This is a genomic window from Leptospiraceae bacterium (assembly GCA_016708435.1).
Taxonomy (GTDB): Bacteria; Spirochaetota; Leptospiria; order Leptospirales; family Leptospiraceae; genus UBA2033.
On the sequence record JADJFV010000034.1, the window covers coordinates 1 to 230,686 of the forward strand.

Genomic DNA, 230,686 nt, shown 5'->3' on the forward strand with positions numbered 1-230,686 from the left:
GAGTAAGCGGTAAATCTTCGTTATCTAGTGAAAGGATTTTTCGCAGACTAGATTTATATTCCTTAAGATTAGTTTTCTTTTGTCTAAATCAATTTCTTTCTCTAAGATATGATTTAGACTAATGATAGAGGTAAAGAGGGATTCGTTTTTTTTGAGTAATTCTTCTAGCTTCAAAACAATTCTAGCTTTCTTAGCTTTTTCCCCGTAGATGAGTTCTTGGAGTAAGTCTTTAGTAAGAAAGTAATTTTTCATTTTTCGCCGAGACTTGCCAAAAGCGTATTCAGTGCTAGAATACGGAGTAGGAGGTTTTTCATGAGATCATTTTGATACACATTCAATAAACTCGGACGCGGATAAATTACGCTTAGCCCCTTCATCTTTAAGGAGCCGTAAGTTCTTCTTCACTAAACAGCATTTGAAATTTCTTATCAATCTTTTTATTCGGTTTCATTTTTTGTTAAAATAGATTTCGCTGTCTTTTGTTTGACCCAAATCTTCGTAGAGAGCGGCTATATTGTAATTAGCTATTGATCGTAGCTCAAGCGTCTTTTTTTTTTTTTTTTTTTTTTTTTTAAACTAGCTGATTTCTTATAAAGGGAAATTGCTCTTTCTTTGTCTTCGCTAAATTGTTCTGAGAGAGCCCAGAGAAAGTATAAGTTTGCTAAAGCTTTGTCCTTTGGAGTTACTCTTTCCATATAAGGAATTACTTCAGAGACAATCTTAGCTGCATGGTTATAATTCCTTACTAGAAGTATGAATTTTTCCTGACGTAAAAAATCTCATCGTTTTCTTTGGGTGGATTCAAATCTTCTCGAAATAGGATTGCTTTGGCTAGATAGATTTTGAATCGAACTTCATCCCGAAAAGATAGATACTTCTCAAGCGAGTCGATTGACTCAGAATATTTTTTTTCCTCAAAGAGTTTTATACAGTTCTGTCTCAGAGTATTCAAATCCTTTCTTGAAATGCTATCTGGTATAACGGCAGTAACCGCTAATAGACTAAAAATAAAGGTAAAGATTCTTGCCATAGTCTGGATATTTTCGAGTGTTCATCTTAAATTGAAACTCTGTCTTTACATTTTCGGAAAGATAGTTGATTACCTTTTCAACTTCATTCTCCTTTGTTAGAAGAATAATTTCATTGTGGCTTATTTCAATTATGCCCTCTTTTTCGAGCAGATGATTTTTGATCATTCTTACGAGGCTTTTCTTTTTGGTGACTGCATCTTCTACTTCTAGGAAGTTTGTGATTTTTAATTTGGTAAAATAGAATTCACCTGCAAAATTCTTTGCCTGAATATGAATAGAATGAATGATTTTTCGCAGAAAGTCATAGGAATCTAACTTTGCATTTACCTCAGATTCGAAATAAGAATTCAAGAAAGGAACGAGCGGCTCGATCTGTTTGTCAATTTTCTCACAAATACTTTCGATATCCTCGGGACTTGGGTTTGCATTTGCATCGTAAAAGAATGCAACTAGTCCAGAGAGAGAATGAGCATCTAAAAATTTTAATACAATGCTTGAATAATTAGTAAACTCAATTGGAGAAAGCTTTTTCTTAAAAAAAACATCATTTAGTAGAACGGGCTGAAAGTAGAGATGAATATAACCTTCAAATCGATTTTGTAGAAATTTATCATGTGATTGAAAAAGCAGATTCGTGCGCGCTCTATCCGAAAGCCCCTGACAAAGAACCGGATAATAGGTGAATGTATGCGGTTCATAGTAAAAAAAGGAATAGGCTTGAATTCCCAGAGATTGAAACATTTGCCTGTAAATATTTGTCTGCATTTTGTATCGAATCTTCTTTTGCATAAATTTTATTTAGCAAAGTAAAATTTTCGTCTTCTGCTGGTAAAGTCTCATTAGCCACTGGCTCAATTTCTACAATGGGCTCAGTAACTTTTCGGAAATGATTTCCAGGTGGTAGGGAGTAGCGCCTAGCTCTACCTCAACCGGAATATCCGTCTTAGCCTCAGCCGCTTTGTTCTTTTCGGAAATTTTTCCGATTAAACGGTTGAGCTCTACCGTAAAAATATTCTTTTTCTTCTTTTGTAAATGTTCCGGCAGCACCGGGGCGGTTTCGGTATTATATACATCGCGTATAAACTTAGGGGTAATCCGCGTTTGCTTCTTTCCCTTTAAATCGAGCGGCAATAAGAATATAGTTTTTTTGTTCATAGTAACTTATCCTCGCTTATGATTGTTTCTGCCTATTTTCTTCCCAACTTTGTTCATTTTTTTATCATAGGATAAAATCTTTATTTCTGAATCGGTTTTCATTTTAATATACATAGCCGTTGCTAAATGAATTGAATCTAAAGTCTTGCAACCACTTAAATTGATATTTATTCCCTGTAATTCTTTTTCCAGTCAAAAATGATAGGTGATTTTGCTTTCCTTTTTCTCATTAAGCTGCTTAAATCAAGACTAGAATTTTCTGCTCGAATAACCGAGCCTTTTGCTTCTTCTTGCTTCAAAAATGATTCCAATTTTGTAACTCTTTCATTTTCAGAAAAGGTAGGCTTCCGAATTTCAGCAATGACAGCATTCTTTTCTTTCACGTATAGAATTTCCCCATCTTTTACAAGGTTTAAGTATTTACTTAGATTATCTCTGAAAACTTTAATGCCTATCGTATTCATATGTCCAATTTCTTCCCTAAATGGAAACAAGTCAAATTTTAAACAAGTATATCACTCATTTTAATTTCGAGAGTATTGTAAATCAAAAACGTTTCTGAGAAAGGATAAATCTTGGAAGACCCTGTAGAGTCATACTTGGTAGTAATTTCATTTTCGGGGTCTACATAAATGATATGAGCAGTTCCAATAGAAAGATAGTCTTTTAGTTTTGCATTCATTTCCGTTGTAGTATTGGCAGGAGAAAGGATTTCGACTATTAGCTCGGGAGCTTTTTCTAAAATTCCGAGTGGTGGCTTGGGATACTGCTCTTTGGTTATATACACAATATCCGCTCCTCTGATTCTAAGTGGATTTCTCTGAATTAAAATTCCAACTTCGCCCGTGGCAACGTATCCCTTTGAGGATAGATGTTTTTCCAAAATCTGAGATAGACTCATTTCCATTAATCCATGTAAAAAACCAGTAGGTGACATTTCTTTTTTTTCTCCGTCGATGACTTCGTAAAAACCATCTGGAAGGGAGTCAATGTCTGCGTATTCTAGAATCGGTTTTTTCTCTGCGAGTAGGGGCATAGTGTAAATATCATGTTTAGGTTACTAAATTGCAAGTAGAAAAAGGAAAGATTTATTCTGATTACCAGGCGAAGGCGAAGGTCGCGAATACTTGGAGCGAAGGGCGGGCGATAAAGCTGTTCGATGTGCCAGTAAACAGGAATCCTTACATTGAATTTACAATAGGTTACTCTTTCCTAAAGAATCTTACCTGTTTGAAACTTTAAAAGATCATTGAACTTTTCCAAAACATCAGTGAAACTTTTCTAAAACTTCAATGAGAATTTGTAAAATATCAATGAAGTTTTGTTTTTTTCAATGAAGAATTTTTAAATTTCAATGAAGTTTTACTTTTCTAGCCTTAGGTTTTATAAAAGGAAAGGTAGCTTTTAGATTCTGATTGTTTAGCGGGGAGTTTCTTGTTGCTACTGAGGCATAAAAAACCCCGCTTTTGAGGGCGGGGTTTAAGTCGTAAAAAAACCATGTTGTAGAGACAGGTTTTAAACCTGTCTATTACACGATTAAGTCACGCGAAAAAACTTCTTATTGACCATTTGGGAAACTTGGGTAGGTAGTTAAACCAGTTGCTCCAAAGCCTGTAGCACCAGCCGCCGCAGCAGCAGGGCAAGAAGTTAAACCAGGTAGTGTCCCAGCTAATAACGCTGAAACAGAGGTTCTTGATCCAGAATCTCCACCATACACACAAGCTGTGACTAAGCTAGTAGCACCACCATCACCAGCTAATGTGTTAATTACTGGTAAAGTAGTTCCTAGACCTAGAACTGCAGGAATAGTGGTATTCTTTCTCATCTGACTGTTACAAGCATATGCATCATTTACAGTTCCACCACTGACAAATCCAATAGCACCAGCATAAGCAGTAGCGGCAGTATTACCTGCAGAGAATGCGTATACGATTTCTTTTACGTCGGTCAACTTTCTCTTAGCATTGATTGTATCATGTGAGTCTGTAGCTTGAATAGGAGTAGTACCTACGCCACCTAATCCAATCGCTTCGCAAGATGCCACATTTGCTACGTTTAAGTTTGAACCACCATAGAAAGGAGTTGCTCCATCAACTGGATAAGCAGTAGAGCCAGATTTCATAGGATGTGCACTTGTAAAGGTGCTAGCAATAGTTAATAGAGCCCCAGATTTTGGATAGGCTTTTGCTGCTAGAATTGGATTTCCTGTTAAACCAGTTGTAGAACCTTCACTGCCGCCAACGGTAGAAGTGTTTAAGAAGGAATTATTTCCAATTGCAACAGCAGTTTCTTTAGGATACCCTGTTAATCCATTCGTCAACACTCTATGTAACAAAGCATTGGTTGGTTTTCTACATTCTTGAGTTGCAGCAATCGTATTATAACTTCCTACAAGGGATGTTACATCAGCTTCTCTAGAACCAGTTAACAATGCATCTACAGTACAGTTACTCTTAGGAATTCTCGCACATGCCATTAAAGCAGAACCTTTAGCATAAGATAGACGAGCTAAATAAGCTTGTCCAACTGCACCAAGACCGCCAGTTGTAGCAGTACCAAAAGAACCAGGAGGAATTGTTCCAAAGGCAGCATTGATACCAGAAGCACATGTAAATGAATTTAAAAGAATTACAGCTCCACTAGTTCCACCACCTGCAGCACAAAGAATCGAACCAAAAGTTCCTGTTCCAGATACAGCTGAACCAGCAGTTCCTGTGTTAAACATTTGGGCAGTTGTTGCAGTAGTTACTAGTGTATTAAGTGTAGTAATAGTGTTCGCTGAACCAAGTGCTTTTGCCATTGTAGTTTTCTCAGCATCAGAGTATGTTGCATAGAAACCCTCTATACTTGCTTTCGCAGCAGCCAAAGCAGTTGCGTTAGATACTCCATTTCCTAATAAAGTCATATAAGGTACAAATAGAGAACCAGTCAGAGCAGCTAAGTCAGTAGAAGCTTTTTGAGCAGCTACTGCAGTTGCTCTTGTTGTAGATGTCCAAGCACCTGCATCTGTTAAGAACGCATCATACTTTTTGTTGTAAGGAACGCTTGCATATACTTGATTGGCAGCCACTAATCCATAATAAGCTGTGGCAGCAGTAACAGTAGCAGTTGCTACAGAAGTAGCAGCAGCAGTTACGTTTGTAGAAGGACCTCCTACAGCAGCCTCCCCAGCTGCAATAGCACTAGTTCTTGCAGTTGCAGGAACAGCAGCAGTAATGGCAGCAGCAGATGCACCAGTTGTATTAGCAGCTGTGAAAAGATTTTTTACAGTTTGAGCGGCAGTAACAGCAGCACCTTGACATATTGCTTGCGCAGTTCCAGCAGTTACACAAGTAGTAATAGCAGTCCCTGCAGCTGTTGCACCCGCAAGAGCGGTAGATGCTTCTGCGTTTGCTACAGCAGCAGCGTTAGCAGCAGTAGCACTTGCATATACGGAGTTCGCAGCAGCAGTAACTGATGTTGTAATAATCGAGGTTGCACCGTATGCAGTGGTAGCTGCTGCAATCAGAGCAGCAACGTTGGCAGCTGTTGGGGTTACAAGAACTGAATTAGCAGCATCTCTAGCGGCACTAATACTAGCAGCAGTTGCACCAATGGTATTAGTCGCAGTTACAAGGGCAGCAGCGACAGAAGCATTTGTCGCAGCTGTATAACCTTGTGCAGCTATTGTTTTGGCAGTAGCAGCTTCATAGTTTGCCGCTGTGAAGTTTGTCGAAGATGCAGCCGCACCTTGAACGATAGCACCTGCATACAAAGAACCTAGGTTCACGCTGATTGCACAGTTACCAGTAGTTGCAGATTGGATCAAACCGTTAATGTATTGACCCACAATAAATCCGTTTGAAGAGCTTCCGCCTGTTTCGTATTTATGACAATTTACGAGACCTAGCATAGAAATCAGTAGAACGGAAAATAAGAATTTTAAAGTTTGTTTCATGTGATTCATTTCTCCTTTTTTTATAATTCGTGCTTATAGCCGATTCTATAAACGTTTCCACCAACAGTCACTGGGTAAGCAGGTTGTGGAGCGATAGCTGCGATACCACCAGCAGATTTGGTTCCAGCATTTCCTTGCGTATAAGAGAAGTGTGTTTCCACTTCGATAAACGCATAGCCCTTTTCAGTAACTTTTGTTTGAACACCGGTTAACCAGCTTAAGCCAAAGCCATTGCCAGAAAATTTTGCATCTTCATTGATAACACCAGGTCTTGCAGCGTCGCCAGCAACTGGTAAAGTTTTAGCTAAACCACCGGTAACTCCATCAAGTCCGTTTCCATCGTTTCTACCTTTTAATTGCCATTCTGCTCTGTAGTAATGAAGACCAGGAGCTATGTAAAATGCAGATCTAGAACCGAGGTTTAATTTGATACCAAAATAAACTGGAATTACAACAGATTTGTAATACCAAGTTACATCGTACCAGTCATAACCAGCAGCAGTAGAAGAAGTACGACCACCAGAAACTTTTGTAGAAAGATTGATACCTGCTCTCCAGAAGAAATTGTCTCCGACATCCTTTTCGTAACCGAATGTCAAGTTACCTGCAGTCATAGGACCTGTTGATTTATAAGAGATAAGACCACCGGTAAGGTTTTGCATTGTTTGGAGTTTGTTTTCTGCGATAACGGCTTTTTGCTGACCGGCATAATTTCCGTTTGCGTCTGTCTTTGCTTGACCAGAATCCAATCCATCTTTTACGATTGTTCCACCGAGACTGTTTGGATCGAACTGAACGCCGAGCCCAACTATGATTCTTGATTTTCCTTTGTTCTTGAAGTCCTGATCATCTGCTAAGAGAGAAGAGGCAACTAGAAAACAAAGAGAAAACACGACTAATAATTTACTGATCATTTTGATCATTCGTTTATTCCCCTTTTTTTGATTTTTTAGGGTCGAGCACAGCGAAGACGATCTGGAAAATCCCAAAGCAATGGCGACCTCGAATTGCAATGATGCTAGGGTATCTTAATTTATGTCAACCTTATCTAGAAAATTTATTAATTTTTTTAAAAAAAAATTATTTTTGTAATTTCTGAGTGAGACTAATGGTCACCTCGAACTAGCAGTATCCAAAAATGCGCCGTGAGAGGTCTATCTTTCTTAGAACGACATTACAGTCATTTCGAACTAGCAACATCCGAGCTTGCGCCGTGAGAAATCTATTTTGCTTAGAACGACATTACAGTCATTTCGAACTAGCAACATCCAAGTTTGCGCCGTGAGAAATCTATCTTTCTTAGAACGACATTACAGTCATTTCGAACTAGCAATATCCACGCTTGCGCAGTGAGAAATCTATTTTGCTTAGAACGATTATTCATCTTTTTAGTTCTAAGGAATATAGACCTCTCACCGGTAAAGCTGGTTCGAGGTGACCGTATACAGTCACCTCGAACAGTTTTTTCGTGAGAGGTCTATCTGCCTTAAGGCTATTAAATCAAATTCCATTCTTCGCTTAAATCTTTCCACTCTGGATTGAATGCATTGATTAGGTCATTTTTCTTTTCTCTTCGCCATTTTTTTATTTCTTTTTCCCTTTCAATAGCGGAGAATGCGTTTGTTGTCGATTCGAAATAAACTAACTTATCTACATTATATTTTTGGGTAAAACCTATATTTATTTTGTTTTTATGTTCATAAATGCGACGCTCTAAATTATTCGTCATACCAATATAAAGCACAGTATTTGTTTTATTGGTTAGAATATATAGGAAGAAGTTTGAGCTGCTCAATTGAAAATCCTTTTTAGTTCTTTAGTTCTAAGGAATATAGACCTCTCACGGTAAGGCTGTTCGAGGTGACAGTAATAGTTCCGCGTTCTTAAAATATATCTTCTCCAATGTTGCCTTATCTAATCCAAGTCCGTAGATCTTCCAGAAGCCTTTGCGGGGTTTATGTTCCGGGTAGTAGTCGAAGTATTCGTCGGTGGTTTCTAAGAAGCGAGAGTATACTTCTAATTTGCCGCGATCGGGGGGACCGTCTACGCCGAATAGAATTCGGTTTGCGTATTTGGTAAGAAAAGCTTTTGCTTTATAGGGCTGTCTGCCTAATTCGTCAATGCGAGCAGCTATATCTACGTATACGTTCGGGTGGTCCTGGAGGAATTTTTCGGCATTGGCTAGTTCGTTTGCCATTTCTCCAAAGTGGAGAGCTACGAAAGTCAGAGTTGGGTGACGCTTAAAAAGTGCATTTCTTTCTGCCAAAACTTGGTCTAATTTCGGAAATTCTTTTGCGGAGAATGACCATTCTGGATGACGCAAAAGTTCCTCGTATCGCTCATTTCTCTCGTCTATGGGTGAGAAAAATGCTACTGGATCAGCAGTGTGGATAGAGATAATTAGCCCAGCTTTTGCACATTCTTTGAAGATTGGGTCTAATTCGGGGTCATCTAACCGAAGCCTTTCTCCGTTTTTTTTCTTCAAATTTAGACCAAAATTCTTCCAGAGTTTGATTCCTTTGCTTCCGTTTGCAATGTCAATTTTTAAATCAGCGAGCATTTTCTCGGCAAAATTGTCTTCATTGAGTCTCTTCCAGTTGAACGTGCTAAAATGAATGATGCGCGGATCGGGGTATTCTTTTTTGAGATTTACAAAATCTTCTCCCGTTGTAAAACTTAAGTTTATAAATTTCTTAATGCCGAGTTCTGTTAAATCTTTGGAAACTTCTTCGGGATTTGTCCGAAACATTTTGCCTAGATGACCATGCGTTTCGACAATTGGCATCGAGGGAAGTTTGGAATTGCGAGTATCGGGTGCCTCTAAAACCGATTTTGGGATAAAATCCTGCACTAAAACAAGGGAATTAAAACTTGGAATTTCATTTGGAGTTTGGAAGCCAAATATCTTATAAGCTAAGAATTTTACTCGAATGACGTTTGACGGAAACAGGAAAATCGCAAGCAAAACGTTTCCAAAAAGGGAAAGGAATAATAGAATTTTAAGTTTATTTTTCATTGTTTTACTCTATGATTCTTAAAATATTGTCGTAAATACATTTTCTATGAAAAAGCCTTACCCAAAAAAAAACCAAAGATCAAAAATCCTTCTAAATCGGACATTCTAGAGGAAATTCTTCCCGATGATTTGCATTTGATTCCGATTAAGACTCGTCCTATTTTTCCTGGAATTATCACTCCTCTCATTGTCCCGATGGGAAAATTTTCCAATGCAGTAGATGAGGTGTATAAAAGCAATGGGTTTATCGGTCTTACCCTCCTAATTAAAGAAGAGAGTGAAAAAAATCCGATCAATAATATATTCCAAATAGGAGTAGTCGCCAAGGTCTTAAAAAAAATGAATCTTCCCGATGGAGGCACTCATATTCTAATTAATACGATTCATCGCTTTAAGATTTCCAAAATTTTAAAAGAAGAGCCCTATCTTGTGGCTAAAGTCAGTTATCCGATAGATAAATTAAAATCGGGAACCAAGCTAGATCTTAAGGCAATGATGCGTAACTTACTTGTTCTTACACGCGAGCTTGCGCAAAACAATCCTCTCTTTACAGAAGATATGAAGCTTTCCCTTGTGAATATGAGCGAGCCCGGTCGTATGGCTGATTTTGTTGGCTCTATTTTAAATTTAGACAAAGAGGAATTTCAATTTATATTAGAAGAAGAAGATATTTTACTCCGCCTTGAAAAAGTAATCATCTATCTCAAGAAGGAATTGGAGCTAATCGCTGTTCAGCGCAAGATTAACGACCAGATTAATAGCAAGATGGATAAGCAACAACGCCAATTCTTTTTGCGCGAGCAGCTAAAAGCAATTCAGGGCGAGCTGGGAATGGGCGATGATAAGTCTGACAAGAAGTATGATGTGCTTCTTGAACGATTAAAAAAAGCAGAAGTCATAAGTGAAGTCTATACAGAAGTCAAAAGAGAAATTGAGCGTTTACAGGTTACGGACTATAATTCTCCCGAATACAACGTTACCCGCAATTACTTGGAAATTATTGACTCTCTTCCCTGGGAAGCACCTCCCAAGCGGAGTATAGACATTAAACTCGCAAAGAAAGTTTTAGACAGAGACCACTACCGATTAACCGATGTCAAAGATAGAATCTTAGAATTCTTAGCTGTAAAGAAATTAAATCCTGAAAATAAATCAGGAACGATTCTCTGCTTAGTCGGACCACCCGGAGTAGGAAAGACTTCGATTGCAAAGTCAGTTGCTGAAGCACTCGGTAGAAAATTCTATCGCTTCTCTCTCGGTGGTGTTAGAGACGAAGCTGAAGTAAAAGGACATCGCAGAACTTACATAGGCTCTCTTCCTGGAAAAATATTGAGTGCCCTTCGTATTCTAAAAGAAAAAGATCCTGTGATTTTACTCGATGAAATTGATAAGATAAAGACAGGTTATTCGGGAGATCCTGCTGCTGCCCTTTTAGAAGTTTTAGACCCCGAACAAAATTCTAGTTTTAGAGATCATTATTTGGATTTGCCATTTGATTTATCCAAAGTATTATTTATTGCAACTGCGAATACACTCGATACAATTCCAAGAGTTCTCGCGGACAGAATGGATGTTATCCGCTTGTCAGGTTATATCACGGAGGAGAAAATCGAAATTTTCCGCAAGTATCTCTGGAAGAAAATCCTAAAACGAAATGGTCTTGGAAAACAAAAGATTACTCTTTCAAGTCCAGCCATTCAGGCTTTGATCAATTCTTATTCAAGAGAAGCAGGACTTCGCAATCTAGAAAGAATGTCAGACAAAATTGCGCGTAAAATTGCCTACAAGATTGTAAATAAAAATAAAATCAACAAACAAATCGCGCCTGAGCATTTAGAAGAATACCTAGGTGTTCCGATTTATGTAGATGAGAGAATGACCAAAGCGGATAAGCCCGGTATGGCGCTCGGTCTTGCGTGGACATCTGTGGGTGGAGCAACACTCCTTGTCGAAGCCATTTTCCTGAAAGGAAAAGAAGGTCTTACTCTAACGGGTAAGCTCGGTAAGACGATGAATGAGTCTACGAATATTGCTTATAGCTATGTACGTAACCTTGTAGACCCGGAAGGAAAAATCTTTTTAGACAAGCGAATTCATATTCATGTTCCAGACGGGGCAACTCCAAAGGACGGTCCGAGTGCGGGCATTACAATGGCTACTGCCATTTATTCGCTCGCGAAAAACGTTGTGATTAAGCCTGGTTTTGCGATGACCGGCGAATTGACATTAACCGGTGAAGTATTAGCCATCGGCGGACTCAAAGAAAAAATCGTAGCAGCAAAGCGTGTTGGTGTGTCTAAGATTATTTTTCCGAAAGACAACGAAGCACACCTAAAGGAAATCCCGGACTATGTAAAAAAAGGCGTCACCTTTTACCCGGTGAGTCATTATAGCGAAGTGGAAAAGTTATTGTTTTAGACCGTAGAGACGCGATCAATCGCGTCTCTACAATTAAAGAGAGGAAAATATGGGAGTACCATTTATTGATATAAAGAGATTTGAGCCAGGATTCTTAGAAGCCTGGAATGCAAAAGTGGCTGAGATGAGTAAGAATGCTCAATTCATCGGAGGAGCGGAAGTGGCTACTCTTGAGAAAAGACTTTCTGAATACACAGGAACTGCGTTTACTGTGAGCTGTGCAAATGGAACAGATGCGCTTCAACTTGCTCTTCGCGCTGTGGGTGTTGGAATAGGGGATAATGTGCTTTTACCCGATTCTACTTTTTGGGCGACCTTTGAAGCAGTTGTAAACGTAGGAGCAAATCCTTATACTGTAGATTCGAATATGAGCGATTTACAAATGGATTTTGATGCGTTCGCGAAAGCAATCGATGAAGTAAGACCGAAAGCTGCTATGATAGTTCATCTCTACGGCTGGGGATCATCCCGATTAGCCGATTACCGCGCACTTTGTAAACAAAAGGGTGTTGTGTTAATTGAAGATGGAGCACAAAGTTTCGGTGTGAAATACAAAGGTGAGCCTGTTTATAAAGGTTGCCAAATTGCGACTACTTCGTTTTATCCTGCAAAAGTTTTAGGTGCAGCCGGTGACGGTGGGGCAGTATTTGTAAACGATCAAGCATTAGCGGATAAGGTGCGTATGCTTGCAAATCATGGAAGAACCACGCACTATGGTCACGGGGCAGTTGGTTGGAATTCCAGAATGGATTCTTTACAGGCAGCGTTTGTAAATTTGAGCTTGGATCATTTTGAAGCAAGACTTAAGTCCAGACAGGATTGGGCAGCAAGATACCATAAAGATTTGAAGGCATTAGGGGTTAATGACATTACTCCACCTGCGGATTACGTGGAGAACGGTTACTGCAATGTAACTCTTTTTGAAAATTCCAAGCGAACAAAGCTTGAAGCAATTTTAAAAGAGAAGGGAATTGGATTTGGAAATATTTATCCGGGAGCAATGTCAGACCAACCTGGTGCTAAAGAATTTTTAAAGAAAAGATTTGGAGCAAATAACGCACAGCAAGTAAGTAGCACTGTGTTAAATTTCCCACTCTTTCCTTATATGACTGAAGCAGAATACAAAGAAATCCTTTCTATCATTGAGAACTTTCTAAGTGGAAAAAATTAAAGGATTCGTAATCACGGTGATGGTAATCATCGCCGTGATTTTAATCTACTCTCTTTCTAAGAGTTGGCTCTATTTTGAGAAGGGAGTAGAATTAAACGAAGAGCCACAGACAACGAGCGAGATTTTAGTAAAAGAATCTCCCAAGGATACGTTAAGCGAATACTCTCGTGTGATTTGGACGCAATATCTCTATTATCCGACAGATTTAGTTCGGGAAGCCGGTGGATTTGGACCGGAAGAGGTAATGAATCATGCGAAGAATATTACATTTGTAAATCTAAATACGGGAAAAGTAAAAAAGCTTTTTGATAAAAAGGTTTATATTCTCGATTATTTTCCTGGTGAGTTCAAAAAGAAAATCAAGAAGAACGATGAAATTATAAAAGAGACTTTAGATATTGGAAACCGTATGGTTATTTTTGCCATGCAAGTAGACACAAACAAAGACGGCTTCTTAAACAATAAAGACTTAGTCCAAATATTTTTATATCATCCGCAGGACGAAAAATTAGACGAAATATTACCGGAAGATTATTACTTTGAGCAGTTACTTCTAAATACGCGTAAGAATCTTTTAGTGTGCATTATTAAAAAACAGCCGGACATGAAATCAAAAGAAAAAGAATCAAAACCTGCCATCTATACTTATGATGTAGTAACAAAGAAAGGCACAATCATTCACGGAGAGTAAACTATGAAACATCCGAACACTGACTTAACTCTATTCGGTAAACAAATATTAAACGTTACCGGGAACGTAACAACGAGTATCCTCGATGGCGTAAAAGATATTCTAGATAAATCAATGACATGGACTGCAGAAAAATGCGAAACTTTGTCCGATGAAAAGTTTTTACAAATAGATGATCTTCCTGTGTATTTGCAAGTCGCCGGAACGAATTTAAAAAAATCTGCGGAAGTAACAACGCAAGGCCTGACTGTCGCCATTGATTCTACAGAAAGTGCGTTTGGTGTAGCGACTCATTCGTTGGATATTGCAGAGGATTATATGATTAAGACTCTGTATGAAAACAAAGTCATTAGTAGTATATTGGGAAGTTCTCACGATGACCTAATTAGTTTTTCCAAGATTCGAATGCTATTCAGGCACGATCATGTAGATGTAAATGCAGAGACGATCATTGAATTGTATCGCGAGTCGGGGCTAAAGAAAGCTATCCTCTACGTGCCCGGACTTTTTTGTGATGAAACTCTTTGGATGAAATTAGATGACGAAGACACAGGACTCGGAGATTATTTTTTAAACCAAGGATACTATCCAATTTATATTCGATACAACCAGGGGGCACATATCTCTGTAAATGGAAAAGATTTAGTTGCACTTTTAGAAAAACTATTTGCGTTAGAGCCCAATTTGCCGCTATCGATTATTACTTACAGTCAAGGGGGACTTGTGCTTCGTAGTGCCCTCTATTACGCAAAACAAGCATCAGCCGCTTTTCTTTCCAAGATTCAGAAGGTATTCATTATTAGCTCCCCGAATGGTGGATCTTATATTGAAAAGATTGGTTTTTGGGCAGGCATGGCAATGCAGGCTTCTCCTTTTTTTATCATGAAGATTGTTGGCTTTATCGGTAATTTGAGAAGTGATGCAATCAAGGATTTGTCTCACGGAATTATTAGAGAAGAAGATTGGAAATTAGGAAGTCAAATCTTTCGTTATCGCACAGAGCATTATTTTGGAGAATTAGATGAGATCGATGCCTACCAGGCTTATAGTCTCGCAGGGGAAACTGATAATATTTTCCAATCTTTCTTTGGCGATGGAATTATCGAGAAGTGGAGCATAGAGTCATTAACCGACAAAGTCTTCAGCAAAAAACCAAATCCCGAAACTCGCACACTCAAGCTCCTCGGCAAAAATCATTTTCAAATTTTGAATGCACCTGAGTTGATACCGTTTATAGAGAAGGGATTCAAGAATACCACGGATTAACATGCGTAGGCGTTGGTCGCGAATACATGGAGCGAAGGGTGGAATAAACACCGATAGGGAACGATAAAACATGGAAATAGTTTAGATTAATGATCGTTATGCGTATATATCGAATGTTTTAGCAAAGGGTAGTGTGAGTCTGAAATTACTTAAAATTATTCACTCAGAAGAAGTGATAAAAAGTAGGCGAGGTAGTTATGAGTTTTGGAATAAAAGGTCAGAACAAGAAATCATTGAATCTTTCGAACTATTTCCGCTTTTCGTGAAAGATGACGGAAGAATTATGAATGGAAATACTCGAATGTATATATTGCAAGAAAGAGGAATTGATATAAATTCTTTAAATGTATTTAGAAATACAGTGAATTAATTTTCGAATAATTATGATTAGCCTATTAAATATATTTTCTATTCCGATTAATTCGAAAGGTAAGATTGCCATTGTGTCGCGTCCAAAGGGAAATGAATTTTTAGAAGAGTCTATTGAATATTTAAAGCAAATGGAAATTGGAATCGTTGTCTCTGCTTTAACAAAAGAAGAAGAGGAAGAATTAGGCTTAACGCTTGAAGGAGAATTTTGTAATAAATATGGAATTGAATTTTTGAAATTCCCTATGCAGGATAGAGGTATTCCTTTATCAATATCCGAAATTGAAAAATTTTGCCGGAAATTAGCTTTGAAAGTGCAGTATGGTTTTTCGATAGGAGTTCATTGTCGGGCAGGCATTGGCAGATCCTCCATATTAGCTTCGAGTATTATGGTTCACTTAGGCTTTAATGCAAAGGATGCTTTAAATCTCATTTCTCAGAGTAGAAGAATAAAAGTTCCTGATACCGAAATACAAGAAGCATGGATTAATGAATATTATGCGCATGTGAGTCATAAACCTTGAATCTAAAAGACTCCATTGAAATACTAAAAGGTGTAGGACCTAAAAAAATTGCGGTTCTGAAAAGTATCGGCATACACACATTATTCGATCTTTTGTATTATTTTCCGCGCCGTTATTTAGATAGAAATTTTTCTTCTACGATACTTCTTAAGCACGGAGAGATTGTGACTGTTCTTGCCACAGTGATGGATTCTTATCTCGCTCATGGAAAAAAAAGTAGATTGATTGTGGGAGTGAAGACTTCGAATAGCGAAAGAATTTCCCTTGTCTTTTTTAGTGGAGTCAATTATTTTAATCATGTATTTAAGCCCGGAATGCATCTTGTTGTCAGCGGCAAATTAGAATACTTCCGTGGACTCCAAATCTCGCACCCTGATTACGAAATCATTTCCGGAGATGAAGACGAAGAAGCTGACTTGACTCATGTGGGACGGATAATACCCCTTTACCCCACAACGGAAGCTTTGAAGAAGGACGGGCTTGACTCTCGAGGGTTTAGAAGACTAGTTAAACAAGTATTAGATAAAATTGATGGAAAGAAATTTTCTATTGAAGAAGTTTTACCAGCCAAAGCAGTTAAGAAACGTAAGCTCATGAAGCGCCAAGATGCTTTCCAAGAAATTCATTTTCCTACTACAGATGAAACTCTGACAGAAGCCAAACGACGATTTGCCTACGAAGAATTTTTTTACTTTAATCTTCTCATGGAATACAAAAGAACAGAAAGACAAAAGATCAAACGCAAACTCTGGCCTCTTAGAAAATCAGAAGGGGCAGGAAAAATTCTAGAGCGACTTCCCTTTGAACTTACACAAGACCAAAAATCAAGTCTTGAAAAAATGAAAGAATTAAACGGTAAAGACATTCCAATGGCTGTTCTTTTACAGGGAGATGTTGGTTCGGGAAAAACGGTTACTGCTTTGTTAACTGCAATGCACTATATGGATAATAATATTCAAGTTTGTATGCTTGCTCCGACAGAGGTTTTAGCAAGACAGCATTTTCAAACCATTCAGGGCTTATTACAATTTACCCCATTTGCTCGAATTGATTTATTCATTGGAAAAGAAAAAGAAAAAACTAGAAGAGAAAAGCTTGCCCGCTTAAAAGAAGGGGAAACTCTTCTAGTCATTGGAACTCATAGTCTTTTTCAAGAAGATGTAGTCTTTAGCGATCTGGGTCTTGTAATCATAGACGAGCAGCATAAGTTTGGAGTGGAGCAAAGAGAGAGTATCCGTGCCAAAGGAAAAAATCCAGATATACTTGCCATGACCGCAACACCAATTCCGCGCACACTCTGTCTTACCCTCTACGGTGATTTGCAATTAATCACAATTAAGACAAAACCTCTGGGCAGAAAACCAATTGTTACCAAGTGGATAACAGAGGATAAACGCCCGGCAGTCTACAACTCAATTAAAAAGTATTTAGCACAGGGTAGACAGTGTTTTATTATTTATCCACTCATCGAAGAATCAGAAAAAGTTGATTTAGAATCGTGCATCGAATCTTACGAAAGACTTCGGATGTTTGAATTTAAAGATTACAAAATCGGACTCCTACATGGAAGGATGACGAGTGTAGAAAAAGATTCTGTCATGCACGCCTTTAAGGCTAACGAGATTCAGCTCCTGGTAACGACTACTGTTGTGGAAGTGGGCATTGACGTTCCGAATGCAACGGTTCTTGTAATTGAGCATTCGGACAGGTTTGGAATTTCCCAGCTTCATCAGCTTAGAGGTCGTGTGGGTAGAGGAGAGCATGAGAGTTTTTGTATTTTACTCACACCTGACAAAGTGAGTGAAGACGCTGTTACCCGCATTGAAGCCATGGTTCGAACCAATGATGGATTTGAACTTGCTGAGGTGGATTTAAAACTCAGAGGACCTGGTGAACTATTGGGGCTAAGACAGAGTGGCCTCCCGGATTTTAAAGTAGGAGATTTAGAAAAAGACGAAGAAACAATACTTGAATCTAAAGAGGATGCATTAGAATTTGGAAGTATTGGAGACATGGAAAAATTGGAGTTGAGAACTAGATTCACAGAAGGTCGAATTCTTTTTCCTAACTAATGTATGGATTGAGGATAATAATAATTTGTCTCTCGTAAACTATTCGCATGAACAAGAGTCTAATTATCGCAGGTAAAACATGAAGACAAAAATCATTCAATACAAAGGCGTAGGCGAAATAGAGATAATGAAGACTCGCCGCACAAGAGGCATGAGTCTTAAGATTCACCCGATCAAAGGTGTCTGCGTTTCGATTCCTTCACACTGGTCATATAAGGGGGCAGAAGAAATTCTTAGAGAAAATCAGGAATGGGTTAATAGGAGTATACAAAAATTATCCGCAACCGAAAAAAAATCCGCTCCTTTTACTGAAGACAGTAATTTTAAAACAAAATACCATGATGTAAAAATTCTTCCCTGGATTGGGCGAGATGTTTCGTATACCGATCGGGAGAATGTGTTAAATATCTATTATCCTGAAAATCGCAATGTAACCGATAGCGATATACAAGAGCAAATTCGATATCTAATTGAGGAAACTTACAGAAAAGAGGCTAAGCAGTATTTGACGGCAAGATTGGCTTATCTTGCAAAGGAAAAAGGCTTTAAATACAAGGGCATCACGATTAAAAATATGAAATCCCGTTGGGGTAGTTGCACGGCGCTCGATCATATTAATCTGAGTTTACATTTGCTTCGAATTCCAGAAGAGCTTTCTGATTATGTGATTTTACATGAACTCTGTCACACTGTTCATAAAAATCATAGTAAGAGATTTTGGGAATTGCTTTGTAAAATTTGTCCGGAAGCAAAGGCTAAGGACAAGGAGATGAGAAAATACAATGCGCAAGTTTATTGAGGTAATTGCATTTGCTTTCTTTGCATTTATTTTCTTCTTAGTAGTAGATGTAAATGCTGATTCGACCTGTAAAATATTGGGTAGAATTCAAATTGATTCAGTATTGGAAGCAAAGCCGATTTGCACTTCCGGGTTACGGATAAATGATATTAGCCAATATTTAGTTGCCAAGATGGTTGGAGTAGAAAAAGTTAATGCTGATTTGTATTTAGAGAAAAAAGAGGCAAAGGGTTATTCGCAAATTGCCACAAGCATGACCAAGAATTCTTCGACTGAAAGTATTGATCTTACCAATCTCGCTGTCGGTGAATATAGAGTATGCGCAAAGAGAGGAGCGGCGCAAGGCTCTGGGTTAATACATATTAGCTTTGATATTGTAAACAGCTCTTGCGGAACTGGAAGAGATACTTGCTTTGGAGCAATCGGTAAGAACTGCGAAGGTGGTCTAGGTGGCACTTGCCATGAAACGACTCCTGATGGATTGAAAGTTTGTCAGGTAGCGATTGGCTCTCAGATGCATGATACATGCTGTTCTTCTAATCCAAACGGGAATCATTGTGGTGGCAATGAATCATTAACCGCTTGCACGAAAGAATGGGATCACGCAGTTAATGATACGGCGGCTGCAGGAAGAAATTGGGCTGTGACTTTTAATCCGACCATTGTAACTTATAGAGGCTCCGGAGAATCCCTGTTAACCCAATCTTTGACTATTGGAGATAAAAATACAGCAAAGCCTTTGGAACAAGCTTTTAGAGCACCCGTTGGAATTGACATTTGGGATATAGATGCAGAGCAGGGTTGGTGTGTGAATCCGAAGCGTTATACGAAATCCTGTGCACCGCTAACAAATAATTGTTGGGCAAGATGTAAGTAAATGGAACCGAACAAGAATCCGCCAGTCATTTATTCAGAAGGAGAGACTGACGATTTAGAAATTCTTTCGGAACTAGAAGAGCATTTAGATGATGAAAATGTATCTAAAGAAGAAAATAAATATGCAGATAAAGTTTCTCCTCGCGTTCAAAAACTAAGAGACCTCCGTAAAAAATCAAAAGTATCCATTACCCAGAGTAGACCGTTTCTTGCAGGGGTAGAACTAGATATCCGCAGGAAGCATGAGAATGCTCTTCTCATTGAAGACTTGTATGTGGAATGGTGTAGTAAGGGAAATAAAACCTGGCTGTCTCCGTTTGAAATTCTAACCAAATACGATGAAGCACTTTTACTTTTTAGCGGCAAACGCAGTTCTATCGCAGCCTTTATTCAAAATTTGATTGCTCTTTCTAGAGAGGGAATTTCACCTCATGCCTTTTTGCGTTATGTGCAAAATCCGCGAATGGGAGCTGATTTTAATTGGAGAGAGTGGGGCAGTAAGCATTTAACTCCTTTGCGGCTAATTGCGGATACTCTCTTAGAATTAAAAAGATCTGCTCCCTTCGATAAAGAGATTCTAGGGACAGAGCGGGTGCGGATGGCAAGAGACATTGTGCTTGTGAAATATGCCGGTAAGCCGCTTGCTCGTTTTTCCGAAGAGGCGCTTAAGAGTAGTGCAATTGGTGTTTATATGGATAGTTGGGCTGATCTGAGGCTCGATAATTCGGCTTTTATTTTGTTCTTAAAAAGAAATATTCTGCCAATTCTATTTGCCCTGTCGGGTAAGGTAGATTTGCCGCATTTGAATCGGATACTCAGTCTACTGCCCGATGTTGAGAGATTGTTCAGAGAGAATTTTAAAGAAGGCTACTTAGATTCCCTGGCTAAAGATGCTCCCGGGATTTATGGGAAAGATTTCGAGAAAGGATTTCAGGAGAGAAGAAATAAAGGATACAAATACTATGATTTCATTGTAGAGACAGAGTCTTTCTTGAAAATTCTATCTGCTCTTTTAAAAACTCAATCAGGATATTTTTTACTTCCATGGGTTTCTAATGTATTGATTGGGAGAAAGGATACCAATCTGGCAGAGAATATTGCCGCATTAGTGGATGCGTTAGATGACACAGGCGGGAATCACACCTATACCTGGCATATTCGAAAGTTAATGTCTAAGCCCGCGAGAGACCGAGAGGCATACATTGCATTAGTCAGAGACAATAATGGGGTAGATCCCGAGTATCCGAATATCAGACGAATTTTCCAAAATCCCGGCGATACTTACGAAACTACTTACTTACTAGAATTAGCGCGTAAGCTTGGTATACCTCTTAGTGATTTCGGACCCAAAGGAACTGTGTTTTCGTTTAAAGACTTATTGAATGCTTATACAAAAAGAAATCCTGAATCGCAACAGATTCTAGATCGATTCCGATTGGATGCTATCACTGGAATCGATAGACAGTGGGACTTACAGACATTAGCCCAATTTGATTCGCTTGGAAACAATGTTCATCCTCTTTTCTTAAGAAGTGCTATTCGCGGTCTTGGAAGTAATTTCTTTTCAGCCATTAAGTCTCTTAATTTCTCTAACCTGTATAGTGAATTTTCGATTGCAAAACCAAATCCGTTTCATATCGAGAAAGAATTTAAAATTCCTTTTTATGAAATAAACAATATGGATAAGTTCAAGGAAGAAGAAATAGCAAAGAAAGTAAATCGGAAGTTAGTCTTATCCGCGTTATCCCCTTTTCTTACGACTTCCCCTGTATCCGTTGAAAACTTTGTTCCTTTTTTGAACACCGAAAGCATCCAACTGAGAGAAAGTCTAGAAAGTAAAACAGAAGAGCAAAGAAAATTAGAATTAGAAATCAAATTCTTAGAAGAAAGCGAAGTTCCGGATAAAGCGATTCTAAAAGAAAAAAAAGACTCCGCTAAAAAATTAGAGAAATCCATTTCTTTCATACGTGATAAACGAACTCATTATGAGGAGATACTTTCTATTTACCCCAGGCTGAGTGAAGATGAAAAATTTCTAGTGATTATTTTAATTTCCGGTTACATTGCAGACACTGGCTCCGAGCTTTATTCATTTGCTGTTTCGATGATTCTTATTCGTTACGAGAAAGAAACTCGTCTATCAGAGCAGTTAGATTTTCTAAGACAGGACATCGTAGAGGAAACTTTTAATTATTCGCAGTTTTCTTATTTTCTAACCACACTTGAACTTTGTAAAAATTTAATTCAAACAGACAAGGCTTTAACTAAAATAGAAACCGAATCGGATCACCGCCTTCATGGACTTCTTCGACCTTATATTATTACTAAAAATAAAAAACTAAATACGGAATCGATGGATGCTTCCGTAAGTAAGCTTACTAGCTCTGGAAAATTAAATTCGGAAAAATCAAAGTGGCAGGATATTTTAGAGAACACGGAAAAGAAAGTGAAGGAAAAGTTTTCTCCTTTCAAACTTTTCATTTCTAAAACCTCGCTTGATGCCTACTATGGAGACATGGGCGGAATTTGTCTTGCGAACTATCCGGCTGAAATTAAGAAAGAAGGGTTTTATATAAACAGGCTAATACAAAAAGACGATGAAATGATTGTAGGAATTTCAATTGCAATTAAGACTAATGGCGGTATTCCTTCGCTTGGAATTAAATCCTATTGGGCGGCGTTTGCCTTTAACCCCTTGTCTTCTCTCATCAGTTCTTATAGTTATCGAAATCAACTCTATATCTATTTGCAGTATAGAAGAGTCTTGGAGATGCTTTCGGTTAAGACTGATTTGCCGGTAGTGATAATGGGAGTAGATACATACGGAATTGTTTCGAATCATGCCGGCTTTAAGGACTTGATCGTAGGTTATGAAGAAAAAAAGAAAATTCCAGCCAAAAGACTCTCGGATGCACACGGTATTAGCCTCTACTATGACGAAAACAATTATCGCAGATCCATTCTAATCATTGATCCTGCCAATAAAGATACATTCACAGCAGAGGCGGCAATTCAGTATTATAAATATGAGTAAAGCAATTACCCCCGACAGAAAATTTAGGGGGTGACAGGTTAAAACATTTCTTAGATAGAACTCATATTTTTTTAATTTCCTTTTTTGATTCTAGCGGCTAGGCCTTGTTTGCCTTCTGGATATGATGCATACAATACACATTTACAGCTATCCCATCTACCGCCTGCATCAGTAGGCTTGCATTCATAGTAAAAGCTTCTTCCTTTTTCAGCATTGTTGTAATCAACAGACTCTTGTAGAATTTGCGTTTTGTCTTGTTTGGATAATTGAACCGATTCTTCTTTTGCTGTTTTGTCGAGCATCGAGTTATAAAGCTGTGACTTGCCAGAGAATAACACATTGTTAATACAACTGCTTTGTTTGGTTGCAGGGACTTGCTTTTCTGCCACATAGCTTTCTGTATTCGCGAATTGTTTATAAAAGGATTCCTTTAAATCTCCTTTGCAAATGTTCTTTGACTTAATTTTGTCAGGGGAATAATGCCAGTTTCCCTCCACTGATAGAGCCCAAATTTCTTCGCTAGTCGGTGGATTTTCTTTTATGCAATCGGGCTTTTCTTTTTTTTCGACAACTAAGACTTCATCTGATTTGCCGCAACCACCGCATGGATTACAGCAGGCGCAGGTTTTTAATTTCTCTTCTTGAAACTGTAATTTCTTTTTTTCAAATTCTAGCTTTTCTTTTTCTAGTGCTAGCCGCTCTTTTTCAAGAGAAGCGCAGCTAGATGTAAAAAGAATCGCGGATAATAGTAATATGCTCTTTAATTTTGTATTCATGGTTTCCTCTTAAAAAAAATAATATTGTCAATGTAATATGATTATGCAATGTAAAAATTGATTAACCACGAAGGGCACAGAGAACACGAAGGGTTATCCTATCTTCGCGCTCTTCGTGGTTTAAAAATCTTATTTCGAATCTGAAAAGTCAAGAAATATATTCCTCGAATTATTGAGCTAATATTAGCAATTCCTTAAACATTAACTCAATATCCTGATACTCCATGCATTTAAAATGTTTTTCGGGACAGACTTTGCCGCCATGAATTCCGCATGGACGACAGGGAAGGTCATTTACTTCGGAGAAAAAATATTTATCGGCTAATGTAGAGTAACCAAAGTCAGGGATGGTTGCACCATAGATCATAACTGTAGGGATATTGTGTGCCGATGCAAAATGAATAGGAGAAGAATCGTTGGATACAATTGCTTTTGCTCGACTGATTACATAGGAAAGCTCAACTAAATCTGTCTTTCCTGCCAGATTAAAAATTCTTTCCGGGTCGGATTGTGTCTTTTTTACATTGTCTGGAAGTCTTCTGTCTATTATATTTTCACAAAGAATTTGGTCTTTGCTCGAGCCGATTAGAACGATAGAGTAATTGGTATTATGCGTTATGAGATTGAAGAGTTGTTTGAATTTTTCTGTGGGCATTCTCTTTGTTTCCCAAATAGAAGAAGGAGCAATGATTATAAAGTTTTTGTTTAAATTGTGCAATTGCAATAGGTCACGAATTTTTAGAATTCTTTCTTCGGGAAAGAAAAGCTCTGGACGTTTTCGTTTAGTGGTAAATTCCTCTGTGGAATTGTTGATAAGAGAAAAAAGTTTGTCTACTTCGTGTTTGCCGCGAGTGGGACGGGAAATTTTCGTTGTGTGTAGAAAGGAAAATCCTGCTTCTGCATAACCAATTCTTTCTTTTGAGCCGGAAAAATAAGCTATTAAGCTCGAACGGTGTGAAAAATGAGGACAGATACATAGATCAAATTTTTCCTGTCTCAGACTTTGAATAAATTGAGAAAAGTAAAAGATAGACTTTTTTACTTTAGCTTTGTCAAAGGGAATAACGCTTGTTATATTCTTATTTCCGGCTAAAATGTCTTCTGTGCCTTTGTTGACTATGAGATGAATCTCTGCTCCTTTGTATTTTTCTTTTACTTCTCTAAAAAAGGAAGTAGTTAGAATGAGATCGCCTAAAAAAGCAGTTTGAATAATCAGTATTTTCATGTTCTTTCCAATATAGTTGCGAAATTATTTGTAGCAAGACCACCTATAGAATGAGCTAAACCGATTGACCTATTTTGTAAACGCATAAAGCGAATTAGCTCTACGATTTGAGCAAGACCTGAGGCTCCGATTGGATGACCTCTTGATTTTAAGCCACCCGATGGATTGATCGGCAAATCTCCCGTAATCGCGGATACTCCGTCTTTGACTGCGTTGAGTGCATGACCTTTCGGGAATAATCCTGCATCTTCCGCCCCGATGATTTCGAAGGTGGTAAATGCATCGTGTAACTCTGCGATCTGAATGTCAGATGGTTTTAAATGAGCCATTTCGTAGGCTTTTTTATAAGCTGCCAGTGAGGATGGGAAACTAGTTCCTAGGTTTACTGTTTTAAATTCTCCTAGTCCATGCCCGATTCCTCGAATTTGGATGTCTGATTTTGCTTCAGCGGATAATACGAGACTTGCGCTTCCATCGGATAATGGCGATATATCGTAAAGTCCAAGTGGTTCAGAAAAAATGGGAGCTTGCTTGTAGTCTTCTTCGGTAATCTTCTTTTTGATATGTGCGTTTGGATTTTCGAAACCATTGTCGTGCAATTTCTTCGCAATATAAAATAAATCTTCTCGTCTGTAATTATAGTCTTGCAGATAACGCGTAGTAATCAAAGCCGCACCTTGTGCCATTGACATAGAGAAATTTCTCATTCTGTCGGACAATACAGAGCCTAAGACTAAGTTGCTTTCTTCTCTACTTAACTTACTCATAATCTCCGTTCCTACAATGAGTGCATTCTTAAACATACCACTGGCTAACATAGAGTAAGCCACATGCAGGGCAGAGGCACCACTCGAAGAAGCAGTTTCTGTTCGAATCGCAAATACAGATTTTAGACCGAGTGAGTCTGCTAGCTTTGCGGCTAGATGAAACTCGTTTGTATAGCGTTCTGGTGTAAAAGAGGTAAATAGGAGTAAGTCAATTCTGTCTTTTTCAAACTGAGAAAGAGAAATTTCTGCCGTTTGCCTAGAAAGCTGCAAAACAGAAAGCTCATGCTTTCCGAATTTACTGAGATTAGGACAATGAATATAGATAGGTTTCATAAGCTTATTCTTCTTTAATGATTTATATGGGGATTTAAAATCAAATTATTTAAAATAATTCCAAATTTATAAAATAAAAAAATTGAACTGTGCACTGTAAAATTTATTTTATCTTAACGGGAATTTGAGGCAAGGGTTTTTTGTGGTTTGTAATAAATCTTTTCTGTTCAACTTTTCGGTAGTATAATTGAATCAAATAAATAAAGAAGCAAGGAGTAGAAAGTATGAAAGGAAATGCAGAGGTATTAGAAGTATTAGGGGAGATTTTAGCGGCTGAACTAACAGCGATTAACCAATATTTCATTCATGCAAAGATGAATAAAAACAAAGGCTATGTAAAACTCGCAAAGTATTTACAAACAGAGTCGATTGGAGAAATGAAACATGCGGACGCTGTAATTGAGCGAATTTTATTTTTCGATGGAGTTCCAGATTTACAACGTTATATGAAAGTAATGGTAGGATCTACCATCGAAGAAATGCTAGCGCATGACTTGCAATTGGAATTTTCAGCCGTTGAACGTCTCAATCGTGGAATAGAAATTGCTACTCGTGCGAAAGACAATGGCTCTCGTGAGTTAATGGAGAAAATTTTGGTTTCGGAAGAAGAGCATATCGACTGGATTGAAGCACAACAAACCATCATTTCTGAGGTTGGCGTTGCTAATTACCTAGCACAACAAATCGAAGGCGAATAACAAAGAATTACCGCTCACCACCGGGGATGCCGATGACTTGAATTCGGTCATCTTCGGTTTCAAAAATTCTTAATTCACCAATTAATACAGACTGCCAACGCTCGAACTGATTGTAAAACACTTGCACATTTAATCCGCTGTCACCGGCTAATTTTAAAATCTTAATAATGGGAATGATCGCAGCCGAGTTCATATACTCTGCTTTTGTAAAATCTAAAATCAATCTTTTAAAAGTTGTTTGAATAATTTTAAAGTTTTCATTTAGAATTGGATCTAAGAATTGTGCAGGATTTCGAGAAGTCGATTCTCCTATCCAGAAAATTTTGATTTGATCTTCGTGCTCTTCTACTTGAATTAATAATTTATTTTCTGTAAAGGTTTGAATTTTATTCATAGCTTTTTCTAACTCAGTATTCAAAAAAAGAAACTCTTTTTTTTATTCATTGTGTTTTGCTCGGATTACTAATGCATTCATTGGAGTCAAGTTATGGAAAACTAAGAAGAGGATTAACCACGAAGAGCGCAGAGAACATGAAGGAAAAACTAGGAATTTGTTTAAACTCTTCGTGTTCTTCGCGCCCTTCGCGGTGAAAATTATTAATCGCACAGCATTGAATCACGCCATCAAAGATATGCAAGATTCTCGTACCCACCTTGCAAAAATAGGATGACAACAAATAATATAAGATCATACTTGAACTATGATAGTGGTAGATTCTAGTTTTTTAATCAACTCTTCTCCTTTAGTGAAAACTTATACTTTAGATGAGTTCTTCGCTCTTCCTGAGCCAAAAGATTATTCCAAAATGGAATTGATAAATGGAGTTTTGTATATGAGTCCTATGCCTGATTGGCGACATTCAATTATTATAGAGAAATTACATTCTCTGCTAAGAGATTATATCAAGAGTGAAAGTATTAGAGGGAAATTATATACTCCTCGCGCCGGTATTCAAAGGACCAAAACTACCTGGTTAGAGCCTGATTTGTTTTACCTTTCTAAAGAATCTCTCGTTCGTTTTGAAAAAGAAATTCCTACAACTGCTGACTTAGTCATTGAAGTTTTAAGTCTCTCAACCTTTGAATACGATAAAACCACAAAGGCTGACACATACGAAGCGTTAGGCGTGAGAGAATTATGGCTAGTTGACGCTGATACAAAACAAATCGAAGTCCGCGAAAATCGAAACGCAAATACAAAATGGGATCGCATCGTCGTCTACGAAGAAGGTGATTTCCTCGAATCCAAAGTGATCGAAGGATTGCGTTTTTGTATTGATGAGATTGTGGGGAAGTAGGGGGATTTTTGGACAGGATTAACAAGATTTACAGGATTTCGGAGTAGGGAAACTAACGGTCTGAATCAGGATTTGCAGGATTATTGGATTAACAAGATTTGTAATTAGAAAATATTTTTCTACTCGTTCATCCTCTTAATCCTGAAATCCTTTAATCCTACTTACTTTTCCACTGGACAAAACATCATTTCATAGAGTAACTGTATAACTAGCTATGACACCACAACCTATACTTAAAAAAATCCAAGAAGCGAAAGACAAGCAGTTGAAGCAATTGAGCCTAAGAGAATCAAAACTTACGGAAATTCCAGTAGAAGTCTTTGAACTGGAACAGTTGGAAGAGTTGGATTTAACTGATAACAAAATCAAAATTATACCTGAAGAAATACGGAAGTTGAAGAACTTAAAGCGGATTGATGTGGACAAAAATCCACTAGAAACGATACAAGACATTTCAGGACTTTGTATTGATTTCGAGCAATATAAAAAGTTCAAACCTATTCTCACAAAAGAAAATATATTTGGATTAGTAATCGAGAATCAAAAAGACTTTCCAGAAGAAGTTACTGAATTATCGGCATTATCTTTACTGGAAATTAAAAAAATGGAGGGAGCATCTGAACAAATTCTAAATTTTAAGATTTTAACAACTCTAGGATTGTATGAATGTAATCTTGTAGAAATTCCGGAGCATATAAGCAAACTGGAAAAACTTACTTCTTTATCTTTGAGTGGCAACCAGATAAAAGAAATTCCGGAGCATATAATCAAACTGGAAAATCTTACTTCTTTATATTTGAGTAGCAACCAGATAAAAGAAATTCCAGAGCATATAATCAAACTGGAAAATCTTACTTTTTTATATTTGAGTAGCAACCAGATAAAAGAAATTCCGGAGCATATAAGCAAACTGGAAAAACTTACTTCTTTATATTTGAGAAGGAACCAGATAAAAGAAATTCCGGAGCATATAAGCAAACTGGAAAATCTTACTTCTTTAGATTTGAGTAGGAACCAGATAAAAGAAATTCCGGAGCATATAAGCAAACTGGAAAATCTTACTTCTTTATATTTGAGTAGCAACCAGATAAAAGAAATTCCGGAGCATATAAGCAAACTGGAAAATCTTACTTCTTTAGATTTGAATAGCAACCAGATAAAAGAAATCAAGGAGCATATAAGCAAACTGGAAAATCTTACTTCTTTAGATTTGAGTAGCAACCAGATAAAAGAAATTCCGGAGCATATTAGCAAACTGGAAAATCTTACTTCTTTAGATTTGAGTAGCACAGATAAAAGAGCTATAAGCAATGGAAATCTCTTCTTTAGATTTGAGTAGCACCAGATAAAAGAATCGGAGCATATAAGCAAACTGGAAAATCTTACTTCTTTATCTTTGAGTGGCAACCAGATAAAAGAAATTCCGGAGCATATTAGCAAACTGGAAAATCTTACTTCTTTATATTTGAGTAGCAACCAGATAAAAGAAATTCCAGAGCATATAATCAAACTGGAAAATCTTACTTCTTTATATTTGAGTAGCAACCAGATAAAAGAAATTCCGGAGCATATTAGCAAACTACAAAATCTTACTTCTTTATATTTGAGTAGCAACCAGATAAAAGAAATTCCGGAGCATATTAGCAAACTACAAAATCTTACTTCTTTATATTTGAGTAGCAACCAGATAAAAGAAATTCCGGAGCATATAATCAAACTGGAAAATCTTACTTCTTTATATTTGAGAAGGAACCAGATAAAAGAAATTCCAGAGCATATTACCTCTCTTATAAATCTTACTTTTTTAAATTTGAGTCGCACCCAGATAAAAGAAATTCCATCGCATATTACCTCTCTTATAAATCTTACTTCTTTAAATTTGAGTGGCACCCAGATAAAAGAAATTCCATCGCATATTACCTCTCTTATAAATCTTACTTCTTTAAATTTGAGTCGCAACCAGATAAAAGAGATTCCATTGCATATTAGCACTCTTATAAATCTTACTTCTTTAAATTTGGTGGCACCCAGATAAGAATTCCATCCATTACCTCTCTTATAAATCTACTCTTTAAATTTGAGTGCACCAGAAAAGAGATTCCATCGCTATTACCTCTCTTATAAATCTTACTTCTTTAAATTTGAGTGGCACCCAGATAAAAGAGATTCCATCGCATATTACCTCTCTTATAAATCTTACTTCTTTAAATTTGAGTCGCACCCAGATAAAAGAAATTCCATCGCATATCAGCATGCTTATAAATCTTACTTCTTTATATTTGAGTGGCACCCAGATAAAAGAAATTCCATCGCATATTACCTCTCTTATAAATCTTACTTCTTTAAATTTGAGTGACACCCAGATAAAAGAAATTCCGGAGCATATTAGCAAACTGGAAAATCTTACTTCTTTATATTTGAGTAGCAACCAGATAAAAGAAATTCCGGAGCATATAATCAAACTGGAAAATCTTACTTTTTTATATTTGAGTGAAAACCCCATTATATTCCCGCTTAATGTAATTTGTGATCGAGGCATTGATTCAATTCGTTCTTTTTTTGAAGAATATAATAAAGGGAAAAAAGTTTTTTATGAAGGTAAGGTTATTTTAATTGGAAATGGAAGGGTTGGCAAGACCTGTCTCACAAAAAGAATAATGAATAAAGGTTTCAATCCGGAAGAAATTACTACTCATGAAACAGAAATACACTCTTACGACAATGGACTACTACATATTTAATGGACACGATTTTAGGCAATCCGCTTCTCATATTGTATTCTAAAATTGACTGGGCTTGTAAAGCCTAAAGTCGAATGAAATCTTTTTCGATTGTAAAAAATTTCAATGTATCTAAATAAATCTGTTTTCGCTTCCTGCTTAGTTTCATATTTCATATGATTTACTTTTTCTACTTTTAGAGTCTTGAAGAAACTTTCGGCTACTGCATTATCCCAGCAGTCTCCCTTTCGACTCATACTTTGACGCATTTTATTTTTTTCTAATAAACTTCTAAATTCATTACTTGTATATTGCACTCCTCTATCTGAATGAAAAATACAATCCTTCTCTGGCTTACGAGTATTAACCGCATTTTCAAATGTCTTAATAAGAAGAGGGTGTTTCCATATTATCATCGAAATTCCAACCGATTATTTCTCGGTTAAAAAGATCAATGATTACACAAAGATACATCCAAGTATTGCCTACGAATATGTAGGTAATATCGGATACCCACGCTTGATTTGGTTTCTCGACTTGAAAATTTCTTCCAAAAGGTTTGGCGAAATTCTATTCTCATGATTCGAATCTGTCGTTGATGGTTTAAATCCAGCCTTTATTTTACTGCTTATTTTCGCTACCTTCATAAGTCTAGATACTACACGAACATCGCACTTTATTCCTTTTTCAAATAGACCTTGCTGAATTCTTTCTGCTCCATAAGTTTCTTTAGACTCTGCATGAATTTGCACGATCCAAGAAATTAAAAAACGATGATACTGTTTTCTTTTACTCTCTTGCCTATTTAACCAACTATAAAAACCGCTTCTTGAGACTTCTAAAGCTTCGCACATTTTTACCACATCAAAACTCTCTATTTTCTTTATGAAAAAAAACTTATTTATTTTGTTGAGGGTCTCTCGTAAAAATGCCTATTGACTTTTTAAAATTAAATTCTCTCTTCTAATCTTTGAATGAGTTTATCTTTCTCTTTCGTTCCTTTTCATAGTCCCTTTCTTGGGCTTTTCTTTTGGTTTATTTACAGCTTCATTCATATGTTTCTCAATCCAACTTTTGCATATGGCATTCTTATGTCTCTCTTTTTATTTTCTCATTTGCAATGTAAAGTCTTACTGACTCTAATTTAAATTCTTTTGTATATACTCTCAACTTGGTCTCCTTTTGGAAACCTAAAATCGTGTCCACTTTTTGTGCAGTAGTCGACAAAATATTAATTAGAGATGAGAATAATGAAGAGCATCCTTTAATTCTTAATTTTTGGGATATGGGCGGTCAAAAGCTATACCATGCTACCCATCGTTTCTTTTTTTCAGAAAAGGCATTGTATCTTTTAGTATGGGATAAAGTCACGTCTGAAAAAGCAAAAAACAATCCAGAGAATGGAATTGACTTTCTATATGATTATTGGTTGGATATGGCTCATAATCTTGGTAAGGCTAGTCCAGTTATCATGGTTCAAAGTCAAGTAGAAAAACCAGAACAAATAATTTACCCGGACGATTTGAATCAATTGAAAGAAGAATACAATGTACTGGATTCTCTTCACCTTGGTGCACAAACTCCTTTTCGATTAGATCGAGTAGAGAGTGCTATTAAGGAAGCATTTCGTGAGAATGAAAAATTAAGCAACAGCGTTAAGATTTGTTTGCCAGAATCATGGTTTTATTTAAAAAAAGAATTACAAGCTTTTGCAAAAAGCGGTATACATTACATTAGTTTAGAAAAATTTATTGAGCACTGCAAACGTAATAAAATTTCTGAATCTGCTCACGGCACTTTGCTCAAATATTTACATGATATTGGTTCTGTTCTTTACTTTGGAGATTTAGAACAACTAAAGGATATGGTAATTATTAATCCGCTCTGGATTATAAATATAGTCTATAAAATTTTAGATAGGGAACTTGAATGGCGAAAAGGACAATTTGATAAAGCATATATTCGAGAAAAACTCAAACCAAAAGAAAAAGAAGACCTAGATCTTTCTGATAAAGAAATTGACAAATTTTTAGAAATGCTTATCAAATTTGAAGTATGCTTTAAAGAACCCGGAAGTGAAGATAAATATATTGCGAGTCAGTTCTTAACAAAAGAAAGGATAATAGGTTTAGATCAGCTATGGAAAGAGAAGAGTCTTCTCTTTCTAAAGTATCCAAAATATATAAATGAGAATATTATGATTCGATTGATTTCTCGATTTGGTGAAAAAGCAGATTTGAAGAACTATTGGAACAATGGAATTCTATTTACTTCACATCATTCACAGTCACTCATTGAAGCATTTCATAATTTAAAAGAAATCCAAATTAGTTTTACGGAAAATCATTCTGAGCTATTTCATGAAGTAGTGAAATCGTTAAGAGAGGTTCATAGAAATATTGGAGTAAACTTATATATCCGTTGTCTTTGCTCCAAGTGCCAAACCAGTAATGAACCCAATCAATTTTTGTATGAACAGTTGATAGAGGAATTAGATAGAGGGAAACAAATTCAATGTCCCAAAAGTCATGAGCTTGTAAACAGAAGCAATTATTCTATTTACCTTCCAATTAAAAAGGAAGATATTGTATCTGATAAAGATATTTCTATACAAAGTCAGATACATAAAGAGATATACGAAGAAACTAAATTAGTTACCAAGGAAAAGAAACCAAATAAGAAATCTAAAAGCAAAAAGAAAATATTATTTATCAGTTTTCAATCTATAGAAACAAAAAAAATAAATGCTGAGGATGAATGCAACTTTATTAAGAATTTATTGAATACTAAGCCTTCCTTCACTTTGATAGATGAACTATCCACACCAAAAGATAAGCTTGCAATATTTTTAAAAAAATATCAGCCTGATATTTTGCATATCACATCTCATTCAGATTCAGAAAAGGGACTGCTTGCGACGGATAAATTGAAGAAAGAAGTTGAAATCCCTCCAGAAAAATTAGCCAGAATAATAAATGATACGAATAAATTAAACAAGCATACGATGGAATTAGTAATTTTGAATGCATGTAACTCCGCAGAACATGCAAAAATATTGTCACGGGCTGAAACAATCAATTGCGCTATTGGAATAAATAATTTTATCCTAGATGGAGATGCTATTAAATTTACAGAACTATTTTATGAAAGTTTTATTATTGAAAATAATTCATTTGAAGTTGCATTAGAAATGGGAAATATTGAGATAGAATCGGAAGAGAATAAGCGATATATATTATATAATAAGGAGAATAACAAATGATATGCAGCGATCCACTTGTAAATTTATTTAAAGGGTATGGCTATTGCCTTATCAATATGCCAAATAATCGTATCAATTTGATGGACTTATATATTGAGAATGGAAAAAAATTAGAACCATACGGAAACTTAGAAGGAGTTTTTGAAACTAGTAAAAGATTTGCTTATCCAGAATCGGATAAATCTTACAGCACAATGGATAAAATTGAACTTATTAGTTCAGGATTAGTTGATATTGAAATTGGATTAAAACCATTCTCCAATTTTATTTAAGCATTCGGAGGTTTAATAAATGCTGATTTAGGTGTTGCATTTTCAAATGTAAAAAAAGTTAAGTTCGAATTGAATCATTGCAAAACAAAAGAACTACCCTATTCAGATATACAAAATTATATCTATTCAACTCACCCATTAAAGAAAACAGCATCCGAAAAAGATTTAAAAGACGAAAAGATTTATGTTGTATATTCGCTATTACAAAGTAACTCATTTTACTTTTCTGCTTATGATGAAAATGAACAAGAAATAGAACTGAACATTAAAGTAGAAGGACTTCTTGAAAACGAAAATGAAGTAAAGCATAGTGCTAACCATAAAAAGAGAATGCTTTATACTGGAAAAAAATATTTAACTTTTGGAGTTGCATTAGCTAATATCTTATATAGTAAAAAAGAAGATAAATTTTGTTTAGAAAAAGAGGATAATAAAGTTATTGTTCGAGGGAAAGAAAAAATACAATTACGCCATTACGAAATGGAAGATGCTTTTGTAGATTTATAAACGTTATGAGTTATAATAGCTTTGCCTAGCACCGGGTAATATCATTGTAACCCTACATAAAAATTTCACGAAATTATAAAACTCTACCAAAACGGCGAGGAAGTAAACACGTAAGATTGAGAAGGCGATGTTACGCAACCTTCTCGCAAATTATATTTCTATTTGACAGGAAATTTCATTAGGATAAGATTAAAAGCATTGAGGAGAAAATAATGCAAATCACAATAGAACTACCCGATAGTTTTTTAAGTTATGATAAGAATACGCTTGGTGGAGAAATCAGGCTAAGTATCGCATTATTTTATTTTAAGCACAGAAAGATTTCTGTTGGCAAAGCTTCTAGTATTGCCGGAATCAGCATCTATCAATTTTTGGAAGAATGTAAGAAGAATGAAATCCCTGCCTTTGACCTTTCAGAAGAAGACAGGCAAGAAGAATTAACAAACTTACGTAAGGCATTAATTTGATTCTAATTGCGGATAGCTCTGCGTTAATCACACTTGCCATCTGTGACTCTTTGGAATGCTTGGAAAAACTATTTGGTGAAGTAAAAGTTCCACAAGCTGTATATGAAGAAGTAACCCATGATGCAAAGCCAGAAGCCAAGAAATTGCGCGGATTCCTTATAGGGAAAGTAATTCCTGTAGATAAAAAAGATTTTCCAATTGAAATGGAATTTTTGGGTAGTGGAGAAATCGAAGCCATGATTCTATATGAAAAGCTAAATGCAGATTGGTTGTTAATCGATGACGAGCGTGCCAAAAGAAAAGCCAAATCCAAAAGCATCAATACAATTGGAAGCATGGGCGTATTAGTCATCGCAAAAGAAAAAAAGATAATTAATGAAATCAAACCCCTAATTGAAAAAATTAAAAATTCAAATATATATTTATCCAATGAATTGATTCAAAGGATTTTAATTAGTGTAGGAGAAACTGTATGACAATTTGTAAAGACCCATTGGTTGAATTTCTAAAAGACTTTGGATATTGCCTTGTAAAATATCCTAAAAGTGATTTACAACAGGATTAAAAATCCGAAAACCAATCTAATCTGAGTATATGTCATAATCATTCTTCCAAATCTCCCCTTTACTTTCCCAAAACTAGCAACTTCGCGCCCGGATGTTTATGCTGAGCAGCGTCGAAGCATGGTTAATTCTTTCTCCCTATTTAAAAAATCTTTTCCCAGTGTTTCAAAATCCATTCTTAAACGCTCAAAGTCTTCTAGTTAAACACTCAAAATCTTTTCGTAAACTTTACCAACGCGCCGTTAAACGCTCAAAGTCTATGAGCAAAGGCTAAGAAAGTTTCGGCAAACACGGGATTCGTGTCTGTAATTTATTTGAATTTAGGATGACATTTTCTCTATTTCTGTTTTCCTTCTATTAGTAAAAAATCTTACTTTTCTTCTAGGATTGCAATCATAGAATGGTCTAAACGTTATAAAAGAGGAGATTAATAATGCCACAAGTTACATCACTTGCACCAGATTTTACAGCAGAGGCTGTTGTCGGTTCGGAATTTAAAAATTTAAAATTATCAGATTACAGAGGAAAATGGGTAGTGCTTTTCTTTTACCCACTTGATTTCACATTTGTATGCCCAACAGAAATTGTAGAGTATGATGCAAAGCTAGACGAATTCAAAAAAATAGGCGCTGAGGTAATCGGTGTTTCTATCGACAGTAAATTTTCTCATCTTGCTTGGAAACAAAAAGCTAGAAAAGAAGGTGGAATCGGTGACATCAAATACCCATTAGTCGCTGACATCACAAAACAAATTTCAAGAGACTTCGGAGTATTAATTGATTCCGGTGACGATGCAGGTGTTGCTTTAAGAGGAACATTCATCATTGATCCAAAAGGAATTATCCGTCAAGCTACTGTAAATGATCTTCCTGTTGGAAGAAATATCGACGAAGCAATTCGTTTAGTAAAAGCATTTCAGTTCAACGAAAAGCACGGCGAAGTTTGCCCGGCTAACTGGACTGAAGGTGGAAAAACAATGTCGCCTGACGTTGTAAAATCAAAAGAATACTTTTCAGCAGTAAATAAATAAGTTTTAAGAAATCAATTTCTGCCACAGAGGCACAGAGACACGGAGTTAAATTATTTTTGTTTGATTCATGAACATTGATACTTCATATTGATTCATGTAGAAAGCTAATTAAATAAGCCCTCTGTGACTCAGTGTCTCTGTGGCAATCAATTACTCGTATTATACTAGGAGATAACTATGACAACAACGGAATTAGTGGATAACGACAAATACTACCAGGCGGATAATTTTCCGAAGGGTTTGACTCGTAAGGTTGTCGAGTCTATCTCGCATATTAAAAATGAACCCGGATGGCTAACAGAGTTTCGCCTCCAGGCTTTTGAAGTTTATGAACAAAAGCCAATGCCTACCTGGGGATTCTTTCCTGATTTTCATGTAAACATTGACTCTTATACACATTATGTAGGAAGCAATCAAAAAAAGAAAAAGTCCTGGGACGATGTAGATCCCGAAGTAATGCGAAGCTTCGAGAAGCTTGGGATTCCCGAGCATGAAAGAAAGTATCTGGCTGGAATCGAAGCCATGAACGACTCTGAAACCGTTTATGCAAACGTTAAAAAAGAATTAACTGATCTTGGAATTATATTTTGTGATATAGATACGGCTATTAAAGAGTATCCGGATATTGTAAGAAAGTATCTTGGAACGATAGTCACCATAGGCGATAATAAATTTTCTGCCCTCAATTCCTGTGTGTTTAGTGGGGGCTCATTTGCGTATTGTCCGAAAGGGGTTAAGACTCCTATGCCGCTACAGGCTTATTTTAAAGTAACTGCTGCGAGTAGTGGACAATATGAAAGAACTCTTCTCATTGCTGACGAAGGAGCAGAGATTGAATACAGTGAAGGCTGTAGCTCTGTGCAAGACAAAGGAACCAATTTTCACACAGCAGTCGTAGAGTTAATCGCTCACAAGCATGCAAAGATAAATTATACAACTATCCAGAATTGGAAGAAGAATATGTACAACTGGACAGTGAAGAGAGGTTTATGCCACGAATCCGCTCATATTACCTGGACAGATTGTAATATTGGAGCGAATACTATTAAGTATCCGGGGATTGTTCTAAAAGGCGATCATTCAACTGGAAGTGTTCTCTCCCTTGCTTTTGCCGGTCATGGACAAGTGCAGGATACAGGAGCACGTATTATTCATATTGGAAAAAATACTCGTAGCAATGTTTTAGCAAAAGGTGTATCGCTTGACGGTGGGGTAAATTCCTATCGTGGTTTAGTCAAATTTGAGCCTTCTTCTAAAGATGCATTTAGTCATATCAAATGCGACGGACTCATGATGGACGATCATTCCTCTTCTCATGCTTATCCCTATAATGATATCAGTGGAGAGCATGGCTCTTTGAACTATGAAGCGACTGTTTCTAAGATTGACGAAGACCAACTTTTTTATCTCCAATCCCGCGGATTAAGTGAAGACGATGCAAAGCTTCTAATTGTAAACGGATTTTGTGAAAGTATCGTAAAAGAGTTAAACGTAGAGTATTCGGTCGAGATGACAAGACTCATTCGAATGATTTTAGAAGATGGCAAAGTAATTGCCGAAGCGCCTAAGGTTGAGAAATTGACAAAGTGAAAACAATACTTAAAGGTCTGACCCTTTCTCAGCTAGAAGATTTTTTTGCAAATCTAGGTGAGCCAAAATTCAGAGCCAAACAATTATTTCAAGGCATTTATCGAGATAGGCTTTCTTCTTTTGAAGAATTTTCCACTCTCTCCAAGTCTTTAATCGCAAAGCTCAACGAAGTCGCAGAGCTGCCTAGTTTAAAAGTAGGTCGTCATTTAACTTCCAAAGATGGAACTCATAAAATGACTTTCAAAGTAGAGGAAGACAAAGAAGTCGAAGCAGTGTGGATTCCTTCGGGGGATGATGGACGTAAGACGATTTGTATTTCTTCTCAGATTGGTTGCACTCTTGCCTGTAAATTTTGCGCCACTGGACTTTTAGATTTTAAAGGCAATCTAAAGACCTGGCAGATTATAGACCAAGTCATGCAAGTGGAGAAGTTAGTAGGGGACCGAGCAACCAATATTGTCTTTATGGGAATGGGTGAGCCTATGCACAATTATTTTTCTGTAATGAATGCTGCCCATATGCTTCATCACCCTGATGCCTTTAACATTGGCTCAAACGAATTACTATTTCTACTGCGGGTGTCATTACCGGTATAGACCGATTTGTCGCTAATCATGAACCTTTTAATTTTGCTATCTCTCTTAATCATCCAAATCCAGAAACACGAAAGACCATTATGGGGATAGATGAGAAGTATCCGCTAGAAAAACTTCTTACTGCAGCGCGTAATTTTACAAAGACACTAAATCGAAAAATTACATTTGAGTATGTGATGATTCCTAATATTAATATGGGAAAAGAGAATGCTCGTAGGCTAGTAAAGATTGCCCGCTCTGTGAATTGCAAAATTAATTTAATTCCACTCAATACTGAATTCAATGGTTGGTCTAGACCAAGCGAAGAAGAAGTAGAGCATTTTAAAGAACTCATCAAGCCCGCGGGAGTTCCAATTATGAATCGTCGCTCCCCAGGTAAGGATATTCATGGGGCTTGTGGCATGTTGTCTCTACGAGGTTAAAGAATGAATTGTTTCTAGGACGTTGATGTTTACCGTCTTGATGATTTCATTTTGATTTTCGAAAGAGGCTACTTTCCATTTGATACCTGTGTTGCTTGAATAAAAACTTCTTCCGCTTAATTCTTTGTTGTTGAAGAGTCTTCCAATTCCAGACGCACGCACTATATTCAAAGAATAATTCCTTGAATACTCAGAAAACAAATCTAAGTCTTTTAGATATTCAGCAGGCTCTGTATCTGTATTGTAAATGGAAGAGGAGTTAAGTAGTAGTTCTACTTTCTCTTCCTGGATATGAGATAGGTAGGCTTCATTTTTACTTTCATTTCCGATTAAAATTGCAAAGCGAACACCGCCCAAAATAAAGATAGATTCACTTTCTCCAGCGGTTACAGGCAAATCACCTGTTTTTTCTGGGATTCTTGCATCATACCAATCAATGACATTGATGTCTTGAATGATAGGGCAGGATTCGTAGATTTTGCCATTAACCTCGCGAAGCACTGTGCCACCGATAATGACCCCTTTGTAATACTCCGAAATTTCTAGGAGCTTGTCCACATAAATCTTATGATTGTGTAAGGTGCTCTTTTCGCTGACTTTCGCAAGTGTGGGAAAGAAACGAGGAAGAATTAAAAAATCAGATTTCTGCGAAATCAACTTTTGTTTTTGATCTCTCGATACGTCGGTGTTAATATTCTTTTGGAATACAGTAATCTTAATTATATTCATTTTACTCTCTTTTCTTTGCTAATTTTAATACATAAACGATTGAATTTGGAACATCATAAGTCGCCCATTTCTTTGGGTGCTTCTGCTTTTTTGGTTGAATCCATTAAACTGTTGATGCTTAGATCCTCACCGGATAAATCTTTGCCAAAAGAAGCTAACATCTCTTCAGGGGTTAATTCTATTAGTCCCCCATACAAGTCACCACCTTCGGCTAACCTGGAAGCAAAGGCATAGGAATAACAGTATGCTTCCATAATACATTGCTTCACTTGTTTCTTATGAAGACGTTTTTTAGATTCAATGGAATCAAACGCAATGATTTCTTCCATATTTCCAACAATCTCAGAAGGTCCTTTCATATCTTCAATCAGCATATTAAAGGAGTCATATGATTTTTCGATATAATCCTTGATCGTAACTCGAACATTGCGTGATTGCTGACTTCTCTTTTGTTCAAGCCCTGTTGTTTTCTTCGAAGCTTCAATGTAATTGGTTCCCGGGTTGGCTTTGTGCATTGCTTGCTCTTTGAATACATCTACATAGATTTTAAACTGCTCCATGCAAGGTCTAGTCAATTCGTATACGTTCAGAAGTCTCTGTTTGTTGTCTACTTTTGTTCCGTTTACGTTTGATGGTTTTACATTGATTTTCTTTGTAGTCAATACAAACGAGTATTCATAGTCAAATTCTTTAAAGAATAGATAGGTCAAAAGTGCTTTGTCGGTGTCTGGAACTTCTAAAAGCTCATTTCGTTGGTCATACTTTCTTCGAAGCTGTTCGATAGAAACCTCACCCATTAACTTTCTACCATAAGCAAGTTCTTGATTATCTGCTTTGGTTGCATCCGAGTCTTCTTTTTTCTCTTCTAATTTTGGTTCTTCCTCTGGTTTATCTCCGCCGGCTTCTAATGGAAGATTTTCGCCTGCCTTTCTTTTACCTGGTTTTTCACTTTCGAGGATGTTAAGAAGATTTTCCATGTAAAGAGAAACCATTGGAATGTTTTTATTTTCATTTCGGATAATGATGTAATAGAGTTTTTCAAACATCTTATCGAATACAACTGAGATTTCGCTAGAAATCTTTTTCTTCTTGGTTGCATAGATAATAGCTGGTTTGTTTTCTAATCTTTGTAAAACTTCATAAGCTGTAAGCACAGCCTTTCTATAAGTTGCCTGGTAAGGATATAAGTAGTAAAGTTTTTTGAAAATCGAATAGACTGGTCTAGAAACTCTTGTAATAGGAACAGGAATATCTGGATTTGAAGAATAATCCATAAACAAATCATTGATTTCATTTGTATCATAGATTCTATGCGCTCTACCAATCAATTCTACGTAAATTGGGGAAATGCGATCCAACTCGCGGGTAATCTTAGGACCTAGTTGAGGATTGCCTAAAATATCGCTTCCTGCAATTTTGAACTCCAAGAGGGCTTGCTGAAATTCAACGCGCAACTCGGACATGAACTTTGGAAGTAGGTCTTTGTTTCCAAAAGTAGTTACGTTATTTGCCCAACATTTGAATTTGATGATAAGTCTGTTTGTGAAATTGCTCATTTCTGCATCCATTGCTCCCATTTGAGCTTTGGTAATGCTTACTTCTGTTCCATCATCATCGTCATCACCCCCACCAATGCCTCTATACATTCCTGGAGATACCTTCTTTTCGCTGCCTGAGCCTGAAGAGGAGGATTTAGATTTCTCATCTTTACCACCAAGGGCTTTCATTTTTTGTGTGTTACGAGGTTGTTGCTGTGGTTTGTCTTCTTTTTCGCGGACAACTTTCCCACCAGCAGATTTAAATTTATTCAACATATCGTTGCGTTCATTTTCAGCCATGCCGCCAACGCCGATTGCTTTTTTAGTTTTATCAAATTCAGCCATTCTGGTTTAATCAATCCTCAATAAAATAATTCCGAGTCTTCTCGGTTCTACTAATATACTCTTCGGCAACCTGTTATGAGACAGAAAAAGGAAAAACGAGAGCGTAGCTTATTAGAATATTTATTTCATAATTAAAATCAATCTATTTTTATCAAAAAATTTCCAATTCCAAACTCTGGATTAGTCGTATTCTGTCTCATTAGATTGCGTTATTTTTTATGCTAACGCAATTTTTACAATCTCTCCGATGGAATAGATGAGGGTTTATAATTCATGTCAGATTCTAGTCAAGCAAAAAAAAATCTAAATCAAATTTCAGTCGGTGAATTTTGGACAGCCAAACAAAGACAAGCGCATCCAATCCATTATGCAGTTAGTTATCGAGCAGCCTTTAAGCCGGAATTACCTTCCTTCTTCATCCAGGAATATCTGGGAAAGAAAAAAAGGGTGGTTCTAGACCCATTTGGGGGACGTGGCACAACTGCAATCCAAGCCAATCTAGACGGTCACTACGCCATTCACAATGATATAAACCCGCTTTCTCTTTTTCTTGCCAAATCAAGACAGGTAATTCCAAGTCTAGCTGAGATAAGTGAAAAACTTGCTTCTCTGGATTTGAGTAAAAAAGCAGAAGACTCGAAAATGGATGAAGACCTTTCTCCTTTTTTTCATAAAGATACTCTAAAAGAAATTAAAAATCTCAGACTGCAAGCAAAGAAAGATTCCTCTCACACGATGAATTATATCATGTTAACCGCTCTCTCTCGTTTGCATGGACACTCGAAAGGATTTTTTTCTGTCTATACCTTTCCCCAATTTTCTATCTCTCCGGAGTCACAGCGGAGAAATAATAGTAAACGCAAACAGATACCTGATTATAGAGATATAAAATCTAGAATTCTTTCCAAAGCAAAACGGGATTTAAGTAAAGGCATTCCTCCTTTCTATCATGAATTTTCGAAAAAGAATCTCTATACAAATCATAGCTCTGAGAAAATGACAGGCATTGAAACATCTACTGTTGACTTTGTAGTTACCTCTCCTCCTTTCTTAGATAAAGTAAACTATGTAGAAGACAATTGGATGAAATGCTGGTTCATGGATATTGGCTCTGAACTAACAGAAGAAATTTCCATGCTTCATTCCTTAGATGGTTGGACAAAATTCATCAAGGCATCTCTTAAAGAATGCTCGCGGGTAATGAAGAAAAACGCTCATCTTGTTATGGAAGTAGGCGATGTCCTTTCGGGGAAAACACTCATTAACCTCGACGATGTAGTCATTCACGCCTCCACCGGCACAGGTCTTTCCTGGGAAAAAACTTATATCAATACCCAAAAATTTACAAAGCTTTCCAATTGCTGGAATGTTTCCAATAACGAAAAAGGAACAAACTCAAACCGTTGTGTAGTGTTTAGGAATTTGAAGTAGAGGGTAATGGGCGTTATTTGTAAATTAGAAGATCACCACCGATGACTTACACTGTCTTTCTAAACGTATACGTATAAGAAATAATTTCTCCTGTGGCAGTGGGAAGATGAACTATTGCGGATGACGCATTGCGCTTGACCACAGGTTTGAATTCTTTTCTTTGATTTCAAAACGTAAGGCATGGCGGTAAATATGAAATAGCCTAACAGTCGCAGAAAATCTTTTTCTGTGAAGGAGTTGCTTTTCACTTCCCTTGTCTTTGTAAGAGGAGGGCATGCTCCGAATACAATTAGTTCCATTTCGCTGGTAGAAGATTAAATCACCAATACGTCCGCTGATTTCTTTAGAAAGAATACTTTTTAATTTTGCCATAATAGGCTCCTTTGTGCGACTATATAGTATTAGCCGCAGATTAAGTTTTAATAGAATAATATCGTTTAGTCCTTGCATGCATTATTATTTTAAAAACGCTATTCAAAGACATGTATATATTCTCGTTCTAGAAGGTTTCTTTGTCAACAGAGTAGAAAAATATTTTTCCAATAATTACGTAGTTCAGCAGATAATTCTACGATAAGTTAACGATTTATGAATCTTATTGTGAAGGAAAGCATCAAAGATAGTATCAAATATAGTCATAAAAATGTAAGACTATCTTTGGCACTATTCTTAAGAGTATCTTTGATACTATCATTGGTATATACGCATTAACCGTTTTGTTATACGTAATGGTATTTGTGAGTAAAGATTGGTAATAAACACAATGGGATGAAAAGGAAGAAAAATGGTATTTTTCGATTGTGGATGTTATTGCTATACTCACCAATCAAGCTGATTTTCAATTGGAAAGAAATTATTGGAAGGTTCTAAAAAGTAGACTTTTGAAGGAAGGAAATGAATCGGTTACAAATTGTAACCGGTTGAAATTAGTTGCTGAAAACGGTAAGATTAGGGAACTCTTTATTTTACTACTTGACTTTGAATACACATTGAATCATAGTATGCGTATGAAACGTACAAATCTTGTGTTAGATGAGAATATACTAGAACAGACTTTACGTCTTTCTCAAAAGAAAACCTACACAGAAGCAGTTACGATTGCAATGAAAGAATTTATTCGTGTAAACGAGTTTTCTAAAATATTTGAGTTTCAAGGAAATGGAATTTGGTCTGGTGATCTTTCTGAAATGAGAAAAGATGTTAAAGTAGTAAAAAGTAAAAATAAAAAGAAGTCAAAGTAAACTTTCGAAGAGGCAATTGCCATTTACCGCCAAGCCCGTAAAAAGGGGATTACGATCCGCTCTTCAGTGGATTGCCTCATTGCGGCTATCGCTATTAAAAACCACGCAACCATTATACATAAAGACAGAGACTATTCTGAAATTTGTAAATTTACAGCTTTGAAAGAAAAAAATATACAATCTATCCTCTAATAGTAAAGAATACAACAAATGCCCACTGCGACTTTACGAAAATTACGGAAGGCTTCTTTATTGGTTGTGGTGCGGATAGTGTTTGTTTGTCTCTATTTAATATACACAGTAATTAATACAAATTTCCTTTTATTATACAGAGTTTGAATTTCTCCATTAAAGGTTTCAGTTGGAACTTCGTCTTCTGTAACTTCTGTCCATCCGTCGAGAGTCTTTCTATGTAACTTTCCATCTTGCGAGATATGAACCGTTCCGATTGGGAATTTATTTTATCGGTAAAGGGGAGGGGGGTTGGGAAGGTAACATAAAAATTTTTAACCACGAAGGGCACGAAGATCACGAAGGGATCTAGTAATTGAATTCAGTTTTTTCTTGGGTGTTTCTTACCCTTCGCGGTTAATTCCTTTTTTCCTTTTTCTTAAGCTGACAGCATTGGGTAGGGAAGGTCATCATTCCCGTTATGGAATTTTAAAATGCGAATGCATACCGGTTATTTTAGTTCCTGCTAGAGAAGCTTCTTTAGACAGGATGAACAAGAACTATTGAGTAAGAAGCCGATATCGAATTCAGATTGCGAATTGCATGAAAAATAAGAATTTCATTTCAGGAAAAAATACTGAAATTATTGGAAATGCCTAGAATTATTGTTGTAAATTTCAGTGCCTTCTTATAGGATGCGACACGATAAGTTTCAAAGAATATTAAAAGGTAAACAAAACTATGGCATTAGATTTAAAAAAGAAACTGAAAGAGCTGCCTTATGATGCAATGGAGCCACTAGTAAGTAGTTTTTTTGTTGAACCGATAATAAAGGAGGTATTTAATTTTTCTGATAACGAGAAGCTTCCAGAGTTTAATACTGATCCATCAAAACCTAGAATAAATGTTGATTTTGCACTCAGGAAGAATACTGGGACAGATATATTCATAGTAGATAAAAAGAATCCAACTGTATTAATAGAAGTCAAAGGAAGAGCTATCAAAGGAAACCCTTTAATCTTCACAAAAGTCAGCACTGCATATCTTGATGTGAAAAAACAACTAAGAGATTATATGTTAGGTGAAAACTGCCAGACTGTTAAATGGGGAATTTTTACCAATGGTTCTGTTATACAACTTTTCAGACGACACGGAACAGTTGTTATCCCCGCAACTGATTTAATTGAATTGAATGAAAAGAATATAATTGCTACTTTTAATTTTATAAAGAGCAAAATTTTTGATCTATCAAATGAAGCGTTAGTTATCAGTGTTTACAATGATAAGGGTGGTGTTGGTAAAACAACAACTGTTTCTAATTTAGGGACAGTACTTGCTATGAAAAATAAAAAAGTATTATTAATCGACTTTGATTTACAGCAAAAAGATTTAACAAGAGTAATGGGAGCTATAGAAAGGAAAGTTAAAATACCATTATCTACTTGTTTAAAAACTCAAAATATCTCATTGGAGAAAGTATAAAGGTATTAAAATACGGTAATGCTAAGAAAGTTTCGACTGAAGTCTCCTTAGTTCCCGGTGATGATGGATTCGATTCTAATGATACAAAGGCTATCGAAAAAAGTAGTGCTAGATTAAAAGATTTACTAGACCCTCAAAGAAAAAACTTTGATTATATAATTATTGATTGTCCTACCAATTGGAATTTTTTTAGTCAAAGCTCTGTTTATGCATCTGACATTGTTCTGATTCCGGCAAAGCATAATAGTATCGCATCTCTTCATAATTCTAGTAAAGTAGTTTTGAAGTATCTTCCTGAAGTAAGAGCAGATAGAAAAGATGGATGCCCTTATGAACTACCAATATTTTTTAATGGGGAAGATTACACAGACGCACAAAATAAAATTACACAGGAAGAAATTAAAAAAATTATAAATAGTCAAAGCAGTGATGAACAAAAAACGCTTAGCTATTTTTTTTCTCCAAAATCACTAAAAGATGAAATTTATAGAATAAAATTTTTAGCAAAAATTCCTGAATCAGACTTTAAAAACCAACCTGCAGTATTGAATCAAAAAATTGTAAGAGAAATTTATCTAGATTTTGCAAAGGAGTATTTAGATGGGAAACTTTAATGATATTGGACAACTAAAAGAATTACCTTTAGACAACATTTCGGTAAAAAACAAGCCAAACGATATATTCGAATACTTAATATTAGGCATTGCATCGGAAATAGGAAAAAATGGAAATTATAATCCGGTTCCCGTCATTGTAACTAGCACTGGTTCTTATGAATATGAAGTAGTATCAAACCATTTAACCTACTATGCCTGTAAACACTTAGGGCTAGAAAAAATTTATTGTATCGTTGTAGAAAATGACAATAAGATAAAAAGACTTTGTAAAATTTTAAATTCAGAACTTTCACCAAAAATAAATCTGACAACTGCAAGTAGAGAAGAAATTGCATCTTCTCTAAGATATGTGAAGGAACAATTTAAACTTAGTAAGTTTGATATTCAAAAAGCTACGATTCGGATTACAGACTCTCCACTCAGAAAATATTGGAGGTCTTTAGATGATTTGATCGATTTAAAATGTGGAATTAATGAAAAGAATACTGATTTATTTAAAAATATTTACGAACTCCATCCCTTTGATCGTCCAAAAATAAATCTGACAACGGCAACTAGAGAAGAAATTGCTTCTTCTCTACAATATGTTAAAGAACAATTTAAGCTTAGTAAGTTTGATATTCAAAAAGCTACAATACAAATTTCAGATTCAATCCGAAAATACTGGACATCGATAGATGAATTGATGAAATTAAAATGCGGGATTAATGAAAAGAATATTAATTTATTTAATAATATTTACGAACTCCATCCTTTTGCGCAACCTAAAGAACCTTCTAAAGTATTTATTCTCAATGCATCTGAAAAAGAAATTCGAGAGCGGCTAACGTATTTAAAGGAAGTTTATTCTAGTGATTTTACAAATGTAGATATTGAAATTGCTACAAAGGAAATAAGAAATTCTATAAATTCTATTGGTAAGAAAAAACCAAAGGCGATTTCCCTTTTTAACTAAATTAGATGTCGGAATAGATAAAAGTGTATTGGTTGGATGAAGGAAATATTTTTGATAGAGTAATTTCATAATTCAGAATAAAAGCTTTCCTTGCACTAAAGTGTGGGACTTATACAAATTACCACCATGAATATTTCCGTTGATTGATTAGGTGAGCGGGTAATGGCAAATAAAAAGGAGAATTGCGTTATGGAAAAATCTGCATTTAGAGGATATGTATCAACTTGGTATAAAAATGATGTAGCTTTTTCGATGGAACTGATTGAAAAATTCGTTATGAATACTGAAAGGCAGGTTCAAGATTCTATAGATGAATATGAGTTACAAAAGAAAACTGTTATACTTGAAGAAATACCAGAAATTGAATTGCTCGATACAATGCAAGTTCATGATGGATTAAATAGTCAGGATTGGGATATTCGCAGGGTCTTCAATGAGTATTTCTCAAATTTGCAACGGAAATCTGCCTTATTGACATTATGCAATTATTTTGAGAATGAATTAAATAAGCTAAGCTTATTATATGAATCAGAAAAATCTTTGGAAAATAAATTTACCGATTTCAAAAAAGATAAAGGAATCGATCGTTCAACTAATTATCTAAAAAGCCAAGCTAAACTTAATGTGTATAAAGATTTAGAAATATGGAGCGAAATAAAAAATATTCAGAATATTCGCAATTTGATTGTTCATCAAGATGGAAAACTTTTAGTCAAAGACAAAAATGGAAACACGATCAAAGATCAAGAGCATATAGTAAAATATATAAAACAAAAGAGTGAACTGTTACAATTAAAATGTATTGCCGAAATCAATGAAGAAATAGAAATTAACAATGGTTTTTTGACTTATGTTGCGAATACCTATAAGCAGTATTTTAAGCTTTTACATGAATCCATTGAAGCAAGTGAATTGGTCTAATTTTCTGAATAATAGTAATTTAATATACTGAAATATATACAGAAAGAATGAAATTAACAACAGAAGAAATAATACAAGAATTTAAAAAAGTCCACGGTGATAAATATGATTACTCTAAAGTGAATTATAAAAATACGGATTCCAAAGTTTTAATAATTTGCCCCGACCATGGAGAATTTCTACAATCTCCCTACTATCATAAAAATGGACAACAATGTCCAAAATGTAGTGGAAATACAAAACTATCCAATGAAGAAGTTATTCAACAATTTAAAGAAGTTCATGGGAATAAATACGACTACTCGAAAGTAGATTATAAAAATATTGATTCAAAGGTTATGATAATATGTAAAGAACATGGAGTTTTTTTACAATCTCCTTATAACCATCGAGCAGGAAAAGAATGTCCAAAATGTTCTGGCGTAGGTCTTTCAAGGGAAGAAATTATTGCACAGTTTAGGAAGGTTCATGGGAATAAATACGATTATTCGAAAACAGAATGCACAAATACTAGAAGTCCCATTATTATCATTTGTCCTGAACATGGAGAATTTTCGCAGAATACCAATAGTCATAAGCAAGGCAATGGTTGTCCTAAATGTTCAGGAACAATGAAATTGGCTCAAAGTGAAATAATCAAAGAATTTATACAAGTCCATGGGGATAAATATGAATATTCAAAAGTAGATTATATCGGTGCTAATTCGAAAATTATCATTATCTGTCAAGAACATGGAGAATTTCAACAAACTCCAAGTAGTCATAAGCATGGTTCGGGTTGTCCTAAATGTCTTGGAATGGGAAATACTACAGAAGAAATTATTCAGCAATTTAAAGAAGTTCATGGAGACAAATACGATTATTCCAAAGTAGAATTTTTAAATAATGATACAAAAGTAGCTATTATCTGTAAAGAACACGGAGAATTCTTTCAAATCCCTAAAATTCACAAACTAGGTTCAGGTTGCGCAAAATGTTCTGGCAAAGATTTTTCCACAGATGAAATTATTGAACAGTTCAGAAAGGTTCATGGACATAAGTATGATTACTCTAAGTTTAAATATTTAAATGTGAAAATCCCTGTTATTATTATTTGTAAAGAACATGGAGAATTTCTACAAACTCCTGATAGTCACAAAAGGGGTTCCGGTTGCCCTACCTGCAATGTTGGTTGGTCTAAGCCAAAAATCCTAGAATTCCTACACTCCATCGAAAACCAAGACCTTTTACAAATGGATGCAGTCGAATTACAAATGATAATCAACCAGGGAAAGCTGCCTGAGACATTTAGAGACTTGGTGTTTGCAGATGAGGATAACAAAGAGAATACGCTAAAGGCACTCAAAGAGAAATTACAGGCTGCCGCAGAGAGTGATGATTATGAAGAGTCACCGCCACCGGAAGAATCTGATAAAGAAGATTGGAACGAAGATGAGGCAGAAACAGAAGACATAGAGGGAAGCGAAAATAAAGAAGAATCTTCTGAAACAGAAACAACAGAGACCGAAACAGAGACAGAGCCAAAGACAGAAAAGCAAAAATTGCTTTCTCTTTCTAATACGAATGACGACTTACACATATTAGACCATAACTTAGTTTCTTCTTGTGATGCAGAAACAGTAGAATTCTTTATTCAATATAAATTACGAAAGATATGGAATCGCGTATTAAATAAAGATTATTCAGTGGAACAGTTTCAAGCGGAATCAGGTGGAACAAATTTTACTCTGCTACAAAAATACTTCTTTGATGAATACTACGAAGTCTTGCAATATACTCCTCCTGACGGTTATAGATTTAAGAATGAACCTAATCTAATGCAGAAGCTAACAGTATTTAGACTTTTAAAACATCATAGATATGGAAATTGGTCTGGAACTGGTGCAGGAAAAACTATTTCGTTTATTCTTAGTAGTCGGACTGTAGATGCAAGGCTTACTTTACTCATTGGACTTAATTCTACGATTGAACAATTGGAAAAAAATATTTTGCAAGTTTATCCAGATAGCAAGGTATTTACTCATTATAAGTCTGGACAAAAATTTGATCGGAAAGAAAGGAACTATTTAATTTTAAATTATGATAAGTTTCAACAGGAATATTCTGAAAAGTTATTTCAGGATTTGACTCACAATAATCAAATTGATTTTATCGCCATTGATGAAATCCATAATGCTAAACAAAGAAGTTTGGAGCTAGAAAGCATTCGCAGAGGAACTATCAAACGGCTAATTGGTAGAGCTGCTGAAAATAAAAATCTTTATGTCCTTGGAATGAGTGCAACTCCTGTTATTAATAATTTAACAGAAGCTAAATCGCTTTTGGAAATGGTAACAGGTAAAGAATACTCTGATTTCAAAACAGAAAAGACTTTATCGAATGCAATTGAGGCATTTAAACATCTCAGCCTAAATGGATTACGATATATTCCCAAGTATGAAATTCAAATCAAAGAACTTACAGGGAAAATACTCTAAACTTAAATTGGATGCAAGCGAACTACTCGACGAACTACTTTCTATATCCAATGCCAATTATTCTAAAGCAGAACAAATTTTACTTTCCAAGAAATTAGAGGCAATTCGCAATTATCTCCGTTCGGGAGTAATTTTATATACTCATTATACAACTGGAATGATAGAGCCGATTGTTGCGTTTGTGAAATCCTGCGGGTTTAAGTTTGGAACTTATACAGGCGAAGAGCCATTAGAAGAAAGAGAAGCGGCTAAGCAGAAATTCCTCTCTGGAAAAATAGACATTCTCATTGGTTCCCGTCCGATTGGAACAGGAGTCGATGGACTTCAGGCAAAATGCAATCGTATGATAATCCTTTCTCTTCCCTGGACTGATTCAGAATACACACAGTTAAAGGGAAGAATCTATCGACAGGGCTCCAAGTTCGGAGAAGTGGAAATTCTAATTCCACAAGTCTATATTCAGTTAGAGGACAAAGAATGGTCTTGGGATAGACAACGAATCAATTTAATTCGAAATAAAAAGACTCTTGCTGATGCAGCGATTGATGGAGTCGTTCCTTCTAAGAAAATTCCTTCCCTAGATACTTTATTTAAAAAATCCCAAGAAGCACTCCGAGAATGGAAAGATAGAATCGGACAAGGGAAAGTATTCATTATTCAGAGAAAGGATTTAGTATTTCCCCTTCGACCGGAAATTGTAGAACAACTTTCTAGAACGTTAGGTGATTTCTCTACACTCAATCGAGTCTGGAGCACTTCTAATTCTAAAACAACTCATACAAAGCTTACCGAAAATCCAGAAGATTGGTATTACTATCATACTCTCTATCGGGAACGTCGCAAAGAGTGGAGTGAAATTCCTTACGTAGAAATCGGTAAAATGATTACTCGCAAAGAAATGATTGTAGCCGATCTAGGTTGTGGCGAAGACTTACTTCGCAAAGAAATTCCGCATAATAAAGTTCTCTCCTTTGACCATATCGCCATTAACAAAAACGTTACCGCTTGCGACATCTCTCATTTGCCGCTAGAGAATGAGTCTGTAGATATAACTGTATTTTCCCTTTCCCTAATGGGTGCGAATTACAAAGAGTATCTACAAGAAGCCTATCGAGTCTTAAAAGCAATGGGTGTTCTACTCATCGCCGAGCCGATTAGTAAATGGGAAGCAAGGGAAGAAGAACTTTCTTTACTCCTTTCTGAGATTGGATTTAAAACACCTACACTTAATAAGACAAAGCAGTTTATTTATGTGACTTGTATTAAGTTTAAGATTTAAGGAAGGAGCTTTTTAGTATTTGGGCACTTCGATACTAAATTTTTTCATTCGAAAAAAAAATCACTCAGTGACCGAACTTTATACCAATAGATTTCGATAAAGACCAGTCACTGAGCGGTGCACTGAATTTTGTCGAATGTGCGTGTCTACAATGAAGATTGTGTATTTGAAAAAGTCGTGTATCGAAGCGACAGGAAAAAAGATCACCTTCTCAAGCAGGAATTCCTATGATCTTGTTTTTAACCTGTGCTTTATAGCTTGAAGTTCATAAATTCCAGACCATTCCAAGGAGTCATTTTTAAGTAAAAATTTTACTTTTCAATTCAAACTCTGATTAGAGTCTGTAATTATCAAAGAAAGGATTTATTATTATGAGTGAAATACCAGAAATCGTTCCCGTGGGAACGTTACCTCCTATAGGAGTAGTACCTAAAAAAATGCATGCTCAGGTCATTCGTCCAGAGCGTTTTGGTGATCCAGAAAAAGCTTTTCAATTAGAACAAATTGATGTTCCTGAAATTAAACCAGATGAAGTATTAGTTGCGGTAATGGCAGCAGGGGTTAATTACAATAATGTGTGGGCTGCTCTTGGTTATCCGGTAGATGTGATTGGAGCAAGAAATAAAAAAGGTGAGCCTGAAAAATTTCATATCGGTGGGTCTGACGCATCTGGTATTGTATATAAAATCGGCTCTGAAGTTACAAATGTAAAAGTAGGGGATGAAGTTGTTATCCACTGTGGGATTTGGGAAAAAAATGATCCATTTATCAAAGCAGGTGGTGATCCAATGTTTGCCCCTTCGCAATTAATCTGGGGTTACGAAACTAACTGGGGTTCATTCGCACAGTTTTGTAAAGTTCAAGATCACCAGTGTTTGCCTAAACCAAAACACTTAAGCTGGGAAGATTCTGCGGCATACATGCTAGTAGGCGCTACTGCTTATCGTATGCTACACAACTGGAAGCCAAACGATGTAAAACCAGGCGATCCAGTTCTTATCTGGGGTGGTGCTGGTGGACTAGGATCTATGGCAATTCAAATTGTAAAAGCGGCAGGCGGAAGACCAATCGCAGTTGTAAGCTCTGACGACAAGATTGACTATTGTAAAAAACTTGGCGCAGAAGGTGTGATTAATAGAAATAATTTCAAACACTGGGGAGCGATTACAAGCGACATCAACAAACCAGAAGTATTCGCTGAGTGGACAAAAAAAGCACGTGACTTCGGAAAAGCTCTCTGGGACATCTGGGGAAAAGGCATAAATCCAAAAATCGTATTCGAGCATCCGGGCGAATCAACATTACCCACATCGGCATTCATATGCGAAACCGGCGGTATGATTGTAATCTGTGCCGGCACATCGGGATTTAACGCTACTGTGGATTTACGTTATTTATGGATGAGACAAAAAAGACTACAAGGCTCTCATTTTGCAAATGACGAAAACAGCAAGGGATTAAACGACTTAGTAATTGCTGGTAAGGTAGATCCTTGTTTGTCTCGCACATTCAAATTCGACGAAACTGGCTCTTGCCACCAACTCATGAAGAACAACAAACATCCACATGGAAATATGTCGATTCTAGTTGGCGCTCCAAGTGAAGGGATGGGTAAGAAGTAATTAGCCGCAGGAACATCGTAGGTTACGCATATATGCGTAACCTACGATGTCTTGGATTCGCGGTTACTTTTTATTAATCTCTTCATCACCGAAGTAAGAATTCGAAAACTAATCGGTTTTGGAACATAGCCATCAAATCCTTCTGAAATAAATTTATCTTCATCGCCTGCCATATTGTAGGCGGAGACAGCTAGGATAATAAGATTTTCCCGAATTTTTTTGCGAATCCGTTTCATAGTTTCGGTTCCACTGATTCCAGGAAGACCAATATCCATAAGAATAATATCGTAAGAATTTTTATCGACTAGCTCAAGAGCATCTTCGCCGGTCTCTACTATTTCAAAAGAGATTCCAGCACCTTCTAGATAAGTAGAAATAACTTTTCTATTACTCAGATTATCTTCCACGATGAGTAGTCTCAACTTGGCAAAATCAATAGAATGATCAACTGGAATCTCCCATTTATCATGGAGGATGGGTTCAGTAGGAACTTGTACTTCTCGGCAGGGTAATTCTACAATAAACCTGCTTCCCTGTCCAACGGTGCTCTCAACAGAAATCTTTCCATTGTGCATTTCAACCAAGCGCTTAATGATTGTTAGACCGAGTCCAGTTCCACCTTCACGAGAGCTTACATTGGATGCACGCTCAAAAGGCTCAAATATTTTCGATAGCTGGTCATTCGGAATTCCAAGTCCTTCATCCCATACAGTCAGAATGATTTTATTTCCTTCACCTCGCCCAATAATTCCGATAGGTTTGTCTTGGTTTGTATATTTTATTGCGTTGGAGAGAAGATTATAAATGACTTGCCGAATCCTTGTAGGATCTACTAAAGCAGTGCCAATATCATCTGAAACGTCAATTTCAACCCTACGATTATCTTTTACTGTAACAGATGTTACCACATCTACTATTAGATTAAATATTCCTATCGGTTTTTTATCAATATTCAGCTTGCCGGCCTCAATCTTGGAGAGATCTAGAATATCATTTACGATATTCAAAAGGTGCATACCCGACTGTTCAATATAATTTACATACTCTCTCACCTTTTTGTCTTTGTCTGGAATAATGGTATCAAGAATTTGAGAAAAACCAAGAATACTATTAAGAGGTGTGCGTATTTCATGGCTCATATTGGCAAGAAAGGCGCTCTTGGCAAGGTTTGCGGACTCTGCTTGACTCTTTGCTATAAGTAACTCATCTTCTGCATTTTTCCTATCTGTAATGTCTTCTGCCAAAAGAATGGCTTCGGAATTTGTTCCTGGATTTAAGGGAGAAATATGATAGCGAACGAAAGATTTTTTCTTTGCGGTTATGGAAGTATATTCTCCCTCGTAGACGCTAGGCTCACCGTGAATAATTCCTTTTATGAGAGCCTGCTTGACGCCTTCGTAAGGAATTCGTTCAATCGTATTAAATCCGATCATTTTCTCAACTGGAGTTCCAATGATTTCGGAGAATTTTTTATTAGCCCTTGTTGCAGCACCATTTTTATCTAAAAATAAAATTCCAATCGGAGAGTTTTCTACAATAATTCTATGTTCGAATTCACTAGTACCGAGTGCCTCTTGGATTTTTTTTCTTTCCGTTATGTCGTAGATGGTTGCTCCTACGTATTCTACTCCTTCGGAGGAAAAGGGGAAAGTCGTGACTTCCACATTGATAGGTGATCCATCTTGTTTTATACCGTTTACTTCAAAGGTAGAAAATTCCAGATTTTCTCCTTTCTTACGCTTTTCAATCCGCTCAGTTACTAGTGATAAAGAAGAGGGAGCAACAATTTGCATTAAAGATTTATTCAAAATTTCTTCAGAGCTTTCAAATTTATACATTTGAAGAAATGCTTTATTTACATAGATCGCATAGCCATCTTTTGCAATGGTCACAGCAGTTTCGGAATGATCTAAAAAAGCCTGAAAATTCATTTTTGTTTTTTAATTAAACCCCTTGTCTTTTATTTTCTTCAGGTAAGAAAACTAGCAATCCTTTTTTATTTTTACAATATAATCGTAACTACTTAGTATTAAAAAGGGTTGAGTGGTCTAAATTGGATTTAAGTAGCTTGAACAAAATCTTACACATTTTGCTCATGATAAACATGGAAGTAAAGCGAAGGATGATATATGAATTGAATCAGCTTATAAATGAAAATCTTCTCGTCTGAAAAAGAGATTTCTAATAAGTTTGTCTTTAGGAGTCCATTTTGAAAAAAAACCTTTCTATTTCTTATCTTAATTCAACTACCTTTGCTATAATTTGTTGTATACTTCTTTTTGTTAATTGCAGTGCGCATACTATTCCTTACACCAAAACGGAATGGAAAGAAAAGGGAATCACTTCTCTCGAAGAAATTGAACTCGGAAAAGTTAAGCACTCTGTTTTAATTCGAGGAACAGATAAAGCAAATCCAATTATGCTAGTGATACACGGGTTTGCTGTGCCGATGATGCCATTTGCTTATTTGTCTTATAGTGATGAGAGAGATAGAATGGAAAAGAATTTCATTGTTGTCAATTACGATCAGCGTGGAGTTGGTAAGACTTCTAGACTAAATGATGCGGATAAGATAAATTATGCGATGGATGATTTTGTAAACGATGCAGAAGAGCTTTGTCAAAAGTTAATGCTTAGATTTGGAAAAAAGAAAATATACTTGCAGGGAGTCTCCTGGGGAAGCTATATTGGAGCAAAGCTTGCGGCAAAACACCCGGACTGGTTTTATGCCTATATTAGTGAAGGACAAGCAGTGTTTGCCCCTGATAGCATTTCTGAAATGAAGAGATTTAGTCTAGAAGAAGCAAGGCTTGAAAAGAATGAAAAAGCGATAGGCGAATTAGAAAAGACAGAAGTCCCAAACAAATCTTTTACAGTTCCAAAAATGAAAGAAAATATGGAAACAATTTCGAAATGGGGAGAATTCTATCAAAATAGAAAGTATAAGTTTCGGAATTTTACACTGTCAGAATTATTTATTAGTTCCTTCGAAAGGCTCCCGAATATACCTTTGGTGATTTTCTAGGAACGCTTCAATCAATAGATTCTTTTACTGAGAAAAATATTTCTAAAATCATGGAAATTGATATGCGAAGCGATGTGCCCGAACTAAAACTTCCCGTTTATTTTTTGATGGGAGAATACGATTTTATGAAGAATAATGCAAAGGATTATTTTACAAAGTTAAAATCTCCCAAGAAAGAATGGCTTGAAATCAAAAAAGCAGGACATGAAATTGGCGCCGATCAGCCAGAAGAGATTCAACGAATTTACATAGATAAAATTAGAAAAGAGACTTATAGTAATTAACATGAGTTTTATATAAGAATTATCCTGTTCTGTCACCCCCGAGTTCTTTTGTCGGGGGTCTCAAGAAGTAGAGATTCCAAATATTGCTCGGCTAAAGCGGATAAAAATTTATCGTTACAAAGAATGTCAAAATGAATCTAAAGTTTTTACTATTATTCTTTTCTATCACTTGGTCTATTCTGGCTAAGGACAATCTAAAAACAAAAATTGAAATCGACACAAAGCATCCATCGATAAGGATAAATGGGATTTTCCTAAAAGACTATAATCGTAAGACATTTCAAAAAATTCTAGGAAAACCAAGTCGAATAAAAGTAGATTCTTTTCGTTCTTATGTAGAAGAATTTGGATTCGATGGAATTCCACCTTCCTCTTATCCAATCAAAGTCCTGAATACTTATTATATTTACGATGAGATTGGAATTATGTTTTATACAGAGAGTGGAAAAGCAAGAAAGGAAGAGCCTAACCGTTTTAGTATTCATTTTCCAAACAAAAGAAGTTTTACGCATACGAAAGATTTGCCGTTTAAACCTAAGAAGAGTTTCACAGGAATATTTCAGATTAATGAAAATGCATTGAATCCACAGGATAAATTAATTCCCGATTCAGTAGATTACAGGACAAATGAATTTACTTTATTTGAAACAAGCTTTGGTCCGACTTCGTATACTACAATCATAGATTCCCTTTACTCAATTAAATCAGAACCATATATGAGAATTTATTTAGATGACGCAAAAACGCAGCGGGTAAGCGTGATTGTGCTGTATTCTATTTCCTTATAATTGCCTGTTTTTTTCCCAAATTCGAATTCCAATATAAATCAAAGCGAAATGAATTAAAAACCAAAAAGGGAAAATGATTACGCTTGCCATTATTGCCCAGGGACTAAAAAAGATTCGGATTAAAAATTCTTCGAAGGTGCACGGATAAGCAGGAATATCCGTAGGGGCTGCGGGACAAATTCCATTGAAGCTTTGAATGCTATCGAAGGAAATTACAATGGCGTAAATTAAAAAAGTAAAAATGGAAATAAAGATGGATACGAAAAATACTTTTAGAAATCTCATAGAGTCATTAATAGAATTGAATGCTATTTAATCAATGAAAACCGAATAACAAAAGGATTTAATATTTTAAGCGAGATTTAAATAGCATCAGACGCATGAATTGACCTTGACAATTTAGATTCCAATTGAACTATATGAAACGAATCCTATGAGTGATAAAGAAAAGCAAATCTATTATAATACTTTACGCAATATGAGCTTTGAGAAAAAAGCTTTAAAAGTATTTGAACTTACGGAAATGACAAGACAACTTATGAAACGTGGATTGGAATTGCAATACCCTGAAAAATCGAAAGCAACAATACAAGAATTGTATCTAAAAAGATTGGCAGAATGTCACAACTCGAACTATTAAAAAAAACTTTATCTGTTTTAGATGCGCATAATATTGAGTATATGCTAGTGGGTTCGTTTGTCTCTAGTCTTTACGGAGAGCCTAGAAGCACACAAGATATAGATATGATTGTCTCTATTAACCGAAATCATATTGCAAATCTAATAAGAGAATTTCCACCTCCAAAATACTATTTAGATGAAGAATTAATTCAGCTAGCAATTGAGAACGAAAAAATGTTCAACCTTCTAGACACCGAGGAAGGAGATAAAATAGATTTTTATATTCAAAAAAAGAACCCTACGAAATAGAAAAATTTCAAAGAAGAATTAAAAAATCTTTTTTAGGGATGGAAGTATTTTTCCTATCTCCAGAAGATTTAATTTTATCAAAGCTTGGCTGGTCTAAAAAAGGTGGATATAGCGAAAAACAATTTCATGATGTAAAGGGAGTTGTCCGGGTTCAAAGGGATAATTTAGATTATCCCTATTTAGAGAAAAAAGTTATTGAACTAAAATTAGAAGAATTATGGGAGAGGTTAAAGAAAGAACTATGAAAGCATTTGAACTCCAAAACAATTTCGGATTAGAAAATTTAAAATTAATAGAAAGACCTGAGCCAAAAATACAAAACTCTAACGATGTTTTAATTAAAATAAAAGCTACCTCTCTTAACTTTAGAGACTACCTGGTAGTAACCGGTAAATACAATCCTAAGTTTAAACTTCCTTTTGTGCCTTTGAGTGATGGAGCTGGCGAGGTGTTAGAAGTTGGAACTTCTGTCACTGATTTTAAAGTAGGCGATAGAGTTATATTACAATTTGCCCCCAAGTGGTTAGATGGTGATGCTACTTATGAACAATCTCGCTATACACTTGGCGGACCACTAGATGGAACTCTTATGGAGAAAAAGATTTATCCTGATTATGCGCTTGTGAAGATTCCAAGTTATATGAGTTATGAAGAAGCAGCGACACTCCCCTGTGCGGCTCTTACTTCTTGGTCTTCTCTTGTTACTTATGGTAGGATTTTCCCTGGAGACACGGTTGTAGTTCTTGGAACAGGTGGAGTTTCTATTTTTGCTTTGCAAATAGCTAAGTTTCACGGCGCCAAAGTGATAGTAACCTCTGGGAGTGATGAAAAAATAGAACAGGCGAAATCTCTCGGTGCAGATTTTGTAATTAATTATAAAACGGAATTGGAATGGGGAAAAAAGGTAAAAGAAATTACTGGCACAGGTGCAGATCATATTATCGAAGTCGGTGGGGCGGGAACTCTAGAACAATCCATTAAAGCCATTCGACCTTTTGGTCAAATTAGTCTCATTGGGATTTTAGCCGGTGGAGCTAAAGACTTAAACTTACTTCCGGTTCTTATGAATAATATTAAACTTCAGGGAATTCTCGTTGGTAGCAAAGCAGGATTAGCCGCAATGTGTAAAGCATTTGAATTTCACAAGACTAAACCTATTATTGATAAAGTTTTTCCGTTTGAAGAGTCTGTCCAGGCGATTGAGTATTTAAAATCAGGAAATCATTTTGGGAAAATCGTGATTAGCCTATCTTGATTGCGATTGCCACAGAGACGCTGAGACACAGATTTTGGGAGATATCAATATACGGCTAAAATTAAATTTTCAGTTTTTTAAAAAATACTAAAAATTTCGCACAGGATGAATCTTTTCTTACCTAGTATAGGTATGATTGTATTTCGAAAAAATATTGAATTTAGCCGCGATAAAATTGATGAGGAAGAGGGGACGGTATCAACTCTCCTTATTCCAAAGCATTTGATCAAAGATTTTGTTTTGAAAAAGAAAAAGCATAAAGGAAATGTTTCTTTTTATCTTCGAAGTCTACTTCGTAGGTTTCGATCGATTACCCACACTGGAATTTTACCCGAGCCGAGAAAAATAAAAACTGAATACCAGGAAATGAAACTGAAATTGCGGAAAGTGAATTTTCGTCCTAGAAATTTTCCACCCATCGCTTGGTCGCTCTCCAACGCCTTCGCATGGGTTGAACTTGGGGAGCTTGCCTTAGCTTTTGGTAAATCTCGCTGTTGGGTGTTTGTTCATTTGTTGAAGTTAGATATTTTAGGCTTGTGGAAAGTTTTAGTGGAGACTAGGATGAATAAAGTAGTTCCTACTTCCCCCAGGTTAGAACTGAAGATTTTCTGGAAATTAAGAAGGGTTCTAAAACACTTTGCACGGGGGTATAACGTTCGGATTTAGACTTTCTGGTTAACAGGGAGTAACCTTAGAACTAAAAATCCTGCGTTAGCGATCAAGGCGTTGTCAATTATTTGCATAAACAAAAAATCTTCTCTGATTAGAGGAGAAGCAAATAATTGACATAGCTTGGCTGCTGGTGAGCGTTATGCGAAAGGGAGGAAGAGCGAGCGCGACGAAAGCTCCATTTAAAGGATAAAGACTTTGTTTGCGGAAAAAGTTGGAGTTTTCGGAACGCCCTTGAAATTCTTAGAGAGTCTTATGATTTTTATGCATTGACTATGAAGGTCAATCATACATTGTAGCTTTCAAATGACTACAAAAAATGAAATTGAAGAAGAAGACTTAGTGCCGGAAGAGGAAAATCCTGAATTATGGGAAAGAGTTCTCATGATGATTGGAGTGATTGGTTTTAAAGAAGAGAAAGCTTGGGCAGAAGATGCACGCGAGGCGATTTGGAAAAAAATAGAAGCTTTACCAGAAGACAGTTTAGAAATCCCTGAATCCATTTTAGATTCCATTTCGGGGCTAATGGATAAAGTAATAAAGGAAACCAAAATTCCAGAGATTGAGCCAGTCTTGAAATTAATTCCTGCATCGAGCGAGGATTTTATTTTATTTAGAAATAGAATTTCACTAATTTTAATAGCTCATTTTGATATGTATGAAGATGACACAGAAAGTAAAAAAGGTCTTATCGAAGAATACAAAGATTTTATCAAAGAAGAATTTGTTGGCTTTGAAGAAGACTATGACTCTGCTTATGAAGAATTTGATTTATCCCTCAGCGAAAAAGAAGATTTCTTTTTGGCAAATTTTTTTCCTGAAAGGTATGAAGCTGATATAGAGGAAGATGAATAAATCATAAAAATACAAAAAACTTTACTTGCTAACTAGCAGGAGTTCCTACAACTTCGTCTTTTGTGAGAGAGGTTTATGGAAATAATTAATTGGTTTTTAACTTACCCATTTTTTTCTTTCGGGATTGGATTTTGTGTATTTATCCTTCTTGTCTTTATTCGTGATATATCGCAAACCAAGCACACGATTATACACAATTTTCCAGTCGTTGGTCATCTGCGTTATTTCTTAGAAATGATCGGACCTGAACTCAGACAATACTGGGTGGCTAACGACAAAGAAGAAAGACCCTTTGACAGAACTGAGCGTCGTTGGATCTATGCGACTGCAAAAGGACAAAACAGTAATTTTGGATTTGGAACAACAGAGCTTTTATACGAGCCGGGTTACCCGATTATTAAGCACCGCGCTTTTCCATTTCCCGAATCAAAGACCTACAAGGTTTTGGGAGATCCTACAAGCATCCCCTGCTTAAAAGTAATAGGCGAATTTCATAAAAGGAAGTTTCCCTATAGACCTTACTCTATCATCAACATTTCCGCTATGTCGTTTGGCTCACTCAGTAAAAATGCTATCACTGCACTAAACATTGGCGCTCGTGAAGCGGGCTCTTTTCACAACACCGGCGAAGGGGGAATATCCCCTTATCATTTACAGGGAGCAGATGTGGTCTGGCAGATTGGAACTGGATACTTTGGAGCTAGAACCAAAGAAGGTCGCTTTGATTTACAAATCTTAAAACAGAAAGTGGAAAAGTATAAATCCGTGCGGATGATCGAGATTAAACTCTCCCAGGGTGCTAAACCGGGGAAGGGTGGAATTCTTCCGGGGATAAAGGTAAATGCAGAGATTGCGCAGGCACGTGAAGTAGAAATTGGAAAGGATTGTATATCTCCGAGTTCACACTCTGAGTTTTCTTCTGTTCCTGAGTTGGTTGATTTTATTGAAATGATTGCCGGTGAAACAGGATTACCCGTTGGAATAAAATCAGCGATAGGCGAAATCGAATTCTGGGAAGAGCTTGCTTTGTTAATGAAAAAGACGAAACGAGGTCCAGATTTTATTACTGTTGATGGTGGCGAAGGGGGAACGGGAGCTGCACCCCTTACTTATGCGGATCATGTGTCTTTACCTTTTAAGATTGGATTTCAAAGAGTCTATACACTTTTTCAAAAACATAGAATTTCAGATCGCATTGTTTGGATTGGAGCGGGTAAGCTTGGTTTTCCGGACAGAGCTGTTGTCGCTCTCGCGATGGGTTGTGATTTGATAAATGTCGCCAGAGAGGCTATGCTTTCTATTGGTTGTATTCAAGCCGAGCAATGTCATACAGATCATTGTCCTTCTGGAGTCGCCACGCAGAACTGGTGGTTACAAAAAGGTTTAAATCCAACTTTGAAATCAAAGCGAACAGAGCTTTATTTAAAAGGTTTTCGAAAAGAACTTTTATCGTTAGCTCATTCCTGTGGCTATGAGCATCCATCACAATTCAACGGTCGTGATATAGAAATTTCTTTAGGCATGAATAAATTTACAACTTTAGAAGACCAGCTTGGTTATAAGCGAGATGATAGAAAGTTTACCCGCATGGCGGATTACAGCAATTTTCCGTCCCGCGGGTAAATGTTTTAATAATCTTTATTTCAGTTTTTCTTTTACGAAAGGATGAAAGAATTCTGGCATGATGGAGATTTTATCCTTTAATATATTTGTGCGAATTCCATTCCATTCAGGGTGCGCCGAAACAAGAGTATCCGCATTGTTGAAAAGTCCATTTAGGAATTCAGAAACTTTTGAAGTTGGTAAATCTTTTCTTGCAAGTAAAACAGTTTGCACTTGAAGAGTATCAACTTTTTCTTTTTGCCAACTGTAAGTATTTGCTGGAATTGTTGTTCTCTGGTATACTTTGTTATCTGATTTGATTTTATCTAAGATAGAATCTTCAAGGCTTAAGATTTTAACTTTATCCGCACTGTCAGCTGGTAGTGCGGAAAGAAGTTTTACAGGAATTCCGGATACTACAAACATCGCATCGATTTCTTTTTTTATTAGTAGGGGAAGTGCTTCTTCCGGGCTTAATTCTTTAACTTCTATTTCATTAAAATCAATTCCACTTAAACGTAATACAGAAATGGAAGTTGCCTTGATTCCTGATTCCGAATGACCGATTGCAACTTTTTTTCCTTTAAGGTCTGTAATATTTTTAATAGAAGGATTTACAAGCAGATGAATTTCGTCCTGTAAAACAGGGAGTAAAATCGTTGTTTGCTTTGCCACTTCAGGATTTCCAAGCTTTGCACTATAATACATATCTATTTGAGATAGGCAAAATTCTGCTTTTTTATCTAGTAGCATATTGATATTATCCAGACTTCCGTTTGAGTTGATTACTTTTACATCCAGTGATTTATTTTCTTCTAGTGATTTTGCAAGTGCATCGTAGGTTCCGCCAGGAAAGCCACCTGCAAAAGTAGTTTCAGTTTTACCTTTGCATTGCAAAACAATTGAGATTAGGATTATAATAAACGCGCTTTTTATTTTCATAGAATTTTTATACCTTTTGATTTTATTTTTCACCATAGTTAGTAATCGCATTTAGTTTACAATTAAAACAATCAAAACTTATTGAATCGAAATTGTAATACTTACGTAATTTGATTGATAGAAAAATCTGAAGTAAATTAGAATCTAAACCCGATCAAAGTTCTAAGAGTCTATTTGGAAAATCTTTTTTTAATTGTTTCAAAATCAATTTCTAAAAGCTCAAAATGCTTTCGCAAACACTAACAGAGAGGTTCGGGTGCGGAAATAAAAAAAGAGAAGACTGAAAAATCAATCTTCTCTTTCTAATTTTGCTTCTTTTGTAATTAGTTTTTAGTTTCTAGTTACGGAAGCTGGAGAAATATTGGTAACGTTAAATGAGCTAGATACGTCACCATCAGTTTTAGTTAGCTTAACGTAGGTATAATAAGAGTAACCTTCCGTCAATTTATAGACTCGGTAGTTTCCTGCCTTATCTACTACTTCAATTAAGCCAACCTTCCACAAACCACCTTCTTGACTAGTTGCTGCTGGAAAAGTGGTAGTGCCTTCATACTTACTAGTTGATGTATTTAATACCATGGTGACTGTTTTAGTCTGACCCAAAGAATTATCTAATAGCTTTAAGGGGCTATAGAGTGTTACATTCACAGCTTTAACTCCAGAAGGAGTTGCACTGTTCAAGCTTGTTGTTGAAGTTGTGCCTGACGTCGTTGTAGTTCCACTTGTAGCTGTTGTGCCAGTCGTAGAAGTCGTTCCAGTAGTAGATGTTGTGCCCGTTGTGGATGTTGTGCTCGCAGAAGTCGTGTTTTGATCTGCCGTAGTCGTTTCACTAGCAGTATCTGCTACATCAGTTGTAATTGTAAATGAGTCATCAAAATTCACATCTGTCTTGTCTATGCTGATAGATTTTAACTCAGGTGCATAAAAATCTGCAGTTGCAGTTGATGATGCATTGATGATCGTAAAACTTTTATTAAGCGTAGCCTTATCAGTCCACAGCGAATTACCAGCCTTATCCGTTACCCATATGCCGCCTAACTTCCAAAGTCCATCAGCAGAAGTGCTTCCTTCCGCAAAAGAACGAATAGTTGCAGAACCTTTAAACGTTCCGTTCGTAGCGGTTCCCTCCGTTAATTCAAGTCTTACATAGATTGCATTTCCCAAGTAGTTACTACCTGTTTGCCACCAAGAGTAACTTTGGAGTCTTGCATCCATATAGGAAATTCCACTTGCGATTCCAGATCCACCAGCATCGGTAGCTCCGGTAACAGTTACAGTGATTACTGCTTCCTTCACAGAAGAAGTTGAAGTGCTGATATCAATGCTTGTCGTGATTGGATTTTGTGCTGCGCCACCTGTGATTTGAGAGGAGAGTGCCACAGTTCCTAGCACTGGTGCTGCTGTATCAGGGCTTGATCCTGTAACTTCAAAAGTTGGAATTGCAATTTTACTGTCAATCTTTTGACCACATCCGTTGAAGGAATAGTTTTTCTCAGATTTAGTCTTATCAAAAATATATTGTCTTTCATTGCCTGCAACGTCTCTCGCTGCAATGATACCAACATTCCAGGTTCCATTGTCTACGAAGTTAGTAAGAGTCGCTTCCCCTTCATACAACCCAGAAGTAGAATTAAGTGTAAGAGTGGCATATGCTGCGTAACCACCACCAGAGATTCTCTTTGGGCTAAAGAGTCTAGCTGTCACTGATTTGATTCCGCTTGCTTTTTTTGCAGTTGCAGTTCCCTCGTTGCCTTCTGTCAATTTTGCTTTTACTTTAACTTTACCGGAACCAGACGAGAGATCAACTTTATCTGATTCTAGTTCTACAGAAGTCAATTCCGGTGGAGCAGTATCACCTTTTGGATTGAAACCGCACACAAAGGAAATAGAGGAACTTGGAGTTACACCGCTTAAAGCTCCGCTTACTTTTATAACGGCTACTTTTACTTTTCCATCTTCACAGGTTACTGTGGCTTTACCTTCTTTGCTTAGCCCAATATCTCCATTTTCAATTTTGATTTTACAAGCCTGACTTTTATTATCAATTCCAGTGATAATTGCCTGATAATCGCCAACAGTTAAAACAAAATCAACATTTCCTTTGTCGTCTGTCTGCGCTGATGTTTCGAAAACTGGACTCGTGTCTACAGTTGTTGTAGTTGTAGAGCCTGTTGTAGTCGTGGGAGTGGTCGTTGTTGTTGACGTAGTGGTCGATGTAGTTGCCCTTATGCTTGCAGAGGTTGTCGAAGTTGTAGCTTTCGAGAAATAGATCATTGAATTGGCCATTGCCGCCCCGCCATTTGAAATGTTCGCAGACACTTGATAGGTCTTTGGCTGAATAAGAAGAAGAAGTGTCGCTTCATCTTTATTTGAGTTTTTTTTGACACCAACGCACTGCGCTAATAAGAATACAATGAGCGATGGGAGTATAATTTTCTTCATATTATTTCCTCTTTTTGAAATTAGATTCGACCAACTTTTATTGGTTCGTGTTATATGACAAATGAAGTGACCTTGTTTTTCATAAAGTTTCTTTGCAAAAAACAATGCTTTCCTATGCCACAGCTTTAGCTACTAGCCGTTCTTTTTTTTTGTCAACCAAAAATTGAATAAGATTCCGATTGATTTTTATTTGGATTTCAATTAGTTCCTATGATGATTCTAATGGTCATAATGGATAGAATGATGACAAGGAAGCTAACCCTTGGAGAATAGGACTGACTGCACGACCTGTTCTAGTAAAGTTCACGGCACGTTTAAATGCATTCAGCGAGAGACAATGGAAAGTGTTGACCGTGAAAAGATCAATATTCATTTTAAGAAAAAAGAAATTATATTTCATGAAAATGAGAAAATAAGAGGCTTTTACTGCATTAAAAGTGGTCTTGCGCGAATCTATAAAACTACAAACACCGGCAAAGAGCAGACTTTTCAAATCGCCAGTCGTGGAAAATGGTTGGGGTTTCGCGATGTTATCTCCGGTTTGGAATACAACCATACTGCCGTTTGCCTCGAAGATTCAGAACTTTGCTATATTTCAGAGGAGACTACCAAGAGATTAATTAAATCAGATGGTATGTTTCAAATTGAAGTATTAAAATACCTAGCGGAAGAATGGAAGGGAATCGAAAACCATGTGCATTCTATGGGAACTAAGCAAGTTCATAGTAGACTCGCTGAATTATTGATTCTATTTCACAATGCGTCAGACAAAGACGCGGAAGTTAGTATCAACGTTACGCGCGAGGTAATGGCTAGTTGTATTGGAACTACCAAGGAAACAATCATTCGTTCTTTGTCTGATTTTAAGGATAGAAATTGGATTAAAGTAGAAAAAAATAATATCAAGATTGTAAATCCAAAGGCCTTGTATACGCTTGCAGAGGCAAACGAAGAGTAATCGTTCAAAGCATTATAAAACTCGCAAACAGAGAATAGAGTTCTTGCATTCGATTGCCAATATTTCTCTGAGAGAGAGTTTTTTTACGCAATGAATCCAATCATTAAAATCTCTGATGGCATAGGTGAGATTTTTCCATTGCATTTTCAAGTATAGCAGCTACTTCTGTGTAACCTGAATTTCTTGCCAATTGAAGAGCGTTGTATTCTGCCTCATCTTCTAGATATAGACTTGCTCCATTTTCAATCAGTAATCTTACTGCTTCCATCTTTCCTAAGGCGGCAACACAATGAAGGGGTGTATTCCCAAAAATATTTCTAATATTTACATTAGCACCTTTGTCTATAAGCATTTTTGCAATATCTACATTACAGTAATTTACTGCATAATGCAGAGGAGTGTAGCCAAAATTACTTTCTGAATTTATATTAGCTCCATTGTCGATCAGGATTCTTACAATCTCTTTATTGCATTGACTTGCAGCATAATGAAGTGCGGTATATCCTAAATTGCTGCTACTATTCAGTTCAGCACCGCTTTCAATCAAAGAAGCGACTAATTCTGTTTGTCCTTTATTGGAAGCGATATGCAGAGGAGTTTCTCCTTCCTCATTCTTTCCATGAACATTCAGAATACTTGCAAAACCAATTTTATCTAAGACTCTTTCTTTTGTCAATGTTTCATATTTCATTTATTTATCCAATCCTTTGTTAATTTCTTTTTGAGGTTTACTGAAAGGTTGTTCGTTTAACAACTCGTATCTGAACCAATAACAATATGTAACAAACAGAAATTTGAAAAGTCAATTCTCTTTTTGTGAGTATACAGTGATTTGCCGGTGATTTTAGTCACTCGTTCGGCAGAGAGGATAATATATATTTGCCTTGATTTAATCTTAAAAGATTCGTATTCTCATTTGAGATAGAGATTATCATTGATTTCTTTCACTTTAGAATGCATTTTCACAAAGAATTACCTCCTATTTGGAAGCAATGTGCTGAAAAAAATGCATTATCGAGAAAAGATTGTAAAAAAATCCCCTACGACGCCAGTCAGAAATTTTACCCCCGCTCATGCCGACCATGCTATGTTTAAAAAATCTATTAAGCAAAATCCACCTTTACAAAGTCTATCCTTCTTTCTTTATAGTTTTTAGCTTAGATGCCTTCCTTATTTTTCAAATGTATTTCATTTTCTTAAATTGGGTAGTGATTTCTGCCGACAGCGAATAGAATACTTAGTTTTTAATCTCGCTAATCGCCAAAATTACAGGAAAAGTCTATCAAAAAAAACATTTTTGTATTTTTTAAATGTCGAAATTGTGGACAAGAATAGGCATTTTTATGATTGTTATTTCATAACGAATTTATGCAAATTTAAATAAAGAGAGAGAACCAAATGGACAGTAAACATATTTCCTTTGAAAATCCATTGTCAAAATTAAATGAACCGGAAGTCGTAGCGACGAAGACGGGTATTTATGAAGAAGCCGTTAAAATGGGCGAAGAACTTATTAGAAAGCCTTTAGCTGGTGGAGGAACAGATCGAATTCTAGTTCAACATTCCAAAGATAGAATGACAGTTTGGGAGAGGATCAAAGTTCTAACCGACAAAGAGCCCAATATTTTTTACCAAAACTGGGGAGCGAATCTAGATGGCGCTTCTTTGGTCACTGGAATACTAAACATCGACGGAAGAGATGTCGCTATCTATGGACATGACTTTACCCTTCGTGCTGGATCGATGGATGCAACTAATGGTAGTAAATTAGCGCGCCTCATCTATATGGCTGGCGAACATGGCATACCACTCATTGGTATGAATGATTCCGCTGGTGCTTTTGTTCCTGCTGGAGTGGGTGGTCTGGATGGATATAGCGAGGCTTTCACTGCTCTTCGCAAAATTTCAGGAAAAGTTCCAAGTGTTATGCTCATGTTTGGGTTTAACGCAGGGGGTGGTTCTTATTTACCCCGTCAGGGATCTTTCATGATTCAATGTGATCAAACCTTCTTTGGTCTAACTGGTCCTGGTGTGGTTAAATCTGTATTAGGCGAAGATATATCAGCTGACGATTTAGGTGGACCGAAAGTTCACGGACAAAGTGGGGTAGTTGATTTAGTTACTCCGGATGAATACGGATCTTTAAAAACTGCTCTTCGTCTTCTTTCTTATCTACCGGATAACAACGGAGTAAACGCTCCTTTCTTTCCAACTTCAGATCCAATTGATCGTTTTACTTACGAAGAAGATATTCTTTTCAAAAAGACATTTAACTCCCCAACAGGAATGAATACTCCGTTTGACATTACCCTCTACCTACAACAGATTTGTGATCATGGTGCTTATTTCGAAGTGCAACCACAAAGAGCGCGTAATATCATTACTGCATTCGGTCGGATTGGCGGACACGTAGTAGCATTTCTTGCAAATAACTCTGCTGTAAGTTCAGGACAAATTGATATTGGAGCTGCTAAAAAGGGAGCTCGCTTTGTTCGTTTTGCAAACCTTTACAATATCCCAATGATTTTCTTGGAAGATACAACGGGTTTCTTACCCGGTCGTGAACAAGAAGCAGGCGGTATTGTGTTAGAAGGTCGTAAGCTTTTGGATTCTATCATTGATCTTCGCACACCACGGATTACACTTATTATCCGTAACGCGTTTGGTGGTGCCTATGCAACATTCAACTCTTATTTCACAGGGGCTGATGTGGTGTATACGCTTCCGACAGCTAGAATTGCCGTTATGGGTCCTGCTGGAAAGGATTACGTATTTAAAGATGAAATAGGAAAGATTAACAAGACCTATGCGGAGTCTATTAAAAAAGGTGCCTCTGAGGCAGAAGCAAAGCATACAAGAGATGCAGAGCTTGCAAAGCTTTCTCATCTTTATGAACAACAATTGATGAATCCAAAGGAAGCACTATCTCTTGGTTCTGTTTCTAGTGTAGTGATTCCAGGAACAAGTAGAAAGGTGTTAGGAAATACTTTAAATTATTTAATGAGTCGATATAAAGCGACACCAATGAGTGGTGTGCAAAGGGAGTTTGAATAATGTTTGATATCCAAGGAAATAAAATTAAATTTCACGAATCTTCTTCCGAGTGGATTCGTTCGTTTGATCTCACAAGTATAAAATGTCTGATCGTTTGTCGTGGTCCGGTTCGTAAAGAAGCAATGGACGTATTTGATGAAATTGGAGTTAAGGAATATGGAATTTTGCTCTCGGAAAAAGATAGCGTTGTCTATCCGATGGCATTTGCCCCTGAGCTTAGAAACTTCCGATTTATCAATAATATACATCGTATTACTGATTATATGGGCTCTGGAAAGGAAGAAAAAGATAGAATTATAAAACAAATCATCGATATCGCTGTTAAAAATGGTTATACTCATATCTTTGCTGGTTATGGTTTTATGGCAGAAGATGCTGAGTTTATCGAAGCGATTGAAACATCCGGTGTTCGTTTTATGGGACCTGCTTCTAGTGTTGCAAAGCAAGCAGGAGCCAAGGATGCGGCAAAGATAATCGCGCGTAAACTCGGAGTATCCGTTACGCCGGGGATTGATAATATCACAGCGCTTACATTAGTTCGTAAAGCAGGCGGCAAAGATGGATTAGCCAAAATTGCAAAAGAAAGCAATCTAAACTTTTCTTACGACAACAATCTATCTGAATCAGAAAATGCTGATAAGCTTTTACAACTTTCCTATGAATCTCATATTGATATTATTACAATCGAAGATTTGCAAAAAGAAGCTGAAATTGAATCAGAGGAAATATGGAAAAAATTTCCTAAGAATCGAATTCGATTCAAATACATCGGTGGCGGTGGCGGAAAAGGACAAAGAATTATTAGCAATAAATCCGAAGCCAAAGCTGCTGTTATGGAAATTTTGGCTGAATCGAAAGTAACAGGCGTTGGTTCTAACAGAAACTTCCTAATCGAATTAAACATCGAAAACACTCGCCACAATGAAATTCAGCTCATTGGTAACGGAGAATGGTCATTAGCCCTTGGTGGACGTGATTGCTCTTTACAAATGCACGAACAAAAACTACTCGAAATTTCTAACACAAGAGAAATGCTAGAACAAGAAATTGCTGCCTCTAAAGATCCAAAGAGAGCCGAAACTCTCAAGGGAGATTTGAAAGTTCTTACAGAAATGGAAGAGCAGTCAGAAAGATTTGGAATGGCTGTAAAATTAGATAGCGTTTCTACCTTTGAATCGATCGTTGAAGGAACCAATCACTTCTTCATGGAAATGAATACTCGTATCCAAGTAGAGCATCGTGTGACTGAGATGGCTTACAAATTAAAGTTTGTAAATCCTTCTAATGCCAACGATTTCTTTATCGTGGAAAGTTTGATAGAGGCTATGGCGATGTTATCCGTTCATGGAAAACGTGTTCCAAAGCCAACGAGAATTTTACGCAATGTATCCGGCGCAGAAGTTCGTATCAACGCGACTAACCAAGCTCTACAACCACACGCGGGTGGACTGATCCAAAACTGGACAAAGGTGAGCGAATTTGAAATTAGAGATGACCAAGGGATTGGAATTCGTAATCCTGATACAGGATCTTTCATCCACTATCGTCTCGCAGGAGCATATGATTCTAATATTGCCCTTCTTGTTAGTTATGGAAATAGTAGAACAGAAAATCTGGAAAGACTTAAACATATTATCAAGATTGCAGAAATGCGCGGAAGCGATTTGCAAACCAATATGCCAGTTCACTACGGACTCATCAATTGGATACTCGGTCATGATGTAATGTTTAAGCCAAACACAAAATTCATGTTATCCTACCTCGCAGGTGTTGGTTCTCTAGCATCTTTCCTACGAGATATTGATATGGATATTCTCTGGCCTGAAGTAGTGAAGCGCACAACAAAAGAAGATCCTGCTTTAGGAAAGGCATTGTCAAGGAAGGTAACACTGATTACCCGCCCGATAAAACTTTTATTTGCTAGTCCGCATTTACTTGCTGGTTGCATTGGATACAATCGACATAGGTCTTGGAAGATCGTTGACGGCAAAGCAGAGTTTACTCGTAATCCGCTTGAAATTCTAAAAGAGTTATACGAATACCTCGATTTAGAGAGAGCAGAAGGAAAAGTTCCATGCGAAGAAATTTGGGATCATGATGAAGCAATCATCGAAGAAGGCTTGGCTTTCTACGCTGACTTAAAGAGAATTTCTGGAAAGAATGAACCTTTTGCGTATTTTGATGATGCTCTTCGCAACAACAAGAATCCAGCTCCAGATAAAATTCCTGCTGATGTTTGGGAAAAGTGTATGGGTTCTCATGCCGGTTTCCAAGTTGGTCTTGATCTTATTAAGATAATTCCAACGATTGGAAAGGCTTCTGGATTTTTTGATATCAGAATGAACGAAACGTTAGACGCTGTAGTTCCTGAACAATTTACTGATCCAGCGAATGTAACTAAGCTCATAAAATTCCTAGCACCTCCTCCAAAAGCGAAGTCAGATGAGATCATAGCTCCGATGGGTGGAATGTTCTATTCTAGAGAAGCTCCGAATTTACCTCCAATGATTAAAGTGGGAGATAGGTTTAGTGTTGGTCAACCATTGTTTATCGTTGAAGTTATGAAGATGTTTAACAAGATCGTTGCCCCATTTAGTGGAACGATTGTGAAAGGCTTCATGGAAGATACAGATGGAAAAATTATTTCAAAAGGTCAACCTATTTTCAAAGTTCAACCGGATGAAGTAATCATAGAAGAAACAGAAGAAGAAATTTACAACAGAAAGAAAAAAGCTACACTCGCGCTTCTTGCGTAGTGTAACGGAGATAAACGTCGTCGTGACGTTGTCATCGTAGAGACGTAGCGCGCTACGTCTCTACGATGATGTCACAACACGCCGCGCTTTCATTATAGAGAGCCCCTAGCAGTAGGGTCGCATATATGCGACCCTACTGCTAGGGGCTCTCTTTTCAATTGACTAACATATAGGAAAACAAAAAACATGAAACATCTATTAACCGCTCTATTATTCACAATCGCCTACACAGGATTAACCGCACAAGAAGTAAAAAAAGATTATCTTTCTTACAATTGGGCACGCTATTCTATAAATAAGTTTTGGTCTACTCGAAGTGAACAACAGGGAGCTGTAACGGCTAACGCGAATAAGTTCAACATGGAGGGCTTTAAACTCTACAAAGCTAAAAAAGATACGGAAGCGATTAAGCAATACGAATTGGCTATTGAAGCCTTACCTAGCGGAGAGATATATTATAATTATGCGAATAGTCTATCCAATGTCAAAAGATATGAGGATGCAATTAAAGCCTATGAAATTGCACTTAAGCTTGATCCTCCTCGTCCAGAGCTTGCTCTTTACAATATTGCTTGCGCTTATAGCCTTATGAATAAGCCGGATAATGCCTATAAGTTTCTAGCAAGTGCAGTAGAGAGAGGGTATAACGCATTTGAATATATCAAAAAAGATTCCGACATGGCAAACTTACGTAAGCAACCAGATTGGGAAACAAAAATCAAATCAATCAAAGCAAAGGCAAATTACGACGAATCTGCACTGAATGGAAAGATTACGGAAGAAGGACCGAGACAGCCAGAATATTTTTACCTCTGTAAATCCGGTGTCGCGCTCACTGTCGGTGGATATCAAATTGATTGTGCGGGAAAAGGATTTGATCGGGGCAAATGGAAATTAGTCAACGGTGATCTAAAAATCGATTTTACGGAAGACTGCTCACCAGAATATGTAGCCACAGCCGCCGAATCGAAAAAAGCAGAGTCAGAGCCAGCCTTTGAAGGTCAATGCCCTGTGGGCAAACCAAAGTTTGTCGCTTGTAAGAAGGTTAATTCGAAAGAATATTATTCCAATAGAAATTTTGCAAGAGAAGAAGTTAGAGCAATGCTTGTTCCTACAAGTGGTGGTGAGTATCCTTCTATGACCTTTGAAAAATTCAAAAATGGCAAAGAGCCAAAACAATGCGATCCAAATTTTAAAGTGCAAGCTTTGAAGGATTATGTAGTAGAGTAATTATTCTTTGCCACAGAGTCACAGAGACACGGAGAATTTTTCATTGTCTTTTCCGAATTATTGCGGTGATTCTGTGGCAATGCTGTTGCACATTACTAATAAGGCTTAGACCGATTTCTTCAATATAATTCTGTTCCTAAAGCCTCTGACACATACTGCCTATTTTCCGCTGATACAGTTAAACCAAGTCTTGCTACGAAAGTTTTTTCAAATTGTTTTTTTATTCATTCGACTCATCCTATCCGTGAACTTCAAATCAAAACTGGAAGCGCTTTTGGTTTCATGGTATGAATGTTTTTTAGTCCCTAAAAAGAAATAATAACAAGAAATGAGCACTAATAATTGTGAGTATTGAGAATTTCTTTTCCTTGCAATTTAAAATATTAATTATTTAAGTATAACGGAAAGATAAAAAAGGTAGGGAATTCCAATGAGCCATTCGCAACAGCTTGATATTAAAATGGTCGAGTCAATTCTTCAATCCAGTTCGATTGAAAATCTTGACATGAAAGAAATTTCAAATCTCTTCCTTGCAGAGAAATCCATTTCCAACTACAGACCGGAATCTATATTTCAAATTGATCCCAGAAACGGAGAATTGATAGTCTACAATTCTTCCCGAGCGACACGTCCAAGTTCTGGTCTCGAAGAAAAATTAGAAATACAAAAAGAAACAGAGCATTGCCATATTTGCTCCGGGAATACTACAGGGATAATGGACATTACCCACATGAGTGAAGGTTTTAGCTTTATTAATAAAAATATGTTTCCTATTTTTTTCCCTTACGAAACCGATTCACAAAATAACTTTGGGACAGTGTCTTTCGGGCTTCATTTTTTACAATGGACTTCTTCTTTTCACAATCGGGATTGGCATAATATTAGTTTGAAAGATGCAAGTATAGTGTTGTCAAGATTAGCCGCTTTAGAAAAAAAACTTCTTTTAGAATCAGGGAATATTATGCCTGAGTCAGTTTCTTCTTCAATCGATAAACAGACTTTTGGATATGTTTCCATTATAAAGAATTATGGTAAGGCTGCCGGCGGATCTTTAGCTCATGGACATCAGCAGATTGTTTCATCCAATATAATGCCGAAGCAGTTTTTTAATAACTGGATTTTCCAGGAAAGACATGGCTCTCCCTTTTCAAAATTTTTATTACAAGAAAATCCAGAAGAACTTGTTGTTAAGGATTACGGCAAGGCTGTGTTAGTCGTTCCGTATTTTATGCGACGTCCCTTTGATATGTTTCTAATTTTAAGAGATACATCTAAGAGATTTTTGCATGAATTAGACAAAGAAGAAGTTGAAATTGTCGCAAACGCATGGCAAGAGGCTACTCGTATTATACTTCTCATTTTAAAGAATCTTAAAAAAGAGGAAGCTTACAACATTGCAGTAAATAATGGTCCCGGTGCTGGTCTTTACATTGAATTTTTACCATTTACTCAATTGATAGGGGGTTATGAAAAAATTGGCCTTTGGGTTTGTCAGGAAAGTCCATTTAAAGCAGCTGAGACTCTTCGCAGTTTTATAGCTGACCTAGAGCCTCTTTGAGTCTTAAGGTAAAATACTATTATCCCTTTAAATAATCATCCACAAGTTCTTTCCATGTTTTCTTTAAGAGAGGATTTCCTTTTAGGGCAGTCTGGATTTTATTTAAATCGAGAACTGAATAAAGTGGTCTCTTTGCAGGAGTTGGATAAGCACTCGATGGAATAGGCTTTACCTTACACTTTGTATCTTTTAAAACATAAGCAGCAAGATCATACCAGGAGCAGTAGTCGGCTGGTCCAAGATGATAAATTCCGCTAAGATTTTTTTCTAAAGAGGCTACAATGAGTTGCGACAAATATGGAGTAGACGTTGGTCTACCGATTTGGTCACTTACAACATTTAATTCTGATTTTTCTGCGGAAAGTTTAAGCATGGTGTCTACAAAATTTTTCCCGCTCTTTCCAATCAACCACTGAACTCTTAGAATTAGATAATCCAATCCTTCCGTTGAAAGAATATTTTGTTCTCCTTTTAATTTGCCTTCACCATATTTATTTATAGGAGCTGGATTCCAGTCCTCAGGAATTGGCTCTTTAAAATCTCCAGAGAAAATATAGTCGGTCGAGAAATGAACAAGTTTGATTTTATTATTGGCAGATGCTTCCGATAGATATTTAAGCGCTGTTCCATTTATTTCATAGGAAATTTTCTCGGTTTCGCATTTATCTACTGCAGTGTATGCTGCACAGTTGATTAAAACATCGGGTTTCAGAGCTGCCAACTTTCCATGAACAGCTTTTTCATTGCAAATGTCTAGCTCATCTAAATCAATAGAAGTAATCTTACAATTTTCCTTTTCCAATTCTTTTTTTAAATCAGTGGCTAACATACCGTTGCCGCCTGTGATTAAAATATGTTGCTCTTTTAAATCCATAGATTACCTGCTTTGTATTGATTGAAACTTATAAATTGTTTGGGAAAATGAAAAACGTAATTTATCTTTGGAAGTTTGGCAATGCCTTCAATTGCATCGAGGTTCAAGCTTCCGTAAATATGCGGAAACATAGAGCTTTGCTTCAATGGAGAATTTTCTTTTCCACTCAATGGAATCGTTGATTCGAATATTACTCTTGCCATTAGTTTTTTAAGACGAATTTTTAAGACCAAAACATTCTTCTCCTTTGAAAAAAAATCGTTTGCAATTAAAATTGTTAAATCTTCCCCATTGGTGCAGTGAATAAATCCCTCTTGCAAAAAAAATAGTGGAGTATACATATTATCCCGTGTCTGATTCAGAAATTCCGACTCTAATACAAGATGATAAATGAAATCAGGATTATTTTGCTCTTGTTCTTTCATTTTTTTAAGCAATCTAGAACTTGCAAAACGATCTCTTTTGAAACATTTGCATTTACACTGATGCGAAGTCTAGATTCTTTCACAGTAGGAGGGCGGATAGCTCTAATGTCAAATCCTTTCTCTTGTAAAAAACTAGCAGTTTGCATTGCCAAAGCCTCTTCGTATAGAACGACGGGAACGATTTGAGACTCAGAGGAAAGTGTTTCTATCCCAATTCCTTTTAGTCCATTTCGTAGAAGGTTCGCATTTTCTAAAATACTAGCTCGCTCTATTTCCATTTCGATCGCTAGATCAATCGAAGTATCAAGGGCATAGGCGATGGCAGGAATTGGTGCAGTAGAAAAAATAAAAGTTCTCATTGTATTGATTAGGTATTCTTTATAAAGGTGAGAAGTTGCGATGAAGGAACCTTCTAAACCGAGAGATTTTCCGCCGGTATAAACTCTAAAGTCAATGTCGGATAATTCATATTTGCCGTTTAGCGGTTGGCAAGCCATTCCAGCTCCTTCTTTTCCAAATACACCTAGCGCATGAGCTTCGTCTAATATCAGACAGGCATTGAATTCTTTTTTTAATCGAATTAATTCTGTAACGTCAGCCAAATCTCCATCCATACTAAATACTGTCTCTGAAACAATTATCTTCCGTGAGTTTGTATCTGATTTTTCCAAAAGTTCTCGGAGATGATTCATGTCTTTATGACGAAAGTATTTTTTCACAGCACCAGAAATTCTAATTCCATCCAGAATGGAAGCATGATTGAGTCTATCTGTAAAAATTATTGTACGTGGATCGGAAAGCGTATCAAGTAATCCAAGATTAGCCGCAAAACCATTCGAGAGAAATAGTGAAGTCTCGGATCCAACCCAAGCGGCAAACTTTGATTCAACCCTTTCAAAAATATCTCTGTGCCCACGAATAAGTCTAGAGGCTCCTGAACCAGCTCCATAGATTTCAATTCCTGCGATGAGAGCGTTTTTGACTTTTGAATTTTGAGAGAGACAGAGATAATCATTCGAAGACAAATCTATTCCGTTCGGAAGTCTGAGACTTCGAAATCTGTTCTTAGAGAGAATCAAATCCAATTCTTTTTTTATAAAATCCGGGAAAGAGTTCATGCATTTATAGCTTATCTATCCATTATTTTTTACATGATAGAAAATTCTACTAGGTTTTTGAAGGTTGAACGTTGTTGATTAGAATTGAAAGCGTAATCCAAGTTCAAGTTGAGAAGAATGATTTAATTGATTTGGCGTAAAATAGCTATTAGCCGTTGTGACCGGAGAAATCTTAGTGTAGAAGCGAATGGTCGTTGAGTTCGCGGAAAGATCTGTCGAAGTTTTCCAGAGAAGTGCATCGAAAATATTTAGAGTATACATTGCCGCAAGAAAAATGGAAGCTTGATAAGTTTCTGTTGCCGTTCCCTGTGCTCTATGGAATTGATTTTCACTGGCTATATAACCATAGATTAACCCAAAGTCTTGTCCCTCAACTACTTGATAGAGTAAGCCGCGAAGAACGAGTTGGTTGTATTTTTGTTTTTCTGAATGAAATGTGTCGAGGCTTGCTTTGTATTGGGCTGCTCCTAGTATAATTCCTACATTAAAGAAAAGGGCTGAAAAATAATGCTCTTTGTTGACTTGTCCCCAGCCAGGAAGAATGGCTGACTTTGCGGCTTGCTTCCAATAGGGGTAATTAGAAGTCCTTGCAGTGGGAGTTACAGGTATATCAGGAGTAACCTCAGGGTTCGAAGGAGTTACGATTGGAATAGATTCGTTTTTTAATTCAAAGAAATTATTTAGAACTAGAATTTTCTTTCTTGGATTTTCAAGCGTTAAATCATAATTACCCACTCTCGTTTTATCATTGTCAATGATTACTTCAAAGATTCCTTTCTTAAGCTTTACACTAATAAAGGTCACAGTTTCAGTCTCATTCTTTAGAATAAGACGTGTATCCTTATAAAAATTCTTTCCTTCGATCAGTATTTTAGTTTGCGGTTCTACCTTGCTTCCAATATTATTTCTATCACTCGTAACTTCTGGTGAGAGGGATTTGGAGATAATAAAGGGAAACCACTCGGAATAGGAAGAAATTTTTCCAAACTTATTATAAGTTCCTACACGATGAGAATACTTTCCAGGATCTAGATTTAATTTGCGAGAAGTCTCCTTTGTATCTATTTCATCTATAATTTCATCTGAGTCATTTTTTATTTGTAGCTGGTAACTACTTGCGTTTGGAATTGGCTCCCAGATGATTACAGGATTTTCTTGGTCAACTGACTCTTGTGAAAGTAGTGACATAGAAAAGAGAAACAGTAGGAGTAGGGGATAGATTTTATTCCACATACATTTTCTTCGGAGTTTTAATTTCCGGACTACCGGGCTTTGAAGAAAGATAAATTTTAAAAGGAATGCTAATTTTTTTGCTTTTGTGAATTTCTCCTTCACTTTCGGAAGATTCCTGTAGCGTCCAAATGAAATTACCCTCATCTAATTTACTTAGGTCTTTTAAAAGGTAGGATGAATTCTTTGTCTTCGCTTTTACGATAAGTGTTCTATTGCCAGAATTTGTGCGATATAATTCAAAGATATAACGATTTGTTTTGTCATTCTTTTCCCATTTGAATTTCAATGCATCTAGAGGTGTCATATCGACGCTTTCATTCTTCGATGGAAAAATCGGTGTTAGCTCTTGCTCGGCTTCGATTTGAAGAGAGTAGGTAGCACTCTTTGAAAGCACTGCATCGTCTTGTCCCAAAGAAGAGACTCGCCAGTAAAATTTTCCTTCCCTGGGAAGTGAGTAAGTTTGTGAAAACTCTTCTGTTTTAATGCTTTGCATTTTCTCACTAAAATCAGCTTTACTCGAAACTTCAAATAAGAAAGAAGATTTATACGAAGGTCTTTTCCATCGAAATGAAATGGGATTCTCTTTCATATCTAAATTTGCATTATTAGATGGGGCTAATAACTCTAAGACTTGATTTTCTAATATAGAAAATTTCCTCGATTCAGACACTGGCGTTTTTATGCCACCAGAGCTAATGCCGATTACCCTCCAGAAGTAATTACCCAGTTCTAGCTTTTTAGTCATTTGGAATTGGTTTGAGTCCATTGTTTCTTCTGAAACCATTTTTGAAAAATTAGAACTTGATGCAATTTGAAAAAGGTATTTGCTTATATCGGGAGAGTCCTTAGCTTGAAAGTAAATTCCGGACTTAGTTAAAGCAACACTATTAAATTCCTGTCCATTCAAAGGTGTGATTAATTGAGGTGGCTCTAACTCTATTTTCTTTTCAATCGAAAAAGAAATTGATTTCGAAGTCTCCTGTTTGAATTCTTCTCGCTCAGGCTCAGTAACAAGTCTCGCGTAGTATTTGCCAGCCTCGAGTCCATCTACTCCAATAGAAGTTTGCTTTGTATTTAGAGATTTTATAGTCTGGGAAAAATTACTTGTATTGCTTATTTCTAATTTGTAATTTCGGGCAGTTTCTAATTTTTTCCAGGAGAAAGAAATAATTGGAGCAGTAGTAGTGAATTTGAAAGTTTGCTTATTTTCTGGAGAGAGAATTACCGGGGGCGAAACGCTGTAAACCGTTAATTTACGAAAGGAACTGAATTCTCGATTGGACTTTTTCTTTGCTTTACCTTTTTCAGAAGAGATTCTCCAGTAATAATTTCCCTGCGGTAGATTGGCAGTAAAAGCATCATTATCTACTTTGAAAATTTTATATATACTTTGGAAGCGAGAGTCAAAAGCAAGTTCTAGATTTAAGTTGTTAGCATTGTTTGTTGTCCATGAAAAATTTACAGGAATCAAATCGGATTTATCTGAAACAATACTTTGGTCGGGTGGACTTTGCAGAGTAAGGTTTACTTCAGCAATTTCAATTTCCGCTTTGTTTAATTTTGCGGATTCATTTTCTTTTAATTCTTTTTCTTGTTTGCCATTTTTAAGTTTGGCTGTTCCTTTATTTACTTGAAAGGATAATTCCTCTTTGCCTTTCTTTTCAAGAGTTAGCTCGGAGTTTTTAACTTCTACCGTGGTCTGCCCTGATTTGATTTTAACAACCGTAGGATTTCCACCTTCTTCTTTTTTGGCAAGAGACATGGAACCATACGCGAAGTTTAAGTTGATATCTCCTTCGGATATATCTAAATAAATCATGCTGTTCTCGTTGATATTAATTTTGGTTTTATCTTTTAAAGTAAGAACGGCGTCAGAAAAATCTCCCGAACGAATTGTATCTTTATTTCGAATGATTAAACCTGAATCAATTTTTTCCCATATTACATCGGAGTCATACTTTCTCTCTATGGTTTGGTGTTTGAAAGTTAAAACTCCAATGACTTCATTGTCATTCCCACTTGCTCCCGCATTGATATTTTTATATAGAAAAAACGAGGTGATAAAAATAATAAAGAGCAAAATAAGGATTATCCAGTAAGATCTATCGTTTTTCTTTTTCATAATTATTTATGCGTTCTTGTATAGACGCCGTCCCATGTTCTATCTGGAGGATTCGCTTTATAGAACTCACATCGTTCGATGAGTTGCTTACAAGCCTTATCCTTGACACCTTTTACATTTTCTGACTTTCCTAGAAGTAAAATGGAATTAGCCCAATCGGCTTTCAGATAACGCCGAAAAGCCTCTTCATAAAGTTCAGTTGCTTCTTTGATATTGTCAGCTACATCTGATTTTGTCGAGATTAATTCATAGAGTTTTACAGGCTCGTTTTTTCCTTTTACTCGCACCAAATCCAATTCCCTGGTAAACATCTCAGAATCAATTTGCGTTTTTACAGATTCTGATATTAAGATATTTACACCGTAGTCTTTAGCCGCTGCTTCGAGTCTCGCCGCCAAATTGACAGTATCCCCCATCATAGTATAAGAGCCCATTGCATCGGTTCCCATGAAGCCAACTTTTGCAAGTCCAGTATTGAGTCCGATACGTATATCCATTTCTTGTGCTTCCTTGTTGTATAAATCCTTCCTGACCCAATATTCCCGCAAGTCCGCTAATTTCCTTATCATTTCGAGAGAAGCACGCGATGCTTTAAGATAATGCTCGTTAACCGCAACTGGTGCTCCAAAGATTCCTACGATTGCATCCCCGATGTATTTATCTAATACCCCGTTGTGCGCTTTTAAAATCAAAGTCATGGCGGAGAGATATTCGTTCAGTAGTCCTGCCAATTCTATAGAGGTGAGTTGCTCGCTAATGGTAGAAAATCCTGCAACGTCTGAGAAGAAAGCTGTGATTGTTTTTTCATCACCCCGCTTTAGAGCAGCTAAGTCTCGCATACCTTCCGAAACCACAACCGGGTCAATCATACTTCCTAACATACTTTTTACTTTTTCTCTTTCTTCCAACCCCTTTGCCATTGTCTTAAAGTAATCGGTGAGTATTCCCACTTCATCGTTTGTAGTGCGGCTAATGTCTAATTGAAATATACCCTTTGAAATCTTAATTGTCTCGTCTAAGAGTTTTAGAACTGGATTCGAAATTGTTTTTGCAAACAAGAATACAATGATAAGAGATATGCAAAGAGAAATTATCATGATATAGATATTTCTTTCTTGAATTTGATAGACTGCTTTGAATGCGATTCCTTCTTCAACTACTGAAATAATTCCAGCGTTAGCGAAGCCTAGTTTTTTAAAGGAGCCAAGGTATTTTTTTTTGTCACTGTCTTCGAATGATTCCAAACCGTTATTTGCCTGACTTGTAAGCATGGACCGAACAATTGGAGTTGTCATCAAATTCTTTGCGGCTAATACCAAACTCATATCGGAGTGAGCGAGAACTATTCCTTCTTCATTTACCATATAGGTAGAATTGATTCCCGTTTTTTTAAAGGCATCAAGTATTTTTTCTAATTTTAAAAGGATTACTAGCACATACTCAGATTTTTCCCCTTCTTCGATGGGAATACTAATACAAATCGTTGCTTCCTGCGATCCAGGGCTAGTATTAAGAATGCGAGGAACACCATCGAAAGATTTTAGGAAATAAGATAGATTTCTATTTACCGGACTAACGATATCATCCTCAGAAAGAGAAACTTTTTTTAAATATTCTTGATTGAAGACACTGTCTACTGTCTCCATCGAGCCTTCCGTTTTCCGATACACTCCGAGATAGATAAAACTATTGTCGTTTTTAAAATATTGATCGATGAAAAATTTCTTTTGTGCTTTGCTTTTGAATTCCTGTTTTAAAGTGAGGGCAAGAATTTTTGCTTTGTTAATTTCCGCTACTAAATCTGTGACTACCTTTGAATTTACGATTCGAACTAATTCTAAGTTATTTTCTTGAATTCTTTTTTTATTATCATCTTTAAAGAAATAAGTGGCAAGCGCAATGATTACAGAAACGGTAGTCGCAATTACAAGAGAAATAACAAGCATCATCTTTAACTGGAGAGAGTATTTAGCTTTTGCATTTGGCTTATCGCGATTAGCCTCATCTTGCACAGGATTAGAGCTTTCGGAAGAAACAGATTTTGTTTTTAAAGCTTCCATTTTTGAAAGCACGCCTTCTTTTACTACTTGCACTTTTGCAAGAGTAGCATTCTTAAATGTTTCTGCTTTTAAATCGACTGGCTTGGATTTATCCTCAATTTCGCTAGGTGTATCTGACTCTGATTCTTTTTGTAATGAATCAGTAGTTGTTTCTTCTAGAGGTATGGGTAATGCATGTTTAATTTCAGTTATGCTTGTGTTTGCATCTAAAATTGGAATGGCATCCATTGTTTCTTGTGCAACAAACTTGATTCGATTTTGCTCTTCTTTCCTTTTTTCCATAATTACCGATTACTTTAATTTTGGGCGCAAATATAGCAAACGAATCTAAACCTGTCAAGAAATTTTCTTTTCCTTGTGTAATCTAATTGAAACTAATATAAAAATGTTTCCAGTCTTAAAGATTTACGCAGATTTAACGAGAAATATATTGAAAAAGTGTTGAATTTTGAAAATAAGTATCAAAGGTAATTGTTTAGTAAGATGCTAAGGAATATGCTAAAAATATCGATGATATTTATATTTGTGAAACAGTATCAGAGGAGGTTTTGATGAAAAGATTACTTTTTTTGTTTATTATACTTGTTAGTTTTATGGAGAACGCGTGTAAACCGACTCTTTCTCGCTCTTACATTTCTTTTTTTGTATTGCTCACAAAAAACAATGTTAATAATGCTTTAGCTTCAACATCTACTTCCTCAACTACGACAACCGTGCCACCAACAGGTACTCTTACTTACCCGAATTCCAATTACATTTTTTATTTAAATAAGGGCATAATAGTAATTAACCCAATTACGACAGGAGCGATTACTTCCTATTCAATTAACCCAATTCTTCCGGCAGGATTGATTTTCGATTCGATCACAGGACAAATTTCAGGAACACCTACAGTTCTATCTTCAATTATTTCTTATACGGTTACTGGAAATTTTGCTAGCGGCATAACAACATTTACCTTTAGTATTAGCATAGTTGATATTCCTCCTACTTCTCTTACGTATACAGGAAGTCCTTATAGCTTTCCTGATTTTATTCCAATTGCAACAATAATACCAACCATTTCAGGGAATCTTACATCTTGTATTTCGAATCCTACTTTGCCAACAGGGCTTTCTATCAATAACTTGTGCGAGATTTCTGGGACTCCAACCGTCGCACAGGTAAGCGCTTCCTATACAATCATTGCGACTAACGGTGGTGGAAGCACTTCGGCAACAATATCGATTTCTGTTACAACAGTGAACCGCAAAATCTATGTAACTAGTGCCGGATATTCACCTGGCGTTCAATTTACTTCTCCAGCTACAGCGGATACTCTTTGTAATTCGGATGCTGGAAAGCCAGCAGGTGGAGGAACTTATAAAGCAATGATTTCAGGACCTACACGGATTGCCTGCCTTTTACCAAATTGTCCGGGTGGTGGATCAGAACATACAAGCTGGGTGTTTCTGCCAAATACATCTTATTTTCAAACCGACGGAGTGACTTTGATAGGAACTACCAATGCGAATGCACTCTTACCATCTACGTTTGTAAATCAAGCTACAGCCCATTCTAAGTATTGGACTGGGTTAAATAATGATTGGACTAACGCGGCTATGAATTGTGCAGGCTGGTCAAATACAGGAAGTAGCACTTGTGGAGGGCAAAATCCAAATAATAATGTAAGTAACTTTACTGATATTTGGGGTGTAGTTGCATGCGCTGCGGCACAACAACTTCTTTGTGTGCAGCAGTAAATCAGGATTAGACGCTTTAAACTTTACCGTTAGGCGTAATGATAAAGCGAATTGGATTTCCTTTTCTATGATGTAAGTCTTCAATGCAGTTATTTACATCTTCTAAGGGATGATGAGATGTAATGGAAGTGGATAAGTCCAATTTTCCGCTCAAATAGAGATCGATCAATTCAGGAATAGTACGCGAATCACAACCGAGAGATCCTGTTATGGAAATTTGTTTATTGATTAACATAAATGGAAATCCAACTTTGAAAGCGTGTTTACTAATTCCTGCCATGACCATTCTTCCACCGGAATTCATTGCTCGAATAGAGTCTTCAAAATTCGAATAATGACCTGAAAAATCAAGCATCAAATCTACTCCACCGGTTAATTCCTGTAAGGTTTTACCTGAATTTTTAACGGTTCGAAGATCAACTGCTTCATCTGCTTTGTATCGCCCTGCGTTGTCGAGGGCACCTCTGTCAATATCGAGTGCAATTACTTTACTTGCCCCAAGGGCACGCGCGAGGATAACAGCATGTATCCCGAGACCACCACAACCGTAGACTGCAACTACATCTCCCTGCTGAATTTTCCCTACGAATTTCAGCGCATGATAAGGAGTTGATACTGCATCGGCGAGGATTGCTCCTTGATCGAAGGGGATTTGGTCGGGGAGAATCGTGAGATGCCGCTCATCGATATGCACTTGCTCTGCAAAGGCTCCGTTCATCGCATAGCCCAGAACCTCAACAGACGCGCAAAGGTTGTGGCGACCGTTTAGGCAATGCTGACATTTGCCGCAACCCAGACCTGAGGCTAATACGACTCTGTCTCCCTTTTTAAACTTCGTAACCTTTTCTCCAACTTCGCGCACTACACCAGCGGCTTCATGACCTAGAATAGTAGGGTAGTGCTTCAATCGAACTTGCTTGTGGATTGTCATATGAATGTCAGAGCCACAGACCCCACAACACTTAATGTCTACTTTTACATCGTTTGGTTTTAAATCGGGAAGAGTTACGTCTTCGATTTTTAAATGTGACTCATTTTGATACAATATGCCTGCTTTCATTGGTTACTCCCTATTATTCTCGATTCTTTATTTTAAATTTTTTAATCTTTCATCATCCGGTCGCGCTTTTAAGCAGGCATCTAAAATTGCTGTTGCTCTTTTTGTTTTACCAGCCGCACGGTATGATTTAATTAAAGCTATTAAGTTGGGGATATTATTTGACTCTCTTAATCGAATTCTTTCCCCTAGATCAATCGCTTTCTTGAAGTTTCCCTTTTCATAATACACAAGGGAAAGGTCATAGATAAAGTTTGTCAAATGCGGATAATGATTAATTACCTCTTCTCCAATCTCAATACAGTCATTCAATCGATTTTTCTCTTTATGATCTTCGAACAAATTAAGCTTGGTTTCCAATTTTTCATGGTCTGCATTCATTCCTAGAAAACGAATTTTCATCAATGAAAGGTCATCCATTAAATTCCCTGTTTTTAAGAGGATTTGGTAAGCTTTATTTATATCTCCTTCTGCGCTTTCGATGTAAGATAAAAATAATTTCTCATCATCGTTGATAACATGATTATTATGAGAATCAGTCCCTAGAATAATATCATCTCTCCCATCAGATCCCAAAAAAATAATATCATTTGTTTTTAGGGAAAAAATCTGAACTGAAATATTACCCTGCTGAATCGGTGATCCAAGCTTTCTATAAAGAATTCGATTTTCTATAAAACTAACAACTCCATCTCTATACAAAACAATGTCGGGATGTTCCGAATTGATAAAATACATAGTGCCAGTTTGTTCATCAATTAATCCGAAGACAGCTGACATCAGCATTGAACCATCAAAACTTTCAAATGCTTTGTGCATTTCTATAAATGCATTTTTTAACCATCTCTCTGGATATACATTTCGAGCAATCGGCATCGAGATACTTCTCTGTAGAATTGATTTGAATATTGTGCCGAGTACGAGTACGCCGCCGGCTCCTTGAATTGATTTTCCCATCGCATCTCCATTTAGAAATACAATATAATTCTTTCCTTCTAGCTTAATATTGTCAGAAATATTTATATCTCCTCCTAGTTCATGCTCTTTGTTGCGAAATTGAAATGTCTTCTTTTGTTTTACAAGAGATTCTATCTTGACAGTTTCGCTTGATGATTGGTTTTTCGCTAGAGGTTCAATCAAAAGTTTATTTAAAAAATAATCACCATCCTGATGTTCCTTCAACTTTTTAACTTGTTTAAGAGTTTCATTCAATTCTTGTGTTCTTTCTATTACTTTATCTTCCAATTCTAGAAGCATTTTTTTTAAATCTACTTGCATACTCTTTAACAATCGCACAACAAAATTATAACAAAAAATCATAGTAAATAAAAATAGTATTTTTTTGATTTCAACATTTAAATCAATTGTATTCCTATCTGTAATCATAATTTTATTGTCTAAAAGATAAGGTGAACCCCATTTAATAGCTAACGGAATACTTATACCATAAACAATAGAGCTAAGTCCCCCGATTATCGTAACAAATTTTGCACTATATAAAAAGCCGGAATAGATTGCTAAAAATATATAAATACAATAGAAGATACCTTCATAAACAGGTCGACTCGAATCATTGGGTGCATTGGTAATTATCCCTAGGTAATAAAATACAGTGATAATTATGAGGTCTAAGTAAATGACGTTGTATACCCATTGTTTAGGGATTTCGTTACGTTTTTTGAGACTGAAAACTAAGAAAAGATTAAAAGAAAAATAGAGGGCTGTTCCGATTAGATAGAAAATGGTATCCGGCTTACCAAAGGTAGCCAGAGATGCTAGTAAAAAAACTAGAGACAATCCGTATCGAATCTTAATTATGTATTGAATACCTCTTTTTAGATATTCTCTATCAAATTGTTCTAAAACTGCATTTTTGGATTCCATACTTTACCTCTAATTAATCTTTATAGGAATTGAATAGACTTGCTCAATTATGCTTTCGAAACTATGCCAACATGAGTTTCCGTCAAGATGTTTTAGGTGTTCTTTACTTACGCATCAGCGGCTAATGGGATGTAAACTGAATAATATTTTCATAGAACGAGTAAAGTTTAATCAATTTTTTTAGGTAAAAAATGAGTCTGATTGCGACCTTGTTCTTTGGCTAAATAGAGAGCCTTATCGGCAAGATGAATTATTTCATCGATTGATTCTGAACTAGGGATCAAGCAAACACAACCAATGCTTACTGTATAATTGAAATCAGGATTTATATCATAAAGTATTTTACTCTCTGAAAGTGATTTATGAATTCTTTCTGTTACAATAGTCGTAGCATCACTAGTAATATGAGAAAGTAAAACAGCAAATTCTTCTCCACCCATACGACAAAAAAGATCGTAAGGACGAATAGAATTTTGAACGTTATGCGCGAAATCTATGAGAACCTTGTCTCCTGCTGAATGTCCATAACGATCATTGATTTTTTTAAAATAGTCAAGATCTAACATTAGAATAGAGAGAGGTTTTTTTAGTCTTTGACTCAATGCGATCTTAGATGGAATTTGCTCTAAAAAAGAGCGTCTATTCAAAATCCCGGTCAAGGAATCCTTGGATGCTAATTCGATTAACTTATTATCAGTATTTTCTTTTGAAAGAAGTAAAAATCCAAAACTACCAAAAAGCGTTAGACTAAAGGCGGAGAAAAAAGTCAAAGCCTGATTATTGTTTGAAGTAAATAAATTGAAATTTAGATTGTTCATGCCCCAAATAAATCTCCAAACCAATGATCCAAGAAATATCATGTTTATAAGTAAAATCAATCGGACAAGTAAACTGTAATTGGAAACATGAAAAAGTAATCGAACAATTGGATATATTGTTATTAGAAAAGATAGTAAAGAAAAAGTTGCCACTCGAATTCCAGGATAATTAAAGACAAATGTAATCAAATTAAACAGGAAAACTAAAATAAAAATGAGAGTTAATAAATACTTGTATGCTTGTGAAGACAGTTGATTCATTATTTTAAGGAAAGAAAAAGCATCAAATGCAAAACCAATCAATAACAATGAATTAGCTAGATTTATTGAAAGAATTTCCGGAGAATGCCCTTGTAAAAATAATAATGTCCATGCTAAACTTTGGAAGCAACGAGCAAATAGGAAGTATTTAATACTTTGAAAAGATTCTGTATTCGATTTGAAATAAGCAAGTGCCAATATGATTATAATAAAATTAGTTGAAGCTAATAATAAAATAATTGTTCTTATATCTAGTTGTATTTGTAGCACAATTTATCTTTCCTTTTTCTAAAAACTTTTTTACAATAATTATACAACCCTCTACTATAATAAAAAAGATTCTAAGAAAGACAAGTAGATTATTATTTATTGTGTTCGAAAGACTAATCTATGTTCGCCGCTAAACTATCCTGAATCTACTTTTAGATATAGATGATAATTCTCTCCCATTCTTTCCTACAAATGAAAAGTTTAAAGCAAAAATGGACTCCGTTTCTTTTATGATGAGATGTTTTGAATGAAACGGGGTAAAATTTATCCTGTCTAAAAAAATTATTCCTTTTAATGCACACTGTAATAGTTTAGACATTGTGACGCTTACTATTTTATACCTTAAATTCAAATCATTATTTTCAAATGTAGCTTTGAAATCTTTGGAAGAGGATGTTCGCAGTTTACAGATTCGAAGACTATTGCAATTATTTTGGATTGTAGAGTTGATGTTTGGCATTTCCATACTTTTCAGTCTTGAGGGACAGAACTTAGGTGAAATCATAGGTAAATGTGTAGCAACCATAACACTCCCCTTAGTCTATTTTCTAATTAAACGTAACAAAATTGAATTGGCTTCTTCTATTTTACTATGGATACTAACGTTTAATTTTACCTATTTTGTTTGGATAGATGCTGGATTAAGAGATGCAGGACTTGTTGCATTCTCTGGAATTCTTATTTTTGCTGCGGTTCTAGGTTCCAAAATTAACTTTTTGCTAATTTTATTTTATACTCTTTCCTATATAGGATTTATGGGTTATGCTAGTATTTCTGGGTGGCATATTCACTTCATTCGACCAATTGATTTTTCAGTCATAGTCGATACCATCCTACTCTTCAGCGCTATTGGTCTTAGTATATGGTTTTTAATCAATGATTTGACTGTATTAATTACGAAAGTGATCAATGAGAATATAAAAGTTAAAAATTCAAATCGGATCATAGAACATATGGTAAATCATGACTTCCTCACGAACTTACCGAATCGAAATCTCGCAAAGGATAATTTTGAAAAAGCCTATGAGAATGCAAAACTGCACGATGAAAAGATAGCTTTAGTATATCTTGATCTGGATAATTTTTACACGATTAATGATTCTCTTGGTCATATTATTGGAGACGAATTAATTAGATTATTCTCGGATCGATTGATGGAAGTGATTGGCGGTGCCGGAACACTTTGTCGATTGGGTGGCGATGATTTTTTAATTGTCTTAAATTCAAAATTGAATCTTGACATCGTATCAGAAAAAGTCATAGAAATAATGGATTCAATGAAAAAACCTTTTAACTTAAACTCATTAGAATATGTATCCACTTGTTCTATTGGCATTGCCATCTCCCCTGACAATGACAATAATTTCGAGTCACTACTTAGAAAAGCAAATCTAGCTTTGGATCATGCAAAATCTGCAGCGAAGAATCGTTTTGTTTTCTATAACACAGAAATGAATGTTAATACACAGGAACAATTAAATCTTTTATTACAACTCAGGACCGCCATTCAAAATAATGAATTCTATCTTTGCTACCAACCAAAAGTTTCGTTTTGTGACAATTCATTAGAAGGATTTGAAGCATTACTTCGTTGGAAACATTCAAAGCGAGGCATAGTGTCTCCATTATCATTTATACCAATCGCTGAGAGCTTTGGATTGATTGTAGAAATTGGTGAATGGGTATTGCAAGAAGCCTGTAAGCAATGCAAAATATGGCATGAGCTTGGATATGATAAATTAACGATAGCCGTGAATGTGTCAGCCATTCAATTTAAAAGAGGAAATATTGAAGAAGTTATTTTAAATGCTTTGAAAGTATCCGGATTAAAACCAGAATTTTTAGAGATCGAGATGACTGAATCAATATTAATTGATGACTCTAATATATTAATAGATACTCTTTTTCAATTAAGGAAATTGGGAATAAAATTTTCCATTGATGATTTCGGAACTGGATATTCCAATTTAGGCTATTTAAAAAAATTTCAAGTAGAAGTATTGAAAATTGATCAGTCGTTTATTCGAAACATGAACAATAGTCTTCAAGATGAAGCGTTAGTAAAAGCAATCCTTCAAATGGCTTCAAGTATGGGAATTAAAACTGTCGCGGAAGGAGTAGAAGAAAATCATACTAGAATTAAACTTAAAGATTTGAATTGTGACTATGGACAAGGATACTACTGGTCAAAACCAATGCTGCCACCAGAATCAATAATGTATATTAAAAATCAAAGATGACTTAAATGTCTAGTCGTATTTGTAGCACAATTTATATTACCTTTTTCTAAAAAAACCAGTAGATTATTATTTTCTAGCATAATCAACTTGCTATCGCTATTTAAATTTTATTCCCCTGTTCCAAATCTTGGATTTGTGATTCTCAATTTTTCGCTCAGAGATTCTTTTACTAAACTCCAGAGCTCACTATCTTCGTTAGCAATTTTCTTCCTGCGGATATAGTCTGTTAGCTTTTCATTTAGAGAAAGGCAAAGTTCCATTTTAGCTAGATAATTTTTTTCTTCTGTATGCGTTGTCACAAATGAAATAGAATTTTCTCGTAAAAAATTGGAGACTCTTTCGATTTCTTTGTCTAAAAATATTTCGCCGTATTTAATTTCTCTTCCAATGACTCCCAGCATATTCCAACTAACCAGCGTCTTATAAGATAGAGCATCGTTGTCTTTTAATGCAGGCAATATTTCTTTTATAATTAAATCCTGAATTGCTTCTAGTAATACATTTGCATCCGGTCTATCTTGCATCTTCAATTAACCTCATTGCTTCAAATTCCATTTCACAGGTTCTTCTGCCAATGGCTGCGAGTTCAATTCCTTTATCTGCTCCACTTAAATGCCTTTCTGCTTGTTGGGCTGACCCTAGTGCCCAGCGGATATTTCCCATTATCTCCCAATAGGTTACCTTTTTGGTATCAACTGGAATACCCGAATATTTTTCATAAAGAGAATAAAACTCTTTTCTATCGGCAAAGCCGCCGGCTTCTTTGTTTAGTTTACCAAATCTCCAGTCTCTCATACAAAGCCAGGCAATGTCTTCATGTCTATCACCCCAGTGAGCAAATTCCCAGTCCACGATTCCCTGAAGACCATCAGCGGATACCATGAAGTTGCCGGTTCTAAAGTCTCCATGCACTAAAACTTCTGTGTCGGTTTCGGCTGCATTTTTTTCTAGCCAGTTTAGAATCAATTCCATCGCGGGATGCGGTTCCTTCAGTTTAACTACTTGTTCTCTTAATTCTCCAACAGCATCAAAGGCAATTGAATTTGGATTTCTTCCTGAATGACGCGTTAGGTTTTTTTTGAGTTCAAGGTCAGTGCAGCTATCGGGTGTTATCCTGTGAATCTTCGCGAGATTGTCAGCAAGTTCTTCTGTAAACGACTTTCGAATTTTGTTAAGGGAAGGATCTTTTACGATATAACGACCTGTCGCCTTGCCTGAAATTCGCTCCATAAAATAAAATGGATTTCCAATCACGTCTGTATTGGTTTCGAGCCAATAGGGTTTTGGTGTTTTTACACCTGCCTTCGAAGTTAATTCGCAGACTTTGAACTCATCAATTCTAGAAAGGCTTGCTAATAGAGAAGCTCCTTTATCTGTTCGAAAGACTAATCTATGTTCACCGCTAAACTCTCCTGAATCTATATTTAGATCTAGAAGATAATTGTCCTGGCAGGCTCCACCGCTAAGAGGTATCATGTCGGTTACATTTGCTTTGCCGGAGAGTCTGTTTGTTAGATACGATTCTAATCTTTTTTTGAGATCTTCTTTTGTCAGTGCCATGTTTTTAGAACAATCCTATTTTTCTAGCCAGTGAACTAATTTTGAATACACTTCTTTGTTCACATGTTTATATAAAAATAAATCAGCGTGATCGTAGTCGATGCAATGACCATTAGCCTCACTTGCTTCGTAGAGTCTATTCGAGCTATCCATTTTGGCGTTGTTTTTAAATTTATGGAAAAGCGGGGAAATTGATTCTTCGGGACTAATACTGTCTAGCTTGCCATAGATAAAAAAATACGGAAGTTGCAATTTTGTCTGGTGAAATCTTTTTAGATAATCTTTTTCAATTTTTGGAATTCGATTAAAATGTTCTTCTTTTCTGCTGTTGTCCATTTTTTCTAAACTATTATTATATCGAATGTACTTATTACAGAAGCTATCTTTTTTACCTGTCGGACAGAGATCTTTTACAAGTTGTTGTTCATAACCAAACTTTTCTGATTTTTCCGTGAAACTGCCAGTATAATTGTAATCTATTCCAGTTCCAATAAAGAAAACTTTTTTCACACGGGAATAATTTCCCAAGTTCATTGGAAGGGTCATATATTCTAAAACAGCCTGTCCACCGAGAGAAGTACCGGCTAGAATTACATCGCGGTTTCTATGTTTAGCCGCTATTTGATTTAGAATGGAATCAAATTCTAAAGAGTGGTTTTTGAAGTCAGGGTTTACTTCGTTAGAAGAGAGCAGATAAACAGTATAACCCGCATCGTTCAAATAAGGGATAAGACCTTTTTCCTTTTTATCTTCGATTCTAATTAGGGCACTTTCGTTTAATAAAATAGGCTCATAAATTACGATAGGTGCAATTAGTTTTGATTGAGATGGGGTAAATTCTTTCACTTGTAATAGGGAACTATAACCGTGTCTGGGAGTATGTCTCTGTGGAAGGGCGGTACAGGCAACTAATGCTAGAAGGATAAATGTGATTAGCCCTTTGAAGAGATTCTTTGTAAATGCGTTTGAAAAATTTTGTATTGTCTTATTCATGGATTTCCTACTTTCAATTCCTTATTGATTTCTTTCGTTTAGCCATTTTGTAATTGGGATATTAATGTCTTTGTCCGAGTTTGTTCCCATTACTAAATCTACATGCCCATAGTCTTCGGTAAGGCCTTCAGAACGACCTGCGACAAACATTGTTTTGTCGCTACTTATAATATTATCATAAACTTGTCTTACGATCATCGGAGTTCCTAGGTGGTCGCGTCTTCCTGCGATTAAGAATACTGGAATGGTTACATTCTTTAAGTTTGCGGTATACGAAGTGTTGCCGTCTAACGACATTACTTCGCCGGTACTAATTCCATTTGCGAATTGCTTCATCACATTAGGACTTTCGTTATTCGTGCTTAGACTTTTTAGGGCATGCTCTACTTCTTTTTCAGTATTCTTTTTGTAATAGAACATTTTAATTTGTGTTTGCGGTAGAGGAAATCCATAATCAGATTCCAAATGAGCAAGATTTGCTGTGGGCACAACTGGGAGAAACTTCAATAGAAAAGAAAAATTGGACATCATCTTCACATGTTTGGTTGGATTGTAAAAAGAGAAGGGGGAGCCAAGTGTTACTAAGTTTGCAATTCTATTTTCTTTGAAAGTTCCGATTTTAGTGTATGCTACCATTCCGCCCATACTGTGACCTATCCAGTTGACTTTAGCCGCTTTTGTTTTTTCAAGCACGTAACCAATTGCTGCATCGACGTCTTTTGTTGCATAATCATCGAAACTGTAGTTGTAAGTTTTGTCACCAAAGAATAGAGAGGGAGTGCCCGCATCGGTTCTTCCTCTTAAATCGAGCAGCCATACATCGTATCCTTCTGAAATTAAACGATAGACGATAGATTCTTCTTCTTTGATTTTGAAATAATTTCTATTGCCTACAAGACCATGACAAATAATCACTGGATACTTTTTTGCTACTGTATTCTTTCTAGGGCTGTGATGCTCAAGGGTTAAATCCCAATTATCCGATGTTTTAGGATGATGGATTTCTCCCTGTAAATGAATCCTAGCTGTGCAGAAGGACACATTTAGAATGATAAAAAACATGGTCATTAATAGGGTAATTTTTTTGGAAGTCATAATTTTTTTCCTTTACCAAGATATTCGGTTCATTAAGTTTCTGTCAAGATAGAGTAATTTCTCCTATAGGCTTTTATGAAATCAAATTTTCTAATTTTTACATTTTTATTTTCCATTTTCTCCCTGATAAATGCGGAGCCACAGACAGAAAAAAAGGCATTTTTGCTCAATGTAAACGGAATTTTCATTTATAAAGCGAAAGATATAAACCAAAAAATGGGAAATTTAAACTTTCGCGACGAGTTTTTCATTTTAGAAAATGCTAATGATGAGGAATGGAGTAAGATTCGAAAGGGAAAGGAATTTGGATTTATTCGAAAATCAAAATCAACAAGCGAAGAAATTCTTTTATTCGACAGCCCTGTTCAAAAAAACTATTTAGTGACAAAAATAGCAAAAAACCAAATTCTAGCGCAGCCATTTTCTGATTCAAAGTCTCTCGGTGCTTTGGAAAAATTTTCTGTTTTAGAAATTTTGTCCTACTCATTGCCCTTCGAGCATAAGAAGGAAAATTTAGAGCAAAGATGGTTTGAAGTAAAAACAAAGAATCATAAAATTGGATATATAAAAGATACAGCAGTTTTTTATGATTCTTTGGAAAAAGCAAAATCAATTGCCCAAAAAAAACAAATCAGTCTAAGCGGTTACGCCCTAGTATCCAATCCAGTTTATTTAACGGAACCGGGTGGGAAGGAAATCGAAACCAATAAGAGAGGATCTTCAAAGAAGGGAGAATTTATTCCAGTCAAAGAATCCCAAGAAAGAAAGGGTGTAAAATATTTTTATACTTCGATGCGAAATCCTTCTTTGAGTTACAAAATGCAGGCTACTCCAAAAGGGTTTCAGGATAAACCATTTACTGGCTGGATTTCGGAAATAGATGCAAAATATTTTACCGCCGGTGAATTTAGTCAATTCACTCTAAAAAATACTAAGTATACAGATAATAAACTGTTGCTTGAAAGAATTTATGCGCAAAATGAAGATTTACCGCTAAATTATCTAAATGTATATCTGAATTCTATTGCCAATATAAAGGAAAAGGAAAAATCTAAATTTTTAATTGCATCTCTCTATGTTGGCTATGTGAATTCTTCCGGGTATGGGGAGATAATGCCACAATCCTTTGTTGTTAGAAAAGAAGAGGGAAGTTACACTGTATTTACCGGAAATATCAATAATCGAGGGAAATTTGAACTTTTTGATTTGGATCAGGATGGAATACCGGAAATATTTTCGAGTATGGAAACAAATTCTATGTCGAGAGTTGCTTTTACTGCACCTGCATTCTATGGGTATGTTAAAGGGGCTTACATCGAAATACCGCTACCGGGAAACTTCCTTGACAATTATACTATAGATGAAAAATTTCTTTATTTGAATGAGCGAGAAGGCAGTAATAAAAAAGTAGATCAGAAAAAATACAAATACCTTCAGGGAAAATTTGTAGAAGTTAAGAATTAAAAGGAGATTAAAATGAATCAAGGTCAAGTAAGAATGAATTGCAAGCGTGTTGTTTCCATATTGTTTATTGGGCTTATATTTACATTTGCTGCGTGTAAAAAAGGAGAGGTAGTAGAGGCTCCAAAGGAAAATGCGGCTAATAGTGAAAAACCGGCACAGCCATCTGCGGAAAACACAGCTTATGCGTTTGTAACCAATCCTAACGGAATTTCTCTGTATCAGACTGCACTTGATTTAAAATCAAAAGTCGAGAGTATTCCATTCGGCGGCAAAATAATATTTACTAGTGAAGTCATTAATTCACAGGCAGAGGATGTTTCGAATTGGTCTGCTGTTACTTATAATGGAAAAAAAGGATACGTATACGCAATTGATTCCTATACAGGAAAAGATTGGTTTCAATTGTATCCTTTAAAGGCAAATAATGAAAAGACAAATCAGGAAGAGCCGGGTTATTCTATTGTGCAAACAGTAAAGGCATCTCTTTATGAATTACCTTCTAGTGATTCAAAGAAAGTCGGTGAGGTAGATCAATATACACTTGTAAATGTGCTTGCGAGTGGTAGTCAGTATGATTCATTTATTAGCAATAACATAGATTTAGAAATGGGAGCAGGGGAGAGAGCCTGGTATGAAATTTCCTACGGAGACAAACGGGGATTTGTCTTTAATTCTGTCAATTACCCTGTAGTAAAAAGCACTGCTGAGGCAATGGCAAAGGATAAAATTATTTCCGAGAAAGGATACTTTGCATTAACCACTAAAGAGCCCACTCTTTACAATTCGGATACAAAAGAAATTTTCAGTAAAGATTACAAAATCAAAGTTCTAAAAGAAAATGCATTTCTTGACACTTCTGAATCAAGACTAATTAATGGAGAGCAAGTTTATTTAATTTACCTGACTGATAAAGTCAGTGTAAAACTAAAAAAGAAACCTAAGAAGTCCGAGGATGATCTCACTCCTTACATGGCTTATATTTCTGCAAAGGATGGGACTTATTTCACCGAAGAAAAATTTACCAATTATACTGTTGCCAATACAAAGTTTAAAGGGGATTTGAATGCAATCAGTATTATGCGCAGTGAATTTGAAAAGCGCGGGATTTATTTAAATTTTGTTAATTTTAGTCTTACCAAAATTTCCAGTGAAAATTATCCGAAAGATTCCTATTTCCTTGCCTCTGCAATGGTTGGAAATGATTCCAATGAATTCAATAGCTCTGGTGGGATTCGCAGTATTATCCTCAAACAGACAGATGGGATTTACGAGCCAGTATCCGGTAGTATCTATACGAGTCGTCCGATTCAATACAAGGATCTTGACAAAGATGGAATTATGGAAATGGTAGTAAGAACACCAACACGCGGTGGCGACGAAGCCATCATTTACGGATTAAAAGATGGCAAATACGTTTCTTTTAGCACAATTCTTTCGCAAATGGGAATTTATGAGATAGATATAAAAGGAGATAAAATCAAAGGCAAAAAGTGGATAACCTCTGCCGATGGAAAAGATACAAAAGCAGAAATTCATTATTTTAAATATGACCATGGGAATTTTGTGGAAGTGAAGAAATAAATTACCTTTAAGTAAAAAAATGAACGTGACAAATTCGATAAGGAAACTGAAATACTTAATATGAATAATAACTTTACAAACAAAAAAACTAAAATAGTTTGCACGATCGGACCCGCATCGTCGAGTGAGAAGATGATTTCCGAATTAATAGAAGCCGGCATGGATGTGGCACGAATGAATTTTTCTCATTCCGATCATGCAAGTCACAAAAAAGTATTTGAGACTTTACGTCTTTGTGAACAACGCTCCGGTCGTCCGCTTGGGATTTTAGCAGATTTGCAAGGACCTAAGATTAGAACAGGAAAAATGAAAGATGGACCATTTGATGTTCATTCTGGCGATAAATTATATATTAACACAAAGTCAGATTTTCTTGGTTCAAGAGATGAAATTAGCACAACATATAAAAGTATGATCACAGATATCGAAGTGGGACACAAAGTTCTAATTGATGACGGAAAAATTTTACTGAATGTAGTTTCCAAAGAAGTAGATCGCGCATTACTCGAAGTAATCGTTGGCGGAACCATTAAGGATAACAAAGGTATTAACCTACCTGGAACTCCTGTCACCGCTCCTGCACTTTCTGAAAAAGATGTGGAAGATTTAAAATTTGCTTTATCACTCGGTGTGGATTACATCGCATTAAGCTTTGTGAGAAGAGCATCTGATTTGGAAATTGCAAGACAGTATATGCACGGAACTTTCACGGGACTCATCGCAAAAATCGAGCGACCAGAAGCCGTTAAAAATATAGACGAAATCATTGAAGCATGTGATGGTATCATGATTGCACGTGGCGATATGGGTGTGGAGCTGGATACAGAAAGAGTTCCTATTATTCAAAAAGAATTGATTCGCAAAATGAATCTTCTCGGCAAACCAGTAATTACCGCAACGCAGATGCTTGAGTCAATGATTGATAATCCCAGACCAACAAGAGCCGAGGCAAGTGATGTAGCAAATGCAGTGCTTGATGGAACAGATGCTGTAATGCTTTCGGCTGAATCGGCTAGTGGTAAGTATCCGCTAGAATCTGTTACAATTATGAGTAAAATTATCACCGAAGCAGAGACTATTTACAGCAACTTGGATATGCAAAGGAGAGCCAATAGACCTACCGAGACAAACGTGCGTGTTGCGCTCGGAACAGCAGCAGAGCAAATTTCCAATTCTATAGGCGCAAAAGCTATTGTAAATTTTACCCGAAGCGGACTTTCTGCGAGAATTGCTTCTCAGTTTAGACCACAAGTTCCAATATTTTCATTTACTCCTTTCCTCATGACAGCGCGTAAGATGAATTTGCTTCGAGGTGTTTATCCTTTCATTATACCTATGATGGATAAATTTCCTGATATGATAAATTATATGCAGCAAAAACTTTCAGAGGAAGGTTTTGTAAACAAGGGGGAAAAGACTGTTATCCTTTCTGGTACACCAGGCGGAGAAGCGAATACCGTTGACTTTGTTCAGATTTATCACTTCAAATAATGCAAGGGGAACGTATGAGATTTAGCATTACCTTATTGGTCATTGTTTTATTTTGCGGATTGACTCTATCTGCTGAACAGACCTCGAATAAAAAAAAGAAAACGGAAAAGCTTCCGTTTTCCAAGAAATCAAAAGAAGATTTTGATAGAAACGATTCAAAAGAAAAGGGTCATGAGAAAGAAGAAAAAAAATACAAACCAGAAAAAGAATCAAAAGCGGCTAATACAATTTTGCTTCGAGGAGACGAATTATCAAGTCTATGGCAAAATATCGAAAAAACGAATCAACTAATTTACAGTCCTGATTCTATGCGGCAAAGTAGTAAGTATAAGAAATTTGTTTTTGATTTGCAGGAATTCAAAGCTTTAGGTGGTAATCTTAATAAAGAGGCAGATTTTGCAATTCATTATAGTGTTTTACAAACTGATATTGAAACCAGAACTCCTGAAGATCCGAATATGCCTTCTCCTTCGGGGGGGTTTACTTTTATCATCAATACCTGTAAAATTGAAAAATTAGAGGCTAATTAAAAAAAGCCGCTAAGCTTTATCTAGTTTCTTTTACTAATACGCCTGCACTATCTGTTTCGATTTTTTGGATTGTGTAGGCGATTTCCTGAGTATTTCTTTTTGAAAGCTCACTTTGAAATTTTTCCAAAAACTTCTTCGCATTTTTTTTCTCGGTATAGATTAACACACTCGGACCACTGCCCGATAGAGAATAGGTCGCTCCCAATTTTCCACATAATTCTCCAACAATTCCTAGAAGAGGAATTGGTTTGATTCGATATGGAGTATGGATTTTATCCTCTACTGCTCTTTGTAAGTGTGAAAAATCTTTTGTTTTTATGAAATGCTGCCAGGTTGCAATTCTACTCATATTATATACTACATCACTAACAGGATATTTATCAGGAAGTTTTTTGCGAGAGTCATTGGTCGAAACTTCAATTTGCGGAATGAATAAGAAAAGAGAAACAGAAGTTGGAAATTTATCTTTAAAGAAAATAAGTTTTCCGTTGTGAAAATAAGAAAATACAAAACCTCCGATCATTGCCGGAGTTGTATTATCAGGATGTCCTTCCATCATTGCAAGTTCATAGAGAATTCTGTCAACACTCGGCATTGGAATTTTCTTAGAGAAATGTTTTTTGTGTAAAAAATTACCTAGCGCAAAACCGACAGTAAGTGCACTTGCACTAGAGCCAAGTCCTCCTTTGAATGGAAGATTCAAATCCATTTTGACATTATAGGGAATTGGTTTTATTTTCGGTAAAAACAATTCAAAGTATTTTTCATATCCACAAAGCAGCAAATCTTCCTTACCCGCAAAAGGTAGAGGTGTGTTGTCGATTCGAAGAGTTGTGTAATTTGCATGTGGGTCAATTGTAAAATAGAAATGGTTATAAATTTTCAGAGCCATTCCGAGTAAATCAAAGCCCGGTCCAAGATTTGCCGAAGTTCCAGGAACGCGAATATGAATTTTATGATTCATGTCAATTTAATCCAATCTTGAATTTTTTGCAAACATAGATCATAGATTTCGTCTAGCTTTGCTTTTTCTTCTGATGTAAATTTACTCAGTACGTAGTCTGCAACCACACGTCCATCAGCAGGCTTCGCCACTCCGACGCGTAGTCTATGAAAGTCTGCCGTTCCGATTTTTGCAATAATGTCTCGAAGACCATTGTGACCTGCATGTCCACCGCCGATTTTCATTTTACATTTTGCAAACTCGAAGTCAATTTCATCATGAATGACCAAAAGCTCCGAGGGGTTAATTCCATTTTTCCTTAAAAAAAGGGAAACTCCATTTCCGGAAAGATTCATGAATTCAAAAGGTTTAATCAGTAAAACTTTTTTATTGTGTAATAAAATTTCTGTGCTTGGACATTTTTTATCTGAATTAAAATTTGCATTAAACTTATCAGCTAACTTGTCTATAACTGCAAAGCCAATGCTATGTCTTGTGCCATTGTATTTATCACCCGGATTTCCAAGTCCGGCTATTAACAGTTTACCGCTCATTTTAGTATCAAGTTTAGCATTTTTTCAGTAGCCAGTATAGCCGCAGAAATTTGGTCTGAATCAAGTCCGATGGTGCGAAAGCTATCGCTCTGATTGTTTTGAACGCTTCCTGACCATGTAATGATTGTTTCAACGAGGGCGGAAGTTTTTCCGCCGGGTGGAATTCTCACCTGGTAATCTAGTAGTTCCGGTAAAGCGATATTATTCGCTGAAGCAATTTTCCTGAGAGCGTCCATGAAGGCATCGTATCCTCCGTCTCCCTTTCCTTCGGCTGAGTATTCCTTCGATTTGTATATTACTTTTAGTTTGGCAGATGGAGAAATTCCTTTGCCGGATATGACTTCGCAATTTAGAATTTGAAAATTGTGGTTTATATCTTCGCCGGATAGATTGGCAATCAAGAACGGCAAATCCTCAGTAGACACGATTCTGCCCTGGTCACCCATTTCGATTACTTTATCTAGAATTTTTTTCTCTAGATCTGGACTAATCACTAAGCCGAGTTGTTTTAAATTTTCGGAAATGCTAGCCTTACCGGCAAGTTTTCCGAGCGCATAACTACGCTTACGTCCGAATCGTTCGGGAAGGATTGGATTTGCGTAGAGGTTTCCCTTTTTGTCCCCATCTGCATGAACACCTGCTGTCTGGGTAAATACGTCTTGACCTACGATAGGTCTGTTGTCTGAAATTCTTTTTCCACTAAATACTTCAACCAGACGGCTTAAAGCTGTTATCTCCGATTCTACAACGTTTGTTCTGATTCCTAGCTTATCATGCACGGCAGTGATGACTGCTTCTAGTGGCGAATTTCCAGCTCTTTCTCCGAGTCCGTTTACTGAAACATGTAGACCGGATACTCCCGCGTTAACCGCAGCGAGGCAATTCGCTACCGAGAGATCATAGTCGTTATGTCCGTGAAATTCGATGCGAATACTAGGCGAGATAGTTTTCATAAAATGCATTGCTTTTGAGGTTTCGTCCGGTGATAATACACCGAGTGTATCCGGTAAGAATAATCTTTGAATTGGAAAATTAGAAATAGCCGTTGCCATCTTTGCTACGTAGTCAGGGGAATTTAAGAATCCATTCGACCAATCTTCCATGTAAACATTTACTTGAATTCCTTTAGAAAGAGCATAATCAATAGTAGCCTTAATTTCGCTCAAGTGCTCTTCGGGCGTTTTCTTTAATTGGTGAATTAGGTGTTTTTCTGAGCCTTTTGTTAAAAGATTGAGTGTGTGCGCGCCTGATTCTACTATCCAATCAACACTAGCTGTTTTATCAACGAATCCTAAAATTTCAATTCGGTCGGAGAGGTTTTCTTTCTCAGCCCACTTCATGATTGTCTTAACAGTTTCTTTCTCTCCTCTAGATACGCGAGCAGAAGCAACTTCTACTCTGTCAACTTTTGCATTGAGAAGTAAGAATTTTGCTATGTTCAACTTTTCTTGCGTAGAGAAAACGACTCCTTGTGTTTGCTCCCCATCTCGAAGAGTCACATCTAAGATTTCTAATTTTGTTTCATTCATTTTTTGTATCTTTTTAAATCCTGCTTATCTAGTCCCATGATTTCTAATTTCGTTACTCCCGGATTGGGAGCAATAAAACTCTCAGTGTTAATTACACGCAAAAAATCATAATTGCCAACAATGTCAAGTGTCAGTTGCTTGAGCTTTCCTTCCCCAATTCCATGAACAACCTGCACTAATGTTTCTCCTTCCATGAAGGCATCTTGTAGTTCTCTTTCTAGTTTATATCTTGCTTCTTCATAACGCATTTTTCGAATGTAGATTTCTTTCATATTTTCAAAACTAAATTCAATGATTTAGAAGCGACTCTAGGGAAAAAGAAGTTTTTTCCGTGTAGATTCCGTATTTTCTTCAGACCTTGAATTAGCTACCTCGTTATTAGTAATACAATGAATTAATTATTCATAGTAGATAGTTATATGATTGATTCTTTTTGAAAGAATTAATTTATGAATTTATAAGGTATTGATTTGTAAAAGGGATGAATTCAGAAGAGCAACTTTTAATTTTTAATTCAATTTTAATTTCTACTCCAAGCATAGTTTATACTTACGATGTTGAAAATTCCAGAATTCATTTTTTAAATGATGGAATATATGATCAATTGGGATTTCCGAAGAGCGAAATCAAAACAATGCATTTAGATGAGTTTCTAGGGAAAATGCCTTCGTCTGATCAGCATAGATACAAGTCTCATATTGAAGCAGTCTTATTGGGAAGAGAAAAAAAATTTACAGCGTTCGACTATAGGCTACAGAAAAGAAACGGTGATTGGAAATGGTTTAGCGACACAATCTTTCAACTAAAAACAGAGACTCCGGCTAACAAAACATTAGTCGGATATGCTACCGACATTAGTAATATACGTAAGAAAGAAGAAAGATACCAATGGGAAGAAATTCGACTCAAAGCAATTTTAGAAAATACAAGAGAGTATTACATTTTCTTGAACACAGAATTTATAATTCAGTCTTTGAATAAAAATGCGCAAGATTTTCTTTTTAATGCTTATCGTCGAAGTATTTTTGAAGGATATTCAATTTTAGAGTTTTTACCATTAGAGACTACTTCGGTCTTTACGGAAAAATTCAATTATGCGCTCAATGGTGTTCCCATTCATTATGAATCGCAATTTATCGATGAGAAAAAGGAAGTAAAGTGGTATCAGTTTAGTTACATACCCGTTCGAGATAAGAAAGACCGGATAACCAATGTTTGCTTCATCTTTGTGGATATGACAGAAATTCGTAGAACCAACCAGAGCCTCGTTGAATTAAACCGTAGCCTGGAGTTTAGAGTAAGTGAGCGCACAAAGGAATTGGAAGCAGAGGTTGCTCATAGAATAGATACTGAAAACCGTCTAAGGGTTGCACTTGAAAAAGAGAAGGAGCTAAACGAATTAAAATCAAAATTTATCGCACTTGTGTCTCATGAGTTCAAAACACCAATGACTACTATTTTGATGTCAACGCAAATGCTAGAAGAGTATCGAGATATTCATACGGTAGGAGATAGAGAAAAACACTACAATAGAATTAAAGAAGCGACTCTGAGTTTGAATCGATTGATGGAAGGGGTTCTCAGTATTAGCCGCTCTGAGTCATCTCTTATAGATTTTAAACCTGCACTAATCAATGTAAGGAAGTTTTTATCCGGCTTAATTACAAACTTTGAATCGAATCATCCAGCGAATAAATTTGAACTATTTATACCGCCTAACGATGAAATCTTTTTTAATCTGGATTCCAATTTACTTACCCATATACTTGAAAATTTGCTCAGCAATGCAGTAAAATACTCATCAAATAGGGATGCAATTTTTTTAGAAGTATTATTTTTAGATGAACAAATAGAATTTATAGTGAAAAACAAAGGCGAAGAAATTCCCGAAGAAGACCGAGACCATATATTTGAAACTTTTTATAGAGGTAAGAATGTAGAGAATATTTCAGGAACCGGTTTGGGTTTGAGCGTGGTTAAAAATTTTGTGGCTTTGCATAAAGGCACTGTAAGTTTTAAGAGCTCACCAGAAGAAGGAACGGAATTTCACATTAGAATTCCAACGATATAAGAGGAGGTCAATATGGAGACAATACTAATTATTGAGGACGATGAACTAATCAGAGAGAATCTAATTGAACTTTTTACAAATGAGGGATATTTAACATTAGCCGCAGAGAATGGAAAAATTGGCTTGGAATTGGCTATAAAGAGGATTCCAGACATGATTTTATCTGATATCATGATGCCCGAAATGGATGGATTTCAAGTTTATAAAAGCATCCGGTCTGAACCATTGTTATCCGTTATCCCCTTTATTTTTCTTTCCGCCCTTTCGGATAAGTTGAATATTCGCTCCGGCATGGAACTCGGAGCAGATGACTATATCACTAAACCATTTTTAAATTCCGAATTGATCCAGGCAGTAAAGAATCGAATTGAAAAGAGTCGTGCCTCTAAAAAAGCTATGGAAGAATTAAAGTTAAACTTGATTCGTTCTGTGCCTCACGAATTCTTAACACCATTGAATTCGATTTTAGGTTTCTCCCAATTACTCATTGATGGTTGTCATGAAAAAGGAGGAATACCTATAGAGGACGTATTAGAGTTCAGCGGTTATATTCATTCTGCCGGAAACAAACTTTTGCGGATAACTCGTAATTATGTGTTATTCACAGAGCTAACGACTGCGCATAATAGCAGAAAACTTCAAAGCCGTTTGGAGGAAGATGTATACTTCGATGTTGAAAAGACTTTACCTGATTTTATAATGGAGATTGCTAGGCGAGAAAGTTTCGAAAGAAATTTGGAAATACAGTTTGAAAAAGCAAATCTTTCCATTTCAGCAAAAAGTTTGAAGAAAATTTTGGAAGAACTCGTTGATAATGCGATAAAATTTTCTGGAATGCAATCCTTAGTAACAATAAAAGGATTTCGGGAAAGTAATTTTTACAGAATAATCATCGAGGATAAAGGAAAAGGAATGAGCTTTCAAGAAATCCAAAGAGTGGAAGCGTTTACTCAATTCAATAGGTCAACAGTGGAACAATCTGGACTTGGTCTTGGACTCTCCTTAGTTCAAATGTTACTTGATCTAAATCAAGGCGAATTTTGGATTGAGTCTGAAAAGGGTAAGGGAACGAGGGCGAATATACGTGTTGGTTTGTTTGAATCAATGTAGCGTTGTGGTTGATTCTTAAAAATATCATTGACTTTCTCTTTATTCTTGAAAGACTACCAAAGGCAAGAAGCGTATTTTTGTAATAAAACAAAAGGAGCTTTTTTTCACCGAAAAAAAACATGTTTTGAGTTTTAGGACTTGAGGCAAATTTGAAATAATTCCATAACAGTTTTAGGTCTGAACCTTAAAAAAAATGAACGAAAACGTCAAAATTCCGCGATACCCAGTTCTCATTGTAGAAGATAAAAAGGAAAATCAAGTTCTATTGCAAAGTATTTGTAATCAGCTTGGTATTTCGACAGAAACAGCGAGTAATGGTCAAATTGCTTTAGACTTAATTAATACTCGAAAATTTTCCATTTTTATCGTAGACTTAATGTTACCGGTAATGGATGGAAAGACTTTTATTGAGAAATTAAAGGTAATTGACCCACATGCAGTGGTAATCATTCAATCTGCACTCGATGCATCGGATACTATAATCGAAGTGATGCGGCTTGGTGTATTTGATTATGCAGTAAAACCAATTGATATTGATTTGTTTAGACATACGATGTCCAAAGCATTGGAATACAAATACCTAAAAGACCTAGAAGCGGAATTAACTTTAAATGAAAGTATTAAACTGCGCGGTCAATTAGAATGGCTCAATTATAAAGAAACACTTCGGGTAACAGGAAAAGATTCCTACCAAAAAAATTCCATTTTTAATCTAACTACTTCTTTGTCTCAAGGAGGAGGAGTTGGCGTAACTATTTCCTTACTCGATATGTTGAAAATGGATATGGTTGAAAATGGTGACACCTACATTGTAAACAAAGAAGTTCTTGATACCTTGTATGAAAACAATGAATACAGTCGAAGAGTTTTACAAGGACTTGCCACAGTCGTCGAGCTAATGGAGCAGTCATTTAATTTTGCTGATTGTGCTGCTAGTGTGGTTATTAAGGATTTTCCCCAATACTTAAAGGAAATTGTTCCTTTTATGAATAATAAAGATATATCTATTGCATTTCCATCGATTCATTCAAATTGTAAAATCGAGATTGACTTGGAGAAAATGAGACTGGTCTTTGAAGAGCTTTTAATCAATGCATATAAATACTCGGTGCGCTCGAGTAGAATTGATATTTTTGCTCATGTTACAGGAACCTATTTTTGTATTACTTTTAAAAATGAGATTGATGAATTTTCTTATGGAGGAATTCCTCCGGAGAAAGAAAAGTTAGTTCTAGAACCATTTTTTCGAATTCACCCACCGGTAGAAGATATTCTTGCCGTTGAAAAATTTAGTCTAGGTCTTGGGTTAACGGTTGTCGATTTTATAATTAATAAACACAATGGAATGTTTTTTATCCATAACGCCGTGGATCACACAGGAAAGCGACGCACGAATTGCGTGCTTGCTGAGATTTTTTTACCAATTAAATTAGAGAGGAGTTAATATTGTCTAAGAAAATTTTAATTATAGATGACTCTGCTGTATTTCGCAAAGTTGTCTCAATGAACTTAAAACATGCTGGATATGAGGTTGTAGAAGCGATAGACGGAATGGATGCACTTAGTAAACTTTCTACCGCAAAACCAAATCTGATAGTATGTGATGTCAATATGCCAAATATGGATGGGCTTACATTTGTATCTAAAGTTAGAGCGGATGAGGATAATCGATTTATACCCATCATTATGCTGACCACCGAATCACAAGAAGAGAAGAAGAGAAAAGGAATGGAAGCTGGTGCAAAAGCATGGCTAGTAAAACCATTTGCACCGGAGCAGTTGCTTTCTGCCATTTCTAAACTAATTCCATAGTCTATGAGCTTAGAGGTAAAAATCCAAAATCTTTCAAACCATTGCAGGGTTTCATTAATTGGGAAATGCACGATTTATAACGTTGTAAAATTAAGGCAGTCACTTTTAGAAGTAATAAACAGTAATCAAAACATTCTAGTTGATCTCGAAAAAGTAAATGATTTTGATACGGCTGGCGTGCAGATTTTTATTGCAGCAAAGAATACCACCAAGCAGACTCAAAAAAAAATTAAGTTTATTTCTCATCCAACCTGCGTAATTGCAATTCTTGATTTGTATGGTCTTGTTGGTTTTTTTGGAGATAAAATAGTATTAACCGCAGAAGAGCGAAAAGAATTTCCTTTTCGGTATGGAATTAAAAAGCAAAGTATGAGTGGAAATTAATTTATGAATGCAGATTTAGAAGAAGTAAAAGAATTATTTATCTCTGAATCAAGTGAGATTCTTCAAAAAATGGAAAGCATTCTATTGTTTTTAGAATTGAATCCCGTAACCGATGATAAAATTCACGAATTATTTCGATCTATTCATACTATCAAAGGCTCCGCCGGAATTTTCGGTTATGAGGAAACTGTTAATTTTACCCATGTGGTGGAAAGCTTGCTCGATAAAGTGAGAGAAAAGGAAATTCCTCTTGATAAGCCACTCATTTCCCTTTTGCTAGATTGTAGAGATCATATTTCTGATTTGATTGAATATGCGGCTAATGACCGTAAACTTGAAGAGAGTATGATTCTGATCCAAAACGATCTTCTTGCGAAGTTAAATTCCTTTTTTTCTGTTTCCAAAAATGATTTGCAGGATTCCAAGTTAGGACCAATTGCTAGCCAGGAATCTACTTTACCGAATTCAATTCAGATTGGAACCGATGTAAAGCATTGGCATATTTCGCTTAGATTTAAGCCGGATACATATCGCGATGGACTTGAACCATTTTCGGTTTTAAAGTATTTGAATCGCGATGGTGAAATTCTAAACCTAATTACTCTTACTTCTCTAATTCCGGATTTGAATTTAATAGAGCCAGAAAGTTGTTATACCGGTTTTGAAATTGAATATAAATCAGATAAAGACGTGAGTTTTATTCTGCAGGCTTTTGAATTTGTTGAATATGATTGCGCTATAAATATTTTACCTCCTGATCGCTCTTTGCAGGATCTGTTAGATTTTTTTAAAAATTCTGAATTTAAAACTTCAAAGCTTTTAAGAATTCTATTAAACATGGCAACTATTTCTAAAGAGGAATTGAAACTTTTAAATCGATGGAAACGCAAGCAAAATGTTCCGTCTACCATTGGGGCAAATATCGATATTGCGCCAGAAGAGTATCAAGCAATTCAACCTCAATTACCAAAACAAGAAATCAATGCAGAGGAAGAATTAAAAGAAGAACGAATTATTAAGCCAGCGAAGGATGTTGTTGGGTCGCGCGAAAGCAAGATTATCCGCATTGATTCCGGTAAGCTAGATCATCTGATAAATCTAGTTGGAGAATTAGTAATTGGTGGTGCGAATATAAATCAATTGTCGCAAAAAAGGAACGATCCAGAATTATCTGAGTCAGCTTACTTTATGAATCATTTAATTAGCGAGATTAGAGAAACTGCACTTAAAATAAGAATGGTTCAAATAGGTGAAACATTTAACAGATTTCAACGAACTGTTCGAGAAATTGGTCATGAGCTAGGAAAGGAAATTCAGCTTACAATTTCTGGTGGCGATACGGAATTGGATAAAACTGTTGTTGAAAAAATAAATGACCCGCTCATGCATTTAATTCGAAATGCGATTGATCATGGAATTGAATCAAAAGAAGAAAGAGTGGCTAAGGGCAAACCGGCTGGCGGACAATTGCTATTAAACGCTTTTCATGAAACAGGAAGCATTGTTATTGAAGTAAAGGATGATGGAAAAGGTCTTAATCGCGATAAAATTTTAAGCAAAGCAATTGAAAAAGGAATAGTTTCGCCCGATAAACAATACTCTGATGCTGAAATTTATAGAATGATCTTTAAAGCAGGATTTTCGACCGCTGATAAGATTACGAATATTTCAGGCAGAGGTGTTGGGCTTGATGTAGTAGAGAAAAATATTGATGCACTGCGTGGCAGTGTTCAGGTTTTCACTGAAAAGGATAATGGAACGACTTTTAAAGTTCGTTTTCCACTAACGCTTGCAATCATTGATGGGTTTTTATTTCGAGTTGGTCATTCTTTCTATGTTGTGCCTCTTGATTTAGTCGTAGAATGCTTGGAATATAAAGAAGAAGTTATCGGAAACAATTCGGGGAAAAATTATATTAACCTCCGCGGGGAAGTATTACCATTCCTTCGTCTAAGTGAGTTCTTTCAAACAAAAGAAGAAGAAAATTCCAGAAAGAATATCTTAGTAATTCAATATGCGGGTAAACATGTTGGACTCTTAATTGGAACACTTCATGGAGAAATACAGACTGTTATTAAGCCACTCGGAAAAGTTTTTGAAAAACTCAGAGGAATAAGTGGATCTACAATTCTAGGAAGTGGTGAAGTGGGTTTAATCATTGATATTCCTTCTTTGTTTAAACGGGTAGAAGAAATGGAGAGAGCTAGTGTTACTTCAAATGGTTATAATGTTAAAAGTATTTAGTATTAAAAAGTTGGGAGAGTTTGAATGTTAATAAGAAGTATATCTATTAAAGTAAAGCTGTTTTCAGTTATGCTCGTGTCTATGATTGGAATGCTTGCTATTATGATTTCTTTGCAAAATCAAATTACTGATATTGAAACTTTTCTGAATCGTATTATCAGTGACGATAATCAAAAGACTTTTTTAATTAAGGATCTAAAAATTATTGTTAAGGATAACACTATCTTTGCCGCAGAAATGCTGATTCCGCAAGATGATCAAAATTTGAAGCAAATTGCATCGCAAATAGAATTGAATAAAGTAAAACAAGCAAAGCAAATTGAATTGATTGAAAAGACTTTCAGTCAAAAAGACATTAAAGACTCTTCAATGAAAATGAAGGAGAAGTCCGAAAATTTTCTTCGACAACTGAATCTTTTAAAAGAATTGGCTCTTAGTTCAAAGTTTACAGAGGCTAATAATGCTTATGCAAAGGGATTTTTATCAGCGCTTACAATTTTTAACCAATCGATTGATGAATTAAATCGACTTAATGAGACTTCTAAAGAGGAAGCTACAAAGATAAGCCTTAATGATCTAGAGAAACAAAAAAAATCAGTCAGCCTATACAATTTTAGTATTGGCTTACTTGTATCTTTATTATTATTTTATCTGTTAGGTGGAATTATCTATATTATCCATTCTTCTCTGTCCATTGCAAGGCGTATGAATGCAGGAGATTTTTCTATTCGACTCGATGATTCTTCCCGTGACGAACTTAGCAAACTGTCTTCCGTCATGAACAATTTATCTTCAAACTTTGCTGCCATTGGTAAATCGCAAGCAATCATCGAATTTAAAATGGATGGAACTATTATCCGTGCAAATGAAATTTTTTTATCTGCAATGGGATACACGTTAGGCGAAATTCAAGGGCAACATCATCAGATTTTCGTAGAGCCGGAGTATTCTAGAACAGATGGATATAGACTCTTCTGGGCAGCCTTAAACCGAGGTGAGTTTCAAGCAGCAGAGTATAAGAGAATTGGAAAAGGTGGTCGCGAAGTATGGCTACAGGCAACTTATAATCCTGTTCTTGATGCAAGCGGCAAACCATTCAAAGTAATCAAATTTGCAACTGTAGTTACGGCACAAAAGTTAAAGAATGTTGAGTTTGAAGGACAGATTAATGCAATCAACAAAGCGCAAGCAGTAATCGAATTCAAAATGGATGGAACAATTCTTGCGGCAAATGATAATTTTCTGCAAGGAATGGGTTATACATTAGCCGAAATCCAGGGAAAGCATCATCAGATATTTGTTGAGTCAGAGTATGCACGAAGTGAAGACTATAAAAAATTTTGGGATGCACTCAACAGAGGTGAATTTCAAACGGCTGAATACAAGCGAATTGGAAAGGGTGGGCGTGAAGTGTGGTTACATGCTACATACAATCCTGTTTCAGATTTGAATGGAAAACCATTTAAAGTAATCAAATTTGCAACAGTTGTCACAGAGCAAAAACGAAAGACTATTGAGTTTGAAGGACAGATCAATGCAATCAGCAAGGCACAAGCAATAATAGAATTCAATATGGATGGAACCATTCTTGCGGCAAATGACAATTTTCTCCAAGGTATGGGCTATACTTTCGCCGAAATAAAAGGACAACATCATAGATTATTTGTAGATTCTATGTATGCAGCAAGCGAAGATTACCGTTTATTTTGGGCTGCACTCAACAGAGGTGAATTTCAAAGAGCTGAATACAGGCGAATTGGAAAAGGTGGGCGTGAAGTGTGGTTACAGGCCACATACAATCCGATTGTAGATTTTAATGGAAAGCCATTTAAAGTAATTAAATTCGCAACCGTCATCACCGAACAAAAACAAAAGGCAATCGAATACGAAGGGCAAAATATCGCCATTAATAAATCGCAAGCAATCATCGAATTCAAAATGGATGGGACTATCCTTAATGCAAACGAAAATTTTCTAAGAGGCATGGGTTATACGTTAGGCGAAATTAAAGATCAGCATCATAGATTATTTGTAGATTCCATTTATGCAGCAAGCGATGAGTATCGCCAATTTTGGTCAGATTTAAATAGAGGTGAATTTAGAGCAGCCGAGTATAAGAGAATTGGGAAAGGTGGTCGTGAGGTGTGGCTACAGGCAACATACAGTCCAATTTTCGATTTAAACAATAAGCCTTTCAAGGTGATTAAATTTGCAACTGTTATCACAGAGCAAAAGCTCTTAGCAAATGAAACAGCTCGCATTGTTGCCGATTTAATACCAGCTCTTTCAGCTTTAGAGAATGGAAATTTAACGCAAAAGATTACCAACTCCTATGAGGGAGGGTTTGGCAAACTAAAAGATTCTTTCAATAATACACTTCAGACTCTGCAAAATATTATAAACGAAGTAAGAAGTAGCACTGATGCGTTAGTGAGTGCTGCAGAGGAAGTGAGTTCAACAGCGCAGAGTTTAAGTCAGTCGTCGAGTGAGCAGGCAGCCAGTGTTGAGGAGACAAGTGCGTCGTTAGAGGAGATGAGTGCAAATATAAATCAGAATGCGGATAATGCCAAACAGACGAATGCGATAGCGACGAAGGCTGCGACGGATGCAGTTCAAGGTGGAACATCAGTATTAGAGACTGTGAAGGCGATGAAGCAGATAGCGCAGAAGATAGGAATAGTAGAAGATATAGCGTATCAACGAATTTACTGGCGTTAAATGCGGCGATAGAAGCAGCGCGCTGGAGAGCATGGTAAAGGTTTTGCGGTAGTAGCCTCTAAGGAGGTAAAGGAAGTTAGCGGAGCGAAGTCAAATAGCAGCGAACGAGATATCTGAATTAGCCTCATCGAGTGTAGATAGCAGAAATAGCTGGTAAGTTGATAGGAGAAATAATGCCCATCGATTCATAAGACAGCGGATTTGGTTTCAGGAGATAGCAGCGAGTTCTTCAGAGCAAGCGAGTGGAGTAGGTCAGATAAACAAAGCGATAACACAACTAGATTCAGTGACTCAGCAAAATGCCTCAGCGTCGGAAGAATTGGCTTCGACATCAGAAGAATTGACCGGTCAAGCGGAGGCACTGCGAGTTGCCATGACTTTCTTTAAGACAGAAACAGAGAAAGCTAGCGGCGAACGGAAATTACCCGTGAAAACTAAAACACAGCTAACTCATTCAAAGCTTTCCCTCACTCCGAAAATTTCTTCCCAACGGATGAAGAAAGAGACTAATCATGATTTTGAGAAATTTTAGGTTATAGAAGCCGAATGAAAGAAATAGAAGAGAGTCAATATTTAACGTTTCAATCCGGTGCGGAGGTATTTGGTATCGGGATATTGCATATTAAAGAGATAAAGGAATATGCGAGCGTGACAACGATTCCGATGATGCCGGACTATGTGAAGGGAGTAATAAACCTTCGCGGGAATGTAGTTCCGATAATAGATTTGCCTGTTCGATTTGGAAGAGAGAAGACTATAATTTCAAAGCGGACGTGTATTATAATCTTGGAAGTAGAAAGTGAAGGAGAATCAATAGATATAGGCATATTGGTAGACTCTGTGAATGAGGTAATTGATATACCGTTAGGTGCGATAGAAGCGGCACCTAGCTTTGGATCTAAGATACGAACTGAGTTTATTCAAGGAATCGAAATTGGAAACACAATTCGTAATACTTCTAAACGTGAATAGAGTTCTATCCGTATCAGAATTATCTGCTATCGAGGAACAAGTCAATTTGGAAGTGTCAACTTAAAATGAAATAGTCTTAGTGTGGTTAAATGATGTTATCTGTAAAATGTAAGTAGAAATAAATAAAAGACGGGATATAGCTTAGGATAGAATTGGAGTTAAAAATGTTTAATAGAATGAAATTAGAAAGTAAATTCACTGCAATTACAATTGCGTTTGTCGGATTGTTGCTATTTATAACCGGTGTAGTTTTTTTTCAAATCGATGACCTTGGTAAAATGAATAATCGAGTTGTTGAAGAGGATTTGGTAAAATTAGCTTCGTTAAAGATGCGATGAATGCAGCAAGGGATAATGCCATTGCTACCGCAGATTTTTTTCGTAACAGATAAGAGCCGTTATGCTCAAATTGCAGACAGAGTAGCCAAGAATAAAATCACGATAGATCAAAAGTTAAAAACTTTGAAAGAATTGATCGTTTATCCTGAGAATAAAGAAAGGCTAGAAAAAGTAATCGCGCAAAGGAAAGTTTATGTAGAAAGCTTCACTGAAATTAGGGATATGATCGTAGAGCGTGGTCAAATCAAAGAAGCGACTGTAAAGTATACAAACGATCTGAATCCAAAGTTAGAGCTGTATATGGAATTGTTTGATGAACTGTTGCGAGGGCTTGATACAGTTACTAAGCAGAATCAACGAAAGAATAAGGAAGCAATTCAGTTTTCGAAGGTATTTCTTGTTAGTCTGAATTTAGGTGTAGTGCTTGTTTTATTGGTAGGTTGGATTTTCGTTAGAGGGATTATTAGAAAAATGGAGATTTCAAGTATTGAGAATCTTCAGTATAAAGTTGCTTTAGAATGCACAAATGCTAATATCATGATGGCGGATAATGATCGTAAAGTCACATATATGAATCGGTCCATAAAGAAAATGTTTTCGATAGCGGAATCAGACATTAGAAAAGATTTTCCGGGCTTTAGTGTTTCGACCATTATGGGTTCAAATATTGATAATTACCATAGAAATCCTGCCCACCAAAAAGGAATTTTATCTTCCCTCAATTCGGAATTCAAGTCTTCCATTACTATAGGTGGAAGAAGTTTTAATTTATTTGCAAATCCAATTATTGATGAACATGGAGTCAGATACGGGACTTCTGTAGAATGGTATGATGTTACTTCTGAAAAAGCTGCAAAGCATGAATTGGAAATGGCAATGAAAGAGAATCTTCAGATACGAGTAGCTCTCGACAATGTGACGACTAACGTTATGATGGCGGATAATGATCGTAATGTTGTTTATATGAATAAAGCAATTACTTATATGTTTCAAAATGCAGAGTCTGATATTCGAAAGCAATTTCCAGGATTTAGCGCAAATAATATTATGGGAAAAAATATTGATATTTTCCATAAAATCCCTGCTCATCAAAAACAAATTCTTGGTAGTTTCACAGCTAGCCATAATGCAACAATTGATATAGGTGGTAGAATATTCACATTAGCCGCAAATCCCGTCATCAATGATAAAGGCGAAAGACTTGGAAGCGTAGTTGAGTGGAAAGATATTACAAGTGAACTAATTTCCAAAAAGACTTAGAAAAACGATGAACGAGAATTTGCAAATTCGTGTTGCCTTAGACAATGTTACAACTAACGTTATGATGGCAGACAAAGACATGAAGATCGTTTATATGAATAAAGCTATTTTGGAAATGTTTGGAAGAGCCGAATCTGATATTAGAAAACAGTTCCAAGGTTTTACTTCTAGCAAAATACTTGGTCTAAGCATTGATTCCTTTCATAGAAATCCAGCTCATCAGAGACAAGTTTTAGGCTCCATAACTTCCACCCACAATGCAACGATTCAAATTGGTGGTAGATCCTTTACATTAGCCGCGAATCCAGTGATCAATGACAAAGGCGAGAGACTCGGGAGCGTCGTAGAATGGAATGATATAACCGGTCAGCTATTAATCCAGAAAGAAATTGATGAGATTGTAAATGGTGCAGTGAAGGGTGACTTTACGAAACGAATTAGCTTAGAGGGGAAAGAAGGCTTTTACAGGCAATTGACAGAAGGAATGAATCGGTTAATGGAAGTTAGCTCCAGAGGTTTGGAAGAAGTGGTTCGAATTCGGAGCATTGGCTAACGGTAATTTAACCGAGAAAATTACAAATGACTATGAAGGAACCTTTGGAAGGAAGTAGCACTGATGCGTTAGTGAGTGCTGCAGAGGAAGTGAGTTCAACAGCGCAGAGTTTAAGTCAGTCGTCGAGTGAGCAGGCAGCCAGTGTTGAGGAGACAAGTGCGTCGTTAGAGGAGATGAGTGCAAATATAAATCAGAATGCGGATAATGCCAAACAGACGAATGCGATAGCGACGAAGGCTGCGACGGATGCAGTTCAAGGTGGAACATCAGTATTAGAGACTGTGAAGGCGATGAAGCAGATAGCGCAGAAGATAGGAATAGTAGAAGATATAGCGTATCAAACGAATTTACTGGCGTTAAATGCGGCGATAGAAGCAGCGCGAGCCGGAGAGCATGGTAAAGGTTTTGCGGTAGTAGCCTCTGAGGTAAGGAAGTTAGCGGAGCGAAGTCAAATAGCAGCGAACGAGATATCTGAATTAGCCTCATCGAGTGTACAGATAGCAGAAATAGCTGGTAAGTTGATAGGAGAAATAGTACCATCGATTCATAAGACAGCGGATTTAGTTCAGGAGATAGCAGCGAGTTCTTCAGAGCAAGCGAGTGGAGTAGGTCAGATAAACAAAGCGATAACACAACTAGATTCAGTGACTCAGCAAAATGCCTCAGCGTCGGAAGAATTGGCTTCGACATCAGAAGAATTGACCGGTCAAGCGGAGGCACTGCGAGTTGCCATGACTTTCTTTGTTACAGATGAAAAAGAAAGATCTACAATTTACTCCAAATGCAGGTAGACCGGTTAATACGAATAAGCCACTTCAATTTCAAAAAAAGACGCCTCGCGTAGAGACTAATCATGATTTTGAGAAATTTTAGGTTATAGAAGCCGAATGAAAGAAATAGAAGAGAGTCAATATTTAACGTTTCAATCCGGAGCGGAGGTATTCGGTATCGGGATATTGCATATCAAAGAGATAAAGGAATATGCGAGCGTGACAACGATTCCGATGATGCCGGACTATGTGAAGGGAGTAATAAACCTTCGCGGGAATGTAGTTCCGATAATAGATTTGCCTGTTCGATTTGGAAGAGAGAAGACTATAATTTCAAAGCGGACGTGTATTATAATTCTGGAAGTAGAAAGTGAAGGAGAATCAATAGATATAGGCATATTGGTAGACTCTGTGAATGAGGTAATTGATATACCGTTAGGTGCGATAGAAGCGGCACCTAGCTTTGGATCTAAGATACGAACTGAGTTTATTCAAGGAATCGGGAAATTGGAAACACAATTCGTAATACTTCTAAACGTGAATAGAGTTCTATCCGTATCAGAATTATCTGCTATCGAGGAACAAGTCAACTCAGACACGGCTAATTAGCATTTTTCTCTATGGAAATTCCAGTTCTAAAAGACAATGACTTCAAATTTTTTCAAGATCTAATTTTTCAATTGGCTGGGCTAAGCATGAGTGCTGCCAAAAAGCCCCTTGTCGGAAATAGATTAGTTACCAGGCTAAGATACTATGAATTAAGGTCTTACGAAGAATATGTGCATATTCTTCGTAATCCCCACAATGATGCTGAGAGGCAAATCTTTATTGACCTCTTAACTACAAACGAAACTAGTTTTTTTAGAGAGCCAATTCATTTTGACTTTATGAAATCTCATATTTTAAATCAAGACTCTTTACCGAATCCATTTAGAGTTTGGAGTGCCGCCTGTTCTTCTGGTGAAGAGCCTTACAGCATTGCAATGCTTTTAGAAGATAAAATTCGCGGTGTTAATTGGGAGCTGCTTGCTTCAGATATTAGTTCAAGAGTTTTAGAAAAATCCCAAAAGGGACTTTATCCGATTGATAAATCTGAGAAAATTCCAATGGATTACTTGAAAAAATACTGTCTAAAAGGAAAGAACGCAAATGCGGGATATTTCAAAATTTCCGATGAGATACGAGATAGAATTAAATTTCTTCCTCTGAATCTAAATGAGCCATTTCCCAATTTTGGAAAATTTAGCATTATATTTTTACGAAATGTCATGATATACTTTGATAAGGAAACGAGAATTAAACTCATAAGGAAAATATCTGATTCATTATACCAAGGGGGATATCTATTTATAGGTCACTCAGAAACCCTTTTGGAAATTACTGATCAGCTTGCAATGGTCCGACCTACTATTTATAGGAAAAAATGAATTTACCGGAGCATATACTTGAAATATTTTTGATGCCGGGCGATTTTTTTTGGGGCGATTCTTCTACTCGAATTAGGACAGTATTAGGCTCTTGCATTTCCATTTGTCTGTGGCATCCTGTAAAAAAACAAGGTGGTATGTGTCATTATATGCTACCGACGAGAAACATTGACTTAGCAGCGAATAATATGAAGTTAAATGGAAAATATGGAGATGAAGCATGGCAAATGTTTTTGCGAGAAATTCGAAAGACGAATACAAAGCCGTCTGAATACCTGGTAAAATTATTCGGTGGGTCAAATATGTTTACGCCTACAGAGAAAAGCATTCCTGATATGGGTGTTGGAGATAAGAACATTGATCTTGCTAGAAGAATAATTAGTGAGTTCAAATTAAATCTAGTCTCGGAGAATTTGGGTGGAAATAAACCTCGTAGAATTCACTTTGATGTATGGAGTGGAAATGTGTGGTTGAAGAGGCAGGAGGAGTGAATGAATAAAATTCGAGTTGCGGTTATTGATGATTCGGCGCTGGTAAGGCAAATTTTTACAGAAATAATTAACGCAGAGCCTGAGTTAGAATTATTATTTACAGCCTCTGATCCATTGTTTGCACTTGAGAAAATGCGAAACGGTTGGCCTGATGTTATAATACTTGATGTTGAGATGCCTAGAATGGATGGGATCACTTTCCTGAGAAAAATTATGCAGGAAAGACCGACGCCTATTATAATGTGCTCTACATTAACACAAGCAAATTCTCCGACACTTATGCAAGCTCTTCAAAACGGAGCGATAGATATTTTTACAAAGCCTTCCGTTGGATTAAAAGATTTTCTATCTGACTCAAAGCGCTTATTCATTGACGCCATTAAAGCAGCCTCCGTTTCCAATCTAAAGAAATTAAATATTAAAAATTATCAACCCGGCGGAAAAACGATATTAGCCGAATTTGATAATGTTAAGGTTAAATCAATAGTAACCACAGAGTTGACAACTACAGATAAAGTAATAGCAATAGGAACATCTACGGGTGGAACTATTGCATTGGAATATATCCTTACTCAGTTAGAAGTGAATTGTCCGGGAATCGTTATTGTGCAGCATATGCCTGAGAAGTTTACAGCCGCTTTCGCAGAGAGATTAAACAAAATCAGTAAAATAGAAGTGAAAGAAGCAGTAGATAAAGACCGAGTGATGCACGGCGTTGCACTCATTGCGCCGGGTAATAAGCATATGTCTCTGCGGCGAAGTGGTGCTCAATATTATGTAGACATTTCGGATGGTCCTTTAGTGAGTCGTCATAGGCCTTCTGTGGATGTTCTTTTTAGATCAGTTGCAAAACATGCAGGAGCAAATGCAGTGGGTATTATTATGACTGGAATGGGTGACGATGGGGCTAATGGTATGAAAGAAATGCATGAGCAAGGAGCTTTTACAGTTGCACAGAATGAAGAGTCTTGCGTTGTATTCGGTATGCCAAAGGAAGCTATTAAAAAAAATGCAGTCGACAAAGTAATTTCTCTGGAAGAAATTCCAAGTGTTATAATGAAGTATAGGTCAATATGAGTAAATCTGTTTATCGTAAAGAAGAAATAATTCGTCCTGATGGAAGTGTTGGCTTTGCTATCGTCTCCTTTAATTTGGAAGATGTCTATTACAAAGTAAAAGAAGTTTTGAACAAATACTTTTCTGATGTGTTATTTGAGAGTATTCCGCTCACGGGATGGACGGCTTCACCTTCGGAAATTGGATTTAATCCACCGGGGAATAAAACGCGTATCCTCTCCTTCAAGAGACGAATCAATCGAGAAGAGCTGCCAGAGATAAAAGAACGATGCATTCAAATTGTGAATACGTTTCAAAAGCAAGATAGTTCCATTAAAATTATTCCAGGTTATCAAACCCTTTTTAATACAATACTTGCATCAACGACAGATGATTTTCATAAGATTTATTTATTTCATGGAGTTTTTGCAGAGGTAGTTTATAAATATGAAAGCAGGTTATTGCAGTGCACTGATACTGCGCCAACCTTTTTTTTGAATACGGATGTGATTTATTATTTTACAAACCTACGTGAATACTTCAACCAATCAAAACAAATTCAATAAGCAAGAGAGATTAACGTAAATGAAAGCACTGATCAGAACAATTATAAACATTCAATTTTTTTTTCTATTATTGACGGTAAATTATTGTAAGCCTCCTGAATTAAAAGTATTAAGCATTGAGTTATGCGAGAATTTTAGCAGTGAAGGAGTTTGTCGGGAAAAAATAAGTAATGCACATACTTATAATATTGCGATTGACCGAGCAAAAAAATTTGAAAGTTGGGAAGCTCTTAGTAATTATATGTATTTTCATTCAAGGCAAACACCTGGATTTATAGTTCGCTTCAATAGAAAATTTACTCTCACTGAAAAAGAAATTTTGCACAAGACTTATAAAGCTAATTACAGTTTTTATGGATCGAGTGGACATGTAGAGGGTCTTGATATAGGAGAGGACTGGATTGGTTCTTTTCAATATTTGGGAAGTGTTATCAAGGATAGGCAAAGATTATTCAAAGAGGAAAAGAATTATCCCAAAATCGAGTTGCTCTTTCCTGCAAATTTGAAATTCACTTTTGAATCAGGACTTGCTAAAGGGGATATTACCACAGAATTGAACGTTAATTTACAATACAAAGAATAGAGAACGGTTCTCTTGAAAGAAGCTAAAGTTTAAAAATTGAAAGTGAAAACCTCTTTAGATGAAGTTAATTCAAAAACTCATTACATTTTTTATATTCTTTGCTTTCGTTGTTAGCATTTACTTATCAATCTATCGCGGAATCTGGCAAAACCTTTATATTTACACAAATAGTGATTTATTGTATATTCCCTCTCTCGTTAAAGACTTTTGGGAAGGCTTCTATGATTGGAGATTATGGGTATTAACCCCGGCTCCTTATTTTTTCCCCGATATAATTATTTTCTTATTTATAAGTTATTTTACTTCTAATTTATATCTTTCCTTTTTTATATACGGTTTGGTTTTTGCTTTGTCTTTGATTTATACAGTTGTTTCTTTAATTCAAATGAATCAGGCTCATGTTTCAACTATTGGTATTTACAAAGCGGCAATTTATTATTTTACGCTATTTATTTCTATCCTGGCTTTTTTTCCAGATGATATTGGTTTGTTTCTATTTCCATCTTACCATACGAGTTCTATTCTACTCAGCTTATTTTTGTATGTAATTTTATTAAAAGCTAGAACGAGGATTCGAATATTTCTATTTATCAGTATTTCTACACTTGCAGTTCTTTCTGATAAACAAATCTTGTATACATTTTACTTTCCTTTTTTAATCGCTTCGTTTTCTCTTAAGTCAAAAATTAGCAATAAAATCCATTGGAAATGCTTATTCTATTTTCTAACGAGTCTAGTTTTTAGTTCATTGATTTTAAAACTTTTATCAGCTTTTGACATATTTCAAATTCCTTCGATTCCAATCATGGCGGAGTTAAAAAAGAATATTTTGCAAATGAAAGCAATTGCAAATACCAAGCATATTCTGCCGGAATTACGGCTATTTTTCTATGATTATTTTTCAAAAAAACTTATTTTATTTCTAACATTTCTAATATCATTAGGGTTAAATATCTATTATTCGATAAAAAAATTTGAATCAAGAATTGATATACGTTTATTTTCTAGATTTGTTTTATTGATTTATTTCTTTTCAATTTTATCTCAAATGTTCTTCGGAGTATGGGGAGGATTTAGATATTTATGGGCTTTGTTTTTTTTTCCATACTTCTCAATTTTTTATTACACATGGAATTATCGGAATAGAATTTTAACAAACCAAGGTTTAAGCGCAGTAAGGGGGGACAAACATTTATACTTTTTAGAAGGAATAGATCAAACCAGGTTCCTCGGTTTTAGCTATATAATAAGCTTCCTTTTAATTTGTATAACTTGGTTCTTTCTTTTTCAAAAGGAATCTATAAAAATAGAGTATAACAATCCTTATCCTCCTTTTGTTTCTTGTCTTGATTCTCTAAAGACAAAATATAATTTACGAAGTGGAATTTCTGATTACTGGAATGCAAAGCATATTCGATATTTGTCGCACAAGGGGCTAATAGTAAATCAAGTCTTTGTCGATTTTGAAAAATATAGTTGGATTCATAATCGCGATTGGTATAACAAAGACAAGGAAGGGAAAGCAATTTTCTACAATTTTGTAATCCCTGAGAGACTCGATACTGCAAGGATTCAAAAAAAAATTGAAAGCCAAAAAATAATAGAGCAATGTGAAGGGAAAGAAATTTACATTTATCAGAAAGGATTTGAGTTTTAGACTCGATTTTTTGCTCGAAGGGGGACTTGAACCCCCACACCTTGCGGCACAAGCACCTCAAGCTTGCGTGTCTACCAATTCCACCATCCGAGCGTGTAGATAAAGTCAGGATTATTCGCTCATAATTTTTGTAAAGAATTTTAGCTTTCAATTAAATACTGAAATAAAAAATTCTTTCAACTCAAATCGGATTTCTCTAATTGTAAGACAAAGCCATATACTTTCAAGCTGAGCCTTTCTTGCAAATTTTCCAATTTCCGAAGAAATATTTATTATCTCTAAAGCTTACCAATTTCTCTTGCTGCAATGTTTCCTTCTAGGATAGCACGCTTAGCGTCTAATCCTGAAGTCTCCTTCGCACCACCGATTACGAAAACTTGTTTTTCTGGGTGCTTCTCTTTGTAAGAATTTGCTAATGAATCTTCCTTATCTTGACCCGCACAAACTAGAATTGTATCGCATTCGATAATTTTTTCTCCGGACGATTTCAAGTCTATGACAAGTCCTTCTTCTCTAACTTCTTTGTAGCTGAGGGATGTATAGAACTCAACTCCAGTTGATTGTAATTCCTGTAAAAGCGCCCAACCCGTAGTAGTTCCAAGTCCTGCCCCAACTTTGCCTGACCTGCGCAAAATGGAGATTTTGCGCTTTGCGGAATGTGGTTGAATTTTTACATCCGTAAACGAGGCAACATTGTATTTTGCAAAGTATTCATCGATCGTCGGATCGTGGTCTTCGAGAAGTTTGTGAGCCGAGTCACACCCGATTCCTCCACCACCGATGATGGCGATTTTTTCTCCTGGAATAAATTTTCCGTTTAAATAATCCACATAGCTTCCCACTTTCTTTTTTTCTAAACCGGGGATATTAAAACCGCGGGGGCGAACACCGGTTGCAAATACAACTGCATCAGGATTTAATTTTTCAAGCATTTCTAGACTGCATTCCGAGTTTAACTGGATATTAACCCCAAGGTATTTTAGCTCATGCTCGAAATAACGAATTGTTTCTTTAAATTCAAACTTCCCTGGAATACTCGCTGCCATATTGAGTTGTCCACCGAGCTTATTTGATCTTTCGTATAACGTTACTTCATGTCCGAGTGTCGCAGAAAGGCGGGCTGCTTCCATTCCGCCGGGACCCGAACCAATGATAACTACTTTGCTTTTCTTACCTTTAGGCATTTGGGAAAATTCTAATTCTCTGTTTGCCTCAGGATTTACGAGGCAAGACACCATTAGCTCCTTAAAGGTATGATCCAGGCAGGCTTGGTTGCAGGCTATACAAGTATTTACTCTCTCAGAATTTCCTGCTTTTATTTTATTTACGAATGCAGGATCAGCAAGCATTGGTCGCGCCATACTGACAATATCCGCTTCTCCATCTTTTAAAATTCGAACAATCGTTTCTGGAATATTAACTCGATTAGATGCAATGATAGGAACACCCGGAGTTGCATCTTTAATTTTCTTTGCAATCTTTGCCCAGGCTCCACGGGGAACTAACATACTGATTGTTGGTATTCTAGATTCATGCCAACCGATTCCTATGTTGAGCGCATTCGCTCCGTTATCCCTAAGTAGCTTTGCCATGATCAATACTTCTTCGAGAGTTGGATTTCCAGGAATTAAATCAATGCCGGACATTCTATAAACGATCGGATAATCAGGACCTACCATTTCTCTTACTTTTTTCAAAGCTTCGATTCCAAAGTTCATTCTTTTTTCTGAATTTCCGCCAAAGAAATCTTCTCTTTGATTGGTTACAGGCGAAAAAAATTGGTTTATTAAATAACCTTCGCTTCCCATGATTTCTACAGCGCCAAATCCTACTTGTTTAGCGCGTAATGCCGATTTGCCGAAGTCTTCAATTGTTTTCCATGCTTCGTCTTCAGTAAGAGCGTGAGGAACAAATCGATTGATAGGTGCACGAATAGCAGATGGAGCAACCAATTCTCTGTGATAGGCATAACGTCCTGCATGAAATAATTGAGCGCATAATATACCTTTGCCTTTTAAGCCCTGGTTTACTTTTTCTAATTCCTTGCAGTCTTCTTCTTTTTCAAAGTTGAAGAAAATATTATTTCCTTTGCCCGCATGATTGACTGAAATTCCTCCAGTGGTTATCATTCCCACTCCGCCATCGAAGCGTCTGCCGTAGAAGGCAATCATTCGCTCGGCTGTTTCGGGTAAGCCTTCTAGACCTAAATGCATTGATCCCATAATGATTCTATTTGGTAGTGTTGTTTTGTTGATTTTAATTGGTTCAAAGATTTCTTTAAATTCCATTTGCATTTCCTTTCTTATAGATGAATATAAAATAACGTGATACTATTAAGTTTTCGGTAAGCAAAGAATTATGGCAAGTCATTTCCAAATATTATGCTTAAAAAGATTTCTTTTGATTTATCCAAAAAAAAAGATTGAGAAACGCAATGTATAAACTGCGATCCTCAATCTTCTTTTTTGATGCTTATATTGAATGCTTTAAAAATATTCTTTTTTGTGGCTAATCCTATTCATCCACTAGGATCAAATCTTCGACAATTGCTTTTCCATCTTTTGTAACGGAGATTTTAATTTTCGATTTTCCTTTGCGAACTGTTTTGTCTATTGAAGCTGCTTTTTCTTCTGGAATAAAATATTCTTCTATCCCAGCTTCGAATCTTCCGTAATTGCATTTGCCTTTTAGAAAAGCATCGCAGTCTTTGAGCCAAGTCTTCTGACAAGATGGAACGAAATTATGATTAGCCGCTTCTCCAAGCTTTAAGCATATGCAACTTTCTTGATCGTTCTTGAAACTATCATCCTGACAGGTATCATTTCCATAATCAACTCTGTAAGTAACATAGTGACCGGAAATGGGGTTTACTGGGTCGTATCCGCTAATCGGAAGGATAAATCTCAAGCCTGATTGAAGCGAATAAGCTTTGAATACAGTTAATAAAACTAATGCCGCTATTGGTAGAATAAGAGAGGGAAGGAAAAATTTGTTCTGATTCATATAAGTTCTCCTATGAAGCGAGTAATTTTATCTCTGTTTTTTATGTAGAAAACACAGACTACAATGATGAGTATACCGGAGAAAATGAGTCCAAAGGCAGTGAAGATAAGACTAGTGAATAATTGAAAGTAGGCGACAAGGAAGCGAATTCCAATAGACACAATCGCAAATTCAAATAATCGTCTCGATTCCAAAATATGAAATAAAAAGCCGGCCACAAACCAAATTACAATGAATAAAAATGCATCCAATGCTTGCGAGTGAAATCCGAATACATGCGCGCAAAACATAAATAAATAAGTTCCAAGGCCGATGAGTAAAAGTAGGGCTAATTTCTTATTTTGTAAATAGGATAAATAAACACTGACACCTGATAATAGAAGGCTAATGAAGAGTATCCCTTGTAGTAACTGTCTGGATTGAATTGCTGAATTCATGTCTAGAAGTCCTAAGAAAGAAAAGAAAATGCTTCCCGTCAAGAACCCGAACACTGACCAAAACAGGGAAGTAGAGCCAAAAACTTGTAGACTTGCTTTTGTAGATGCTTGCAAAGGAAAAGAAATTACTAACATAAGAGCGGGTAATAAGGAGTATGTCCATGATAGAAGAATTTCTTCTTCCTTAAAGCTACTGACTGTTTCAATAAAGAAAGATGTAACTGAAAAGATAGTTGCCACGAACCAAATATGAGTAGTTGCTCTTCCTGTAGTGTGTAAAACAATTGGAAGTGTTATCGCGCACCAAAACAATGCTGCCTGGTAAAATTTTCCACCGGTGTTATAAATCTGTGAAATTAAACCAATCGATGCAAGGATCAGAATAAAATAGGAAACAATCAATGTTTCTAATAGCCATTTCTTATCTGTATCCTTGTAACGATAAATAGAATAAGATAGTCCGCCAAGTATGGTAAAATCCATCAGTAGCTTAACGCTGTCTGCAAGGTCTTCCCAATTCGATGCGATAAGCGAAATGATTCCCAGGCAAATTACAATTGCTCCTAGCGTAATAACAGTATAAGCCGCTAGATTCTTAGGAGAATGTTCTTCTTCATACAACCGTATGGATTCAAACTGAGTTTCCGAAATGAGTCCGGCATTTTTCCATAACATAAGTTTTTTTAATATTTTATTCATCACTGCTTATCCTATTTCTGTATAATATAATTCAATCTAATTTCCCTTTGATTAGAAAATAAGCTAGAATTTCCGTTGAATGCCAAAGCTCATCGTCCATCACACCCTGTTTTACAAACTAAATTTTTAGGAAGCGCATAAATCCAAGTTTCCCCTCTTAAATAATTTTCAAGGGGAAGAGTTGTTTTTTTCTCCGAATTCAAATAACAGTCGGCGAGTATTCCGCAGAGTTTTACTGTTTCTTCGGCAGGAAGAATGCCTGGAAAAGCGTAACTGTATACATACATTGGAATGATATCAAATCCATCAGAGACGTATTCGGTGTAAGTCTCTGTTTTTGTTTCCGTTCGGTAATTGATGGGTGAACCATAATTACTGACTGTTCGGCTGACTGTTCTATTTTTCTGAATTGGCTTTGTCCTATAGACTTTTTTGTCTTTTAGAAATTCACTCTCTAAAAAAAATGCAAGGTTAATATCTTCTCCGCTTTCAATCGAAAACCCAGTGCTAATTAGAAATGGTTTGACTAAATGGAAATTGGATTGTTCGCCTGAGGAGTTATCTATATTTACTTTTATCAGCTTATTTCCATTAGCCGTTTTAAAAAATATCTTTCGAAGCTCTTTTCTTAGATTCATAAGATAGCGTATCTCTTTTTCGTAGGCTATTTTATAACCGATCCAATGCTCTAAAATTGATTCGAAAGAATCATCATTTAGATCAACTGGAATCTGGGTTAGAATAAATATTGCAAGTTCTGTCTCTGTTTGCGATGCGTTCGATATGTTTCTTACTATTAAATCATAAAAAAAATTCATTTTCGTATCATCTAGAATTCCGAGAGGAAAACGTTTATTCGGGCTAAATGAAATATACTTCACTAAAAATTCTTCTGGTATTTTCGTTATTTCAAGCAAATCTGGATTGGACTCTGCTAGTGCGAGTGCATACAAAAGCCAAATCGCCTCCGGGCGATCAAAAATTTCCTTTGGGCTAAGACCCATTTCTCGGTAGGAGACGTAGACAGTAAACCCTTGTTTTGCGTAAGTCTCTGCTCCAAAGCCTTTTCCTATTTCTGACCTTTGCTCATTTGGCTTTAAGCCAAGAGCTAATTGAATAGTCAGTTCCTCGTCTTTACGCATAAGGAGTCCTGATTTATCATGAAAAAAATCCTCATAAAATCCATTTTGCACCCAAGGATTTTTTACCTGGCTTTGAAATGCACTTTTCATATAAAAGTTTTTCTTAACTTTGTAACGGACTTCGGGTTGGAAAAAGGCTATTATAAGTGCAAAGTAGACAATGCAAGCAAGAAAAGACGGGAGGAAAAATAAGATTAGCCTGTGATATTTTTTTTCTTTTAGGATTATTGCGATAGTCGAAGCGCAAAGAAGTAAAGTAATCCCAACGATTGAATTATCAATCCAAAGCCATTCAGAGCTAAGACCAAATAAATCAGACCAAGTAAAATATAGAGTTATTAAAGGACTAAGTAAAAAACAAAAACCTATGATAGCTGACACTAGTAGACTTTCTTTCTCTAGCGCATTCTTCGTATTTTCCTTTTGAGTATTAGATGTATTTTTCTCGTTCGGGAAAGTAGGGAATTCTCCTTTTGGGACTTTATCTTTAAAAATGCGATTTGGATCGAATTCTTTTTCGACTTTTGCTACCATCACTTTAAAAAGAGGAGTATTATTTCCGTAAAGAATGGAAGCAAGCGTCAACCATGTATTATACTCTCCGCCTGCTGTAACCAGGGATCGAGCAATTTCTAAAACGGTTTCTCCATAATCATTGGTAATATCAGGATTTGCACCGTTTTCTATTAAAACACGCACAGTATCTAGTGCGTTAGGAGAAAGAGAATAGCCGATTGCTTGTATATCACCAACGTCGGCTGCATAAAATAAAGGAGTGTTTCCTTTCTCATCTTTCGCATTTGGATCAAATCCTTCTTCTTTCAATAATGTCTCTGCCCATTTAGGCAATTGACTTTTAGCAGCATTGAATAAATCATTGGATTGGATATCTGATGACATTCGTATATATCTCCGTGATCAATATTTTTTATTTTAGTCTAATGCATTTATTCGAAATAAATTCCCAATAATCTGAAATGTATTTTATCGAGCCAAAGAAAACAACGGCTATTAATAAGTAACCGGAGATTTCCGGAAAGGTTGATATAATCAAATCAGGAAAATGATTTACTAAAAGGGGAAGGCTTAGGTAGTGAATAACGCAAACTGCTACAAGGGCTACTTGCCATTTACCCCAAGCATTGGGTTTTCCCTGTATTCCACGCTTGAAGTATAAAAAAAGTCCAAGCCATACTCCAATGATTTCTCGAACCATATATAGAATTAGAATCCAGAGCGGAAACTGAAAGTAAGCCGTTATAGTAGACAGTCCACCAATGGTTACGATTTTATCGGATACAGGATCTAGGTATCTACCTAGAATTGTTTCTTCGTTTAAAAGTCTTGCAACCAAGCCGTCGAGATAATCACTTAACACGACTAAAAAGCAAATGAAGACTAAAACGTAGTAGTATTTTAGAATGCTCGTATCTTCTTTGAATTCTGATGCATATTGAACAAAAAATGGTAGGAGCAAGGCTCTAGAAATTGATATAAAATTTGAAATTGTAAAAACTTTATCTTTTAAGATTTCATTTTTCATTATTCTTGATTTTACTTTGTATATAGAGTGACATATGATCTTTGTATTTTTCTTGAAGCGCCGGATTTTTCCAGTCATTTCCTGAAAATTTCTTTCGACATGTTTTCTTTTCGCAATGTAAATCCACCGAATACTCTGGATTTGTCTCTGTCATCGCATAATCAAAAGTTAACTCTTCCCCGATGCCAATTTCTCTTAGAGCGACAAATACTATTTGTCCTCTCACTCCACAATTTGGCTCACAGCAATGATTCATACGCCAGTCATCGCTTGGCTCTTCGGGGTTTAGTGGGCAAATCAAAAATCCATTTTCAATATAATAGCTGTAATCTTTGTATCCTTTTTTTTCTATAAGATTTGCATGTTGCTCTTCTGTGAGGATCAGTCCACCGGAAATGCTGACGATCTCTCCTTTCGGAATTGTTTCACGGGCTACCAAGCCGTAGCCTTTCTCTCCTAAGTGTTTTTTTTCTACTTTAGGACTTACGTAGCTTTCTGATTTTACGGTTTTTAAAATTTCTTCTGAGTATTCCATTTATTTGCCTCTAAATAGGAGAAGACTATTTCCAATTCTAATCTCATCAAAATCAAACAAAGCTTTCGGACGAAGAAGCTTTTTGCCATTTAAGAAAACGCCTGAATTAGAAACAGTGTCAAAGATTATGAAAACATTTTTTACCCTTTTGATTTTTGCATGCATCGGGCTTAACGAAGAATCCCAAAGAACTAAATCATTAGAAGCAGTGCTACCAATTGTAATCTCTGGCTTATTGATAGTAAACTGTCTACCCGGATTTGGTCCTTCTTTTAAAATTAAAATTCCTCTCTCATAGGATTCGCCTTTCTCTAAAACGTCAGGCGATACCTCATAGGAATTTTCTTGAAACGAACTTTCAGGTTTTTGAATGGTTGCAGTAGAAGAGGAAATGGAGTCTTCATCGTAGGAATATAAATCATCAGAGTCATCTTCCTTACTTTCTTCATTTTCTTCATAACTTGAATACTTTTTAAATGTAGGAGTGCTCAAAGTATCCGCAGAAATATTTTCATGGTAATAAAGATCATTTTTTAAAAGTTCCTCTTCTCTAAGTCGCATTTCTTCTGCGTAGGCTCTTGCTTTATTTCGTTTATTTACTGCATAGAGTAGAAGAATGCATATAAATAATATGATAAACATAAATGAATAAAAAAATTCAATATTCGAAAACTTTGATTTTGCAAAAGTCATTAGAGTTAAATCATAATTAGCCTTAAAATCGTTTTCACCAACTTTGAGAGAAATTTGAACGGAGCTTGAACGAAGCGGCTTTGCACTTTCCGCAAAAGGGGATTTATATTCTATGATCGGCGGAGTTTTTCTAAAAGAATAGAGTTGGGACTGCATCGCCGCAATAGAAGTATTTTTTTCTATTGGATAAAATTCGCCTTCGCTGTATTCGGCAAGGCTAAGATATTTTTTTTCACTTAATGCAAGCATATGAATTGGGAATTTTAATGCTTTAGATTTTTTGATTACACTTGCAATCGGCTCGTCCACTTCTACTTCTTTGTCAGTGCTGATTACAAAAAGCAGGTTTGGTAATTCATCTTCTCGCATTTGCGAATATAAAAAATTGAGCGCAAAATTAGTTCGATTTCCTGAGCCCTGTGAAATGGAGTCAATCTTTTCAAGAGCTTCCACTTTATCCATATTAAGATTTAAAAAATAAGTATCTCTTCCATAAATATGAATTCCAACTTTATCTTCTTTACTAAGACTTTGAACAAAAGTAGCGGCTAACTGTTTGGAGTATTGGAGACGATCTAATTCATTCGATGCCTGAATGGAAAGAATCAAACGAATCGGACGAAGCTGATTTGACTTTAAAATGCTAATAGTTTGAATTTGCCTAGTAAACCCTTCCCGAGTTTCTGTGATGTGAATACTTTCTCCTTGCAAAGGCTTTGCCTTATTTTCCTGCATGTAGATATGCACCATAGGATATTTATTTGCATCTACTTTTTCCAATTGAACCTTAGAGTCCGAGAAAATAGCCATTGGAAAAATAAGAGCGCTAAGAATTAGGCTTATAAACTTCAAAATTTACCTCGTTTCATCCATTCACTATTATTTTAAAACCAGTTTTTGTGAATATTCAGATTGTAATTTATTCATATTTTTATTTAGTAAAGTGATTTTTTCAATTAGCTCGCCGGACTTGAGAACAGTTACGTCATCTGCTAGTTCGCGAACGATTCTCATGTCATGTGTGATTAAGACAAGCCCAATTCCACTATTTTTCAACATTGAATGAAGTAGGCTTAGAGTCAACTTTTCATTGATTGAATCGAGAGCAGTTGTAGGCTCATCTGCGATGACAATTTCAGGTTTAACCGCTATTGCCATCGCCACTAGAATTCGCTGTTTTTCCCCACCGGAAAGATTTTTGGGAATAGAATGATAGCTCTTTTTAGGATCACGGATTTGCAATTGTTCTAGAATCTCCAAGATAGAGACTTCGTTGGCAAGGGTAGGGAATTTGAGACGAAAATAATCTCTCATCTGTGCCCCAATGGAAATAAAGGGATGAAAAGACTTTCCGGGATTTTGCGGAATGAGAGTAATTTTTTTGCCACGTAAGTTTTCCCAATCTTTGGTGGAATAATCTAAATAGCTCTTTCCCAGTATGGAATAAGAATCAAAATTTAGACAGAGCTCCGGGTGCGTTAGGTGAAAGATTGAATTGGCAAATGTCGTTTTGCCGCTTCCTGACTCTCCAATGATTGCATGAATTGAATCTTTTCTGAGTTCGAAATTAAAATTTTTTAAAATCTCTCTACTGGATTTATCTACAATGTTCAGATTCTTCACTTCCAATAGATTCATGCTTCACTTTCCATTTTCTTTTTTATCTTTAGAATGCTTTTCTTGAATTCATCCATTGCAGTATCGAAATTCATCAGGTTGAGGTTTTTTGAATTTGGATTCATGTCCTCCGAATTGACACCTTGATTCAAATAAAATAATTCATCCGATACAATTTGCTTCTGTTTTTTCGTCGCGACATCTAGAAAAATATTTTTAAAACTATCACCGAGGCTAATCATCAAAACCGCTATATGATTTACACTCATATGTAAGAATAGCATCTCTTTCCAATATCTATTCCAGAGGATTATCTCTTTCCAATTGAATTTATTTTTTTCGTCTAGGATTTCTAATGCTTTGTCATTTAGGTTTAAATTTTTGAATCTATCTAAAATTCCTTTAAGACTGGAAAATTCATTTTGAATGACTCGATTCAATTCTGCTTCTGTAACTTGAATGAGTCCGGTCACTTTTCCATCTGCGTTGATTTGTAAATGATTCGAAGTGCTTACGATGATTGAGTAAGCTCTTCCATTTTTTTCTGTGCCTTCTAATCTATAAAGCCCATGTCCATTTTTAGTCAATGAATACATGGTTCTTTTCACAACGAGACCTGAATTGACTTTTAAAGTAATCAAAAAATCGGTGAGCTTTATTTTCAAATCTTCCAGCTCTCTTTCCATTCCTTTCGGGCGTTTGGGAGGACGGCGCGGCTTATCTAGATCTTCCGCAGTCGGTCTTTTGGGAAAAAATTTCTTAAAAATATTTTTAAGCTTCATTTCCGTAATCCGGTCTAACGTTGGAAGGTCTATCCAAAGTTTTATTTTTGAGTTCAAACATCTTTGCCGTTTTTAAAAAGGTAGAGTAGGCTGAGGATACAGCAATTACAAATCCCGGGTATCCATCTAAGAATCCTAATTTAAAAAAATAAATTTCAATAAACTTACTCCAGGGTTTTAAAATAGAGCGGATAATTGAAAACGAGTTTCCTTTTTTAAATCGAGTGAATGCAACAATAGAAGAAAATTTATTGATTGTATCGACTTGATGGGATAAATCTTTGAAACTATAATGGATAATATCTCCTTTCAGCTTTTCGCCTTTTCCTTCAATGTCAATGTAATCATGAGGATTTTCGCCTGTCCAATGAGCATGTTCCTTTTTAAAGAAACGATAGCGATAGAGTGGATACCAGCCCGAATGACGTATGAATCGACCCATATGAAACGTTAAGCGAGATATCTTATAGCCATTAGAGTCAGTAGGATTTTGTAGAACTTGCTCGATACTTTTCATTAGTTCAGGTGTGGCTCTTTCATCTGCATCGAGCGATAAAATCCAATTACCCGCACACAAAGAAATCGCATCATTTTTTTGCTCAATATGACCTTTAAACTTCTGGGAAAAAAATTTTACCTTTGAATAGGCTTTGGCAATTTCTATAGTTTTATCGGTGCTCATTGAATCTAAAAGGACAATTTCATCTGCGAAATTGTGAACAGATTCAATACAATCCCGAATATTGGCTTCTTCGTTGAACGTTATGATTGCAACTGAAAAGTTTATTTTTTTGTTTTCATTCTTATCCAAAGAGAAAATACCTGTATTTATACGTTTATGAACTCAGATAGATTGTCGGTCATTTTTTTAAACCTCTTCATTATAAGTTTTCCCCTTTCCGTTACGGCTAGCCAGTCCTTTATCTTTCTTTCAGTCATACTATTTTTATACAGTTCTTTTTCCAATAAATCTCTTATAATTACACTCAGGAATCGGGCTTTTGTGGCTGCTTTGGGGATTTATATCGCCTTATTGCCAGCAGTTTTCGCTAATTTGGGCAATTACGAGAATTCTTTGGCATCAATTTTTTTGAAATCGGAAATTTCGGATTTTTGGATGTGCTTTGCAGTTCTTCCCGCCTTTTATCATATTCGAAACCCGGAAAATCGGACTTGGATACTGCGCTCAATTTATATATCCGTTTTTCTAGTTGTCCTTTCTGGATTTGTGTCTATCTTTACTCCTTTTCGTTTGGCTTCTTTTATCACTGCTGGATTTCAAGTAAAGGAAGGGAGTAGGCTTCAACACTTTGCCGGAGATTTTTGGGGACGTTATACTTATTTACCGATTGGGCTTATGAATACACATCTCACTTTCGGCGGCTTATGCGGATTATTCTTTCCGGGTCTTGTTGTGCATTTAGGCATGACAATTCGAGAAAGAAAAGTTTGGAAGAATGCAGTATTGGGATTATTCATTCTATTCTTTGGCGTTGTTTTATTTTATAATCAGAGTCGCTCGATTTGGTTGGGAATTGTATTTGCTTTCGGGCTAATACTTATTAAGCTCATTTCCAATATTGATATATCCAAGATTCGTATTGGGATTAAATATTTATCTCTACTTATAATTGCAATTATAATATTAGGAATTGCAAGCATTGGAATTTACAAAAAGAATTGGCTATTACAGAGAGCCTTTCAGGAAGGACTGGCTGACAACACCACGGAGAATCAAAGATATTTCATCTATAAAAATACTCTGAGTCTTGTTTCGGATCATTTTTTGCTTGGAGTTGGGAGTGGAAGATTCGATAAAGAGCACGAGAAAAAATCAAATGTGATGATTGATACCTTTGAGCAACTCTGGTATGAACTTTCCATTACTCCAAGACAACATGCTCATCATGATATGCTTCATTTTTATGCGATTGGTGGTATATTGGGATTAGTCGCTTTTTTACATTTTTGGTTTTATTTATTTCGATTATTTATAAAAAATCCACTTACATCTCAGACCGTGCTGTTTTCAGGAATTCTATGCATATTCATTGCAGGTTTTTTCCAGTGTTATCTTTTAGACGATGAAGTGGCTCTTCCTTTCTTTGCCTTCATTGGACTTTTTGCGGGAAGTTTACAAAAAGAAGATGCTAGGGCAAAGGCAATCGAAGGAATTAGAGCGAGAAAAAAGGCAAATCTAAATGATACATTTCAAGTTGAATCAGTTTCTATAGAAAATAGTTTGCTCTATTTAAAAAAGAGAATTGCCCTCGGAGGGAAAAATTCTCCCTTTGAAGAATACAATTTTTATACTCTATGTGTACTATTTATTCCAATCGCTTTAAGCCTTGGTTATATTTTTTACAAGACAAGATTCGAACCAATGCAGGTTTATAAGAGAAAAATTACTCTACATTATCCGCAAGATAAGCCTTTGGTATATTCCTCTCTTAGTGGTAAATCTGTATTATACTCTATAAATCATCATATAGGCGAGAATGATACTATTAAAATTGAAGGTTGTTTATCACATAGATTTACTAAACCGATTTCTATTCGAAAGACTCCATTTTTTATTAACTTAGAAAATTTGGCGACAGCGAATAATCCTCCGACAGAAGTTTATATTACAATAAAAGAAAGAGATTCCTTTGATCAAGATAGGCTCTACAGAGTCCATTTATCAAAACCAATCGGCAAAGAATATTTTTTTAAATTAGAAAGGTCAGGAAAAACGAATCTAAAGATTGACGATGAAATCCTTTATTTAAATCTACTCGAATCGAATCGATTTCCAGAAAATATTTACTTTAGAGATTTTGAATTTCGCTTCAATGGATTCGATAGACAACAGGAAAATTTTGATTTGCCGCTCATTGACTTTGGAGGTTTATGTGATGCTAAGTGAATCTTCTAAATTCTTCGGGTTAGTTTTTATATGAACGAAGAAATACTTAAATTCTTAAAAGAAAAAATAAAGAATTTATCTGATTCCTCGGGCTGTTATCTCTGGAAGAATTCTACGAAGGATGTTATCTATGTAGGAAAAGCACTTCGTTTAGCCGATAGAGTTCGCAGTTATTTGAATCCAAAAATATCGGATTTAAAAACAATTGCTCTTCAAAATGAAATTGATGATTTAGATTGGATTGCAACTAACACCGAAGAAGAAGCACTGATTTTAGAAGACAATCTAATTAAACGATATAATCCAAAGTATAATATTCGTTTAAAGGATGACAAGCGTTATCCGTTCCTTTGTGTTTCCACTGATGAGCCGTATCCGATGATTTATTTGACTCGTCGAATTAAAGCTGACAAGAAAAAATACTTTGGTCCTTATACAGATGTAAAGGCAGCGCGAGATATGCTGGATACAATTCATAAAGTTTTTCCAATTCGAAAGACAGTGCAAAAACTTCCACAGACAAAGCCGCTTAGGCCCTGTTTAAATTTTCATATCAAAAGATGTCTCGGTCCCTGTCAGGGAAATATTTCAGTAGAGGAATACTCTATCGTTGTGGAACAGATTGTTAAGTTTTTAGAAGGGAAAAAGGATTCTCTTTTGACTGAGCTTAGAAATCGGATGAATACTCATTCAGAAAGATTGGAATTTGAACGTTCCCTGATTTATCGAAATATGATTGAAAATATTCAGTCGATTCAAAAGAGGCAAACAGTCATTAACCAAGCGGGGGGAGATGAGGATATCATTGCTTATGCGAAAAGAAATGACGAAGGACAGATTGTAATCCTAGAAGTAAGGGACGGTCGCATGGAAGGCAAAAAATCCTTTGCGTTAAATGGACTTTCTTTATCTTCCGACGAAGAGGTATTTGCCTCATTTTTAAAATTGTATTATTTACAAGCAACCTATATTCCTACTAGTATTGTTTTACCACTCAATGTAAAAAAAGATGTAGAGTTATTAATTGATATTCTTGCCAGAAACCTTGGCTTTAAACCGAAATTAAAATTTCCGGGGGCAGGGGAGAAAAAAGCATTGCTCGGACTTGCCTCAAAAAATGCTGAGATGAATTTATCGGAAAGGCTTTTGGCGACGAAAATAAAAGATCAGACTGCTGCACTAAAAGAATTGAAAGAAAATCTAAAGCTGAAAGAATTGCCACGAATCATTGAATGCTATGATATTAGTCATTTTCAGGGCACAAACCCTGTGGCAAGTGGAGTTATGTTTGTAGATGGAAAGCCTTATAAGGCAGGCTATCGAAGGTATATTATGAAAAGCTACGAAGGAATCAATGACCCCGGAATGATGCACGAAGTCATTGCAAGAAGGTTGCAAAGGATTTTGAATGAAAATGAATCATTGCCTGATTTGATTGTAATTGATGGGGGCGAGGTTCAGTTAGCAAGGGCAACGGAGGCTGCGGTTGCTCTTGATTTGCCGCAACTTCCAATGATTGGACTTGCTAAGAAAAGAGAAGAGATTTATTTTCCTGGAAATAAGAATCCATTTTCCTTCGAAATAAATTCTCCGTCTATGCGGCTCTTGCGTCAATTGAGAGATGAGGCTCATCGGTTTGGAGTTAGTTTTCATCGAGAGAGAAGAAATAAAGCTACCTTAAAAACCGCATTGGATAATATTCCTGATATAGGCATTCAAAGAAAAAAATCAATTTTAAAAAACTTTTTAGGAAAGAAAAAACTGACAAGTGCAACTTTAGAAGAGCTTAAGCAAATTCCAGGTATCGGGGATAGACTCGCGCAAAAAATTTTTGAAAATCTAAAGTTGCAGTCTAAGAAATAATATGAAAAATTCACCACAAATTCTAATCGTAGACGACATTGAATACAATGTTATCCTTCTTAATCAAATTCTTCTCAATGCAGGTTATCGAGTATTAACCGCTATGCATGGAAAGAAATGCCTCGAAATTCTAGAGACAGAGTTACCTGATATTATCCTCTTGGATGTAATCATGCCTGAGATCAATGGATTTGATATAGCCGAAACGTTAAAGCAAAATGACAGAACAAAAGATATACCAATCATTTTTCTAAGTGCAATTTCTGACTATGAAACAAAACTGAAAGGCTTAGAAAAAGGTGCCGTCGATTACATAACAAAACCCTATGACGATAGAGAAGTGATCGCCCGGATCCAAATTCATTTGAAAATTCGGGATTTGGAAAAAGAAAGAGTGGAGCATATACGGTCACTGGAGACTTTGAATAAAGACAAAGATAGTCTTTTGCAGGTCATAGCGCATGATATGCGTTCGCCGCTCACTTCCATTATGCTCATGTCTGAATTTATGATGGGAACTGAGAAAGCAATAGATAAAGAGAAATTGAATAAGTATTCGAATACAATCTTTAATTCTAGCAAGAAAATTCTAGAATTGATTAATCAATTGATGCATACAAGCAAAGCTGAAACATCCAAAGTAGTGTTCTCGAATTTCGATTTAGTTAAAACTATTTCGCAGTCCACAGATTTGATTGGGAGAATTTTGGATAAAAAAATGATAAAGCTAGAAGCAAAGTTTTTCTCTCCTGAAATAATTGTAAATTTAGATGAATCGAAAATGGATCAAATTTTAAATAATCTTCTTTACAATGCGATTAAGTTTACAAATTCGAGCGGTTTAATACGAATAACCGCTGAAATCAAACGCGTTGATGAACTAGACTTACTGCATATATCTATTGCGGATAACGGTATTGGAATTCCTTCTAGTATTCTTCCTGAAATACTGACTAAAAAATTTAGTTATCATAGAGTAGGAACTGAAGGAGAAGAAGGAACGGGGCTTGGACTTTCGATTACTAAAGACTTAGTCAATGCGCTAAATGGAAAAATAGAAATCGAAAGTCAGGAGAATGTGGGAACTAACGTTCATCTTTATTTTTACAAGTATTGAAGTTCTCTATCGTCTTCTTTGTATAAAATTTTTCATTCTCATCTTGAGTGATATTCTTTAAGCGATAGTCAGCTAATTCAGAAATAAAATTTAAAGCCGGACTACAATTTTCTATGAAGAATTTATAGCTGCTAATACGAGAAATATAATTTCCACTTTCAAGTTTTATAAAATTATAGAGAACTTTTCTGTCCATATCTCCTAGATTTAAAGTTACATGTCTAGGGTGACAATGCTCAATTAGAATATCGGGTACGTCTAAATTGGATGCGCAGGATCTTTTCAATCCATTTACAAAACTCTGGAAGTCTCTAAGTGAATACTTGTAATAATCCTTTGGAAATTTTTCCGTTGAAGGTGTAAACACAATCGGAGGTGGTTCTTTCTTTCCTACATTTATATTAAACTTATCCTTTGATTTATTTTCTATTGTCACATCAAAGAATTCGATTTCCACCTCACTTCTAATTACGTCTACTTTACTCTTTGATTTTTCGTTTACCTTAATGTCTACGTTTCCTACAGACCTTTCTAAAATTTCTACCGACATACTTTGCTTTGCCGCATTATTTAAATTTATATCTAAATTCTCTGTAGATTTATTTTCTACAAGTAGTTTGACCTTACCTGCTGCTCTATTATTAAAATCAATGGAAACGTTTTCTTTTGACTTATTTTCTAAACTGATTTCCAAATCATCTTCTGAATGTGGAGCTATATCTACAGACAGTTTTCCTGGCTGAGATTCATCTATTCCTATTTCCACTATTTCTAAAGAATCGGCACTTACGCTAATGTCTTTTCGATCAATCACCTTTGCTGGCTTTCTCCTCGGAACAATGACTTCAGGTGGCGGTTGACCGATATTAATCGCAAAGTTTTTCTTTGCTTTATTTTCGATTGTTACATCAAATTCTTCGATGTCTGTGAAGATAGTATGGATTTCTACTTTTGGCTTAGATTTTTCGGCAACGTTTACATCCACTTTGCCTTTGGATTTATCTATGATACCAACAGACATTTTTTCTTTAGAGAAGTTGTTTACGTTTAACGCTAATTTGTCTTTAGACTTGTTTTCTACATTTAGATTTACTTTGCCGGCAGATCGATTGTTTATATCTACTGTAACATTTTCGTTAGACTTATTTTCTAAGTTGATATCTAGTTTTTCTTTTGTCTTCGGTCCAATGCTTACTGTTGTCTTACCTGGAACTGAGTCATCGATTGTGATATCAGCTTTTTGCATAGACTCGCTCGTAATTTCGATGTCTTTCTTTTTAATAATTTTTTCAGGAGGTTTTTTTCGATTTCGATTTTTAGAGGATTCGTATAATACAAGATAATCTTTTTGGAGTAACTTTTTATTGTTTGGATTTTCAATTAATAAGTCGTAGGTGCCTGCTTTAAATTTGTCCGTAGGAAAGAATAATTCTTTGTCGCTTACAATTGTGATTTCGGTTGGAATAACTGTATTACCCGCTAATAGACTCACCTTTGTATTCTCAAAGTAGTGCGCGCCATTTAATTCGACTTTGTCTCCAATTGCCATTTCTTGTCTTTCTGTGTCTAGAATTGGTTGCTGAGAAACGATCACTCGAAGTGGATTCCAGTAAGACCATACCACGGGCTTTTTAAAAAAATTTAATACACCAATTCGAAATTCATACTTTCCTTTGGGAAGATCTACATGGTAAATATTTTCATTTACATTTGTTTCTATGATTACCTTTTCGTCTGATTTAATTTCTATCCTGTAGCCATTTGCCGCTGGGATCGCTCGCCACTCAATAAATCCGGTGTCTTTTTCAGCAAGAAGTTCCATTGTAAATAATACGATAAGCGATAGAATTGAAGCGATTAGAATTTTTTAAATGTGCTAAGATTTGTAATTAGGTTTTTATTTTTCATAGAATTATATTATTTATCTCGATAGATTGTGTCAGGAGAGAGAATTTTGATTTCTTCTGGTTTTAAATTCTTTAAGCCATCATTGCTTAGATCAATTGTAAATTTCCCTCTTGCTGTTTTTCCGGGTGAATTTTTCTTATCATAGGGAGTTACATCCCAGAGAAACGTTCCCTCGCTAAACTTAGAAAAATTTTTGAGCGTATAAGAGTTATTAGTTACTTTCTCATTTAGTAGAGTCTTTGTTTTTTTCCCGGCTTCCGATATTTTTACTACGTAATGAGTTGCTGGTTTTACTTTGTCCCAACGAAATTGAATTTGCTTATCTTTACTTATATCGACTGTTCCCGCAACAGGAGAAATATGCTCGGGCGATAAACCGGCAATAGACTCATTTTCTATTTTTTTCTTTTCTTCAACTTTCTTCTCTTCTCGTTTCTTTTCTTCGATTTTCTTTTCTTCTACTTTAGCTAATTCTTTTTTCTCTTCTTCTTTCTTAGTAATTTCTTTTTTGTTGTCTTTCTTAATTTCTGTTGGAGTTTTTGCAGGAGGTTGTTTTGTTCCAATTGTGAAGGAACTCACACTGCTTCGAATTGACGAAATTCCATCAGAGGAAGGTTTAGTAGTTACACGCCAGAAGTAGGTCCCTTCGCCGAGGCTGTTTAAACCGATTGAATTCGAGCTAACAGGAATAGATTTAATAGTTGAAGTGAAATTGCTATTATCCGCAAGTTCAAGAGTGTATTGACTGACTGTCTCACTCGGAGTCCATGCAAAAGTGATGTTTGGATTTCCCCCTGCAGAGGCAATTGTAGCACCATTGGAAGGGGAAAATAGTTGTAATCCTGTTTCTTTGATTAGAATAAATTTTCTACTTTCACTATATTCAATTGCACCGGAAGAATTTTTACCACTAACTCTCCAGAAGTATGTTCCTTATGGCAAATTCAGATTAGCCGAGGCAACATTCTGTAGCTTAGTATCAACTCTTTTAAAATCTCTTAGTCTGCTTAATTCAAACGTTGGATTTGTATTTGAGCCTGTGGCTGTCCATCTAAAACTAATTGGAGTAGAGGAAGATGTGCTGATAAATTTCTTTTGATTTTCAGGTTCCTGTAAAGCAAAAGGGACTTTTCTTGTGGATACTCCTGATTCGCCTAGAGTCGCTATTTCGTTTGGATTGAGTTCTTTCGAGTCTCCTTTTCCTTCGATGATTGCTTTGCCTTTGTCAAGGGAAACATTGATTCCATCGCTTCCGGAAGAATCAATCTTTGCATCACTACCTGAAAGTTTTATCGTCTGGTTTTTTGTTTTTACAATCAGTTGTTTATTGGGATCCGTTCCCTTTGAACTATTAATTTGAATTGTGCCGCCTTCAAAGTTGATGTTTGGAGAATTTCCTGTGAAATCCAAATAGATCATAGTGTTTTCATCAACTTGAATTTCTGTTCCATCGTTTAATTTGATAAGAGCATCTGATTCAGGATAGGTCTTAATAGTATCCTTGTCTCTAAGCGGTGAGTTTGATTGAATCGAATGCCATACAACTGCTGATTCAAATTTACGTTGTATGGAATTGATTTTGAAAGATACAGTTCCAATAGACTCAAACGCACCTATATTTATATTTCTATGCAGATCAAAATAGAAAAGACCTGCAAAAAACAGTATATTAAAAATGAGAAATGCTGGAATATTCCAGTTCTTATTCCAAGATTTCATACTTTACTTCTTTTTCCTCATCATCAGATTTTTTCTTTTTACCCTTAGCCGCTGGCTCCGGAGCTTCATATTTTATATTGAGTAACGTTCTTAACTCTGAGAGAGTCTTAATACAATTTGGATCATCTTTCCTTCCTAGAACGGCAAAGATTGTCTGCGGATCTTCTTTTCCTTTGACTTTGATAGATTGCATTTTCTCTACATGGAAAATGTCTTTTACTTTTGAGTAAGCTTCTTCAGAAATTAGTATATCCGTTCCAAAAGGTTTATTCAATGACTCAATTCTAGAAGCAAGATTCACAGCATCGCCAATTACGGTATACTCCAATCTTTCGTTAGATCCAATTTGTCCTGAGATCACATAACCGCTGTTAATCCCTGAGCCAATTTGGATGATTGGTTTTTTGTCACCGCCTCTGCCCACATTAAATTTTATAAGAGCTTCGCGCATCATTAGAGTTCCGTTGATTGCATTTACTACAGCCATGTCATCATGATGAAGTGCACCCCAAGTTGCCATGATTGCATCTCCAATGAATTTATCTACAATACCATGCGTTGCTGTGATACATTTCACCATTTCGGTCATGTATTGGTTTAAAAATTCCACAACTTCTTCAGGTTCTAATTTTTCTGAGATAGAGGTAAATGAGCGTATGTCAGAAAAGAAAATGGCGCAATATTTGCGTTCACCGCCGAGTTTAATTTCGCCTTTCATCGCCATTTCAGCTATGTCTTTGTTGACAAATTTACCGAAAGCGTCTTTCATTTTTTCGCGCTCATCAAGACCTTTTGTCATTGAGTTAAACGAATTAGTCAGAATACCAATCTCATCGTGGGCGCCTACTTTCAAGTTGACCTGATAGTTGCCTGTTTCTACTTCATGGGAAGCATCGACCAATGTTAAGATAGGATTGGTAAGACTATTAGCATAAAAGTATACAAATAGAATTGAAAGCATTAATACAATAATCATTAGATAGATATTTCTGCGTTGAAGATTATATACCTCTTCGAAAGCTCTGTCTTCATTGACAGTCGAGATTACACCTCCAGACATAAAGCCTAGTTTTTTAAAAGAGCCAAGATAATATAGATTATCCTCTTCTAAGAAACGTTGGTATTTGTTGCTTACATTGCTAGTCAACATGCTCTTAACAATGGGGGAGTTAGAAGCATTTTTTCCTTTCGTAATGAACTCTATATTAGGATGTGCTAATAGATTTCCTTCTTCGTCGACTAGAAAATTACTTGCAATGCCTGATGTTTGAAATGATTCCAGAATGGCATTGAGTCGAATGAAGCTAACTATGATTGTTTTTTTATTTCCAATTTCTTTAAACGGTATGCTAAATCCAAGAATAGGAGCTTTAAAAATTGGACTTGCATTTCTTAAAATGGTAGCACCCGCGAAAGATTTTACAAAGTAACTAGACATTGCATTGGCAGTGCTGATAAAATCATTTTCTTCTGTAGAGACATTGGTCTGCTTATTCTCGTTATAAAGCTTTTCAATCATGACGAGCTCTTCACCTTCTTGCTTGTAAACTCCAAGAAATAAAACGTCACTGTCGTTCTCAAAGAAAATCCTCTTAAAATCTTTATCTTTGCCCTTAGCCCCTTCCTGTTCAATTAAGTTTTCAGCGGCTAACTTCAAATTCTTTGATAGGGCTAAGAATTTAGAACTTAGATTGTCCGTTAGAATTAGCGTCATACCAAGAGTATTCTCTTCTATGGTAGTTCTCGCATTATTCTTAAATACATAAGTCGCAATGCTTATGATTGAGGATAGGGAAAATAGAATGATAGTAGAAATGATTAGAAGTAATTTGAATCGAATTGTAAATTTCGACTTTTTAAAATTGGAAGCTACTTCATTTTTGGAAGTGGATATGGGTTTTGCTTGGGCATTATTTGGATTGATACTCATAGATTTTTCACCAACTAAAATACCTTTGGGACAGCCCTAAAAATAATCAATAAAAAAACCAGTTTTTTCAGTTTACCAAATTCGGCTTTTTTTCAGGATGTTTTCATGAGTTCTAATGATTCACCTAAAAAGACATTTTCAGTCCGTAAAAAAATTGTTGCCCACAAGAGAGCGGGCGTTTCTTTTCCACTTCTTGCCTTACTTACGAAAGAATCTTTCGAAGGTGGGGACTTTCATACACTTGAGTTAATGGCTGAATGGGGAAAGCATACCGGTGTGTCCATTATTCAAATTTTGCCATTGAATGACCTTGGGAATGGAAGAAGTCCCTATAGTTCTATTTCGGCATTTGCTATTGATCCTTTGTATATTTCGCTTCATAAATTAGGGATAAACGTTCGTAGTCGCAAAGAAAGAATTGTAACACTTGATTTGAATTTGGGTAGAATCCGCGAATTAAAAGTGCAGAATCTGCGAATTTTTTATAACAAAATTTTTAATGAAACGTTAAAAGATATAATAAAGAATTTCATGAATCAACATCTTTGGGTTACACCCTATGCTGCTTTCAAAGTGCTCTATAATAAAAACTCCGGCTCACATTGGAAGGATTGGAATTATGGAAGTAAGTATAGTCTAGAACTGCAAAAAGAAATTATTCGCGAAAACGAAGAGGAATTTTATTTTCTAGTCTGGATTCAATATATCGCATACCAACAATTACGCGATGTAAAAAAGAAGTTTGAGAAGGAAGGCGTTTACTTAAAGGGAGATATGCCAATTCTTACTTCTTCCAATAGCGCAGATGTTTGGTCTCGAACGGAATTGTTTGATCTTAGCCTCAATTCTGGTGCTCCTCCTGACAATTTTAGTGAGGAAGGGCAAAACTGGCATTTTCCTGTCATCGAATGGGATCGAATGAAGGCGGAAAATTATTCCTGGTGGAAAGAGAGACTTGAATACTTAGAGCATTTTTATCATCTATATCGAATTGATCATGTGTTAGGGATGTATCGTATTTGGGCAATTCCTCTCGGTGCTAAGTCTGCTAAACTTGGTTTCTACCATCCACAAGTTGGAATTAAACGAGAAGAGTTCTTAGAAATTGGACTCGATCCATACGATTTTGTGAAGCGCGAAATTATTTATGAATTTCAAAAAGATGTTTTCATTTTTTATTGGGATTTTTATAAATTGGAAGGTTATTACACATTACCCGAAGAGACAAAGAAAATATTATATCCATTATCCCATAAGCATTTAGAAGAAGATGAAGCGGAATGGAGAAAAGAAGGGGAAGATGTATTGAATTTCTTTTTCAAGAATACAGAAATGCAAGCCTGTGCTGAAGATTTGGGTGCAGTTCCTTCTTTTGTTCGTGATAGTATTCATGAGAACAAAATCATTGGACTTGACATTATCCGCTGGACAAGATCATTCGAAGATGGAAGTTATATCCCTGCGGATAAATATAGACCACTTGCAGTGTCTTCCCTTTCTGTTCATGATACTTCGATTGCACTTGATTGGTGGAATACAGCCTCTCATGAAGATCAGAAAGCATTTAGAAAGCTGATTCATTTAAAAGCAACGCATAATGATCCTTCTGAAATCGCGAGGGCAATGTTGCGATTCGCATTTTCTACTAACAGTCTATTCTCGATTAATCTCTTACATGATTTTGTATTTGATTCAAGTTTTTTTCCTGAAGCGGCTACTCCCAATAATATGCTTTATCATCCGGAAAGACATAGAATTAATGTTCCGGGAACACCGGAAGATAAGAATTGGTCTTATCGATTTCCTTTCTACGTGGAAGACTTACTTGCAAATGTGCGGCATATGGAAGAAATCCGCTTTATGTTAGAAGAGTCAGGGCGAATCGATGAATAATATTTTCGGAATCATACTCTCCGGCGGCTCTGGTAGCCGAATGAAATTGGACAAACCAAAGCAATTTTCTACTCTAAGAGATTTGAGTTTACTTGAGCACTCTGTTAAATCTTTTAATGATTGGGGATTTTTTAAATCAATTGTTGTGGTGTCTAATCTTGATTACATTGTTGATACTGAAAAGTCAATTTCCAAATATCTTCTAGCAAATGATCGAATCGTGCCGGGAGGAAATACTCGGCATGAAAGCTGTCTACGCGGACTAGAGGCTTTAAAATACGATGATAAAGACATTATTATTTTTCATGATTCAGCTAGACCTTTTTTTCTAAAGTCCGAATTACACGCAGTAGCCAACGCAGCTGTGATGTATGGGGCGGCTACTGTTGCGGATAACGTTTCTGAGACTGTGGTGTCCTGTGGACCTGATGGAAGAGTGCAGGGCATTTTAAATCGAGAAGAAATTAATCTAATCAAAACGCCTCAGTCTCTGCATACTTCACTCTTACAAATTCTCCTGAAAGAAAAAATGGAAGAAGATCCGACAGACCTTTGTTCCTGGGCTTTGCAATTTGGAGTGAAGACTTATTTAATTCGATCAAATCCTTTTAATATGAAGATAACGAGAGAAGGAGATTTGGAAATGGCAGATCGATACTACGATTTATTTAAACAATTGGAACAAAATTAATTGGATCCATTTAGCGACTTATACCAGGAAAATTTCATTACTGGATATTGCAAGAAAGCGGATACTACTGATTATTTCCGTCGAATATTGGGTGAGAACGAAAGTTCAGGCTATACCGAATTAGACGGAATAAAAATTTCTCGCCTGGGTTTCGGGTCATATCGCATCGCTCGCGGCAATTTGGCATTTGCCCGTTCCATAGAGATTTCAATTTTAGGTGGCGTGAATTTAATTGATACCTCGAGCAATTATGGGGATGGCTCTAGCGAGTCTTTGATTGGGGATGTTTTAAGAAACTTAATCTCAAAAAGAGAATTAAAACGAGAAGAAATCTTTATTGTAACCAAGATTGGTTACATTCAGGGTAGAAACATGCAAGTAGTAGAAGAAAAGGAAAAACAGGGAAATGGATTTTCTGAAGTGACTTACTACGATTCGAATTGTTATCATTGCATTAGCCCTGATTTTTTAGAAGACCAGTTAGAGCGTGCAAGAAAACGACTGGGATTATCTACTATTGATGCTGTTCTCCTTCATAATCCAGAATATTTTTTAATGGATCGCGAAAAGCACAATGTGAGTGAAGAAAAATCAAAGGCAGAATACTATGAGCGCATAGAAAGAGCTTTTGCTTTTTTAGAGTCAAAGCGCAAAGAAGGTGTTATCCGCTATTATGGAATTTCCAGTAATACATTTCCAATAGAAGAATCGGTTTACACGCATACATCTTTGAAACGTGTCTTTGATATTGCCGAAAAGATTCGAATTGTAAATGAGTTAGAATCTTCAGGGTTTCGACTTATCCAATTTCCTGCGAATCTATATGAAACGGGATTTATTACTGAAAAGAATAATGAGGATTTGTCGATTGCGGAATTTGCTTTAGCGAATAATCTATTTACCCTTGTCAATCGTCCTTTAAATGCGATGAAAAAGAAGGGCGGAATGGATAGACTTGCCATACAGGAAGGAAAGAATCTGAGCAAAACAGAGATTAGCCTGAATGATTATTTGATTCGGTTAAAAGAGTATCAGGAAAGAGTATTTCACTCTCTAGGTATTGACAATGAGGATTTTACTTTTGTTTCTGTAATTGAAACTTATAAAGATAAATTCGGGACAGTGGAACACTATAAGCAAGCACTGAATTATTCTATCATACCACAACTTAAGAAGGTTCTTGGAAGAGTGGAACGCCTTGATAAGAATAAAGAGTTTTATGAGGCATATCTTGATTTGCTTAACGAAGGAATTGAAAAACTCGGTGATTATTTAGATGCAAAGTTTAGCATTAAGATGAAACCTTTACTTGAAAAATTGCAAAAGCTAGATAGTGAGTTAAACGATAAAACTCTTTCGCAAGCCTCTGTCTTGAGTCTATTAAGCTTTCAAGGAATTAATTCTGTATTGGTTGGAATGCGTAGTGAAAACTATGTAGAGGATATGCTGCCGATTTTGAAAATGCAAATGCCGAATCTAAAAGAAAAGGATTTGATGGATCTTGAAATTTGATATTGAAGTCAATCCTATATTAGAATTTATTTCCAATCATCCGAATGCCTTGGATACTCGAGAGTATGCGTTTGCGCGAGCAATTGATTTCTATAACCGAAAAAAATACTTTGAAGCACATGAAATATTTGAGTTTCAATGGAAAAAAGAACAAGGAAATCAAAAATTATTTTTGCAAGCTCTGATTCAAATTTCTGTGGCGATGAATAAAGTATATGTAAATGTAAATTTGGTTGGAGCATTGTCGCAGGCGAGACTAGCACTAGAAAAACTTTTATTTCTCAAATCAAATGCTCCCGATTTAAAGAACAAATTAGCTTGCTTAGAAGTAATAGTGGAAAATCTTAAAAGGTTAATTGATATCATTGAAAGAAAGGAATTGGATACCTCTGATTATGCGCCGCCTGAATTAGTTCCTGAATTGGTCGAGTTGGTTTTTTGAAATTTTTTTGCTTCTAGCTCATCTAATAAATTTCTAAGTTCTTCAATAAGAATTGGTTTACTCAAATAATGAGACATTCCGGCGGCAAGGTATTTTTCCTTATCGCCTTTTATTGCGTTAGCCGTAAGAGCTACGATGTAAGGCTTTACAGAAATGCTTTCATCTTGCATAATTGCTTTCGTTGCATCGAGTCCATCCATTTCTGGCATTTGAATGTCCATGAGAATTAAATCAAAGGATTCTATTCTTGCCATTCTAGCTGCATCGACTCCGTTCGAGACTATAGTTGGGGAGTAGTCTAGCTTTGAGAGGATAATGTTGAGTAGCTTTTTATTTGTAGGATCATCTTCCGCAACTAGAATTTTTAGTTTTCGTTTTAGGTTAGGATTCTGTTTGCGCTTGATCCTATTTTGTGGAGATTCATCGTCAGCTAAGATTTTTTTTAGAGAAAGCTTTACTGTGAATTTAGATCCAACATTTTCTTGACTTTCTAGATAGAGCTTTCCATCCATTAATTGAATTAGTTTTTGGGAAATAGCAAGTCCGAGTCCAGTGCCGCCGTATTTCTTCGTGCTAGAGGAATTTGCTTGAATAAATCTTTGAAAAAGCAAATGTTGTTTATCCTCTGGTATACCTATACCGGTGTCTTTAATCTGAATTGAAATTAAATCCGACTCGAAGGATTCACTTATTTTTTTAGCTGTAATTTCTACTTTTCCCTTTTCTGTAAATTTTATTGCATTGCTTAGTAGATTGGAGATAATCTGCTTTAGCCGCGTTACATCTCCAACTAAAACTTCTGAGAAATCTTCGTAGATGAAAAGGTTTATACCAATATTTTTTTTCTTTGCTTGCACGATGAAGAGTTGGATTGTTTCTTTGATTGCAGTGCGGATATTAAAGGGCTGTGCCTCCAATTCTAGTTTCCCGGATTCTATTTTGGAATAATCTAATATATCATTCAGTAAAACTAAAAGACTATGACTGCTATTTCTAAGAGTTCGGACTTGATCTTTTTGCTCGTCTGTAAGGGGGCTATCCATGAGTAACTCCGCCATTCCAATGACTCCGTTCATGGGTGTGCGTATTTCATGGCTCATATTAGCGAGAAAGTCTTTCTGGGCTTGGTTTGCTTTTTCTGCTTCCTCTTTCGCCAGGTTTAATTCATAGGTTCTTATTCTTACTTTCTCTTCGAGGTCACGATTGACTGTGTCCTTTAACTTTTCCTTTTCAATAAAAGCGTTTAAAAATCTCTTTGATAGAAGAATGGATTGGAAGAGGATAAACGTGAGTATCCCGAATGGACCAAGCTCTTCCCCCCTATAGATTTCATTCATATAGAGAAGATCATTCACTATAACGGCTAGAAGAACAAAAGAGCCAGTGAAAAACAAGTAGGAGCCTTCTCTTTTTTCATTAACCGCTTTAATCAGAATTAAAAAACCAAATAGAAATTCCAAAATACCGACAATTTGGGAGGGAATTGCAACTTTGCTAAAAAAATCAGAGGGAAATAAAAGGAGCAAAGAAAAAAAAGTTGCAATCAAGTAAAAAATTTTAATATAAAGAAAACGAGTTAGACTTGGATAAATTTTGCATATGAAATGAATTCCCATTGGAATTGAAAAGAACCAGCTCAAAAATTCTAACCTTACATATACGTCATATGGAATTTGAGGAAAGGCTTCGGCTAATACTCTATAGCCAGTAGAAATCAATCGAACCAAAACTGTGAGACAAAAAATACTAAAAATTAAAGACGAAGTGTCAAGTCGATAGAATAAATACAAACCAAGATGGTATAAAACCGTGATGAAAATTACTCCTGCAAGAAAAATTTCAAGATCTCGCTTTATTTTCACATGCCTCGAAATTGCTTCGTGTGTTCCAAGAATGGGTGAATTCCACATTCCTCCTTTCCTGTAATGAAAATTAGAAATTTGAATAATGATTTCCAAATTATCGTTGTATTGCGGCAAATAGATAGTTAGCGGTAGTGTTCTCGGGATTGATGAGTAAGTGTCTGTTCCTACTGTCCCTGATTCTTTAACGATTTTTCCGTTTATGATCACTTTGAATGCAGTTCCCTGTTCCTTCATAGTGAGTGCAAGCGGTGGCACATCGGGAGGAAGTTTTATTTTTAGACGGAATGTTGCATAGCCTATGCCGCCTATCGCTTCATCGCCGAATGTAAATCCATTCCAGGATTTTGGAACTTTGATGAATTGGGGCTTTTCAGTTGAGTCAAAATTTTTTGAGTCAAGAAGCTGTTTCCATTTGAAGTCCCAACTTCCTTCTAGTTTGTAAACAAAAGAGTCAGTAAAGCGAGCTGCTTCTAAATCCAAAACCCCCTGTATAGCATTCGCTTTCGAGAAACGAGGGTTGCAAAAAAGGAGGAGTGGGATTAGAAGTAAATATTTCACGAAAATTTGGATGGGATATTTAGCTCATTTTCGATACGGTCACAGAAAATTCTTAGAACTTCCGTTCTGGCAAAGTATTTGTCATTAGCCGGAATTATATGCCAGGGTGCATTGGGCTTATGCGTTTTTGAAAATGCTTCTTCGGCAGCCTCTTCGTATAACGGCCATTTGTCTCTATTTCTCCAATCTTCTTCTGTCAATTTCCATCTTTTTAAGGGGTCGTCTTTTCTTGCATTAAATCGTTTTAATTGTTCTTCAGAAGAGACATGTAGCCAGTATTTTATAATGATAGCACCTGAATCAGAAAGATCATCTTCAAAGTTTACAATTTCTCCGAAAGCTCTTTGCCAATTTTCCTCGGAGGTAAATCCTTCTACTCTCTCGACTAAAACTCTTCCATACCAGGATCTATCGAAAATGCCAATATTTCCATGAGCAGGAATTTTATTCCAGAATCGCCAGAGATAATGGTGATTACGCTCAACTTCATTAGGTGCCGCAATAGAGCTAACAGTGTATAGCCGCGGATCAATTCTTGAAGTTAATCTACGAATAGCCCCTCCCTTACCTGCGGCATCCCAACCTTCAAAGACGAGGATAATACTTCTTTTCTTCTTGTAGCTATAATGTGATACGAGCCTAGCTCGCTCCTGCAATTCGTCTATTTGCTTTTTGTAGTCTTTATTGTTTAGAGTCTCGGAAAATGTTACGCTTTGAAATTTAAGTTTATCGTTCATTAGATTGCCTGTTGTTCCTGTGATTTTAATACCTGTAGCATTTGTCTTGAATCAATTCTTAATTTTTCTTCGAGGATTCGAATGATCGATTCCATTACAGAGATTCTGCAGTAGTATTTATTTTTTGCAGAAACAATGTTCCATGGACAAATCTGAGTGTCAGTTTTGTTGAGGTATTCATCAAATAGCCGCTCGTAACTTTCATAGTTATCGAATTGCTTCCAATCACTTTCGGAAACCATCCACTTTTTCCCTTCGTCCGCTGCTTTCTTTAATCTTTTCTTTTGCTCTTTGGCAGAAATATTTAAAAAATATTTTAAGATAATGTATCTATCATTTAAAACTGTTTCTTCAAAATTTAAAATGGACTTGAAGGCTTCTTTGTATTCACTCTTGCTGATTAACTTTTCTTGTTTTTCATAACTCACTCTTGAATACCATGAGCCATCGAAAATAACATTTTCTCCGTATAAGGGAAGTCGATTCCAGTAGTCGTATAAAAAATGATGAGTCTTGCTTTTTTCTTCCGCGTTTTCGAGTGAGTAAACTCTAAGTCTACGCGGATCAAGTCTTGTAGTTATACTCTTGAGCAAATCACCCTTACCCGAACCAGCCCAACCTTCAAGAATGAGGATAGTGGCAAACTTCTGTTTGCTCGCTTCACTGAAGAGTATGTATAATCTTTCTTGTAAATCTTTTTCTACAATATCGTAGGCTGATTTCTCAAGTGTAGGAGAATCTTCAAAATCTTTTAAATGCATCATAGAATCACTATTTAAAATAGTGATTTTTTTTTGAAAAGAGATTTTTTAACTCTCTCGAATCCAAACACTCCATTCTCCTTTTTTTTCATAACCCAGTTTCCAACCGGCTCCTGGATTTTGGAAATGCGATCCAATCGAAACAGCGAGTGACTCTTGTCCAAACTCATTTAAAATGATTCCAGCAAATCCAGAATACTTTGGTGTTAAATCTACCCAATCTGATTTGGAAACAATACCAGCTTTTTTTCTGAGTGCGATTAAGTTTTTAATTTCTTCTTTGAATCCCCAATCAAAACAATCAGGCCAATACACGCAAGGTGTGCCGGGTGTTGTGAGAATAAATGCATAGGCAGAGGATTTAAAATGAGGAGGGCAAGGCCAGCATTCCTGTCCCCATCCGTTGGCAGGACTAAAAGGCGATGCACCCATATCATGATTATCCACGAAAGTTACAATGGAAGATCTTTCGTCTGGATTTTTTCTGAGGTTTAATCCAAATTTTAAATTGGCTGGATTGGCAGTTTGAATTTCTCGCTTGAGGCAAATGTCAAACGCGCATCCTTTTGAATCGCGAGCCCAACCGATGATTCTGTCTGCTTCGTTCGTTCCATATTTTTGAATCATGGGATCATTTTTTAAATAGGGGGAGCTTTGCCAGTATTCGCCAACAGAAAAGTATTCTTCGCCCTTCGTTCGCTTAATCCAATCTACAACGTCTTCTACTGCGTAGCCCCAAACATAATCCCATCTCCAACCATCAACGCCGCAGTCTAGCATGAGTTCATCCATAGCAGCGACAAATCGTGAGTTGACTTTATTGTTGTCTAAGGCTAAGTCGAATTTGCCGTCCATGAATGTTCCGCCGGTATCTCGTCTTCCAAGACTCCAATGTTCTCCGGGATGTTCCCAGATATCTTCTTGCATTCTATTTCCATCGCGATGATTTGTGACTAAATCTACAATGACTTTTAATCCGAGAGAATGAAGTTTTGAAATTAGTGCGGTTAATTCTTGTTTGGTTCCGTAGCGGGAGTTGAGATTGAAATCTCTCCAAAAATATCCTTCGCCACCACCGTGTTTGCCGTTACTCTCCCAGAGTGAATCATCAATCCAGGGAGGAGGGAGGTAAACCATTGTAAACCCCATCTCGGCAATTTCGTCTGCCATATTTTTTAAAACCGTATACCAGGAATCGTGACGCCAATCCATCGTTCCTGTTCCTTTCGTCTTAACTAAATTCCAGTGAAATGCTTGTAGTATAATGTCTTTTCCTGTTCCGCGCGGCATAGTTTTCTCCTTGATGAAAATCGATATAAAGATTACCACCGATGTATTTTCGATTTTTGGTATATTGTAAGAATCTAGAAAGGTTTGTAAAGGTTATTTCGATTAGAGGGGAGCTTTTATTTTTAATAGTAACAATACAGAAAAATAACCAAAGATTATAGTTGGTGAACCGAGCTTGAAAAAGCAAGCTCGGTCTTTAAAAATGTTAGTTAGGTAAACAAGAAGTTGCTGCTTGGCATGCAGAAAGTGTGCTGTAACAAGTTGGTGCGTTAGTGCAAGTATAGGCAATAGAATTCGTGCATCCGCCCGAAGTTCCTTGAAAGCCGCAACTAAATGCTCCAGAAGCACCAACTAGTAAAGACAAGGAAAATGTTACACTTGAAGAAGCACTTGTTGCAGTGATTGTGTATGCAGTTCTTGTTAATACAGAAGCTGATGGAGTTCCAGAAATTACACCAGTTGTAGTATTGAGAGTAATTCCAGTAGGTAACGCTGGACTTACGCTGTAACTAGTTGCTGTAAAATTTGATGTATTTGGAGTGAGAGTTGTCATTGCTGAGTTTAATACTAATGCTGTTACCGAACTTGCTCCACTGTATGTGAGCGTTGGTGATGGTGTAGCTGAACGTGATTGGCTTTGTAAAGCAAGTAATCCAACGATTGCCGTTGTATCGTCTTTTTTTTCTGTTTGTTGGCATGTCAGGAATCCTAAGATTACTGACAAAGCTAAAATGGTTTTGATTTGATTCATTTTTATCTCCGATATTTTTTTACAAATAAATACAATGTTCTCATTTTTGTCAAACCTAAAGTAAATTCTTACGAAAGAAAAGTTATATTTAATATAGCAGTTCGATAGTTATATTATCGAAAAAGTATTATATACAATCGTATTATAAATATCTTTTCTTCATTCTCGCCCCGATGAAGTAGAGGGTCAAGAGGCTAATTATAAATATCCCCAATACCAAATAAGGATTCACAATGTTCAATATATAAGGTAAGGATAATGTCAATACTCCGCCGCCGATGAAGGGGGATGTGAAGGGGGCGGCTTCTGCGTAGACTTTGAGTGCTTTTGTTTTGCATTCGGGGTCTACCATTTTCATAAGCATGAGCCCAATGCCTGTGGTTCCGTTTACCATTCCAAAGTTGATTAGACTTAGTTCGAATGAATATTCGTCTTTAATGAGTCTAGTGCGAATATAATAGTGACAGAAAACATTCCAAATAAATCCGACAGTAAATAAAATGCCTAGAGGAATGATTGCATCTGAAATCACTTTCATATCAATACTTGCAATGCCGGCAAAGATGAGCAATTCCATAAAGACGTTAGACGCTAGGTTTATGATTCCATTGTGAATTAAGTGTTGATGACGAATTAATTTTAAGAAAGTCTTTACTAAGACTCCACCGATAAGCGCGTAAACAAAGAGAGGAAGAGAAGGAACAAGTCTTTTTAAAATTGCAATGGGTGAAGTATCCGAAATATTTTCCAATAGAACTAAAATATTGTCTTTCATGAGAGAGCCAAGTAGAAAGGCACCAAAGATCAATGTTAGAGTAATGATAACTCTAACTGGATCAAGGTTGAATTTTTCATGCTCTTCTTCTTTGACGACACCACTTCCCCGCTCGCGCTTAATAATGATTATCCCGCCAACGATGCCAAGAATTAAGCCGACAGTCGCACTGAAAAGTCCATATTCCTGTCCATTGGGTAGACCATTGTCTAGAAATGTTTGATTCATAGCAACAGCAGTTCCATGTCCACCGGCAAAACCTGTTTCTAGAACTGAGGTAAAGGCTAATGGCAAATTAAAAAAAGGTTTGAATAAAAAAAGACAGAGTGTGAGCCCAACGACCATTTGCCCCACAATGGTTATCCAGACTAAAATGGTTTCGCCGAGAGATTCTTTGAACTCAGATGTTATTTGTTTGCCTTCGCTTCGCTCTAGAAATAGAGCAGCAAAGATTAAAGCAATGAAAATCGAAGGCCAACTTTTCCATGTGGTGTAGATAGGAAGAGTTTTCCATTCAGGAATTGCTGTGAATAAAGAAAGAACGATAAGAGAAGAGGAAAGAGAAACAGGGATTCTATATTTTTTTAGAACTCCAATTCTTTGCGTAATTACACTGGCGAGTCCAAGAATTACAATCGTCAAGAAAAAATGGGTCATGGCTCTTTCCACATACCTTTTTCTTTTATTAATTCAATTAGTTTTTCATCTGCTTGTTCACTTGGAATTCCTTTGGCTATTATCTCTTTGCCGTAATAAAGATGAACCTTACCCGGACCTGCTCCTACATAACCAAAATCTGCATCTGCCATTTCACCTGGTCCATTTACAATGCAACCCATGATGGCAATCTTAACACCTACAAGGTGACCGGTTGCTTTTTTGATTCGAGCCGTGGTCTCCTGTAAGTCAAACAGGGTTCTACCGCAAGAAGGACAGGATATGAATTCTGTTTTAGAAGTGCGAAGTCTAGTTGCTTGTAAAATATCAAAGCATAGGTTCAATACTTCGTTTGGATTTGTATTCTCTGCCACAAGGCGAAAGGCGTCTCCAATTCCATCTACAAAAACGCCACCTATGCCGACTGACGCACCGTAGAGAGCATCTTCTAGACTATCGAATTTACCGAAAAGTAAAATTGGAAATTCAGAGTTTTGTAAAAGAAAACCAAGCTTTCTATAATCTAGCAAGATTTCTTTCGTTTCTAAAGAGAAGATAATGTTTGTTAGCCGGTTCTCCTGCAAGACTTTTACAAGATCGGGAACGACGCTTAAGTCTTCGGCGAAAATTTTAAACTCACAGGTCTTTTGTCTGTCTTGAAAACTCTTTAGAAATAAAATAAAATTTTGAGAACGAAAATTGTAATGAAATGGATTGAATACAATTTTGTCAAACTGCAAAAGGGAATGAGAGTGCTCTAGAATGCGACTATCGAATTCACCTAGATTTGCAGAAAAAGGAATTTTTACTTTGCAAGCTTTTTTAAGTATTAAAAGCTTATTGAGTTCTTTCTCATTTTGCAAAAGGAAAGAAAAAATTTCGTGTTTTACGTTTTCATTTATTCTTGATTGATCTTCAACTAATTTTTCTAAGCTGTCACTGGTGGTAGTGTCAATATCAAGGGCTGTTTCTACTCGAATTGGAAATTTTTCGCCAATGCGTAAATCTCCAATTGGGACAGGAGAGCTGTAAAAGCGTTCGTATTGAAATGGATTTCGAAATTCTGAATAAGATGTATTATCCGCTACTGTGATTGCTGGCGGCACGGGAATTGATTTTTCTCGTTCTAATTGTTTTTTAAATAGAGTGTTGTATTTTTCTACAAGACGCTTTGCTACTGGAATTTCGTGCACTGCATCTTCCGTAAGAGAAACTCGGATAGTATCTCCAATTCCATCTTCGAGTAGAGATCCGATACCGATAGAAGACTTAATTCTTCCATCGGCTCCATTACCGGCTTCGGTTACTCCCAGGTGGAGGGGATAATCGATGTCATGCTCTAAAAATTTAGAGACTAATAATCTGTATGCCTCTACCATAATGATAGGGTTTGATGATTTCATAGAAACAATAATATCTTTGTAACCTTCAGATTCTGCGATTCGAATAAATTCTAAAGCGGACTCGCACATCCCGGCAGGCGTGTCGCCATATCGATTCATAATTCTATCCGAGAGAGAACCGTGATTAGTCCCAATACGCATCGCGACTCCCAATTCTTTGCAACGCTTGACTAGTGGGATAAATGTTTCTGCAATTCTACTAAGCTCTTCTTTGTATTCTGCGTCTGTGTATTCTCTTACCGCAAACTTCTTCTTATCCGCAAAGTTGCCCGGATTGATTCGCACCTTCTCAACGTACTCTACCACTTTGAGCGCGACTGTGGGAGTAAAATGAATATCAGCCACAAGGGGGGTTTTACAATTTACTTTTTTTAATTCGTTTCTTATATTGATTAAATTTTCTGCATCAGCCATGGAAGGCACAGTGAGGCGAACTATTTCGCATCCAGCATTTGTTAAATCCAAAATTTGTTTTACCGAAGACATTGTGTCTTGCGTATCTGACGTGGTCATAGATTGAATTCGAATTGGATTATGCCCCCCAATGCCCACGTCTCCCACTTTGACTTCTCTTGTTAATACTCTTTTATAGCTAAATGGGAAAATATTATATCGTAAATTCATAGTTTTACCATTTTGCTTATGGCTATTTTCGTAAAGTAAAAATATTCAAATAAAAAAAAGGATAAGATTGCTACTAGGCACAGAGACGCAGAGAAATTTCTAGAGAGTCTTGTTCAAAAAATATTGTTTGGTTTCGTTATTCAGGTTAATAATATTCAGTTACAACGTGATTTTTTTAAATAGATCTCTTTCACATGCTGCACATGAAAAAAAAATGGCACAATTCCATATTCCTCCGTGACTCTGTGCCTCCGTGGCAAAGAAGCTTTTTTAATTCTTGTCAGGAATTTAAGTTTGGAAATTCTATTAGCATTCGTATGAAAGCAAGTATAATTCTAATCGGTCTTACTAAAGTTCTAGTAAATCAAATCAAGAAAGAACTAAGTAAATGCACTGCAAAAAATTCATTTGATCTACTTTCCTTTGGAGATGCGCGAGAGGCTTTGAATCAGAAAGAAATGGATGCGAATATAATTGTTTGGCAAGAAGCAGAAGATGAAAATTCAATGGAAAGTTTCAATCAATTCAAGAAAAAATTCCCTGAGTCTATAACGATTTTGATTTCAAAGGGGAAAATCGAAACTATTATTCGAGAGATAAATGAGACCGGCTTATTTAGAATTGCCGCAGATCCTGTAAAAATTCCTGAAATCGTTAAATATATAGAAGAGGCAATTCACAAACAGCAAAGCTTACAAAATCAAAAAAAGAAAAATACAATTAATGATAAGGAAGCAATTCAAAAAGAATTATTGATAGCGCAAGAAATTCAAAAGAATTTATTGCCGATAGATTCACCTAAATGGAAGAACTTAGATGTTATATGCTTTAGTGAATCAGCCAAAAATGTCGGTGGAGATTTTTACACATACTACGGAATGCAAAATGATAGAACTCTTATCAGTAAACACCTAGTAACCGTCGGTGACGTTTCGGGCAAAGGGATCTCAGCCGCTCTTCTTATGGCGACTTGCATTTCGCATATTGATAATACGATGAAGCTAAATTTAAAACTTCCAGAAAGAATGGCTTATCTTGATAAACTGCTAGTTCCCTTTACAAAACCACAAAAACAAAACTGTGCTCTTTGCATGGTTGAACTAGTAGGGGTTAACACAAATCATGCGTTCGTTAAGGTTGTAAATGCCGCTTGTATTCCTCCCTATATTAAAAGAAAAAATGGAAACGTAGAATGGATTTCAGCAAAAGGATTCGCACTCGGGCAGGGAATTGGCTCGCAGTTTGGTTACAAAGAAGCGACAGTCGGAATCGAGAAGGGGGATATGATTATTCTAGTGAGCGATGGAATCATTGAAGCAAATAATTCTAAAAATGAACTGTTTGGATTTGAGTCGTTTAAACAAGTCTTAGATTCAGGCTCAGTCAATTCATCGAAGGAAATGCTAAATCATATTCTAAAAAATATTTCTGAGTTTACTCGAGATTATGAACAACACGATGACATGACAATCGTTGTAATACGTTATCACTGATATGTGATTCCTTATTTAGCTCGGTATTTTTAAGCTAAGAATTTTTAACCACGAAGAGCACGAAGTTCACGAAGGATTAAGCTTTATCCATTTATTTTTAGGTTGCAGAAAAAAAATAATAAATAGAAACTGAAACTATTCGAGGTGAAGTATGAAATCTACTACTAAATATATTTTAATAAGCGCAATACTCTTATTAGCCGTTATGCCTATTCGCAAAGTTCTTGCCTTTTGTGGATTCTATGTGGCAAAAGCCGATGCAAGTCTTTATAATCAAGCGTCCCGCGTTGTTGTTGTGCATAATGACGATAAGACGGTGATTAGTATGATGAATGACTATCAGGGAGAGTTAAAAGACTTTGCGCTTGTAGTTCCTGTTCCCACGATTCTAGAAAAAGATCAGATTCATGTGGGAGACAGTAAAATCATTGATCACTTAGATGCATACAGCGCTCCTCGACTTGTAGAATACTTTGATCCCGATCCCTGTCATGTGTATGAAGAAGAAAAAAGTATGATGGATGTATTTCGAAAAAAAGAGATGACTGTTCCAACCTCTTCTGCGACGGGAGGTAAAAAAGATTTGGGAGTAACTGTAGAAGCTTCTTACACAATTGGAGAATACGATATACAGATATTATCCGCAAAGTATTCAGACGGACTTGAAACCTGGCTTAACCAAAACGGATACAAAATTCCAAAAGGAGCAAAGGAAGCACTTAAGCCCTATATCAATCAAAAACTAAAATTCTTCGTAGCAAAAGTAAATCTAAAGAGCATGGCTCAGGGGCTAACGTTTCTTCGCCCCTTACAGTTTGCTTACGAGTCTCCCAAGTTCATGCTTCCAATTCGTCTGGGAATGCTAAACGCAAAAGGAGAGCAAGATTTATTAATCTATATGCTTTCTAAAAACGGTCGTGTAGAAACAACGAATTACCGCACAGTCAAACTTCCAAGTGACTTAGAAGTTCCTGAATTTGTAAAATCAGATTTTGCAAATTTTTATAAATCTATGTTCGTAGAGCAAGCTAGAAAAGAAAATCATCGTGTAGTGTTTACTGAATACTTTTGGAATATGTCCTGGTGTGATCCATGCGCGGCAGAGCCACTTTCTAATAACGAATTACAGCAATTAGGCGTATTTTGGATTGGGGATAATCAAAATCAGCCGAAACAAAATTGGAACGGTGCTCCACCACAGGTTATGGTAACCCGTCTTCATATCCGCTATAACAATGAAACATTTCCAGAAGATTTAGTATTCCAAGAAACCAAGGATCAACAAAATTTCCAGGGTCGCTATATCATCCAACATCCATGGAAAGGAAATCCAAACCAGTGCTCCAAGGCAAAGGAATATTTTATCCAGCTTCGAGGCAGAGAAGAAAAGCGCGCTGAGAATTACAGAATGTTAACCGGTCTCGAACTCGGTGAGATCAAATCCAGAATGAACTTGAAAGACGAGCCTAAGGAAGAAAAATTATGGTGGAAGAAGATTTGGAAGTAAAATAGCTAACTTTCCGCCCCCCGCTCTGAAGGAGCGGTCTAGCAGACCTCACCACCTGCCGCCTGATGGCTAACGGTGGTTCGTCGGTGGAAGAAAATTTGGAAGTAAAAGTTTGTTAGCCACAGAGGCACAGAGAGAAAAAAGTTGAATCTGTCATCATATGTTAAAAGAGGTTTTCTTTTTAAGATAGTAAAAAATAAACTTAACAAGAGAGGGGAGGAGAATAAACCGAGTCCGTGTCATTGGTCAGAAAGACCGACGGGAATGCAGGTTCACCAACCCTAAATTAAAACTCTGGACAGTTCAGTAGGCTTCGAGCCTGTATGCGTGATGATAGAGTCTAATTTTTTCTCTCCTGCTAAGCCGTCTTTTGGGTAATTTCCGTTATTCAAAGGACGAAATTTTTACAAGAAAAATTTTAATAGAGGTGATAACGATGAGATACATTGGGATTGATGTGGCAAAGGTACTTTTGACGTAGCGTTTCCTTCTTCTAATTCAAATTACAAAGTCGTCCAGTTTGTAAATAATGAAGAAGGTGTGAAAAGTTTATCAAAAGTTAAAACAAGATGATAGAAGTGTATTAGAGGCAACGGGCTCTTATTCAACACTGCTAACCAAAAGAATCATGGAATCTGGTTTGAGGTTTCTGTTGTTAACCCCTTACAGACAAAATATTTTTCTAAGATGACATTGAGAAGAACGAAGACAGATGCGTCAGACGGAGATGATTGCAGAGTATGGCTTGAAGATGTCTCCGGAGCCTGAAAAACCTACTCCAGATTACATTGACGATAGCGTCAACGTAGAGCAGTTCTAAGTCAACTTAAAGAAACTGTAGTTCGATTTAAAAATCAATTCATGCATGAAAGCGAGTGCGTCCTGATAAGACTTCAATTAAATTTATCGAGAAACAATTGCGAATTTGCAAAAGCAGATTGATGAATTAGAAAAAATATGCAAGAGGTAGTAAAAGAAAAGCAAGTAAGTCTTTGAAAGTTTAGTAAGTATTCCCGGCATAGGAAAGTTATCCGCTATTGAATTAATAGCAATCACTTCGAATTTCGAAAACTTTACGAATTACAAGCAGTTATCCGCATACGTTGGATTATGCCCTCGTATTTCTGAATCGGGAACAAGTGTAAAGGGAAAAGTTCATTATCTAAAATGGGTATGAGTTCCACGCGGCAACTATTGTATATGTGCTCTATGGCTGCTATCAAATGTAATAAATCGTGTAGGAAATGTTTAAAAGACTAATAGAGAATGGTAAGCATCGAATGGTTTGCCTTAATGGCTGTCGCGAACAAACTAGTAAAGATTGCTTTCACAATCGTAAAAAAAGGCGAACTGTATGATGATAAAAAAGTATGTTTTTCTTGACTTTTTTATCACAGTTCATTCCCGAAATTTTCTGTCGGGAATCTCAACATCTTGAGACCCCCAACAGAAAATTTTGGGGGTAACGGGATAGTAGTTATTTTTTCTTAGCCTCCACCTCAATCACAAATCCTTTTTCGTATTTATACCCGAGAGCGGCTAATCGCTCTTCTGCTTTAATCTTCCAATCTCCTTCTTTTTGGTTATTGATAAAGTCGCGGAGGAATTTTATTTCTGCGTATTTGGGTTCTACTTGTTGGGCAAAATAATAGGATTCGGCTAAATAACTTAGAACATTCCTTTTAATAGAATCTTCACCTGGAATAAAGATAGGTTTAAATCCCCCTTTTCTTATTTCTTTATTGTGCTGATAACAACCAATTTCATTTTCAGATGCTTTCTTAAAATCCATTTGTTGAATTCCGAGGAATTGAATATTTGTTGATGTTATTTGTATTGGAAATTTTTTAAAACTCTCATAAATATCAAAAGGACAAGTTATGGTTTTAATACAATTCTTTCCGCAAGAATCTATATATGTCAGACTTTCAATCGCATATTTTTTATTTGAATCAGGTATTAAAACTCTATAAAATAGATTTAAGTTAACTTTCCTTGTCTGGGAAGAATCATTCTCCTCATTGATAACTAGCTTATTCGAAAAGCTAGCTGTTCGATCAACATCATTGACAGACGTTACTTCTACAATATTTAAAAAATTACGGGCTGCTCGTTGTTCAAAGGTAAGCTTTTTAAGAAGATCAGATCCTTTAAAAACTCTATAAATCCCAAATGCGACTACTCCTTGTTTGGCGCTTTCTTCAGGTGTTGCTGGATCAGCAAGTCTTACATCTTTTGCGGTGCAATCGAGAAGGAAAATAAAAATTGAAAGGAAGCAAATTGTTCTTAGTTGTAAATGCATTTTGAATTTCCTATAAATTGGTTAGCTTAAAAAAAATTTCTAAAATATCTACAGAAAATACTAGAAGAAAATTTGTTTCTAGTCTATTTTAAAAAGTTTTTATTGTGTTGATTTATTTAAGATTGTTTTAGAATCTCATTACATGGACTATATACTGATTCTATTTAATCGTTGCGCAAACTTTTATAGAAAAGTGAATCAGTATAGACCATTTCGGCTTATTAGAAGTGGTAAGGTGCAATTCTTTTTGAGAAATGGTATAAAGCAACTTGAAATATTAAAGGAAAAACAATTACTTTAGAAACTGAGATTCCGATTCACAGTAAACATTTTTACTTATGAAACTATTTAAAATTCTACTCTTCTTCTCCCTCTCCCTACATGCACAAGCATTCACCGTCGGTGAAGTTTTAAAATACGAAATCAATCTCTGGAAGATGACCGTTGGATATTCTACGATGTCGGTGAGCGGCAAAACGGTAGTAAACGGAGAAGAGTGTTTGGTGTTTGAAACGAACGCTGTGGGGACACCCTGGATTAACCGCTTCTTTAAAGTGGATGATCGGATTAAAAGCATTTGGAATGTGCAAAGGAAACTTCCTGTTTACAGCGAAAAGAAATTACACGAAGGATTTTATAAGCGAAATCATTCTGTGTTGTTTGACTTAAATAAGAAAACAGCCCACTGGGAACAAAATCAATATTCGGGTAATACAGATAAGGCGGGCGTTAAGCGTGATGGGGCAAAGTGGGTGGAGAAAGAAGGGGACTTCGCAAATTTGCCGAATGAATTTCAAGATATTCTTTCAGCGATTTATTTTCAAAGAGAATACAAATCAGAAGTAGAAATTGGAAAATCATTTTCAATAGCTCTCTTTGATGATTTAAAACTTACAGAAATGAAGATCCAAATTCTAAGAGAAGAAAAACTAGAAGTAACTATTAACGGAGTTGAAAAAGAAATTAATACTGTGGTTGTTCAGCCATTTATTAAAACGACAGGAATTTTTCGATCGAAAGGAAATATTTACATTTGGATTTCCAATGATGAAAAAAGAATGCCTATTAAGATTACTGCCGATTTGCCGCTAGCTGGTCATGTGACTGTGATATTGAAAGAAGTTTTGCCACCGAGTTACTGAGACACAGAGAGTGAGAAGAATATTGTTATGCTTCGAATCGGCTTTGAACAGTCGCTGTATAATGCTGTGAAGTTAAGAAATATACAGTCATTTCGAACATCGCTATTCGGTTGGATTTGTGACTATGCTAATGAAGAGATGGAGAAATCCATTCTTCTTAGAACAATAGTATTAAGCAAAATAGACCTCTCACGAACATCACAGCAGTAGTCGCGTCTTTCATCTTCGTATGTTCGAGGTGACCGTTTAAAAGCTTCTTTCTCTGTGTCTCCGTGTCTCTGTGGCAAATAATCATTTTGCGAACATCTTCTTCAAATACTGGCCAGTGTAAGACTTTGCAACCTTCGCGATTTGTTCTGGTGTGCCTGTGGCAATTACTTCGCCACCACCGTCGCCACCTTCGGGTCCCATATCAACGATGTAGTCTGCGCATTTGATTACGTCCAAGTTATGCTCGATTACGACCATCGAATTTCCCCGGTCGACTAATGACTGTAATACGCTCATGAGTTTTTTTACATCGTCGAAATGTAAGCCCGTAGTTGGCTCGTCTAAGATATACAACGTTTTGCCGGTAGGGCGTTTAGAAAGTTCAGTTGCGAGTTTAATTCGCTGTGCTTCGCCGCCAGAAAAGGTAGTTGCCGCTTGACCGAGCTTGATATAATCTAAGCCTACTTCTTTAAGAGTATCTAATTTCCGTTTGACGATAGGGATGTTTTCAAAAAAAACAGAGCCTTCCTCGATTGTCATTTCCAAGACTTCGTAGATATTTTTTCCTTTGAATTTGACTTCGAGGGTTTCTTTGTTATACCGCTTGCCTTTGCACACATCACAGGTAACGTAAACGTCAGGAAGAAAATGCATTTCGATTTTTAGAATTCCATCGCCCTGGCAAGTTTCACATCGTCCACCAGAAACGTTAAACGAAAAGCGTCCCGGGCTATAGCCGCGAAGCTTTGCATCTTCGAGGTTTGCGAATAATTCCCGAATGGGAGTGAATAATCCTGTGTATGTCGCTGGATTGGAGCGGGGAGTTCGACCAATGGCAGACTGGTCGATATTGATTACTTTATCTAAGAATTGAATGCCTTCTATTTTTTTGTGTTTGCCTGCGACTACTTTTGTTTTATTGATTTTGTGTGCGAGTTCGTTGTATAAAATTTCATTGATTAATGTTGATTTGCCGGAGCCTGAGACACCGGTGATTACAGTTAGCATTCCAAGTGGTAATTCGACGGTTACATGTTTTAGGTTGTTATGATAGGCATCGATTATCTTGAGTTGATTGCCATTACCCGCACGTCTTTCTTTTTGCATGGGAATGGATTCTTTACCGGAAAGATATCTTCCGGTGACAGAATTTTTATCTTTCATGATTTCTTTGGGTGTGCCTTTGGCTACTATCTCCCCACCATGAACGCCGGCACCCGGACCCATATCCAAAATATAATCGGATTCAAGCATTGTCTCTTCATCGTGCTCGATTACAATAACAGTATTTCCGAGGTTACGCAAATCTTTTAATGTGTTGATTAATTTGGTGTTATCCCGTTGGTGTAAACCAATAGAAGGCTCATCTAAGATGTAGAGAACCCCCATAAGCTTAGAACCGATTTGCGTTGCGAGACGAATTCGCTGTGCTTCTCCACCGGAAAGAGTGCCAGCACTTCTATCAAGTGTGAGATATCCAAGACCAACATCGCGAAGAAACGTTAGGCGCTGATTGATTTCTTTAAGAATTGGAGTGGCGATAATTTCTTCTGAGCCTTTGACTGACAAACTAGAAGTAAACGCTAATCCACGCTCGACGGACATTTCTGTGAATTTGTCAATGGTTAAACCATGAAGTTTCACAGAGAGACTTTCTGCTTTTAGTCGTTTTCCTTTGCAGGCAGGGCAGGGGAGATTTGTCATAAAGGTTTCAAACCATTGACGCATGGAGTCTGATTTGGTTTCTTTGTAACGGCGATGTAAGTTAGGGATTACTCCTTCGTATTCTCTTGAAAATTCAAAATGTGAATCTTCTTTTCGAAAATCGTAGTCGATCTTGATGGATTTGTCTCCGTAGAGGATAACTTTCCTTATCTGCTTGGATAATTTTTCCCAGGGAGTGTTGTAATCAAATTTTAAACTTTTGGCAAGTGAATGAACAGTGGCTATATACCAGTAGCCCTGCGTTTTTCCCCAAACTTCTAAGCATCCTTCCATGAGAGAGAGCGCGGGGTCATTTACGATTAGCTCCTCGTCAAATTCTAATAGCGCGCCGAGACCATCACAAGTTTGACAAGCACCTTGCGGGGAGTTAAAAGAGAATATCCGCGGACTGAGTTCGGGCATTGTGATCGCATGTCCATTTGGGCAGGCAAGTTTTTGAGAGAAGGTGTGATCTTTTTTCCCGTCTTCGATGATGAGAGTTCCTTCGGATTGTTTGAGAGCTGTTTCGATTGAGTCGGCGAGTCTTGAGCCTAATCCTTTTTTCATGACAAGTCTATCGACAACAATTTCAATGGTTGACTTGAAAGTTTTTTTCAATACGATGTCTTCGTCTAAGGTTTTAATTTCTTTGTTGATTCGAACTCGATTGAAGCCGTCTTTTTTAATTTTTTCGAGAACGTCTTTGTGTTCTCCTTTTTGTTCGCGAATGATGGGGGCGATGATTTGGATTTTTGTGCCTTCGGGAAAATTTTCCACTTGTTCGACGATTTGATCTACTGAACGAGAAGAAATTTCAGCATCACATTCCGGGCAATGTGGCTTACCAAGTCTCGCGTAGAGTAGTCGCAGATAATCGTAAATTTCCGTAACTGTTCCAACTGTAGAGCGCGGATTACGGTGAGTAGTCTTTTGCTCGATAGAAATTGCCGGGCTTAAGCCTTCTATTAAGTCGAGATCTGGCTTTTCCATTTGCCCTAAGAATTGCCTTGCATAGCTCGAAAGAGATTCAACATAACGACGCTGTCCCTCGGCATAAATCGTGTCAAAGGCTAAGGACGATTTGCCTGAACCGGAGAGACCTGTGATTACTACTAATTTGTCTCTAGGAATGTCTACGTTAAGATTTTTTAAATTATGCTCTCTTGCGCCGCGAATTTTAATAAATGAATCTGCCATAGATACAGAATTTTCCATAAATGGTTAGAGTCGATAAAAAAAACCGAAGGCCTTATTTTTGCTTTAATAGGATTTTATGGAATAAAGGTTTGGGCGATTCGTAAGCAAACCGGATTTTTACTTCAGTGAAAGCGATGAGTGTAATGGTTCGCTTCCGACCGCGCTTTCGCCTCCTGTCAATTTCTTTCAAACGTTTTAGAATTCTACGAAAGAAATTGACAACGGCTCAATCACTATCGCATAGAAATAGAAGTATTTTTTAGAGCCTGTGGCTTCTTCGATCAGAGTGATAGAGGTAACAGAGACTGTGTAAAAACATGAATTTTTCAAATAGAGCACTGAGAAAAGAATCAATAAAATCAATACTCTCTGTTTGCTCTTCGAAAAATATTTTCTTTGCTTTTTACAAAGGCTCAGGCTAACTCTGGTTAAATAACAAATTTTTTTTAATTTTTTTCTGCACATTTTTTCAGTTTCAAACCTAATTATAGTAGGGAGAAATAAATATGAAAGAAGATAAGTTAGAAGAAGTTTTGAAAAGAGTCGATGAAAAATTGAAATTATTGAAAGAAGAAGAAACAGTGAATAAGAAAGGAATTTTTAGAGACGGTAAAACTTTTAGCAATCAGGAAAATATTTCTACTGAGCCGAATGCGCGTCTAATAGAAGTTAGCTCTTCTCTCATGATTCCCGAAATATATTCCGAAGCCTTAAAAAAGAAATTAAAGAAGTATAAAGGCTTTAAGTTATATTTGCATTATCTGCTTCGAAAATACGATATTCATATAGTGAATGGGCTCATCCCGAACTATTCGAATGTGACGACTAAATATCAGGAAAAGGATCAAGAATTACTGAAAGTCGGGATTCGTCCGTGGGGATCGGATTGGGGAGAGCTTCAACTTCTTAGGTGTAGCCATGGTGTTTCTATGTCCGCCATTTTCGTATACTTACTAAAAGCCGACTCTCTCGATTTTGCGAAAACCGTTTCTGAATTTCTAGTAAAAGCTGGAATTCCAAGTTTACCCAATCTTGATTTCAACGGAGAGATACGCTTAGAGCAGAAAAAGTTCTTTTTTCGGAGAGTTTTTAGATATCAAGAGAGTATATATAACTAAAAAACAAACATAATATCAATAAAGCGCAAAATCACCATTACCCCCAATCTAACCGATAGGCGAAGCTATACACTTTTCATTTTTCACTAAATTCTCTTAAACTCACCCGGCATCAAACCTCCAAGCGCAACTTCACCAACACGAATTCGAATTAGACGAAGAGTAGGAAATCCAATCGCTGCCGTCATTTTTCTCACTTGCCTATTTTTTCCTTCCCGGATAATAATGCTTAGCCACGAAGTAGGAATATTTAACCTCTTTCGAATGGGTGGATTTCTTTCCCGTAAAAATTCTGGTTCAACGACAAGCATTGCTTTTGCAGGTTTATAAATTTCAGTTTGAGTTCGAATTCCCATTTTAAATTTAGACAAGTCTTCATCCTTAGGAATCCCTTCCACTTGAACTAGATATTCTTTTTCGATTTTTTCCTCTGGGTCAGTCATTTTCTGGATATAGCGAATATCGTCGGATAATAAGAGTAGTCCCTCGCTATCATAATCCAATCTCCCGACTGCTCTTGGCTTTTCGGGCAAATGGATATAATCCGCTAGTGTTTTCTTTTCGTCTAACGGTTTAAATTGGGACAATACTTGAAATGGTTTATTAAAAGCGAGATAGATCATGGTATATATGGGCTTTGAAGTAGTTACCTTCGGGAAAGGTTGTTATGATAGGGTGATCAATTTCATTTTGTAATCGGATAGGATTTTTTACTTTTCTACCGGATTCTGTAATCGCTTCTTTGCAGATCTTTTCGAAGTCATTTGGGTGAATTCGATTGGAACAGGAACATAGAATTAGCGTTCCTTTTTCTTGTAGATGCTGCATTGACTCTGCAATGAGTCTTTTGTAAATCTGCCTTGCGGTTACTTTGTCTTTGTCGCTAGCTGTCAGACTGGGTGGATCGATGATGATTACATCAAATTTTAATTTAGTTTTTTCTAATATCGATTTTAGTTGTTTAAATATATCTGCTTTGAAGATTAAATGCTTTCCAATTTTAAAATCATTGGCATTCTTCTCAGCTGAGTCTTTCACATCTATTTCAGGCTCAGGCAAATTTAAATTGGATATATGAACTGCGATTGCTTTTCGACTATCTTCTATGGAAACAATTGAATTGGCGCCTGCCTTTTCGAGGCAAATAGAAAGTAGCCCGTTAGATGAAAAAAGATTCAGGACTTTTTGTTCAAGAAAAGAGCCTTATCTTTTATTATATAGTCTCTCAAATTTCGTATGTCATTGTACATTCCCGACTTTTGTCCAAATGGATCAATGAAATATTGTATATTTCGATATAGAATCTCGACTCTTTCTGGCTTTGTTCCTCTCAGGAGTCTATAACCGGAATCTTTTGATTCAAAGCCCTTTCTATTTGGACTTGCAAGAATCATAATTCTGGGTTTTAGTTTTACCTGTGCTTGTATTAGAAGTTTCGAATATACGAATCTACTAATATATCTGGCAAACGAAGCAAGCGATGTAGAATAAAACATGACTACAAGACATTCCCCATGTCCATCAATCGTCACTCCGGGCAAATTGTCATTTTCCCCGTGAACCCAACGTAAACTATTTGTATATTCAAGTAGCGGGAGTCTTTTTTCTATCCGCTTCATAATCTTTTGTCTAAGTATTTCGAGAGTAAAATTCTCTCCAAAGTAAAATATCCGAACTGCAATGAGTCCTGTCTTTGCGTAAATCCCGACTCCTAGCTCCTTGTTTCCAACTCCCAGGAGTAACACCCAATCTCCATCTTGTAGATTTTTCTCGTAACGGGAAAATTTATTTCGAAATATCCAGGGGTGTCCACTTAGAACTAGCATCGCAGTGGCATTTGTGAGGTTAATAGGGATTAATTTTTTCAATGATTGATTTGTTTGATTTAAACTTAAAACACCGCGAAAGCGATGGTAGTGGGGAGTCGCCGGTCCTAAAGACACGGCGACCGATTAGCCACGGACAGCGCGGTCAGCATTTTTATGCGGTTAATACTGATTCATTACTACGCGCCAAATGCTGATTCGCCCCTAAGCTTTTTTCTTAGCGTCTTCGTAAGAAGTTTCTGTTGGACCTGTGTAGATTTGGCGTGGGCGTCCGATTTTCATATCTGGAGCTTCGATCATTTCTTTCCACTGTGCGACCCAACCAGGTAAACGTCCCATAGCAAACATTACAGTAAACATGTTCACAGGAATTCCGAGAGCTCGGTAAATAATTCCACTGTAAAAGTCAACGTTCGGGTAAAGTTTTCTCTCTACGAAATACGGATCATTGAGGGCAGCTTCTTCCAATTCTTTTGCAATGTCTAGAAGTGGATCTTTGATTCCCATTTTTAACAGAACATTATCACATGCTTTTTTGATAATCTTTGCTCTCGGGTCAAAGTTCTTGTAAACTCTATGTCCAAATCCGCTGAGTCGGAAAGTTGAATTTTTATCTTTTGCTTTTGTTACAACTTCTTTTACAGACATTCCACTTTGCTTGATTTCAGTTAGCATCTCAAGCACTTCTTGATTTGCCCCACCATGTCTTGGTCCCCATAGAGCGCAGATACCGGAAGAAATTGCTGCATAGATATTTGCCAAGCTAGAGCCAACAAGGCGAACTGTCGATGTCGAACAATTTTGTTCATGGTCAGCGTGAAGAATTAAAAGTAAATTGAGAGCCTTTACAATTTCAGGGTCGATTGAATAATCTTCTGCTGGAACAGAGAACATCATGTTCAAAAAGTTTCCACAATAGTCTAGGGAGTTTTTTGGATGAACTGCTGGCTGACCGATAGATTTTTTGTAAGAGAAAGCTGCGATCGTTGGAAATTTTGCTAGTAGTCTGCGAATAGAAATTTCTCTGTGTTGTGGATTTTCAGGATCATAGGAATCCTGGTAATACGTAGATAGAGATGCAATCATACAAGACATGATCGCCATTGGATGTGCGTCTTTCGGAAATCCACTGAACAATCGTTTTAAATCTTCGTGTATCAGCGTATGTTTTGTGAGAGATTGATTCCAAACTTGGAGTTCATTGTGGCTTGGTAATTTCCCATAGATTAATAAATGAGCTACCTCTGTAAATGTAGATTTTTCAGCGAGTTGCTCAATTGGAATTCCTCTATAGCGCAATATTCCGAGTTCCCCATCCAAAAAAGTAATCGCGCTTGTGCATGCTCCCGTATTCAGGTAACCACTGTCTATGGTAACATACCCACTTTGTCCTCTTAGTTTTGTTATATCAATTGCTTTTTCTTTTTCTGACCCTTCAATTACGGGTAATTCGTATTCTTTGTCGCCAATCTTGAGAATTGCCTTTTCTGCCATTTTTGTCTTCGTCCTTTTTAGAAAATTTAGAATTCAAGTAGATATAAAATTCTAGTGGAAAATTAGTAAAACAAAATTTTTCAAACCTAGATATTAAGTGAATTAAATGGTTTACATTTTAGTTTTCCTTTTGCCAGAGTTATAGCCATGCAATCATCCAAGTTTTTCTTAATTTTTTTCCTTATTGCGTCCCTCCTTCTTCCTTTGCATTGCAAGAATAATAAAACTAACAATTTGCAACAATTACTAGTAGGTGCAGTTCTATTATCTAATGTCCGAGCTCCACAGGGACAATCGAATAATTGTAACACCACAAATTTTTCTTCTGATACTGCTGATGATCCACTTTTTACATCCGAATGGCATTTGAATAATTCGGGAGAAGATTTGAATTTGGGAAGTCTCTGGTCAACGAATCGAGGAGAAGGAATTCGCGTTGCAGTCGTTGATGACGGACTCGATATTTATCATGAAGATTTAATCGCCAATGTCATTCAAGGAGCTAGTTACAATTATGGTTCCGGTTACTATGGATTTGCCGATTCTATTTCAGATCCTTACAGCGTCGAAGCCTCCCATGGAACTGCAGTTGGTGGTGTAATTGCTGCTCGCGATAAGAATGGATTAGGTGTCGCTGGCATTGCACCCCGTGCTTGTCTTGTAGGGTATAATGTTTTAGTCAATGCAACAGATGCAAACCAGGGCTCTGCAATGACATACAATGTCACGGACGTTGCTACTTCTAATAATAGCTGGGGCGCCACGGATGGAACTGGAAAGACTGCCGCCGCTTCTTCTATTTGGCTAGATGGGGTTAATACTGGTTTAACCACAGGAAGAGGAGGGAAAGGCACTCTCTATTTTTGGGCTGCCGGAAATGGGGCAAATGCGAATAATGCGACAACCTTTGGTGGTCTTGAAACCGACAATTCCAATCAGGATGGGCAAGCAAATTATTACGGAGTGGTAGCTATCTGCGGTGTAATGGATAATGGAAAGAGAGTCTATTACTCTGAAAAAGGAGCCAACCTCTGGGTTTGCGGTTACTCGCAAAAAACCACTTACTCCACAACTCAGGATGGAATTTGGACAACTGATATTTCGGGGGTAAATGGTTATAATCCGCTATCGGGTGATTTTCTTGCTTCTGGCTATTCTCAGAGTAGACAATTATCAAATCCAAATTATAGTAAAATCTTTAATGGAACATCTGGCTCGGCTCCCATGGCTACTGCTGCCTCTGCTCTTATTATCAAAGCTAATCCAAATCTTGGGTGGAGAGATGTTAAATTAATTCTTGCTGAATCGGCAAGAAAAAATGATCCCACTGACTCTGATTGGTTAACAAATTTTGGCTCTAAAATTTCAAGTCCCGGCACTAATTATAATATCAGCCATAAATATGGTTTTGGGGTAATTGATATTAGCCGTGCAGTTACTCTGGCTAAGACCTGGACGAATGTGGGCAGCCAGCTTACCTTCGATTCAGGAACAATTACAACGAATTCTCCTTTTAGCAATAACACCACATTAGCCGCTGGCGCCTCTAGCTCACTAACGGTTACTTCTAGTAATACTCCAATCACTAAAATTGAATTTGTTGAACTGACTCTTACTACGGCAAGTGCAGACGCTTCCGATTTAGAAGTTGTGCTTACTTCTCCTTCTGGAAGTTCAAGCACTCTTGCCGAAGCTCATGTCTGTTCCTCCGGCGCAAATACTATGCCATCATCAACCACCCAACTAGGTTCATGTGGAAATTATTCTGGTTGGGTATTCGGATCAGCCAGGCATCTTGGAGAAAGTCCTGTAGGACAATGGACATTACGCGTTGCCGACAGAAGAATTGGAACAGGAGATTCTACCGGTCGTAGTAATGGTGGAATCTTCTACAGTTGGAGAATTAAATTTTACGGAAGAGCAAATTGATAACTCACCATGTAAGAAAATAAAAGTATGGATTTATTTTAGGAAATCAAGAATATTAGAAAAATCAAATAAATCAATAAAAAATCTAGCCCGCGGCAGCGAACCCACCGTTAGGTGTAAACCCCAACATCAGCGCTGGGAACGCTGGTCGCTCACCTAGCGAAAGGTGAGTTATTAAATTTCTTTTGGAGGAAAATAAATGTTTCAGAATATAATTCAGTTTTTTATGTATAGAATTCTCTTTTGTTTTATTATGTTTGGTATATCTGCGTTATCCGCACAGACAAATCGGTTTATATGGCAAGAGGGAGAGAGGCAACACACCGTTTACCTGAATTCTAATTTTGTGGCAGAAATTCAATCACAGGGTAATCAATCGCAAGAAAAAAAAGCTAGAATTCTTTCTGTCACCGATGCAAAACTAAAATCATCTCTCTTAAAAGGCTCTCTTCCCAATACGCATAAAGGAACTTATTCAGAAGTATTCGAAGAGGGCGAAGGCGGAAGGAAAATGACCTTGCCCGGCGATATTTTTATTGAGTTTGACTCTGATTGGAATGAGGATAAGGTCAAAGACTGGGCTCTCAGAGAAAAGTTGACCATTGTTCAAAAACTGAATTCCACAAAGAATTTGTATCGAATTCAGTCTGCTACAGGTGTTGAAAGCCTTCTTTTGGCTAACAGTCTTTTGTCGCAATCAGGAATTAAAGCTGCATTTCCAAACTGGTGGAGAGAGTCTGTGAGAAGATAATTTTAATTAGCCCTAAAGAAAAGGGAAGGATTATTCTTCCACTTTCATTCCCAATTTCTTTTTGAGTTCTATGTTTTCTTGAATCAGTTCTTTTATTTCTTTGTCTGTATACTCGAAAATTCGATTCTGTGCTTTTATAATTTTATCCATATGCATTTCTTCAATGCGAGAAAACTGCAAAGCTTTCTCCGTTGCTTCTTGAATTTCAATCGCTTCTCTCAATTCTTTCTCGCGAAGTGTATCCAATTTTTCGTTTGCCTTAAGTGTTTCAACAAGCTCTAGCATTTCTGCATTTCTCATTTCATTTACTTTTTCCATTGCCTGGTTTACTTCTTGGTTGGATAATTTAATCTTAGCCTCATACTCGAGCATTTTTTCAAATGCTTTGATTATATCCTGTGAGTTCTTATACTCTGTGTGTGCAAGTTCAAACAACCCTTCGAAAAATCCAATATTTGCAAGACAGCCCGCTCCAATTTCTATTGCCGATGCTTTGTAAAACTCAGCCTGAATTGTTCTATCAATAATGAGTCTGACTTCTTTTTTACGAATTGGGCTTTCTAATATTTCATAGTTGCCTTTAATAGACTGATTGACCTTTAGATTTTCCTTTCCTGAGGGAGCTATAAGTAACAAAGTAATTTCTGGTTTGTTACCAAAAAGTTTTAGAAAGTTATATTCAATCGATGACCATTCGGAATTATCTACGCTCACGAACAAAATATTTATCTCTTCTGGATTTAATTCTATACTTGCATAGTCTTTCAGAGCGACATTGTTGATTAGTATTGCAAGTTTAGGATGTTTCCATAAATCGAGAGGGAATTCTTGTCCATTTGAGAGATTCCAGATAATTGATTTTTTCATACAGTCACCTTTTTCTATTTTGATTTCATAATTACACGAGTTTGATTTTTTAAAAGCACAATTTATTTACTATTCCAATCAATTTCTGATTTACGAAACAGATTCCTTTAAAAATCTAATTTACCATATTCATACACCTTAGTTTATTACTATATACTAACAATTTTACTTCTTACAATTTCTAATGTATTCATGACTTTCGCTTGGTATGGTCACTTAAAGTTTAAGGAAATAGAATTATGGAAAGTAGTTCTTGCAAGTTGGAGCATTGCATTTTTAGAATACTGCTTTATGGTTCCCGCGAATCGCCTGGGTCATGGTCAATTCAATGCAACGGAGTTGAAAACAATTCAAGAAGCAATTACTCTCGTAGTGTTTAGTTTATTCAGTATTTTTTATTTGAAGGAAGAGTTTAAATGGAATTATGCGGTGGGATTTTTGATGATCGTTTCGGCGGTCTTTGTTATCTTTCGAAAGTGGTAAAGGAGTTTTAATATGATTGAAGTTTTCTCTTATAATCTATTTTCAATTCGGTCTCTGTTTGGTGACTTTCGCTTAACAGAAAAAGAAAAAATATCCTCTATTAGCACAACTTCTACGGAAGTCAAAAAAGGAACTCTATTCATACCTCTCCGTGGAAATAGAGACGGTCATGAGTTTATACCCGATGCACTCTCGCGTGGCGCTATTGCATTTCTTTGCGAGAAAGACCATCCCATTTTAAAAGAACTCAACTTTGAAGAAATCCAAAAAGCGATCATTGTGGATAATACTCTTTATGCTCTTGGAAAAATCGCAGCCTTTCATCGCAATCGATTCAATCCTCTTGTGATTGGTATCACTGGTTCTAGTGGCAAGACAACTACAAAAGAACTCATGGGTCTAGTCGCCCTGCAGATTGGTAAAAACCAAGTAGTGATAACAGAAAAAAATTATAACAATGAAATCGGAGTTCCTTTTACTCTATTTCGAATCAATGAAAAAACGAAGATTGTTGTATGCGAAATGGGAATGAATCATAGTAGGGAAATAGCACGATTAACCGCTATCGCTCGTCCCGGTATTGCACTTGTCACAAACGTAGGTCCCTGCCATATCGAAAACCTAGGCTCGTTGGAAGGCATAGCTCACGCCAAGGCAGAAATTATCGAAGGAATGCCAGAGCGGAGTATATTATTTATCCCCGAGACTGTTTTACATCGAAAAATATTTCAAGAGAAAGCAAAACAGCAAAAAGTAATTCTTAAAAATTTTTCAGTTAAAAAAAGTCATGATATGAAAATAGAACAAGTCTTACCGGAAGGTTTTGAGTTAAATCTATTTGGTAGTAAATTGAATTGGAATATTCCCGGAGAAAAAATTCTAGAGAATCTTTCGGGAGTAATTTCTGTTGCAAAAGAATTAAATTTTAATCCAGATGAAATTAGAAAGGGTCTTTCTACTTATAAAGCCAAAGACAAAAGATTTGTAATTGAAAAAAAGCATTACCGACTAATCAATGATACCTACAATGCAAATCCAGATTCAATGGAATCCTCACTCACATCTCTCAGGCAAGTTGCCTTGGCTAATCCATATTATGCGATTTTAGGAGACATGAAAGAGCTTGGAAAATTTTCAAAACTTTATCATTTGCAATTAGGTTTGTTTTGTAAAGACTTAGGTCTTTCTGGATTAATTACATTTGGAAAAGATGCACAGTGGATTGCAAAAGAATATTATAAAAACAAAAAGAAAGAAAAAATCCTTCATTTTATTGACTCAAATGAATCGATTGAAGCTTTGATTGCTTATGTAAAATCGGAAATTCCAAAAGGAAGTTTTATTCTAGTGAAAGGTTCAAGGTCTATGAAAATGGAAAGAATAGTAGAAGGTTTATCATTTTGAAAATAAAAAAAGTTTCGGCAAATAAAAAAAGCATTTCTCCAATCGTCGCAGTCATCATGGGTTCTCATTCTGATTATGAAACTATGAAAGAAGCCTGCAATATTTTAGAGAGGTTTGAAATTCCTTACGAAAAAAAAATCGTATCCGCTCATAGATCACCCGAATTGATGTTTGAATTTGCGAAGTCTGCTTCTAAGAGAGGCTTACAAGTGATTATCGCTGGAGCGGGAGGGGCTGCGCATTTACCCGGAATGGTTGCCTCGCTTACTACACTTCCAGTGCTTGGAGTTCCCGTTCAGTCGAAATCACTCAGTGGACTAGATAGTCTTTATTCGATTGTGCAGATGCCTGGTGGAGTTCCCGTTGGCACACTTTCTATTGGAACGGCTGGTGCGGTAAATGCTGGTTTGCTTGCAGTTCGAATTTTATCTCTGGGGAATAACAAGTTAGTGAAAGCTCTCGAGTCTTATCGAGAAGAAATAATGTTAGCCGCTCTTGCAAAGGAAAAGGATTTAAAGTGAATAGAAAGGACGATAAAATATTACTTCCAGCCAAATCGACATTAGGCGTTATGGGAAGTGGCCAGTTGGGAAGAATGTTTGCCCAGAAGGCGAAAGAAAGAGGATATGCGGTTAAATGCTATTCACCCGAAACAAATACTCCAGCAGGCAAAGCAGGTGTGATTGAAGTTGTGGGTAATTACACTGACTCTGAAAAATTAAAAACATTTTTACGATCCATTGATGCTTTAACGTTTGAGTTTGAAAATATACCGGAAGCTGCGCTCCATACAATTGCGGAAGTAATCAAAGAAACCGGACTTAGAGTTGCTCCTTCTGTAGAGTCGATTCGAATATCGCAAAATAGATTTAAAGAAAAAGAGTTTTTCAATCAAAGAGGACTTAAGACTACTTCTTATTTGTATTTAAACAACATCGAGACACTTTATTCAAACCAGGACAAACTTCAATTTCCGTGCATATTAAAGACCAATCAATTTGGCTACGATGGAAAAGGGCAGGGTAAGTTTCAAAATTTTTCTGAGCTAGAACTATTTTTAAAATCACAACCAAAGATTGATCATATTGTAGAGCAGATCGTAAATTTTTCCTGTGAAATTTCCGTAGTCGCCTGCAGATTTCAGAGCGGCAAAATGTTATTTTACCCTCCGTCCGAGAATACTCATAAGAATCATATCTTAGATATATCTATTCATCCGGCAAGAGTCTCCGATGAAATAAAATCAAAAGCAATGGAGGCTACAAGAGTATTGCTGACTTCACTCAATTATGTAGGGGTTCTTGCACTAGAATTTTTCGTTACTGAAAAGGATGTAATATGCAATGAATTTGCTCCAAGACCTCATAATTCAGGTCATTTTTCGATGGATGCATCTCGATTTTCTCAATTTGAATTACAATTGCTAACTCTTTGTAATTTAGAATTGGATATGGATCATTTACAAACCAAAACTTGCGTCATGAAAAATATCATTGGCTTTGATTTCATGGAAAAAGAAAAGATGTATACCGAGTTTTTAATGAGAAATGATTATCGCCTTCATCTTTATCAAAAGGACGAGGCAAAAATCGGAAGAAAAATGGGACATTGGAATTATCTAGGAAATAAATCTTACGATGAAGCATTTCCTGAATAATTGAATTTATTGATTGAAAAAAATAGATTTAAAATTACAAAGACTATGTAAGCTCTGTGTATGATAATCAGAATAAAACTACTTTAATAAAGCTCTTTGATTGTCGAAGATGTAATTAAAGTAACATTAGATTTTTCTAATATGGTTTACCGGAATACTACATAGACTCTTTGAAAAATTATAAAATTGGATTATAGAATCATGACAAAAAAAATAGCCTTAATATTCTTATTGCATTTACTTTTTTTTAGTTCTACCTTGTTCTCTGAGACTATCCTTTTAAGGAATGGACAAATCATTCAGGGAAAAGTATTAGGGCATGATTCAGAGTCTGTAACGATTAATACGGAAGGCGCAACAAAGGTAATTCCCAAGAGCACTGTTCATAAAGTTATTTTTTCGTCTAATTCAGCGGATATACAAAAAATAATTCAAGAAAAGAAAAAACAGGCAAAGTTACAGAAAAAATCCGATTCGGACAGACCGGATGACGATGAGGAAATATCCTCCTTAGAAGAAATGGTCGATGACAAACAAGATATTACTAAGAAGGTCAGCATGCTTGAACAAAAAATCGACAAGTATGAAAAGAAAATTTCAAACTTACGAAGTAAAATCAGTAAGCTGAAGCAGAAAATTAAAAGTAAGTCTAACGCTGAGTAGGCGTTACTTTAAAAGCTCTTTGGGTAACTTGAAATTCATTGAGTCCTCTCTAGAGTCTGGAAAGTTTTCTACTATTACATCTGGATAGAAACTTAGAATTTTTGCGATGATCTCGTCAATCAATACTTGTGGAGAGGATGCACCGGCAGTAATTCCCATTGTTTCTATATCCAAGCGATCTAAATCTTCTTTTTTTATTTCATCTGCAGAGCTGACTCGAAATGACTTTGCTTTTTTCTTTTGAGCAAGTTGGACCAATCGCATTGAGTTAGAGCTATTAGGCGCTCCTATCACTAGCATTGCATCAATGGAATCCATCATTGACTCTACTGCTTCCTGTCTTTCCGTTGTAGCGTAGCAAATATCGTCTTTATCGGGATGCTCTACACTTGGGAAAACTTCTGCAATTTTATCGATTACTTTTTTTGTGTCACTCACCGATAGAGTTGTTTGCATTAAGTAGGTCAGTGGTTTATTCGGATTAACCTTTCCTTTAAGAGACAATACATCTTCTTCGGACTCAACTAAGAACATTTCTGCTTCGCCCATAGTTCCAATTGCTTCATCATGTCCTTCGTGTCCAATGTATATAATTTGGTGGGTTTCTTTTAACTTCTTTGCCTTTCTATGAACTCTCGTTACAAGAGGACAGGTTGCATCCCCAATGCGCATATTTTTATCTTTTGCAGTCTGAACAACTTCTGGTGAAACACCATGTGCGCTGAAAATTACAATGGAACTTTCAGGTGCTTCATCGAGTTCATTGATAAATTTAATTCCTTTTTTTTCCATATCATTTACGACTCGCCTATTATGGACAATTTCTTTACGCACATAGATTTGCTCGTTTTGATAAATAGAATGAACATTCTCCACGAAGGATATTGCATATTTGACGCCAGCACAAAAACCGCGCGGATTGGAAAGATATATTTTATTCAAGGGGGATTCCTTTTATTCTTTAAAACTATAAAGTTATTCTTTTTAAATCTTAGACCAGATGCAATCAAAAATTCTCAATAAATTGTAAAGGAAAAAAGAAGCAAATGAGAAGAACTTTTTTTTCCTTGCGGAATACAAAGTTCCCAAGAGTTAATCGCGTCTCTCTCAATTTTCGTATTTTGAAAAAACTCTTTGTCATTGCCATTCAAAATCGAAAAATGAATTTTTGATTCCATTTCATTAATGAATTTTAAATCAAAAGTTATCGGCTTATTTTTCTCTATGCCAAAGTCCAGTTCTTTTGAATTCATATACAACTTATGATTTTCAACTTCTAGTTTTAATAGAGTCTTTGAATTTGAACTCATTACACCCTTTAGGTAAAATAGAATTATCCGCTCACTACTATTTTGATCGGAGAAAACGGTTGTGATTCTTTGTGTGTCTTTTTTTAGTTTTTTACAGACTCCTTGCACTAAGGAAGTTGGATAAATTGGAAAGCCAATGTTTGCATCTACTATTTCTTTTTTGGATGCAGAATAATTTCCATAGAAACCATCTGGAATTTCTTGTGGATTCCAATCATTGAAGTCCACTGTTATAAAATTACTTAGTTTTGAAATTTCTTTCTCAAATGATTTTGCCTTTGCCGAATTGAAATTACTTTTTTTTAAGAAAGGAGAAAAAATCCATCCGACTGTGTCCGTCTTCCAAACATATATTTGAATCCACTTTCCCGTTTTGTTTCCTATGCTGGTAGTGTTATAATCAGAGTCTACTTGAAAGACTTCTTCTTCATTTAGTTTTCCAATATTCGCATTTTCAGTGCCAGGACCTGATCGCAAATTTACATTAGTCCCTTCTGAAATAAAGAAATGATTTTTTAAATCTGTCTCGTCTTTGCTAGCTAGAAAATGTAGAATTTGAATAAATTTTTCTTTTGCTTCATCACTTAGGCTTATGATAATGCCTAGTTTCATTGATTCAATCCACACTGCCTTAAATTCTTGTAAGAAAAGCCTTGGATCTATTTCCAAAATATCCATTAGTAAAAAACTATTTTCCGAAATTTCATTCGTGCTGAAAGTATATTTGAATCTATCCAATATTGATTTGTTTTTATAGTATTTTGAATTTGTAATAGATTTTTCATAGATATCATCTATCGTTGGTAAATTACCATTATCCGTAGTAATGATTTTTATTTTTAAGCCAGTCTTAGTTTCTAAACTATGGAAGTATTGTTTATTTGAATACTTTTCTTCTGTCTTTTTTTTTCGTAGAAAACTTTGAAACTTGGAAATACCTTTAGAGCTAAGGTAGAGCTCTTCTTCTGTTAGCTTGGATTTATTCTTATTGGAGAATTCTAAAAGTTTTTCGTATTCCTCTTTTTCTAACCAGTTGTTTATTTTTTCGAGATTAGTCTTGGAACAGCTTGTAATGAGGATAATGAGTAATGGGAATAGAATTTTATACATTGCATTTTCTATTTTATAAAAGAAATTAATCATGGCAAGTAAAAATGGCTGATAGATAAGTTATATCCGCGCTGGTCTTGGAACAATTCCTTCTTTGTTTTACAAAAGCAGCGCGAAGTGATTGATTGGAAATTATTTAATGCAAATAATGGTTGTTATTCTACTGGGTTGATGCCTATTTTCTTTTCAATTTCTTTAATTCTAGAAGCCCATTTATTGAATGTAACTAGATGTTTTATATTCACACGAGCTTTTTGAAATTCAGCGAAGGTCATTCCCCAATCCCAGCCAATATAAACGTCTGGCTTTTTAGGAGATGTTCTCATTCCCGTTCCTCCGGCAACGATTGTTCCCTCCGGCACATTCAAATGATCGCTAATGCAACATCCGCCGCCAATAATTACACCGTTTCCAATTGTAGTGCTACCGGCTACTCCTGATTGTCCAGCTATTATAACATTATTTCCTATGATGACGTTATGCGCAATATGAACCATATTATCAAACTTACAACCACTACCTATAATTGTATCAGCTAACCCACCTCTATCCACTGTGCAATTTGAGCCGATTTCGACATTGTCGCCTATGATTACCTTTCCGACTTGTGGGATTTTATGATGAATTCCGCCTGAGGCTACAAACTTAAAACCATCTCCGCCAAATGTAGAGTTGCCAAAGACTGTAAAATTATTTCCTATCTTTATTTCTCTATGAAAGACACAGTTCATACCAATGCGGGCGTTGTTTCCAATTGTAACATTCTCTCCTATCTTAACCCCATCTTCTAGAATACAATTCTCTCCAATTTGAGAATTTGCTCCAATGACAACAAAGTGGCCGATGCTTGTACCTTGTCCAATCTTAGCTGATTTGTGGATAACGGCAGTTTCCGCAATTACCCCGTCGGGTTTGGGAGAAGGATATATGAGTTCTAAAACTTTTGCCAGTTGAATATCTACATTGTCTACTACTAAGAGAGGATAATTAGAGATACTCCCTGAAATCTCTTCATTGACTATAAGAGCAGTAGCCTTAGTTTTTTTTGCTTCCGCCAAATGTGATTTAGCTGACAGGTAAGAAATGAATTGCTCTTGGTTCGCATTCAGTGGTGCTACAGATGTGAATCGCACGGATTCAGGATTTTCCGTGTTCAAAATTTTTGAATTCGGGATTAGTTCGTATACTTGCTTTAGGGTAAACTCTTTCAATGGTTGGTCTCCTTAATTTCTATTCCATTAATTTAATTAATGTAAAAAATTTCTAGTCAAATTATATTTTGTTTTTTCTGAATTAAAAAGATTTACTATCCTAGTCATATTTCGAGAATTTGTTTCAAAGGAAATACCCTATAATGACTGATAGGCAAATTATATCTGTGAATCCACTGATGCAAACTTTCCTTTCAATGAAAGCGCTCTTTTAGTTCTTTTCGTAAAATCTTACCGGATAGATTTCGGGGAATTTCATTCACAATGAATATCTGGCGAGGAATTTTAAAGCTTGCAAAAGAATTCTTAGCAAAACTCCTTATTTCAGGATAATCAATATTAGTTCCAGGTCGTAGAACTAGAAATGCTGTGACTATTTCACCGTATTCGTTGTCTGGAATTCCGACCACAGCCACATCTACAATATTCGGATGTGTGGCTAATACGCGTTCTACTTCAATGGGATAAATATTTTCTGACTTTGACAGAATCATATCATTTTTCCTATCGAATAGAAATAAATACCCCTCTTCATCTAAAAGTCCAATGTCGCCCGTATGAAACCAATTTTCATCATCGAATTCTTTTTGCTCTAACCCATGAGAGTTTGTATATCCTGAAAATACATATTCCCCCTTAATACAGACTTCACCCAATTCATTTACTTTCGCTTTTTCTCCACTTTCTTTCTTTATACAAATATCCATTTCGGGAGAAGGTTTTCCAACTGAGGATAATCGGTGTATGTCTTCTTTAGTTGCGCCATCAGCAAGTCCTTTCTCCTGCACATCAAAGCGAAGTAAGGATGAAATACCACTCGTCTCCGTCAGTCCATAGGCACCTGTGAAGTAGCATTGAAAAATCTTTTTCGCATTTCTTAGAATGATTTCTGAAATGGGAGATCCACCATGCTGAATATTTCTAAGACTAGAAAAGTTAAGCTTTCCTAGCTCTGGCAAATGTAAAATAGCCTGTAGCATGGCTGGAACGAGTAGAGCGTTCGTAATTTTTCTTTCTTCAATTGCTTTAATTACGAGCAATGGATCAAATTTTCTAAAGAGAATATTCTCTCCTCCGATATAAAGGGTTAATAGCGAGTATCCAACACCACCGATATGAAAAAATGGGGCACAAACTAGGTTAATAGAATCTGCACCGAAGCCCGGAAGCTCTGTCGCCAGATTTCTAACTACAGAAAGTAAATTCTTGTTAGAAAGTGGAACTTTTTTGGGAAAGCCTGTCGTTCCAGATGTATACAATTCAACGAAGATATCTTCTTCTGATACGAGGATGTGTTCTTTAAAAAAAATCGAAGAAAAAGAAGTGGCATTTACGGATGATAAAAGTATTTTCTTAGTTTCAATTTTATTTGCGATCTCTTCAAATTCGTTCCCGTAGAATAGAGTTTGAACTTTGGCATCGACTAGAATAGATTCAATTTCCCGCGGAGTAAGCCGCCAATTAAGGATAATAGGTATTGCCCCCAATGCGTTTGCAGCAAATAGTAAGAATAATGTGGAAGGAGTATTGAAGTCTAAAATGGAAAATTTATCTCCCTTCTTTATTTCTAAAGATAATAGATAGTTTGCGCTTTGGTTTGTTGATTTGAGTAAATCAGAATAGGAAAAAGATCTTCCTTCAAAGAAAAGAGCTTTTCTATTTGGATGCGTATTGGCTCGAAATTTTAAAAGTTCATAAATTGTTTTCATAATTTGAGTTTTCCTTGAGTAGCATACTGAATTCCCCATCCTAGATTGTAGCCTGCGCATACTGGAATGTTTACTCCGGTGATATAGGAAGCAAGTGGACTAGCTAGGAAGGATACTGCATGAGCTACCTCCTCGCAGGTTCCTGCACGACCAATTACATTCATCTTAGAAAATGTGCTGATTAAATCTTGTGGATAATTATCATTTGTCCCAGTAGTTAGAATAATTCCAGGCGAAACCGTATTAGCCGTGATTCCAAACCTACCTTCTTCTATCGCGAGTGTTTTTATTACGGATTCTAGTGCTGTTTTCTTAATAGAGTAGGCTGCTTGCCCATATCCACCTAGACTTGCTGTCATCGAACTAATTCCAATCCAACGTCCGAACTGGTTTTTTCTTTGTTGTGGAATACAAATAGGAAAGAGATGAAATAAATATTTTAAATCTTCTAGTATTAATTCGGTAGAATTTTCTTTTAATACAGAAAGTTTTTCAGAGGGAGTTCGAATGTATAAATTTGCAACGATTACATCTGGTATGCCCCACCGAGTTATCGCTTCAATAAGCCGCTCGATGCTTTCGTCTTTTGATAAATCAACTGCTAAATAGGAATTATCTAAAGTAGGCAGTGACTTTACGAGTGTGGATAAACCTTGTTCTCCCCTTGCCACTGCGAAAATGCTCGCACCTTGATTAGATAGAAATTGTGAGCAAGTTCTGCCAATTCCTTTACTGCCGCCGAGGATAAGTGCTCGTTTTCCTTCGAGTGAAAAATTTTTAACGAATTCTGTGTTCATGTTTCTTTATAAATTGCTGCTCCAGCAGAATACCCTGCACCTGCTGTCACGAGTAGAATATGCATTCCTTTCTCGATTCGTTTCGAACGGTAGGCAAAGTCCAGCGAATACGGTAGAGTAGCCGACACAATGTTCGCAGTTTCAGATATTGTAACAACTACCTTTTCTAGTGGTATATTCAGATTACTCGCAACGGCTTTCATAATTCCGAAATTTGCCTGGTGAGGGATTAGCAAATCTATATTACTTGTGGATAATCCAACTTCTTTGCAAACTTGGATTGAAAGCTGAGTCATCGCATCTATTGCATCATTGAAGATTTGTTTTCCATCTGCATTCATTTGAACTGAATGTAGATTCCTTTTTACAGTCTCTACGCTTGCCGGCATCGCACTTCCGCCAGCGGGGGTAATAATGTTATTAACCTTCGTTCCGTCTGTCCAGAGTTCGCAAAACAATAGTCCTTCTTTTTTTTCACACGCACTAAGCACGACAGCCCCCGCCCCATCTGCAAAGATTGGAAGTAAACGCGTGTCATCCTCTCGTGTAAAACGGGATTTTACATCAGCACCAATTACTAGAACATATCTCAATCCTGTTGCTATTAACCGCATCCCGTGATCGAGACCAAAAATAAAACTGGAGCAAGCGACTTGTTTATCTTCTGCCGGGCAATCAGCATGAAGCAGTGCTTGAACGTTAGACGCTGCTGCCGGGGATGTCCAGTCAGAGGTCGAGCTACAAAATAAAATCCTGTCCAAGTCTTTGGGATGAATCCCAGCTTTTTCGATTGCTAGTCTGGCAGCCTCATAGCCTAGATGACTTGCGGCTATACTTGGTTTTGCGAAATGTCTTTGCTTGATTCCTAGGTTTTCTTGGATCCACTTATCGGTAGAGTCGATTGGAAATTTGTTTAAAAGTTCTTGGTTTGTAATCGGTTCTCCAGGAAGAAAGCTACCTGTTCCTAAAAATTTAACACCTGGGTTTTTCATTCCTCTTGTCTTAGTAAAGCTCATCCTATTTCAATATCTCCATAGAATTCCGCCCCAGGCAAGTCCACCGCCTACAGCGCATAACAGAAAGTAGTCTCCTTCTGAAATTCTATTCTCTTTGATTGCGTCACTTAGTGCAATTAAAATACTTGCTTGCCCACAGTTGCCATATTCTTTTACTTTATTTATTACTCTATCTTTTGAAATTTTTGCTGATCTACGACCGATTTCGATTAGCTTGCTATTGACTTGGTGCGGGACAAAAGCTTTTACTTCTGAAGGCTTGACAGATGAATTCTGTAAAAGTACTTTAGGAATTTGCTTCCATTTTTTCTCAATGATTGAATTCAAATCCGAAGAGCTTTTAAATAAATATTCTCCCTTCTGCAAGGCTTCTTTTGATGGTGGCAAAATTCCGGGAACGCCCATTTTATCTGAATAAGAACCATTAGAATCCAAGTAATAAGACTTGACTCCTTGTTTTTTATTTTGCGTGTAACCAAGAATAACCGCTGCACCGCCATCTCCCACTGCATACAAATATTCTTTAGGTGCAATGCTAGAAAGTGTTTCACCAGATACAATGATTACATTTCCTTTTGTTGCAGAAACAAATTGACTTGCTATGACTAACGCGTATATGCCAGAAGAACATCCAGCCTTCATTTCAAAGGAAGCGCATTTTAAACCTAATCGTCCCGAAACAATCGCACCGAGGGATGTCGTATAACGGTGCGTTGTAGTAGATACAGCAATCAATAAAGAAATATCTTTCTTATTTAATTTAGATTGCAAAATTGCTTTTCTTCCTGCGTTTTCCATCAAGTCGGCGGAGGTTAGTCTCGATTTGCCTTTGGAGTCCTTTGGAAATTGAACCAAATACCGTTTTCTAAATCCGTATTCTTTCTCATAGTAGTCTGGATCTAATTTCTTTTTTCTCATTTCATCGATCCAATTTTTCCCGTGGATAAGTTCATGTATCTCTTCATTCAATACCCATTTGCCGCTAGCAGGAAATGCGTTCGCTGTACTAATAATTTTAACACATGGAATCGAGCTTCCGTGAATTCCAGTTATTTTATTCATAGGTCTCTATTTTCTCTAAGAAGCGTGGGAAGGCTTTGGCAAAACAGGATACACCCATATGCATTGGGTCGATGAATTCTTCGCAATAATTTTTTGGATCATTTACATTTACAAAATGAGATGAAATTCCCTTAGAATCTTGTAAGAATTTTTCCCATACGGCGGGTGTATTTGTTTCTGCTATAGATTTGACTGCATCCGGATGAAGCGCAGGAAACCAAAACACGATAGGTATATTGTTCTTCTTGGCTTTGGCAAGTAGCAAATGAGCATATATCTCTAAATCAGGAGCAACTGAATAATTAGTAAAATTTATTTTCAAGACTTGAAGTAAAAATTGACTTACGAATGCGTTTCCTATGTTTTCTTTTCCCACGTGAAAACTTTCGGGAGTGTTCTCTGAATCTTCGTCTATTCCGTAATGATGAATGAATTTTTGAAAATATCCATGTAAGAGGTTTGAGGTCTTGTTAGGCTTTCCGATTTTTTTATGACTAAGAATAAAAATGCGGCTAATGAGAATTCTCCTAAAATGCTCAAAAGGAATTTCCGAAAAATGCTCGAAGACAAACGATAGCGGTACTGCATTTGTAATTTCGGAGATATAATAAGGACTATTTGCATTAAAAGAATTGGGAGCTAATTCTACTAAAATTAAATTGGGTTTTACCCCTCGATCTAACATTTGGTTTAACCGCACATAGTGGCTAAGAACTGTTACTCCCGGTGTAGCGAAGTTAAGAATCTCCCAATCCTTTACTCTGGCTTTATTTTGCTCGGTAAGTTTTTCAGTTGCGCCTAAATACAGTTTGCTTTTATTAAAGTAAAAACCATAGGAGAGAGACGAACCAAAGTTAAACGCAATCTTTTTCTGATTTGCAACAGCAGATTCAATTCTTTCCTGTATCGGAAATTCATCGTTTTTGCTTGCTTCAAAGAAAATTTCAAGCCCTATTTGCATACAGCAATCTTGAAAAATAGGGACTAATGCAAGTTTGTCGAAAAGGAAAAGGAAAAGCAAAATTAGAATTGGAAGGATTGTATAGTTTTTTCGATTCATGTTTTTTTAAATCATCATTTCTTCGAGACACGAACGGTCAAATTATTTTTAATTCAGTAGGTTTCTATCTATATTTCTATGATTAAATGCGCCTTGACGAGTAGAATCGAGAGTTAAAAGTATATTTATTTAGTTAAAAATGAGGTATTTCCTATGAAAAAACAAATCACCCTTTGTATTATTATTCTTGGCTTATTTATGAACTGTCTTGTCCCGTTTAGCGAAACAGAAGAGACCGGGAGTGACCCGGGCTTTGGACTTTGGTTTTTTGTCTGGGCTACTATCAATTCTGCCAATACGTCTAGTTCAAATAGTTCCACTACATCGTCTAGTACCTGTCTTTATTCGAACGTTGTTTTTCCAACTACTTCCTGCGAGAATTCGGAAGTGCTAGCGCAAAATGGCTGTAAGCTTGACTCGATTACCAAGGGAACAATTAAATACTATCGCTATTCTGCCTCAGTAAGTGAGACTTTATCTATGGTGGTCGATCCAAGTCTTCCATCCGATTTTACAAACTGTATTGCTGCTTATAAAGAGAATAAACTAGTTACGACGAATTCACCGATCTCTGATCTGGAAACAAACCAGAGCACTTCTTCCTGTCAGAGAAATACCTCTGTTTCTATGACAGCGGGTTCTTATCGATGCATTTCCGTTCATTCTCTTTGCACTGGAACTTATACTATAAAATTATCGAATGCAGCTGACCTTCCTACGAGCGTCACACCTGGTGGAACGGCTACTACTACTTTGCCGTCAGCATGGGCAGCGGCTACTACTACGTATACGCCAATCACTTCGTCTCCAGCGTCTATTATTGGAGACGATGCATTTACAATTTTACCTATTGGGTTTACTTTTACTTATTTTGGTCAAACGTATTCTACTCTGTATGTTACTGCAAATGGATTTTTAACTTTTAATTCTTCTAACCAGACGAGCGCAAATCCGAGTAACCTATTCGGCACTATTCTTAAATCTGTAATTGCACCCTGGTGGGGAGATTTATATTTAGATTGCGATGCGTCTATTCAGTATATTACTACTGGAACTGCGCCTAATAGAGTATTTACCGCTCAATGGCAAAATATTCGAAATGATGGAGATACTGCCTCTACTACACAAAGACTTAATTTTCAAGTTAAACTCTATGAGACTACGAATGTAGTAGAGTTAATTTATGGGGCTAACACTGGAACTGCGTTGTCTACTTCTTCGCGTGCGGCTATTGGAATTAGTAATTCTGTCGGAGGAACTGGAAATTATGTAAATGGAAAAACAGGTTTAAGCACAGATACAAATCTTTATTCTTCCTCCTCGTTTCCTATTAGTGGGACAGTATACCGATTTACCCCTTAGGAGATTTTATGAAAAAATTAAAATTCTTAGCAAGCGTTAGTTTAATTTTACTATTCTTTTTGTTTTGTAATAAACTTAAGAAGCTAGATACGAGTAAACTCCAACCTCCTTCCACATCTGACTGGATGGATGCCACTACATTAAAGTCCATACCTGGCGCAGGCCTCCTCCTCTAATGTGCGTTGTTTAACTACTGGAATTAAATTACCGTCTGCTTCCTGTGATAACTCTGTAATTATTCCCCAAAATGGCTGTGTTTCCGGGTATTTGTATGCAGGGACTATTGAGTATTATCGATATTATGCGCCAAGCGATGAAAGTCTATCCATGGCAATTGCAAACAGTTCTCCAGAAAATTTTACAAATTGCGTAGCAGTTTACAAAGAGAATAGCTTAGTGAATACGAATACTCCCATTACAGAGTTGGAGACTAACCAAAGTATTACAAAGTGTCAGTCCAATACGACAACTATGATACGATCAGGTTCTTACCGGTGTATATCTGTGCATTCTTTTTGTGATAGGTCGTATGCTTTGAAAATTGGGAATACTCCTGCTATACCACCATTCAAGATTACGGGTAATTCTAATTTAACCCTACCTGCCTGGTCGCAAGCGACTACTACTTACATTCCTATCGAAGGCACAGGCACTCCAATAGTTGGGGATAATACGTATTGGTCAATTCCTATAGGTTTTAATTTTACATTCTTCGGACAGACATTTACTAATTTCTATGCATCTTCGAACGGGCTTGCAAGTTTTAGCGCAACCAATCCAGAGAATAACGACTCGCAGAATTTGTTCATATCTAAAGAGAATATTCCTCCTACAGTCATAGCACCCTGGTGGGCAAATCTGAATATGGATTGCAGTTCCAATATTCAGTATACCACTACAGGAACTGCAGGTAATCGCGTATTAACCGTTCAGTGGAAGGATATCTTGCTAAATACCTATGATACGGCAAGTTATTCTAGTGCAGATAGAAGGAGGTTGAATTTTCAAGTGAAGCTTTATGAAACAACCAATATCATAGAGTTAGTCTACGGATCTACTAGCGGAAATGTAAACTCGAATGAGTTAGCAGCCATTGGAATTAAAAATACTCTCAATGGCAGCGTTGTTTTTATAAATGGAATGCTTGGTTCATCCACTGACTCTACTCGTTTCAAAAATAGATTCTTTCCAATCTCAGGCACAGTATACCGATTTACCCCGTAATATTTAATAGGAGAAAAAAATGAAAAATTGGATCGTATTGAAAATAATGAAAGTAAGTTTCAGAGTGATAGTTTTGATTGTAATGGTATTTATGAGCGAGAATTGCAATACGGATTCTAAAGATTCTGAAGAATCCTATAATATAATTCCCAAGAAACCCTCTCAATGGATTGTGCCTCTTTATTCTCTTTCTTGGCTTCTCGCTCATAGAACCTATGATTATAAGGATTGTCTCGTATCGACAGAAACGTTTATTGATTCGTCTTGCGAAAATGCAGAAGTAGTTGTGCAAAATGATTGTAAGTCAGATAAGCTCCAGAAAGGGACTATTAAGTTTTTGAAATACAAAGCGACTGTAAACGAAAATCTAAGTCTTTCTATAACTCCGCCTAAATATTATTATCCGAACAATTCAAACTCTATAAATTGTATTTCGGTCTACAAAGAAAATACTATTGTAGATTCCAAGTCGCCAGTTGCAAATTTAGAAACGAATCAATCAACATCTGGCTGTCAATCTCAAACTTCTGTGGCAATGACGGCAGGTTCCTATCGTTGTATCTCAATTCGTTCTGCGTGCGATACTTCGTATATGTTAAGACTCTCGGATATTTCAACTGGTTTAACTGTTTCTGGATCTGGAACGGCAAATACTACTTTGCCTTCTGCATGGGCAGAAACGACTACTACATACACAAGCATAACAGGCAAACGAGCGTTAGTCGGATATTCTAGTTCAACGACGGTTATACCGATTGGTTTTAATTTCACCTATTTTGGGCAAACGTATTCCAATACCTACGTTTCAGTGAATGGGATTTTGAGTTTTGGAAGTACCGCTATGACTTCGAATGGAGATAAAGAAAATTTATTTGGCAGTGCAACTTATTATTATGGTAGTACGAATGAAGATCCGATTCTAAAATCTGTAATTGCGCCTTGGTGGTCGTATGGAAGTCTTTATAGTTGCGCTGCCTTTGTTCAGTATGCGACTACAGGCTCTGCGCCTAATAGAGTTTTTACTGTCGAATGGAATGATCTTTATTCTGCAGGGAGTTATCGGAATTTTCAGACGAAATTATATGAAACTACGAATGTAATTGAACTAATCTATGGTTCTGGTGCAAATTCAGGTTCTTCCGCATACAAAGCATCCATAGGAATTAGCAATTCTGTTGGTGGAACAGGAAATTATGTAAATGGTAAGAATGGCTCTAGCACGGATAGCTCCTCTTCCTCGTTTCCCCCTAGTGGAACAGTATACCGATTTACCCCGTAAGCTATGTTATTTGTAACTTTATCCTTTTTAATTTTCTTCCTTGTAGTTTATGTAGTCTATTGGACGATTGCGCCCGGCTACAGGATGAACTGGCTATTAGCCGCTTCTATCTTTTTCTACTCTACGTGGAGTATACCATTTACGATTCATTTTATTGGAATGATAGCGGTAAATTACTATTTGCTGGAAGTATATAAAGTTAGAAAACGAGAATGGATTTTTTACTTAGTGCAAGGGATTAATATTGGAAACTTAGTGTTTTTCAAATACTTTTATTTCTTTGCGAATATGGCAGGTCAACTACTTGGAATGGAATTTTTAGAAGAGACAAATCTTAGGAGTTTACATAAATTAGCCGGCTATGAAATTATTCTACCACTTGGAATTAGTTTTTATACATTTCAAGTAATGGCTTATGGGTTTGATTTGAAACGAGGGTCGTATACTAGAAATCATAGTTTCAAAGAAGTATTACTTTTTATTACGTTCTTTCCTCAGTTGATTGCTGGTCCTATTATGAGAGCTACGGAGCTTTTGCCTGCAATAGCGGATTACGAGAGTTTGCCGATGAAGGAACCGAGTCTTGAAAAAATCAAATTGGGTCTATGGTATATTCTAATTGGTGTGACAAAGAAACTCTTTATTGCAGATAAAGTTGGAGAAATTCTAAATTCATTTGTAGCAACAACGCCTACAGACCATAACCCGCTAGGAATTTGGATTTTGTGCATTGCGTTTATTGTAATGCTTTACTCTGACTTTTCGGCTTATTCTGATTTGGCGCGGGGACTTGGATTTTTACTTGGTTTTACAATTCCAGTGAACTTCCGCGCTCCTTTTTTTATGTATTCTTTTACAGAACTCTGGAAAAAGTGGCATTTGACATTTGCCTATTGGATACGGGATTATATTTTCATTCCGCTAGGTGGAAGTAAAGAAGGCGAATGGCGACTTTATCGAAATCTAATTATCACCTTTACTCTGGGCGGACTCTGGCATGGTGCTTCGTATACATTTCTGATCTGGGGATTTCTAATGGGAATTTTTCTAAGCATAGAAGCATTTCTGTTAAAGAGAGGATATTCAGAATTACCTGCTAATCCAATTCTCAGAGTGATTAGAATTTCCGTTGTATGGATTTTATACTTATCAACGGGAGTATTCTTTTTTGCGCCAAATTGGACTTGGGCGCTACTTGCCATTCAGCAGATGTTTTCTTTTAGGATAAATATTCCAGGACTTTTATCTACAAGTCAAATCGGTATTATCCTACTTTGCTTTCTAATTGTTCTAGCCTTACAGTGGTTAGAGCTTAAACCGGAAAATTTTAAAGTCTTAGAACGATGGGAAAAATTTCTCCTACCAATTTTTATTCTCATTCTATTTGTTGCTATCACACAAATGGAAACTCCCAAGAAAGATTTTTTCTATTTTCAGTTTTAGGTATTTGGGTAGCTAGTCCACTTTCCCGTTTTCGAATCAATTAGTTTACAATGACTGGTAGAATGAAAATAATCTCTCCAGAAGGAATTACTTTCGAGGAGATAATCAGCGTAATCCGTCTTTATCAGGGCAAGGGCTTTCGGTAAATTATAGAATGGAATTTTTGTATGAACGTGATGGGGAACATGCAGCATTATATTATGAGCAAAGAAATTGATAAAGGAAGGAAGATAATATATGGTAGTTGCTTGCATTTGTCCGTAGAAGGGTGTCCATTCTCCTTCTTTTTTCCAGATTATTTTTTCATTGATATGTTGGACATAAACGATAATTCCAATTGTATAATTCCAGAGGATAAATGGAATTAGTTGCAACTTTGTAAATACCCAGAGCCCGCTTGGAAGCGAAAACCCTTCCTGCGAATAACCACCAAAATAAATGGCGGCGGAAATACTTAAGATTGCAAAGCAGAGGATAATAGAAATATCCCGCCTTGCCTTCCAGTTAGGAGCAGGAAATAGAATTAATCCTTGTAGCCACATCTTAATTAGGTAATAAATTCCTGTGCCAAAGGAAGACCAATAGATTCGATGCATAAATCTATCAAACACAGACATTGTTTTATATCTGTCCGTGCTTCTTGGATGCCAGGCGAGATCAGCTTTTAACTTCGAAGTATTTCCATGGTGAATGCCATTATGCCCATATACCCACTGCTGGTAAGGATGAAGTGAGGGGAGAAGAGCTATTTGCCCAAGCCACCAGGACAGAATTTTATTTTTAAATAAAGCACCATGTGCGATGTCATGACCCAGTTGAAAGAGTGCAAGTATACTGAGTCCATGAAGTATCCAGAGTAAGGGAAGCAAATACCAATTATCCGTTATTAGGATGAGGTAACTAAAGAACAGGAATAAAACTAAATCTCGAGAGAAATAGAACAGACCTTTCCATAAAGGGCTATAGAAGATTTGCCGCGAGAAAGAATTTCTTACGGCAAAGAGAGTTTCTTTATTCATTTACTTGCTCCTATTCGAATTGCCATATTTCCTGGCAAATGCTTGTTTTCCCACATTAGCGAGTGACAAAGTCCGGTTTCTTCAAAGGAAAATACCTGAGAAACAACTGGATGTATTTTTTTAAATGACACTAGTTCAATTAATCGCTCACATTCTTCTGTGCTAGCAAAATGCGATCCTTGTATTCTTATTTGTGAATCTTTCAAGGTATTCAGATCAAAAGATCCTGCATAGCCGGAAGTTCCGCCGCAGATAACAACCATTCCACCACGTTTACAAACTTGAATCGATGTTGGAAAGGTTTTTTCACCAGGGTGCTCAATGACTATGGAAGGAGAAATTCCATTTGTTAAATCTAATAGCTCTGACTCGAATCTAATCACTTCTTTTTTCCAATGATGATTTGAGATTAATGAGTCACTATTGAATTGTCCCCAATGGGAGTAGTGGTTACGATTGATTACCCCCGTAGCACCTAGATTTTTGCAGAAATTTGCTTTCTCTTCATCATTTACAACGGCTATTGGTATGCCTCCAAATTCTTTGACCAATTGAATCGCCATTACCCCAATGCCTCCCGCTGCACCCCATATTAAAACGACGTCTCCTTTTTTTATATCATTGGGAATCCAATGAGTTAACATTCTGTAAGCCGTTGCTCCCGATAGCATGAAAGTTGCTCCTTCCTCCCAACTTAGATGCTTTGGCTTAGGTAGACATTGGTGCTCTTTTACTTTTGTAAATTGAGCGAAGGATCCGAAATTTGTTTCATAACCCCATGCTTTACAAGTTGCGGATAAGATTGGATCACCGCCATTTTGAATCCATGGATCGTTCATTTCCCAATGTCCTGCATGTAAAACTACTTCTTCTCCTAGCTCAACGGATTTAACAAATTTTCCTTTTTGAATTACGATTCCAGATGCATCTGAACCGCCAATATGAAAATCTTCCAGACTCCCATTTGCTTTTCGAAATTCGATTACATTAATTGGTTTTCCAATTGCCGCCCAAACATTATTGAAATTGACACCGGCTGCCATGACTGCAACTAAAACTTCCTCGTCTTTAATATCGGGGGTAGATACTATTTCGATTTGAAATGCTAATCTTGGATTTCCCATTCTATGTGAGCGTATTACTTGCGCATACATTTTATTTGGCGCATTACCGATTTCTGGAATTTTACCTATCGGAAGAAGTTCCTGAGCTGAAATCATACATTTTCAATGAATACTAGGAACGCTTCAAATAGCAAGAGGTTTTTTGAACTAGGAATATAAGGATGTAAACAAAGAAATTCCATTTTCAATAATATCTTATCAGCTATAAATTATATACCAACAGGTATAGTTGGATATAAAAAATAAATCTTTGAATTAAAAGTATTTACAACTATGTGAACTTTTTGAAAATTTGATTCAAAGGAAATATTATGATTAAGTCAAACTACTTTAGCGCCAATTTTGATATGCTGCTTCATTTCGAGAAATTCATTCCATGGAAAGAACTTGTTCCTGCGTATGAAAATAATTTTTTCGATGCGAGAAAATATTCTGAAACGGGTAATGAACTTTATGCGACAGCACCAAATAATTTGGAAGAAGCAGTCGAATACTATCGAACGATTTTAGATGCGGCAGGTGACGTTGCTGGCAATTTCGTTTCGCAACATGTAAAGGCGATGGATTTAAAAGGGGTGGAGTATAAGAATGGAGTAGTCACTCATCCAAAAGAAATGATTGATTCCGTGAACAAAGCCAAAGAAGCCGGAATTCAAGCTTACGGATTCCAGCGCAAGTTCGGTGGTCTCGGTTTGCCTTTTACCCTGAGAGCCTTGATGGGCGAGATTGTATATCGAGTCGATACTAGTTTTGCTATTGCATTTGGATGTGTAAATCTAGGCGAGATTTTGGAAAGGATTGCATCGAAAGAAATGCAAAACGAATGGATTCCTCGAATGGCAAGTGGTGATTTCTGTGCGGCTATGGGGCTAACAGAGCCTAACCACGGATCTGATCTCCCGAATATTACAACAAAGGCAACGAAGACTAGTGACGGCAAATGGGTATTAAACGGAACTAAACGATTTATTACACAAGCCTGTGGACTTGGAGAGACTCCTTCCATTATTCTAACACTTGCTCGTAGTGGCGGAGCCGGTGCACGAGGACTTTCCTTTTTCCTTGTTCAAAGTAAAGACATTCAAATTGCAGGCATCGAAAAGAAAATGGGGCTTCATGCTTCGCCTACCTGCGAAATAGTTTTTGAGAATACTCCCGGACTTCTTATAGGCGAGGAAGGATATGGTCTTGTGCGGTATACAATGGGTATGCTTAATGGAGCGCGAATGGGAATTGCTGCACAGGGAGTAGGTATGGCGACTGCCGCATTCGAAGAAGCAAAGATTTTTGCCTCTACTCGAATACAGTTCGGAAAACCAATAGAAGAAATTCCTGCTATTAAAAAAATGCTTCGACGCATGGAGCGCGAAATCATGGCTATGCGTTGTTTGACTCTAGAAGGAGGACGAACTGTAGATATGTATTATTGGAAAATGGAACATTTGCGAGAAGAAGGAAAAACGGACAAAGAAATTTCCAATAATGAAGAAGTTCGTCACTGGATGAAGCTCGCGGATTTGCTTACTCCTGTCTCTAAATATTATTGCTCTGAAATGTGTAACCGTATTGCGTATGACGCATTACAAATTCATGGCGGATCTGGATTTACGGAAGACTATGATATTGCTAGAATTTATAGAGATGCAAGAATAACTTCCATTTATGATGGAACAACGCAGATTCAAGTAATGGCAGCAATTGGTGGAATTGTTTCAGGTATGAGCGCAACTGGACATTTTAGAAAGTATTTATTAAATGAGCTTTCTTTATTTTCACCGTCTGCACGTATTAAGTCTTTGTTTGCATCCTTAGAAGAAGCAATCAGTGCATACAAAGACATCAAGGCATCCGAAGTCCGCGATAGTTTTTCAGTCGAACTTGTGGAAGTGGCTACTCGAGTGTTAGCCGGAATCCATTTAGAAAAGACTGCCTCTATGCTAGAAGAAGAAGACAAAGCCAAACGTTTAAAACACGCAGATGAATTTAACATTGACAGTAAATCAATTGCACTTGCAAATATTTCTCGAATGAAAGAATTCGCGAATGTGGAGACGTTGTAAAGAAGGTTTCTTTTCACGCAAAGCCGCAAAGGGGTGAATAGAGTGTTACCCCTGTCACCTCGAACAGCGTTACCGTGAGAGGTCTATTTTGCTTAACACTATCTTTTTAAGTAAAATGGATTTCTCACATCCACCGAATTGTTTAACTTCAAATCCAACCGCCAAAGGATGTTCGAAATGACTGTAAACGATTCTCCGCCTAACTCTCTTTAGCCTCTGCTTTTCGGCGTCTCTGCGGCAAGTCTTTCCTTAGTTTCTTTCTGAGTTCCTTGCCGCGCTTTTTATTTAATTCAAGAATATTTTTTAGGCGTTCCATCTTAAGGGGAGAACGGTGGAACATCCTCATGAAGATTTTTTCTTTCATGTTATACCATCTCGCTTTGGATGTAGCGAAGACGTCACCCGTGAGAGGCGAAGTAATAGTAGCCTTTGTGTAGAGTCTTTTATTCTTTGCAATTGTAATCCATGCTCTGCATTCTACTTCTTCGCCGAGTGGACAGGCTTTATCGTATTTCACAAAGAGCTGGTCTGTCATTACAAAATGTCCTGCGTGAAAACAAGTAACACCCTGCGCTTCATCTAAGAGCGCTGCAAGAATTCCTCCGTGCACATAACCCGGCGCACCTTCATAAAACTTTTCAAATGTAAATTTAAATCTTACTTCGCCTGTTTCGTGATGGAATGGAAATTCTGCGTGCAGTCCGTGTGAGTTCTCTGGTCCGCAACCAAAGCAATTGAGATGATGCCAGTCCTGTCCGACTGAACTTGGTTTGTGATGAATGCTTTCTTCTTCGTTCATTGGAGTTACTTCAGAAATTTTTCTGCCCAATCGCGCACATTGCCCGCACCGAGGCTAACAAGATAATCGCCTGTAAGAATGTATTTTCTAATGATCGGAATATCTCTTTCGATATCTCCTGTAAGTAAGATCGTTCGATCTTTGACGGTGAGGTTATCGTAGATTAACTCCGTTGCAATCCCTTCGATTGGCGTTTCTCCCGCCGAATAGATTGGGAGTAAGAAAAGGATATCGCTATCGTCTAACGCTTTTGCAAAGTCTAGATAGTGATCTCTTGTTCTTGTATAACGATGTGGTTGAAAGATAATACAACATTTTGCACCAACAGGTCGCATTCTTTTAATGGATTGAATGACCGCGAGAATCTCCGTTGGATGATGACCATAATCATCGTAAACATGAATATTATTTAAAGTTCCTAAATGCTCTAGCCTGCGCTTAACACCATTATACTGCGAAAGAGTTTCTAGAATGCGATCAATCTCTAAGCCTACAATTTCTGTTGCAAGTAAGGAAGCAAACGCATTCTTTAGATAGTGATCTCCTGCAAAAGGAAGCTTAATTCTTCTTAAAGTTCCGTTTCGATAAAAACTTAATTCATTGTCGAAGATTTCGAAGGGCTCTATTTTGATCTCTGGAAATTTTTCTGCAAGAGATGTTGCGCGTGACGATTCAACATAGCCAATTATATTCTTTTGATCTTCTAATAAGTCAATGGCAGCTTCCACGCCTGAATCTCCAATATATACAATGGCTGTAGAGCTTTTTTTATTGTGTATAAATTTTGCAAATGCTTCGTGTAGATTCTCTACTGTCTTATAATGATCCAAATGGTCGTTGTCGATATTTGTGACAATTTTTATATCTGCTTTGTGATTTAAAAAAGTTCCATCCGATTCGTCGGATTCGTATACTCCCCATTTGCCGTTATCCCATTTACCACCTCTATCATTTAGAAATCCAACTTCACCGCCAAGCATGATAGCAGGTCTTTGTGTTCCCTCTAATAGAATTTGACCTGTCATTGCTGTAGTGGTTGTCTTTCCGTGAGAGCCTGCCACTGCAATAGAAAATTTTCTAGAGAATAATTCATGGAGTAACTCGGAGCGGTGAACGAGTGTTTTGTGCTCATCAAGTGCTTTTTGGAAAATAGGATGTGTTTCTTTTACTGCACTCGAAAAGACTACATAATCAATAGAATCTAGACTTACTGATTCGGGTTCGTGCGTAATCTTTGCTCCACGCATTTCTAATTTACGCAGAGTATCTGTATTAGCCTTATCATATCCTTTGACTTCAATTTTTAGATCGAGTAGTATATGAGCGAGGGAGGACATTCCAGATCCTCCTATTCCAATAAAAAAAGGTTTCTTGTCTTTCAAGGCTTACTCTTTAAAAAAATATCTAACTGTGTTGTTAGCCGCATTGACTCTGGCACACTGCAAAGATTTTTCGGTTATAGCAACTAGCTGCTCTCTATTTTTTGCAATGCTTAGAAGTATTTCCATTAGCTTGGAATTACTTTCGTCTCTTTGATTGAGAACCCAGGCACTGGCGTTGTCTTCAAAATACTTTGCATTAGCCACCTGGTGATTATCAGCGGCATACGGATATGGAATTAGAATTTGCGGAAGTGCATATAGCGCGCACTCAGAAATCACTCCCGCACCAGATCTTGCAATGACTAAATTTGCCCATTCATAATGCGTTTTCATATTCTCCGAATAAGAGATAATATCCGCTGACTTGGCTGACTTTGCTTTGGCTTCATCATAGAGAGAAGTGCCGGTTAAAAGTCGAAAGCTAAAATTTTTTGCGATCTCAGGATTGTTCATGGAGCTAATGACCATATTGTTGATTTGTCTCGCACCCTGTGAACCGCCCATGACTAGAACATTTAGCTTTTCTTTTTTGTTGACTACTTGCATTTTTCCTGCACTCATTTTCGAATCAGGAATAATCTTTTTACGAAGAGGATTACCCGGTATTTTAAAAGAATCGGGATTAAACTCTTCGATATTGACAGGCGGAAAGCTAAATGCAATCTTATCTGCAAATCTTTTGAAGATACGAGTTACTTTTCCAACGACTCTATTTTGCTCACATAGAAAAATTTTCTTTCGAAAGATAGTTGCGTAGAGAAGAGCGGGTAAACTTGAATAGCCTCCCATTGCAATCACGCAATCTACTTTCAATTTTCTGAATTGGTAAACAGTTTTTAAAAAGTTATACGCAAATAGAGTCGGAACTGTAAGAATATTTTTACTGATCTGAGGCGTATTGTGCCAGATGACAGGACAAGGCGAATCTCTAAGATCTGGATTATCTTTGTTACGCACGAGAGAGTGAATAAATAGATTTTCAAATCCTATTTCCGATTTTAAATCCACTAGACTCTCAGCGAGTGCAATGCCTGGTGAAATATGTCCGCCGGTTCCGCCGGCTGCTATGATAATAGAACGAATCACGTAATATGTTCCTTCTTCGTAATATTTATTAGAATCCCAAGTGAGATCATGACAGTTAGTAAAGAAGAGCCGCCATAGCTCATAAAAGGGAGACTAATTCCAGTAATTGGGAATAGCCCTGTTACTACAAATAGATTTATGATAATTTGTATACTTATCATAAGAACTATTCCCGATCCTAATAAGAAGCCAAATGGCTCGTTTACTCGTCTTACCAGAGAAAATCCTCTCACTATTAAAAAAGTAAACAGAGATAGCAATACTAGAAATCCAATAAAGCCATAGTCTTGGACAAAGGTTGCTAAAATAAAATCTGTATGGTTGTAAGGAAGCGACCTGTGTGAGTGGCTGGTAGAAATTTGATTTCCAAACCATCCACTTTCCATAAAGGCACGAAAAGAAGAATACAATTGAAAACCGTCTCCGTCTTTGTCACTGTATGGATTTAACCAGACCTCAATTCTTTTTCTCCAATAGCCCACCCGATAGATTAAAAACAAGATGAGAGGGGTCGCAGATAAAAATCCAAGGACTAATTTTTTTACAGGAAATCCATTTAGAAAAATAAGCGCTAAGATCATCGAAGTAATTTGAAGAGTAGTTCCAAGAGCAGGCTCGAGCATTATCAATACGAGAATGATTCCAAGCGCCGCACCCGGAATCAAATAGGTTTTAGCTGTCTTTTCGTGAATATGATTTAGTTTTACAAAAAATGCAGAGAGATAAATTAAAACTGCAATTTTACAAAACTCACTCGGTTGTATTTGCAGTGGACCAAATCCAATCCATCTATGAAAATTTCTACCCGACTGAGTCTTTACAGTTTTACTAAGTCCCGGTATGAAAACTAAAATCAAGAGGATAATGGATAACACGATTAAATAGACTGCATAGTGTTGAAAGATTCGGTAAGGAACATTTGCAAATATAAGAAAGAATGTAAAAGAGACTCCAAGCCAGACTGCCTGTTTTTTTAAAAAAAAGTAAGGATCTTCTGTCAGCTTATGAGCGGTAACCGCTGAGCCTGAAAAAAGAGCAGAGATTCCAACTAAAAGTAAAATTAAGATTACATAGACTAAAGGTAGGTCGATTGGATTTTTTCCAATCACGATAAATTTCTTAAACCATTCCTTTAGTAGCTTTATCATTTTGTTTATTGAATCCGAAGCGTTGAAAGTGCGAATAGGGCGAGGATTACACCTATTATCCAAAATCGAATTACAATCTTGGTTTCTTTGATTCCCATTAATTCAAAATGATGATGAATCGGTGCCATTTTGAAAATTCTCTTTCCGGTGAGTTTAAAAGATCCTACTTGTAACATCACACTGACTGCTTCCATTACAAATACTCCGCCTAGAATAAAGAGCAGAAATTCTTTTTTAAGCATTACAGCTACCATTCCGAGAGTTGCCCCTAAAAACAAAGAGCCCGTATCTCCCATGAATACTTCTGCGGGATGTGTGTTAAACCATAAAAAACCGAGTAGGGCACCGGCGAGTGCGGATAAGAATACAGAATATTCATGAGCACCCTGTAAATAGGGAATGTTTAGATAATTGGCAGCTATTGGAGTTCCTGAGGCGTAGGCGATAATGGCAAGTGTAATCGTTGCAATCATGGCTGTTCCTGTGGCTAATCCATCTAATCCGTCAGTGAGATTGACCCCATGAGAACTTCCAATAATTACTATTATCGAAAAGGGAATTGCAAGAAGTCCTAAGTTAATCACAGGACCTTTGATAAAAGGAAGAAATAAATCAGTTAAAGTAAACGCGACTCCTTTTCCCTCTGTGTGCGAAGCTCCTGTTAAAAAAAAGAAAATGGAGCAAAAGGCAAATGCAATTAGAATGGATAATCCAAATTTAACTCTACTTCTCATTCCACCTTTGATTTTTAAAATTGCCTTTTCATAGTCGTCTCTAAATCCAAGCATAGAGAATAAAAAACTAAACGTAGTCAGTAAAATTAAATTTAGATTTTTTAAATTTCCCCAGAGAGCTACGGATAATACAAGCGTGGAGATAATCATGAGTCCACCCATGGTAGGAGTTCCCGCTTTTACGGCATGTGTTACAGGTCCGTCGGTTCTAACTGTTTCACTGAATTTTAGTCCATATAAATACGCAATGATTCGCTTGCCCAAAAAGAAAGAGAGGAACATGGATGTTAGCCCCGCCATGAGAGCTCGAAAGGTTACATAGTTAAAGATTCTAAAAAAGCCAACGTCTGAGCCAAATAAATCATAGATATATTGAAACATAAATACTTATCTCCTGCTTTTTTCGTCGTGTTGAAAGGCTTCCATTAATTCCCTCGCGTCGCTGAAGTCTTCTCTTTTGTTTCCAATGATTTGCACTGTCTCATGTCCTTTTCCTGCAACAAGTAAAAGTCCTTCATCGGGTAATATCTCTATGCCGCGAAGGATAGCCTGTCTTCTATTTGCAATTCGCAGAAAAGAAGTGAATTTTTTCGGGAAGCCTGCTTGTATATCGTCTAGAATTTCTTCCGGGTCTTCTGATCTGGGGTTGTCCGATGTAATGATAACCATGTCGGCAAGGCTTGAAGCAATTTTACCCATGATAGGCCGTTTGGTTTTGTCTCTGTCTCCACCACAACCGAAAACGCAAATTACTTTGCTGTGTGGAATTTCTTGAATGCTTTTTAATACGTTTAAAAGCGCGTCTGGTGTATGCGCATAATCCACAATAGCCACCCTTGTCTTCTTGCTATTGTATACGATTTGAAATCTTCCATTGACAGGAATTAGATTTCCTACTGTGTTACGAATCGATTCTAATTCTAATCCCATGGCACGGGCTGCAACGATTGCAAGAGATACGTTTAAAAAATTGAAATTTCCGAGTAGGTTAGTTGTGAAATCAATTTGCCCGCTTCCTTTTTCCTTGAAATCAAATTCAATTCCCCGTAGAGATAGACTTTTGATTTTGCCTTCGAAGTCTTTTCCTTTTCCGAATTGAAGCAAATTGATTTTAAGTTTTGCTTTTTTTATTAAAGCAAGCATCTTATCGGAGCCTGCTGATTCAGTAGAAATTGCAGCAAACGTGTTCTTATGCACAGACCTGGCAAGTAGTTTAAAAAGTATGAATTTACTCTTTAGATAATCTGCCATTGTCTTATGAAAGTCTAAATGATCCTGTGTAAGATTTGTAAATAGTGCGCCAAATATCTGTAAGCCGTTTAATCGACCTAGCTTTAATCCATGAGAGCTTGCTTCCATGAATACATATTCGATTTCTTCTTTGACCATGTCGGCTAGGACTTCGTTTAGAGTGCTTGCGTCAGGAGTTGTGTAGCCGGTTTGAATTACTCTGTTTGCGTATCTAGTTTCAATCGTTCCAATGATTCCGCAATTTTTATTTTCGCGGGAGAATATATCGTTTAGGATATAAGTCATGGAGGTTTTTCCATTTGTCCCCGTGATTGCAATGATCTTACATTTTTTGGAAGGCTCATCTTTTAAAAGAGAAGCAAGGTAACCGTGGACTTGCATTGGGTCTTGTTGGCTTATGATTATATTGGAAAAACTTTTTGCTTCTGTTAAATACTGACTATTTTTACGTATCAGAATAGTTTTTACTTTTTTCTTCAGGGCGTCTTGTAGATACTCGCTCGATTTTTCTCCAAAGTTTTCATAGAGACAAAAAATATCATCCTCTTCAAGCTTGCGGCTATCGGATTGGATGTAAGCAATATTTGCCTCTGGATTGCCACTGAGTAATGATATGAGTTTTATTTTCTGGGTTAGTTCTGAGATTAACATATTGATTTTTTTGAGGATTTGATTCTTAAAGAGCTACTAAGTCATTTATAAATTTCGAAGCTTTTATTCTCAGCCGGAAGGATAAGGGTGATTATCTTTTTGTTGGCATAGCCGGCTGCTTGGTTATTTTTTCTGTATATTGATTCCATTCTTTCTGCTGAGGTAGAAGTTGCAATTCCTACTTTGAGTTCGTAATTCTTTTTGTATAATTCCTCTTTCTTTTGAGAGAGCTTTTTGATTTGACGATTTAAATGTGCATGGTCAATGCTTTGCCATACAAGTAAAAAAAGAACACTCGCAGGAATTGTAATCTTTACTAGTGCAAGTAAAATGGAGCCAATTGTATTTTTAATTTCTTTTTTATCTAAATGTGCAACAATCATAATGCCTTCAATACCCGCAGTTTAGCTGAGCGCGAGGACGGGTTTGTTTTCATTTCCTCTTCACTTGGAGTGATTGGCTTTTTTGTAAGTATGCTAAACATTTCGTCTTTACTTTTTTCCCGAAAAACTTGTTTTACTATCCTATCTTCTAAAGAATGAAAAGAAATCACGCACAAAATTCCACCTTTCTCTAAAAGATTTGTGAGATTTTCAATCCCATCTTTTATATGACCTAACTCATTATTCACTTCAATTCGAACTGCTTGAAACACCCGAAACGAAGGATGAGTCTTATCAGGCCAGAACTTGCGAGGAATGACTGATTCTACCAACTTCGCTAAATCTAGAGTGGTTCGAATCGGATTTTTCTTTCGCACAAGTAGAATTTTTTCTACAATCTTCTTTGTCCAGTTCTCTTCTCCATATTCTCGGAAGATTTGCGATAATTTTTCAGCCTTATATTTGTTTAAAACGTCATATGCTGTCAGTTTTCCAGTCTCATCTAGCCTCATATCCAGATATTCTTCATTTTTAAAGCTGAATCCACGCTCAGAAGAAGTCAGATGAAAAGTAGAAATTCCTAAATCCAGCAAAATCCCATCTACTTTGCCTTTGCCTATTCTTTCTTCGAGGTCAGTCGCATCTACTTCTGAAAAATTTCCTTCGAGTGGATAGAATCTCCCTTGATACGCACTGAGTCTTTCTGTCGCACGGGCAAGCATGATCGAGTCGCGGTCGTTTAATACTAATTTTGCTTTCTGAAATTCTTTTAGAACTAGCTCACTGTGTCCGCCTTCGCCTGCGGTTCCATCTAGAAAAATTGGATTTTCTTGGTTTTCAATCTGACCAAAGAATTCTAAAATTTCTTTTGGTAAGACGGGAATATGTGTGGGTTTAAATTCTTCCATTTCTTATTGGCAGAATTCTGGAAATAGAGTCCAGCTAGTGGCGAGAGTTTTTAAATAAATTTCTTTTTGGAGAATTTTTATTTTTTTAATTTCAAGAGATTCTGCGATTGCCGCTTTGAATGCGAGAGAATAACAAAGATTATACGCATTTTTTTTCTTGATGCCTTTTTTTAGAATTTGGTCAATCGTAAGAGAGCAAAATTCTTTTCCTGTTTGGTTTAATTCATCCATTGTGACGTCTTCTTTGTTTGGATAAAAATAATTCCAAGTCGAGCCCGTTGTAAAAACTTTGTAGTCGTCGCCTAACTTTAATTTTGTGATAGGAGAGAGTCGATTTGATTTGTTTAGATTTTCTAAGATAAACGCTTTGCATTTTTCGTAAGAGCTTGCTTCGCTTTTAAAAAAAGAAGAGATTGGTTGTCTACAGGCATTGATTCCTGGCTTGATATTTGAAAGCTCTTCTAACATAGATTGAATTCCAATTTTTGAAGTTAATACTTTCGCTTCTCTTTCGGTTGTGACTTCTACGGAGTCCGAGCCAATTTGCAGGAGTGCGATTTCTTTGTTTTCTTTTTGAATTTCTTTTGTGCTTTGAATGGATTTTAGAGTGAGCTTTGCTTCTTCTTCCGCGTTCATTAATTTGGTTTGGACTTTTAATTTTTCAGAGATAAAATAACTTTCTACATCTTTTAAAGTTTGCTTTGCCTCCGTGTCCTTCCCCGCGTTAAAACTTCCGGTTGCAATATAACCTACGCTCTGGATTTTTTTTCGAAGAGCAGGTCTTGCTAATTCCATATCGGCAAGACCTTTGTAGATTTGGTCAAGAGTCTCTTTGCTGCTAGTTGTCGCATAATTTACATTATCCGTAAAGTATTCGACACATCTAGAATATTCTTTTGGTTTTTCAGCAATGCACTTGAAATTCGTGCTTGCCGATTTGTCTACTTCAAACAAACAAAATTCAGTGGCAAATCCAGTGGAGTTTAGAACCAAATGTAAGTTTGTTTCGCCCTGTTTCTTCTGTTTTCCTGAAAGAATGCTGCATTGTATGCTAAAAATAAGGATTAAAAGAGAAGAAATATGGCGAAAAAGAATCATTCCGAAACAATTCTAAAAAAGCCTAGGAAGTCTAGCATTTTTTACCTTTCTACTTTCTATACAAATTCCTTAAGATGACGTTTACTCATCTACGGTCTAGCTACGCTTATATAGCCGGTGCTTGTGCGGACTAAATTGCGGTTACTACCCGTTCTAGACCGAAGCTATAAGCGTAGCTGAACCGTTGTTGGTATATACGCATCTATAAGGAAGTGGTAAGTTGTTTATATAAATTTCTGTTGTAAAATAAAAATAAATTATTAGAATCTACAATTGTTTGTCGTATGGAATAAAGAGAGGTAATTATGAAAGTAACAGCACTTGGAACTCATTCAGCATTTGCAACTGGAACATTTAAAGAAAGCATTGATACAAAATACATAAAAGAATTAATCGAAAAATCCCAGACGAAAGAAGACAAAGCCATTGCGATTGGTGAAATCGAAAAGATGGTGAGTGAGCACAAAGAAAGAGTGTATGCTCCGAGGTTTCAAAGTAATTTTCTTTTGGAATTTGAAACAAAAGGAAAAATCAAAGACCATGTGTATCGTTTCGTAATTGATTTCGGCGGAGATATAAGACACTCACTCGCAAATGTTGGTCTTAAGATGGGAGACATTGACGGTTACTATTGCTCACACCCTCACGCAGATCATATTGGAGGAGTAGAAGGAATTGCACTCTCTACTATTTTTAATCCGTATTGGAATTCTAGAAAATTAGAATGGCTACGAAAACCGGGCACTGATCCAAATGATAAAACTCTCGACAATATTCTAGATAGACTCTTTCGAAAAGAATCTCTGCCTAATGACTGTAAGCCGGATCTCTGGGGTCATCGGGAAGTATTAGAAAATCTCTGGGAGTCAGCAAGACCAGGACTCGATACACTACAAGGTGTGAAGAGAGTTGCACTGGATACTTTTTATAATCCTGTGCCAATGGTAAAAGACATAGAGTATGATATGGAAGATGGAAGAAGAACCTGGAGATTTTATACAATTGAATCAACACATGTGATTGGAGGTACTTCTCATATGCCGTCTTACGGTCTTATCTTCGAATGCACGGACGGACAAAAAATTTATTTTCCAACAGACACTCTTCTCATGATGCCACCTACAATGAGAGCCTTCTATGAATCCGCAACTGTCATTTATCAGGACTGTGAAACAGGAATTCGAAGTGGAGTGCATTCTCATATAGACGACATCCGCAAGTGCGAACCTGAAGTAAAAAAGAAATGCTTTCTCTATCACTACACAGAAGAGCCAGTCGTTGACCCCGATGAATTCAGAGGCATACTACGAATAGGCGACGTGCATATGTATTGAGTGTTTGATACACTGCATAGTCCTTGCAGATATTCGAGCGACCCAAGGAAGCGAGAATCAGCTGTTCATGCAGGCAGATATTACGCTCCGTTGGAGCTTAGCCCCGAATGGGGCGCAATACTCTCGGCATGGGAGCAAGCCCTTGCCGATGTATTTGTAAAGAATCATTTTGAAGTATATTAGAACTAAAATAAAACTCGATACGGCAATGACAGTCATTAGTATTTTATAAAAAGCCTGTCTCCATTGATAGGTTTCAATTAAAGCAACAATTAAACCAATCCATATAGAAACTGTGAATGCCAGTAATGAATCCCTCAAAATTCCTCTTTTCTTAATTCTTTTAAAACCTGTTTTTTTACAATCCGTATAATTATCAGAGTAAGAGAAATTACGCTAAAAGAAACCGCTAAAGTAGTTACAACAATTGAATAAAAGTCTATATAGTTTCCCCTTACAAATTTTTTATCTTTTCTCAAAAATTGGTCAATCTTTTTCTATCGAAGACTTGTTGAAATTATTTTCTTATTATTTGCTTGACGACATTTAAAAAAATACTATAGAATAATAAGAGATGATTTTATAAATAAGTTGGAATAAAGAGGATAATAACAATGGAACAAATGCCAATATGGTTTATTATATGTGCTATTTTTGTTTTTGTAGGGGGTCTTTCTCTTATGGCTAAAGGTCTTGTCGGCATGATCGGAAATGAAAAAAAGGAGAGGTAAAGAAGGGAAGGGGTTTTTTCTTTTTTTTTTTTGGCTTTTGTTTTTTTGTTTTTTGTTGTTTTGGTTTTTTTTTTTAGAATTAAAAATATTTTGGGGGGTTTTTTTTGTTGTTTTTTTTTTTTTTTGTTTTTTTTTTTTTTTTTTTTTTTTTCTGGAAAAGAAGAAAATGATTAGCCTGTCGTTTTTAGTTCCAAAATATTCTTTATATAAAAAAATCTTTCGGATAATCGGGATTATCCCATTACACTGCATAGTCCTTGCAGACTATGCAGGAGGTATTTCGCTCCGTTGGAGCTTTAGAACTATAGCCCCGAATGGGGCGCAATACCTTTCGGCATGGGAGCAAGCCCTTGCCGATGTATTTGTAAAGAATCATTTTGAAGTATATTAGAATTATAATGGAATTTTTATATGAAAAATCTTTCGGATAATCGGCATTATCCAATTACACTGCATAGTCCTTGCAGACTATGCAGGAGGTATTTCGCTCCGTTGGAGCTTTAGAACTATAGCCCCGAATGGGGCGCAATACCTTTTGGCATGGGAGCAAGCCCTTGCCGATGTATTTGTAAAGAATCATCTTGCACTATACTATAATTAAAAGGAATCTTTTATGAAACCAATCATCCATCATAAACTACACCATCCAATCCACTCCCGCTTATCCCAACATGCTTCTTTCCTTTTCCTCTGACGGTTCTCTCCGCTATTGGGACAAGGACACCGGCAAACTCTTATTAACCCAACTGCTATTCAAAGAAGGAGAAAGCATTTATTATACAGCAGATGGATACTTTGATTTTACGGATAAGAAGGTGATGGATTATATTGCCTATACTTCGCCGAGTATTCAATCTGGATTTATTGATTTGCAGGATTTGTGGGAGGACTATAAGCGGGATGATTTGAAAGAGTCGGTTCTTGCGGGACGGTTTAAGCCTAAGAAGGGTTCGAATCTAATTCGCAGTGTCGAGACGACTCCTGTGATTAAGACTTTGTTTGATCCGCAGAAAACGATTTCACCGGATAAAGACAATTATCCAATGCGGATTCAGGTTTCGGAAAAGGGTAGTAGGCTTGGCTCGGTTGTAGTGTTTGTCAATGGTGTGCAGGTCGTGAATACTAAATTATCCGAAGAGTCAACTGAGAAAGATATGGAAATCAAGGAAGAGGAAACGTTAGACGGTAAATCCTTTCAATTGAAATTTCCGGTTCCTTTGAATTATGGCACGAATCGTGTGGAGATTAAAGCTTATAATGAATTTGGAATCCCTCAGAGCTATCCTGCTTTTGATTTAGAGCGCAGGACTCCGGCTAATCTTGTTTTGCCCAAGCCGAATCTCTATGTCTTGTCTGTTGGTGTCAATGAATACCAAAAGAACAAATTGAAATTCAGCGTCAAAGATGCAGAGGCTATGGCGGAAGTGCTTTCTAAAAACGGAAAGGAATTATACTCTGCCATTCACGTTAAAAAGCTCCTCGACAAAGACGCTACTAAAAAAGGAATCGAAGACGCACTTGCGGATATTGCGCGTAATGCGAAGCCGGAAGATGTTGTCTTGATTTATCTCAGCGGACATGGAAACAATGCCTCTTCGAGAGAAGTAAAAAGTCTTTTTTATTTCGTCCCCTTTGACTTTAACTGGTCTTCTGATTCCCAAGCCGAATACGTTGCGCGGGAACAAGGAATCGACGCTGAATACTTGAACGAAACATTTACCAAAATCAAATCGCATAAGGTAATCCTAATATTAGATGCCTGTCATTCTGGTTCCATCCAAACAGCCATGTTAGCAAAAGGCGAAGACGAAACAAAAGCTTCTCGCAAAGCCATGGACAGAATGGCAAATGGAACAGGACGTTTTATCTTCGCAAGCTCCGCCGGAAACGAACTCTCCCGCGAACACTCGGAAGCAGGTCATGGACTTTACACATACGTCTTGTTAAACGCTCTCGGCAAGAACACAGATAAAAAAATCCCAAACGCCGATTACATCAACGCCGACGGCTTCATCTATCTATCCGAAATCCGCTCCTACATCGAACAAAAATTTGAAGATCAAACCGAAAAGTATCTAACAGGCGTCAGACAATCTCCACCCTCCATGTCCCTCGGTCGAACAGGAATGCACGAACGAGTAAATGACTTCCCGCTCTTGAAAGTGAAGTAGGAAGACTGATTGCACACAGGGATGAGGATGTAATTAACGTGAGTTCGATGTAAAAATCGTCAGCCCCGAAATTTTCTGTCGGTAGTCCCGAAGCAGAGATTCCCGGCAAAGCCCGACTGAAGGTAAACGACAGAGATGGGCGGGAAATTTGGGAATTACACCTTAACACATTGTCAGATAATAATCTATCCGGCAATGAAAGAAGCCCATCCAAAGATCATCCAAAAGCTGACAAAGCCCAAGCATGGAGGGAAAATATGTCCACTAAAAGAAAACCCTCTCCAATCCTCAGTGCCTCCGGTGCAAATCTATTTGCCTTTCTTGTTTGAAAATTAGAATCTTGCGATATTTTTTAAACTTTTTTTAGATTTTCGTTGAAATTTTAAAGCATACTAAATCTTCTTTCCTAGAGAAATAGAATTTAGAGTTTTTTAAAAATAAAAAATTTACCTGAATATAAGATTCTACCGAAAATTTTAGCAGTAGACAGCAAACACTGAATTTACAATGTGTTTATTAAAACACTTTTAAATCCTGTATTTGAAACAAATAGCCGCAGGTGAATATGATTAGGAGTCGTTAGAATGAAAGTTTTCAGAATTGTTTTAGTTTTGTGTGTTTTAAATACATTTATTTTTGCCCAAGAGGAAAAAGGAGCTACAGGTTCCTCTGCAGCTACTGATGCCAAAGTGGCTGAAAGCAATGCAAGCACAGAAAGAATGTCGCAAGATGTTAAAAATTATTTTACTGCCGAAAAAGAAGCGTCTTTGTATTACATTGGAGCAGGGGCATTTACTACCTCTATGGGTCTTTATTATCGTAACCTCGCAGATAGTAATTATCCTGATCCTATAAGACCTTTTAACAAAAAAAGTGATTCTCCTTACAATCTTGGATTGTCTTATCCTTTATTAGGGGTTGGATTAATGCAGCTTGCTACCGGTGGGTTCATGTATTTTAAAAGCGATAAAAAAGCGAGAGACCTAGAGAAGGAGTTGGATGCGAATCCTTCTAGCTTCAGAGAGCAAGAATTAACAAGAATGGAAAACATTGCTTATTGGAATAAAATATTCCGTTACACAGAATACGCAATGATTGGTGGTGGTCTACTTGCTTATCGTGCAGGTGACCTGAGTGATAAAAAATATATGATAGGTTTAGGAACAGGTCTTTTTATTCAAGGCGTTGTTTCTTTAGCACTGGATTATTTTTCTAATAAGCGCGCTGACGGTTACAGAGAAAAACTTATCAACTTTAACTTTAGTTATTTACCTGCATCAAAAAATCAAAATGCTTACGCAATCAATAGCTTAGGAACAAATGGAACTAGCCTCAATGAAGGATACTACATGTTTACCTTTAGCTATAAACTAAAATAGTAAATCTTCCTAACATGAAAATGAAAGCCATAGTAGCGAGTCATAAATTCGCTGTGATGGCTTTTTCTTTTTAGGAATCCTATCTTTTCTGTTTCATTCGGTATTTTCCTGAATCTTCCTATTTTAATTTAAAAGAAAGAAAAACATTTGAAATTAATTCGTGAGAGCGAACAGTATGGCTTATGAGTAGGAAACAAATTTCATTTGATAGAATATTTCAAATTACTTCTATCATAAATTCTTCCCAGGATTTAAAGTCGCTTCTTGATACAATCATGGAAACGATTAAAGATGTATTAGACACAGAAGGATGTTCGCTCTTACTATACATAAAAGAAGAAGATTGTCTAATCTTTCATACTAGTCGAGGGGAAAAGAGTGATTTGCTACCTTCTCTAAAAGTTCCCAAAGGAAAGGGAATAGCAGGATTAGTTCTTGAGACGCTAGAGCCAATCATTGCAAATGATGCAGAATCGGATCCCAGAATCTACAGAGAAATCGATAGAAGCGTAGGCTTTGTTACCCGCAACCTAATTTGCGTTCCTATGATTGCACAAGGTGACGTGCAAGGCGTTGTAGAAGCAGTGAATACCGTAGATAGACAATGTTTCGATGAAAATGATGTTCATCTGTTGCAAAATTTATCTGATATGGCGGCAATTGCTATACGAAATCGGATACTAATGGATGAACTGCAAGAGAAGTTCAATGAAATAAATTGTCTATTAAAAGTAAGCCAGGCATTGCAGACGATTCCTAGTTTAGAGTATTTCTTGGAAATTGCTTTTCATTCTACGCTTGATTTGATTCAAGTAGAGAGGTTTTCTTTTGCCTATAAAAGTAGAAGCACCGGCAAATGGAGATTAGTCAAAATATATGGATTTAGTCTGGATGCCGAATCTATTCATATCGATGCAGATAATGGAGTTATTGGTCATATTTTAAAGACTGGTAAACCATTGCTTGTTACAAATACAGAGGACACTGATTTAAAGTTTTTGTATCCAAATAATTACAACAGCAAATCCTTTATTTCTATTCCCATCTATTTGAATTCTGAGATCATGGGTATCCTGAGTGTATCTGATAAAAAAAACAAAAAAGCTTTTAATAAATCAGATTTGAGTCTTCTTCTAATTATTTCGAATCATATTGTAGAAGCATATAAATCTCTATTATCAAAAGAGCAGGAGAAAAAACTAGAGGCGATCAATCGAGATTTGCAAATCGCGGCTAAGATTCAAATGTATTCTCTACCTGCTATTCCAAAAAGTATCAATGGGTTAGAAGTAGAAACTCTCTATTTATCTTCTAAAGAAATTGGGGGTGATTTTTATGATATGATCTATCATACTGAAAATGAAATTTCTGCCATTATCGCAGACGTATCCGGTAAAGGAATATCTGCCGCACTGTTTATGGAATTCTCAAAAACAATTTTGGCGAGTGAGGTATCACGATTATCCTCTCCTTCTCAAAGTCTACAGAATGCAAATCGCATTATAAAAGAAAAGTTTAATTATATGATGCTTGTAGAAGTGATGCTGATACGAATTTTTATTACAGAAAGAAGAATTGTATTTTCGAGTGCCGGTCATAATCGGCAATTTTACTATCGAAAGTCAAAAGGTAAGGTAATGCTTTTATCGGGAAAGGGAATTCCTCTCGGAACTAGAATGAAAGAGTTTGAAATTTCTGAAAACACGATAGAATACGAGTCTGGAGATATTATCATCCTATATACCGATGGAATTACTGAAACGATGAATCGGAATCGAGAAATGTTTGGAGAAGAAAGGTTTATTGAGCTAATTGAGAATAATGCAGATAAACCGCTTGGTGAACTAAAGGACATTATTAAAAAAACAACCGATATCTTTCGTGGTAGATACGATATGCTAGAAGACGATTACACTTTAATGTTGATTCGGTTAAACTAAATTTGTTCTTGCGGAGGAATTGCATATCTTTCTTTAAACTCGGAAACTTTTGGTGCCGACAGCATTAAAAAAACTAACAAAATAAATACTGTATATAGAGAATAGGGGTTCTGCCCATTTCCATAACCAATGCAATTTAAAATGGTAGCTCCTTCTAAAATGGAAAACTGAATCATTTTAAAGCTAGTAAAATTGGATAGTTTCTTTTGTAGATTATCTTGCCTTTTGTTTGGTTTTATTAGAATACCAATTAAGAAGAAGGAAAATACAATTGCCATAAAACCAATTCCCGGAAAAAGAAAGTTTAGAGGTTGAGGAAATGATATCTCCAATCTAGAAATAAATAGGAGTATTCCAACAATCGCAATCGTTCCAGAGAAAATTGCAAAATGTATGATTCTTAGAGCAGTAAGTTTTGATTCGAGTGCTGACTTCATTTTTTATTCCTAACAGTTAATTTTACTTTCCTCTTTACATAATCTAATATTAAATATTTTCAGTAAAGTATGAATAAAATATTTTTTTACACCTCAGTGAAGATTATTTGTATTTTTTTATTTATAGTCTCCTGCTCGAAGGGCAGCCCGAATCAAAAAGAGATACTAGCATTACAGGAGAATTCGAATATTTCGGATGAAGAGGCACTTTATGGAATAAGTAGAATCATTTTCGGAGATACTTTAAAAAGCTTTAAGGCTGAAAAAAACTCTTCCGAGAAACAAGATGTAACAATTGAATATGGTGGAAATAGAGCCTACACTTTTTATACAGAAGGAAATTATAGCGAGCGAATTCAGTTTGATACAGTTCGATTTATTCTATTGTATGCGAATGCAGCAAAAAAAAGAAATCTTGGTAACATGCGGGTATCCGTTGTTAAGCCCTACTATGTAAAAGAGCCAGAAGCAAAAAAAGAAGTCACCGAGGAATTTGAAGTTTTTCGTGCTAGTATTTCCGTTTCCGATTTAGAGAAGATATCGGGTTGGAATAATCAAAAGCTTTTGAATGACAATAGAAATGTAAATAATCCAAATGTAATAGAGACTTTTAATCAAGTGCGATTACGTTGGAAAATTGAGTTGAATGAACTAAGCCGAATTGAGTTAAAGTAATACTATGAAAAAGAAAATAATTTATACTATTTGTATTCTATTTGTTCTCTTGCAGTTTATACCGATTAATCGCAAGAACCCACCGGTCGAAGCAGAAATTATTGCTCATGAAAGAGTTAAATCAATTTTAAAAAGATCTTGTTATGATTGCCATTCGAATGAGACAAAGTATCCGGCTTATTCTTATATCTTTCCTGCCTCTGTTTTTTTAGCCCATCATGTGGAGGAAGGTAGAGAAGAATTAAATTTCTCTTCCTGGGAATCACTTTCCTCCTCTAAGAAAGCAAAAAAGGCGACTGAAATAGCGGAAGAAGTCGAAAAAAAAGAAATGCCACTTTCTTCTTATACGCTATTGCATAGATCTGCTGTTCTTTCAGAAGAGGAAATCAGTGTAATAAAAAGTTGGGCGCAGACAATAGAAAAGGGTAATGAATCAGGAAACTGAAATTCAAACAGTTCTTGCTTTCCGAAAGAAAATAGCCACAGATCCTAATTGGAATTCGTGGAAATTTCAGTTACAAAATAGAATCAAGCGAGAGGATTTAGAAAAATTCTTTGTTCTTTCTGATTTAGAAAAAAAGGGAATTCGAGATTCTATACGTTTAAATGTTGGGGCTACTCCTTATTATGCTCTATTGGCTGATCCTCAAGATACCGCCTGCCCAATTCGTAAGACGATTATCCCGGGATTAGGTGAGACGATTCTTTCTCCTGAAGAGTCACCGGATCCACTTCACGAAGAAAGACTTTCACCCGTAAAAGGTCTGACTCGAATGTATGATGATAGGGTATTGCTTTTTTCAAATCAGGAATGCTCCGTCTATTGCAGGCATTGTATGAGAGGGAGAAAGGTCTCTTTTAATGAAGAGCGTATGGATAAGGATGATTTGGACGCAGCATTTCATTATCTAATTTCACATCCTGAGATTTCTGATGTTGTCATCTCCGGAGGGGATCCCTTAAACTTATCCGATTCTAGAATAGACTATATCTTAGAAAATCTAGAAAAAATTCCTAGTATTAAGATTTGTAGAATAGGAACTAGAAATTTAGTTACTCTACCTATGCGGATAACAGACGATCTCTGTAAAATCATTGAATCGCATAATAACGATAATCTTTCCATTTTTTGCAATACCCATTTTAATCATGAAAAAGAATGCACGCAGGAATCTAAGGCAGCCATTCTGAAATTGATTAAGTGCGGAGTAAGCGTTGGCAATCAATGCGTTATCCTAAAAGGTATAAACGATTCAGGCGAATCGATGTTAGCCCTTCATAAAAAGTTATTAGAAATGCGAGTCAGAGCATACTATATGTATGACCCTGAAATTATTCCCGGTTCTAGAAGTTTTAGAACTCCATTAGCAAAAGGTTATGAAATCATTGAATACATGCGGGGAAAAATTTCAGGAATGGGAATTCCTCAATTTGTAAATGATTTACCCGGTGGTGGTGGAAAGATTACTCTTACACCTAGATGGTATTATGGATTTCACAGAGAATCAAGACAGCATATATTTAAGTCAGCGCTAAGAGGAACGTTTCATTTGAGTCCCGAGCCATTTGATTCTAAGTATGATGATAAATACGAAGAAGTTGATTTAGTTCTCTGGGAGAAAATAAAAAACGAAGCTAAATCAGTCCACAATGCCTAAAAGAAAAGTAATTCTACTTGCAGATATTTATGATTCACTGCCAGAGGTAAGCTTTAAACAGAAGCAAGAATGGGAAAGTCAAAAGAGTATCGACTATTTAATGAAAACCATATCCTCCTTGGGCTATGATTCTATCTTAATTGAACCTAAGCTTTCTAAGACAAAAGTTCTAAATGCAATCAAAGATATATTAGAAACTGGTAATATACAAAATACAATTTTATTCAATTTAGTAGAAGGATTCGAATCTAGAAATAGGGAAGGTTATATTCCTTCTATTGGCGAATTTATGGGAATCCCATTTACTGGTTCAGATACTTATGCGCAAACTGTTTCTCTCGATAAAGGTCTAATGAAGCTGATTTGTAAGGGAGCAAGAATTCCCACTAAGAGTTTTCATGTGATTGAAAAAATAGAAGATTTATCGGATACGATTGATTATCCTGTATTTCTTAAGCCAAATGGAGAAGGATCTAGCCTTGGCATCAATGAAACAAGTGTTATTCGTAACTCTCGAGAATTACATAGAAAGACAAAGGAATTGCTTTCTGAATTTGATTCGATTTTATTAGAAGAATTACTAGTTGGTGATGATTTGACCCTTGGAGTAATTGGAAATTATCCTGATTATAAAGCAACCTCAGTGGCAAAGATTAACTATCCATCTACAGTGTATGGGGAAGATATAACAACGAAAGAATCAATGCCGGAAACTCTCTCTTTTTCCATTCCTCGGAGCCTAGAATCAAAGATTCAAAGAGATTCAATTCATATTTGCAATAGGCTTAGGACTTCGGGTTATGCAAGACTAGATTGGAAATGCGATGCGATGGGAAATCCTTTTTTTTTAGAAATCAATTTGACACCGGGATTGTCTGCTTATTATAGCTCACTGCCTATTTGTTATGAGGCAAGTTTTGGTAATTACTCAGATTTAATAAAAAAGGTATTGCATTTTGGGTATGAGAATTATAATACGAACAAAATTTTTAGATATGGAATACTCGAAAAAAATGAATTCGGATGAAAAATTACTTTTCAATTTAATCAAGAGTTTCATAGATAATCATTACGACTTTAAAATCCTTAGCCGATAGAAGAATATATAATGGAAGAAACAGAACTAAACCGCAAAAGCAGAGAGAATATCCTGAAAATAGGTTTTAATACCTTAAGCGAAATTGAAGAAAAAGTAAAGTCCTTCCGTATAATGAATCAAAATGCGGCAAAGAGACGTTATATAATCACGAGAGAAAATATTCGTGACAATAGTCAAAAAGTCATCATTCCTAAAGCCGCAGAGATTGATATTTCAGCTACTATGCTTTTACGAAGACAATTCAAAGGTGATACCATATTCAAGACATTTCAACCAGATGAAGGAATTGTCATTATTTCTGATATGGCAACGATGGAAGGTGTTACGCTTACAATGGATATTGTAACTCAGATTATGAATCTAGGTGGTGGTGCATACGAAGGATTTATTGATAGAGTAGATAGCTTTACAGATTTTATTAATCATTTAAAGAAAGCGTTATTCCCTAAATTAATTATAATTGGCTATATTCCCAAAGAGCGAATTCAAAGTGAGATGATTAATTTTGTTAGAGTAAAGCGAATTGATAATTATCTACGAACTCTTGAACTCACGCATAGTATTCACAAGCCGCATGGTTACTTTCCAAAGATTAAACAGGTTCCTATCAATGAAGATCCAAAGAGTTGGGGTCGATTTGTTGTGGAGATAGTGAGAGAATATACTAAGCCTTACTTAATCGAACAGATTTAGATTTTTTTCTTAAAAACATTTTTCGTCAAAATAAGCTTCTATTTCTTTTAGTGTGATTTGTTCTTGCTCAATTATTTTTTTAACTAATTGTGTTAGCTCCGAGTCTTTTATGATTTGAAGAACGGAGTTATAAATATTATAGTCCGCATCGTCTGTAGTAACTTTGTCTAATCCAATGCCCGTATAATGATAGTTGAGGTTGGAAATTGCCTTTGCCTCATCTTCTGTTTCCCAAAGATTACCATGAAACTTTTTTTCGGACAAAGAATACTTAGTAATTCCAAATTTGTAAGAATTAAACTCAATTATGGAAAGTTCATCATTTAAAAAAATAAAGTTAACCGCCGCAAGGGTAACACCAAGCTCCTTTAAAACTTGCACTGTATAGACTTGCTTTGATGGCTCACTTCGAACCAAGTAACTGACTCTATTCATATCGTATAGCAGGCGGCTGTGTAAAAAATTTTTCTTTGTTTTTACACAGCCCCGGTCATCCCTGATCTAAATTAAATTTTATAGAAGTCTAGGTTCTCTTGGAGGACTGGGGGCAAACTTCCATCACCCGTAGCATACTTCTTGTATCGATTTTCAAATTCTTTAAACTGTCGATTGCGTATATTTGTAAAACGATTGTGCATATCCGCATAGGCAGGCAATTTAGATACTTTATCTCTAATCTCTTTCTGAAATGGAATATGCTTATAGAATATTCCACGCACAAGACGGTTTAATCTCTGTATACCTTCCGATTCATACCGTATCCAGGCAAGATAGTCATTTACAAATTTATCTCTGTCCGTTCTGAATCTCTTGAATTCCGTTGCAATTTTTTCTTTTAATTCAATGGATATATCTTTACTCTTCTTATAGAATTGAATATAATCCATGTATTCAGAAGTGATCGATGGTATACCGGGATTATTCCAATCAGGACCGAGAATATTTTTACATAGTTCCCAACGGAATGCCGCAATTGCTTCAAGCATCATCGTGCGAATATCACCATTTGAAAAAAGAGGAAGAATGATTCGTCCACGACTTTCTTTTGATCCATTTCCACGAAGAATAGACAAGTCTTGCCACATCATAACTTTTCCACCTAGGGAGGGAACCAAAATGAAATCAGGAATAATACTTCTTTGCACAAATTCTTTTCGAATTCCACTTTGCTCATCATTATAAACAATCTCACGGTTAAATGCAGTATAATCTGTTTGTAGGATAGACTGAATGGTATCACTCAATACTTTTTTAGTGACTGCACATTTTTCCAATGGAATAGTGATATGGTATTTAGTCAGGATTGGTAGATGCGTTGCGGGGTTACCCGTTGTTAGCCTAACATTGGGTTGATACATTGCATGCATTTCGTATTTGAATCTACTCACGCTTGTATCGATGGTCGAAGGAATATCACTTTCTCTTTTATAAATGACTTCTTTTGATTCTAATTTAATTTTATCAAAGTAAGTCTGACCCATTTCGTCTAACGATGTTGTTATCTTCTTATTAAAAATCTGCTCAAGCCATTCTACACCACTGTGAATAGGAATATCTCTTCGTCCTTGCGTGTCATCTTTGTAGGTATAAAGATAGGCTGTTTGAGAAGGTTCAAGCAAAGTCTCATCAAAGAATCCGAAGTTAAGCATCATCTCTACTTGTTTAGGAACATTTCGACTGGCTTGGTATTTTTGAAAGCATGCATCATACACTTCCCAATAGGTCTTTGCTATATTCTTTCGAATTTTCCTTGCGTCACTTTCTGGGTCAAGAGGATTGGACATTGACTTTAATTTTAGAATTAGGGACGAAAATTCTTTTATTTGCTCAGGAGGAAGTTTAACAAAATTCAATATCTTACTTGCTGAATTTTCTAACTCTTTCTTCATTGCATCCATATCAATTCCAGTTCTGATAGGTTGATTGGAATTAGCCTCAATTCCGGCAAGTAGATCTTCTTGTGGTTTTAATCCAGCTTGTAAAGACTGAGACCTTTGTTTAAATGAATTGAAGTTAGTCGAAATACCTTGGAATTCTTTATAGAAAATATTCCTATAAGATTGTAAGTATCTTCCTACTTGTTCATGAAAAGCTTCTGTCATCGGAACTAATACTTCCGGTTTTTGATCGCTGATTCCTGTTTCCATTACTTCTAGCATGAGGTTATATTTTTCAAGTAGACTGTTATCTCTACCGCAGAGTAAACTCAAATTATCCGCTACAGAAGTGATTTGCTCTTCTAAAATTTCTAGAAGTCTTGCATACACAGAAGAAAGCTTCTCGCACATATGAATGATAATCGATACATCGGCTTCAAAAAGAGGAGTATTGATCGCAGGATCTACGGAAAGAATTTTTCGAATGAACAAAAATTCCTCATCGTCGAAATCAATTTCATCTAAGTATTCCTTCTTTAATAATTCATGATGATCGTCATTTAAAAATACAAGACTAGCGGATTCGGGAAGTATGCCCCCGCTTTCTATGAAGTTGCTTAGATTCTCCCTTGATAGTCTAAGGATTGGGTCGGACTGCATTTCAAGTTCAGGGTCATAGATATAATTTGTTGGATCAACGCCCGGAAATACAGTCGGCTCTAAAAGAAAATAAGAAAGCGAAAGATTGTCGTTTAGCTTTGTTACTTTCGAATTAAGGGACTGAAGCACATTTGCCTTTTTAAATATTTCCAAAATCTCTCTAAGCAGAGTGCGCGATGTCATTATGCCAATAGAAACTTTTCCCTGGATTGTTTTTCTAATCGTTCCACTGTTTACCTGATAGGTAGAGATGATCGAATCTTGCACAGTCTTAATTGTGCATGGATAACGACCGGAGGTAAACAGACTAATGACTCCAGGGGTCAAATTCTTACCTGCAATCTGAAGGAGAGGAATACTCACATTGTTAATCTTGCGTTCAATTAAGAATGCACCTTCGTGAATTATATTCAAAGAATTGGCAGCGGAGCCTTCTTCAAAAATAATTTGCCCAGCTGGGACGGATATTTTTTGGTTTACTTTACTTGTATCTATTGGCATATATTTAGTTAGTATCTAAACAATATAAATAAGATTAGGGATTCGAAACAATCTTTTTTTATTGTCGATAGATTCTAAAAATATAAGGACAAATTTTTTGAATAAGATAGTTACAAATGCAAAAGAGGCAATTCAGGGAATCAAAGATGGTATGACTTTGATGGTTGGCGGCTTTGGGCTTTGTGGAATTCCAGAAAAATCCATTCAGGCTCTGTTGGAATCAGAGGTAAAAGGTCTAACTGTGATTTCGAATAATTGCGGGGTAGATGAGTTTGGGCTGGGAATTCTATTAAAAAATCATCAGATAAAGAAGATGATTTCGAGCTATGTCGGAGAAAATAAAACATTTGAGAAACAATTTCTAGATGGAAGCCTTGAAGTTGAGTTAAACCCGCAAGGGACCCTTGCTGAAAGAATTCGAGCAGGTGGGGCAGGTATTCCTGGATTCTATACTCCAACAGGTGTAGGAACGTTAGTTGCCGAAGGAAAAGAAGCTCGCGAGTTTAACGGTCGCACCTATATTTTAGAAACAGCACTTTCGGCTGACTTTGCGATTGTAAAAGCATGGAAAGGAGATAAGGCTGGAAATCTGATTTATCGGAAAACGGCACGTAACTTCAATCCAATGATGGCGACAGCCGGAAAAATCACCATTGCCGAAGTAGAAGAGCTTGTAGAAGTCGGCGAGCTTGACCCGGATCAGGTTCATACTCCCGGAATCTATGTGCAAAGAATTTTCCAAGGCGAGAACTACGAAAAGAGAATCGAAAGAAGGACGGTCATCTAATGCCATTAACCAAAGAAGAACAAATCAAACGAGTCGCTCTAGAACTCAAAGATGGGTATTATGTAAATTTAGGAATAGGGATGCCCACACTTGTGGCTAATTACATTTCGCCAGAGATGGATATAATTTTACAATCCGAAAATGGTTTATTAGGACTAGGTCCATTTCCAGTAGCTGGATATGAAGATGCTGATTTAATTAATGCTGGAAAACAGACAGTAACCGCTCTAAAAGGAGCTTCTTATTTTTCCTCTGCCGAATCTTTTGGGATGGTTCGAGGTGGGCATATTGATCTTACCATTTTAGGTGCAATGGAAGTTTCACAGGAAGGCGATCTTGCTAATTGGATGATACCAGGTAAAATGGTAAAAGGAATGGGTGGGGCAATGGATTTAGTTGGTGGAGCCAAACGAGTAGTAGTCGTTATGGAGCATACTAGCAAAGAAGGAACTCCTAAACTTCTTAAGAAATGCTCACTGCCTCTCACTGGTGTCAAATGTGTCCATATGATTGTAACGGAACTAGGTGTCTTCGAAGTTGATAACGGTAAATTAGTATTAACCGAAAGAGCAGAAGATGTGAGTGTTGTAGATATTCGCTCTAAAACAGAAGCTGAATTTTTAGTGAGTAATAATTTGAAAACGATTAAGGTTGAAACTTAACAGTCACCTCGAACCTGCATCATCGGTGAGAGGTCTATCAACCTTAAAACGGAAAAAACAAAAACTGTTCTAAGCAATATAGACCTCTCACGATGGGACTGTTCGAGGTGACAGGGGTAATAATGAACTATAATAAACTATTTAAAAAATATCAAGGCGTACGGGTTGGAATGCTAACGAATCAGAGCGCCTTTTCGAATGGGAAATATCATTTCGAAATTATAAGAGAAAATCTGGGTTTAAAAGTAATTTTTATTCCAGAGCATGGACTCTTTGCTGAATTGCAAGATCAAGTATCAGGCAGTAACCTCAAGTATGACTTTGGCGATGTAAAAATGGAAAATCTCTACGGGGACGAAGAGCATTCCTTGTTTGTAAAAGAAGAAACTCTTGCCGAGATTGATTTAATTGTTTTTGACATTCGGGATGTGGGAGCAAGGTATTATACTTTTCTTACAAGTTGTTTTTATATCCTCCAAAGTGTTGCCAAATATAATTCTGCCGCAACTTCTCATTCGGTAGAAATCTTAGTCATTGAGTCCCCGAATCCTGCCGGGCAAAAAGTAGAAGGATCTCCTTTACAAAAAAAATATTCTTCCTTTGTCGGAGTGGAGACTGTTTTGCATCGTCATGGACTTACAATTGCAGAGATGATGCAGTATTATAAGTATGAATTCAAATTAAATGTACAACTTCATACAATTCCAATAGGAGAATTTTATAAGAAAAAGGATGAAGTTTTTCTTTGGGTTCCCCCTTCACCCAATATTCCTGCGGCTACTACCTGTTATGTTTATTCGGGACAATGTCTTTTAGAAGGAACAAACCTTTCCGAGGGAAGAGGAACGACTCGTCCTTTTGAAACTTTTGGTGCACCCTATATTCAAATGCAAAATGAAAAACTATTACAAAGACTGACTGAATTTCAAAGAGATACATTTATTCTAAGACCTTTGATTTACATACCAACCTTTCACAAACACAAAGGAGAGAAGTGCGGCGGATTTCAAATTCTATTGACTAAGAAGAAAAAGTTTCATAGTTTATTGTTTACTCTTCACTTGCTTTGCACACTGCGAGAATTCTATCCAAATGAGTTTAAATTTTTAAAAGGGGTATATGAGTTTCGCTCCGATCATAGCGCCATAGAGCTATTAGCTGGAGATGATAGAATATTGGATTTCTTAAATGGAGATTCTAATTATTTAGAATTAGAAGAGTATTTTAAAGAAGAAGAAGCAAATTGGAAAAAGAAAATTAAGGAAATGAAATGAATCGGATAGTTTCGAATATACCATTTTGAAAAAATCTATTAACGGGTCAAAAAGTTTCGGTAAACACTGACGAAGGAAATTGACTAGTTTAAGTAATAGAAGAGAATTAATGAGGGAATAAATTCCTGCGCATAATTTAGATAATGCACAGGAATTGGGTTTATATTTAGTATCTTTTCATGCTAGGTTCAATTTCTACTGACCAGAGATCAACTCCACCCGTGAGACTTTTGCAATTTGGAAGTCCGTGTCCTTTGAAGTAGGAAGTAGCTTCTAGACTTCGCATTCCATGGTGGCAAATAAATACAGTTGTTGTATTCTTGTCCCATTTATTTAAGATTTCATAAGCGAGTTTTTGAGAAATCATTTCACTTCCCGGAATTGCAGCAATTTCAATTTCCCAGTCTTCGCGAACATCAACAAGCTTAATATCTTCGCCTTTATCCAATCTTTCTTTTAATTCTTTCGGGCTAATTTGCATTTGTCTGTCTACTTCAGCAGAATCATAGATGAACTTAATGGCATTGTCTACTTCTTTGTCTCTTCTGTGGTTTACAAAAACCTCTGTAAGACTCTCGTCTAAAGAGAATCCACAGCTAGAGCATCCGCCAATATGGTATTTTTGAAAAAGGGCTCTTTTAGCTCCGGGGTAAATGTCTAGAATTTCTCCCATTTTCATTTCGGGAGTAATTTCTTTGTTTAAGGTTGTATTCATAGTTCTTTCCTTTGTTTTATTTCAGGTGAAAGCTGAATTTAGTGTCAATTTACAATTTTGCGATTTATTCGCAAGTATAATTGTTTAAACCTTAGACTTGCTTTAACAGTGCAGTATGCTATAAATTTAAAAGAATTTGTTCATTGCTGGCATATTCCGATCAGATCGTTTTTCGGTTTCCTAATCCTGTAAATCTTGTTAATCCTGTCAACAAAAGCTTTTACCTAAAACGAAACTAACTAGACCTTATTAAACATAACAGGACAAAAATAAAAGTATTGTAAAGATTATAATTTCTTAGAGGTTGTATTTACTTATGAAAGTTGTTCAATATCTTTTAGTAGGGATTCTTTTCTTTAGTGCAATGGCTGTCGTTGCTTATTTTACAATTATCACAGACGGGGGACCTTTAAAGAAAGAAGCATATTCCATGAAGATTTATTTTCCCAATGGAGAAGGAATTAAGATTGGAAATAAAGTTACAGTGCAAGGTGTTCCCTACGGGTATGTATCCCGAATTAATTTGGTTCAAGTTGACTTAGATGGAAATGTTTTGCCCAAAGGAGAAGAGGGGATTGGAACTAGGGTGGAGGTTACAATTACTGTGCCAGCTTCCATTAAAATGTATGAAAACTATGAAATTAAAATTAAAAATGAAAGCCTGCTTTCAGGGCGGGTAATATCGATTGACCCCGGCACTTCCCTCGAAAGAGATTTAAAGACGAACGAAGTTTTGCCGAGCGCAAAGAAGAACAGAGAAATAAACCTTGGTAGTTCTGATAGTGCAAACCGCTTGAAAGGGAAAACGAATGAAGATCCGCTTGTTAGTCTCTCTGAATTGATTGCTGAAAATCGCAGTGATATTCGAAAGACTATCTCAAATGTAGCAGATATTTCTGGTAAAATTAATTCGGGAAAAGGAACTCTTGGAAGATTAATTAACCAAGACGACATTCATTCTAACGTCAACACTACATTAACCGATGCACAAATAGTTTTAAGAGAATTAAGGGAAGGTCTTGAGGATACTCGCGAGCAAGCCCCTGTGACAAGCTTCATAAGGTCAGCACTTTCAGCATTCTAAGAACGTTTGTTAATAGATATATAATTTATGGATCTGTTTTTATAATTAGAGAATAGCGAGCCATATTGATTTTAATTCTATAAAATATGCCTAAGTCTTTTGAATTGGGATTTTTCTGGATTTTGGTAAATGTATTTAGAATTCTAATTTTTTCGCTTTCTGTTAGTTTTTCAATTTTACAAATTTTAAAGATAAGAGAAAGGCAGGCTTTTAATCTTTCCTGATATAGATTCATCTCACGAATACTTTCAAATGAAGTTTCCCTTGCAAGAGATTCAAAATTGGCAAGTGTGGAATTTTGATTAATTTTTGTTTTTTCTTTTCTAGTTCGAATTGAATTCTGGAAGGATGTCATTTCTCGTAAATACATTGCTTTATCCTCTTACGAATCGGAAATCGTAGTTAAGATTTTCTATTTGTCAAAGATTTTTTTTTAGAACTGTCATAATTGGAAAATAAAAAGAGAAATCGCTCATTCTGAACATTAGATTTTTACTCTGGAGAAATTAAGTCATTAGGTTTTTCTGGGCTTTTCTTAGATGTTAAAAAATAGTAAAAACTTACACTTTGAGCAATTTTTTTACTAAAATAATATTGAAAATAAAGAGGCAAGTGTTTAAGCTGTTTCAAATCTAGGATTCTTCTTCGAGGCGAAATGGAATGACAAAAATAAAATTTGAGCTTAATAAGAAACAATTGGAGGGAGCCATTAAGGGTGTTCAGGGAATCGCCCATCCAGTGCGCCTCATGATTCTTTATGCCCTATCAAAAGAAGAATTATCGGTCAACGATTTGTCTGATTTCACAGGAGTTAGTCAATCTGTCACTTCACAGCACCTGAGCAAAATGAAGGACAGCGGAATTCTAGAAAGCCGCAAAGAATCCAATAAAGTTTTTTACTATGTCAAAGATAATAAATATCGTGAACTTGTTAAAAACATCGTAAAACTATTCGGTGTCTGATTAGTTTGCGAATCCCAAAAGGGTTCCAATCTGATAAACCGCTAGTGAACTCAAATAAGCAAGAATTGTCATATACATAAATAAAAAGCTAGGCCAGAAATAAGATTTAGTCTCTTGCCTTACGACGGCAAGTGTGGACATACATTGACTAGCATAGGCAAAAAAGAGTAAGAGGCTAATGGCTGTTAGTAGGCTCCATGTTTTTTTTCCTGTATCACGATTTACATCATCTTGAATGGATGTTTTTAAATCTTCGCTGGTTTCATCTCCTTCCACTCCATAGATGATCGCAAGTGTCGAAACCATAACTTCCCTCGCTGC

The 230,686-nt window shown here is 36.4% G+C and carries 206 protein-coding genes, 1 tRNA gene and 7 pseudogenes (1 of these 214 cut by a window edge); 117 read left to right on the forward strand and 97 right to left on the reverse strand.

Translation table 11 applies throughout. From position 1 onward, the window contains the following. Nucleotides 1–24: 24 nt before the first annotated feature. The 11 genes from IPH52_22745 to IPH52_22795 form a co-directional block, all read right to left on the reverse strand. Nucleotides 25–252, reverse strand: a complete 228-nt coding sequence (locus IPH52_22745; protein MBK7057817.1) for a hypothetical protein — start codon at nt 250–252, stop codon at nt 25–27. A gap of 272 nt (nt 253–524) precedes the next feature. Further along, nucleotides 525–695 carry a hypothetical protein gene (locus IPH52_22750; protein MBK7057818.1) on the reverse strand — a complete coding sequence of 57 codons (171 nt, stop codon included), beginning with the start codon at nt 693–695 and terminating at the stop codon, nt 525–527. A 50-nt stretch (nt 696–745) separates the two neighbouring features. After that, on the reverse strand, nt 746–1,030 hold the full coding sequence (locus tag IPH52_22755; protein ID MBK7057819.1) for a hypothetical protein: 285 nt from the start codon (nt 1,028–1,030) through the stop codon (nt 746–748). After that, nucleotides 1,002–1,820, reverse strand: a complete 819-nt coding sequence (locus IPH52_22760; GenBank protein ID MBK7057820.1) for a hypothetical protein — start codon at nt 1,818–1,820, stop codon at nt 1,002–1,004. Before IPH52_22760 ends, IPH52_22755 begins: the two co-directional genes overlap by 29 nt. Before the next feature lie 69 nt (nt 1,821–1,889). Continuing rightward, entirely contained in the window at nt 1,890–2,186 is a 297-nt protein-coding gene (locus IPH52_22765; GenBank protein MBK7057821.1) for a hypothetical protein, read from the reverse strand. A 167-nt stretch (nt 2,187–2,353) separates the two neighbouring features. After that, nucleotides 2,354–2,650 (reverse strand): antitoxin PHD, encoded by a 297-nt coding sequence (locus tag IPH52_22770; protein MBK7057822.1) that lies wholly within the window; start codon nt 2,648–2,650, stop codon nt 2,354–2,356. 38 nt (nt 2,651–2,688) lie between these two features. After that, nucleotides 2,689–3,222, reverse strand: coding sequence for a Uma2 family endonuclease (locus IPH52_22775; GenBank protein MBK7057823.1), 534 nt, complete (start codon nt 3,220–3,222; stop codon nt 2,689–2,691). A 522-nt stretch (nt 3,223–3,744) separates the two neighbouring features. Continuing rightward, nucleotides 3,745–6,123, reverse strand: coding sequence for a hypothetical protein (locus tag IPH52_22780; protein ID MBK7057824.1), 2,379 nt, complete (start codon nt 6,121–6,123; stop codon nt 3,745–3,747). Nucleotides 6,124–6,143: 20 nt separating this feature from the next. Beyond that, on the reverse strand, nt 6,144–7,046 hold the full coding sequence (locus IPH52_22785) for a porin OmpL1 (GenBank protein ID MBK7057825.1): 903 nt from the start codon (nt 7,044–7,046) through the stop codon (nt 6,144–6,146). Between the two features lie 572 nt (nt 7,047–7,618). Continuing rightward, the gene (locus IPH52_22790; GenBank protein MBK7057826.1) at nt 7,619–7,918 is read right to left on the reverse strand and encodes a GIY-YIG nuclease family protein; all 300 of its coding nucleotides are present in this window, start codon (nt 7,916–7,918) and stop codon (nt 7,619–7,621) included. Nucleotides 7,919–7,963: 45 nt separating this feature from the next. After that, nucleotides 7,964–9,139 carry an amidohydrolase family protein gene (locus IPH52_22795; protein ID MBK7057827.1) on the reverse strand — a complete coding sequence of 392 codons (1,176 nt, stop codon included), beginning with the start codon at nt 9,137–9,139 and terminating at the stop codon, nt 7,964–7,966. 78 nt (nt 9,140–9,217) lie between these two features. Here IPH52_22795 and lon point away from each other — a divergent pair, with 78 nt between their 5' ends. The 10 genes from lon to IPH52_22845 all read left to right on the forward strand — a co-directional run bounded on the left by lon (nt 9,218) and on the right by IPH52_22845 (nt 22,359). Then, nucleotides 9,218–11,557, forward strand: coding sequence for an endopeptidase La (lon, locus tag IPH52_22800; protein ID MBK7057828.1), 2,340 nt, complete (start codon nt 9,218–9,220; stop codon nt 11,555–11,557). A gap of 49 nt (nt 11,558–11,606) precedes the next feature. Further along, on the forward strand, nt 11,607–12,728 hold the full coding sequence (locus IPH52_22805) for a DegT/DnrJ/EryC1/StrS family aminotransferase (GenBank protein MBK7057829.1): 1,122 nt from the start codon (nt 11,607–11,609) through the stop codon (nt 12,726–12,728). Then, nucleotides 12,715–13,419 (forward strand): hypothetical protein, encoded by a 705-nt coding sequence (locus IPH52_22810; GenBank protein MBK7057830.1) that lies wholly within the window; start codon nt 12,715–12,717, stop codon nt 13,417–13,419. The genes IPH52_22805 and IPH52_22810 overlap by 14 nt, the downstream gene beginning before the upstream one ends. Before the next feature lie 3 nt (nt 13,420–13,422). Then, nucleotides 13,423–14,685, forward strand: coding sequence for an alpha/beta hydrolase (locus IPH52_22815; GenBank protein MBK7057831.1), 1,263 nt, complete (start codon nt 13,423–13,425; stop codon nt 14,683–14,685). Nucleotides 14,686–14,818: 133 nt separating this feature from the next. Continuing rightward, complete coding sequence (locus IPH52_22820; protein MBK7057832.1) at nt 14,819–15,055, forward strand: hypothetical protein; 237 nt, start codon at nt 14,819–14,821, stop codon at nt 15,053–15,055. A 13-nt stretch (nt 15,056–15,068) separates the two neighbouring features. Continuing rightward, nucleotides 15,069–15,578, forward strand: a complete 510-nt coding sequence (locus tag IPH52_22825; GenBank protein MBK7057833.1) for a dual specificity protein phosphatase family protein — start codon at nt 15,069–15,071, stop codon at nt 15,576–15,578. Further along, nucleotides 15,575–17,650 carry an ATP-dependent DNA helicase RecG gene (gene recG, locus IPH52_22830; GenBank protein ID MBK7057834.1) on the forward strand — a complete coding sequence of 692 codons (2,076 nt, stop codon included), beginning with the start codon at nt 15,575–15,577 and terminating at the stop codon, nt 17,648–17,650. Before IPH52_22825 ends, recG begins: the two co-directional genes overlap by 4 nt. Before the next feature lie 79 nt (nt 17,651–17,729). Next, nucleotides 17,730–18,449 (forward strand): M48 family metallopeptidase, encoded by a 720-nt coding sequence (locus tag IPH52_22835; GenBank protein MBK7057835.1) that lies wholly within the window; start codon nt 17,730–17,732, stop codon nt 18,447–18,449. After that, on the forward strand, nt 18,433–19,326 hold the full coding sequence (locus tag IPH52_22840; protein MBK7057836.1) for a hypothetical protein: 894 nt from the start codon (nt 18,433–18,435) through the stop codon (nt 19,324–19,326). Before IPH52_22835 ends, IPH52_22840 begins: the two co-directional genes overlap by 17 nt. Beyond that, the gene (locus tag IPH52_22845; GenBank protein ID MBK7057837.1) at nt 19,327–22,359 is read left to right on the forward strand and encodes a hypothetical protein; all 3,033 of its coding nucleotides are present in this window, start codon (nt 19,327–19,329) and stop codon (nt 22,357–22,359) included. It begins immediately after the preceding gene. Between the two features lie 71 nt (nt 22,360–22,430). On the opposite strand, the gene IPH52_22850 is transcribed toward IPH52_22845, so the two are convergent. The 3 genes from IPH52_22850 to IPH52_22860 form a co-directional block, all read right to left on the reverse strand. Next, on the reverse strand, nt 22,431–23,135 hold the full coding sequence (locus IPH52_22850) for a hypothetical protein (protein ID MBK7057838.1): 705 nt from the start codon (nt 23,133–23,135) through the stop codon (nt 22,431–22,433). 169 nt (nt 23,136–23,304) lie between these two features. Next, nucleotides 23,305–24,360, reverse strand: a complete 1,056-nt coding sequence (gene waaF, locus IPH52_22855; GenBank protein MBK7057839.1) for a lipopolysaccharide heptosyltransferase II — start codon at nt 24,358–24,360, stop codon at nt 23,305–23,307. Continuing rightward, nucleotides 24,357–25,460, reverse strand: coding sequence for a thiolase family protein (locus IPH52_22860; GenBank protein MBK7057840.1), 1,104 nt, complete (start codon nt 25,458–25,460; stop codon nt 24,357–24,359). Before IPH52_22860 ends, waaF begins: the two co-directional genes overlap by 4 nt. A gap of 224 nt (nt 25,461–25,684) precedes the next feature. On the opposite strand from IPH52_22860, the gene bfr reads away from it, so the two are divergent. Then, entirely contained in the window at nt 25,685–26,158 is a 474-nt protein-coding gene (gene bfr, locus IPH52_22865) for a bacterioferritin (protein MBK7057841.1), read from the forward strand. 7 nt (nt 26,159–26,165) lie between these two features. On the opposite strand, the gene IPH52_22870 is transcribed toward bfr, so the two are convergent. Continuing rightward, nucleotides 26,166–26,552, reverse strand: a complete 387-nt coding sequence (locus IPH52_22870; protein ID MBK7057842.1) for a hypothetical protein — start codon at nt 26,550–26,552, stop codon at nt 26,166–26,168. Nucleotides 26,553–26,859: 307 nt separating this feature from the next. Here IPH52_22870 and IPH52_22875 point away from each other — a divergent pair, with 307 nt between their 5' ends. From IPH52_22875 to IPH52_22890, 4 genes are all read left to right on the forward strand, one after another. Next, nucleotides 26,860–27,456, forward strand: a complete 597-nt coding sequence (locus tag IPH52_22875) for a Uma2 family endonuclease (protein MBK7057843.1) — start codon at nt 26,860–26,862, stop codon at nt 27,454–27,456. Nucleotides 27,457–27,670: 214 nt separating this feature from the next. Beyond that, a complete protein-coding gene (locus IPH52_22880) occupies nt 27,671–28,795 on the forward strand; it encodes a leucine-rich repeat domain-containing protein (protein MBK7057844.1) in 1,125 nt (374 codons plus the stop codon). 57 nt (nt 28,796–28,852) lie between these two features. Then, a complete protein-coding gene (locus IPH52_22885) occupies nt 28,853–29,491 on the forward strand; it encodes a leucine-rich repeat domain-containing protein (protein MBK7057845.1) in 639 nt (212 codons plus the stop codon). Between the two features lie 46 nt (nt 29,492–29,537). Beyond that, nucleotides 29,538–30,197 (forward strand): leucine-rich repeat domain-containing protein, encoded by a 660-nt coding sequence (locus tag IPH52_22890; protein MBK7057846.1) that lies wholly within the window; start codon nt 29,538–29,540, stop codon nt 30,195–30,197. 11 nt (nt 30,198–30,208) lie between these two features. Here the strand turns inward: IPH52_22890 and IPH52_22895 are convergent, their stop codons facing one another. Genes IPH52_22895 through IPH52_22905 form a run of 3 tightly spaced genes read right to left on the reverse strand, consistent with a single transcriptional unit; the run spans nt 30,209 to nt 31,030 of the window. Then, nucleotides 30,209–30,592, reverse strand: coding sequence for a DDE-type integrase/transposase/recombinase (locus IPH52_22895; GenBank protein ID MBK7057847.1), 384 nt, complete (start codon nt 30,590–30,592; stop codon nt 30,209–30,211). After that, complete coding sequence (locus tag IPH52_22900; protein MBK7057848.1) at nt 30,561–30,680, reverse strand: hypothetical protein; 120 nt, start codon at nt 30,678–30,680, stop codon at nt 30,561–30,563. Before IPH52_22900 ends, IPH52_22895 begins: the two co-directional genes overlap by 32 nt. Further along, nucleotides 30,662–31,030 (reverse strand): IS3 family transposase, encoded by a 369-nt coding sequence (locus tag IPH52_22905; protein ID MBK7057849.1) that lies wholly within the window; start codon nt 31,028–31,030, stop codon nt 30,662–30,664. The genes IPH52_22900 and IPH52_22905 overlap by 19 nt, the downstream gene beginning before the upstream one ends. A gap of 344 nt (nt 31,031–31,374) precedes the next feature. Between IPH52_22905 and IPH52_22910 the strand changes: the two genes are divergently transcribed. The 8 genes and pseudogenes from IPH52_22910 to rlmN all read left to right on the forward strand — a co-directional run bounded on the left by IPH52_22910 (nt 31,375) and on the right by rlmN (nt 38,885). Further along, entirely contained in the window at nt 31,375–33,438 is a 2,064-nt protein-coding gene (locus IPH52_22910) for a hypothetical protein (protein MBK7057850.1), read from the forward strand. Continuing rightward, nucleotides 33,435–33,710, forward strand: coding sequence for a hypothetical protein (locus IPH52_22915; protein MBK7057851.1), 276 nt, complete (start codon nt 33,435–33,437; stop codon nt 33,708–33,710). Before IPH52_22910 ends, IPH52_22915 begins: the two co-directional genes overlap by 4 nt. A 69-nt stretch (nt 33,711–33,779) precedes the next feature. Continuing rightward, complete coding sequence (locus IPH52_22920) at nt 33,780–34,217, forward strand: hypothetical protein (GenBank protein MBK7057852.1); 438 nt, start codon at nt 33,780–33,782, stop codon at nt 34,215–34,217. Nucleotides 34,218–34,429: 212 nt separating this feature from the next. Continuing rightward, a complete protein-coding gene (locus IPH52_22925) occupies nt 34,430–34,684 on the forward strand; it encodes a UPF0175 family protein (protein ID MBK7057853.1) in 255 nt (84 codons plus the stop codon). After that, complete coding sequence (locus IPH52_22930) at nt 34,681–35,160, forward strand: DUF3368 domain-containing protein (protein ID MBK7057854.1); 480 nt, start codon at nt 34,681–34,683, stop codon at nt 35,158–35,160. The genes IPH52_22925 and IPH52_22930 overlap by 4 nt, the downstream gene beginning before the upstream one ends. A gap of 520 nt (nt 35,161–35,680) precedes the next feature. Continuing rightward, nucleotides 35,681–36,277 (forward strand): peroxiredoxin, encoded by a 597-nt coding sequence (locus tag IPH52_22935; protein ID MBK7057855.1) that lies wholly within the window; start codon nt 35,681–35,683, stop codon nt 36,275–36,277. Between the two features lie 177 nt (nt 36,278–36,454). Further along, the gene (sufB, locus tag IPH52_22940; GenBank protein ID MBK7057856.1) at nt 36,455–37,867 is read left to right on the forward strand and encodes a Fe-S cluster assembly protein SufB; all 1,413 of its coding nucleotides are present in this window, start codon (nt 36,455–36,457) and stop codon (nt 37,865–37,867) included. Further along, nucleotides 37,855–38,885, forward strand: a pseudogene (rlmN, locus tag IPH52_22945) (23S rRNA (adenine(2503)-C(2))-methyltransferase RlmN). The gene sufB and the pseudogene rlmN overlap by 13 nt, the downstream one beginning before the upstream one ends. Here rlmN and IPH52_22950 read toward each other — a convergent pair. Both IPH52_22950 and IPH52_22955 read right to left on the reverse strand, forming a co-directional pair. Beyond that, nucleotides 38,874–39,614, reverse strand: a complete 741-nt coding sequence (locus tag IPH52_22950; GenBank protein ID MBK7057857.1) for an amidohydrolase — start codon at nt 39,612–39,614, stop codon at nt 38,874–38,876. The pseudogene rlmN and the gene IPH52_22950 sit on opposite strands and share 12 nt — an antisense overlap. 53 nt (nt 39,615–39,667) lie before the next feature. Continuing rightward, a complete protein-coding gene (locus IPH52_22955; GenBank protein MBK7057858.1) occupies nt 39,668–41,497 on the reverse strand; it encodes a hypothetical protein in 1,830 nt (609 codons plus the stop codon). A gap of 273 nt (nt 41,498–41,770) precedes the next feature. On the opposite strand from IPH52_22955, the gene IPH52_22960 reads away from it, so the two are divergent. Beyond that, the gene (locus IPH52_22960; protein MBK7057859.1) at nt 41,771–42,928 is read left to right on the forward strand and encodes a site-specific DNA-methyltransferase; all 1,158 of its coding nucleotides are present in this window, start codon (nt 41,771–41,773) and stop codon (nt 42,926–42,928) included. Between the two features lie 111 nt (nt 42,929–43,039). Here IPH52_22960 and IPH52_22965 read toward each other — a convergent pair whose 3' ends face one another. Beyond that, entirely contained in the window at nt 43,040–43,300 is a 261-nt protein-coding gene (locus tag IPH52_22965; GenBank protein MBK7057860.1) for a hypothetical protein, read from the reverse strand. 386 nt (nt 43,301–43,686) lie between these two features. On the opposite strand from IPH52_22965, the pseudogene IPH52_22970 reads away from it, so the two are divergent. The 9 genes and pseudogenes from IPH52_22970 to ccrA (IPH52_23010) all read left to right on the forward strand — a co-directional run bounded on the left by IPH52_22970 (nt 43,687) and on the right by ccrA (IPH52_23010) (nt 53,693). After that, nucleotides 43,687–43,881 (forward strand): annotated as a pseudogene (locus IPH52_22970) (hypothetical protein). 303 nt (nt 43,882–44,184) lie between these two features. Next, on the forward strand, nt 44,185–44,361 hold the full coding sequence (locus tag IPH52_22975) for a hypothetical protein (protein MBK7057861.1): 177 nt from the start codon (nt 44,185–44,187) through the stop codon (nt 44,359–44,361). 1,053 nt (nt 44,362–45,414) lie between these two features. Continuing rightward, entirely contained in the window at nt 45,415–45,822 is a 408-nt protein-coding gene (locus tag IPH52_22980; protein MBK7057862.1) for a ParA family protein, read from the forward strand. Then, on the forward strand, nt 45,783–46,436 hold the full coding sequence (locus IPH52_22985) for an AAA family ATPase (GenBank protein MBK7057863.1): 654 nt from the start codon (nt 45,783–45,785) through the stop codon (nt 46,434–46,436). The genes IPH52_22980 and IPH52_22985 overlap by 40 nt, the downstream gene beginning before the upstream one ends. Continuing rightward, entirely contained in the window at nt 46,423–47,394 is a 972-nt protein-coding gene (locus IPH52_22990) for a hypothetical protein (protein MBK7057864.1), read from the forward strand. The genes IPH52_22985 and IPH52_22990 overlap by 14 nt, the downstream gene beginning before the upstream one ends. Before the next feature lie 189 nt (nt 47,395–47,583). Beyond that, entirely contained in the window at nt 47,584–48,315 is a 732-nt protein-coding gene (locus IPH52_22995; GenBank protein MBK7057865.1) for a hypothetical protein, read from the forward strand. A gap of 47 nt (nt 48,316–48,362) precedes the next feature. Further along, a complete protein-coding gene (locus tag IPH52_23000) occupies nt 48,363–50,792 on the forward strand; it encodes a DEAD/DEAH box helicase family protein (GenBank protein MBK7057866.1) in 2,430 nt (809 codons plus the stop codon). After that, nucleotides 50,752–52,071: a methyltransferase domain-containing protein gene (locus IPH52_23005; protein ID MBK7057867.1), complete on the forward strand. Its 1,320-nt coding sequence runs from the start codon at nt 50,752–50,754 to the stop codon at nt 52,069–52,071. Before IPH52_23000 ends, IPH52_23005 begins: the two co-directional genes overlap by 41 nt. A 371-nt stretch (nt 52,072–52,442) precedes the next feature. Then, complete coding sequence (gene ccrA / locus IPH52_23010; GenBank protein ID MBK7057868.1) at nt 52,443–53,693, forward strand: crotonyl-CoA carboxylase/reductase; 1,251 nt, start codon at nt 52,443–52,445, stop codon at nt 53,691–53,693. A gap of 41 nt (nt 53,694–53,734) precedes the next feature. Here the strand turns inward: ccrA (IPH52_23010) and IPH52_23015 are convergent, their stop codons facing one another. Continuing rightward, nucleotides 53,735–55,624: a PAS domain S-box protein gene (locus tag IPH52_23015; GenBank protein MBK7057869.1), complete on the reverse strand. Its 1,890-nt coding sequence runs from the start codon at nt 55,622–55,624 to the stop codon at nt 53,735–53,737. Between the two features lie 278 nt (nt 55,625–55,902). Between IPH52_23015 and IPH52_23020 the strand changes: the two genes are divergently transcribed. The 3 genes from IPH52_23020 to IPH52_23030 all read left to right on the forward strand — a co-directional run bounded on the left by IPH52_23020 (nt 55,903) and on the right by IPH52_23030 (nt 57,790). Further along, nucleotides 55,903–56,718 (forward strand): alpha/beta fold hydrolase, encoded by an 816-nt coding sequence (locus tag IPH52_23020; GenBank protein MBK7057870.1) that lies wholly within the window; start codon nt 55,903–55,905, stop codon nt 56,716–56,718. A 50-nt stretch (nt 56,719–56,768) separates the two neighbouring features. Next, the gene (locus IPH52_23025) at nt 56,769–57,002 is read left to right on the forward strand and encodes a hypothetical protein (protein ID MBK7057871.1); all 234 of its coding nucleotides are present in this window, start codon (nt 56,769–56,771) and stop codon (nt 57,000–57,002) included. Nucleotides 57,003–57,133: 131 nt separating this feature from the next. Next, on the forward strand, nt 57,134–57,790 hold the full coding sequence (locus IPH52_23030; GenBank protein ID MBK7057872.1) for a hypothetical protein: 657 nt from the start codon (nt 57,134–57,136) through the stop codon (nt 57,788–57,790). Here the strand turns inward: IPH52_23030 and IPH52_23035 are convergent. Further along, nucleotides 57,785–58,075: a hypothetical protein gene (locus IPH52_23035; GenBank protein ID MBK7057873.1), complete on the reverse strand. Its 291-nt coding sequence runs from the start codon at nt 58,073–58,075 to the stop codon at nt 57,785–57,787. The genes IPH52_23030 and IPH52_23035 overlap by 6 nt on opposite strands. A 148-nt stretch (nt 58,076–58,223) precedes the next feature. On the opposite strand from IPH52_23035, the gene IPH52_23040 reads away from it, so the two are divergent. From IPH52_23040 to IPH52_23070, 7 genes are all read left to right on the forward strand, one after another. Next, nucleotides 58,224–58,430 (forward strand): hypothetical protein, encoded by a 207-nt coding sequence (locus tag IPH52_23040; GenBank protein MBK7057874.1) that lies wholly within the window; start codon nt 58,224–58,226, stop codon nt 58,428–58,430. Then, entirely contained in the window at nt 58,409–58,720 is a 312-nt protein-coding gene (locus tag IPH52_23045; GenBank protein MBK7057875.1) for a hypothetical protein, read from the forward strand. Before IPH52_23040 ends, IPH52_23045 begins: the two co-directional genes overlap by 22 nt. Before the next feature lie 38 nt (nt 58,721–58,758). Then, on the forward strand, nt 58,759–58,965 hold the full coding sequence (locus IPH52_23050) for a hypothetical protein (GenBank protein MBK7057876.1): 207 nt from the start codon (nt 58,759–58,761) through the stop codon (nt 58,963–58,965). Then, complete coding sequence (locus IPH52_23055) at nt 58,962–59,975, forward strand: NAD(P)-dependent alcohol dehydrogenase (protein MBK7057877.1); 1,014 nt, start codon at nt 58,962–58,964, stop codon at nt 59,973–59,975. Before IPH52_23050 ends, IPH52_23055 begins: the two co-directional genes overlap by 4 nt. Nucleotides 59,976–60,080: 105 nt before the next feature. After that, entirely contained in the window at nt 60,081–60,641 is a 561-nt protein-coding gene (locus IPH52_23060; protein ID MBK7057878.1) for a DUF1564 family protein, read from the forward strand. 309 nt (nt 60,642–60,950) lie between these two features. Further along, entirely contained in the window at nt 60,951–61,499 is a 549-nt protein-coding gene (locus IPH52_23065; GenBank protein ID MBK7057879.1) for a hypothetical protein, read from the forward strand. Nucleotides 61,500–61,574: 75 nt separating this feature from the next. Beyond that, nucleotides 61,575–63,122 carry an FMN-binding glutamate synthase family protein gene (locus tag IPH52_23070; protein ID MBK7057880.1) on the forward strand — a complete coding sequence of 516 codons (1,548 nt, stop codon included), beginning with the start codon at nt 61,575–61,577 and terminating at the stop codon, nt 63,120–63,122. A 15-nt stretch (nt 63,123–63,137) separates the two neighbouring features. On the opposite strand, the gene IPH52_23075 is transcribed toward IPH52_23070, so the two are convergent. Then, the gene (locus IPH52_23075; GenBank protein MBK7057881.1) at nt 63,138–64,043 is read right to left on the reverse strand and encodes a TAXI family TRAP transporter solute-binding subunit; all 906 of its coding nucleotides are present in this window, start codon (nt 64,041–64,043) and stop codon (nt 63,138–63,140) included. A 330-nt stretch (nt 64,044–64,373) separates the two neighbouring features. Further along, nucleotides 64,374–66,485 (reverse strand): hypothetical protein, encoded by a 2,112-nt coding sequence (locus tag IPH52_23080; protein ID MBK7057882.1) that lies wholly within the window; start codon nt 66,483–66,485, stop codon nt 64,374–64,376. Nucleotides 66,486–66,747: 262 nt separating this feature from the next. Between IPH52_23080 and IPH52_23085 the strand changes: the two genes are divergently transcribed. Further along, nucleotides 66,748–67,443, forward strand: coding sequence for a Crp/Fnr family transcriptional regulator (locus IPH52_23085; GenBank protein ID MBK7057883.1), 696 nt, complete (start codon nt 66,748–66,750; stop codon nt 67,441–67,443). Nucleotides 67,444–67,546: 103 nt separating this feature from the next. Here IPH52_23085 and IPH52_23090 read toward each other — a convergent pair whose 3' ends face one another. Continuing rightward, nucleotides 67,547–68,134 (reverse strand): ankyrin repeat domain-containing protein, encoded by a 588-nt coding sequence (locus IPH52_23090; protein MBK7057884.1) that lies wholly within the window; start codon nt 68,132–68,134, stop codon nt 67,547–67,549. 707 nt (nt 68,135–68,841) lie between these two features. Between IPH52_23090 and IPH52_23095 the strand changes: the two genes are divergently transcribed. The 4 genes from IPH52_23095 (at nt 68,842) to IPH52_23110 (ending at nt 76,041) form a co-directional block, all read left to right on the forward strand. Further along, nucleotides 68,842–70,497: an acetyl-CoA carboxylase carboxyltransferase subunit gene (locus tag IPH52_23095; protein ID MBK7057885.1), complete on the forward strand. Its 1,656-nt coding sequence runs from the start codon at nt 68,842–68,844 to the stop codon at nt 70,495–70,497. Continuing rightward, nucleotides 70,497–73,253, forward strand: coding sequence for a biotin carboxylase (locus tag IPH52_23100; GenBank protein ID MBK7057886.1), 2,757 nt, complete (start codon nt 70,497–70,499; stop codon nt 73,251–73,253). The genes IPH52_23095 and IPH52_23100 overlap by 1 nt, the downstream gene beginning before the upstream one ends. A gap of 186 nt (nt 73,254–73,439) precedes the next feature. Beyond that, entirely contained in the window at nt 73,440–74,483 is a 1,044-nt protein-coding gene (locus IPH52_23105) for a tetratricopeptide repeat protein (GenBank protein ID MBK7057887.1), read from the forward strand. Between the two features lie 430 nt (nt 74,484–74,913). Further along, nucleotides 74,914–76,041 (forward strand): hypothetical protein, encoded by a 1,128-nt coding sequence (locus IPH52_23110; protein MBK7057888.1) that lies wholly within the window; start codon nt 74,914–74,916, stop codon nt 76,039–76,041. A gap of 19 nt (nt 76,042–76,060) precedes the next feature. On the opposite strand, the gene rfbD is transcribed toward IPH52_23110, so the two are convergent. From rfbD to IPH52_23140, 6 genes are all read right to left on the reverse strand, one after another. Then, the gene (gene rfbD / locus IPH52_23115) at nt 76,061–76,915 is read right to left on the reverse strand and encodes a dTDP-4-dehydrorhamnose reductase (protein MBK7057889.1); all 855 of its coding nucleotides are present in this window, start codon (nt 76,913–76,915) and stop codon (nt 76,061–76,063) included. Beyond that, nucleotides 76,906–77,340, reverse strand: a complete 435-nt coding sequence (locus IPH52_23120) for a DUF952 domain-containing protein (GenBank protein ID MBK7057890.1) — start codon at nt 77,338–77,340, stop codon at nt 76,906–76,908. Before IPH52_23120 ends, rfbD begins: the two co-directional genes overlap by 10 nt. Further along, a complete protein-coding gene (locus tag IPH52_23125) occupies nt 77,337–78,458 on the reverse strand; it encodes an 8-amino-7-oxononanoate synthase (GenBank protein MBK7057891.1) in 1,122 nt (373 codons plus the stop codon). Before IPH52_23125 ends, IPH52_23120 begins: the two co-directional genes overlap by 4 nt. A 78-nt stretch (nt 78,459–78,536) precedes the next feature. Further along, entirely contained in the window at nt 78,537–79,691 is a 1,155-nt protein-coding gene (locus tag IPH52_23130) for a hypothetical protein (GenBank protein ID MBK7057892.1), read from the reverse strand. Further along, a complete protein-coding gene (locus IPH52_23135; GenBank protein ID MBK7057893.1) occupies nt 79,681–81,813 on the reverse strand; it encodes a FecR domain-containing protein in 2,133 nt (710 codons plus the stop codon). Before IPH52_23135 ends, IPH52_23130 begins: the two co-directional genes overlap by 11 nt. Before the next feature lie 2 nt (nt 81,814–81,815). After that, entirely contained in the window at nt 81,816–84,155 is a 2,340-nt protein-coding gene (locus IPH52_23140; GenBank protein ID MBK7057894.1) for an adenylate/guanylate cyclase domain-containing protein, read from the reverse strand. A gap of 269 nt (nt 84,156–84,424) precedes the next feature. Here IPH52_23140 and IPH52_23145 point away from each other — a divergent pair, with 269 nt between their 5' ends. Then, nucleotides 84,425–85,615 carry a DUF1554 domain-containing protein gene (locus IPH52_23145; protein ID MBK7057895.1) on the forward strand — a complete coding sequence of 397 codons (1,191 nt, stop codon included), beginning with the start codon at nt 84,425–84,427 and terminating at the stop codon, nt 85,613–85,615. Nucleotides 85,616–85,631: 16 nt separating this feature from the next. On the opposite strand, the gene IPH52_23150 is transcribed toward IPH52_23145, so the two are convergent. From IPH52_23150 to IPH52_23160, 3 genes are all read right to left on the reverse strand, one after another. Then, nucleotides 85,632–86,675: a zinc-binding dehydrogenase gene (locus IPH52_23150; GenBank protein MBK7057896.1), complete on the reverse strand. Its 1,044-nt coding sequence runs from the start codon at nt 86,673–86,675 to the stop codon at nt 85,632–85,634. Nucleotides 86,676–86,702: 27 nt separating this feature from the next. Further along, a complete protein-coding gene (locus IPH52_23155) occupies nt 86,703–88,556 on the reverse strand; it encodes a SpoIIE family protein phosphatase (protein MBK7057897.1) in 1,854 nt (617 codons plus the stop codon). A gap of 167 nt (nt 88,557–88,723) precedes the next feature. After that, nucleotides 88,724–89,905, reverse strand: a complete 1,182-nt coding sequence (locus tag IPH52_23160) for a GGDEF domain-containing protein (GenBank protein ID MBK7057898.1) — start codon at nt 89,903–89,905, stop codon at nt 88,724–88,726. 383 nt (nt 89,906–90,288) lie between these two features. Here IPH52_23160 and IPH52_23165 point away from each other — a divergent pair, with 383 nt between their 5' ends. Next, nucleotides 90,289–92,145, forward strand: coding sequence for an EAL domain-containing protein (locus IPH52_23165; GenBank protein ID MBK7057899.1), 1,857 nt, complete (start codon nt 90,289–90,291; stop codon nt 92,143–92,145). A gap of 107 nt (nt 92,146–92,252) precedes the next feature. On the opposite strand, the gene IPH52_23170 is transcribed toward IPH52_23165, so the two are convergent. The 4 genes from IPH52_23170 to IPH52_23185 are packed head-to-tail and all read right to left on the reverse strand — an operon-like array spanning nt 92,253 to nt 95,760. Continuing rightward, nucleotides 92,253–92,669: a hypothetical protein gene (locus IPH52_23170; protein MBK7057900.1), complete on the reverse strand. Its 417-nt coding sequence runs from the start codon at nt 92,667–92,669 to the stop codon at nt 92,253–92,255. Further along, the gene (locus IPH52_23175; GenBank protein ID MBK7057901.1) at nt 92,659–93,699 is read right to left on the reverse strand and encodes a phosphotransferase family protein; all 1,041 of its coding nucleotides are present in this window, start codon (nt 93,697–93,699) and stop codon (nt 92,659–92,661) included. The genes IPH52_23170 and IPH52_23175 overlap by 11 nt, the downstream gene beginning before the upstream one ends. A 21-nt stretch (nt 93,700–93,720) precedes the next feature. Then, nucleotides 93,721–94,698, reverse strand: coding sequence for a hypothetical protein (locus IPH52_23180; protein MBK7057902.1), 978 nt, complete (start codon nt 94,696–94,698; stop codon nt 93,721–93,723). A 21-nt stretch (nt 94,699–94,719) separates the two neighbouring features. Next, nucleotides 94,720–95,760, reverse strand: coding sequence for an alpha/beta fold hydrolase (locus tag IPH52_23185; GenBank protein ID MBK7057903.1), 1,041 nt, complete (start codon nt 95,758–95,760; stop codon nt 94,720–94,722). A gap of 108 nt (nt 95,761–95,868) precedes the next feature. Between IPH52_23185 and IPH52_23190 the strand changes: the two genes are divergently transcribed. The 4 genes from IPH52_23190 to IPH52_23205 are packed head-to-tail and all read left to right on the forward strand — an operon-like array spanning nt 95,869 to nt 100,859. Continuing rightward, nucleotides 95,869–97,257: a hypothetical protein gene (locus tag IPH52_23190; protein MBK7057904.1), complete on the forward strand. Its 1,389-nt coding sequence runs from the start codon at nt 95,869–95,871 to the stop codon at nt 97,255–97,257. A gap of 12 nt (nt 97,258–97,269) precedes the next feature. Then, nucleotides 97,270–98,838, forward strand: a complete 1,569-nt coding sequence (locus tag IPH52_23195; protein MBK7057905.1) for a hypothetical protein — start codon at nt 97,270–97,272, stop codon at nt 98,836–98,838. A gap of 60 nt (nt 98,839–98,898) precedes the next feature. After that, the gene (pyk, locus tag IPH52_23200; GenBank protein MBK7057906.1) at nt 98,899–100,329 is read left to right on the forward strand and encodes a pyruvate kinase; all 1,431 of its coding nucleotides are present in this window, start codon (nt 98,899–98,901) and stop codon (nt 100,327–100,329) included. 14 nt (nt 100,330–100,343) lie between these two features. Continuing rightward, complete coding sequence (locus IPH52_23205; protein MBK7057907.1) at nt 100,344–100,859, forward strand: hypothetical protein; 516 nt, start codon at nt 100,344–100,346, stop codon at nt 100,857–100,859. 16 nt (nt 100,860–100,875) lie between these two features. Here IPH52_23205 and thrB read toward each other — a convergent pair whose 3' ends face one another. From thrB to IPH52_23225, 4 genes are read right to left on the reverse strand one after another with little or no spacing between them, the layout of a single operon-like run. After that, on the reverse strand, nt 100,876–101,823 hold the full coding sequence (thrB, locus tag IPH52_23210) for a homoserine kinase (GenBank protein MBK7057908.1): 948 nt from the start codon (nt 101,821–101,823) through the stop codon (nt 100,876–100,878). After that, entirely contained in the window at nt 101,820–102,356 is a 537-nt protein-coding gene (locus IPH52_23215; protein MBK7057909.1) for an aminoacyl-tRNA hydrolase, read from the reverse strand. The genes thrB and IPH52_23215 overlap by 4 nt, the downstream gene beginning before the upstream one ends. Then, the gene (locus IPH52_23220) at nt 102,353–103,885 is read right to left on the reverse strand and encodes a 2-isopropylmalate synthase (GenBank protein ID MBK7057910.1); all 1,533 of its coding nucleotides are present in this window, start codon (nt 103,883–103,885) and stop codon (nt 102,353–102,355) included. Before IPH52_23220 ends, IPH52_23215 begins: the two co-directional genes overlap by 4 nt. Beyond that, nucleotides 103,882–104,157, reverse strand: coding sequence for a Smr/MutS family protein (locus tag IPH52_23225; GenBank protein ID MBK7057911.1), 276 nt, complete (start codon nt 104,155–104,157; stop codon nt 103,882–103,884). Before IPH52_23225 ends, IPH52_23220 begins: the two co-directional genes overlap by 4 nt. A gap of 209 nt (nt 104,158–104,366) precedes the next feature. On the opposite strand from IPH52_23225, the gene IPH52_23230 reads away from it, so the two are divergent. From IPH52_23230 to IPH52_23335, 22 genes and pseudogenes are all read left to right on the forward strand, one after another. Next, nucleotides 104,367–105,956: a PAS domain S-box protein gene (locus IPH52_23230; GenBank protein ID MBK7057912.1), complete on the forward strand. Its 1,590-nt coding sequence runs from the start codon at nt 104,367–104,369 to the stop codon at nt 105,954–105,956. A gap of 12 nt (nt 105,957–105,968) precedes the next feature. Further along, nucleotides 105,969–107,066 carry a response regulator gene (locus tag IPH52_23235; protein MBK7057913.1) on the forward strand — a complete coding sequence of 366 codons (1,098 nt, stop codon included), beginning with the start codon at nt 105,969–105,971 and terminating at the stop codon, nt 107,064–107,066. Between the two features lie 193 nt (nt 107,067–107,259). After that, nucleotides 107,260–108,510: a response regulator gene (locus IPH52_23240; protein ID MBK7057914.1), complete on the forward strand. Its 1,251-nt coding sequence runs from the start codon at nt 107,260–107,262 to the stop codon at nt 108,508–108,510. Between the two features lie 2 nt (nt 108,511–108,512). Beyond that, nucleotides 108,513–108,878, forward strand: coding sequence for a response regulator (locus IPH52_23245; GenBank protein MBK7057915.1), 366 nt, complete (start codon nt 108,513–108,515; stop codon nt 108,876–108,878). Between the two features lie 3 nt (nt 108,879–108,881). Further along, nucleotides 108,882–109,262 carry an STAS domain-containing protein gene (locus tag IPH52_23250; protein ID MBK7057916.1) on the forward strand — a complete coding sequence of 127 codons (381 nt, stop codon included), beginning with the start codon at nt 108,882–108,884 and terminating at the stop codon, nt 109,260–109,262. A gap of 3 nt (nt 109,263–109,265) precedes the next feature. Beyond that, nucleotides 109,266–111,506 (forward strand): chemotaxis protein CheA, encoded by a 2,241-nt coding sequence (locus IPH52_23255; GenBank protein MBK7057917.1) that lies wholly within the window; start codon nt 109,266–109,268, stop codon nt 111,504–111,506. A 24-nt stretch (nt 111,507–111,530) separates the two neighbouring features. After that, nucleotides 111,531–112,067 (forward strand): annotated as a pseudogene (locus IPH52_23260) (MCP four helix bundle domain-containing protein). Between the two features lie 144 nt (nt 112,068–112,211). Next, nucleotides 112,212–112,643, forward strand: a pseudogene (locus IPH52_23265) (PAS domain-containing protein). 69 nt (nt 112,644–112,712) lie between these two features. Then, a pseudogene (locus IPH52_23270) lies at nt 112,713–113,012 on the forward strand (PAS domain-containing protein). A 66-nt stretch (nt 113,013–113,078) separates the two neighbouring features. Next, nucleotides 113,079–114,756 (forward strand): annotated as a pseudogene (locus tag IPH52_23275) (PAS domain-containing protein). A 23-nt stretch (nt 114,757–114,779) separates the two neighbouring features. Further along, nucleotides 114,780–115,260, forward strand: a pseudogene (locus tag IPH52_23280) (purine-binding chemotaxis protein CheW). 100 nt (nt 115,261–115,360) lie between these two features. Next, nucleotides 115,361–115,534: a hypothetical protein gene (locus tag IPH52_23285; GenBank protein MBK7057918.1), complete on the forward strand. Its 174-nt coding sequence runs from the start codon at nt 115,361–115,363 to the stop codon at nt 115,532–115,534. Next, on the forward strand, nt 115,535–116,794 hold the full coding sequence (locus IPH52_23290; protein MBK7057919.1) for a PAS domain-containing protein: 1,260 nt from the start codon (nt 115,535–115,537) through the stop codon (nt 116,792–116,794). A 7-nt stretch (nt 116,795–116,801) separates the two neighbouring features. Then, on the forward strand, nt 116,802–117,347 hold the full coding sequence (locus tag IPH52_23295; protein ID MBK7057920.1) for a PAS domain-containing protein: 546 nt from the start codon (nt 116,802–116,804) through the stop codon (nt 117,345–117,347). A 26-nt stretch (nt 117,348–117,373) separates the two neighbouring features. Further along, nucleotides 117,374–118,138 (forward strand): hypothetical protein, encoded by a 765-nt coding sequence (locus tag IPH52_23300; GenBank protein ID MBK7057921.1) that lies wholly within the window; start codon nt 117,374–117,376, stop codon nt 118,136–118,138. 105 nt (nt 118,139–118,243) lie between these two features. Continuing rightward, on the forward strand, nt 118,244–118,726 hold the full coding sequence (locus IPH52_23305; GenBank protein ID MBK7057922.1) for a purine-binding chemotaxis protein CheW: 483 nt from the start codon (nt 118,244–118,246) through the stop codon (nt 118,724–118,726). A gap of 11 nt (nt 118,727–118,737) precedes the next feature. Then, nucleotides 118,738–119,544, forward strand: a complete 807-nt coding sequence (locus tag IPH52_23310; GenBank protein ID MBK7057923.1) for a protein-glutamate O-methyltransferase CheR — start codon at nt 118,738–118,740, stop codon at nt 119,542–119,544. Continuing rightward, a complete protein-coding gene (locus IPH52_23315; GenBank protein MBK7057924.1) occupies nt 119,541–120,035 on the forward strand; it encodes a chemotaxis protein CheD in 495 nt (164 codons plus the stop codon). The genes IPH52_23310 and IPH52_23315 overlap by 4 nt, the downstream gene beginning before the upstream one ends. Further along, nucleotides 120,036–121,112 carry a chemotaxis response regulator protein-glutamate methylesterase gene (locus IPH52_23320; protein ID MBK7057925.1) on the forward strand — a complete coding sequence of 359 codons (1,077 nt, stop codon included), beginning with the start codon at nt 120,036–120,038 and terminating at the stop codon, nt 121,110–121,112. Then, the gene (locus tag IPH52_23325; GenBank protein ID MBK7057926.1) at nt 121,109–121,657 is read left to right on the forward strand and encodes a DUF4416 family protein; all 549 of its coding nucleotides are present in this window, start codon (nt 121,109–121,111) and stop codon (nt 121,655–121,657) included. The genes IPH52_23320 and IPH52_23325 overlap by 4 nt, the downstream gene beginning before the upstream one ends. A gap of 19 nt (nt 121,658–121,676) precedes the next feature. After that, entirely contained in the window at nt 121,677–122,240 is a 564-nt protein-coding gene (locus IPH52_23330) for a hypothetical protein (protein ID MBK7057927.1), read from the forward strand. Nucleotides 122,241–122,298: 58 nt separating this feature from the next. Beyond that, a complete protein-coding gene (locus tag IPH52_23335) occupies nt 122,299–123,897 on the forward strand; it encodes a hypothetical protein (protein ID MBK7057928.1) in 1,599 nt (532 codons plus the stop codon). Nucleotides 123,898–123,908: 11 nt separating this feature from the next. On the opposite strand, the gene IPH52_23340 is transcribed toward IPH52_23335, so the two are convergent. From IPH52_23340 to IPH52_23390, 11 genes are all read right to left on the reverse strand, one after another. Continuing rightward, nucleotides 123,909–123,990, reverse strand: a tRNA-Leu gene (locus IPH52_23340). A gap of 185 nt (nt 123,991–124,175) precedes the next feature. Beyond that, nucleotides 124,176–126,185: an FAD-dependent oxidoreductase gene (locus IPH52_23345; GenBank protein ID MBK7057929.1), complete on the reverse strand. Its 2,010-nt coding sequence runs from the start codon at nt 126,183–126,185 to the stop codon at nt 124,176–124,178. Nucleotides 126,186–126,411: 226 nt separating this feature from the next. Continuing rightward, entirely contained in the window at nt 126,412–126,900 is a 489-nt protein-coding gene (locus IPH52_23350) for a GDYXXLXY domain-containing protein (GenBank protein MBK7057930.1), read from the reverse strand. Beyond that, nucleotides 126,897–128,036: a DUF2157 domain-containing protein gene (locus IPH52_23355; GenBank protein MBK7057931.1), complete on the reverse strand. Its 1,140-nt coding sequence runs from the start codon at nt 128,034–128,036 to the stop codon at nt 126,897–126,899. Before IPH52_23355 ends, IPH52_23350 begins: the two co-directional genes overlap by 4 nt. An 89-nt stretch (nt 128,037–128,125) precedes the next feature. Beyond that, entirely contained in the window at nt 128,126–130,078 is a 1,953-nt protein-coding gene (locus IPH52_23360; GenBank protein ID MBK7057932.1) for an ankyrin repeat domain-containing protein, read from the reverse strand. Between the two features lie 28 nt (nt 130,079–130,106). Further along, a complete protein-coding gene (locus IPH52_23365) occupies nt 130,107–130,721 on the reverse strand; it encodes a CDP-alcohol phosphatidyltransferase family protein (GenBank protein ID MBK7057933.1) in 615 nt (204 codons plus the stop codon). Continuing rightward, a complete protein-coding gene (locus IPH52_23370; GenBank protein ID MBK7057934.1) occupies nt 130,711–131,256 on the reverse strand; it encodes an SET domain-containing protein in 546 nt (181 codons plus the stop codon). The genes IPH52_23365 and IPH52_23370 overlap by 11 nt, the downstream gene beginning before the upstream one ends. Next, on the reverse strand, nt 131,257–132,801 hold the full coding sequence (locus IPH52_23375; protein ID MBK7057935.1) for an FHA domain-containing protein: 1,545 nt from the start codon (nt 132,799–132,801) through the stop codon (nt 131,257–131,259). Nucleotides 132,802–132,828: 27 nt separating this feature from the next. Beyond that, nucleotides 132,829–133,587 carry an ABC transporter ATP-binding protein gene (locus tag IPH52_23380; protein ID MBK7057936.1) on the reverse strand — a complete coding sequence of 253 codons (759 nt, stop codon included), beginning with the start codon at nt 133,585–133,587 and terminating at the stop codon, nt 132,829–132,831. Further along, nucleotides 133,584–134,348 carry a hypothetical protein gene (locus IPH52_23385; protein MBK7057937.1) on the reverse strand — a complete coding sequence of 255 codons (765 nt, stop codon included), beginning with the start codon at nt 134,346–134,348 and terminating at the stop codon, nt 133,584–133,586. Before IPH52_23385 ends, IPH52_23380 begins: the two co-directional genes overlap by 4 nt. Beyond that, the gene (locus tag IPH52_23390; protein MBK7057938.1) at nt 134,338–135,180 is read right to left on the reverse strand and encodes a glycosyltransferase family 2 protein; all 843 of its coding nucleotides are present in this window, start codon (nt 135,178–135,180) and stop codon (nt 134,338–134,340) included. Before IPH52_23390 ends, IPH52_23385 begins: the two co-directional genes overlap by 11 nt. 258 nt (nt 135,181–135,438) lie before the next feature. On the opposite strand from IPH52_23390, the gene IPH52_23395 reads away from it, so the two are divergent. From IPH52_23395 to IPH52_23405, 3 genes are read left to right on the forward strand one after another with little or no spacing between them, the layout of a single operon-like run. Continuing rightward, nucleotides 135,439–137,256 (forward strand): O-antigen ligase family protein, encoded by a 1,818-nt coding sequence (locus IPH52_23395; GenBank protein MBK7057939.1) that lies wholly within the window; start codon nt 135,439–135,441, stop codon nt 137,254–137,256. A gap of 30 nt (nt 137,257–137,286) precedes the next feature. Continuing rightward, the gene (uvrC, locus tag IPH52_23400; protein ID MBK7057940.1) at nt 137,287–139,119 is read left to right on the forward strand and encodes an excinuclease ABC subunit UvrC; all 1,833 of its coding nucleotides are present in this window, start codon (nt 137,287–137,289) and stop codon (nt 139,117–139,119) included. Between the two features lies 1 nt (nt 139,120). Continuing rightward, complete coding sequence (locus tag IPH52_23405) at nt 139,121–140,236, forward strand: hybrid sensor histidine kinase/response regulator (protein ID MBK7057941.1); 1,116 nt, start codon at nt 139,121–139,123, stop codon at nt 140,234–140,236. Here the strand turns inward: IPH52_23405 and IPH52_23410 are convergent. From IPH52_23410 to IPH52_23425, 4 genes are all read right to left on the reverse strand, one after another. Continuing rightward, nucleotides 140,205–142,058, reverse strand: coding sequence for a hypothetical protein (locus IPH52_23410; protein ID MBK7057942.1), 1,854 nt, complete (start codon nt 142,056–142,058; stop codon nt 140,205–140,207). The two genes, IPH52_23405 and IPH52_23410, sit on opposite strands and share 32 nt — an antisense overlap. A gap of 95 nt (nt 142,059–142,153) precedes the next feature. Next, nucleotides 142,154–142,723, reverse strand: a complete 570-nt coding sequence (locus tag IPH52_23415) for a hypothetical protein (GenBank protein ID MBK7057943.1) — start codon at nt 142,721–142,723, stop codon at nt 142,154–142,156. Between the two features lie 354 nt (nt 142,724–143,077). Then, nucleotides 143,078–143,863: a FecR domain-containing protein gene (locus IPH52_23420; GenBank protein MBK7057944.1), complete on the reverse strand. Its 786-nt coding sequence runs from the start codon at nt 143,861–143,863 to the stop codon at nt 143,078–143,080. Beyond that, nucleotides 143,847–145,793: a HAMP domain-containing protein gene (locus IPH52_23425; protein MBK7057945.1), complete on the reverse strand. Its 1,947-nt coding sequence runs from the start codon at nt 145,791–145,793 to the stop codon at nt 143,847–143,849. Before IPH52_23425 ends, IPH52_23420 begins: the two co-directional genes overlap by 17 nt. A gap of 105 nt (nt 145,794–145,898) precedes the next feature. Between IPH52_23425 and IPH52_23430 the strand changes: the two genes are divergently transcribed. The 4 genes from IPH52_23430 to IPH52_23445 are packed head-to-tail and all read left to right on the forward strand — an operon-like array spanning nt 145,899 to nt 150,331. Next, nucleotides 145,899–147,686, forward strand: a complete 1,788-nt coding sequence (locus IPH52_23430; GenBank protein ID MBK7057946.1) for a 4-alpha-glucanotransferase — start codon at nt 145,899–145,901, stop codon at nt 147,684–147,686. Further along, complete coding sequence (locus tag IPH52_23435) at nt 147,679–148,377, forward strand: 2-C-methyl-D-erythritol 4-phosphate cytidylyltransferase (GenBank protein ID MBK7057947.1); 699 nt, start codon at nt 147,679–147,681, stop codon at nt 148,375–148,377. Before IPH52_23430 ends, IPH52_23435 begins: the two co-directional genes overlap by 8 nt. After that, the gene (locus IPH52_23440; GenBank protein MBK7057948.1) at nt 148,378–149,889 is read left to right on the forward strand and encodes an aldo/keto reductase; all 1,512 of its coding nucleotides are present in this window, start codon (nt 148,378–148,380) and stop codon (nt 149,887–149,889) included. Further along, nucleotides 149,879–150,331 (forward strand): DUF309 domain-containing protein, encoded by a 453-nt coding sequence (locus IPH52_23445; protein ID MBK7057949.1) that lies wholly within the window; start codon nt 149,879–149,881, stop codon nt 150,329–150,331. The genes IPH52_23440 and IPH52_23445 overlap by 11 nt, the downstream gene beginning before the upstream one ends. Here the strand turns inward: IPH52_23445 and IPH52_23450 are convergent. The 7 genes from IPH52_23450 to ispG all read right to left on the reverse strand — a co-directional run bounded on the left by IPH52_23450 (nt 150,283) and on the right by ispG (nt 159,752). Continuing rightward, a complete protein-coding gene (locus IPH52_23450; GenBank protein ID MBK7057950.1) occupies nt 150,283–152,676 on the reverse strand; it encodes a response regulator in 2,394 nt (797 codons plus the stop codon). The two genes, IPH52_23445 and IPH52_23450, sit on opposite strands and share 49 nt — an antisense overlap. A gap of 74 nt (nt 152,677–152,750) precedes the next feature. After that, nucleotides 152,751–153,491 carry a UDP-galactose-lipid carrier transferase gene (locus IPH52_23455; protein MBK7057951.1) on the reverse strand — a complete coding sequence of 247 codons (741 nt, stop codon included), beginning with the start codon at nt 153,489–153,491 and terminating at the stop codon, nt 152,751–152,753. Beyond that, nucleotides 153,491–154,255, reverse strand: a complete 765-nt coding sequence (locus tag IPH52_23460) for a polyphosphate kinase (GenBank protein ID MBK7057952.1) — start codon at nt 154,253–154,255, stop codon at nt 153,491–153,493. Before IPH52_23460 ends, IPH52_23455 begins: the two co-directional genes overlap by 1 nt. A 45-nt stretch (nt 154,256–154,300) precedes the next feature. After that, nucleotides 154,301–155,542 carry a hypothetical protein gene (locus IPH52_23465; GenBank protein ID MBK7057953.1) on the reverse strand — a complete coding sequence of 414 codons (1,242 nt, stop codon included), beginning with the start codon at nt 155,540–155,542 and terminating at the stop codon, nt 154,301–154,303. A 205-nt stretch (nt 155,543–155,747) separates the two neighbouring features. Next, complete coding sequence (locus IPH52_23470; GenBank protein ID MBK7057954.1) at nt 155,748–156,293, reverse strand: putative Ig domain-containing protein; 546 nt, start codon at nt 156,291–156,293, stop codon at nt 155,748–155,750. Between the two features lie 142 nt (nt 156,294–156,435). Continuing rightward, a complete protein-coding gene (locus IPH52_23475) occupies nt 156,436–157,725 on the reverse strand; it encodes a hypothetical protein (GenBank protein ID MBK7057955.1) in 1,290 nt (429 codons plus the stop codon). Next, on the reverse strand, nt 157,722–159,752 hold the full coding sequence (gene ispG / locus IPH52_23480; protein ID MBK7057956.1) for a (E)-4-hydroxy-3-methylbut-2-enyl-diphosphate synthase: 2,031 nt from the start codon (nt 159,750–159,752) through the stop codon (nt 157,722–157,724). Before ispG ends, IPH52_23475 begins: the two co-directional genes overlap by 4 nt. Before the next feature lie 203 nt (nt 159,753–159,955). Here ispG and IPH52_23485 point away from each other — a divergent pair, with 203 nt between their 5' ends. The 4 genes from IPH52_23485 to IPH52_23500 all read left to right on the forward strand — a co-directional run bounded on the left by IPH52_23485 (nt 159,956) and on the right by IPH52_23500 (nt 164,012). Further along, on the forward strand, nt 159,956–161,245 hold the full coding sequence (locus IPH52_23485) for a SpoIIE family protein phosphatase (protein ID MBK7057957.1): 1,290 nt from the start codon (nt 159,956–159,958) through the stop codon (nt 161,243–161,245). A gap of 151 nt (nt 161,246–161,396) precedes the next feature. Next, a complete protein-coding gene (locus IPH52_23490) occupies nt 161,397–162,752 on the forward strand; it encodes a DUF2330 domain-containing protein (protein MBK7057958.1) in 1,356 nt (451 codons plus the stop codon). Nucleotides 162,753–163,761: 1,009 nt separating this feature from the next. After that, complete coding sequence (locus IPH52_23495) at nt 163,762–163,929, forward strand: IS110 family transposase (GenBank protein ID MBK7057959.1); 168 nt, start codon at nt 163,762–163,764, stop codon at nt 163,927–163,929. Next, complete coding sequence (locus IPH52_23500) at nt 163,920–164,012, forward strand: hypothetical protein (protein MBK7057960.1); 93 nt, start codon at nt 163,920–163,922, stop codon at nt 164,010–164,012. Before IPH52_23495 ends, IPH52_23500 begins: the two co-directional genes overlap by 10 nt. 217 nt (nt 164,013–164,229) lie before the next feature. On the opposite strand, the gene IPH52_23505 is transcribed toward IPH52_23500, so the two are convergent. Further along, nucleotides 164,230–165,054 carry a hypothetical protein gene (locus IPH52_23505; GenBank protein MBK7057961.1) on the reverse strand — a complete coding sequence of 275 codons (825 nt, stop codon included), beginning with the start codon at nt 165,052–165,054 and terminating at the stop codon, nt 164,230–164,232. Between the two features lie 338 nt (nt 165,055–165,392). On the opposite strand from IPH52_23505, the gene IPH52_23510 reads away from it, so the two are divergent. Further along, nucleotides 165,393–166,196: a DUF3108 domain-containing protein gene (locus IPH52_23510; protein MBK7057962.1), complete on the forward strand. Its 804-nt coding sequence runs from the start codon at nt 165,393–165,395 to the stop codon at nt 166,194–166,196. A gap of 291 nt (nt 166,197–166,487) precedes the next feature. Here IPH52_23510 and uvrA read toward each other — a convergent pair whose 3' ends face one another. Continuing rightward, a complete protein-coding gene (gene uvrA, locus IPH52_23515; protein ID MBK7057963.1) occupies nt 166,488–169,307 on the reverse strand; it encodes an excinuclease ABC subunit UvrA in 2,820 nt (939 codons plus the stop codon). A gap of 506 nt (nt 169,308–169,813) precedes the next feature. Between uvrA and IPH52_23520 the strand changes: the two genes are divergently transcribed. Continuing rightward, nucleotides 169,814–170,425, forward strand: coding sequence for a DUF1564 family protein (locus IPH52_23520; protein ID MBK7057964.1), 612 nt, complete (start codon nt 169,814–169,816; stop codon nt 170,423–170,425). 86 nt (nt 170,426–170,511) lie between these two features. Here IPH52_23520 and IPH52_23525 read toward each other — a convergent pair whose 3' ends face one another. The 4 genes from IPH52_23525 to IPH52_23540 all read right to left on the reverse strand — a co-directional run bounded on the left by IPH52_23525 (nt 170,512) and on the right by IPH52_23540 (nt 173,745). After that, nucleotides 170,512–171,045, reverse strand: a complete 534-nt coding sequence (locus IPH52_23525) for a pseudouridine synthase (GenBank protein MBK7057965.1) — start codon at nt 171,043–171,045, stop codon at nt 170,512–170,514. Beyond that, nucleotides 171,029–171,604 carry a methyltransferase gene (locus IPH52_23530; protein MBK7057966.1) on the reverse strand — a complete coding sequence of 192 codons (576 nt, stop codon included), beginning with the start codon at nt 171,602–171,604 and terminating at the stop codon, nt 171,029–171,031. Before IPH52_23530 ends, IPH52_23525 begins: the two co-directional genes overlap by 17 nt. Then, nucleotides 171,601–172,293: a hypothetical protein gene (locus IPH52_23535; GenBank protein ID MBK7057967.1), complete on the reverse strand. Its 693-nt coding sequence runs from the start codon at nt 172,291–172,293 to the stop codon at nt 171,601–171,603. Before IPH52_23535 ends, IPH52_23530 begins: the two co-directional genes overlap by 4 nt. A gap of 162 nt (nt 172,294–172,455) precedes the next feature. Then, a complete protein-coding gene (locus IPH52_23540) occupies nt 172,456–173,745 on the reverse strand; it encodes a citrate synthase (protein MBK7057968.1) in 1,290 nt (429 codons plus the stop codon). A gap of 234 nt (nt 173,746–173,979) precedes the next feature. Here IPH52_23540 and IPH52_23545 point away from each other — a divergent pair, with 234 nt between their 5' ends. Beyond that, on the forward strand, nt 173,980–175,674 hold the full coding sequence (locus IPH52_23545) for a S8 family serine peptidase (protein MBK7057969.1): 1,695 nt from the start codon (nt 173,980–173,982) through the stop codon (nt 175,672–175,674). 199 nt (nt 175,675–175,873) lie between these two features. Next, nucleotides 175,874–176,425: a hypothetical protein gene (locus tag IPH52_23550; protein MBK7057970.1), complete on the forward strand. Its 552-nt coding sequence runs from the start codon at nt 175,874–175,876 to the stop codon at nt 176,423–176,425. A 30-nt stretch (nt 176,426–176,455) separates the two neighbouring features. On the opposite strand, the gene IPH52_23555 is transcribed toward IPH52_23550, so the two are convergent. Continuing rightward, a complete protein-coding gene (locus IPH52_23555; protein ID MBK7057971.1) occupies nt 176,456–177,292 on the reverse strand; it encodes a hypothetical protein in 837 nt (278 codons plus the stop codon). 153 nt (nt 177,293–177,445) lie between these two features. On the opposite strand from IPH52_23555, the gene IPH52_23560 reads away from it, so the two are divergent. The 5 genes from IPH52_23560 to IPH52_23580 all read left to right on the forward strand — a co-directional run bounded on the left by IPH52_23560 (nt 177,446) and on the right by IPH52_23580 (nt 181,499). After that, nucleotides 177,446–177,775, forward strand: coding sequence for a DMT family protein (locus IPH52_23560; protein ID MBK7057972.1), 330 nt, complete (start codon nt 177,446–177,448; stop codon nt 177,773–177,775). Between the two features lie 12 nt (nt 177,776–177,787). Continuing rightward, a complete protein-coding gene (gene murF, locus IPH52_23565) occupies nt 177,788–179,179 on the forward strand; it encodes a UDP-N-acetylmuramoyl-tripeptide--D-alanyl-D-alanine ligase (GenBank protein MBK7057973.1) in 1,392 nt (463 codons plus the stop codon). A gap of 32 nt (nt 179,180–179,211) precedes the next feature. Continuing rightward, entirely contained in the window at nt 179,212–179,700 is a 489-nt protein-coding gene (gene purE, locus IPH52_23570) for a 5-(carboxyamino)imidazole ribonucleotide mutase (protein ID MBK7057974.1), read from the forward strand. Continuing rightward, on the forward strand, nt 179,697–180,836 hold the full coding sequence (locus IPH52_23575; GenBank protein ID MBK7057975.1) for a 5-(carboxyamino)imidazole ribonucleotide synthase: 1,140 nt from the start codon (nt 179,697–179,699) through the stop codon (nt 180,834–180,836). Before purE ends, IPH52_23575 begins: the two co-directional genes overlap by 4 nt. Before the next feature lie 201 nt (nt 180,837–181,037). Further along, a complete protein-coding gene (locus IPH52_23580) occupies nt 181,038–181,499 on the forward strand; it encodes a hypothetical protein (protein ID MBK7057976.1) in 462 nt (153 codons plus the stop codon). Between the two features lie 3 nt (nt 181,500–181,502). On the opposite strand, the gene ispH is transcribed toward IPH52_23580, so the two are convergent. From ispH to IPH52_23620, 8 genes are all read right to left on the reverse strand, one after another. Further along, nucleotides 181,503–182,441 carry a 4-hydroxy-3-methylbut-2-enyl diphosphate reductase gene (ispH, locus tag IPH52_23585; GenBank protein MBK7057977.1) on the reverse strand — a complete coding sequence of 313 codons (939 nt, stop codon included), beginning with the start codon at nt 182,439–182,441 and terminating at the stop codon, nt 181,503–181,505. 74 nt (nt 182,442–182,515) lie between these two features. Continuing rightward, nucleotides 182,516–183,919, reverse strand: coding sequence for an SH3 domain-containing protein (locus tag IPH52_23590; GenBank protein MBK7057978.1), 1,404 nt, complete (start codon nt 183,917–183,919; stop codon nt 182,516–182,518). Between the two features lie 155 nt (nt 183,920–184,074). Then, nucleotides 184,075–185,130 (reverse strand): UDP-3-O-(3-hydroxymyristoyl)glucosamine N-acyltransferase, encoded by a 1,056-nt coding sequence (gene lpxD / locus IPH52_23595; protein ID MBK7057979.1) that lies wholly within the window; start codon nt 185,128–185,130, stop codon nt 184,075–184,077. 194 nt (nt 185,131–185,324) lie between these two features. Next, entirely contained in the window at nt 185,325–186,839 is a 1,515-nt protein-coding gene (locus tag IPH52_23600; protein MBK7057980.1) for an AMP-binding protein, read from the reverse strand. Further along, entirely contained in the window at nt 186,836–187,636 is an 801-nt protein-coding gene (locus IPH52_23605) for an SDR family oxidoreductase (protein ID MBK7057981.1), read from the reverse strand. The genes IPH52_23600 and IPH52_23605 overlap by 4 nt, the downstream gene beginning before the upstream one ends. Beyond that, a complete protein-coding gene (locus IPH52_23610) occupies nt 187,633–188,628 on the reverse strand; it encodes a ketoacyl-ACP synthase III (protein ID MBK7057982.1) in 996 nt (331 codons plus the stop codon). Before IPH52_23610 ends, IPH52_23605 begins: the two co-directional genes overlap by 4 nt. A gap of 30 nt (nt 188,629–188,658) precedes the next feature. After that, on the reverse strand, nt 188,659–189,714 hold the full coding sequence (locus IPH52_23615; GenBank protein ID MBK7057983.1) for a hypothetical protein: 1,056 nt from the start codon (nt 189,712–189,714) through the stop codon (nt 188,659–188,661). Next, nucleotides 189,707–190,774: a DUF1574 family protein gene (locus IPH52_23620; GenBank protein MBK7057984.1), complete on the reverse strand. Its 1,068-nt coding sequence runs from the start codon at nt 190,772–190,774 to the stop codon at nt 189,707–189,709. Before IPH52_23620 ends, IPH52_23615 begins: the two co-directional genes overlap by 8 nt. A gap of 153 nt (nt 190,775–190,927) precedes the next feature. Between IPH52_23620 and IPH52_23625 the strand changes: the two genes are divergently transcribed. From IPH52_23625 to IPH52_23645, 5 genes are read left to right on the forward strand one after another with little or no spacing between them, the layout of a single operon-like run. After that, nucleotides 190,928–192,136, forward strand: a complete 1,209-nt coding sequence (locus IPH52_23625) for a hypothetical protein (protein ID MBK7057985.1) — start codon at nt 190,928–190,930, stop codon at nt 192,134–192,136. Between the two features lie 8 nt (nt 192,137–192,144). Continuing rightward, entirely contained in the window at nt 192,145–192,312 is a 168-nt protein-coding gene (locus IPH52_23630) for a hypothetical protein (protein ID MBK7057986.1), read from the forward strand. A gap of 1 nt (nt 192,313) precedes the next feature. Continuing rightward, entirely contained in the window at nt 192,314–193,360 is a 1,047-nt protein-coding gene (locus IPH52_23635) for a hypothetical protein (protein MBK7057987.1), read from the forward strand. 19 nt (nt 193,361–193,379) lie between these two features. After that, nucleotides 193,380–194,639: a hypothetical protein gene (locus tag IPH52_23640; protein ID MBK7057988.1), complete on the forward strand. Its 1,260-nt coding sequence runs from the start codon at nt 193,380–193,382 to the stop codon at nt 194,637–194,639. Between the two features lie 3 nt (nt 194,640–194,642). Continuing rightward, the gene (locus tag IPH52_23645; GenBank protein MBK7057989.1) at nt 194,643–196,082 is read left to right on the forward strand and encodes an MBOAT family protein; all 1,440 of its coding nucleotides are present in this window, start codon (nt 194,643–194,645) and stop codon (nt 196,080–196,082) included. Here the strand turns inward: IPH52_23645 and IPH52_23650 are convergent. Together IPH52_23650 and ccrA (IPH52_23655) are read right to left on the reverse strand one after the other, a co-directional pair. Continuing rightward, the gene (locus IPH52_23650; GenBank protein MBK7057990.1) at nt 196,079–197,101 is read right to left on the reverse strand and encodes a fatty acid desaturase; all 1,023 of its coding nucleotides are present in this window, start codon (nt 197,099–197,101) and stop codon (nt 196,079–196,081) included. The two genes, IPH52_23645 and IPH52_23650, sit on opposite strands and share 4 nt — an antisense overlap. Next, nucleotides 197,098–198,318 (reverse strand): crotonyl-CoA carboxylase/reductase, encoded by a 1,221-nt coding sequence (gene ccrA, locus IPH52_23655; GenBank protein ID MBK7057991.1) that lies wholly within the window; start codon nt 198,316–198,318, stop codon nt 197,098–197,100. Before ccrA (IPH52_23655) ends, IPH52_23650 begins: the two co-directional genes overlap by 4 nt. Nucleotides 198,319–198,536: 218 nt before the next feature. Between ccrA (IPH52_23655) and IPH52_23660 the strand changes: the two genes are divergently transcribed. After that, complete coding sequence (locus IPH52_23660; GenBank protein ID MBK7057992.1) at nt 198,537–200,285, forward strand: acyl-CoA dehydrogenase family protein; 1,749 nt, start codon at nt 198,537–198,539, stop codon at nt 200,283–200,285. Nucleotides 200,286–200,484: 199 nt separating this feature from the next. Here IPH52_23660 and IPH52_23665 read toward each other — a convergent pair whose 3' ends face one another. From IPH52_23665 to IPH52_23705, 9 genes are read right to left on the reverse strand one after another with little or no spacing between them, the layout of a single operon-like run. Then, complete coding sequence (locus IPH52_23665; GenBank protein ID MBK7057993.1) at nt 200,485–201,084, reverse strand: PaaI family thioesterase; 600 nt, start codon at nt 201,082–201,084, stop codon at nt 200,485–200,487. 5 nt (nt 201,085–201,089) lie between these two features. Then, a complete protein-coding gene (murC, locus tag IPH52_23670) occupies nt 201,090–202,466 on the reverse strand; it encodes a UDP-N-acetylmuramate--L-alanine ligase (protein MBK7057994.1) in 1,377 nt (458 codons plus the stop codon). A 3-nt stretch (nt 202,467–202,469) separates the two neighbouring features. After that, the gene (locus IPH52_23675) at nt 202,470–203,549 is read right to left on the reverse strand and encodes a UDP-N-acetylglucosamine--N-acetylmuramyl-(pentapeptide) pyrophosphoryl-undecaprenol N-acetylglucosamine transferase (GenBank protein ID MBK7057995.1); all 1,080 of its coding nucleotides are present in this window, start codon (nt 203,547–203,549) and stop codon (nt 202,470–202,472) included. Further along, nucleotides 203,549–204,700: an FtsW/RodA/SpoVE family cell cycle protein gene (locus tag IPH52_23680; protein ID MBK7057996.1), complete on the reverse strand. Its 1,152-nt coding sequence runs from the start codon at nt 204,698–204,700 to the stop codon at nt 203,549–203,551. Before IPH52_23680 ends, IPH52_23675 begins: the two co-directional genes overlap by 1 nt. A gap of 5 nt (nt 204,701–204,705) precedes the next feature. Continuing rightward, nucleotides 204,706–205,815: a phospho-N-acetylmuramoyl-pentapeptide-transferase gene (locus tag IPH52_23685; GenBank protein ID MBK7057997.1), complete on the reverse strand. Its 1,110-nt coding sequence runs from the start codon at nt 205,813–205,815 to the stop codon at nt 204,706–204,708. A 6-nt stretch (nt 205,816–205,821) separates the two neighbouring features. Continuing rightward, nucleotides 205,822–207,336, reverse strand: a complete 1,515-nt coding sequence (locus tag IPH52_23690) for a UDP-N-acetylmuramoyl-L-alanyl-D-glutamate--2,6-diaminopimelate ligase (GenBank protein MBK7057998.1) — start codon at nt 207,334–207,336, stop codon at nt 205,822–205,824. Nucleotides 207,337–207,377: 41 nt separating this feature from the next. Next, a complete protein-coding gene (locus IPH52_23695; protein MBK7057999.1) occupies nt 207,378–207,719 on the reverse strand; it encodes a hypothetical protein in 342 nt (113 codons plus the stop codon). Continuing rightward, nucleotides 207,716–208,627 carry a 16S rRNA (cytosine(1402)-N(4))-methyltransferase RsmH gene (rsmH, locus tag IPH52_23700; protein ID MBK7058000.1) on the reverse strand — a complete coding sequence of 304 codons (912 nt, stop codon included), beginning with the start codon at nt 208,625–208,627 and terminating at the stop codon, nt 207,716–207,718. Before rsmH ends, IPH52_23695 begins: the two co-directional genes overlap by 4 nt. A gap of 3 nt (nt 208,628–208,630) precedes the next feature. Then, nucleotides 208,631–209,725: a hypothetical protein gene (locus tag IPH52_23705; protein ID MBK7058001.1), complete on the reverse strand. Its 1,095-nt coding sequence runs from the start codon at nt 209,723–209,725 to the stop codon at nt 208,631–208,633. Nucleotides 209,726–210,030: 305 nt separating this feature from the next. Between IPH52_23705 and IPH52_23710 the strand changes: the two genes are divergently transcribed. The 5 genes from IPH52_23710 to IPH52_23730 all read left to right on the forward strand — a co-directional run bounded on the left by IPH52_23710 (nt 210,031) and on the right by IPH52_23730 (nt 217,280). Next, on the forward strand, nt 210,031–211,059 hold the full coding sequence (locus IPH52_23710; GenBank protein ID MBK7058002.1) for an MBL fold metallo-hydrolase: 1,029 nt from the start codon (nt 210,031–210,033) through the stop codon (nt 211,057–211,059). A 1,402-nt stretch (nt 211,060–212,461) separates the two neighbouring features. Next, entirely contained in the window at nt 212,462–213,961 is a 1,500-nt protein-coding gene (locus IPH52_23715; protein ID MBK7058003.1) for a caspase family protein, read from the forward strand. A 170-nt stretch (nt 213,962–214,131) separates the two neighbouring features. Further along, nucleotides 214,132–214,290, forward strand: coding sequence for a hypothetical protein (locus tag IPH52_23720; GenBank protein ID MBK7058004.1), 159 nt, complete (start codon nt 214,132–214,134; stop codon nt 214,288–214,290). Nucleotides 214,291–214,545: 255 nt separating this feature from the next. After that, a complete protein-coding gene (locus IPH52_23725; protein MBK7058005.1) occupies nt 214,546–215,340 on the forward strand; it encodes a hypothetical protein in 795 nt (264 codons plus the stop codon). A 182-nt stretch (nt 215,341–215,522) separates the two neighbouring features. Further along, on the forward strand, nt 215,523–217,280 hold the full coding sequence (locus IPH52_23730; GenBank protein ID MBK7058006.1) for a SpoIIE family protein phosphatase: 1,758 nt from the start codon (nt 215,523–215,525) through the stop codon (nt 217,278–217,280). Here the strand turns inward: IPH52_23730 and IPH52_23735 are convergent. Further along, nucleotides 217,277–217,717, reverse strand: a complete 441-nt coding sequence (locus tag IPH52_23735) for a hypothetical protein (protein MBK7058007.1) — start codon at nt 217,715–217,717, stop codon at nt 217,277–217,279. The two genes, IPH52_23730 and IPH52_23735, sit on opposite strands and share 4 nt — an antisense overlap. Before the next feature lie 69 nt (nt 217,718–217,786). Here IPH52_23735 and IPH52_23740 point away from each other — a divergent pair, with 69 nt between their 5' ends. The 5 genes from IPH52_23740 (at nt 217,787) to IPH52_23760 (ending at nt 221,842) form a co-directional block, all read left to right on the forward strand. Then, nucleotides 217,787–218,392 (forward strand): hypothetical protein, encoded by a 606-nt coding sequence (locus IPH52_23740; protein MBK7058008.1) that lies wholly within the window; start codon nt 217,787–217,789, stop codon nt 218,390–218,392. 4 nt (nt 218,393–218,396) lie between these two features. Beyond that, nucleotides 218,397–218,837 (forward strand): heme-binding domain-containing protein, encoded by a 441-nt coding sequence (locus IPH52_23745; protein ID MBK7058009.1) that lies wholly within the window; start codon nt 218,397–218,399, stop codon nt 218,835–218,837. Beyond that, nucleotides 218,821–220,050, forward strand: coding sequence for a KamA family radical SAM protein (locus IPH52_23750; protein ID MBK7058010.1), 1,230 nt, complete (start codon nt 218,821–218,823; stop codon nt 220,048–220,050). Before IPH52_23745 ends, IPH52_23750 begins: the two co-directional genes overlap by 17 nt. Continuing rightward, on the forward strand, nt 220,043–221,077 hold the full coding sequence (locus IPH52_23755; protein MBK7058011.1) for a D-alanine--D-alanine ligase: 1,035 nt from the start codon (nt 220,043–220,045) through the stop codon (nt 221,075–221,077). Before IPH52_23750 ends, IPH52_23755 begins: the two co-directional genes overlap by 8 nt. 81 nt (nt 221,078–221,158) lie before the next feature. After that, nucleotides 221,159–221,842 (forward strand): hypothetical protein, encoded by a 684-nt coding sequence (locus IPH52_23760; GenBank protein ID MBK7058012.1) that lies wholly within the window; start codon nt 221,159–221,161, stop codon nt 221,840–221,842. Nucleotides 221,843–221,851: 9 nt separating this feature from the next. On the opposite strand, the gene IPH52_23765 is transcribed toward IPH52_23760, so the two are convergent. Together IPH52_23765 and IPH52_23770 are read right to left on the reverse strand one after the other, a co-directional pair. Then, the gene (locus tag IPH52_23765) at nt 221,852–222,277 is read right to left on the reverse strand and encodes a hypothetical protein (GenBank protein ID MBK7058013.1); all 426 of its coding nucleotides are present in this window, start codon (nt 222,275–222,277) and stop codon (nt 221,852–221,854) included. 71 nt (nt 222,278–222,348) lie between these two features. Continuing rightward, nucleotides 222,349–224,880 (reverse strand): cyclic nucleotide-binding domain-containing protein, encoded by a 2,532-nt coding sequence (locus tag IPH52_23770; protein MBK7058014.1) that lies wholly within the window; start codon nt 224,878–224,880, stop codon nt 222,349–222,351. A gap of 97 nt (nt 224,881–224,977) precedes the next feature. Here IPH52_23770 and IPH52_23775 point away from each other — a divergent pair, with 97 nt between their 5' ends. The 3 genes from IPH52_23775 (at nt 224,978) to IPH52_23785 (ending at nt 227,603) form a co-directional block, all read left to right on the forward strand. Further along, entirely contained in the window at nt 224,978–225,667 is a 690-nt protein-coding gene (locus IPH52_23775) for a CoA transferase subunit A (GenBank protein ID MBK7058015.1), read from the forward strand. Continuing rightward, nucleotides 225,667–226,329: a CoA transferase subunit B gene (locus IPH52_23780; GenBank protein MBK7058016.1), complete on the forward strand. Its 663-nt coding sequence runs from the start codon at nt 225,667–225,669 to the stop codon at nt 226,327–226,329. The genes IPH52_23775 and IPH52_23780 overlap by 1 nt, the downstream gene beginning before the upstream one ends. Before the next feature lie 122 nt (nt 226,330–226,451). Continuing rightward, nucleotides 226,452–227,603 (forward strand): DUF1343 domain-containing protein, encoded by a 1,152-nt coding sequence (locus IPH52_23785; GenBank protein MBK7058017.1) that lies wholly within the window; start codon nt 226,452–226,454, stop codon nt 227,601–227,603. 166 nt (nt 227,604–227,769) lie between these two features. Here IPH52_23785 and IPH52_23790 read toward each other — a convergent pair whose 3' ends face one another. Continuing rightward, a complete protein-coding gene (locus IPH52_23790) occupies nt 227,770–228,318 on the reverse strand; it encodes a rhodanese-like domain-containing protein (GenBank protein ID MBK7058018.1) in 549 nt (182 codons plus the stop codon). 316 nt (nt 228,319–228,634) lie between these two features. Here IPH52_23790 and IPH52_23795 point away from each other — a divergent pair, with 316 nt between their 5' ends. Continuing rightward, nucleotides 228,635–229,402, forward strand: a complete 768-nt coding sequence (locus IPH52_23795) for an MCE family protein (protein ID MBK7058019.1) — start codon at nt 228,635–228,637, stop codon at nt 229,400–229,402. 25 nt (nt 229,403–229,427) lie between these two features. On the opposite strand, the gene IPH52_23800 is transcribed toward IPH52_23795, so the two are convergent. After that, entirely contained in the window at nt 229,428–229,772 is a 345-nt protein-coding gene (locus tag IPH52_23800; GenBank protein ID MBK7058020.1) for a hypothetical protein, read from the reverse strand. Nucleotides 229,773–230,062: 290 nt separating this feature from the next. On the opposite strand from IPH52_23800, the gene IPH52_23805 reads away from it, so the two are divergent. Beyond that, a complete protein-coding gene (locus tag IPH52_23805; GenBank protein ID MBK7058021.1) occupies nt 230,063–230,365 on the forward strand; it encodes a winged helix-turn-helix transcriptional regulator in 303 nt (100 codons plus the stop codon). Here IPH52_23805 and feoB read toward each other — a convergent pair whose 3' ends face one another. Then, nucleotides 230,366–230,686 carry the end of a ferrous iron transport protein B gene (gene feoB / locus IPH52_23810; protein ID MBK7058022.1) on the reverse strand. It continues 1,764 nt past the right edge of the window, so the window shows 321 of its 2,085 coding nt (coding positions 1,765–2,085); its start codon lies beyond the right edge, outside the window; it ends in the stop codon at nt 230,366–230,368.

What these genes read in the sequence shown, in the direction of transcription:
- IPH52_22745 (MBK7057817.1), bottom strand. Translation starts at nt 252, where the DNA reads ATGAAAAATTACTTTCTTACTAAAGACTTACTCCAAGAACTCATCTAC.
- IPH52_22750 (MBK7057818.1), bottom strand. Translation starts at nt 695, where the DNA reads ATGGAAAGAGTAACTCCAAAGGACAAAGCTTTAGCAAACTTATACTTT.
- IPH52_22755 (MBK7057819.1), bottom strand. Translation starts at nt 1,030, where the DNA reads ATGGCAAGAATCTTTACCTTTATTTTTAGTCTATTAGCGGTTACTGCC.
- IPH52_22760 (MBK7057820.1), bottom strand. Translation starts at nt 1,820, where the DNA reads ATGCAAAAGAAGATTCGATACAAAATGCAGACAAATATTTACAGGCAA.
- IPH52_22765 (MBK7057821.1), bottom strand. Translation starts at nt 2,186, where the DNA reads ATGAACAAAAAAACTATATTCTTATTGCCGCTCGATTTAAAGGGAAAG.
- IPH52_22770 (MBK7057822.1), bottom strand. Translation starts at nt 2,650, where the DNA reads ATGAATACGATAGGCATTAAAGTTTTCAGAGATAATCTAAGTAAATAC.
- IPH52_22775 (MBK7057823.1), bottom strand. Translation starts at nt 3,222, where the DNA reads ATGCCCCTACTCGCAGAGAAAAAACCGATTCTAGAATACGCAGACATT.
- IPH52_22780 (MBK7057824.1), bottom strand. Translation starts at nt 6,123, where the DNA reads ATGAAACAAACTTTAAAATTCTTATTTTCCGTTCTACTGATTTCTATG.
- IPH52_22785 (MBK7057825.1), bottom strand. Translation starts at nt 7,046, where the DNA reads ATGATCAAAATGATCAGTAAATTATTAGTCGTGTTTTCTCTTTGTTTT.
- IPH52_22795 (MBK7057827.1), bottom strand. Translation starts at nt 9,139, where the DNA reads ATGAAAAATAAACTTAAAATTCTATTATTCCTTTCCCTTTTTGGAAAC.
- IPH52_22805 (MBK7057829.1), top strand. Translation starts at nt 11,607, where the DNA reads ATGGGAGTACCATTTATTGATATAAAGAGATTTGAGCCAGGATTCTTA.
- IPH52_22815 (MBK7057831.1), top strand. Translation starts at nt 13,423, where the DNA reads ATGAAACATCCGAACACTGACTTAACTCTATTCGGTAAACAAATATTA.
- IPH52_22825 (MBK7057833.1), top strand. Translation starts at nt 15,069, where the DNA reads ATGATTAGCCTATTAAATATATTTTCTATTCCGATTAATTCGAAAGGT.
- IPH52_22835 (MBK7057835.1), top strand. Translation starts at nt 17,730, where the DNA reads ATGAAGACAAAAATCATTCAATACAAAGGCGTAGGCGAAATAGAGATA.
- IPH52_22840 (MBK7057836.1), top strand. Translation starts at nt 18,433, where the DNA reads ATGCGCAAGTTTATTGAGGTAATTGCATTTGCTTTCTTTGCATTTATT.
- IPH52_22845 (MBK7057837.1), top strand. Translation starts at nt 19,327, where the DNA reads ATGGAACCGAACAAGAATCCGCCAGTCATTTATTCAGAAGGAGAGACT.
- IPH52_22850 (MBK7057838.1), bottom strand. Translation starts at nt 23,135, where the DNA reads ATGAATACAAAATTAAAGAGCATATTACTATTATCCGCGATTCTTTTT.
- waaF (MBK7057839.1), bottom strand. Translation starts at nt 24,360, where the DNA reads ATGAAAATACTGATTATTCAAACTGCTTTTTTAGGCGATCTCATTCTA.
- IPH52_22860 (MBK7057840.1), bottom strand. Translation starts at nt 25,460, where the DNA reads ATGAAACCTATCTATATTCATTGTCCTAATCTCAGTAAATTCGGAAAG.
- bfr (MBK7057841.1), top strand. Translation starts at nt 25,685, where the DNA reads ATGAAAGGAAATGCAGAGGTATTAGAAGTATTAGGGGAGATTTTAGCG.
- IPH52_22870 (MBK7057842.1), bottom strand. Translation starts at nt 26,552, where the DNA reads ATGAATAAAATTCAAACCTTTACAGAAAATAAATTATTAATTCAAGTA.
- IPH52_22875 (MBK7057843.1), top strand. Translation starts at nt 26,860, where the DNA reads ATGATAGTGGTAGATTCTAGTTTTTTAATCAACTCTTCTCCTTTAGTG.
- IPH52_22880 (MBK7057844.1), top strand. Translation starts at nt 27,671, where the DNA reads ATGACACCACAACCTATACTTAAAAAAATCCAAGAAGCGAAAGACAAG.
- IPH52_22895 (MBK7057847.1), bottom strand. Translation starts at nt 30,592, where the DNA reads ATGATAATATGGAAACACCCTCTTCTTATTAAGACATTTGAAAATGCG.
- IPH52_22905 (MBK7057849.1), bottom strand. Translation starts at nt 31,030, where the DNA reads ATGTGCGAAGCTTTAGAAGTCTCAAGAAGCGGTTTTTATAGTTGGTTA.
- IPH52_22915 (MBK7057851.1), top strand. Translation starts at nt 33,435, where the DNA reads ATGATATGCAGCGATCCACTTGTAAATTTATTTAAAGGGTATGGCTAT.
- IPH52_22925 (MBK7057853.1), top strand. Translation starts at nt 34,430, where the DNA reads ATGCAAATCACAATAGAACTACCCGATAGTTTTTTAAGTTATGATAAG.
- IPH52_22935 (MBK7057855.1), top strand. Translation starts at nt 35,681, where the DNA reads ATGCCACAAGTTACATCACTTGCACCAGATTTTACAGCAGAGGCTGTT.
- sufB (MBK7057856.1), top strand. Translation starts at nt 36,455, where the DNA reads ATGACAACAACGGAATTAGTGGATAACGACAAATACTACCAGGCGGAT.
- IPH52_22950 (MBK7057857.1), bottom strand. Translation starts at nt 39,614, where the DNA reads ATGAATATAATTAAGATTACTGTATTCCAAAAGAATATTAACACCGAC.
- IPH52_22955 (MBK7057858.1), bottom strand. Translation starts at nt 41,497, where the DNA reads ATGGCTGAATTTGATAAAACTAAAAAAGCAATCGGCGTTGGCGGCATG.
- IPH52_22960 (MBK7057859.1), top strand. Translation starts at nt 41,771, where the DNA reads ATGTCAGATTCTAGTCAAGCAAAAAAAAATCTAAATCAAATTTCAGTC.
- IPH52_22965 (MBK7057860.1), bottom strand. Translation starts at nt 43,300, where the DNA reads ATGGCAAAATTAAAAAGTATTCTTTCTAAAGAAATCAGCGGACGTATT.
- IPH52_22980 (MBK7057862.1), top strand. Translation starts at nt 45,415, where the DNA reads ATGTTAGGTGAAAACTGCCAGACTGTTAAATGGGGAATTTTTACCAAT.
- IPH52_22990 (MBK7057864.1), top strand. Translation starts at nt 46,423, where the DNA reads ATGGGAAACTTTAATGATATTGGACAACTAAAAGAATTACCTTTAGAC.
- IPH52_22995 (MBK7057865.1), top strand. Translation starts at nt 47,584, where the DNA reads ATGGAAAAATCTGCATTTAGAGGATATGTATCAACTTGGTATAAAAAT.
- IPH52_23000 (MBK7057866.1), top strand. Translation starts at nt 48,363, where the DNA reads ATGAAATTAACAACAGAAGAAATAATACAAGAATTTAAAAAAGTCCAC.
- IPH52_23005 (MBK7057867.1), top strand. Translation starts at nt 50,752, where the DNA reads ATGAAATTCAAATCAAAGAACTTACAGGGAAAATACTCTAAACTTAAA.
- ccrA (MBK7057868.1), top strand. Translation starts at nt 52,443, where the DNA reads ATGAGTGAAATACCAGAAATCGTTCCCGTGGGAACGTTACCTCCTATA.
- IPH52_23015 (MBK7057869.1), bottom strand. Translation starts at nt 55,624, where the DNA reads ATGAATTTTCAGGCTTTTTTAGATCATTCCGAAACTGCTGTGACCATT.
- IPH52_23025 (MBK7057871.1), top strand. Translation starts at nt 56,769, where the DNA reads ATGGAAATTGATATGCGAAGCGATGTGCCCGAACTAAAACTTCCCGTT.
- IPH52_23030 (MBK7057872.1), top strand. Translation starts at nt 57,134, where the DNA reads ATGAATCTAAAGTTTTTACTATTATTCTTTTCTATCACTTGGTCTATT.
- IPH52_23035 (MBK7057873.1), bottom strand. Translation starts at nt 58,075, where the DNA reads ATGAGATTTCTAAAAGTATTTTTCGTATCCATCTTTATTTCCATTTTT.
- IPH52_23040 (MBK7057874.1), top strand. Translation starts at nt 58,224, where the DNA reads ATGAGTGATAAAGAAAAGCAAATCTATTATAATACTTTACGCAATATG.
- IPH52_23045 (MBK7057875.1), top strand. Translation starts at nt 58,409, where the DNA reads ATGTCACAACTCGAACTATTAAAAAAAACTTTATCTGTTTTAGATGCG.
- IPH52_23050 (MBK7057876.1), top strand. Translation starts at nt 58,759, where the DNA reads ATGGAAGTATTTTTCCTATCTCCAGAAGATTTAATTTTATCAAAGCTT.
- IPH52_23055 (MBK7057877.1), top strand. Translation starts at nt 58,962, where the DNA reads ATGAAAGCATTTGAACTCCAAAACAATTTCGGATTAGAAAATTTAAAA.
- IPH52_23060 (MBK7057878.1), top strand. Translation starts at nt 60,081, where the DNA reads ATGAATCTTTTCTTACCTAGTATAGGTATGATTGTATTTCGAAAAAAT.
- IPH52_23065 (MBK7057879.1), top strand. Translation starts at nt 60,951, where the DNA reads ATGACTACAAAAAATGAAATTGAAGAAGAAGACTTAGTGCCGGAAGAG.
- IPH52_23070 (MBK7057880.1), top strand. Translation starts at nt 61,575, where the DNA reads ATGGAAATAATTAATTGGTTTTTAACTTACCCATTTTTTTCTTTCGGG.
- IPH52_23075 (MBK7057881.1), bottom strand. Translation starts at nt 64,043, where the DNA reads ATGAAAATAAAAAGCGCGTTTATTATAATCCTAATCTCAATTGTTTTG.
- IPH52_23080 (MBK7057882.1), bottom strand. Translation starts at nt 66,485, where the DNA reads ATGAAGAAAATTATACTCCCATCGCTCATTGTATTCTTATTAGCGCAG.
- IPH52_23090 (MBK7057884.1), bottom strand. Translation starts at nt 68,134, where the DNA reads ATGAAATATGAAACATTGACAAAAGAAAGAGTCTTAGATAAAATTGGT.
- IPH52_23095 (MBK7057885.1), top strand. Translation starts at nt 68,842, where the DNA reads ATGGACAGTAAACATATTTCCTTTGAAAATCCATTGTCAAAATTAAAT.
- IPH52_23100 (MBK7057886.1), top strand. Translation starts at nt 70,497, where the DNA reads ATGTTTGATATCCAAGGAAATAAAATTAAATTTCACGAATCTTCTTCC.
- IPH52_23105 (MBK7057887.1), top strand. Translation starts at nt 73,440, where the DNA reads ATGAAACATCTATTAACCGCTCTATTATTCACAATCGCCTACACAGGA.
- IPH52_23110 (MBK7057888.1), top strand. Translation starts at nt 74,914, where the DNA reads ATGAGCCATTCGCAACAGCTTGATATTAAAATGGTCGAGTCAATTCTT.
- rfbD (MBK7057889.1), bottom strand. Translation starts at nt 76,915, where the DNA reads ATGGATTTAAAAGAGCAACATATTTTAATCACAGGCGGCAACGGTATG.
- IPH52_23120 (MBK7057890.1), bottom strand. Translation starts at nt 77,340, where the DNA reads ATGAAAGAACAAGAGCAAAATAATCCTGATTTCATTTATCATCTTGTA.
- IPH52_23125 (MBK7057891.1), bottom strand. Translation starts at nt 78,458, where the DNA reads ATGAACTCTTTCCCGGATTTTATAAAAAAAGAATTGGATTTGATTCTC.
- IPH52_23130 (MBK7057892.1), bottom strand. Translation starts at nt 79,691, where the DNA reads ATGTGGAATAAAATCTATCCCCTACTCCTACTGTTTCTCTTTTCTATG.
- IPH52_23135 (MBK7057893.1), bottom strand. Translation starts at nt 81,813, where the DNA reads ATGAAAAAGAAAAACGATAGATCTTACTGGATAATCCTTATTTTGCTC.
- IPH52_23140 (MBK7057894.1), bottom strand. Translation starts at nt 84,155, where the DNA reads ATGGAAAAAAGGAAAGAAGAGCAAAATCGAATCAAGTTTGTTGCACAA.
- IPH52_23145 (MBK7057895.1), top strand. Translation starts at nt 84,425, where the DNA reads ATGAAAAGATTACTTTTTTTGTTTATTATACTTGTTAGTTTTATGGAG.
- IPH52_23150 (MBK7057896.1), bottom strand. Translation starts at nt 86,675, where the DNA reads ATGAAAGCAGGCATATTGTATCAAAATGAGTCACATTTAAAAATCGAA.
- IPH52_23155 (MBK7057897.1), bottom strand. Translation starts at nt 88,556, where the DNA reads ATGGAATCCAAAAATGCAGTTTTAGAACAATTTGATAGAGAATATCTA.
- IPH52_23170 (MBK7057900.1), bottom strand. Translation starts at nt 92,669, where the DNA reads ATGCAAGATAGACCGGATGCAAATGTATTACTAGAAGCAATTCAGGAT.
- IPH52_23180 (MBK7057902.1), bottom strand. Translation starts at nt 94,698, where the DNA reads ATGAATAAGACAATACAAAATTTTTCAAACGCATTTACAAAGAATCTC.
- IPH52_23185 (MBK7057903.1), bottom strand. Translation starts at nt 95,760, where the DNA reads ATGTTTTTTATCATTCTAAATGTGTCCTTCTGCACAGCTAGGATTCAT.
- IPH52_23190 (MBK7057904.1), top strand. Translation starts at nt 95,869, where the DNA reads ATGAAATCAAATTTTCTAATTTTTACATTTTTATTTTCCATTTTCTCC.
- IPH52_23195 (MBK7057905.1), top strand. Translation starts at nt 97,270, where the DNA reads ATGAATCAAGGTCAAGTAAGAATGAATTGCAAGCGTGTTGTTTCCATA.
- pyk (MBK7057906.1), top strand. Translation starts at nt 98,899, where the DNA reads ATGAATAATAACTTTACAAACAAAAAAACTAAAATAGTTTGCACGATC.
- IPH52_23205 (MBK7057907.1), top strand. Translation starts at nt 100,344, where the DNA reads ATGAGATTTAGCATTACCTTATTGGTCATTGTTTTATTTTGCGGATTG.
- thrB (MBK7057908.1), bottom strand. Translation starts at nt 101,823, where the DNA reads ATGAATCATAAAATTCATATTCGCGTTCCTGGAACTTCGGCAAATCTT.
- IPH52_23215 (MBK7057909.1), bottom strand. Translation starts at nt 102,356, where the DNA reads ATGAGCGGTAAACTGTTAATAGCCGGACTTGGAAATCCGGGTGATAAA.
- IPH52_23220 (MBK7057910.1), bottom strand. Translation starts at nt 103,885, where the DNA reads ATGAATGAAACAAAATTAGAAATCTTAGATGTGACTCTTCGAGATGGG.
- IPH52_23225 (MBK7057911.1), bottom strand. Translation starts at nt 104,157, where the DNA reads ATGAAAGAAATCTACATTCGAAAAATGCGTTATGAAGAAGCAAGATAT.
- IPH52_23230 (MBK7057912.1), top strand. Translation starts at nt 104,367, where the DNA reads ATGAATTCAGAAGAGCAACTTTTAATTTTTAATTCAATTTTAATTTCT.
- IPH52_23235 (MBK7057913.1), top strand. Translation starts at nt 105,969, where the DNA reads ATGGAGACAATACTAATTATTGAGGACGATGAACTAATCAGAGAGAAT.
- IPH52_23240 (MBK7057914.1), top strand. Translation starts at nt 107,260, where the DNA reads ATGAACGAAAACGTCAAAATTCCGCGATACCCAGTTCTCATTGTAGAA.
- IPH52_23250 (MBK7057916.1), top strand. Translation starts at nt 108,882, where the DNA reads ATGAGCTTAGAGGTAAAAATCCAAAATCTTTCAAACCATTGCAGGGTT.
- IPH52_23255 (MBK7057917.1), top strand. Translation starts at nt 109,266, where the DNA reads ATGAATGCAGATTTAGAAGAAGTAAAAGAATTATTTATCTCTGAATCA.
- IPH52_23285 (MBK7057918.1), top strand. Translation starts at nt 115,361, where the DNA reads ATGTTTAATAGAATGAAATTAGAAAGTAAATTCACTGCAATTACAATT.
- IPH52_23290 (MBK7057919.1), top strand. Translation starts at nt 115,535, where the DNA reads ATGCAGCAAGGGATAATGCCATTGCTACCGCAGATTTTTTTCGTAACA.
- IPH52_23295 (MBK7057920.1), top strand. Translation starts at nt 116,802, where the DNA reads ATGAACGAGAATTTGCAAATTCGTGTTGCCTTAGACAATGTTACAACT.
- IPH52_23300 (MBK7057921.1), top strand. Translation starts at nt 117,374, where the DNA reads ATGACTATGAAGGAACCTTTGGAAGGAAGTAGCACTGATGCGTTAGTG.
- IPH52_23310 (MBK7057923.1), top strand. Translation starts at nt 118,738, where the DNA reads ATGGAAATTCCAGTTCTAAAAGACAATGACTTCAAATTTTTTCAAGAT.
- IPH52_23315 (MBK7057924.1), top strand. Translation starts at nt 119,541, where the DNA reads ATGAATTTACCGGAGCATATACTTGAAATATTTTTGATGCCGGGCGAT.
- IPH52_23320 (MBK7057925.1), top strand. Translation starts at nt 120,036, where the DNA reads ATGAATAAAATTCGAGTTGCGGTTATTGATGATTCGGCGCTGGTAAGG.
- IPH52_23325 (MBK7057926.1), top strand. Translation starts at nt 121,109, where the DNA reads ATGAGTAAATCTGTTTATCGTAAAGAAGAAATAATTCGTCCTGATGGA.
- IPH52_23330 (MBK7057927.1), top strand. Translation starts at nt 121,677, where the DNA reads ATGAAAGCACTGATCAGAACAATTATAAACATTCAATTTTTTTTTCTA.
- IPH52_23335 (MBK7057928.1), top strand. Translation starts at nt 122,299, where the DNA reads ATGAAGTTAATTCAAAAACTCATTACATTTTTTATATTCTTTGCTTTC.
- IPH52_23345 (MBK7057929.1), bottom strand. Translation starts at nt 126,185, where the DNA reads ATGGAATTTAAAGAAATCTTTGAACCAATTAAAATCAACAAAACAACA.
- IPH52_23350 (MBK7057930.1), bottom strand. Translation starts at nt 126,900, where the DNA reads ATGAATCAGAACAAATTTTTCCTTCCCTCTCTTATTCTACCAATAGCG.
- IPH52_23355 (MBK7057931.1), bottom strand. Translation starts at nt 128,036, where the DNA reads ATGAATAAAATATTAAAAAAACTTATGTTATGGAAAAATGCCGGACTC.
- IPH52_23360 (MBK7057932.1), bottom strand. Translation starts at nt 130,078, where the DNA reads ATGTCATCAGATATCCAATCCAATGATTTATTCAATGCTGCTAAAAGT.
- IPH52_23365 (MBK7057933.1), bottom strand. Translation starts at nt 130,721, where the DNA reads ATGAAAAATGAAATCTTAAAAGATAAAGTTTTTACAATTTCAAATTTT.
- IPH52_23370 (MBK7057934.1), bottom strand. Translation starts at nt 131,256, where the DNA reads ATGGAATACTCAGAAGAAATTTTAAAAACCGTAAAATCAGAAAGCTAC.
- IPH52_23380 (MBK7057936.1), bottom strand. Translation starts at nt 133,587, where the DNA reads ATGAATCTATTGGAAGTGAAGAATCTGAACATTGTAGATAAATCCAGT.
- IPH52_23385 (MBK7057937.1), bottom strand. Translation starts at nt 134,348, where the DNA reads ATGAAGCTTAAAAATATTTTTAAGAAATTTTTTCCCAAAAGACCGACT.
- uvrC (MBK7057940.1), top strand. Translation starts at nt 137,287, where the DNA reads ATGAACGAAGAAATACTTAAATTCTTAAAAGAAAAAATAAAGAATTTA.
- IPH52_23405 (MBK7057941.1), top strand. Translation starts at nt 139,121, where the DNA reads ATGAAAAATTCACCACAAATTCTAATCGTAGACGACATTGAATACAAT.
- IPH52_23410 (MBK7057942.1), bottom strand. Translation starts at nt 142,058, where the DNA reads ATGGAACTTCTTGCTGAAAAAGACACCGGATTTATTGAGTGGCGAGCG.
- IPH52_23420 (MBK7057944.1), bottom strand. Translation starts at nt 143,863, where the DNA reads ATGAAATCTTGGAATAAGAACTGGAATATTCCAGCATTTCTCATTTTT.
- IPH52_23425 (MBK7057945.1), bottom strand. Translation starts at nt 145,793, where the DNA reads ATGAGTATCAATCCAAATAATGCCCAAGCAAAACCCATATCCACTTCC.
- IPH52_23430 (MBK7057946.1), top strand. Translation starts at nt 145,899, where the DNA reads ATGAGTTCTAATGATTCACCTAAAAAGACATTTTCAGTCCGTAAAAAA.
- IPH52_23435 (MBK7057947.1), top strand. Translation starts at nt 147,679, where the DNA reads ATGAATAATATTTTCGGAATCATACTCTCCGGCGGCTCTGGTAGCCGA.
- IPH52_23455 (MBK7057951.1), bottom strand. Translation starts at nt 153,491, where the DNA reads ATGAACGATAAACTTAAATTTCAAAGCGTAACATTTTCCGAGACTCTA.
- IPH52_23460 (MBK7057952.1), bottom strand. Translation starts at nt 154,255, where the DNA reads ATGATGCATTTAAAAGATTTTGAAGATTCTCCTACACTTGAGAAATCA.
- IPH52_23465 (MBK7057953.1), bottom strand. Translation starts at nt 155,542, where the DNA reads ATGCCGCGCGGAACAGGAAAAGACATTATACTACAAGCATTTCACTGG.
- IPH52_23470 (MBK7057954.1), bottom strand. Translation starts at nt 156,293, where the DNA reads ATGAATCAAATCAAAACCATTTTAGCTTTGTCAGTAATCTTAGGATTC.
- IPH52_23475 (MBK7057955.1), bottom strand. Translation starts at nt 157,725, where the DNA reads ATGACCCATTTTTTCTTGACGATTGTAATTCTTGGACTCGCCAGTGTA.
- ispG (MBK7057956.1), bottom strand. Translation starts at nt 159,752, where the DNA reads ATGAATTTACGATATAATATTTTCCCATTTAGCTATAAAAGAGTATTA.
- IPH52_23485 (MBK7057957.1), top strand. Translation starts at nt 159,956, where the DNA reads ATGAAAAAAAAATGGCACAATTCCATATTCCTCCGTGACTCTGTGCCT.
- IPH52_23490 (MBK7057958.1), top strand. Translation starts at nt 161,397, where the DNA reads ATGAAATCTACTACTAAATATATTTTAATAAGCGCAATACTCTTATTA.
- IPH52_23500 (MBK7057960.1), top strand. Translation starts at nt 163,920, where the DNA reads ATGGGTATGAGTTCCACGCGGCAACTATTGTATATGTGCTCTATGGCT.
- IPH52_23505 (MBK7057961.1), bottom strand. Translation starts at nt 165,054, where the DNA reads ATGCATTTACAACTAAGAACAATTTGCTTCCTTTCAATTTTTATTTTC.
- IPH52_23510 (MBK7057962.1), top strand. Translation starts at nt 165,393, where the DNA reads ATGAAACTATTTAAAATTCTACTCTTCTTCTCCCTCTCCCTACATGCA.
- uvrA (MBK7057963.1), bottom strand. Translation starts at nt 169,307, where the DNA reads ATGGCAGATTCATTTATTAAAATTCGCGGCGCAAGAGAGCATAATTTA.
- IPH52_23520 (MBK7057964.1), top strand. Translation starts at nt 169,814, where the DNA reads ATGAAAGAAGATAAGTTAGAAGAAGTTTTGAAAAGAGTCGATGAAAAA.
- IPH52_23540 (MBK7057968.1), bottom strand. Translation starts at nt 173,745, where the DNA reads ATGGCAGAAAAGGCAATTCTCAAGATTGGCGACAAAGAATACGAATTA.
- IPH52_23550 (MBK7057970.1), top strand. Translation starts at nt 175,874, where the DNA reads ATGTTTCAGAATATAATTCAGTTTTTTATGTATAGAATTCTCTTTTGT.
- IPH52_23555 (MBK7057971.1), bottom strand. Translation starts at nt 177,292, where the DNA reads ATGAAAAAATCAATTATCTGGAATCTCTCAAATGGACAAGAATTCCCT.
- murF (MBK7057973.1), top strand. Translation starts at nt 177,788, where the DNA reads ATGATTGAAGTTTTCTCTTATAATCTATTTTCAATTCGGTCTCTGTTT.
- IPH52_23580 (MBK7057976.1), top strand. Translation starts at nt 181,038, where the DNA reads ATGACAAAAAAAATAGCCTTAATATTCTTATTGCATTTACTTTTTTTT.
- IPH52_23590 (MBK7057978.1), bottom strand. Translation starts at nt 183,919, where the DNA reads ATGTATAAAATTCTATTCCCATTACTCATTATCCTCATTACAAGCTGT.
- IPH52_23600 (MBK7057980.1), bottom strand. Translation starts at nt 186,839, where the DNA reads ATGAAAACAATTTATGAACTTTTAAAATTTCGAGCCAATACGCATCCA.
- IPH52_23605 (MBK7057981.1), bottom strand. Translation starts at nt 187,636, where the DNA reads ATGAACACAGAATTCGTTAAAAATTTTTCACTCGAAGGAAAACGAGCA.
- IPH52_23610 (MBK7057982.1), bottom strand. Translation starts at nt 188,628, where the DNA reads ATGAAAAACCCAGGTGTTAAATTTTTAGGAACAGGTAGCTTTCTTCCT.
- IPH52_23615 (MBK7057983.1), bottom strand. Translation starts at nt 189,714, where the DNA reads ATGAATAAAATAACTGGAATTCACGGAAGCTCGATTCCATGTGTTAAA.
- IPH52_23620 (MBK7057984.1), bottom strand. Translation starts at nt 190,774, where the DNA reads ATGAATCGAAAAAACTATACAATCCTTCCAATTCTAATTTTGCTTTTC.
- IPH52_23625 (MBK7057985.1), top strand. Translation starts at nt 190,928, where the DNA reads ATGAAAAAACAAATCACCCTTTGTATTATTATTCTTGGCTTATTTATG.
- IPH52_23630 (MBK7057986.1), top strand. Translation starts at nt 192,145, where the DNA reads ATGAAAAAATTAAAATTCTTAGCAAGCGTTAGTTTAATTTTACTATTC.
- IPH52_23640 (MBK7057988.1), top strand. Translation starts at nt 193,380, where the DNA reads ATGAAAAATTGGATCGTATTGAAAATAATGAAAGTAAGTTTCAGAGTG.
- IPH52_23645 (MBK7057989.1), top strand. Translation starts at nt 194,643, where the DNA reads ATGTTATTTGTAACTTTATCCTTTTTAATTTTCTTCCTTGTAGTTTAT.
- IPH52_23650 (MBK7057990.1), bottom strand. Translation starts at nt 197,101, where the DNA reads ATGAATAAAGAAACTCTCTTTGCCGTAAGAAATTCTTTCTCGCGGCAA.
- IPH52_23660 (MBK7057992.1), top strand. Translation starts at nt 198,537, where the DNA reads ATGATTAAGTCAAACTACTTTAGCGCCAATTTTGATATGCTGCTTCAT.
- IPH52_23665 (MBK7057993.1), bottom strand. Translation starts at nt 201,084, where the DNA reads ATGAACGAAGAAGAAAGCATTCATCACAAACCAAGTTCAGTCGGACAG.
- IPH52_23680 (MBK7057996.1), bottom strand. Translation starts at nt 204,700, where the DNA reads ATGATAAAGCTACTAAAGGAATGGTTTAAGAAATTTATCGTGATTGGA.
- IPH52_23685 (MBK7057997.1), bottom strand. Translation starts at nt 205,815, where the DNA reads ATGTTTCAATATATCTATGATTTATTTGGCTCAGACGTTGGCTTTTTT.
- IPH52_23690 (MBK7057998.1), bottom strand. Translation starts at nt 207,336, where the DNA reads ATGTTAATCTCAGAACTAACCCAGAAAATAAAACTCATATCATTACTC.
- IPH52_23695 (MBK7057999.1), bottom strand. Translation starts at nt 207,719, where the DNA reads ATGATTGTTGCACATTTAGATAAAAAAGAAATTAAAAATACAATTGGC.
- rsmH (MBK7058000.1), bottom strand. Translation starts at nt 208,627, where the DNA reads ATGGAAGAATTTAAACCCACACATATTCCCGTCTTACCAAAAGAAATT.
- IPH52_23705 (MBK7058001.1), bottom strand. Translation starts at nt 209,725, where the DNA reads ATGATTCTTTTTCGCCATATTTCTTCTCTTTTAATCCTTATTTTTAGC.
- IPH52_23710 (MBK7058002.1), top strand. Translation starts at nt 210,031, where the DNA reads ATGAAAGTAACAGCACTTGGAACTCATTCAGCATTTGCAACTGGAACA.
- IPH52_23715 (MBK7058003.1), top strand. Translation starts at nt 212,462, where the DNA reads ATGCTTCTTTCCTTTTCCTCTGACGGTTCTCTCCGCTATTGGGACAAG.
- IPH52_23725 (MBK7058005.1), top strand. Translation starts at nt 214,546, where the DNA reads ATGAAAGTTTTCAGAATTGTTTTAGTTTTGTGTGTTTTAAATACATTT.
- IPH52_23730 (MBK7058006.1), top strand. Translation starts at nt 215,523, where the DNA reads ATGAGTAGGAAACAAATTTCATTTGATAGAATATTTCAAATTACTTCT.
- IPH52_23735 (MBK7058007.1), bottom strand. Translation starts at nt 217,717, where the DNA reads ATGAAGTCAGCACTCGAATCAAAACTTACTGCTCTAAGAATCATACAT.
- IPH52_23740 (MBK7058008.1), top strand. Translation starts at nt 217,787, where the DNA reads ATGAATAAAATATTTTTTTACACCTCAGTGAAGATTATTTGTATTTTT.
- IPH52_23745 (MBK7058009.1), top strand. Translation starts at nt 218,397, where the DNA reads ATGAAAAAGAAAATAATTTATACTATTTGTATTCTATTTGTTCTCTTG.
- IPH52_23750 (MBK7058010.1), top strand. Translation starts at nt 218,821, where the DNA reads ATGAATCAGGAAACTGAAATTCAAACAGTTCTTGCTTTCCGAAAGAAA.
- IPH52_23755 (MBK7058011.1), top strand. Translation starts at nt 220,043, where the DNA reads ATGCCTAAAAGAAAAGTAATTCTACTTGCAGATATTTATGATTCACTG.
- IPH52_23760 (MBK7058012.1), top strand. Translation starts at nt 221,159, where the DNA reads ATGGAAGAAACAGAACTAAACCGCAAAAGCAGAGAGAATATCCTGAAA.
- IPH52_23765 (MBK7058013.1), bottom strand. Translation starts at nt 222,277, where the DNA reads ATGAATAGAGTCAGTTACTTGGTTCGAAGTGAGCCATCAAAGCAAGTC.
- IPH52_23770 (MBK7058014.1), bottom strand. Translation starts at nt 224,880, where the DNA reads ATGCCAATAGATACAAGTAAAGTAAACCAAAAAATATCCGTCCCAGCT.
- IPH52_23780 (MBK7058016.1), top strand. Translation starts at nt 225,667, where the DNA reads ATGCCATTAACCAAAGAAGAACAAATCAAACGAGTCGCTCTAGAACTC.
- IPH52_23785 (MBK7058017.1), top strand. Translation starts at nt 226,452, where the DNA reads ATGAACTATAATAAACTATTTAAAAAATATCAAGGCGTACGGGTTGGA.
- IPH52_23790 (MBK7058018.1), bottom strand. Translation starts at nt 228,318, where the DNA reads ATGAATACAACCTTAAACAAAGAAATTACTCCCGAAATGAAAATGGGA.
- IPH52_23795 (MBK7058019.1), top strand. Translation starts at nt 228,635, where the DNA reads ATGAAAGTTGTTCAATATCTTTTAGTAGGGATTCTTTTCTTTAGTGCA.
- IPH52_23800 (MBK7058020.1), bottom strand. Translation starts at nt 229,772, where the DNA reads ATGTATTTACGAGAAATGACATCCTTCCAGAATTCAATTCGAACTAGA.
- IPH52_23805 (MBK7058021.1), top strand. Translation starts at nt 230,063, where the DNA reads ATGACAAAAATAAAATTTGAGCTTAATAAGAAACAATTGGAGGGAGCC.